This window comes from Actinacidiphila sp. DG2A-62, assembly GCF_035825295.1.
Classification (GTDB): Bacteria; Actinomycetota; Actinomycetes; order Streptomycetales; family Streptomycetaceae; genus Actinacidiphila.
In genome coordinates, this window is the sequence record NZ_JAYMGI010000002.1 from 7,920,373 (window position 1) to 8,122,500 (window position 202,128).

The 202,128-nt window shown below is 75.8% G+C and carries 147 protein-coding genes and 11 pseudogenes (2 of these 158 cut by a window edge); 79 read left to right on the top strand and 79 right to left on the bottom strand.

The annotated features are described in order from the left end of the window. The 14 genes and pseudogenes from VSR01_RS34895 to VSR01_RS34960 all read left to right on the top strand — a co-directional run. A protein-coding gene (locus tag VSR01_RS34895) for a serine hydrolase domain-containing protein (protein ID WP_326452976.1) crosses the window boundary here: on the top strand, positions 1-288 show its final stretch. It extends 1,101 nt beyond the left edge of the window; 288 of the gene's 1,389 nt are visible here — the last part of the coding sequence; the start codon falls outside the window, past its left edge; the stop codon is at positions 286-288. Positions 289-624: 336 nt separating this feature from the next. Beyond that, complete coding sequence (locus VSR01_RS34900; protein WP_326452977.1) at positions 625-2,223, top strand: ABC transporter substrate-binding protein; 1,599 nt, start codon at positions 625-627, stop codon at positions 2,221-2,223. Positions 2,224-2,257: 34 nt separating this feature from the next. Next, on the top strand, positions 2,258-3,319 hold the full coding sequence (locus VSR01_RS34905) for an ABC transporter permease (RefSeq protein WP_326452978.1): 1,062 nt from the start codon (positions 2,258-2,260) through the stop codon (positions 3,317-3,319). 3 nt (positions 3,320-3,322) lie between these two features. Next, entirely contained in the window at positions 3,323-5,710 is a 2,388-nt protein-coding gene (locus tag VSR01_RS34910) for a dipeptide/oligopeptide/nickel ABC transporter permease/ATP-binding protein (RefSeq protein WP_326452979.1), read from the top strand. A 64-nt stretch (positions 5,711-5,774) separates the two neighbouring features. Beyond that, positions 5,775-6,044: pseudogene (locus tag VSR01_RS34915) on the top strand (ATP-binding cassette domain-containing protein); the annotation flags it as partial. Positions 6,045-6,156: 112 nt separating this feature from the next. Beyond that, a complete protein-coding gene (locus VSR01_RS34920; protein ID WP_326452980.1) occupies positions 6,157-7,440 on the top strand; it encodes an ABC transporter ATP-binding protein in 1,284 nt (427 codons plus the stop codon). Then, positions 7,437-10,940, top strand: a complete 3,504-nt coding sequence (locus tag VSR01_RS34925) for a serine hydrolase (RefSeq protein WP_326452981.1) — start codon at positions 7,437-7,439, stop codon at positions 10,938-10,940. The genes VSR01_RS34920 and VSR01_RS34925 overlap by 4 nt, the downstream gene beginning before the upstream one ends. Before the next feature lie 122 nt (positions 10,941-11,062). After that, positions 11,063-12,205, top strand: coding sequence for a M20 family metallopeptidase (locus VSR01_RS34930; protein ID WP_326453976.1), 1,143 nt, complete (start codon positions 11,063-11,065; stop codon positions 12,203-12,205). A 200-nt stretch (positions 12,206-12,405) separates the two neighbouring features. After that, positions 12,406-13,386, top strand: coding sequence for a GNAT family N-acetyltransferase (locus tag VSR01_RS34935; RefSeq protein ID WP_326452982.1), 981 nt, complete (start codon positions 12,406-12,408; stop codon positions 13,384-13,386). After that, on the top strand, positions 13,383-14,489 hold the full coding sequence (gene menC / locus VSR01_RS34940) for an o-succinylbenzoate synthase (protein ID WP_326452983.1): 1,107 nt from the start codon (positions 13,383-13,385) through the stop codon (positions 14,487-14,489). Before VSR01_RS34935 ends, menC begins: the two co-directional genes overlap by 4 nt. A gap of 52 nt (positions 14,490-14,541) precedes the next feature. Then, positions 14,542-16,395 carry a PucR family transcriptional regulator gene (locus tag VSR01_RS34945; RefSeq protein WP_326452984.1) on the top strand — a complete coding sequence of 618 codons (1,854 nt, stop codon included), beginning with the start codon at positions 14,542-14,544 and terminating at the stop codon, positions 16,393-16,395. A 70-nt stretch (positions 16,396-16,465) separates the two neighbouring features. Beyond that, positions 16,466-16,909 (top strand): helix-turn-helix transcriptional regulator, encoded by a 444-nt coding sequence (locus tag VSR01_RS34950; protein WP_326452985.1) that lies wholly within the window; start codon positions 16,466-16,468, stop codon positions 16,907-16,909. A gap of 10 nt (positions 16,910-16,919) precedes the next feature. Then, complete coding sequence (locus tag VSR01_RS34955) at positions 16,920-17,336, top strand: VOC family protein (RefSeq protein WP_326452986.1); 417 nt, start codon at positions 16,920-16,922, stop codon at positions 17,334-17,336. A 62-nt stretch (positions 17,337-17,398) separates the two neighbouring features. Then, a pseudogene (locus VSR01_RS34960) lies at positions 17,399-18,130 on the top strand (uracil-DNA glycosylase); the annotation flags it as partial. A 247-nt stretch (positions 18,131-18,377) separates the two neighbouring features. Here the strand turns inward: VSR01_RS34960 and VSR01_RS34965 are convergent. Both VSR01_RS34965 and VSR01_RS34970 read right to left on the bottom strand, forming a co-directional pair. Beyond that, positions 18,378-19,972: pseudogene (locus VSR01_RS34965) on the bottom strand (fibronectin type III domain-containing protein). Between the two features lie 152 nt (positions 19,973-20,124). After that, complete coding sequence (locus VSR01_RS34970) at positions 20,125-20,511, bottom strand: MarR family winged helix-turn-helix transcriptional regulator (RefSeq protein ID WP_326452987.1); 387 nt, start codon at positions 20,509-20,511, stop codon at positions 20,125-20,127. A gap of 350 nt (positions 20,512-20,861) precedes the next feature. Here VSR01_RS34970 and fdh point away from each other — a divergent pair, with 350 nt between their 5' ends. From fdh to nrfD, 3 genes are all read left to right on the top strand, one after another. Beyond that, the gene (fdh, locus tag VSR01_RS34975; protein WP_326452988.1) at positions 20,862-24,125 is read left to right on the top strand and encodes a formate dehydrogenase; all 3,264 of its coding nucleotides are present in this window, start codon (positions 20,862-20,864) and stop codon (positions 24,123-24,125) included. Then, complete coding sequence (locus VSR01_RS34980) at positions 24,122-25,024, top strand: 4Fe-4S dicluster domain-containing protein (RefSeq protein ID WP_326452989.1); 903 nt, start codon at positions 24,122-24,124, stop codon at positions 25,022-25,024. Before fdh ends, VSR01_RS34980 begins: the two co-directional genes overlap by 4 nt. A gap of 242 nt (positions 25,025-25,266) precedes the next feature. Beyond that, entirely contained in the window at positions 25,267-26,271 is a 1,005-nt protein-coding gene (gene nrfD / locus VSR01_RS34985) for an NrfD/PsrC family molybdoenzyme membrane anchor subunit (RefSeq protein WP_326453977.1), read from the top strand. Positions 26,272-26,431: 160 nt separating this feature from the next. On the opposite strand, the gene VSR01_RS34990 is transcribed toward nrfD, so the two are convergent. The 11 genes and pseudogenes from VSR01_RS34990 to VSR01_RS35040 all read right to left on the bottom strand — a co-directional run bounded on the left by VSR01_RS34990 (position 26,432) and on the right by VSR01_RS35040 (position 39,451). After that, complete coding sequence (locus tag VSR01_RS34990) at positions 26,432-27,235, bottom strand: SDR family NAD(P)-dependent oxidoreductase (protein ID WP_326452990.1); 804 nt, start codon at positions 27,233-27,235, stop codon at positions 26,432-26,434. A gap of 34 nt (positions 27,236-27,269) precedes the next feature. After that, on the bottom strand, positions 27,270-27,683 hold the full coding sequence (locus tag VSR01_RS34995) for a RidA family protein (protein WP_326452991.1): 414 nt from the start codon (positions 27,681-27,683) through the stop codon (positions 27,270-27,272). Between the two features lie 151 nt (positions 27,684-27,834). Continuing rightward, on the bottom strand, positions 27,835-28,275 hold the full coding sequence (locus tag VSR01_RS35000) for an SRPBCC family protein (RefSeq protein ID WP_326452992.1): 441 nt from the start codon (positions 28,273-28,275) through the stop codon (positions 27,835-27,837). Between the two features lie 119 nt (positions 28,276-28,394). After that, entirely contained in the window at positions 28,395-29,411 is a 1,017-nt protein-coding gene (locus VSR01_RS35005) for an SDR family oxidoreductase (RefSeq protein ID WP_326452993.1), read from the bottom strand. A gap of 94 nt (positions 29,412-29,505) precedes the next feature. After that, positions 29,506-30,600, bottom strand: a complete 1,095-nt coding sequence (locus VSR01_RS35010; RefSeq protein WP_442785741.1) for an enolase C-terminal domain-like protein — start codon at positions 30,598-30,600, stop codon at positions 29,506-29,508. 104 nt (positions 30,601-30,704) lie between these two features. Continuing rightward, positions 30,705-31,502 (bottom strand): Fpg/Nei family DNA glycosylase, encoded by a 798-nt coding sequence (locus VSR01_RS35015; RefSeq protein WP_326452994.1) that lies wholly within the window; start codon positions 31,500-31,502, stop codon positions 30,705-30,707. Positions 31,503-31,591: 89 nt separating this feature from the next. After that, complete coding sequence (locus tag VSR01_RS35020; protein ID WP_326452995.1) at positions 31,592-33,415, bottom strand: thiamine pyrophosphate-requiring protein; 1,824 nt, start codon at positions 33,413-33,415, stop codon at positions 31,592-31,594. A 112-nt stretch (positions 33,416-33,527) separates the two neighbouring features. Next, positions 33,528-36,560 (bottom strand): FAD-binding and (Fe-S)-binding domain-containing protein, encoded by a 3,033-nt coding sequence (locus tag VSR01_RS35025; RefSeq protein WP_326452996.1) that lies wholly within the window; start codon positions 36,558-36,560, stop codon positions 33,528-33,530. 371 nt (positions 36,561-36,931) lie between these two features. Further along, positions 36,932-37,541 (bottom strand): annotated as a pseudogene (locus VSR01_RS35030) (flavodoxin family protein). A 121-nt stretch (positions 37,542-37,662) separates the two neighbouring features. Continuing rightward, on the bottom strand, positions 37,663-38,604 hold the full coding sequence (locus VSR01_RS35035) for an MBL fold metallo-hydrolase (protein WP_326452997.1): 942 nt from the start codon (positions 38,602-38,604) through the stop codon (positions 37,663-37,665). 220 nt (positions 38,605-38,824) lie between these two features. Then, positions 38,825-39,451: a TetR/AcrR family transcriptional regulator gene (locus tag VSR01_RS35040; RefSeq protein WP_326452998.1), complete on the bottom strand. Its 627-nt coding sequence runs from the start codon at positions 39,449-39,451 to the stop codon at positions 38,825-38,827. A 229-nt stretch (positions 39,452-39,680) separates the two neighbouring features. Between VSR01_RS35040 and VSR01_RS35045 the strand changes: the two genes are divergently transcribed. Continuing rightward, positions 39,681-40,139 (top strand): cupin domain-containing protein, encoded by a 459-nt coding sequence (locus VSR01_RS35045; RefSeq protein ID WP_326452999.1) that lies wholly within the window; start codon positions 39,681-39,683, stop codon positions 40,137-40,139. A gap of 125 nt (positions 40,140-40,264) precedes the next feature. Continuing rightward, on the top strand, positions 40,265-40,849 hold the full coding sequence (locus VSR01_RS35050) for a TetR/AcrR family transcriptional regulator (protein WP_326453000.1): 585 nt from the start codon (positions 40,265-40,267) through the stop codon (positions 40,847-40,849). A gap of 60 nt (positions 40,850-40,909) precedes the next feature. Here VSR01_RS35050 and VSR01_RS35055 read toward each other — a convergent pair whose 3' ends face one another. Further along, positions 40,910-41,851 carry an NADP-dependent oxidoreductase gene (locus tag VSR01_RS35055; RefSeq protein ID WP_326453001.1) on the bottom strand — a complete coding sequence of 314 codons (942 nt, stop codon included), beginning with the start codon at positions 41,849-41,851 and terminating at the stop codon, positions 40,910-40,912. 379 nt (positions 41,852-42,230) lie between these two features. Here VSR01_RS35055 and VSR01_RS35060 point away from each other — a divergent pair, with 379 nt between their 5' ends. From VSR01_RS35060 to VSR01_RS35075, 4 genes are all read left to right on the top strand, one after another. After that, entirely contained in the window at positions 42,231-45,407 is a 3,177-nt protein-coding gene (locus VSR01_RS35060) for a ricin-type beta-trefoil lectin domain protein (protein WP_326453002.1), read from the top strand. A 296-nt stretch (positions 45,408-45,703) separates the two neighbouring features. Then, positions 45,704-46,528, top strand: a complete 825-nt coding sequence (locus tag VSR01_RS35065; RefSeq protein WP_326453003.1) for a SigB/SigF/SigG family RNA polymerase sigma factor — start codon at positions 45,704-45,706, stop codon at positions 46,526-46,528. Positions 46,529-46,627: 99 nt separating this feature from the next. Beyond that, positions 46,628-46,882 (top strand): hypothetical protein, encoded by a 255-nt coding sequence (locus tag VSR01_RS35070; RefSeq protein ID WP_326453004.1) that lies wholly within the window; start codon positions 46,628-46,630, stop codon positions 46,880-46,882. 61 nt (positions 46,883-46,943) lie between these two features. Further along, a complete protein-coding gene (locus tag VSR01_RS35075) occupies positions 46,944-47,501 on the top strand; it encodes a DUF5709 domain-containing protein (protein WP_326453005.1) in 558 nt (185 codons plus the stop codon). A gap of 80 nt (positions 47,502-47,581) precedes the next feature. On the opposite strand, the gene VSR01_RS35080 is transcribed toward VSR01_RS35075, so the two are convergent. From VSR01_RS35080 to VSR01_RS35150, 15 genes are all read right to left on the bottom strand, one after another. Continuing rightward, positions 47,582-47,854, bottom strand: coding sequence for a DUF6480 family protein (locus tag VSR01_RS35080; RefSeq protein ID WP_326453006.1), 273 nt, complete (start codon positions 47,852-47,854; stop codon positions 47,582-47,584). 137 nt (positions 47,855-47,991) lie between these two features. After that, positions 47,992-48,900 (bottom strand): PfkB family carbohydrate kinase, encoded by a 909-nt coding sequence (locus VSR01_RS35085; RefSeq protein ID WP_326453007.1) that lies wholly within the window; start codon positions 48,898-48,900, stop codon positions 47,992-47,994. 87 nt (positions 48,901-48,987) lie between these two features. Beyond that, positions 48,988-50,628: a GAF and ANTAR domain-containing protein gene (locus tag VSR01_RS35090; protein WP_326453008.1), complete on the bottom strand. Its 1,641-nt coding sequence runs from the start codon at positions 50,626-50,628 to the stop codon at positions 48,988-48,990. Between the two features lie 345 nt (positions 50,629-50,973). Then, entirely contained in the window at positions 50,974-51,987 is a 1,014-nt protein-coding gene (locus tag VSR01_RS35095) for a glycosyltransferase family 2 protein (RefSeq protein WP_326453009.1), read from the bottom strand. Next, positions 51,984-52,856: a glycosyltransferase gene (locus VSR01_RS35100; RefSeq protein ID WP_326453010.1), complete on the bottom strand. Its 873-nt coding sequence runs from the start codon at positions 52,854-52,856 to the stop codon at positions 51,984-51,986. The genes VSR01_RS35095 and VSR01_RS35100 overlap by 4 nt, the downstream gene beginning before the upstream one ends. A 309-nt stretch (positions 52,857-53,165) precedes the next feature. Beyond that, positions 53,166-54,233, bottom strand: coding sequence for a glycosyltransferase family 9 protein (locus VSR01_RS35105; RefSeq protein WP_326453011.1), 1,068 nt, complete (start codon positions 54,231-54,233; stop codon positions 53,166-53,168). Beyond that, positions 54,230-55,717 (bottom strand): PfkB family carbohydrate kinase, encoded by a 1,488-nt coding sequence (locus VSR01_RS35110; protein WP_326453012.1) that lies wholly within the window; start codon positions 55,715-55,717, stop codon positions 54,230-54,232. Before VSR01_RS35110 ends, VSR01_RS35105 begins: the two co-directional genes overlap by 4 nt. Next, positions 55,717-56,325: a D-sedoheptulose-7-phosphate isomerase gene (locus VSR01_RS35115; RefSeq protein ID WP_326453013.1), complete on the bottom strand. Its 609-nt coding sequence runs from the start codon at positions 56,323-56,325 to the stop codon at positions 55,717-55,719. Before VSR01_RS35115 ends, VSR01_RS35110 begins: the two co-directional genes overlap by 1 nt. Further along, positions 56,322-57,644, bottom strand: coding sequence for a glycosyltransferase (locus VSR01_RS35120; protein WP_442785742.1), 1,323 nt, complete (start codon positions 57,642-57,644; stop codon positions 56,322-56,324). Before VSR01_RS35120 ends, VSR01_RS35115 begins: the two co-directional genes overlap by 4 nt. A gap of 11 nt (positions 57,645-57,655) precedes the next feature. Beyond that, positions 57,656-58,603, bottom strand: a complete 948-nt coding sequence (locus tag VSR01_RS35125; protein ID WP_326453015.1) for a glycosyltransferase — start codon at positions 58,601-58,603, stop codon at positions 57,656-57,658. Then, positions 58,600-59,586 (bottom strand): glycosyltransferase family 9 protein, encoded by a 987-nt coding sequence (locus VSR01_RS35130; protein ID WP_442785743.1) that lies wholly within the window; start codon positions 59,584-59,586, stop codon positions 58,600-58,602. The genes VSR01_RS35125 and VSR01_RS35130 overlap by 4 nt, the downstream gene beginning before the upstream one ends. Positions 59,587-59,756: 170 nt before the next feature. Then, positions 59,757-60,419 (bottom strand): D-glycero-alpha-D-manno-heptose-1,7-bisphosphate 7-phosphatase, encoded by a 663-nt coding sequence (locus tag VSR01_RS35135; RefSeq protein WP_326453016.1) that lies wholly within the window; start codon positions 60,417-60,419, stop codon positions 59,757-59,759. Next, entirely contained in the window at positions 60,416-61,444 is a 1,029-nt protein-coding gene (locus VSR01_RS35140; RefSeq protein ID WP_326453017.1) for a glycosyltransferase family 2 protein, read from the bottom strand. The genes VSR01_RS35135 and VSR01_RS35140 overlap by 4 nt, the downstream gene beginning before the upstream one ends. Beyond that, complete coding sequence (locus VSR01_RS35145; RefSeq protein ID WP_326453018.1) at positions 61,441-63,075, bottom strand: carbamoyltransferase family protein; 1,635 nt, start codon at positions 63,073-63,075, stop codon at positions 61,441-61,443. Before VSR01_RS35145 ends, VSR01_RS35140 begins: the two co-directional genes overlap by 4 nt. A 14-nt stretch (positions 63,076-63,089) precedes the next feature. Then, positions 63,090-64,088 carry a UDP-glucuronic acid decarboxylase family protein gene (locus tag VSR01_RS35150; protein WP_326453019.1) on the bottom strand — a complete coding sequence of 333 codons (999 nt, stop codon included), beginning with the start codon at positions 64,086-64,088 and terminating at the stop codon, positions 63,090-63,092. A gap of 1,115 nt (positions 64,089-65,203) precedes the next feature. Here VSR01_RS35150 and VSR01_RS35155 point away from each other — a divergent pair. Together VSR01_RS35155 and VSR01_RS35160 are read left to right on the top strand one after the other, a co-directional pair. Continuing rightward, complete coding sequence (locus VSR01_RS35155) at positions 65,204-66,115, top strand: GPR1/FUN34/YaaH family transporter (RefSeq protein ID WP_326453020.1); 912 nt, start codon at positions 65,204-65,206, stop codon at positions 66,113-66,115. Between the two features lie 237 nt (positions 66,116-66,352). Continuing rightward, complete coding sequence (locus VSR01_RS35160; RefSeq protein WP_326453021.1) at positions 66,353-67,657, top strand: zinc-dependent alcohol dehydrogenase; 1,305 nt, start codon at positions 66,353-66,355, stop codon at positions 67,655-67,657. A gap of 119 nt (positions 67,658-67,776) precedes the next feature. Here VSR01_RS35160 and VSR01_RS35165 read toward each other — a convergent pair whose 3' ends face one another. The 3 genes from VSR01_RS35165 to VSR01_RS35175 form a co-directional block, all read right to left on the bottom strand. Beyond that, complete coding sequence (locus tag VSR01_RS35165) at positions 67,777-68,655, bottom strand: sigma-70 family RNA polymerase sigma factor (RefSeq protein ID WP_326453022.1); 879 nt, start codon at positions 68,653-68,655, stop codon at positions 67,777-67,779. Positions 68,656-68,850: 195 nt separating this feature from the next. After that, the gene (locus VSR01_RS35170) at positions 68,851-70,320 is read right to left on the bottom strand and encodes an aminotransferase class I/II-fold pyridoxal phosphate-dependent enzyme (protein WP_326453023.1); all 1,470 of its coding nucleotides are present in this window, start codon (positions 70,318-70,320) and stop codon (positions 68,851-68,853) included. 132 nt (positions 70,321-70,452) lie between these two features. Continuing rightward, positions 70,453-71,187, bottom strand: coding sequence for a UdgX family uracil-DNA binding protein (locus VSR01_RS35175; protein ID WP_326453024.1), 735 nt, complete (start codon positions 71,185-71,187; stop codon positions 70,453-70,455). A gap of 202 nt (positions 71,188-71,389) precedes the next feature. Between VSR01_RS35175 and VSR01_RS35180 the strand changes: the two genes are divergently transcribed. Then, a complete protein-coding gene (locus tag VSR01_RS35180; RefSeq protein ID WP_326453025.1) occupies positions 71,390-71,686 on the top strand; it encodes a dsRBD fold-containing protein in 297 nt (98 codons plus the stop codon). A 183-nt stretch (positions 71,687-71,869) separates the two neighbouring features. Here VSR01_RS35180 and VSR01_RS35185 read toward each other — a convergent pair whose 3' ends face one another. Next, the gene (locus tag VSR01_RS35185; protein WP_326453026.1) at positions 71,870-75,784 is read right to left on the bottom strand and encodes a S8 family serine peptidase; all 3,915 of its coding nucleotides are present in this window, start codon (positions 75,782-75,784) and stop codon (positions 71,870-71,872) included. Next, a complete protein-coding gene (locus VSR01_RS35190; protein ID WP_326453027.1) occupies positions 75,739-76,092 on the bottom strand; it encodes a hypothetical protein in 354 nt (117 codons plus the stop codon). The genes VSR01_RS35185 and VSR01_RS35190 overlap by 46 nt, the downstream gene beginning before the upstream one ends. Before the next feature lie 182 nt (positions 76,093-76,274). Between VSR01_RS35190 and VSR01_RS35195 the strand changes: the two genes are divergently transcribed. From VSR01_RS35195 to VSR01_RS35225, 7 genes are all read left to right on the top strand, one after another. Next, positions 76,275-77,348: a helix-turn-helix domain-containing protein gene (locus VSR01_RS35195; protein WP_326453028.1), complete on the top strand. Its 1,074-nt coding sequence runs from the start codon at positions 76,275-76,277 to the stop codon at positions 77,346-77,348. A 191-nt stretch (positions 77,349-77,539) separates the two neighbouring features. After that, positions 77,540-78,088 (top strand): carboxymuconolactone decarboxylase family protein, encoded by a 549-nt coding sequence (locus tag VSR01_RS35200; protein ID WP_326453029.1) that lies wholly within the window; start codon positions 77,540-77,542, stop codon positions 78,086-78,088. A 358-nt stretch (positions 78,089-78,446) separates the two neighbouring features. Beyond that, positions 78,447-78,905, top strand: coding sequence for an FAD/NAD(P)-binding protein (locus tag VSR01_RS35205; protein ID WP_326453030.1), 459 nt, complete (start codon positions 78,447-78,449; stop codon positions 78,903-78,905). Continuing rightward, positions 78,848-80,389 carry an FAD/NAD(P)-binding protein gene (locus VSR01_RS35210; RefSeq protein ID WP_326453031.1) on the top strand — a complete coding sequence of 514 codons (1,542 nt, stop codon included), beginning with the start codon at positions 78,848-78,850 and terminating at the stop codon, positions 80,387-80,389. Before VSR01_RS35205 ends, VSR01_RS35210 begins: the two co-directional genes overlap by 58 nt. A gap of 30 nt (positions 80,390-80,419) precedes the next feature. Further along, positions 80,420-81,628: a putative PEP-binding protein gene (locus tag VSR01_RS35215; protein WP_442785609.1), complete on the top strand. Its 1,209-nt coding sequence runs from the start codon at positions 80,420-80,422 to the stop codon at positions 81,626-81,628. Positions 81,629-81,832: 204 nt separating this feature from the next. After that, the gene (locus VSR01_RS35220) at positions 81,833-82,969 is read left to right on the top strand and encodes a hypothetical protein (protein ID WP_326453033.1); all 1,137 of its coding nucleotides are present in this window, start codon (positions 81,833-81,835) and stop codon (positions 82,967-82,969) included. Beyond that, the gene (locus tag VSR01_RS35225; protein ID WP_326453034.1) at positions 82,930-83,409 is read left to right on the top strand and encodes a hypothetical protein; all 480 of its coding nucleotides are present in this window, start codon (positions 82,930-82,932) and stop codon (positions 83,407-83,409) included. The genes VSR01_RS35220 and VSR01_RS35225 overlap by 40 nt, the downstream gene beginning before the upstream one ends. Here the strand turns inward: VSR01_RS35225 and VSR01_RS35230 are convergent. The 4 genes from VSR01_RS35230 to VSR01_RS35245 are packed head-to-tail and all read right to left on the bottom strand — an operon-like array spanning position 83,406 to position 90,399. Then, entirely contained in the window at positions 83,406-84,770 is a 1,365-nt protein-coding gene (locus tag VSR01_RS35230) for an FHA domain-containing serine/threonine-protein kinase (RefSeq protein ID WP_326453035.1), read from the bottom strand. The genes VSR01_RS35225 and VSR01_RS35230 overlap by 4 nt on opposite strands. Position 84,771: 1 nt before the next feature. Next, on the bottom strand, positions 84,772-88,698 hold the full coding sequence (locus VSR01_RS35235) for a WD40 repeat domain-containing serine/threonine protein kinase (protein ID WP_326453036.1): 3,927 nt from the start codon (positions 88,696-88,698) through the stop codon (positions 84,772-84,774). A 10-nt stretch (positions 88,699-88,708) separates the two neighbouring features. Then, positions 88,709-89,362: a DUF7019 family protein gene (locus VSR01_RS35240; RefSeq protein WP_326453037.1), complete on the bottom strand. Its 654-nt coding sequence runs from the start codon at positions 89,360-89,362 to the stop codon at positions 88,709-88,711. Between the two features lie 35 nt (positions 89,363-89,397). Next, a complete protein-coding gene (locus tag VSR01_RS35245; RefSeq protein ID WP_326453038.1) occupies positions 89,398-90,399 on the bottom strand; it encodes a 4,5-dihydroxyphthalate decarboxylase in 1,002 nt (333 codons plus the stop codon). A gap of 197 nt (positions 90,400-90,596) precedes the next feature. Between VSR01_RS35245 and VSR01_RS35250 the strand changes: the two genes are divergently transcribed. Together VSR01_RS35250 and VSR01_RS35255 are read left to right on the top strand one after the other, a co-directional pair. Then, positions 90,597-91,451 (top strand): LysR family transcriptional regulator, encoded by an 855-nt coding sequence (locus tag VSR01_RS35250; RefSeq protein WP_326453039.1) that lies wholly within the window; start codon positions 90,597-90,599, stop codon positions 91,449-91,451. An 822-nt stretch (positions 91,452-92,273) separates the two neighbouring features. Next, on the top strand, positions 92,274-92,813 hold the full coding sequence (locus VSR01_RS35255; protein ID WP_326453040.1) for a hypothetical protein: 540 nt from the start codon (positions 92,274-92,276) through the stop codon (positions 92,811-92,813). A gap of 242 nt (positions 92,814-93,055) precedes the next feature. On the opposite strand, the gene VSR01_RS35260 is transcribed toward VSR01_RS35255, so the two are convergent. Both VSR01_RS35260 and VSR01_RS35265 read right to left on the bottom strand, forming a co-directional pair. Beyond that, on the bottom strand, positions 93,056-93,367 hold the full coding sequence (locus tag VSR01_RS35260) for a hypothetical protein (RefSeq protein ID WP_326453041.1): 312 nt from the start codon (positions 93,365-93,367) through the stop codon (positions 93,056-93,058). Positions 93,368-93,385: 18 nt separating this feature from the next. Continuing rightward, on the bottom strand, positions 93,386-93,991 hold the full coding sequence (locus VSR01_RS35265; RefSeq protein WP_326453042.1) for a LysR family transcriptional regulator: 606 nt from the start codon (positions 93,989-93,991) through the stop codon (positions 93,386-93,388). Between the two features lie 251 nt (positions 93,992-94,242). Between VSR01_RS35265 and VSR01_RS35270 the strand changes: the two genes are divergently transcribed. Both VSR01_RS35270 and VSR01_RS35275 read left to right on the top strand, forming a co-directional pair. Next, positions 94,243-94,986, top strand: a complete 744-nt coding sequence (locus VSR01_RS35270; RefSeq protein WP_326453043.1) for an SDR family oxidoreductase — start codon at positions 94,243-94,245, stop codon at positions 94,984-94,986. Positions 94,987-95,107: 121 nt separating this feature from the next. Continuing rightward, complete coding sequence (locus VSR01_RS35275; protein ID WP_326453044.1) at positions 95,108-95,671, top strand: cysteine hydrolase family protein; 564 nt, start codon at positions 95,108-95,110, stop codon at positions 95,669-95,671. Positions 95,672-95,680: 9 nt separating this feature from the next. Here the strand turns inward: VSR01_RS35275 and VSR01_RS35280 are convergent, their stop codons facing one another. Then, a complete protein-coding gene (locus VSR01_RS35280) occupies positions 95,681-96,058 on the bottom strand; it encodes a helix-turn-helix transcriptional regulator (RefSeq protein ID WP_326453045.1) in 378 nt (125 codons plus the stop codon). A gap of 181 nt (positions 96,059-96,239) precedes the next feature. Between VSR01_RS35280 and VSR01_RS35285 the strand changes: the two genes are divergently transcribed. Continuing rightward, a complete protein-coding gene (locus VSR01_RS35285; RefSeq protein WP_326453046.1) occupies positions 96,240-96,623 on the top strand; it encodes an STAS domain-containing protein in 384 nt (127 codons plus the stop codon). 95 nt (positions 96,624-96,718) lie between these two features. Here VSR01_RS35285 and VSR01_RS35290 read toward each other — a convergent pair. The 4 genes and pseudogenes from VSR01_RS35290 to VSR01_RS35305 all read right to left on the bottom strand — a co-directional run bounded on the left by VSR01_RS35290 (position 96,719) and on the right by VSR01_RS35305 (position 100,190). Next, positions 96,719-97,683 (bottom strand): annotated as a pseudogene (locus tag VSR01_RS35290) (iron-containing redox enzyme family protein). Between the two features lie 97 nt (positions 97,684-97,780). Next, positions 97,781-98,149: a CDGSH iron-sulfur domain-containing protein gene (locus tag VSR01_RS38125; RefSeq protein WP_442785610.1), complete on the bottom strand. Its 369-nt coding sequence runs from the start codon at positions 98,147-98,149 to the stop codon at positions 97,781-97,783. Further along, positions 98,133-98,807: a HemK2/MTQ2 family protein methyltransferase gene (locus VSR01_RS35300; RefSeq protein WP_326453981.1), complete on the bottom strand. Its 675-nt coding sequence runs from the start codon at positions 98,805-98,807 to the stop codon at positions 98,133-98,135. Before VSR01_RS35300 ends, VSR01_RS38125 begins: the two co-directional genes overlap by 17 nt. A 366-nt stretch (positions 98,808-99,173) precedes the next feature. Beyond that, positions 99,174-100,190, bottom strand: coding sequence for a DNA topoisomerase IB (locus tag VSR01_RS35305; RefSeq protein ID WP_326453047.1), 1,017 nt, complete (start codon positions 100,188-100,190; stop codon positions 99,174-99,176). Positions 100,191-100,466: 276 nt separating this feature from the next. On the opposite strand from VSR01_RS35305, the gene VSR01_RS35310 reads away from it, so the two are divergent. Continuing rightward, on the top strand, positions 100,467-101,798 hold the full coding sequence (locus VSR01_RS35310) for a PP2C family protein-serine/threonine phosphatase (protein ID WP_326453048.1): 1,332 nt from the start codon (positions 100,467-100,469) through the stop codon (positions 101,796-101,798). Between the two features lie 113 nt (positions 101,799-101,911). Here VSR01_RS35310 and VSR01_RS35315 read toward each other — a convergent pair. Continuing rightward, positions 101,912-103,405, bottom strand: a pseudogene (locus VSR01_RS35315) (PP2C family protein-serine/threonine phosphatase); the annotation flags it as partial. On the opposite strand from VSR01_RS35315, the gene VSR01_RS35320 reads away from it, so the two are divergent. Continuing rightward, positions 103,359-103,793: an SsgA family sporulation/cell division regulator gene (locus VSR01_RS35320; protein WP_326453049.1), complete on the top strand. Its 435-nt coding sequence runs from the start codon at positions 103,359-103,361 to the stop codon at positions 103,791-103,793. The pseudogene VSR01_RS35315 and the gene VSR01_RS35320 sit on opposite strands and share 47 nt — an antisense overlap. 81 nt (positions 103,794-103,874) lie before the next feature. Here VSR01_RS35320 and VSR01_RS35325 read toward each other — a convergent pair whose 3' ends face one another. The 3 genes from VSR01_RS35325 to VSR01_RS35335 all read right to left on the bottom strand — a co-directional run bounded on the left by VSR01_RS35325 (position 103,875) and on the right by VSR01_RS35335 (position 110,330). Then, positions 103,875-106,442: an ATP-dependent Clp protease ATP-binding subunit gene (locus VSR01_RS35325; RefSeq protein WP_326453050.1), complete on the bottom strand. Its 2,568-nt coding sequence runs from the start codon at positions 106,440-106,442 to the stop codon at positions 103,875-103,877. A 116-nt stretch (positions 106,443-106,558) separates the two neighbouring features. Next, the gene (locus tag VSR01_RS35330) at positions 106,559-108,178 is read right to left on the bottom strand and encodes an MFS transporter (protein WP_442785611.1); all 1,620 of its coding nucleotides are present in this window, start codon (positions 108,176-108,178) and stop codon (positions 106,559-106,561) included. Between the two features lie 4 nt (positions 108,179-108,182). Further along, the gene (locus VSR01_RS35335; protein ID WP_326453051.1) at positions 108,183-110,330 is read right to left on the bottom strand and encodes a catalase; all 2,148 of its coding nucleotides are present in this window, start codon (positions 110,328-110,330) and stop codon (positions 108,183-108,185) included. Between the two features lie 273 nt (positions 110,331-110,603). Here VSR01_RS35335 and VSR01_RS35340 point away from each other — a divergent pair, with 273 nt between their 5' ends. From VSR01_RS35340 to VSR01_RS35355, 4 genes are all read left to right on the top strand, one after another. Next, complete coding sequence (locus tag VSR01_RS35340) at positions 110,604-111,836, top strand: carboxylate-amine ligase (RefSeq protein ID WP_326453052.1); 1,233 nt, start codon at positions 110,604-110,606, stop codon at positions 111,834-111,836. A gap of 385 nt (positions 111,837-112,221) precedes the next feature. After that, positions 112,222-112,794, top strand: coding sequence for a hemerythrin domain-containing protein (locus VSR01_RS35345; protein WP_326453053.1), 573 nt, complete (start codon positions 112,222-112,224; stop codon positions 112,792-112,794). Between the two features lie 196 nt (positions 112,795-112,990). Next, positions 112,991-113,317, top strand: a complete 327-nt coding sequence (locus VSR01_RS35350) for a plasmid stabilization protein (RefSeq protein ID WP_326453054.1) — start codon at positions 112,991-112,993, stop codon at positions 113,315-113,317. A 25-nt stretch (positions 113,318-113,342) separates the two neighbouring features. Beyond that, entirely contained in the window at positions 113,343-113,888 is a 546-nt protein-coding gene (locus VSR01_RS35355; protein WP_326453055.1) for a cysteine hydrolase family protein, read from the top strand. Between the two features lie 99 nt (positions 113,889-113,987). On the opposite strand, the pseudogene VSR01_RS35360 reads toward VSR01_RS35355, so the two are convergent. After that, positions 113,988-114,838 (bottom strand): annotated as a pseudogene (locus VSR01_RS35360) (Rieske 2Fe-2S domain-containing protein). Between the two features lie 588 nt (positions 114,839-115,426). On the opposite strand from VSR01_RS35360, the gene VSR01_RS35365 reads away from it, so the two are divergent. Together VSR01_RS35365 and VSR01_RS35370 are read left to right on the top strand one after the other, a co-directional pair. Beyond that, positions 115,427-116,128: an HAD family hydrolase gene (locus VSR01_RS35365; protein ID WP_326453056.1), complete on the top strand. Its 702-nt coding sequence runs from the start codon at positions 115,427-115,429 to the stop codon at positions 116,126-116,128. A gap of 161 nt (positions 116,129-116,289) precedes the next feature. Continuing rightward, positions 116,290-117,252 (top strand): TIGR03557 family F420-dependent LLM class oxidoreductase, encoded by a 963-nt coding sequence (locus VSR01_RS35370; protein ID WP_326453057.1) that lies wholly within the window; start codon positions 116,290-116,292, stop codon positions 117,250-117,252. Between the two features lie 139 nt (positions 117,253-117,391). On the opposite strand, the gene VSR01_RS35375 is transcribed toward VSR01_RS35370, so the two are convergent. From VSR01_RS35375 to qcrB, 3 genes are read right to left on the bottom strand one after another with little or no spacing between them, the layout of a single operon-like run. After that, complete coding sequence (locus VSR01_RS35375; RefSeq protein WP_326453058.1) at positions 117,392-117,787, bottom strand: cytochrome c oxidase subunit 4; 396 nt, start codon at positions 117,785-117,787, stop codon at positions 117,392-117,394. Positions 117,788-117,806: 19 nt separating this feature from the next. Then, positions 117,807-119,528 carry an aa3-type cytochrome oxidase subunit I gene (gene ctaD, locus VSR01_RS35380; RefSeq protein ID WP_326453059.1) on the bottom strand — a complete coding sequence of 574 codons (1,722 nt, stop codon included), beginning with the start codon at positions 119,526-119,528 and terminating at the stop codon, positions 117,807-117,809. Then, positions 119,525-121,153 carry a cytochrome bc1 complex cytochrome b subunit gene (gene qcrB / locus VSR01_RS35385; RefSeq protein WP_326453060.1) on the bottom strand — a complete coding sequence of 543 codons (1,629 nt, stop codon included), beginning with the start codon at positions 121,151-121,153 and terminating at the stop codon, positions 119,525-119,527. The genes ctaD and qcrB overlap by 4 nt, the downstream gene beginning before the upstream one ends. A 275-nt stretch (positions 121,154-121,428) precedes the next feature. On the opposite strand from qcrB, the gene VSR01_RS35390 reads away from it, so the two are divergent. From VSR01_RS35390 to VSR01_RS35405, 4 genes are all read left to right on the top strand, one after another. Further along, on the top strand, positions 121,429-122,784 hold the full coding sequence (locus VSR01_RS35390; protein ID WP_326453061.1) for a ricin-type beta-trefoil lectin domain protein: 1,356 nt from the start codon (positions 121,429-121,431) through the stop codon (positions 122,782-122,784). 668 nt (positions 122,785-123,452) lie between these two features. Next, the gene (locus VSR01_RS35395) at positions 123,453-124,574 is read left to right on the top strand and encodes an amino acid ABC transporter permease (protein WP_326453062.1); all 1,122 of its coding nucleotides are present in this window, start codon (positions 123,453-123,455) and stop codon (positions 124,572-124,574) included. Beyond that, positions 124,571-125,455 carry an amino acid ABC transporter ATP-binding protein gene (locus tag VSR01_RS35400; protein ID WP_326453063.1) on the top strand — a complete coding sequence of 295 codons (885 nt, stop codon included), beginning with the start codon at positions 124,571-124,573 and terminating at the stop codon, positions 125,453-125,455. Before VSR01_RS35395 ends, VSR01_RS35400 begins: the two co-directional genes overlap by 4 nt. A 46-nt stretch (positions 125,456-125,501) precedes the next feature. After that, positions 125,502-126,611, top strand: coding sequence for a transporter substrate-binding domain-containing protein (locus VSR01_RS35405; RefSeq protein ID WP_326453064.1), 1,110 nt, complete (start codon positions 125,502-125,504; stop codon positions 126,609-126,611). A 129-nt stretch (positions 126,612-126,740) separates the two neighbouring features. Here VSR01_RS35405 and VSR01_RS35410 read toward each other — a convergent pair whose 3' ends face one another. The 5 genes and pseudogenes from VSR01_RS35410 to VSR01_RS35430 all read right to left on the bottom strand — a co-directional run bounded on the left by VSR01_RS35410 (position 126,741) and on the right by VSR01_RS35430 (position 136,150). Next, the gene (locus VSR01_RS35410) at positions 126,741-129,293 is read right to left on the bottom strand and encodes a discoidin domain-containing protein (RefSeq protein ID WP_326453983.1); all 2,553 of its coding nucleotides are present in this window, start codon (positions 129,291-129,293) and stop codon (positions 126,741-126,743) included. A gap of 455 nt (positions 129,294-129,748) precedes the next feature. Further along, positions 129,749-131,679: pseudogene (locus VSR01_RS35415) on the bottom strand (alkaline phosphatase family protein). A gap of 205 nt (positions 131,680-131,884) precedes the next feature. Further along, the gene (gene efeB, locus VSR01_RS35420; protein ID WP_326453984.1) at positions 131,885-133,135 is read right to left on the bottom strand and encodes an iron uptake transporter deferrochelatase/peroxidase subunit; all 1,251 of its coding nucleotides are present in this window, start codon (positions 133,133-133,135) and stop codon (positions 131,885-131,887) included. Between the two features lie 70 nt (positions 133,136-133,205). Continuing rightward, positions 133,206-134,558, bottom strand: a complete 1,353-nt coding sequence (locus VSR01_RS35425) for an EfeM/EfeO family lipoprotein (RefSeq protein ID WP_326453065.1) — start codon at positions 134,556-134,558, stop codon at positions 133,206-133,208. A 182-nt stretch (positions 134,559-134,740) separates the two neighbouring features. Beyond that, the gene (locus VSR01_RS35430) at positions 134,741-136,150 is read right to left on the bottom strand and encodes a glycoside hydrolase family 3 N-terminal domain-containing protein (RefSeq protein WP_326453066.1); all 1,410 of its coding nucleotides are present in this window, start codon (positions 136,148-136,150) and stop codon (positions 134,741-134,743) included. Positions 136,151-136,459: 309 nt separating this feature from the next. Here VSR01_RS35430 and VSR01_RS35435 point away from each other — a divergent pair, with 309 nt between their 5' ends. The 3 genes from VSR01_RS35435 (at position 136,460) to VSR01_RS35445 (ending at position 139,692) form a co-directional block, all read left to right on the top strand. Beyond that, the gene (locus tag VSR01_RS35435; protein WP_326453067.1) at positions 136,460-138,013 is read left to right on the top strand and encodes an MFS transporter; all 1,554 of its coding nucleotides are present in this window, start codon (positions 136,460-136,462) and stop codon (positions 138,011-138,013) included. A 222-nt stretch (positions 138,014-138,235) separates the two neighbouring features. Further along, positions 138,236-139,120 carry an MBL fold metallo-hydrolase gene (locus VSR01_RS35440; protein WP_326453068.1) on the top strand — a complete coding sequence of 295 codons (885 nt, stop codon included), beginning with the start codon at positions 138,236-138,238 and terminating at the stop codon, positions 139,118-139,120. A gap of 65 nt (positions 139,121-139,185) precedes the next feature. Next, a complete protein-coding gene (locus VSR01_RS35445; protein ID WP_326453069.1) occupies positions 139,186-139,692 on the top strand; it encodes a MarR family winged helix-turn-helix transcriptional regulator in 507 nt (168 codons plus the stop codon). Positions 139,693-139,726: 34 nt separating this feature from the next. Here the strand turns inward: VSR01_RS35445 and VSR01_RS35450 are convergent, their stop codons facing one another. Next, complete coding sequence (locus tag VSR01_RS35450; RefSeq protein WP_442785744.1) at positions 139,727-140,641, bottom strand: RNA polymerase sigma factor SigF; 915 nt, start codon at positions 140,639-140,641, stop codon at positions 139,727-139,729. A gap of 665 nt (positions 140,642-141,306) precedes the next feature. On the opposite strand from VSR01_RS35450, the gene glgA reads away from it, so the two are divergent. Together glgA and glgC are read left to right on the top strand one after the other, a co-directional pair. After that, complete coding sequence (gene glgA, locus VSR01_RS35455) at positions 141,307-142,470, top strand: glycogen synthase (RefSeq protein ID WP_326453071.1); 1,164 nt, start codon at positions 141,307-141,309, stop codon at positions 142,468-142,470. Between the two features lie 104 nt (positions 142,471-142,574). Continuing rightward, positions 142,575-143,792: a glucose-1-phosphate adenylyltransferase gene (glgC, locus tag VSR01_RS35460; RefSeq protein ID WP_326453072.1), complete on the top strand. Its 1,218-nt coding sequence runs from the start codon at positions 142,575-142,577 to the stop codon at positions 143,790-143,792. A 43-nt stretch (positions 143,793-143,835) separates the two neighbouring features. Here the strand turns inward: glgC and VSR01_RS35465 are convergent, their stop codons facing one another. After that, positions 143,836-144,663 (bottom strand): discoidin domain-containing protein, encoded by an 828-nt coding sequence (locus VSR01_RS35465; RefSeq protein WP_326453073.1) that lies wholly within the window; start codon positions 144,661-144,663, stop codon positions 143,836-143,838. Further along, positions 144,623-147,007 carry a GH92 family glycosyl hydrolase gene (locus VSR01_RS35470; protein WP_326453074.1) on the bottom strand — a complete coding sequence of 795 codons (2,385 nt, stop codon included), beginning with the start codon at positions 147,005-147,007 and terminating at the stop codon, positions 144,623-144,625. The genes VSR01_RS35465 and VSR01_RS35470 overlap by 41 nt, the downstream gene beginning before the upstream one ends. A 254-nt stretch (positions 147,008-147,261) precedes the next feature. Between VSR01_RS35470 and VSR01_RS35475 the strand changes: the two genes are divergently transcribed. Beyond that, positions 147,262-148,302, top strand: coding sequence for a LacI family DNA-binding transcriptional regulator (locus VSR01_RS35475; RefSeq protein ID WP_326453075.1), 1,041 nt, complete (start codon positions 147,262-147,264; stop codon positions 148,300-148,302). Between the two features lie 176 nt (positions 148,303-148,478). On the opposite strand, the gene VSR01_RS35480 is transcribed toward VSR01_RS35475, so the two are convergent. The 5 genes from VSR01_RS35480 to VSR01_RS35500 form a co-directional block, all read right to left on the bottom strand. After that, a complete protein-coding gene (locus VSR01_RS35480) occupies positions 148,479-149,063 on the bottom strand; it encodes a chloramphenicol phosphotransferase CPT family protein (RefSeq protein WP_326453076.1) in 585 nt (194 codons plus the stop codon). Positions 149,064-149,240: 177 nt separating this feature from the next. Beyond that, positions 149,241-150,230 carry a phosphotriesterase gene (locus tag VSR01_RS35485; protein ID WP_326453077.1) on the bottom strand — a complete coding sequence of 330 codons (990 nt, stop codon included), beginning with the start codon at positions 150,228-150,230 and terminating at the stop codon, positions 149,241-149,243. Next, the gene (locus VSR01_RS35490; protein WP_326453078.1) at positions 150,224-150,811 is read right to left on the bottom strand and encodes a DUF4865 family protein; all 588 of its coding nucleotides are present in this window, start codon (positions 150,809-150,811) and stop codon (positions 150,224-150,226) included. Before VSR01_RS35490 ends, VSR01_RS35485 begins: the two co-directional genes overlap by 7 nt. A gap of 163 nt (positions 150,812-150,974) precedes the next feature. Then, positions 150,975-151,538, bottom strand: a complete 564-nt coding sequence (locus VSR01_RS35495) for a TetR/AcrR family transcriptional regulator (protein ID WP_326453079.1) — start codon at positions 151,536-151,538, stop codon at positions 150,975-150,977. 164 nt (positions 151,539-151,702) lie between these two features. Continuing rightward, entirely contained in the window at positions 151,703-152,245 is a 543-nt protein-coding gene (locus tag VSR01_RS35500; RefSeq protein ID WP_326453080.1) for an isochorismatase family protein, read from the bottom strand. Between the two features lie 286 nt (positions 152,246-152,531). On the opposite strand from VSR01_RS35500, the gene VSR01_RS35505 reads away from it, so the two are divergent. After that, positions 152,532-152,771 carry a DUF397 domain-containing protein gene (locus tag VSR01_RS35505; RefSeq protein ID WP_326453081.1) on the top strand — a complete coding sequence of 80 codons (240 nt, stop codon included), beginning with the start codon at positions 152,532-152,534 and terminating at the stop codon, positions 152,769-152,771. 146 nt (positions 152,772-152,917) lie between these two features. Here the strand turns inward: VSR01_RS35505 and VSR01_RS35510 are convergent, their stop codons facing one another. Both VSR01_RS35510 and VSR01_RS35515 read right to left on the bottom strand, forming a co-directional pair. Then, positions 152,918-153,616 carry a maleylpyruvate isomerase family mycothiol-dependent enzyme gene (locus tag VSR01_RS35510; protein ID WP_326453082.1) on the bottom strand — a complete coding sequence of 233 codons (699 nt, stop codon included), beginning with the start codon at positions 153,614-153,616 and terminating at the stop codon, positions 152,918-152,920. After that, on the bottom strand, positions 153,613-154,266 hold the full coding sequence (locus VSR01_RS35515; protein ID WP_326453083.1) for a pyridoxine/pyridoxamine 5'-phosphate oxidase: 654 nt from the start codon (positions 154,264-154,266) through the stop codon (positions 153,613-153,615). The genes VSR01_RS35510 and VSR01_RS35515 overlap by 4 nt, the downstream gene beginning before the upstream one ends. A 48-nt stretch (positions 154,267-154,314) precedes the next feature. Between VSR01_RS35515 and VSR01_RS35520 the strand changes: the two genes are divergently transcribed. Next, a complete protein-coding gene (locus VSR01_RS35520; protein ID WP_326453084.1) occupies positions 154,315-154,902 on the top strand; it encodes a CGNR zinc finger domain-containing protein in 588 nt (195 codons plus the stop codon). Positions 154,903-155,451: 549 nt separating this feature from the next. Further along, positions 155,452-155,952, top strand: a complete 501-nt coding sequence (locus VSR01_RS35525; protein WP_326453085.1) for a hypothetical protein — start codon at positions 155,452-155,454, stop codon at positions 155,950-155,952. Between the two features lie 161 nt (positions 155,953-156,113). On the opposite strand, the gene VSR01_RS35530 is transcribed toward VSR01_RS35525, so the two are convergent. Continuing rightward, entirely contained in the window at positions 156,114-158,216 is a 2,103-nt protein-coding gene (locus VSR01_RS35530) for an N-acetylmuramoyl-L-alanine amidase (RefSeq protein WP_326453086.1), read from the bottom strand. A gap of 361 nt (positions 158,217-158,577) precedes the next feature. Continuing rightward, on the bottom strand, positions 158,578-159,672 hold the full coding sequence (locus VSR01_RS35535) for an aminoglycoside phosphotransferase family protein (protein ID WP_326453087.1): 1,095 nt from the start codon (positions 159,670-159,672) through the stop codon (positions 158,578-158,580). Between the two features lie 226 nt (positions 159,673-159,898). Here VSR01_RS35535 and VSR01_RS35540 point away from each other — a divergent pair, with 226 nt between their 5' ends. Further along, the gene (locus VSR01_RS35540) at positions 159,899-161,398 is read left to right on the top strand and encodes a DNA-binding protein NsdB (protein WP_326453088.1); all 1,500 of its coding nucleotides are present in this window, start codon (positions 159,899-159,901) and stop codon (positions 161,396-161,398) included. A 254-nt stretch (positions 161,399-161,652) separates the two neighbouring features. Here the strand turns inward: VSR01_RS35540 and VSR01_RS35545 are convergent. After that, positions 161,653-163,106, bottom strand: a pseudogene (locus VSR01_RS35545) (PP2C family protein-serine/threonine phosphatase). Between the two features lie 508 nt (positions 163,107-163,614). Between VSR01_RS35545 and VSR01_RS35550 the strand changes: the two are divergent. The 4 genes from VSR01_RS35550 to VSR01_RS35565 all read left to right on the top strand — a co-directional run bounded on the left by VSR01_RS35550 (position 163,615) and on the right by VSR01_RS35565 (position 169,542). After that, complete coding sequence (locus VSR01_RS35550) at positions 163,615-165,273, top strand: HEAT repeat domain-containing protein (protein WP_326453089.1); 1,659 nt, start codon at positions 163,615-163,617, stop codon at positions 165,271-165,273. Between the two features lie 422 nt (positions 165,274-165,695). After that, a complete protein-coding gene (locus tag VSR01_RS35555) occupies positions 165,696-166,817 on the top strand; it encodes a glycosyltransferase family 4 protein (RefSeq protein WP_326453090.1) in 1,122 nt (373 codons plus the stop codon). Then, entirely contained in the window at positions 166,814-168,016 is a 1,203-nt protein-coding gene (locus tag VSR01_RS35560; RefSeq protein ID WP_326453091.1) for a glycosyltransferase, read from the top strand. The genes VSR01_RS35555 and VSR01_RS35560 overlap by 4 nt, the downstream gene beginning before the upstream one ends. A 593-nt stretch (positions 168,017-168,609) precedes the next feature. Beyond that, entirely contained in the window at positions 168,610-169,542 is a 933-nt protein-coding gene (locus VSR01_RS35565) for an SGNH/GDSL hydrolase family protein (RefSeq protein ID WP_326453092.1), read from the top strand. Here the strand turns inward: VSR01_RS35565 and VSR01_RS35570 are convergent. The 3 genes from VSR01_RS35570 to VSR01_RS35580 form a co-directional block, all read right to left on the bottom strand. Next, positions 169,434-170,288 (bottom strand): biotin-dependent carboxyltransferase family protein, encoded by an 855-nt coding sequence (locus tag VSR01_RS35570; protein ID WP_326453093.1) that lies wholly within the window; start codon positions 170,286-170,288, stop codon positions 169,434-169,436. The two genes, VSR01_RS35565 and VSR01_RS35570, sit on opposite strands and share 109 nt — an antisense overlap. A gap of 550 nt (positions 170,289-170,838) precedes the next feature. Beyond that, positions 170,839-171,468 carry a 5-oxoprolinase subunit B family protein gene (locus VSR01_RS35575; protein WP_326453985.1) on the bottom strand — a complete coding sequence of 210 codons (630 nt, stop codon included), beginning with the start codon at positions 171,466-171,468 and terminating at the stop codon, positions 170,839-170,841. Positions 171,469-171,476: 8 nt separating this feature from the next. After that, positions 171,477-172,256, bottom strand: a complete 780-nt coding sequence (locus tag VSR01_RS35580) for a LamB/YcsF family protein (protein ID WP_326453094.1) — start codon at positions 172,254-172,256, stop codon at positions 171,477-171,479. Between the two features lie 180 nt (positions 172,257-172,436). Between VSR01_RS35580 and VSR01_RS35585 the strand changes: the two genes are divergently transcribed. The 3 genes and pseudogenes from VSR01_RS35585 to VSR01_RS35595 all read left to right on the top strand — a co-directional run. Next, the gene (locus VSR01_RS35585) at positions 172,437-173,972 is read left to right on the top strand and encodes a hypothetical protein (protein ID WP_326453986.1); all 1,536 of its coding nucleotides are present in this window, start codon (positions 172,437-172,439) and stop codon (positions 173,970-173,972) included. Positions 173,973-174,099: 127 nt separating this feature from the next. Then, entirely contained in the window at positions 174,100-175,047 is a 948-nt protein-coding gene (locus VSR01_RS35590; RefSeq protein ID WP_442785745.1) for a hypothetical protein, read from the top strand. Positions 175,048-175,195: 148 nt separating this feature from the next. After that, a pseudogene (locus VSR01_RS35595) lies at positions 175,196-180,567 on the top strand (hypothetical protein); the annotation flags it as partial. 73 nt (positions 180,568-180,640) lie between these two features. Here VSR01_RS35595 and VSR01_RS35600 read toward each other — a convergent pair. Further along, a complete protein-coding gene (locus tag VSR01_RS35600; protein ID WP_326453096.1) occupies positions 180,641-181,141 on the bottom strand; it encodes a hypothetical protein in 501 nt (166 codons plus the stop codon). 165 nt (positions 181,142-181,306) lie between these two features. Here VSR01_RS35600 and VSR01_RS35605 point away from each other — a divergent pair, with 165 nt between their 5' ends. From VSR01_RS35605 to VSR01_RS35640, 8 genes and pseudogenes are all read left to right on the top strand, one after another. Further along, a complete protein-coding gene (locus VSR01_RS35605; RefSeq protein WP_326453097.1) occupies positions 181,307-183,964 on the top strand; it encodes a sensor histidine kinase in 2,658 nt (885 codons plus the stop codon). Next, complete coding sequence (locus VSR01_RS35610; protein ID WP_326453098.1) at positions 183,961-184,383, top strand: roadblock/LC7 domain-containing protein; 423 nt, start codon at positions 183,961-183,963, stop codon at positions 184,381-184,383. The genes VSR01_RS35605 and VSR01_RS35610 overlap by 4 nt, the downstream gene beginning before the upstream one ends. 46 nt (positions 184,384-184,429) lie before the next feature. Continuing rightward, positions 184,430-184,912, top strand: coding sequence for a DUF742 domain-containing protein (locus VSR01_RS35615; RefSeq protein ID WP_326453099.1), 483 nt, complete (start codon positions 184,430-184,432; stop codon positions 184,910-184,912). Between the two features lie 55 nt (positions 184,913-184,967). Then, positions 184,968-185,582, top strand: a complete 615-nt coding sequence (locus VSR01_RS35620; protein WP_326453987.1) for a GTP-binding protein — start codon at positions 184,968-184,970, stop codon at positions 185,580-185,582. Between the two features lie 226 nt (positions 185,583-185,808). Next, positions 185,809-186,764 (top strand): annotated as a pseudogene (locus VSR01_RS35625) (NUDIX hydrolase). Further along, complete coding sequence (locus VSR01_RS35630; RefSeq protein WP_326453100.1) at positions 186,761-187,876, top strand: molecular chaperone DnaJ; 1,116 nt, start codon at positions 186,761-186,763, stop codon at positions 187,874-187,876. The pseudogene VSR01_RS35625 and the gene VSR01_RS35630 overlap by 4 nt, the downstream one beginning before the upstream one ends. A gap of 123 nt (positions 187,877-187,999) precedes the next feature. Then, the gene (locus tag VSR01_RS35635; protein ID WP_326453101.1) at positions 188,000-188,929 is read left to right on the top strand and encodes a hypothetical protein; all 930 of its coding nucleotides are present in this window, start codon (positions 188,000-188,002) and stop codon (positions 188,927-188,929) included. A gap of 47 nt (positions 188,930-188,976) precedes the next feature. Beyond that, a complete protein-coding gene (locus VSR01_RS35640) occupies positions 188,977-190,305 on the top strand; it encodes an adenylosuccinate synthetase (protein WP_326453102.1) in 1,329 nt (442 codons plus the stop codon). Here the strand turns inward: VSR01_RS35640 and VSR01_RS35645 are convergent. Continuing rightward, positions 190,209-191,084, bottom strand: coding sequence for a M15 family metallopeptidase (locus VSR01_RS35645; protein ID WP_326453103.1), 876 nt, complete (start codon positions 191,082-191,084; stop codon positions 190,209-190,211). The two genes, VSR01_RS35640 and VSR01_RS35645, sit on opposite strands and share 97 nt — an antisense overlap. A 70-nt stretch (positions 191,085-191,154) precedes the next feature. Between VSR01_RS35645 and VSR01_RS35650 the strand changes: the two genes are divergently transcribed. Further along, positions 191,155-191,748: an NUDIX domain-containing protein gene (locus VSR01_RS35650; protein WP_442785746.1), complete on the top strand. Its 594-nt coding sequence runs from the start codon at positions 191,155-191,157 to the stop codon at positions 191,746-191,748. Between the two features lie 141 nt (positions 191,749-191,889). Here VSR01_RS35650 and VSR01_RS35655 read toward each other — a convergent pair whose 3' ends face one another. Further along, positions 191,890-194,433 (bottom strand): glycoside hydrolase family 31 protein, encoded by a 2,544-nt coding sequence (locus VSR01_RS35655; protein ID WP_326453105.1) that lies wholly within the window; start codon positions 194,431-194,433, stop codon positions 191,890-191,892. 178 nt (positions 194,434-194,611) lie between these two features. Here VSR01_RS35655 and VSR01_RS35660 point away from each other — a divergent pair, with 178 nt between their 5' ends. Further along, positions 194,612-196,729, top strand: coding sequence for an acetoacetate--CoA ligase (locus VSR01_RS35660; protein WP_326453106.1), 2,118 nt, complete (start codon positions 194,612-194,614; stop codon positions 196,727-196,729). A 64-nt stretch (positions 196,730-196,793) separates the two neighbouring features. On the opposite strand, the gene VSR01_RS35665 is transcribed toward VSR01_RS35660, so the two are convergent. Continuing rightward, positions 196,794-198,122 (bottom strand): aminotransferase class I/II-fold pyridoxal phosphate-dependent enzyme, encoded by a 1,329-nt coding sequence (locus tag VSR01_RS35665; protein ID WP_326453107.1) that lies wholly within the window; start codon positions 198,120-198,122, stop codon positions 196,794-196,796. Positions 198,123-198,332: 210 nt separating this feature from the next. Here VSR01_RS35665 and VSR01_RS35670 point away from each other — a divergent pair, with 210 nt between their 5' ends. Continuing rightward, positions 198,333-199,646: an MFS transporter gene (locus VSR01_RS35670; RefSeq protein WP_326453108.1), complete on the top strand. Its 1,314-nt coding sequence runs from the start codon at positions 198,333-198,335 to the stop codon at positions 199,644-199,646. A gap of 165 nt (positions 199,647-199,811) precedes the next feature. Beyond that, complete coding sequence (locus tag VSR01_RS35675; RefSeq protein ID WP_326453109.1) at positions 199,812-201,026, top strand: hypothetical protein; 1,215 nt, start codon at positions 199,812-199,814, stop codon at positions 201,024-201,026. A gap of 213 nt (positions 201,027-201,239) precedes the next feature. On the opposite strand, the gene ptsP is transcribed toward VSR01_RS35675, so the two are convergent. Further along, positions 201,240-202,128 carry the 3' portion of a phosphoenolpyruvate--protein phosphotransferase gene (gene ptsP, locus VSR01_RS35680; RefSeq protein ID WP_326453110.1) on the bottom strand. Its footprint extends 782 nt past the window's final position, so the window shows 889 of its 1,671 coding nt (coding positions 783-1,671); its start codon lies off the right edge, out of view; its stop codon occupies positions 201,240-201,242.

The following is a 202,128-nucleotide window of genomic DNA, read 5'->3' on the forward strand; positions in this document are numbered from 1 at the left end:
GTCGACGCCGCCCACCTGGTGGGCACGTACGGCTCGCGGATGTTCGACAACACCGTCAGCCAGGACGGCGAGGGACGGGTCTGGGTCGAGCGCGTGCCCAAGGGTCTGGCCGCCGAGATGGGCATGGAGACCGCGACGATCGAACTGGTCGCCCTGGAGGGCGACACGCTGATCGCCCGCGAGCCCGAGGACGGCTTCCACCAGCCGTACGCGTTCGTCGCCGGGGAGGACGGCGGGCCCGCGCGGTTCCTGCACACCGGCCGCGCGGACCGCCGTCTGACGCCCTGAAGCCCCGCCCTGACGCTTTGTCCTTGACGCCTGAGCCTGACGCCTGAGCCTGACGCCTGAGCTTGACGCCTGAGCTTGACGCCTGAGCTTGACGCCTGAGCTTGACGCCTGAGCTTGACGCCTGAGCTTGACGCCTGACGCCGGGTCGCCGCGCTCCGGCAGCCCTCGGCCGGCTCCGAGGCCCCACCGCGGCGGACCGCGCCTCCGCACCGCGGGCCCGCGCCTCCGGACCGCGGGCCCGCGCCCGCCCAACCCCACCGCCGCATCCCCGAACGCCCCGCACCCTCCGCACGTCCCGTCGCACACCGCTCCGCACACCCCTCCGCGGGAGGCACCATGAAGTCCGCACGGACGACGATCGTGGCAGTCGGTCTGCTGCCGCTCGCCCTGGCCGCGTGCAGCGGCGGCGGGAGCGGCGGCACCGCCGGCGCCGGCGGCAAGCCCGTCGACGGCCGCACCTTCACCCTGGCGATAGCCGCCGACCCCGGCACCCTCGACCCCCAGCTGACCTCGCTGTCCGTCGCCTTCCAGGCGGACGCCTTCCTCTACGACTCGCTGGTGTCCGTCGACGCCTCCGGCAAGGAGGTCGCCGGACTCGCCGCCGCCTGGCAGGGCGACGCCTCGACCGCGACGTACACCCTGCGCAAGGGCGTCACCTGTTCCGACGGCACCCCGCTGACCGCGAGCGTCGTCGCGCGGAACGTCAACTGGGTCGCCGACCCGCAGCACGGCTCCGCCAAGACCGGGCTGAACGTGCCGGCCGGCGCCAAGGCCACCGCCGACGACGCGGCAGGGAAGGTCACCGTGACCTCGCCGACCCCCGACGCGTTCCTCGCCAGGGACGTCGGCGGCCTGCCCATCGTCTGCCCCAAGGGCATGCAGGACCGCGACCTGCTCAAGCGGGGCAGCTCCGGCACCGGCATGTTCACCCTCACCCAGGCGGTCGCCGACGACCACTACACCCTCACCCGCCGCAAGGACTACGCGTGGGGGCCCGGCGACTGGAAGCCGGGCGTGCGGGGCCTGCCCGACACCGTGGTGCTCCGCGTGGTGCAGAACGAGGCGACCGCCGCCAACCTGCTGCTGGCCGGGCAGATCAACGCCGCCATGATCATCGGACAGGACAAGGCCAGGGTGGCCGCCCGGCACGGCTTCCAGCGTGCCCTGCGCGCCCCGCTGGGCGAGATGTGGTTCGACGAGAGGCCCGGCGGCCCGGCCGCCGACCCGGCGGTGCGCCGCGCGCTGACCCAGGCCCTGGACCTCGCCCAGCTGCGCACCGTGGTCACCAGCGGCGACGGCCGCGCCCCCACCGGCATGGTCGCCTCGGGACAGGGCCCCTGCACCCAGGACACGGTGACCGGCGCCCTGCCCTCCTACGACCCGAGCGCCGCGGCGGCCGCGCTGGACGCCGCGGGCTGGAAGGCCGGTCCCGGCGGGGTGCGCAGCAAGGACGGCAAGAAGCTCTCCCTGCTCTTCACCTACCCCAGCAGCCGCGGCGCCCCGCTGCAGACCGGCGCCGAGCTGCTGCGCACCTTCTGGCAGAAGATCGGCGCCCAGGTCACGCTCAAGGGCGCCACCGACAGCCAGCTCGGCCAGAGCGTCATCGGCGGACAGGGCTCGTGGGACGCCGCGTTCGTGCCGCTGACCGTCACGCTGCCCACGCAGGTGGTGCCGTTCGTGTCCGGGCCGACCCCGCCCAAGGGCGGCAACTTCGCCTTCATCGACAACCCCGGCTACGCCGCCCACGTCAAGGCCGCCTCCGCGCTGCCCGGCACCAAGGGCTGCGCCGAGTGGGCCGCCGCGGAGAAGGCGCTGTTCCAGCGGACCGACGTGGTTCCCTTCGCCGACGAGCTGACCCCGATCTTCGCCGGCGGCGCCACCTTCGAACTGGCCGACGCCGCCATCTCGCCCTCGTCCATCCGCATGCTCGGCTGACCGGCGCCCGCGCTCCCGGAGGCGATCCGCAACGATGAAGACACCACACGCCGACCTGCTGCCCGCGGGCGCGGGGCCCGCCGCGGCCACCGCGCCGGCGCCGGCGGACCCGCCCGCACCGCGCCTGCCGGGCATGCGGGGCCTGGCCGCCAACCCCTGGGTGCGGTTCGCCGTACGCCGCCTGGGACGCCTGGTGGTGTCCGTGTGGGTGCTGGTCACCGCGGCCTTCGTGATGATCCACCTCATCCCCGGCGACCCGGTGCGCGCCTCCCTCGGCCTCACCGCGCCGCCGCAGGTGGTCGCGCTGCGCCGGCACCAACTGGGCCTGGACGCCTCGCTGCCCACCCAGTACCTGCGCTTCCTGCGGCACCTGCTCGGCGGCGACCTCGGCGTCTCCATGACCAGCGGGCTGCCGGTCTCGCAGGTGATCGGCGACCGGCTGCCGGCCACCGTGGCGCTGGCGGTCGCCGCCTTCGCGGTCGCGCTGCTGGCGTCCGTGCCGCTCGGCCTGCTGATGGCGGTGCTCACCCGCGGCGGCCGGCGCCGCCGCACCGAGCTGACCTTCACCTCCGCCGGCGTCCTGGTCGCCGCGATCCCCGAGTTCCTGCTGGCCGTCGGCCTGGTCTACGTCTTCGCGGTCCGGCTGGGCTGGTTCCCGGTGGCCGGCCGCGGCGGGGTCGGCTCCTACGTGCTGCCGGTGGCGTCGCTCGCGGCGGGACCTGCCGCGGTGCTGGCCCGCATCGTCCGGGTCGAGACGCTGTCGGTGCTGGACGCCGACTACATCCGCACCGCCCGCGCCAAACGCCTGCCGCCGCGCACGGTCTACCTGCGGCACGCGCTGCCCAACGCGGTCACCGCCACCTTCACCATCGCCGGGCTGCTGCTCGGCAGCCTGGTGGCCGGCACCGTGCTGGTCGAGAACGTCTTCGCCTGGCCGGGCCTGGGCAGCACCATCGTGCAGTCCATCCTGGCCAAGGACTACCCGGTGGTGCAGGGCGTCGTCCTCGTCTACGGCGTCGGCGTCCTGCTGGTGAACCTCGCGGTCGACGCCGGGCTGGCCCTGCTCGACCCCCGTTCCGCGATCCTGGAGAGCTGAGCGATGGCGGTGGAGTACAAGGCGGAGACCCGCGAGACGGCCGGACCCGCGCCGGCGTCCCCCGGGACGGACGCGGCGCCGCCGCGCCGCGGCGCCCGCTGGACCGCGGTGCTGCGCACCCCGCTCGGCGCGACCGCCTGCGTCCTGCTGCTGCTCGTGCTGGCGCTCGCCGTGTTCGGCCCGCCGATCTGGTCGGGCCGGGCCGACGCGGTCGACACCGGCGCGCTGCTCCAGGGCTCCTCGGGCAAGCACTGGATGGGCACCGACAACCTGGGCCGCGACGTGCTGGCCCGCGTGCTGGTGGCCACCCGGCTCTCGGTGGGCCTGGCCCTGCTGGCCACCGCGATCGGCGTGGCCACCGGGCTCGTCCTCGGCGCCGCGCCCGCGCTGCTCGGCCGCCGCGCGGGTCGGCTGATCACCTCGGTCGTCAACATCGCGGTCGCCTTCCCGGGGCTGCTGCTCGCGCTGTTCTTCGCCGTGGTGTTCGGGGTGGGCGCCAAGGGGGCGGTGCTGGCCATCGGCTTCGCCACCGCCCCCGGCTTCGCCCGGCTCACCCAGACGCTGGTGGCCTCGGTGGCGGAACGCGACTTCGTCGCCGCCGCGCGGGTGGCCGGCGTCGGACGCTTCCGGGTGCTGGTCCGGCACATCCTGCCCAACGTCGCGGAGCCCCTCGTGGTCAACGCGACGATCGGCGCCGGCGGCGCGCTGCTCGCCTTCTCGGGCCTGTCGTTCCTCGGACTCGGCGTGCAGGCGCCCTCGTACGACTGGGGCCGACTGCTCGGCGACGGCCTCAGCGGCATCTACACCCACCCGGCCGCCGCGCTCGCGCCCGGCGTGGCCGTGGTGGTCGCGGGGCTGGCGTTCAACCTCGTCGGCGAGGCGGTGGCGAAGGCGGTCGGGTCGCCCGAGGCGGTGGCCGCGGCCGGGCCCGGGACGTCGGCGGGGCCCGGGACGTCGGCGGGGCCCGGGACGTCGGCGGGGCCCGGGGCGTCGGCGGAGCACGCGGCGGGGGACGCCGCGGCGCGAGGCTCCGGCGCGGACGGCCGCCCGGGGGACGGCCCCGGGGGCCAGGACGGGCCGGTGCTCGCGGTGGAGGGGCTGCGGGTCAGCTTCCCCGGCGCGAGCGGGCCGGTCACCCCGGTGCGCGGTGTGAGCCTCACCGTTGCTCGCGGCGAGGCGGTCGGCGTGGTCGGCGAGTCCGGCTCGGGCAAGAGCCTGACCGCGCTGGCCGTGGGCAGGCTGGTCGAACCCCCGGGAACCGTGCGGGCGGACCGGCTCGACTTCCTCGGCGTGCCGCTGGCCGGCGACGGCGCGGCAGGCGGCCGGGACGGCGCCGGGCGCCGCCTCCCGGGCCGGCGCGCGGGCGGACCGGGGCGCGCCGACCGCGCGGCACGCGCCGCGCGCCGGCGGCTGCTCGGCACCTCGCTCGCCATGGTCTTCCAGGACCCGATGACCTCCTTCAACCCCACCATGCGGGTCGGGCCGCAGCTGGCCGAGGTCGCCCGCGAGCACCTCGGGATGAACCGGCGGCAGGCGCTGGCGCGGGCGGTACGGCGACTGCGGGACGTGCGCGTGCCGGCCGCCGAGCGCCGCGCGGCGCAGTACCCGCACGAGTTCTCCGGCGGCATGCGGCAGCGCGCGATGATCGGCATGGGCGTGATGGGCAGTCCGTCGCTGATCATCGCCGACGAGCCGACCACCGCGCTGGACGTCACCGTGCAGCGCCAGGTGCTGCGCCTGCTCGGCTCGATCCGGGAGAGCGACGGCGTCGCGCTCCTGCTGATCAGCCACGACATCACCGTGGTCACGCAGTCCTGCGACCGGGTCCTGGTGATGTACGCGGGCCGCGTCGTCGAGGAACTGCCCACCGACCGGCTGCGGTCCCGGGCCCGGCACCCGTACACCCGCGCGCTGCTGGCGACCGTCCCCGGCATGGACACCGACCTGGACCGCCCGCTCGCCGTCATCCCGGGCCGGCCCGCTGCTCCCGACCGGCTGCCGCGGGGCTGCGCGTTCGCGCCGCGCTGCGCCTTCGCGCGGGACCGCTGCCGCCTGGAGGACCCCGAGCTGGAGGAGCTGCGGGAACCGGCGGAGCCGGGGGAGCCGGGGGACGCGAAGGCGCTCGGCACGGGGCGGCGGCACCGGGTGGCCTGCTGGTACCCGCAGAGCGGTGACGAGGCGGACGCCGGGGGAGCGCAGGCGGAAGCGGCGCGGGCGACCGGGGCGGCCGGGCGGACCCGGCCCGCCGAGCCGGCCGGGCACGACAGGCAGGCCGGACACGCCGAGCCGGCCGGACACGCGGAGCCGGTCCAGCGGGACGAGCCGGTTCAGCGGGACGAGCGGGGCGCGGGCGGCGCGCGCGCCGAAGGGGAGGCGGGCGGCGATGAGTGAACTGCGCTTCGAGGGCGTCAGCGTGCGCTACGGCAGGGGGCGCCGGGCGATGAGCGCCGTGGACATGGTGGACCTGACCGTGCCCTCGGGCCAGGTCGTCGGCCTGGTGGGGGAGTCGGGTTCCGGCAAGTCCACGCTGGCCCGCGCGGCGGTCGGCCTGGCGCCGCTCGCGGCCGGGCGGGTGCTGCTGGACGGGGAGGAGCTGAACCGCCGCGGGACCGTGCGCGGACGCCGGCCGTTGCAGATGGTGTTCCAGGACCCGTACGCCTCGCTGGACCCGCGGATGAGCGTGGGCGGCGCGATCGCGGAGGCCGTGCCGAAGGGCGCGTTCCCGGACGCGCAGGCGCGCCGCGCCGAGGTGGCCCGGCTGCTGGAGCTGGTCGGGCTCGACGCCGGCCACGCCGCCGCCCGGCCGGGCCAGGCTCTCCGGCGGCCAGCGCCAACGCGTGGCGCTGGCACGGGCGTTGGCCGCGCGCCCGGAGGTCGTGATCGCCGACGAGATCACCTCGGCGCTCGATGTGTCCATCCAGGGCACGGTGCTCAACCTGGTGCGCGAGCTCCAGCGGAGCATGCGGCTCGGCATGCTCTTCATCTCGCACAACCTCGCCGTGGTGCGCTACGTCAGCGACGTTCTCGCGGTGATGTACCTGGGCCGGATCGTCGAGTACGGCCCGGCGGCGCAGGTGCTGGCCGATCCCCAGCACCCCTACACCCGTGAGCTGTTGGCTGCGGCGCCCGGCGCGGACGCCCGCCCCGCCGCGAGCCGGCCCGCACTCCGCGCGGGACCGGGCGCCGGGGGCGCCGCGGCCGCCACGGACGCCGGCGGCGTGCATGGCCCGCTCCCGCACACCACGACGCCCGACGCCCCGGGCGGGCCGCGGGCGGGCGGGCCGCGGGCGGACGCCGGAGCCGCCACCGCCGCGGGCCCCGGCGCACCCGGGAGCCGCGAGGCAGCCGGGCACGCACGCGGTGTTCCCTCGGCCGGGCCGCCCCCGAGCGCCGCTCCGGCGGACCACGCGCACAAGGGGGCCACACCGCTGCGGAAGGGCCCTCGCAGCGGCGCGGAGCCCGGGTCCGACCCCGGCGGGTCCGCCACGGGGGACGGCGCTTCGACGGACGCCGCCGGCTCCGCGGCACCGCGCTCCGTACCCGCCGCGGCGCCGTCCCCCACGGCGGTTCCGGTCGCCGTGCTGGACGCCGAGCCGCCCGATCCGCACCACCCGCCTGGCCTGCCGGTTCCACCCGCGCTGCCCGGTGGGGCCGTCGGTCGACCCCGGGCGGACGCAGTGCCTGACCCTCGACCCCTCCCGGGACGCCCCCGCGCGGCGGCACGCGGCCGCCTGCCACTTCGCCGAGACGGCCCCCCGATGACCGCCGCCCCCGCCACGCCCCCGCTCACCCCGCTCACCCCGCTCACCCCGCCCACCACCGTGACCGCCGCCGCCGTCGCGCCCGCCGTCGCCCTCGCGGACGGCGCGGCGGCGGGCCCGACCGCGGGCCCGTCCCGGCCGGGCGGTCCGCCCGGCCCAGGTGCGCCGTCGACCGGCGGTGCGCCGGCGTCCGTGCCGGCCGGCGACGGCAACCCGGCCCATGGCGGCCGGAGCGCCGGGGCCGCCGAAGCGGTCGTCCCGGACGGGCCGATGGGCTCGTCCGCTCACGCCGGGGCTCTCCCGGCGCCCCGAACTCTCGCGCGCCGCCCGCACGGGCCGGCGAGGAAGGACGTCCGATGACCCGACCCCTGCGCATCGAGGACCTGGCCGACATCGCGGTGCCGGAGCAGCCGGCGCTCTCCCCCGACGGCACACGGATCGTGTACGTGCTGCGCGGCAGCGACCTCGCAGGCGACCGCACGGTGCGCGATCTGTGGCACGTGCCCGCCGCGGGCGGCGGTCCCGCGCGGCGGCTGACCCGCGGCGGCGCAGACCAGGCGCCGAGCTGGTCGCCCGACGGGACCCGAATCGCCTTCCTGCGCGCCGGCCCGGAGCCCGGCGCGGGCCCCGCCCAGGTGTGGCTGCTGCCCGCGGACGGCGGCGAGGCCGAGCAGCTGACCGAGCTGCCGCTGGGCGCGGGCGCGCCCGTGTGGAGCCCGGACGGGACCAGGATCGCGTTCACCGCGCCGGTCGACATCGCGCCGCCGGGACCCGCGCCCGCCGCGGACCCGTCCGGCGCGTCCGGCGCGTCCGGCGCGCGGCACCCGGCTCCTGCGGCCGACCGCAGGCCGCTGGTCAGCGACCGGCTGGACTACCAGTACGACGGCGCCGGCCTGCTCGGCTCGCTCCGCCATCACGTGCACGTCCTGGACCTCGCGACCGGCGCGTGCCGCCGGCTGACCGAGGGCGACTGGCACGCCGGCGCCCCCGCGTGGTCGCCCGACGGCCGGACCCTCGCGTTCACCGCCGCGACCGACCCGCGCGCCGACCTGACCGTGCGCAGCGCCGCGTACACCGTGGACGCCGCCGCGGCGGGCGCCCAGCCGGTCCTGGTCGGCGCCCCCGACGGCTTCGCCGGCACGGTCGGCTGGACGCCGGACGGCGCCGCCCTGCTGGTCGTCGGCCACCGCGCCGCGCCCGTGGGGCACGCCCGGCTGCTGCGCGTACCGCTGGACGGAGGGCCGGCCGAGGACCTGTCCGGGCCGCTGGACCGCAACGTCATGCCCGGCGGCCCCGGTTACCCCGGCGGCCTGCCGCAGACCGCGGGCGACGGAGCGACCGTGCTGTTCTGCGTCCGCGACCGCGGCTGCACCCACCTGTACGCCGCCGGCCCGGCCCCGACCGGCCCGAGCGCGTCCACCCCCGGCGCCGCCGGCCTCCGCGCGGTGCTGGCCGGCGCCGGCCGCAACGTCTCCGGGCTCAGCGTGGCCGGCGACTTGGCCGCCGTGGTGCTCGCCACCCCGGCCTCCTTCGGCGAGATCGCCGTCGTCGACCTCGCCACCGGCGCGGAGCGCGTCCTGACCGAGCACGGCGCGGCGGTCGCCGACGTGACGCTCTACCCGCGCACCGAGCGGGAGTTCACCGTCTGCGACGGCACCACCGTGCACGGGTGGCTGGTCCGCGCCCCCGGCACGACCGGCCCGGGGCCGCTGCTGCTGGACGTCCACGGCGGCCCGCACAACGCGTGGAACGGCGCGGCCGACGACGTGCACCTGTACCACCAGCGGCTGGCCGCGCTCGGCTGGACCGTGCTGCTGCTCAACCCGCGCGGCAGCGACGGCTACGGCGAGGTGTTCTACACCGCCGCGATCGGCGCGTGGGGCCTGGCCGACGCCGCCGACCTGCTGGAACCGGTCGACGCCCTGGTCGCCGAGGGCCTCGCGGACCCCGAGCGGCTCGCCGTCGCCGGATACAGCTACGGCGGCTACATGGCCTGCTACCTCACCGGACGCGACGGCCGCTTCGCCGCCGCGGTCGCCGGCGGCACCGTCAGCGACCTGGTCAGCATGGCCGGCGCCTCCGACGACGGCCACCTGCTCGCCGACCTGGAACTCGACGGCCCGCCCTGGGCCGGCCCCGAGCACTACGCGGCGATGTCGCCGCTGTCCCGGGTCCGCGAGGTGCGCACCCCGACGCTGATCCTGCACGGCGCGGACGACCGGCGCTGCCCGGCCGACCAGGCCGCGCAGTGGCACACGGCGCTGCGCGAGCAGGGCGTGCCGTCGCGGCTGGTGCTGTACCCGGGCGCCTCCCACCTGTTCGTCCTCGACGGCGCCCCCTCGCACCGGCTGGACTTCAACCGCCGCATCGTGGACTGGGTGGAGCGGTACGCCGCAGGCCCGGACCGCAAGGGCCTGCCGCTGGTCGACGCCGCGCACTGGCAGCGCCGGCTGGAGGCGCTGGCCGCCCGGCACCGCGTCCCCGGAGCGACCCTCGGCATCCTGCGGATCGGCCCCGACGCGGCGGCCGGCCCGGACGCTTCGGGCGCTGGGGGCGACGCGGGCGACGCGGGCGACGAGCTGGCCGTGGCCGCGTACGGGGTGCTCAACAAGAACACCGGTGTGCCGGTGACCGCCGACTCGCTCTTCCAGATCGGCTCCATCAGCAAGGTGTGGACCGCGACGCTGGTGATGCAACTGGCCGACGAGGGCCTGCTGGACCTCGACGCGCCGCTGGTGACCGTGCTGCCCGAGCTGCGGCTCAGCGACCCGGACGTCACCAAGGAGGTGACGATGCGGCACCTGCTGACGCACACCAGCGGCATCGACGGCGACATCTTCGACGACACCGGGCGCGGCGACGACTGCCTGGAGAAGTACACCGCGCTGCTCGCCGACGCCGCGCAGATCCACCCGCTCGGCGCCACCTGGTCCTACTGCAACTCCGGCTTCTCGCTGATGGGCCGGGTGGTGGAGAAGCTCACCGGCGGCACCTGGGACCAGGCGGTGCGGGAGCGGCTGTTCACCCCGCTGGGCCTGGAGCACACGGTCACGCTGCCCGAGGAGGCGCTGCTGCACCGCGCCGCCACCGGGCACGTCGCCGAGGCCGGCGGCGAGCCGGCCGTCGCTCCCGTGTGGGGGCTGCCGCGCTCGCTCGGCCCGGCCGGCCTCATCTGCGCCTCGGCCGCCGACCTGCTCGCCTTCGCCCGGATGCACCTGCGCGGCGGGCTGGCCGCGGACGGCGTCCGGGTGCTCGGCGAGGCGGCCGCCGCGGCGATGGCGGACCGGCAGGTCGAACTCCCCGACCCGCACACGCTCGGCGACTCCTGGGGCCTGGGGTGGAGCCGCTTCACCTGGGACGGGCGGGTGCTGATCGGCCACGACGGCAACACCGTCGGCCAGTCCGCGTTCCTGCGCCTGCTGCCCGACCAGGGCCTCGCCGTCGCGCTGCTCACCAACGGCGGCCAGGCGCGGGACCTGTACCAGGACCTCTACCGGGAGATCCTCGGCGACCTGGCCGGACTCGACATGCCGCTGCCGCTCGCGCCGCCGGAGCGGCCCCCGGCGGTCGGCGTCAGACGCCACACCGGGACGTACGAGCGCGCCGGAGTGCGCATCGACATCCTGGAACGCGACGGCGCCGCGGTCATGCGCACCACCGTCCTCGGACCGCTGGCCGCGTTGCTGCCCGACCCGGTCGAGGAGCACGTGATGACGCCGGTCGACGGCTCAGGCGACCTGTTCGCCGTCCGCGAGCCGGACTCCCCGCACTGGACGCCGGTCACCTTCTACGGCCTGCCCGGCGGCGAGCGGTACGTGCACTACGGCGTGCGCGCCACGCCCAAGGCGGGGCGGCCGTGAGCGAGCGGACCGCGGCCGCGCGGCGGGAGACGGCGCAGGGGCCCGCGGCCGGACGGGCCGCCGTGGACCGGGACGCCCTGGAAAGGGGGTTGGTCGCGCGGACGACGGCCGCGCTGCCGCTGCTGCTCGCCGACATCGAGACCCTGGTGACCTGCGAGTCGCCCTCGGCCGACCACGACGCCGTCGCGGTCAGCGCCGAGGTGACCGCGGGCGTGGGCGCGGCCCGCACCGGCGTGCTGCCGGAGCGGATCGTCGTCGAGGGCCGCAGCCATCTGCGCTGGCGGTTCGGCGAGGGCCCCTCGCGGGTGCTGCTGCTCGGCCACCACGACACGGTGTGGCCGGTCGGCTCGCTCGCCACCCACCCCTTCAGCGTGGACTGCGGCGTGCTGCGCGGGCCCGGCTGCTTCGACATGAAGGCCGGTCTGGCGATGGCCTTCCACGCGATCGCCGCGCTGCCCGACCCGTCCGGCGTCACCCTGCTGGTCACCGGCGACGAGGAACTGGGCTCGCCGACCTCGCGCGCCCTGATCGAGGACGAGGCGGCCGGCCGCCTCGCGGCGCTGGTGCTGGAGGCGTCCGGGGAGGGCGGCGCGCTCAAGACCGGACGCAAGGGCGTGTCGCTGTACGAGCTGCACGCCCGTGGCCGCGCCGCGCACGCCGGGCTCGAACCCGAGCGCGGGGTGAGCGCGACCGTCGAACTGGCCCACCAGGTGCTGGCCGTGACCACGCTCGCCGACCCCGCGCTCGGCACCAGCGTCACGCCCACCGTGCTGACGGCCGGCACCACGAGCAACACCGTGCCGGACCACGGCCGGTTCACCGTCGACGTACGGGTGGCGGCGCGCGCCGAACAGGACCGGGTGGACGCCGCGTTGCGCGCGCTGCGCCCGGTGCTGCCCGGGGCCGCGCTGGAGGTGACCGGCGGCCCCAACCGCCCGCCGCTCGAACCGGCCGCGTCCGCGGCGCTGTTCGCGCGGGCCGCGGCCGCCGCGGCCCGGCTCGGCCTGCCGGAGCCGGCCGGCACGTTCGTCGGCGGCGCCTCCGACGGCAACCTCACCGCCGGGGTCGGCACGCCGACCCTGGACGGCCTGGGCGCGGTCGGCGGCGGCGCGCATGCCGACGACGAGCACGTGCTGGTCGCCGAACTCCCCGGCCGCACGGCGCTGTTGGCCGCCCTGGTGGCCGAACTGCTGGCCGAGCCCGACGCGGCGGCCGGCCGGTCCGCCCGCCGCGGCTCCGGAACGCCGACCGGGGAGCGCCCATGACACCGCCGCGGAGGACGAGCAACGTGGAGAACGACGGCACGGGTACCACCGCCCCCGCCCCGCAGGCACCCGCACGGGACGCGCCTGCTCCGGAGGCACTCGCACGGGACGCGCCTGCTCCGGAGGCACTCGCACGGGACGCGCCTGCTCCGGAGGCACTCGCACGGGACGCGCCTGCTCCGGAGGCACTCGCACGGGACGTGCCCGCTCCGGACGCCGCACCGGACCCGTGGGCCCGCCCCGGCGCCGCCGAACCGGCCCGCGCCGCCGGGCGGCGGCTCGCCGAGGAGGCCGAGCGCCTCGCGGTCGCGGCCGGCGACGCGGCGTCCGTGGTGGTGCGCGAGGTGCGCGCGATCGACGAACTCGACGCCGTGCACCGCCTGTACAACGCCATCTGGCGGCCCGACCCGCAGAGCCCGCCGATGACCGGCGAACTGCTGCGCGCGCTGGCCAAGTCGGGCAACTACGTCGGCGGCGCCTTCGACGGGGACGAACTCGTCGGCGCCTGCGTCGGGTTCTTCGGCGCGCCCGCCGAGGAGGCCGTGCACAGCCACATCGCCGGCGTCTCGGGCGCCGCGCGCGGGCGCAGCATCGGCTTCGCCCTCAAACTGCACCAGCGCGCCTGGTCGATGCGCCGCGGCGTGTCCGCGATCACCTGGACCTACGACCCGCTGGTGCGCCGCAACGCCTACTTCAACCTGGTCAAGCTCGCCGCCCGGCCCGAGGAGTACCTCGCCAACTTCTACGGCGGGATGCGCGACGGCATCAACGGCGACGACGACACCGACCGGCTGCTGGTGCACTGGCGGCTCGGCAGCGACCCGGTCCGCGCCGCCTGCGCGGGCCGCACCGAGCCCGCCGACGCGGCGGCCGAACGCGCGCGGGGCGCGCTGGTCGCGCTCGCCGCCGGCCCGGACGGCGGACCGCAGGCCGGTCCGGCGCGAGCCGCGGGCGCCGTCGGCGGCGGGGGATCGAGCGGCTCCCGCACCCTCCTGGTCGCCGTCCCGCCGGACATCGAGGGGATGCGGCTGGCCGAGCCCGGCCGCGCCAAGGACTGGCGCACCGCGCTGCGCGACGTCATGGGCGCGGCGATGGCCGACGGCGCCCGCGTCACCGGATTCGACCGCGCCGGCTGGTACGTGCTGGAGCACGCCGGCGCCCGTACGCAGGAGGAGCGATGAAGCTCGAAGGAGTCGAACTGCGGCGCATCGCCATGCCGCTGGTGTCCCCGTTCCGCACGTCCTTCGGCACCACCACGGTCCGCGAGGCGGTGCTGGTCAGGGTGGTCGCCGACGGGGCCGAGGGGTGGGGGGAGTGCGTGGCCATGGCGGACCCGCTGTACTCCTCGGAGTACGCGGACGCCGCGACCCAGGTGCTGGGCCGGTTCCTGGTCCCCGCGCTCGCCGCCTCCGGTCCGCTCAAGGCCCACCGGGTCGCCCCGGCGCTCGCCGCCTTCCAGGGCCACCGGATGGCCAAGGCGGCCCTGGAGACGGCCGTGCTGGACGCCGAACTGCGGGCGCAGGGGAGGCCGTTGGCCGACGAGCTGGGCGCGGTCAGGGACCGGGTGCCGTGCGGGGTGTCGGTGGGCATCATGGACTCGGTGCCCGAACTGCTCGACGCCGTCGAGGAGTACCTCGACGCCGGGTACGTCCGGATCAAGCTGAAGATCGAGCCCGGCTGGGACGTCGAGCCGGTCGCCGCGGTGCGCGAACGGTTCGGCGACGCCCTGGCGCTCCAGGTCGACGCCAACGCCGCCTACACCCTCGCCGACGCCCCCCGGCTCGCCCGGCTCGACGCCTTCGGGCTGCTGCTGATCGAGCAGCCGCTGCCGGAGGAGGACGTGCTCGGGCACGCCGCGCTCGCCCGCCGGATCAGCACCCCGGTCTGCCTGGACGAGTCGATCACCTCCGCCCGCGCCGCCGCGGACGCCATCACGCTCGGGGCGTGCGCGATCGTCAACGTCAAACCCGGCCGGGTCGGCGGCTACCTGGAGGCCCGCCGCGTCCACGACGTGTGCGCCGCGCACGGGGTGCCGGTGTGGTGCGGCGGCATGCTGGAGACCGGGATCGGCCGGGCCGCGAACCTCGCGCTCGCCGCCCTGCCCGGCTTCACCCTGCCCGGCGACACCTCCGGCTCCGACCGCTACTACCGCACCGACATCACCGAGCCGTTCGTGGTGCGCGACGGCCACCTCGACGTCCCCGCAGGACCCGGCACGGGCGTCGACCCGCTCGCCGGGGAACTGGCGCAGGTCACCAGGTCCACCCAGTGGCTGCCGGCCTGACCTGCGGACTACGCTGACGCTCCCGGCCTCGGCCTCGGAAGGTGCCGGTTCCATGACCACACACGCGCGTACCAGCCTCGGCCGGATCCTCGACGATCTCGGCGCCACCCTGCTGCACCCGCTCCACCCCGCCCCTCCCGGCCACACCGTGCCGACCGCGCGGCCCGGGGAGCCCGGGGGACCCGGGACGCCCGCCCGGTTCCCGGCCGCCGCCGTGCCCCCGGGACCCGCGGAGATCGGCGGGGTCGTCATCCACGACCCCGTCGACCGCCCGGCGCTGCCGCCGCACGCCCTGGTCCTCGGCGTCGGCCTCTACGATCCCGCGGACATCGCCGCCCTGCTGGCCGACCTGGGGCGGCATCAGGCAGCCGCCCTGGTGCTGCGCGAACCCGTGCCGGCCGACCCGCGGGTGGCCGCCGCCGCGCAGGCGTCCGGCGTCGCCGTCCTGGAGCTGACCCGCGGGGCCTCCTGGACGCAGGTCGCGGCCATGCTGCGGGCGCTGCTCGCCGAGGGCGACGTCGGGGTCGGCGACGCCGAGACGCTGGTCGGCACCCCGGCCGGCGACCTGTTCGCGCTGGCCAACGCGATCGCCGCGCTGCTCGACGCCCCGGTCACCATCGAGGACCGCAACTCCCGGGTGCTGGCCTTCTCCGGCAAGCAGGACGAGGCCGACGAGTCCCGCGTCGAGACGATCCTCGGCCGCCAGGTGCCCGAGCGGTTCTCGCGGGCGCTGACCGAGCGCGGCGTCTTCCGCGAGCTGTACCGGCACGACGAGCCGGTCTACGTTCCGCCGCTGCGGTCGGCCCCCGACACCTTCACCCTGCCGCGCGTGGCGGTGACCGTGCGGGCCGGCGACGAGGTGCTCGGCTCGATCTGGGTGGCGGTCCGCCGGCCGCTCGGCCCTGAGCGCTCCCGCGCGCTCCAGGACGCCGCCCGGCTGGTCGCCCTGCACATGCTGCGGCTGCGGGCCGGCGCCGACGTGGAGCGCCGGCTGCGCGCCGACCTGGTGAGCACCGCGCTGGAGGGCGGCGCGGGCGCGCGCGAGGCCCTGGTGCGCCTCGGGCTCGCCGGGCAGCCCGTCGTGGTGCTCGCCCTGGCCGTCCCCGACCGCGCGCGCGAGCCGCTCACGGTCGGCGACGACGCCGCCGCGACGACCGAGCTCCAGCGGCTCGCCGACGCGTTCGCCGTGCACCTGAGCGCCGCCCATCCGCGCTGCGCGGCCGCGGTGCTCGGCGACGTGGTCTACGGGCTGATGCCGGCGCGCACCGGCGGGTCCGCGGAGGACCGGGCCGACCGCCACGAGCGGGGCGACCGCGTGGGCGGCCGGGACCGGCCGGAGCGCGCCGACCGGGCGGCCGAGCGCGCCGCGGGCCGGGCCGGCGACCCGGGAGCCGACCGCGCGGACCGGGCGCTGCGGATCGCCACCGGGTTCCTCGACCGGGTCACCTCCCGCGCCGGCGCGGTGATCGGCGTCGGCCCGGCCGCCTCCGACGTGCGGGAGCTGGCCGGGTCGCGGGCCGACGCGGACCGCGCGCTGCGGGTGCTGCGCGCGGGCCGCAGCGCGCGCCGCGCGGCCCGGCTGTCCGACGTCCACGTGGAGGCGCTGCTGCTGGACCTGCGGGACCTCGTCGCGGCCCGCGGCGACCGGCCCACCGGGCCGGTGGCCCGGCTCGCCGCGTACGACGAGCGCCACCACACCGACCTGGTCGAGACGCTGCGGGCCTGGCTCGACGCGTTCGGCGACGTGGGGGTGGCCGCCGCCGCGCTGCACGTCCACCCCAACACCTTCCGCTACCGGCTGCGCCGGCTCACCGAGGTCGGCGGCATCGACCTCGCCGACTCCGAGGCCCGCTTCGCCGCGATGCTCCAGCTGCGCGTGCTGCCGCCGCGGCCCGCCGCCCCGTGACCGCCCCGGGCCCTCGCGGCCGGCGTCGGCACCGGCCCCGCCGCGGGCCGGCCTGTGGGATGGTGGGGGTGTGAACCTGGACGACCTGGCCCGGCTGCGCCGCGCACGCGACGTGATGGACCGCGACTACGCACAGCCGCTCGACGTCGCGGCGCTGGCGCGTACCGCCCTGATGTCCTCCGGCCACTTCTCCCGCAGCTTCCGCGCCGCCTACGGCGAGACCCCGTACAGCTATCTGATGACCCGCAGGATCGAGCGGGCCAAGGCGCTGCTGCGGCGCGGCGACCTGTCGGTCACCGAGGTCTGCTTCGCCGTGGGCTGCACCTCGCTCGGCACCTTCAGCACCCGCTTCACCGAGCTGGTCGGCGAGAGCCCCAGCGCGTACCGGGCCCGGTCGCACGACGACGGGGCGGACATCCCGGCCTGCATCGCGAAGATCCACACCCGTCCGGTCAGGAACACCGCGGGGGACGCCCGGAACGGCGGGCGGGCGGATGTCACACCCCGCCCGTAGCGTGGTCGCCATGGACATCAAGCTCTCGCAGTGCTTCATCGCCGTCGACGACCACGACAAGGCGCTCGCCTTCTACCGCGACGTGCTCGGGCTCCAGGTGCGCAACGACGTCGCGTTCGAGGGAATGCGCTGGACGACCGTCGGCTCGCCGTCGCAGCCCGGGGTGGACATCGTGCTGGAGCCGCCGCTGGCCGATCCCAACGCCTCGGCCGCCGACCGGCAGGCCATGGTGGAGCTGCTGGCCAAGGGCATGCTGCGAGCCGTGATCTTCACGACCGACGACGTGGACGCGCTCTTCGCCCGCGTCCGGGAAGCCGGCGCCGAGGTCGTGCAGGAGCCGGTCGACCAGCCCTACGGCGTCCGCGACTGCGCGTTCCGCGACCCGGCGGGGAACATGCTGCGGTTCAACCAGCCGCGCGCGACGTGAGCCGGACCGGCACCGGCGCGGGCCGGCCGGGCGGCCCGGGGAGCCCCGACGGCCCGGACGCTTTGGACTATCCCGCGGTGGCCGCCGCGCGGGCCGCGGACCTCGCGCAGTTGGACGCCGCGCTGGTGGACTGCCGGGCCTGCCCGCGCCTGGTGGAGTGGCGCGAGGAGGTGGGACGCACCAAGCGCCGGATGTACCGCTCCTGGGACTACTGGGCGCGGCCGGTGCCCGGCTTCGGCCCGACCGACGCGCCGCTCGCGCTCGTCGGCCTCGCGCCCGCCGCGCACGGCGGCAACCGCACCGGCCGCGCCTTCACCGGCGACCCCTCGGGCGACACCCTCTACGCCGCGCTGTACGACCTGGGCCTGGCCTCCCGGCCGGTGTCCGAACGGACCGGCGACGGGCTCGAACTGCGCGGGGTGCGGATCAGCATGCCGGTGCACTGCGCCCCGCCGGACAACCGGCCCACCACCGGCGAACGCGACACCTGCCGCCCCTGGCAGGCCCGCGAGCTGGAGCTGCTGCGGCCGACGCTGCGCGCCGCCGTGGTCCTCGGCGGCTTCGCCTGGCAGGCGCTGCTGCCCCAACTGGCCGCCGCGGGCTGGCGGATACCGCGGCCCCGCCCGGTCTTCGGCCACGGCGCCGAGGCGGTGCTGAGCGACGGCGAGCGGCGGCTGCACCTGATCGGCAGCTACCACCCCAGCAACCGGAACATGCAGACCCGCACGCTGACCCCGGCGATGCTGCGCGACGCGCTGCGCCGCGGCGCCCTCGCGGCGGGTCTGCCGGTGCGAGCGCCGGACGAGCCCCCGGCCGCCGACGCCCGCTCCGCCGGCACTCTGGCAGTCGGGGCTCCAGCAGGCGGCACACCGGCCGTGGACACTCCGGCCGCGGACGCACCGGCCGCGGGCATACCGGCCGTGGGCACACCGGCCGCGGGCACCCCGAACGACAGCGCCGCCGAGGTCCGCGCGGGCGACCGCGCACCCGGCGCCACCCGCGGCGGCGCGTCCGGCCCGGAGCCGGACGCGCCGCGCGGACTCAGCGGGCCCGGCGCGCGACCGTGAAGTGGTCGATGCGCTCGCCGGTCTCGGCGATCGCCGACACCGTCAGCGTCGACTCGCGGCCCGCGTGCGCCGGTTCGACGTCCACCGAAAGGAACGAGTAGCCGGTGTAGCGCACCCGCGACCAGTGCACGGTGTCGGTGACCTTGCCGCCGCCCTTCGCCGAGTGCCAGGTGGTCACCGAGTCCACCCGGTTCTCGTGGCCCTCGTAGGTGTCCGGGGCCGGGAAGCTGTAGAGGCTGCGGCCCGCGCCGCCGGCGGTGACGTAGACCGTGCCGTCGGTGGCCGGCCGGGTGGTGGCGCCGATCGGGACCTGGCGGGACACCGCGCCGCCGCGGATCGCGTCGGTCCGCTCGTACACGTGGTTGTGGCCGTTGACGACCAGGTCCACCTGGTGCTTCTCGAAGATCGGCACCCACTGCTCCTGCACGCCGCCGTCCGAGGCGTGCGAGGTGGTGGTCGAGTACGCGCAGTGGTGGAAGAACACCACCAGGAAGTCGATGCCGCGCTGCTTGCGGTACGCCGCCAGGGTGCGGTCCAGCCACGCGGTCTGCCCGCCGCCGGTGATGGCGTAGTTGGCCGGGATCTCGTAGGAGACGTCGTTGGCGTCGAGCGCGATCACCGCGGTGTTGCCGTAGACGAAGGAGTACGCGCCCGGCTGGTTCCTCGGGTCGTGGCCGTTGCGCGGCAGCGACCAGCGGGCCTCCTGGCCGCCGTAGCCGTTCGGCGAGTACCACGCCTCCATGTCGTGGTTGCCGGTGGTCACCATCCACGGCACCCGCGCCGCCACCGACTCGGTCTGCGCGAGGAACTGGTCCCAGGTGCGCGCGTCGTAGTCGCCGGAGTCGCTCTGCTGGCCCGAGCCGTCCGGGTCGGCGTAGCAGATGTCGCCCGCGTGCAGGTGGAACGCCGGGTTCCGGGCCAGGATCAGCGAGTCGTTGGCCAGCGCGTGGTAGCTCACGCCCTGGTCGCCGAAGGCGGTGAAGGTGAACGTGCCGGCCGCGCCGGCGCGGTGGTGAACGATCCGACGGTGCCGAGGGCGCCCCGGCCGGCCGGGTCGAAGCCGTCGTGGCCGACCCCGTAGTAGTAGGTGGTGTCGGGGCGCAGCCCGCCGATCGCGGCGTGCAGGTAGTACTGGTCGACCGGGGGCAGCTTGCTGTTCAGCAACTGCGGGGTGTGCAGCGCGCGCACCTCGGCCTCGATCTTGTGGCTCAGCGCCCACGGCTGCAGGCCGATCCGCACGAACGGCCTGCGCACCGCCAGCGGCACCTGCCAGGAGATGGTGAACTCGGAGCGGGGGTCCGCGCCGAACTGCAGGTGCCGGCCGAACGGCGCCACCACAGCGCCGTCCACGCCGTGCCCGGTCGCCGGGTGGCCCAGCAGCGCGGGCGCGGGGGAGTCGGCGTGCGCGACGCCGGAGAGCAGACCGGAGGCGGCGACCGTGCCGGCGGCCGCCATGCCGCCCATGACGACGCGTCGGCGCGAGAGCTTGGCGCGCAGGTACTCGTGCTGCTCCGCCATGCTCATCCGGGAGGCGGTGGTGGCGTCGATGCCCATGCCAGGAGTGTCCATGGCGGGCAATCTCGCACCGCCCGCCGACGCGCCGTCGACGGCGACGTGAACACCGCGCGGCGCGGCGGGGCCCGGCCGGCGGCCGACGTCCCACCCGCCCCACCGCGTCCCAGCGGCCCCGGGCGATGCGGCCCCGACCAGCCGGGCGTCCCTCAGAGCGACTCGCCCAGGCGCTCCAGCAGCGGCGCCGCCGCGCCCAGCCGGGCCAGCTCCTCGGCGGTGAAGTGCGCGGTGAGCGCCTGCGCGAGCATCGCGGTCTGCGCGTTGCGCTTGTCCTCCAGCGCCTGGTGACCGGCCGGGGTCACCGAGAGCACGGCCCGCCGGCCGTCGTTCGGGTCCGGCCGGCGCTCGATCAGCCCGCGCGCCTGGAGCGTGGCGAGCGTCGCGCCCATCGCCTGCGCGGTGATCTGCTCGCGCCGGGCCAGCTCCGACGCCGAGGCCGGACCCTGCCGGTCCAGCCGCGACAGCGCCTGCCGCTCCGGCATCGACAGCCCGCCGCCGACCGGCACCTGGCGGATGCGGCGCAGCAGCACGCCCACGCTCGTCAGCAGCGCCCCCGCGATCTGCTCCGGCTCGGCCGCCGCCCCCCGGGCCGACGCGGCCGGCTCCCGCCGCCCGCTGCCCTGCCCCCGTCCGTGCCCGTGCCCCGGGCGCCGGCCGCCGCGGACGAGGCGTCCGCGGCGCCGCCGGGCGCGACCGGGTGGGGCCCGCTGCTCTCACTCATGTCCGCAGGTTATGCGGTCGGACGTGCCCGCCGCACCGTGGCGGCCCGGGTCCGTTCGGGCGCAATGCGCGCCGCGCGGGTATGCGGAGCGCCACGGCGGGCAGCCGTGGCAGGAGTGAACGGCCGCGCGGCCGGGCGCGGTACAGGCACGGCGGAAGGCGGGCGGTGGAGTTGCGCACCTGGATTCGGGACTGGCCGGTCTACCGGCAGCTGACCGGCGACGACCCGCTCGGCCGCGGCGCCGCGGCGTCCTCCGCGCGCACCCGGGCGCTGCGCGCCCGCACCGCCACCGCGGACCGGGTGGTGAAGTCGATCTGCCCGTACTGCGCGGTCGGCTGCGCGCAGAACGTGTACGTCAAGGACGGGGCCGTCGTGCAGATCGAGGGCGACCCCGACTCGCCGGTCAGCCGCGGCCGGCTGTGCCCCAAGGGCTCGGCGACGCTCCAGCTCACCACCGGCGACGCGCGGCGCCACGAGGTGCTGTACCGCCGGCCGTACGCCACCGACTGGGAGCGGCTCGACCTGGACACCGCGCTGGACATGGTGGTCGACCGGGTGATCGCCACCCGCCGCGCGACCTGGCAGCAGGAGAGCGACGGCGTCCGGGTCAACCGGACGCTCGGCATCGCCAGCCTCGGCGGCGCCACGCTCGACAACGAGGAGAACTACCTCATCAAGAAGCTGTTCACCGCGCTGGGCGTGGTCCAGGTGGAGAATCAGGCCCGGGTCTGCCACAGCGCCACCGTCGCCGGGCTCGGCACCTCCTTCGGCCGAGGCGGCGCCACCACCTTCCTGCAGGACCTGCAGAACTCCGACTGCATCGTCATCGAGGGCTCCAACTTCGCCGAGGCCCACCCGGTCGGCTTCCAGTGGGTCATGGAGGCCAAGGCGCGCGGCGCCAAGGTGATCCACGTCGACCCCCGCTACACCCGCACCAGCGCCCTGGCCGACCTGCACGTGCCGATCCGGGCCGGCAGCGACATCGCCTTCCTCGGCGGCATCGTCAACCACGTCCTGACCCACGAGGCGGACTTCCGCGAGTACGTCCTCGCGTACACCAACGCCTCGACCATCGTCGGCGAGGACTTCCGCGACACCGAGGACCTGGACGGGATCTTCTCCGGGCTCGACGAGGAGACCGGCCACTACGACACCGCGACGTGGCAGTACCAGGGCGCCGAGGTGCAGGCCGCCTCCGGGGAGCGCGACGAGCAGTACGAGGAGCGCACCGGGGGCGGCAGGTCGGTGTCGCGGGCCGGCGGCTCGGAGTCGCACGGCTCCGGCGGCGCGGCGATCGGCGGCGACCCCGAGCGCGACCCGACGCTGCGCCACCCGCGCTGCGTCTACCAGATCCTCAAACGCCACTACGCCCGCTACACCCCGGAGATGGTCGAGGAGGTCTGCGGCATCCCGCGGGACACCTTCCTCGACGTGTGCCGCACCCTGGTGGAGAACTCCGGCCCGGACCGCACCAGCGAGTTCGTCTACGCCGTCGGCTGGACCCAGCACACCGTCGGCGCGCAGTACATCCGCACCGCCTGCATCCTGCAACTGCTGCTCGGCAACATCGGCCGGCCCGGCGGCGGCATCCAGGCACTGCGCGGCCACGCCAGCATCCAGGGCTCCAGCGACATCCCCACACTGTTCAACCTGCTGCCCGGCTACCTGCCGATGCCGCACGCCCACGCCCACGAGACCCTCGACGCGTTCATCGAGGCGATCCGCACCGACAAGGGCTTCTGGGGCGACATGCGGGCCTACATGGTGAGCCTGCTCAAGGCGTACTTCGGCGACGCCGCCACCGCCGACAACGACTACTGCTTCGACCACCTGCCCCGGCTGACCGGCTCCCACAGCACCTACGAGACGGTGCTGGCGCAGCTCGACGGCGTCTGCAAGGGCTACTTCCTGCTCGGCGAGAACCCGGCGGTCGGCTCGGCGAACGCCGCCATGCAGCGCCTGGCCATGGCGAAGCTGGACTGGCTGGTGGTGCGCGACTTCTCCCTCATCGAATCGGCGACCTGGTGGAAGGACGGCCCCGAGATCGCCACCGGCGAGCTGCGCACCGAGGACATCGGCACCGAGGTGTTCTTCTTCCCCGCCGCCGCCCACACCGAGAAGGCCGGCTCCTTCACCAACACCAACCGCATGCTGCAGTGGCACCACCCGGCCAAGGAACCGGACGGCGAGGCCCGCAGCGACCTGTGGTTCATGTACCACCTGGGCCGGCGCGTCAAGGAGCGGCTGAAGGACTCCGCCGACCCGTCCGACCGCCCGGTGCGGGACCTGGCCTGGGACTACCCGACGGACGGCCCGCTCGCCGAGCCCGTCGCGGAGGCGGTGCTCGCCGAGATCAACGGCCGCGACGCGGACGGCGCGCCGCTGAGCGCGTACACCCAGCTCAAGGACGACGGCAGCACCTCCTGCGGCTGCTGGATCTACTGCGGGGTCTACGCCGACGGCGTCAACCAGGCCGCCCGCCGCAAGCCGCACACCGAGCAGGACTGGGTGGCCGCCGAGTGGGCCTGGGCCTGGCAGGCCAACCGCCGGGTGCTGTACAACCGCGCCTCCGCCGACCCCGAGGGCAACCCGTGGAGCGAGCGCAAGGCGCTGGTGTGGTGGGACCAGGAACAGGGCCGCTGGACCGGCCACGACGTGCCCGACTTCGTCCCCGACCGGGCGCCGTCCTACCGGCCGCCAAAGGGCGCCACCGGCCCCGACGCGCTGCGCGGCGACGACCCGTTCATCATGCAGGCCGACGGCAAGGGCTGGCTGTACGCGCCCGCCGGGCTGGTCGACGGCCCGCTGCCGACGCACTACGAGCCGCAGGACTCGCCGGTCGCCAACCCGCTGTACGGTCGCCAGCAGCGCAACCCGGTCCGCCAGGCGTTCTCCCGGGAGCACAACCGCTTCCACCCCAGCGGCGCGGAGCCCGGCGCGGACGTCTTCCCGTACGTGGTCACGACCTACCGGCTCACCGAGCACTTCACCGCGGGCGGCATGACCCGCTGGTCGCCCTACCTGGCCGAGCTGCAGCCGGAGATGTTCTGCGAGATCTCGCCCGAACTCGCGGCCGAGCGCGGCCTGGAGCACACCGGGTGGGCCACCGTCGTCACCGCGCGCGGCGCCATCGAGGCGCGGGTGCTGGTCACCCGGCGGATGGCGCCGCTGACCGCGGGCGGGCGCACCGTCCACCAGATCGGCCTGCCCTACCACTGGGGACCCAACGGCTACACCACCGGCGACGCGGCCAACGAGCTGTCGGCCATCGCCCTGGACCCCAACGTGCACATCCAGGAGGTCAAGGCGCTCAGCGCCGACATCCGCCCGGGCCGCCGGCCACGCGGCCCCGAGCTGCTCGACCTGCTCGCGGACTACCGGCGGCGCGCCGGCATCACCGAGCACACCGGAACGGAGGTCAGGGGATGACGTCGATCATCGGCCGCAACCTGCTCGCGGGGGCCGAGCCCGACCCGGCCGGGGACGCCGGCCACGGCCCCGACCACCCGCCGCGGGTCGGCTTCTTCACCGACACCTCGGTGTGCATCGGCTGCAAGGCGTGCGAGGTGGCCTGCAAGGAGTGGAACGCCGTCCCCGAGGACGGCCTCGAACTGACCGGCATGTCCTACGACAACACCCAGGGCCTGGGCGCCGACAGCTGGCGGCACGTCGCGTTCATCGAGCAGGACCGGCCGGTGCGGGACCCGGGAGGCGCGGGCCCGCAGGCCGGCGCCGCGGCCTCCGGGATGCGCTGGCTGATGGCCTCCGACGTCTGCAAGCACTGCACCCACGCCGCGTGCCTCGACGTGTGCCCCACCGGCGCGCTGTTCCGCACCGAGTACGGCACGGTCGTGGTGCAGGAGGACGTCTGCAACGGCTGCGGCTACTGCGTCCCCGCCTGCCCGTACGGCGTGATCGACCAGCGCCAGGACGACGGCCGGGTCTTCAAGTGCACAATGTGCTACGACCGGCTCGGCGCCGGCCAGGAACCCGCGTGCGCCAAGGCGTGCCCCACCGACTCCATCCAGTTCGGGCCGCTGGACGAGCTGCGCGAGCGCGCCGCCGCCCGGCTCGACCGGCTGCACGAGGACGGCGTCGCCGACGCCCGGCTGTACGGGGACAGCCCGGACGACGGCGTGGGCGGCGACGGCGCCTTCTTCCTGCTGCTCGACGACCCCGAGGTGTACGGGCTGCCGCCGGACCCGGTGGTCACCACCCGCGACCTGCCGGCGATGTGGCGACACGCGGGCGCCGCCGCGGCGGCGCTGCTGGGAGCCGCGGCAGCGGTGTTCGCGGCACACGGGACGATCGGGAAGGGCGGCCGATGAGCACCTCGGACGTACGCAGGGACGGCGTCCACGGCGAGCGCCCCGGACGCGAGGCACGGCTCGCCCAGGACCTGCACGGCGACCGCTCGCGCGGCGACGGAGCGCCCGCGGACGGCGGGCCGCGGCGGCACGGCGGACCCGGCGGAGCCGGTGCCGGCGCCGGCAGCGGACGGGACGGCGGCCGCGAGGCCGGGCGGCGCGGCGGACGCAGGGGCCGGGGCGGCCGGCGCGGTGAGCAACTGATGGTGCCCGAGGCAGAGTTCGGCTCGTACTACGGCCGGCCGGTGATCAAGGAGCCCACCTGGAAGCCCTTGGACATCGCCGGGTACTTCTTCCTGGGCGGGCTCGCGGGCGCGGGCTCGGTGCTCGCCGCGGGCGCCGAGCTGACCGGGCGGCGCGGCATGGCCCGCGGCATGAAGATCTCCTCGGCGCTGGCCGTCTCGGCGTCCGCCGCCGCGCTCGTCCACGACCTGGGCCGCCCCGAGCGGTTCGTCAACATGCTGCGGGTCTTCCGCCCCACCTCACCGATGAGCATGGGCTCGTGGCTGCTGTCCGCGTACGGGCCGGCCGCGGGGGCCGCCGCGGTGCTCGACGTGTCCGGCCGGCTGCCGTCGCTGGGCCGCGCCGCGACCGCGGGCGCCGCGCTGCTCGGCCCGGCCGTCGCCGCCTACACCGCCGTGCTCGCCGCCGATACCGCGGTCCCCGCCTGGCACGGCGCCCACCGCGAACTGCCGTACGTGTTCGCCGGGTCGGCCACCGCGGCGGCGGCCGGCATGGCGCTGGCCGCGGCCCCCGTCGCCGAGAACGCGCCCGCGGTCAGCGCCGCGCTGCTGGGCGCCGCAGCGGAGACGACCGCGGTCGCCGTGATGGAACACCGTCTGGGCATGGTCGCCGAGACCTACCGCACCGGCGCCGCGGGCCGGCTGACCCGCGCGGCCCAGGTGCTGTCCGCGCTCGGCGCGGCCGGCGCGCTGCTCGGCCGGCGCAGCCGCCCGGCCGCCGTGGCCGCGGGCGCCGCCCTGCTCGGCGCCTCGGCGTGCACCCGCTTCGCCGTCTTCCACGCGGGCGTCGCCTCCGCCCGCGACCCCAAGTACACGGTCGTGCCGCAGCGGGAGCGCCTGGCGCGCCGCCGCCAGGAGCAGGCGGGGACGCCCGACACGGCCGACACGGCCCGCCCGGCCGACCAGGCCACGGCGGCCGGGCGGGCGGAGCAGGCGGGGGAAGCGGGCGAAGCCGGGGAGTCCTGACCGCGCGGCTGGCGCAGGCGGCCGGCCGCCCGGCTGCCCGACCGCTCGGCTGCCCGCGCGCCGGAGGCCCGACCTCGCCGGCCGCGCCGCGCGGCAGCCGTGGGCCCGGCCTCGACGGCCGGCCGCGCCGCGCCGTCACGTCATGCTCCGGCCGGACCGGTCAACCCGCCTTCGCCTGCGCCGAGATGCCGCCGTCCACCGGCATGGCGACGCCGGTCACGAACGACGCGCGGTCGCTGCACAGCCACACCGCGGCCTCGGCGATCTCCCTCGGGTCGGCCATCCGCTTCTGGATCTGCGGGGCGATGAACGCCTGGGCCAGTTGGGGATAGAGATCGATGGCGGTCTCGATCATCTCGCTGCGCGTGGTGCCGACCACCAGCGCGTTGACGCGGATGCCCGAGGCGCCGTACTCGGACGCCGCGGCGCGGGTGATGCCGAGGACGGCGTGCTTGGCGGCCACGTACGGCACCGACGCGCCGGTGGCGTAACGGCCCGCGGCGCTGCTGGTGTTGACGATCGAGCCGCCGCCGCGCGCGAGCATCACCGGGAGCTGGTGCTTCATGCAGTTCCACACGCCGCGCACGTTGACGTCCATGGTCCGGTCGAAGACCTGGTCGGGCGTTTCGTGCAGCGCGGTCTCCACCGTGCCGTAACCGGCGTTGTTGAAGGCGCAGTCGAGGCCGCCGAACTGCGCGACGGCCGCTTCGACGGCGCGCCGGGCGTCGTCCGTGTCGGCGACGTCGCCTGCGACGGCGAGCGCCCGCCCGCCGGCGGCGGTGATCTCGTCGGCGAGCAGCTTCAGCCGGTCGCCGCGGCGCGCCATGAGCACCACGGCCGCGCCCTCCTCGGCGAACAGCCGCGCCGCCGCCGCGCCGATCCCGCTCGAAGCGCCCGTGATCATCGCGACCCGGCCGTCCAGCAGCCCCGGTCGCATCCCCTGTGTGATCCTTCGTTCGTCCATCCGCCGAGCATAAGGGGGAGCGCGGCCGCCCGGGTCAGCCCGATTCGTCCCCGAGGAGCGCCAACGCCTCGACCTCCAGCACGAGTTCGGGCCGGAACAGGGCCGCCACCTGGACCGCCGTGCTGGCCGGCGGGCGTTCGGCGTCGATGTGGGCGTCGCGGACGGCGCGGACCGCGGGCAGATACGCCACATCGGTGACGAAGTACGTCAGCTTGACGACGTCCTCGAAACCCGCGCCGGCCGCCGCGAGACAGCGCCGCAGATTCTCGAAGACCTGCCGCGCCTGCGCCGCCGGATCGCCCACGCCGACGACCTCGCCCCGCTCGTCGAGTGCCACCTGCCCGGACACCGCGACCAGCCGGCCGGTGCCCGTCACCACGTGCGTGTAGCCGGTGCCGGGGGCCACGCCCTCCGGCGCGGGGATGCGGGTGAGTCGCGTCTCGTCCATGGCCGCATCCTCACGCGGGCCGGGGCCCGCGCGCCACCGCATATCGCCGCGGCGGGCACCTCCGGAGCCCTCCGCCGCGCTCGGCCTCCCCGCGCCCGCGCTCGGCCCGCGCCCGCACGCACCCGGCCTGCTGGCCCGCGCGGCCCGCTCCTCACGGCCGCAGGAGCGTGTCGACCGCGCGGCCGAAGACCAGGCGGCCGGCCAGCGACGTCAGACCGTCCAGCGCCCGCGGCAGACCGCGGACCCGCAGGTCCTCGCGCCAGCGCACGAACGTGCCCGTGCCGCCGTCCAGACCCGCGCCGGGCCGCGGCAGCACGTCGAACTCGGCCCATCCCAGCACCACCCGCCCGGTCTTCTCCAGCCGGCAGTGCCGTTCCGGCTCCCAGCGGGTGACCCGCATCGGGTCGTCGAAGCCCAGGCGGCCCACCCCGGTCCTGGCCACCACGACCGTGTCCGTGCCGGACGGCGGCGGAGTGCGCACCGTCATCCGCGTCAGCGGCACGGTCGCGGTGTGCCGCTCCCAGGTGGTCAGCCGCCGCCACGCCTCGGCGGGCGGCAGCGGCGTGACGCGCTCGATCACGAACAGGGCCATGCCCGCCACGCTAGCCGCCCGGCCACGCTAGCCGCCCGGCCACGCTAGCCGCCCGACCGCCCGACCGCCCGACCGCCGGACCGCCCGCCCCGCCGGCCTCCGGCCCCGCCGCGCCCCCGTCACCGCCCGCCGCGGCCACGGCTCGCCGCGACCGCGATCGCGCCGGCCAGGGCCGCCGTCGCGGGCCAGGTCACGCCCGGGTGCCGGGACAGCCACGCCTGCGGGGACCGCGCGTGGGAGCGGTCGTCGAACACGCCGTGCGCGCCGAAGTCCTCGGCGTCCCCGGCCGGATCGTCCACCGGGTGCCAGAGGTTGTCCCGGCGGCCGGCCGGCTCGGGCGCGTCGGTCTGCTGGGAGCCGTAGCCGGTACGCGCCAGGTAGCGGTCGAGCAGCCCGGCGGCCACGCGGTTGGCGAGGATGGTCGCCACCGTCGACGCGCCGACGTAGAACTGCTTGCGCCCGGGCCGGTCCGCGGCGTTCACCACCGCGCGGGCCGCCGCCTCCGGCTGGTAGATCGGCGGGACCGGCTGCGGGCGGCGCGGCAGCCGCGAGCGCACCCAGGAGAACTGCGGCGTGTTCACCGCGGGCATCTGGACCACCGTCACCCGTACGTTGCTGCCGTCGTGCATCAGCTCGGTGCGCAGAGAGGAGGTGAAGCCGTTGACCGCGTGCTTGGCGCCGCAGTAGGCGGACTGCAGTGGGATCGACCGCTCGCCGAGCGCCGAGCCGACCTGCACGATCACCCCGCGGTCGCGCGGTTTCATCCGGGCCAGCGCCTCCCGCGTGCCGTTGACGAACCCCAGGTACGAGACCTCGGTGACGCGGCGGAACTCCTCCGCCGTGATCTCCGTGAAGGGCGCGAAGACCGAGGTGAAGGCGACGTTCACCCACACGTCGATCGGCCCGAACCGCTCCTCCACCTGCTCCGCGGCGGCGTGCACGGCCGCCGCGTCGGCGACGTCCGCGGGCGCGGCCAGCGCCTGCCCGCCCAGCGCGCGCACCTCGCGAGCCGCCGCCTCCAGGCCGGTGCGGCCCCGGGCGACCAGGCCGATGCGGTCGCCGCGCGCGGCGAACTCGCGGGCCGCGGCCCGCCCGATGCCCCCGCTGGCCCCGGTGATGACGATGGTCCGCGGCATGTCCCAGTCCTCCTGATCTCGTGTGTATCCCGGTACGGCTCGTCGTACGGGTCCTTCTGCGGCCGGTCCCTCGGCGGTTCCCTCGGCGGGTCCCTCAGCCGGTGCGGAAGCGGTGCGCGGCCTCCCGTCGCAGGGTCAGGCCGTGGCCGGGGGCGCCGTCGGCGCCCGGCCGCAGCACTCCGCCGGCCGGGTCGAGCACCCCGTCGAACAGCAGGTTCTCGATCCGCACGTGGTCGTGGAACCACTCCAGGTGCCGCAGGTTCGGCGCCGCCGCCGCGACGTCGGCGTGCAGGTGCGGGGCGCAGTGCCCGGAGATCCCGAGGCCGCGCGCCTCGGCGAGCGCGGCGGCCCGCAGCCACACCGTGACCCCGCCGCAGCGGGTGACGTCCACCTGGAGGCAGTCCACCGCCCGCGCGTCCAGCATGTGCTGGAAGTAGGGCAGGTCGCAGCCGTACTCGCCGGCCGTCACGTCGGCCGGCACGGCCGCGCGCACCTGCGCGAGCCCGGCGAGGTCGTCGGAGGACACCGGTTCCTCGAACCACAGCACGCCCTCGGCGTCCAGGTGCCGGGCGAAGCGCACCGCCTGCTTGCGGCTGTACGCGCCGTTGGCGTCCACGTACAGCTCGACGCCGTCGCCGACACTGCGCCGGGCCCGGGTCACCCGCTCCCGGTCGCGCGGCTCCGCGCCGCCCCAGGACTCGCCGATCTTGATCTTCACCCGTGGGATACCCTGCTCCTCGGCCCAGAACCGCAGCTGTCGGTCCTGCCGCTCGTCGTCGTACGTGGTGAAGCCGCCGCTGCCGTAGACGGGGACGCCGTCGCGGGCCGCGCCGAGCAGGCGCACCAGCGGCAGGCCCAGCAGCCGGGCCTTGAGGTCCCACAGCGCGATGTCCACGGCGGAGATCGCGTACGCGGCCACGCCCGGCCGTCCGGCGTTGCGCACCGCGCGGTTCATCGCGTCGTTCGCGGCCGGCACGTCCCACGCGCCGCGGCCGGTGACGACCGGCGCGAGGTGGGCGCGGACCGCCGCGGCGACGGCGGGGGAGCCGTACGTCCAGCCGAGCCCCTCGGTCCCGCCCTCGGCGATCGCCTGCACGAGCACCACGGTGGTGGCGTCCCAGGCCAGCGTCCCGTCGGCCTCCGGCCCGTCGGTGGGCACGGTCAGCACCGAGACCCGCAGCTCGCGCACGGCCGGCCCGGTCTCGGGCCACCTCCCGGCCGCGTCGCCGGTCCGCGCCCCGGCTCCCGCGCGGGCGCCGGGCGCGGTCGCGCCCCCGTGGTCCTCCGGCACGCTCACGTCTGTCGCTCCTCTCGCTGGCAGTGCGGACACCACACGGTGGTGCGCCCAGCGACCTTGCCGCGGCGCAGCCCGGCGCCGCAGCGCGGACACCGGCCGTCCGGCCGGTCGCGGTGGCCGGTGAGCCACGACGCGCGGTCCGGCACTCGTCCGGCGCGCACCGACAGCGCCAGCACGCGGCGCATCGCGCCGTGCAGCCGGCCGCTCTCCTCGTCGGTGAGCCGGTCGGCGCGCCGGGCCGGGTGCAGGCGGGCGCGCCACAGGATCTCGTCGGCCAGCAGGTTGCCGAGGCCGGCCAGCGCGGACTGGTCCATCAGCACGGACTTCACCCGGGCCCGCCGCCCGCCGAGCAGCTCGCGCAGCTCCGCCCGCCCCACCGACGCCGCGTCCGGGCCCTGGCCGGCGAGCGTGTGCGCGACGGCGTCCTCCGAGCCCGCCAGCCGCAGGCCCTGGAGCTTGCGCTGGTCCCGGTAGCGCACGCCCTTCCCGCCGGACAGGTCGAAGCGGACCCGGTCGTGGCGGTGCGCCGGCTCCTGCGGCGACTGGCACACCAGCCGCCCGGTCATCCCGAAGTGCAGTAGCACCGCGGGACCGCCGTCGGTGCGGGCGATCAGCCACTTGCCGTGCCGCTGCGGCTCGCGGAACTCCCGGCCCTGCAGCTCCCGCCGCAGCCGCCGCTCGCTCACCCCGCGCAGCACCTCCGGGTCGTCCACCCGGACCCGGTCGATCCGGCGGCCCTGCCCGCACGAGGCCAGCTCGCGACGGAATCCCTCGACGTCCGGCAGTTCGGGCATGGCGCCCACTCCTTTCCCTGTCCCCGCCGTGCGGGGCCGCCGCCCGCGCGTTTCCGCCGGCTTTCGGCCCGAGGACCGTCGTCAGGCGACTAGTGCCCGTCCTGGGCGCCCGGCCGGTCCTCGCGGTGGCGGCGGCCCGGCAGCGCCTCCTGGATCTTGGCCTTGATGCCCTGCCGCACCATGCCGGCCCGGTCCGGGTCGCCGTGCAGCACCGAGGACGCCGCCGCCTCGATCTGGTCGAGGCTGGCGTGCGGCGGGATCGGCGGCACCGCGGGGTCGGTGCGGAAGTCGATGACGAACGGCCCGTCCGCCGCCAGTGCGCGCCGCCACGCGTCCACCACGTCCCCGGGACGCTCCACCCGCACCCCGTCCAGGCCGAAGGAGCGGGCCACGTCCGCGTACGGCACGTCGGGGATCTCCTGCGACGGCAGGAACTGCGGCGCGCCCTCCATGGCCCGCATCTCCCAGGTCACCTGGTTGAGGTCCTGGTTGTTGAGCACGGCCACCACCAGCCGCGGGTCCTGCCACTGGCGCCGGTACTTGGCCGCGGTGATCAGCTCGGCCATGCCGTTCATCTGCATCGCGCCGTCGCCGACCAGCGCCACCGCCGGGCGCTGCGGGTGGGCGAACTTCGCGCCGATCGCGTACGGCACGCCCGGCCCCATCGTCGCCAGCGTGCCCGACAGCGAGCCGCGCATCTCGCCGCGGAACCGCAGGTGCCGCGCGTACCAGTTGGCGGCCGAGCCGGAGTCCGCGGTCACCACCGCGTCCCGCGGCAGCAGGTCGTCCAGCGCGTGCACCACGTACTCGGGGTTGACCGGCTCGGCGTCGACCGCGGCCCGCCGCTGCATGACCTCCCACCAGCGGGCGGTGTTCTTCTCCACCGTCTTGCGCCAGCTGCCGTGCCGCTTGTGCTTCAGCTGCGGCAGCAGCTGCTTGAGGGTGGCGGCGGCGTCCCCGACGAGGTTGACCTCGAACGGGTAGCGCAGCCCGATCATGAACGGGTCGCTGTCGATCTGCACCGCCCGCGCCTGCCCGAACTGCGGCAGGAACTGGGTGTACGGGAAGCTCGACCCGATCACCAGCAGGGTGTCGCAGTCGCGCATCATCTCGTACGAGGGCCGGGTGCCCAGCAGCCCGATCGAGCCGGTGACGTAGGGCAGTTCGTCGGACAGCACGTCCTTGCCGAGCAGCGCCTTGGCGACGCCCGCGGCCAGCACGTCGGCGGCCTGCTCGACCTCCTGTCGGGCGCCGCGCGCGCCCTGGCCGACCAGGATCGCGACCTTCTCGCCGGCGTTCAGCACATCGGCGGCCCGGTGCAGGTCGGCGTCGTCCGGCACCGGCGCGTAGTGGCTCATGCCGAGGCTGGAGGGCACCATCTTGAACGCGTGCTGCGGCGCGGAGTAGTCGAGTTCCTGGACGTCGGCGGGGATGATGACGGCGGTCACGGTGTGCCGGGCGTAGGCGGTGCGGATCGCCCGGTCCAGGACGTTCGGCAGCTGCTCGGGCACGGTGACCATCTCGCAGAACTCCGAGGCCACGTCCTTGTACAGGCTCAGCAGGTCCACTTCCTGCTGGTAGCTGCCGCCCATGGCGCTGCGATTGGTCTGGCCGACGATCGCGACGACCGGCACGTGGTCGAGCTTGGCGTCGTACAGCCCGTTGAGCAGGTGGATCGCGCCGGGGCCCGAGGTCGCCGCGCAGACGCCGACCTTGCCGGAGAACTTGGCGTAGCCGACCGCCTCGAAGGCGGCCATCTCCTCGTGCCGGGCCTGCACGAACTGCGGTTTGTCGCCGGCCCGCCCCCATGCGGCGAGCAGCCCGTTGATGCCGTCGCCCGCGTAGGCGAAGACGTGCTCGACGTCCCACTCGCGCAGGCGCTCCAGTACGTGGTCGGACACCTTGAGGGACACGGTTGATTCCTCTCTGTCGTGCCGTTCGGTCGTGCCGTGTGGCGTGCTCTTCCGTGCGGGCGCGGGCGGCGTTCGTCGGCGCGCGCGGACCGTCACCGGGGCGGTCGGTCCCTCACCCCCCGTTCCTGCGGGCGCGGGTCAGCGCGTGGACGCCCGCGCCCGCCGCCACGGCCGCCGCGGCGACCACCGCCCCGGCCGCCGCGGTCGCGGTGCGGGCGGCGACCGGCGACGGCGCCTCGGGCCGCGCCACGGCCTTCTCCGGCCGGTCGGCGGGCGGCGGCCCGTCGAGTGCCGCGGCGAGCGCCTCGGCCAGGTGCAGCGCGGTGCGCCCGGTGCCGCCCTGCTCGATCTGGGTACGGCAGCTGAAGCCGTCGGCGAGCACCAGTGCGTCCGGCGCGCTCTCACGCACCGCCGGCAGCACACCCAACTCGCCGATCTTCATGGACAGTTCGTGATGGCCCGCCTCGAACCCGAAGTTGCCGGCCAGTCCGCAGCAGCCCTCGTCCAGCACGTCGGCGTCGATGCCGGCCCGGCGCATCAGCTCCCGGTCGGCGTCGAACCCGGTCACCGCGTGCTGGTGGCAGTGGGTCTGCACGGTCGCCGCGCGGGTCAGCGCCGGCGGCTGCCAGTCGTCAGGGGCGTGCCGCAGCAGCAGTTCGGAGAAGGTCAGGAACCGGTCCGCCAGGCGCTTGACGTCCTCGTCGTCCGGCATCAGCTCCGGCGCGTCGGCCCGGAAGACGGCCGAGCAGGACGGCTCCAGGCCCACGATGTGCGTGCCCGCCGCCATCCAGGGCCGCAGCGTGCGCAGCGTGTTACGCAACACCCATTGCGCGATGTCCAGTTGGCCGGTGGAGATCCAGGTCAGGCCGCAGCACACCGGCCGCGTCGGCACGGTGACGCGGAACCCCGCGTCCTCCAGCACCCGCACGGCGGAGCGCGCCACCGACGGATGGAAGTACGTGCTGAACGTGTCGGGCCACAGCACCACCGTCCGCGGGTCCGCCGGATCGGGCTCGGTCCACCCCTGCTGCGCGGTGCGCCGGCGCCACCACCGCAGGAACGACTCCTCGGCGAACAGCGGCGCCTGGCGATCGGGCGCCACGCCCGCGAGCCGCTTGCCGAGCCGGGCCAGCCCCGGCGCCCGCAGCAGGGTGTTGACCGCCGCGGGCGCCACCCGCGAGGCACGCGCCCACACCGGCAGCCAGCCCAGCGAGTAGTGCGCGATCGGACGCAGCCGCCCCTGGTAGTGGTGGGAGAGGAACTCCGCCTTGTAGGTGGCCATGTCGACGCCCACCGGGCAGTCGGACTTGCAGCCCTTGCAGGCCAGGCACAGGTCCAGCGCGTCCCGCACCTCGGTGGAGCGCCAGCCGTCGGTGACCGGCGAGTCCGGGTGGCCGCCGATCATCTCGAACAGCAGCCGGGCCCGGCCGCGGGTGGAGTGCTCCTCCTCGCCGGTGGCCCGGTAGGAGGGGCACATCACGCCGCCCTCGTGGCTGCGGCAGTTGCCGATGCCGACGCACCGCATCACGGCCTGGTTGAAGGAGTGGTCGTCGTCGGGGTAGCCGAACCGCGCGTCGCGGTCGTCGCGCGGGCGCCACGCGGCCCCCAGCCGCAGCTGCCCGTCCACCGGGTTCGGCGCGACCACCTTCCCCGGGTTCATCCGGTCGTCCGGGTCGAACAGCGCCTTGAACTCCCCGAAGGCGCCCACCAGCCGCTCGCCGAACATCTTCGGCAGCAGCTCGCCGCGGGCCTGCCCGTCGCCGTGCTCCCCGGACAGCGAACCGCCGTAGGAGGCCACCAGATCGGCCGCCTCCAGCAGGAACGCCCGGAAGTCCGCGACCCCCTGCGCGGTGCGCAGCCCGAACGGGATGCGGGTGTGCACACAGCCCTGCCCGAAGTGCCCGTACAGCGACGGGTGGTCGTAGCCGAACCGCGCGAACAGCTGCTTCAGGTCGCGCAGATAGTCGCCGAGGCGGTCCGGCGGCACCGCCGAGTCCTCCCAGCCCTCCCACGTCTCGCGGTCGTCCGGCGGGCGCGCGGTGACGCCGAGCCCCGCCTCGCGCGCCTTGAGCATCCGCTGCTCGCGCTCGGCGTCCTCGGACACCACGACCGTCGGGTCGTCGGTGGAGCGGCCGAGGCCGTCCAGCATCGCGCGGCACTGCCGGTCCACGTCCTCGGGACCGTCCCCGGAGAACTGCACCAGCAGCCAGCTGGAGCCCTCGGGGAACGACTCCAGCGACTCCAGGTGGCTGCCCTCCTCGCGCATCAGCTGCGCCATCCGGCCGTCCAGCGCCTCCAGCTGGGACGGCTCGCAGACGTCGAGCAGCCGGGGCACGTCGTCGGCGGCCGCGCAGATGTCGGGGTAGCCGAGCACGACGATCGCCTGCGCCGCCGGGACCGGCACCAGCTCCAGCTCGGCGTGCAGCACCGTGACCAGCGTGCTCTCGCTGCCGGTCAGGGCGCGCGCCACGTGGAAGCCGTTTTCGGGCAGCAGGTCGTCCAGGTTGTAGCCGGACACCCGGCGCGGGATCTTCGGATAGCCGCGGCGGATGTCGGCCAGATGGCGGTCGGCGAGGGAGCGCATCCCCTCGTACAGCTCGGCGCGCCGGCCGCCCGCCGCGACGATCGCGTCGTACTCCTGCGGCGAGGTGCGCCCGGTCCACATCCGCAGCCCGTCGTAGGTGAGCACCTCCAGCCGGCGCAGGTTGTCGACCGTCTTGCCGTACGCCTGCGCGGACGCGCCGCACGAGTTGTTGCCGACCATGCCGCCGATCGCGCAATGGCTGTGCGTCGACGGCTTCGGCCCGAACATCAGCCCGTACGGGGCCAGTTGACGGTTCAGCTCGTCAAGGACGATGCCCGGCTCCACCACGCAGGTGTGCCGCTCGGCGTCGACCGAGACCAGCGCGTCGCAGTACTTCGTCCAGTCGATCACGACCGCGGTGTTGGTGCACTGGCCGCCCAGGCTGGTGCCGCCGCCGCGGGACAGCAGCGGCGCGCCGAACCGCGCGCACACCGCGACCGCGGCGGCTCCCGCGTCCACCGAGCGGGGGACCACCACGCCGATCGGGACCTGCCGGTAGTTCGAGCCGTCGGTCGCGTACGCGCCGCGGCTGCCGGCGTCGAAGCGCACCTCGCCGTCCACCTCGGCGCGCAGCGCCTCCTCCAGGGCGGCGACGTCCAGGTCCCGCGGCGCCGCGCGCCCCGCGTCGCCGCCGGGGCCGCCGGCCCGCGTCCCGCGCCACGTCCTGCGGTGGTGGTCATTCGCATCTCCCGGGAGCCCTTCCGTCGAGCGTCGGCGGCCGGGCGCCCGGCCCGGCCCGTTCCCTCCCCGTCGCCGGGCGCGGCCGCGGCCGCCCCGGCGCCGCCCCGGCCGGAGCGGGACGCCGCTTCTTCCGCCCGGCCCGTCCGTTTTCGCGCCTGCCCTGATCGACGGCGGCTACGCACGCGCCCGATCCGCACGGCGCCCGGTGCGCGCCCCGGCCGGCACGGTCCCGTCCGGCGGGCCCGCGGCGCTCAGGCCGGCGGGTAGGGCGCGTCCCGCAGCACGCGCGCCAGGTGCGCGGTGTTCGCGGCGAGCGTCCTGGTGGCCGTGGCGACCGCGTCGGGCGCCTTGTCGAGGTCCTGGTAGTCGGTGCCCTGCATGGCCTCGCCGACCCAGTACGTCACCGCGTTCGGCGCGAGCGAGAAGCCCACGTCGTCCAGGCCCTGGTAGAGGTCGGCGCTCACCTTGTGCGCGCCGTCCTCGTTGCCGACCACGCACACCGCGGCGACCTTGCCGTAGGTGAGCATCCGGCCCTCGTCGTCGGTCTCGGACAGCTCCGCGTCCAGCCGCTCCAGCACGCGCTGGGCCACGCTGGAGGGGTGCCCGAGCCAGATCGGCGTGGACAGCACCAGGATGTCGGCGGCCATCATCCCGGATGGCGGGCCACGCGTCCCCGTCGCCCATGTCGAGCCCCACGCCGGGGCGCACGTCGTGGTCGGCGATCCGCACCGCCTCCCCGGTCACGCCGTGGTCGCCGAGCGCGTCCAGCGTCTGCCGCGCCAGCAGGTCGGAGCTGGAGCGCTTCGGCGACGGGTTGAGGGTGCAGACCAGGGCGAGTGCGGTCAAAGGCTTGTCGTTCATGCCCGGCCGGGTACCCTCGATCGCCTGCGGCAACGGTACGGCGCCGGAAATGCCCCCGGTGCCGTACCGTGCTCGGCCGGACGGGTCGTCGGCCCGTACGGCGCTCGGGCCGGGCGGGTCGTCAGGCCAGGCAGGTCAGCGGGCGCCCGCCGTTGTAGGCGACCATGTCGGCCAGGGCCGCCGCCGCGTCGATCGGGGCGCCGGGCGCGGCGCCGGCCAGCTCGGCGTAGGCGCGGTGCAGGTTGCCGACGATCCGCTCGCGGTCGGCGAGCCCCGCGTACGGCCCGAGGTCGGTCTCGCGGGCGGCCTCCAGCGGGGACAGGCCCGCGTCGACGGCGGCCCGGGCGGTGTCCTGCACGAAGCGCAGGTAGCCCAGCACGTCGTCGATGGTCCCGGGACCGGTGACCGGCCCGTGGCCGGGCACGATGACCTCCGCGCCGAGCGGCCGGACCACGTCCTCCAGCACGCCGATCGCACCGGACACCGACCCCTGGAGCAGGAACGGCGTGCCGCCGTTGAACAACAGGTCGCCCGCGAACAGCACTCGGCGCTCGGGGATCCACACCAGGGAGTCGCTGGTGGTGTGCGCCGCCGTGCCCACGTGCCGCACCTCGCAGCGCAGGTCGTCCACCCACAGCGTCACGCCCTCGGTGTACGTCAGGAAGGGCGGCGCCGCCTCGAAGTCGCCCCAGTCGACCTCGGTCCAGAACGGCGCCGAGCGCGGGGCGCCCCAGGCGAGTATCCCCTCGCGCACCGCCTCATGGCCGACGATCGTCGCGTCCTCGAAGAGGTGGTTGCCGTAGGTGTGGTCGCCGTGGTGGTGGGTGTTGACCAGTGTGCGGACCGGCCGCGGCGTGACCGCCCTGATGGCTTCCAGGTAGGCCCGGGTGCGCCGCTCTGTGGAGCAGGCGTCGATGCTGGTGACGCCGCGGCGGCCGACGAGGAACCCGGTGTTGTTGATCCACCAGGTCCCGTCGGGCTGGTGGTAGGCGAAGACGCCGTCGCTGACCTCCTGCACGCGCGGCGCGGCGGGCGTCCTGACATCGTGCACGGTGCTGCTCATGGGCGGGTCTCCTGACTGCCTGCGGACGACGGCGGGTCTCGCACGCAACGGGCCGCCGGCCGCGGGAGGTTGGCGGCGAGCCGCCGCGTGCGGGCTCCAGCGTGGTGCCCCGGCGGCGCCGGCGTCCACCCGTCCCCGTCCCTCGCGGCCCCTCCGTCCTCGCAGCCCTCCGTCCTCGCGGCCCCTCCGCCTCGCGGCCCGGCTGCCCCGCCCCGCGCCGTCAGGCGCCCCCGGAGCTCCCCGCCTCCGCCAGCGCCGCGCGGGTCAGCGTCCGCGCCGTGTCGGCCGCCGCGGCCACGGCGGCGTCCGGGTCGAGCCCGGCCAGGTCCATGAGGTTGAACAGGGCCTCGGCGCTGACCACGAGGCTGAGCCCGAGCTTGAGCCGGGCGACCGCCTCGGCGGGGACCGCCCCGGCCACCGGCGCGAGGGCCTGGTCGATCACCCCGAACCGCAGCCCGGGCCGCCGGGCCGGACCCTGCGGGTGGGCGACGGTCGCCGCGATCATCGCGCGGATCGCGCCCTGGAGCGTCAGCACGTGCCGCAGCATGAACTCCGCGGCGGCGCCGACGCGTTCGACCGGGTCCGCGCGGTCGCCGATCGCCGCGAGCACCTCGTCGGGGGAGGGGACCATGTCCGTCATCGCCTCCTGGAGGAGGCTGGCCATGTCGGGGAAGTAGCGGTAGGCCGTGGCCTCGGAGACCAGCGCGGTCCTGGCCACCTCCGGCATCGTCACCTCGCGGCCGGTGCGGATCAGGTCGGTCGCCGCGCGGACGATCGCCAGGTGGGTGCGCCGCTTCTGGTTGACCCGGCCCGCGGCCGTCTGCCCCGAAGTGCCCTGCGCTGCCATGAGACCGCCCTTCTGCCGACCGCTGTCCGGCGCCGGCCGCGCCGGCCGTCCGGACGGCACCCTACCGCAAGTCTGCCTTCGTGATGAGAGTGTACTTGCATAATGAGGTGCGAGGGGACTACCTTCACGAGAGTTGGATCTCACCAAGCGTGCGGGCCTGACCGCCGCCCCGCGGGGCCCGCGGTCCCGCGCGCCCCGCGCAGCAGTACGTACGACGGAGGAGTCGGTCATGAACGACGTGTCGGTCGTCGGCCCGGACGGCGGCGAGACCATCGTCCTCGGACCCGCGCGCATGCGGATCATGGAGGACGGCGCCACGACGGAACACCGCCTGGGCATCGGCGAGATCACCCTCGCCCCGCACAGCGCGGGCCCGCCCCAGCACCGCCATGCCCGCCACGACGAGGGCTTCTACGTGGTGTCCGGCACCGCGCTGTTCACGGTCGGCGCCACCGAGCACCTCGCGCCCGCGGGCACCCTGGTGATGGTCCCGCCCGGCGCCCCGCACACCTTCGCCAACCCCGGCGACGTCCCCGTGGTGATGGTCAACACCTTCACCCCGGACCTCTATGTGCAGTACTTCCGCGACCTCGGCGAAATGCTCGCCGGCGGCACGCCGATGACCGACGAGTCCACCGCGCGGGTGATGAGCCGTTATGCGACCACCGCGTCCGACGAGTTCGCCTGAGACGGACGCCGCCGGGCGGGCCCGGGGTGGAACCGAACCCGCGCCCGGACCCGGGCCGGGGCGGCCCGGTCTGGGTCGGCCCGTCGACGTTCATGACAGTCGCTGACATGGGCTACGATCTGCACATGGGACGATGGGAGCCGAACGCCCGCGGCCGGCTCAGGGAAGCGGCGATGGAGCTGTTCGAGGAGCGCGGGTACGAGGAGACGACCGTCGTGGAGATCGCCCGGCGCGCCGGGCTCACCGACCGTACGTTCTTCCGGCACTTCGCCGACAAGCCCGAGGTCCTCTTCGACGGCTCCGACGTCCTCCGGGAGGTCTTCGTCGCCGGGATCGCGGGGGCGCGCGCGGAGGACCCGCCGATGGCGGTGATGGCCTCGATGCTGCTGGGCATCGCCCCGCGCCTCCAGGCCGACCGCGAGCGCGCCCGCCGGCGGCACGCGATCATCTCGGGCACCCCGGAACTGCTGGAGCGCGAGCTGATGAAGCTCGCCCGCCTCGCCGAGGTCGCGGGCGACGCCCTGCGGCGGCGTGGCGTGCCCGACCCGACCGCGGCGCTCGTCGCGGAAACCGGAATCGCCGTGTTCAGGACGGCCTTCGCCCGCTGGATCGGCCCCGACGAGAAGGCCGCCGACCTCGACGCGGTGATGCGCGAGACGCTGGCCGAGCTGGCCGCCCTCACCCGGCCGCTCACACCGGCCGCGAGCTGACCCGGGGCGCCCCGCCCGGATCCGACGACCGCCTACGCCGGCCCGGCGCGCGGCCGGATCTCACCGCGTCGTGATGACCACCTTGCCGCCCTTGGGCGTGCCGTGGACCTCCAGCTCGGTCAGCGCGTCGATCGCCTCCGCCAGCGGCGCCGTGCGGGCGATCGGCAGCCGCAGCGCGCCCTCGCCCGCGGCCCGTGCGACCGCTTCGAGGTCCTCGGTGACCGGCTGGGCGATCAGCACCTGGAACGGCCCCGGCAGCGCGCTCTTGGCGAGTTTCGCCGGTGTGGGGTTGATGTCGACGATGTGGCCCCCGGGCCTCAGCAGCGTCCGCGCCGCCTTGGGCGGGAGCGTGCCCGCGGTGTCGAGGACGAGGTCGAACCGGCCGGCGAGCGGCGCCGGGTCGAAGTCGAACGCGACGACCGGGTCGACGCCGAGGCCGCGCGCCTCCCGCGCGGCGGTGGGGCGGCAGCTGCCGGCCACCGAGGCGCCGCGCATCGCCGCAATCTGCACGGCGGAGCGGCCGACGCCGCCGAGGCAGCCGTGCACGAAGACCGCCTGCCCCGCGCGCACTTCCGCCCTGCCGGCCACGGCCTGGTACGCGGTCAGCCCGACGGTCGGGATCGCCGCGGCCTCCTCGAAGGACAGCTCCTCGGGCTTGAGCACGACCGCCCTCTCCTCGGCGACGGCCATCTCGGCGAACGCTCCCGCCGTCCTGATGCTGGTCCCGCCCATCACCGCGTCGCCGACGCGGAGCCGGGTGACGCCGTCGCCGACCGCCTCGACCACGCCGGCGAAGTCGTGTCCGACGCCGCGCGGGAAGCTCCGGCCGGTCACGACCTTCAGATTGCCGCGGCGGATGCCCCAGTCCATCGGATTGGCCGCCGCCGCCCTGACCCGCACCAGGACCTCGCCGGCGCCCGGCCGCGGCGGCTCGACGTCCTCCAGCCGCATGACCTCGGGTCCGCCGTACTGGTGGTACTGGATGCGCCTGATCGTCGCCATCGGAATCCCTCCGGAGAAGTGATGTCACCGTCTGACGTCACCGTACCACGGTTGATGTCGCTGACTGACATCACTGTCGGGCGCCCTTTCCTGTGCGCCGGCGGCGGTCCGCGACGGCGGGGGGCAGGTGCGGGGTTCCACCGTTCAAAGAAACAAACCCCAGGTGGTTTCAGACTCTTGACGGTCATATTCGTGCAACGTAGCGTGAGCGTCCGCAAGATTCCGGAAGCCGTCGGCCCTGCCCGGTCTGCCGCTCGACCTCCGCACCGCGGGCCGGGGAGCGGCGGCCCGCAGGTGACGCTCCGTCAGCGGCAGGCATGTCGGTACGTGCCCCCCACCCCGCCGTGCGGCTGCTTCTGGGGTGGCAGAAGGAGGAATCGTGCATGCACCACCGGGCCGGCAGATCCGGCCCTCCCGGTCCCGCACGCTCAGAAGAGTCGGCTACGTCCTGGCCCTCGGGTGCCTGCTGGGCGGCGTGACGGTCGCACCGGCCGCGTCCGCGGCGCCCGACGCCGCCCGCGCGGGCGGCGGCTCACACGGCGGATCGGACGGCGGAGCGGACGCCTGGGTCCTGAGCACCGACCAGACCGCCGACGACTACGCGCCGACCTTCGTCGGCAACGGCTACCTCGCCGCGCGCGTGCCCGCGGCGGGTGAGGGCTTCTCCAACAGCCCGATCGTCACCCAGTCCGAGCTGGCCGGCTTCTACGCCCAGCCCGCCGGCCAGTACGAGCGGCGGGCCAGCCTGCCGACCTGGACCACGCTCGGCTTCGGCCGCAGCGGCGGCGTCTACGGCGTGCCGGGCAACTGGTCCTGCGCCTTCGACCAGATCTGCCCGGCCAGGGACGGACAGATCTCCGGCGGCGCGTTCGTCGAGACCTCGCACGGCGGCTCGGTCGCCGGCGGCTACCTCGCCGGACTGAACACGAACAACACCCCGACCGTCGGCGGGACCGACGTCATCGCGGTGCGCGACGCCCCGGCCGGCCAGGCCGTGCTGGACGTCCGCTACGCCAACGGCAGCGGCACCCCGCAGACCGTCCACCTCGGCGTCGACGGCGCCCTCCAGCAGCTGACGCTGCCGCCCACCGCCGACTGGGACACCTGGACCGTCGCCCACGTGCCCGTCACGCTGGCCGCCGGCGACAACACCCTGCGGATCACCGTCGCCGGCGACGACACCGCGCGGGTCAACGTCGACTACCTGGCGGCCTACCCCACCGGCGCGCAGCCGCCCACCGACGTCGCCTCCGCCGACACCGGCACCACCACCGACTACCGGCAGTCCCTGGACCTGCGCACCGGCGTGCTCACCACGTCCTTCGACTGGACCTCCGCGGACGGCGACCGGACCAGCTTCAGCTACGCCGTGAGCGCCAACCGCGCCGACGGCCACCTGGGCACCGTCACCCTGCGGGCGGTGCCGCACTGGAGCGGAACGGCCACCGTCGTCGACGAGTTCGACGGCCGCGGCCTGGACCACGCCACCGCCACCCAGTCCCACGTCGACCCCCGGTCCGCCACCTTGTCGCAGACCGTCGTGACCGACGGGAACCTCGTCACCGCGGGCCTGAACTCCGTGCTGCGCGTGGACGGCAGGACCCGGGCGACCGCGCCGGTCGCCGCCGCCACCGACGGCAGCGCCGGCCAGAGCGCCGACCTCCCGGTCCGCGCCGGCCAGTCGTACGAGATCACCAAGTACGTGGGCGTGGCCTCCAGCGTCGACACCGACCGCCCGCTGAAGGCCGCGACGCCCCAGCAGGCCGCCGCGGCCACCGCCGCCGGCGCCGCCCGCGCCGGCTACCGCGCCGCCTCCGCCCGCAACGACCAGGCCTGGGCGCGCCTGTGGCAGTCGGGCATCTCGGTCCCCGGCGACACCGCCATGACCGCGCAGATCCACGCCTCGATGTTCTACCTGCTGGCCAGCATGCGGGCCGGCGTCACCTGGAGCACCAGCCCCGGCGGCCTGTCCTCCGACGGCTACAACGGCCACGTCTTCTGGGACATGGAGACCTGGATGTACCCGGCGCTCCTGGCCCAGTACCCCGACATCGCGCAGACCGCCGACACCTACCGGCAGAAGCTGCTGCCCGCCGCCGAGGCCGCCGCCGCGTCGCTGTCCACCCCGGACCGTCCGATCAAGGGCGCGAAGTTCCCCTGGGAGAGCTCGCTGACCGGCAAGGAGTCGATCCCGCCGGGCAACAACGAGGGCAACGACGAGATCCACATCGACTCCGACATCGCCCTCGCCCAGTGGCAGTACTACCAGGCCACCGGCGACACCGCGTGGCTGCGGGACAAGGCGTGGCCGGTGCTGAGGGACGTCGCCGACTACTGGGCCACCCGCGCCGAGCCGGACGGGACCGGCGGCTACTCCATCAAGCACGTACAGCCGCCGGACGAGTACCACGACCCCGTCGACGACAGCGCCAGCACCAACGCCGGAGCCCAGGCGTCGCTGCGGATCGCCGTCCAGGCCGCCCGCATCACCGGCAGGACGGCCGACCCGGCCTGGAGCAAGGTCGCCGACGGCCTGAAGATCCCCGTCGACACCGCCGCGAACATCCACCCCGAGTACCAGGGATACGACGGCCAGCAGATCAAGCAGGCCGACGTCACCCTGCTCCAGTACCCGTGGAACGTACCCATGTCCGCGGACCTGGCGCAGAGCGACCTGGACTACTACTCCCAGCACACCGACCCGGGCGGCCCGTCGATGACCGACTCGATCGCCACCATCGACGCCGCCGCGCTCGGCTCGCCCGGCTGCACCGCCTACGACCACCTGCGCAGCAGCGCCGACCCGTTCGTGGCCCAGCCGTTCGACCAGTTCCACGAGTCCCGCTCGGGCGGCGCCTTCACCTTCACCACCGGCGAGGGCGGCTACCTCCAGCAGTTCCTCTACGGCTTCACCGGACTGCGCTGGGGCACCGACGCGGTCACCGTCGACCCGTTCCTGCCGCAGCAGCTGCCCGGCGTCGACGTGACCGGCGTGAAGTGGCACGGCAGGACCTTCGACATCTCCGTCGGACAGCGGACCACGACGGTCAGCGAGCGCACCGGCCCACCGCTCCAGGTGCGCGACCGCGCGGGCAGGACGCACACGGTCACGCCCGGCAAGCCGCTGCGCCTGACCACCCGGCACCCGGCCGCCACCGCGGGGCCCGTGGTGTGCAGCACCCCGATCACCGCCGTGTCCGGCGACCGCTGCGTCGACGTCACCGGCGGCGACAGCAGGGACGGCACCGCGCTGCAGCTCTACGACTGCAACCGCACCGCCTCCCAGATCTGGTCGATGCCCGGGGACGGCACCGTGCGGGCGATGGGCAAGTGCATGGACGTCCGCGGCGGCACCGACGCCGACGGCACGCCCGTACAGCTCTACACCTGCAACGACACGGCGTCCCAGCAATGGGTGTACGACACGTCGGCCCGCACGCTGAGGTCCTTCGGCAAGTGCCTGACCGCCTCCGGCGGCGGGACCGGCAACGGCACGAAGCTGGAACTGCGCGGCTGCGACGGCGGCGCGGACCAGCAGTGGAAGATCCCGTCATGACCGGGATCCGACCGGCGCGCGCGTGACGGCCCGACCGGGGGCCTGACCGGGCCGGCAGGGGTTCCGACCGGGACCTGACCAGGGCCTCACCAGGGCCTGGCTCGATCCCGGCCGCGTCCCGGCCCCCGCTCGCCCCAGGGCTGTGCGGAACGTCCACCGACGTCCCGCACAGCCCTGCGCCGTCTCCGGGACCAGGAGGTTTGCCCGGCGTGCGACGGGTGAGGCGCTGGTATGTGCTTCGGACAGCAGGCACCGCGCGGGGGAGCAGAGCAGTCCGACGAAAGGCAAGACAGGCTATGGCGTTGCCGCAGATCGACGAGCCCGGCGAGCTCGCACCCTCCCGGGCCCGTTCGTTGACCAAGATCTTCCTGCGCCGCCTCGGGGAGCTGGAGGAAGGCACCGAGTCCTACCAGTACGTCCGCAACACCCTCATCGAGATGAACCAGTCCCTGGTGCGCTTCGCCGCCGGCCGCTTCCGGCCGCGCTCGGGCGCCGAGCCCGAGGACATCTTCCAGGTCGGCGTGATCGGGCTGATCAAGGCGATCGACCGGTTCGACCTGGGCCGCGAGGTGGAGTTCACCACCTTCGCCCTGCCGTACATCAGAGGTGAGATACGCCGGCACTTCCGGGACGCGACCTGGGCCGTGCACGTGCCGCGCCGCCTCCAGGAGCTGCGGGTCGACCTGGCCCGCGCGCACGAGCACCTCGGCGGGGTGCTGGGGCGCGAGCCCGCCGCCGCCGAGATGGCCGAGCACCTCGGCATCGACGAGTACGAGGTCGCCGAGGCGATGACCGCGGCCAACGGCTACGAAGCCGCCTCGCTCGACGGCATGGCCGCGGCCGGCGACCACGAGGAACCGGCCGGCCGCCCCACCCGGGGCCTGGCCGACGTCTGGGGCGAGGACGACCCCGGCTTCGAGCTGTTCGAGAACTGCCACGCGCTCGGCCCGCTGCTGCGCGACCTCGACACGCGCGAGCGCCGCATCCTGCGGATGCGGTTCGGCGACGAGATGACCCAGCAGCAGATCGGCGACACGATCGGCTGCAGCCAGATGTGGGTCTCCCGCACGCTGTCCGCGATCTTCGACAAGCTGCGCCGCGGGCTGCTCGCCGAGGCATGAGCGGGCGCGGCCCGCGCGGACGGCTCACGGACGGCAAGCGGCCCGGACCATCTACCACCACCTACCACCACCGACCATCAGCACGTCACGGGAGGACGTATGACCGGCCACGGACAGCACGCCCGGCACGACGGCGGGGACGGCGACCCGGATCGGCGCGGGCGGCGCGCGGACCGGCCGCGGGAGGCCGCCCAGGACTCCCCGCAGGAGCGCGAACGGCGCGACGAGGACGCCCGTGTCGGGCAGAGCGAGGCGGCGGAGGACCGGCTGCCCACGCCCGAGGGGCTCACCTCGCCCGGCGAGGGCTTGGACGACGCCCCGGCCGAGCCGCGCCAGTCGAAGGACTACGCCTGACCGTGCGCACCCGCACCACCCCGCGCGACCTGCCGCACCACGCGGCGGAAGGAGGACGGCCGTGAGCAGCGACCCGAACGCCGACGGCGTCTACCAGCCCATCGGCGACAACGAGGAGCAGGAGGACGCCGCGCCGCTGGACCTGGAGGACGCGCTCCAGGAGGACGACTACGACGACGTGCTCGACAAGGGCTACTCCCCGCCGGAACGCCCGCTGGGCGTGAACAGGACCGGCACGACCGCCGAGGAGCAGCGGCGCGGCGAGAGCCTGGACGAGCACCTGGCCGAGGAGGTGCCGGACGTCGGGGCCGACATGGAATCCGCCGGCGGCCCGGACACCGGAGCGGGCGCCGGATCGGGCGGCATCGGTGACGGCATCGGTAACGGCGTCGGCGACGGCATCGGCGACGCTCCCGGCACCGACGGCGAACCGCTGGACCCGGAGGCCGGCGGCCCCCGCTCCGGCCGGCTCACCGATCCCGACCAGGGCAACGCCATGACCACCGACGACGATCTCCAGGCGGAGAGCGTCGGCATCGACGGGGGCGCCGCCACCGCGGAGGAGGCGGCCGTCCACGTCGTCGAGGACCCGCAGGCCCCGCCGGAGCGGGAGGTCTGAGCGACACGTGCGGGCGGCCCCGGCGGTGCGGACCGGGCCGCCCGCGCCAGGTGCGCGCGCACGCGGCTGCGCGCGTACGGTCAGCGCATCAGTTCGACGGCCTGGCCCAGCGCGCCCGCCGCGAACAGCGCGACGACCACCGCGATCAGGGCCACCGGCCACCCCGCCCACCCGTGCCTGAGCGCCTCGCGCTCCGGCACGCCGAGCGACGACACGCCCGACTCGGCGGGCGGCGCGTGGCCCGCCGGTGGCATGGCGTCCTCGGGCACGCTCAGCCCCTCGTCCGGCAGGTGCGGGTTCCGCGGGGGACTCGCGGGGTGCTGCCCGGCCCGTGCCGGATGCGTCGTCGCCATGGCGGCCTCCTCTCCGGTTCCGCCCTGCGGCTACCCGGCCCGCGAGCCTTCATCGCGCCGAGACACGGAGGCACGGAGGCGCGGACGTTCGGACGTTCGGACGTGGGGAAGCGCCGAGGCGCCGACGTCCCGCACGGTCACTCGGGGTCCGTGCCGCCGCGCGGGACGGTCAGGGACGACAGGTCAGGACGTCCGCCCAGGCGCTGGACGACGGCGCCGGCCGCGGCGGAGGCCAGCCGGCCCGCCGCCACCGGGCCCGCGCCGGCGCGCAACGCGGCGACCAGCCCGGCGGTGAAGGCGTCGCCCGCGCCGGTCGGGTCGGCCACCGGCACGTCCGCCAGCGGCAGCAGACGGCTGCCCTCGGGCCAGAGCAGCAGGTCCCCCTCGCCGGGCACCGCGACCGCGACCAGCTCCGGGCCCTCGGCGAGCAGCCGCCGGCCGAGCTCCCGCGCCCGCGGCACCGACCCGACCGGCTCGCCGGCGAGCAGCTCCGCCTCCTCGGCGTCCGCGCGCAGCACGTCCACCGCGCCGAGCAGTTCCTCCCGGGCGGACGGTTCGGGCGCTCCGTCCGCGACCACGCGCGCTCCGCGCCGCCGCGCCGTCCGGGCCGCGACGAGCACCGCCGCCGAGGGCCGCTGCAACTGGAGCGAGACCGTGTCCGCCCGCGCGATCAGGCCGGCCGCCCGCTCCACGTCCGCGGCGGTCAGCAGGCTCTCCTCAGGCACGTCCTCGAACAGCCGCCGGCTGCCCGGCTCGGCCACGATGTCGAGCAGCAGCGCGGTGCGGCCGCGCCGGACCACGGCGGACGTGTCGATCCCGTCGCGTTCGGCCTGACGCAGCACGGCGTCCCCGGCGGGGTCGTCCCCGACCACGCCCACGAGCGCGACGGGGACGCCGAGCCCGGCGAGAGCGACGGCCTGGTTCGCGCCCTTGCCGCCGAGCGACTCCCACCGCGTGCGGGCCCGGGTCGACCCGCCGTCCGGCGGCAGGCCCTCCGCCCGCAGCACCAGGTCGCGTCCGATCTGTCCGATCACCACAACACTCACGGCCCGCGCCTGCCCGGCCGCGTACCGCCCACACCCCGCCGCGGCGTCCGTGCGGCGCGAGCCGGCGTCCGGGCGCGTCGGCGCGTGTCAGTACGGCCGGGAGGCAAGCGGACCGGACGCGCCGATCCGGCCGGCGGCGGCGACGGCCCGGGCATGCAACTCCTCCAGGGCGTCCAGCACGATCGTGGCGTAGTACCAGGTCAGCCAGGCTCCGGCGGAGGACGCCAACCGGTCGAGCACACGGGCGGCGCGCGCGTCGAGCGGCTGCACCGGGACGTCGAACAGGGTCGTCACCACCCCGTGCGTGCGCGCCCCGGGACCCGGCAGGGGAGTGGCGTGCGAACCCCTGCCGCCCGCGGCGCGCAGCAGCGCCCGCGCGCGCTCGCCGAGGGCCGGGTCCCGCGCGGCGTCGGTCATCGTGACCCGGACGCCGCGCCGCGCCGCCCAGACGGTCGCGCCGCCGCCCTCGTCCTGCCGCAGGTGGGCGAAGTCCTCGGTGAAACCGTCCGGAAGGCCGCGGTCGGCCTCGATCCGCAGTTCGCCGCTGCACGGATCGACCAGCCGGACGTCGCCCATCGGCGCCCGCGTCACCTCCATCGCCCGCGCCAGCAGCGCGTTGACCACCGCGGTCTGCGAGGCCCGCTCGGGCCGTTCGCCGGGCAGGAACGCCAGCGTGGGCGCGGCACGCCGGGCCCGGCCCGGGAACCACGGCCCCGCACCCTCCGGCGGCGTGGTCAGCACCACCGCCGAGGCCAGCAGCCGCAGCTTGACGTTGTGCCGCTGGGAGACCGCGCGGAGCAGCTCGAACGCGGTGTCGCCCGCCGGGAGCCCGTACCGGCCCTGCACGACGCCCTGGGCGCGGTCGATCAGCGGATGGGAGCGGACCCTGCCGCTCAGGTGCCGCACCTGGGACCTCAGCCGGCTCAGCTCCTCCGCGGTGTCGTCCGAGGCGGCGTCCTTGGCGGCGGCCGGCGGAGCGGTGGGCGCGCCGCCCGCGCTCGCCGGCGGGGCGGTGGGGGTGCGGACCGCGGCGGCCGGCGGAAGGCCCGTGGCCGCGGTGTCCGCGGTCTCGGGGGCGGCCCCGCCTCGGGCGGCCCGGGCGGTCCCGGGGACCGTGTCCGCGCTGTCGGGCGCGGTCGCCGCGGCGGCCTGTGCGCACGCGTGCGCCGCGCGGCGCAGGGTCTGCGCCACGGGCACGGAGCCCGGGTTGCCGCGCGCCGCGTCGCCCCGACCCCCGTCCCCGGCGCCGCCCGCCGCACCGGCGACCTCCGCGACCGCCTGCGCGAGCGTCGGCACGATCCGCAGCCGGTCGTCGTCGCCGCCGGGGACGCGCAGGACCGCCTCGCTCGCGGCGGACGGCCCCGTGACGTAGACGCGGCGCCCGCGCGCGGACAGCTCCGCCGCCGTCCGCCGCAGCGCCCGCGCCGCGGCGGGGGAGACCACGGGCACGAGAACCAGATCGAGCGCCACGGTGGGGCAGTCGGCCGGGGCGTCGGCCGTGGCCGCCAGGGCGGGATGGCGTTCGTCGCCGAACGGGCCCTCCGCGCGCACCACCCACACGGGGCCGCCGACGGGCACGGGCAGCCGTACCAGCTCGGTGCGCGCGCCGACGCCGCCGGACGCGGACCCGGGACGGCCGGGCGGCGGCGCGGACGCCGGGGCGCCGCGCGGGGTGCGGGCGACGGACGTCGCGCTCGCGGCGGACTCGGGTGGCGGCTGCTCAGCCACGGCGGCCTCCGGCGGGGACGGGCACGGACGGCCCGGGCGGCAGGGCGGCGACCCCGGCGAGGCGCGGGGGCGGCCATGCGTACGTGCGCGGCGCTTCGGGCACGGGCACACTCCGTTCGGTGTAGTACCCGGGCCGCTTCCTGACCCAGTGCGGCCCGGGAGGCGGGCCGTCGCCGACGTTACCCGTCCCGCGCCCCGGCGGCCACCACCGCCGGTGCGCGCGGCGGCGTCGCGTCCCCAGCGCCTCCTGCCCGCGCACCGGGGTGCGCACCATCGTGGCCGGCTTCGCGTCGCGGATGCCGGCCTCCTGCCCGCGCACCGGGGTGCGCACACCGCCCGGCCGGGTCATCCGACGTACCGCCTTGCCGTCGACCGGCGGCGCGCCCGCTCCAGGGCGGACAGCCGCGCCTCGATCTCGGGGCGGACCGGCCTGCGCTCGCGCAGCACCCAGGGCAGCCCGCGCAGCGCCATCAGGAACGCGCGGAGCGACGCGCGGTCCCGGGGGACGGTGCGGACCAGAAAGCCGGTGCGGCGCAGCGCCGCCGCCGGGGGCCTGCGCAGCCAGGTGAACCAGAGCGTGTTGCGCAGGCCCACCACCCGCCGCTCGGTGCTGTCCCGCGCCTTCGAGGCCCGGTGGTGCACGGTGAGCGCGGGCACGTAGGCCAGCCACCAGTGCGCGGTCATCAGGTCGGTGGCCAGCAGCTCCTCCTCGCCCCCGAACCACAGCCGCGGGTGGAAGCCGCCGCCCCCCTCGAAGGCGTCCTTGCGCAGCACGGTCGCCCCGGCGAGGAAGGAGCCGATGGCCGGGCCCGGCAGCCAGTCGGGGCCGGTCAGCGGGGAGTCGCGCAGCTCGGCGTTCACCGGGTCCTGGGTGCCGCCGGGCTCCACCACGATCCGCGCGCCCACCGCCGCGAGCCGGGGGTGCGCCTCCAGCAGCCGCACGGCGTGCGCCAGCGCGCCCGGGGCCCACCAGGTGTCGTCGTCGCAGAAGGCCACGTACGGGGTGCGGACGCGGTCGACGGCGAGGTTGCGGCCGATGGCGCCGAGGTTGCGGCCGGGGGTGAGGAGGGTGACGCCGGGGTGGTGCTCCGCGACGGCCGCGGCGGTACCGTCCGCGGAGCCGTTGTCGACGACGACGACCGGCGGCCGCTCGGGCAGCGCGGCCAGACGGCCGAGGGTGTGCAGCAGCTCGGCACGCCGGTTGTGGGTGATCACCGCGACGGTGACGCGGCACGCGACGTCGTGGGAAGCGTCCCGCGGACCGTTCCGCGCGGCCTCGTGCGGGGCGTGCGGGGTGTGCGGGGTGTGCGGGGGGTGCTCGCCGTGCAGGCCGTGCGGTCCTCGGGTCGTCCTGGTCATACGGGCTTCTGGGTGTCGAGGAGGCGCGCGGCGCGTTCCACGGCGCGCGGCAGGCGGCGCCGGGCGCGCAGCGCGGCGGGCAGCCGGGCGAGGGCGCCGAGCAGCGCCGCGCGGGCGTCGCGGTCGCCGCGGCCCGCGTCGGCGGCGAGCACGGCGGTCCCGCGCAGGGCGACGCCGACCGGTCGGCGCAGCCACGCGGTCAGCACGGCGTTGCGCCGCGTCGTCGGGGACCGGCCGTGCCGAGGGCCGGGCGCAGGATGGTGGTGGGCCACCACGGAGGGGACGTAGCGGACCTGCCAGCCGCGCGCCGCCAGGTCGTAGGCGAGCAGGGTCTCCTCGGCGCCGAAGAACAGCAGCGGGTGGAAGCCGCCCGCGGCGAGGAAGGCGCTGCGGCGCACCACGCTCGCGCAGGCCAGGAAGCCGAGCACGGGTGTGCCGGGCACCGCCGGGTCGCCGGTCAGCGGCGACGCCGCCATGACCGCGTCGAGCGGGTCCTCCGCCTCGTCCGGTCCCACGACGGTCCGGGCGGCCAGCAGGCCCAGCCGCGGATGGGCGTCCAGCAGGTCGGCCGCCGCGGCCAGCGCGCCCGGCGCCCACCAGGAGTCGTCGTCGCTGAAGGCGACGTAGCGGGTGCGCGCCCGCCGCGCGGCGAGGTTGCGCCCCGTCGCGCCGAGGTTGCGGCCGGGGGTGAGGAGGGTGACGCCGGGGTGGTGCGCGGCGACGGCCGCGGCGGTGCCGTCCGCGGAGCCGTTGTCGACGACGATGACCGGCGGTCGCTCGGGCAGCGCGGCCAGCGCGTCGAGGGTACGCAGCAGGCGGTCGCGCCGGTCGCGCGTGATGAGGGCCACGGTCAGGCGACCGTCGGGCACGAGTCCTCCTTCGGGGGTCCGCGCTGCGCCGCCCGGTCACCCGGTCACCCGGCTGGGCGGTGGGCGGATGCCCGGGGGACGGCGGGCGGGCCGGACGGGTCAGGCGGGTCGGATGGGTGCGACGAGCCGGACGGATCGAATGGGGCCAGCGGGCCGGGCGGGCGGGATGGGCGGGCGCGTCCGCGTGGACGGGACGGTCGGCTCGGTGTCGCCGCGGACGTACGGGCGTCGTGCCGTGCGTGCCGGGCCCGAACGGGATGTCCGCGTCCGCGGCGGCCGCGGACGTCGGCCCGTGCGCGCGGGGGCGCGCTACGCCGATGCCCCGGCGCCCGGCGGCGGCGCGGAACGGACCCGGCCGCCCCCGTTCCGCCAGTCGTCGTCCGTACCGCGCTGGGGAGGGCCGGCGGAACCCGGCGCGCCGGCCCCGCGCCGCAGGCCGTGAGCCGCGGCGAGCACCTCCTCCGGGGTGATCTCCAGCAGCCGGGGGTCGGGCGACCTCCCGTGGGGATCGCCGGCCGGGCCCGGGTGGTACAGCGCTCGGTGCGGCCCGTCCTGCGGGGGCCCCCACAGCGCCGGGGACACGGGTCCGAACAGCGTCACCGACGGCGTGCCGTAGGCCGCCGCCAGGTGCGCGGGCCCGGTGTCCGCGCTGATCAACAGGTCGGCGTGGGCGATCAGCGCGGCGAACCGCGCGAACGGCGGCGACTGGTGCACGTCGCGGTGCGCGACGCCCGCGGCGGCGGCCAGCGCGGCGGTCACCGGTTCGTCGCCCGGGCCGCCGCTGATCACCACCCGGCGGCCGGCCAGGGCGCGCACCACCGCCGCGTAGCGCCGCACCGGCCAGCGCCGGGCCGCCGCGTTCGCCCCGGGGTGCACGACCACCGCGCCCGGCGCGGGGGAGGGCCCGGGCCGCGGCAGCCGCAGGTCCGCGGGGTCGGCCGGGATGCCGTGCGCGGCCAGGAAGCGGCACCAGCGGGTGCGCTCGTGTTCGTCGGCCCGCCACTGCGGCGCCGGTTCGCCGGGCCGGTGCGGCCCGGCGAACGCCAGCAGCCGCCGCGGCCGCAGCTCCTCCAGCGCCCGGCGGCTGGCCGGCCCGTTTCCGTGCAGGTCCACCGCCACCTGCGGCGCGGGCCCCGGCCAGTGCCGCAGCGACGGCACCGCGCGCTCCGGCGCCCCGGCGGGCAGCAGCGCGTCCACCGCGCCGGTGTGCCGGACGGCCTCGCGCAGCGCCTCGGGGGCCGCCAGCACCAGCTCGTGCCCGGGGAAGGCCCGGCGCAGCCCGCGCAGCGCCGGCACGCCTGCCAGCAGGTCGCCGAGGCCGAGTGCCCGCAGTACCAGCAGCCGGGGCCGCTCCTCGCGCTCCCGGTGCGCCGTCACGGCCGGGTCTCCGCCCGCGCGGCGCGTTCGGCCAGGACGCTGGTGGACCGGCCGTCGAGGTACGGCAGCAGGACCACCTGCCCTCCCCAGCTCTCCAGCAGCGCGGCCTCGGGGAGGTCGGCGACGCCGTAGTCCGCGCCCTTGGCCCACACGTCCGGGCGCAGTTCGCGCAGCAGGGACTCGGGGGTGTCCTCGGCGAAGACGGCGACCGCGTCGACGCAGCCCAGCGCGGTCAGCACGCGCACCCGGTCGGCGGCCGGCACCAGCGGCCGGCCGGCACCCTTGCGGCGACGGACCGACGCGTCGGAGTTGACGCACACGATCAGGCAGTCGCCGGCCCGGCGGGCGGCCTCCAGCAGCGTGATGTGCCCGGCGTGCAGCAGGTCGAAGCAGCCGCCGGCCGCGACGACCGTGCCGCCGCGGGCGCGCACCGCCGCCGCCAGCGCGAAGGCGTCCGGGGCCCGGGCGTCCTCGGCGTGCCGGGCCGGCCGGTCCACCGCGTCCGCGGGCGGTCCCCCGCGCAGCACGCACCGCACACCGCCCTCCTCGACATAGCGCGTCGCCGCCGCCACCGCGCCCTGGACGGCCGCCTCCGGCAGCACGCCGTCGGCCAGCAGCCCGGCCGCGGCGGTCGCGAAGCGGTCGCCCGCCCCGCAGGGGTCCCCCGACGCCCGCCACGGCGTGCTCACCAGCAGCGGCCGGTCGCCGTGGGAGAGCAGCGCGCCGCGCTCGCCGAGCGTGACCGCCACCGAGCCGACGCCCCAGGCGCGTACCAGCCGGGCCGCGTCCTCGGCCGGCTGCCTGCTGCCGGCCGCGTGCCCGGCCCGGGACCGGGCCTCGGGCCCGGCGTGCCGGCCGGCCCGCGCGGCGTCCCGGCCGGGCTCCCGGGCCGGACGGCCGTCGCCGTCGGCGAGGGCCGCGGCCAGCGTGCGCGCCTCGCTCTGCGACGGCGTGACCAGCCGAGCGCCGGCGACCGGCGCACCGCCGCGCGGATGCGGGTCCCACACCAGCGGCCGCCTGGCGGCGGCCTCGGCCAGGGCGTCGCGCAGCACGTCCGCGGTCCCGCGGCCGTAGTCGCTGACGAGCACCGCCCCCGCCCCCGCGACGGCCGTCAGCGCCTCCTCGGTGGGACCCGCGGCCCGGCCGTCGCCGGAGTCCAGCCTGACCACGGGCGCACCGGAGGCCAGCACCCGGGTCTTGGTGCTCAGCGTGCCGTCCAGCGGCAGCTCCACCAGGCGCACCCGGCCGGCCAGCAGCCGGCGCACCTCGGCGCTCGCCTCGTCGGCGCCCAGCGCGGTGACCAGGCAGACCCGGCGCCCGTCGGCCGCGGCCAGGCACGCGGCGAGCGCGGCCCCGCCGGGCCGGGCGTCGCGCAGCGGCCCGTCCACCACCGGCACGGGCGCGTCGGGCGCGAGCCGCTCGGCCTGCCCGCGCAGGTCGACGTCGAGGAGCGCGTCCCCGACGATCAGCAGCGGACGGTTCATCACGGCATCCCCCTCCCGTCCCCGGCGCTCCCGCCGTACGAAGCGGCGACCGCCCCGTCGAAGGACTCGCAGAGCATGTGCACCGCCACCAGGTGGATCTCCTGCACGGTCGCGGTGCTCGCCGCCTCCACGCACAGCGCCGAATCGGCCGCCGCGGCCAGCGGGTTGGGGGCCGGGCCGGTCAGCGCCCACACCCGCATCCGGCCGCGCCGCGCCGCGCCGGCGGCCGACAGCAGGTTGGCGCTGGCGCCGCTGGTGGACAGCAGCATCAGCACGTCGCCCGGCCTGCCGTGCGCGTGGACCTGCCGGGCGAACACCTCCTGGACGCCGTAGTCGTTGGCGATCGCGGTGGTCGAGGAGGTGTCGGCGTGCAGCGCGATGGCCGAGTACGCCGGCCGCTCGTCGCGGTAGCGCCCCACCAGCTCGGCGGTCAGGTGCTGGGCCTGGGCGGCGCTGCCCCCGTTGCCGGCCACCAGCAGCCGGCCGCCCCCGCCCAGCCGCGCGGCGAGCGCCGCGCCCCACTGGTGGACGGTCCCGCACGAGCCGCGGAAGGCGGCGAGCGCGGTCATCAGCTCGTCGCAGTGGCGGACGTCGACGGCGGACTTCATGACGCCTCCCCGGTGACGGGTCCCGAGGCCCGCTCGGCGAGCGGGCCGATCGCGTCCGCGCGGCCGGGCGGACGGGTGGCCGCGCGGCCGCCGGCCGACGGCGAGGCCGCGCGGTAGACCTGCTCGACCTGCGCGGCCACCCGGTCCCAGGTGTAGTGCCGCAGCACCCGCTCCCGCCCGGCCGCCGCGCAGCGCGCCAGCCGCGCGGGGTCGGCCAGCAGCGCGACCACCGCGCCGGCCAGCGCGTCGTCGTCGCAGTCCTCCGGCACCAGCACGCCCGTCTCCCCGTCGACGACGGTGTCCAGCTGGCCGCCGACCGCGGTGGCCACCACCGGGGTGCCGCAGGCCATCGCCTCCAGCGGGACGATGCCGAACGGCTCGTACACCGGCGTCGACAGCACCAGGTCGGCCCGCGACATCAGCGCCGGCATGTCCTGGTGGCGGACGCCGCCCAGCAGCCGCACCCGGTCCGCGACGCCGTACTCGGCGGCCAGCTTGCGCAGCCGCTCGGCCTCGGGATCGGCGACCAGCAGCCCCGCGTCGGGACCGCCGGCGATCACCAGCTCCGCGTCGGGGATGCGGGCCAGCGCCCGGATCGCCCGGTCGAAGCCCTTGCGGGGCACCAGCCGGCCGACCGCGAGCAGCAGGGCCGGGCCGCCGCCGGAGGACGCGCCGGCGTCACGGCCCGTGGCGCGCGGCGAGTCCCGCGGCGCGTCGCAGGGCGAGAAGTGCCCGGGGTCGACGCCGCACGGCACCACCGAGACGCCCGCGGCCGGCACGCCCATCGCCGCCAGCTCGGCCACCTCGTCCGCGCAGGTGGCCAGCACCCGGGCGCAGCTGCGGCCGAGCGAGGTCTCCAGGGCGATCCGCTGGTCGGGGCTGGTGTCCGCGGCGCCCTGGTGGCGCCGCTTGACGGTGCCGAGCGCGTGGTACGTCTGCACCACCGGCACGCCCGTGCCGCGCGCCCCGCGCAGCGCCGCCACCCCCGACATCCAGTAGTGCGCGTGCACCACGTCCGGCGGGCTCGCCCGCCACTGCGCCGCCAGGTGGTCGCCGAACTCCGGCATGTACCGCAGCAGTTCGTCCTTGGGCAGGACCGTCGCCGGCCCGGCGGGCACATGCGCGACGGTGAACCCGCGGTCGGTGCGGATGCGCTCCGGCAGGTCGGGGTCGTCCCTGCGGGTGTGCACCACCACCTCGTGCCCGAGGTCCGCGAGCTGCCCTGCGACCTCGGCCACGTAGACGTTCTGGCCTCCCGCGTCGGCGCCGCCGAGCGCCGCCAGCGGACTGGCGTGCTCGGAGACCATCGCTACCCTCATCGGCTTGTCGCTCATCGCGTGACCTCTTTCATCAGGCGCTCCCAGTCGTCCAGGAAGCGCGGTAGTCCGTAGCGGGCCAGTGCCGCGGCCCTGGCCCGCTCGCCGGTGGCGCGGGCGAGCTCGTGGTCGGCGAGGAAGCCGCGGACCGCGCCGTGCAGGACCTCGGGGCGGTTGCTGACGACCCCGGCGCCGTCCGGCACGGCCTCGCGCACCTCGGTGGTGTCCAGCGCCACCGGCGGCAGGCCGATCAGCATCGCCTCCAGCAGCGACAGGCCCAGCGACGTCCAGCGCACCGGGTGCAGATACAGCCGCCGGCGGGCCATCGCCCGGTGCAGTTCGCCCTGCGGCAGGTCGTGGGCGCGCACGCCCTCGATGGCCTCCAGCGGCCGGGTGCGCATGCCGAAGACGTCCAGCGGCGCGGTGCGCGCGAACTCCGGCAGCAGGTCGGCGCCGACCACCCGGCCGCGGCGCACCGGGTCGTTGACCACGACCGCCGCCCGCTCCTGCTCACCGGTCCACAGCGGGCCGGGATCGGGCACGCCGTGCTCGATCACCGTCGTGGGGGCCCGGCCGCTGTCCCACATCAGCCGGTTGAAGTGGGTGACGTGCACGACGGGGATGTCCGCGCGCTCCGCCAGCGGATGCCGGGTGCCCACGGGCGAGCGGTCGGGGCTGTTGTGCTCGACGTAGACCGCGGGCACGTCCTCGCCCGGCCGGCGGCCGGTCCACTGCCGGGCCAGGTCCAGCTCGTGCGGGCGCTGGAGCAGCATCAGGTCGATCGGCGTCTGCGCCAGCCGGGCCGGCGGAAGCTCCCGCGCGGTGTCCGGCCACCGCCAGGTGCGGGCGCGGCCGAGGCCGTCCGGGCCGCGGCCCGCGGTCACCGGCAGCAGGTAGGTGTGCGGTCCCTGGAGGAACGCGGTCAGCCAGGAACCGTGCACGTGCCAGACGAGGATGTTCACCGTGCCTCCTGAAGGATCTTGTGCACCGCGCGCCGCACGTCCTGGGCGGTCACCTCGGACAGGCAGGGGTGGCCGGGCACCGGGCAGTCGCGGGCCCGGCTGCCGGCGCACGCCGCGTCCTGGTCGCCCAGCAGCACCAGCGGCACGCCGTAGGGGCGCCACCGGGCCGCCGGCACGACGGGGGAGAACAGCGAGACCACCGGCGTGCCGACCGCGGCGGCCAGATGGGCCGGCCCGGTGTTGCCGCAGACCAGCGCGTCGGCCAGGCGGAGCACACCGGACAGGGTCCGCGCGTCGGTCCGGCCGCCGAGGTCCACCGCCACCCCGGCGCTCACCCGGCGGGTGAGGCCGGTCTCCTCCGGGCCGCCGGTGACCACCACCCGGTAGCCGCTGTCGGCCAGCAGCTCCACCGCCTCGCGGCAGCGTTCGGGCGGCCAGGCGCGGGCCGCGACGCTCGCGCCGGGGTGGACCACCACGTACGGCCCGTTGCCGGTGAGCGTCGCGGTGTCGGGGGCGGGCAGCACCCGCAGTCGCCCGTCGTCGCGCGCACGCGGCGTGAAGCCCATGGCCGCGGCGGTGTCGAGCGCGGCCTGCGCCTCGTGCCGGTCCGGCAGGCGGCGGTGCCGCACGTCCAGCAGCCGGCCGGGGTGGTCCTCGCTGTCCGCGCCCAGGTACGGGACGCCGGCCAGCCGCAGCATCAGCGCGGTGGGCAGCGGGCTCTGGTGGTACGAGGTGAGGATCAGCCCGGCGTCGAACCGCGCCTCCCGCAGCCGTTCGGCCGTCCCCACCACATCGGCCTGCCGCACGTCCGGCGGGTTGAAGCCCTCCCAGGGCGCGGCCCAGGTCAGCACCTCGTCCACGCCGGGCAGCAGCCGCCCGGCCGCGGCCCCGGCCGGCCCGCACAGCAGGGTGACGTGGTCCGCGTGCTCGGCGACCGCGCGCACCGCGGGCCCGGCGAGCAGCACGTCCCCGAAGCTGTCCAGCCGCACCACGAGGACCCTCCCCGAGCCCGAGCCGGAGCCCGAGCCCGAGCCGGAGCCCGAGCCCGAGCCGGAGCCCGAGCCCGAGCCCGAGCCCGGGCCCGGCGCGCCGAAGCGCGCTTCGGGCGCCGCCGAGCCGTCGGCGCCGTGGGAGGGGACCGGGGTCGGCGCCGTCACCGGGGCCACCCCCCGGCGAGGATGCGGCGCGTCGCCGTGAGCAGGTCGGGGGCGGTGGGCCGGTCGGCGTACTCGGCCGGGCGGGTGACCGGCGTCGGCACGATCACGGCGCGCGCCCCCGCCGCCTCGGCCGCCTCCGCGTCGGCGCCGATGTCGCCGAGCACCACGCAGTCCCCGGGCCGTACGCCCAGCCGGCGCGCGGCGCGGAGCACCAGGCCGGGCCGCGGCTTGCGGCACGCGCAGCCCGCGTCCGGGCGGTGCGGGCAAACCTCCCAGACCGCGAACGGGCCGAGCAGCTCGCCCACCCGCGCGTTGACCCGCCGCACCTGATCGGCGGTCAGCAGGCCCCGGCCGACCCCCGACTGGTTGCTGACCACGCCCAGCAGCACGCCGGACGCCCGCAGTTCGCGGAGCGCCCGCGCGGCGCCGGGCATCGGCCGCACCTTCGCCGGGTCGCCGTTGTAGGGCACGTCGTGCACCAGGGTGCCGTCCCGGTCCAGCAGCACGGCCCGCGGTCGCCACACCCCCGCGGGGCCTGCCGCGACGCCCGGCGATCCCGCCGGCGGCGGGTACGCGTGCTCCGGTGGCACCACCGGCATCGCGGCCATCGGCGGCGTCACCGGTGTCGTCGCGGCCCCCACGGGCGTCGCCGGCCTCATGCCGCACCGCCCGTCCATGGACCCGCGGCGCGGTGCCGGACCCGGCCGCTCAGCCAGTGGGCGACCGCGAGCGGCGGGATCGCGCAGCTCGTCAGGACCATCGCCGCCACCTCGTCGGCGGTCCGCGGACCCGGCGCGATCCTCGCCCAGGCGAACTCCGCGGTGCCCAGCGCCCACAGCGCCGCCCATCCCGCGGCGGCCCGCCGGCGGCCGAGCGCCAGCGCGACCGGGGCCGCCGCCGCGGCCAGCGCCACCACGGCGTGCCGGGGGAGCCGGCCGCGCGGCGCACCGGCCCGCTCCCACCAGTCGGCTCCGTGCAGCCGCGTCATCAGCGCGTCGTCGGCGTTGCCGCGCTGCACCCGCACCGACACCCAGGGGTCCGCGGGCCGTACCGGGTGCAGGGTCTCCCGCCGGCCGCGGGTCAGCTCCCAGCCGGCGTCCAGCATCCGCAGCGCCAGGTCGGCGTCCTCGCGGAACGCGCGCGGGAACCGCTCGTCGAAGCCGCCGACCGCGCGCAGTGCCGCCGTCCGGTAGGCCATGTCCGCGGTGGCCCAGGCCGCGTCCTCCAGGCCCGCGGTGCCGCGCTCCCAGTCGGTGGGCCTGCGGCCGACCGGCAGCGGCACCCGCAGCCGTCCCTGGACCCCGCCCGTGCCGGGCCCCGCGCCCGCCAGGTCCGCGGCCAGGCGCCCGGCCCAGCCGGCGGTCACCCGCACGTCGTCGTCCAGGAAGACCACCCACTCGCCGTGCGCGGCACGGGCTCCGGCGTTGCGGGCGGCGGCCGGCCCGCGGCCGCCGCCGGGCACCAGCCGCAGTCGCTCCGCCAGGCCGCCGGCGGCCTCCCGCAGCGCTTCCGCGTCCGCCTGCGGCGACACGGCGCCGCCGGGCAGGTCGACGACCACGATCACCTCCGCCGGCTCCGGGGAGCCCGCCGCCGCCAGGGCGGCCAGGCAGTCGGCCAGGCAGGGGCGGGCCAGCGTCGGCACCACCACCGAGTACGCGGGCGTCCGGCCGGAGGGAGCCGTCATGAGAACGCCCTCCCGCGCCGTACCGCGAAGGGGCCGATCGCCAGCAGGCCCACCGGCGCCGAGCCGAAGCACTCCAGCGCGTCGCGGGGGCTGTCGACCATCGGCCGTCCCGCGGTGTTGAGGCTGGTGTTGACCACCGCGGGCAGCCCGGTCAGCCGCTCGAAGTGCCCGAGCATCCGCGCCACCAGCGGCTCCTCGCGGTCCTCGACGGTCTGCACCCGCGCGGTGCCGTCCACGTGGACCACCGCGGGGATCCGCCCGCGCCACGGCGGCCGCACGTCGTGCACGAAGAGCATGTACGGGCTCGGCAGCGGCCCGTCGAACACCTCGGCGGCCCGCTCCGCCCGCACCATCGGCGCCACCGGCCGGAACTCCTCGCGGCCCTTGACCGCGTTGAGCCGCTCCACGTTGTCCGCCCGGCCCGGGTGGGCCAGCAGCGAACGGTGGCCCAGGGCCCGCGGACCGTACTCGGACCGGCCCTGGAACCACGCCACCACCTCGTCGCGGGCCAGCGCCTCCGCGACGGTCCGCGCGATGTCCGGCGGGCGGACGTACGGCACCCGCGCCGCTTCCAGCACCTCCCGCAGCTCCTCCTCGCCCCAGCCGCGGCCCAGCGCGGGCGTCGGCATCGGCTCGGTCGGGTCCTTGCGCGAGGCGACGTGCAGGGCGGCGCCGAGCGCGGTGCCCGCGTCGCCGGCGGCCGGCTGCACCCACACCCGATCGAACGGCGACTCGCGCCACAGCCGGGTGTTGGCCACGCAGTTCAGGGCGACGCCGCCGGCCAGTGTGAGCACTGGCTCACCGGTCCGCTCGTGCAGCCACCCCGCGAGGTCGAGCAGCACCTCCTCCAGGCACAGCTGCGCGCTCGCCGCGAGGTCGGCGTGCTCCTGCGTCCAGGGGGCGCCGGGCGCGCGCGCCGGTACGAGGTCGGCCCACGGCACCGGTCGGGCCCTGAAGCCGCCGTCGCCGGTGCCGTGCGCGTGGGCGCGCAGCCGGTCGGCGAACCGCGGCCTGCCGTACGACGCCAGGGCCATCACCTTGAACTCGTCGCTGCTGCGCAGGAAGCCCAGGTGCTCGGTGAGGTCCTCGTAGAACAGCCCCAGCGAGTCGGGGAGCGCCTGGGAGCCGAGTACCTCCAGCGTGCCGCCGCGGTAACGGCCGGCCAGGTGGGAGGCGCACTCCCCGCGCCCGTCCAGCACCAGCACCGCGTTGTCCGGGTGCGGCGCCGCGAGCCCCGCCGAGGCGGCGTGCGCGACGTGGTGCGCGACGAAGCGCACCTTGTCCGGGTCGAGCCCGGGCAGCTCCTCGGCGAGGAAGTCCGGGGCCGCGCGCGCGTAGTCCTGCCGGACCGGGTCGTACGGGTCGTGCAGGCCCAGGTCGGCGGCGGGCCGCGCCAGGGCGGGGTCGTAGGAGTACGCCACCGCGTCGAGGTCGGCGGGGGACAGGCCGGCCTGCTCCAGGCACCAGCGGGCCGCCTGCCCGGGCAGCTCCCAGGCGGAGAACGGCACCGGGCGCTTGCCGTGCTTGCGCCGGGAGAACCGCTCCTCCTCGGCGGCGGCGACCGTGCGGCCGTCGACCACCAGGGCGGCGGACGGGTCGTGGAAGAGGGCGTTGACGCCCAGCACGCGCATCGCGGCCTCCTGCCTCAGCGCCGGCCGGCGCCGGCGGAGGGGACGCCGGTCCGTGACGCGAAATGGTCGATGGTCCGCTTGATGCCCTCGGCCCAGGGCACCCGCGGCTCCCAGCCGAGCAGCTCGTGGGCGAGCGTGGTGTCGGGGCGGCGGCGCTCCGGGTCGTCCTCCGGCCGCTCCACGTGGCAGATCCGCGAACGCGACCCGGTCAGCTCGATGATCTGCCGGGCCAGGTCCAGGACGCTGACCTCGTCGGTGCCGCCGATGTTCACCGGCCGCACCGAGCGGGTGGCGGCCACGGTCAGCACGCCCTCGACGGTGTCGTCCACGTAGCACAGCGAACGGGTCTGGCTGCCGTCGCCGGCCACCGTCACCGGGTCGCCGGCCAGCGCCTGGCAGATGAACGACGGCACCACCCGGCCGTCGTGCGCGCGCATCCGGGGGCCGTAGGTGTTGAACAGCCGCACGATGCCCGCGTCGGTGCCGTGGGTGCGGACATGGGCGGTGACCAGCGCCTCGGCGAACCGCTTGGACTCGTCGTAGACGCTGCGCGGGCCGACCGGGTTGACGTTCCCCCAGTAGTCCTCGCGCTGCGGGTGCACCAGGGGATCGCCGTACACCTCGGAGGTGGAGGCGAGCAGCAGGCGCGCGCCGTCGCGGGCCGCCAGACCCAGCGCGTTGCGGGTCCCCGTGCTGCCGACGTCCAGCGTCTGCAGCGGGTGCGCGAGGTAGTCCGCCGGGGAGGCGGGACAGGCGAAGTGCAGGATCACGTCGTACGGCCCCGGCAGCTTCCCGACGGCGCCGGGGTCGGCGACGTCGCACTCCACGAAGCGGAACCCGGGCCGTTCCTCCAGGTGCGCGACGTTGTCCCGGGACCCGGACAGCAGGTTGTCGGCGCAGTCGACTTCGACATCCGAATCCAGCAGGCGCTCGCACAGGTGGGAGCCGAGGAAACCCGCACCCCCGGTCACGAGGGCGCGCCGCCAGTCGGGGGCGGGCACGGCAAGAGACATGGCACAGCCCTTCGGGCGTGACGGTCGGGACGTCCGGCGCCGCGCCGCCGCGACGGCCTCCCGCATGGCGCGGGCGCCGGGCGGCGCTCCCTCCGCTCCGCGCGGGCCCCGCACACGGGGCGCCGCGACGCGTGGCGCGCGTACCGGTGCGCGCGGCCCCGCCAGGGGCCTGACGGGCGACGCACGTGAGGGCGGACGCACGCGGCGGGCACGGGCACGGGCAGGCCGGCGGCCTGCGACCCGTTCCCGCCGTGGGGACGCTCACGGTCCCCGGCGGAAGCGGCTGCCGAAGCCGAGCGGCGCCTGACGGGCGCCCGCGCCTTCGGCCGAGCCGGACAGTGCGGCCGCCGCAGTCCTGACGGCCGTGTCTGACGGATGCCCGGATCAGTTGTCTCTACACAGTGAATCCTGCTGGACCACCCGGCCGACCTGTCCCCCGGGCATGTCGCGGCGGCCCGGGGTAGGGGACGGCCCGCCGGCGTGCGAGGGCCCTGCGCAGGACCCGCGTCGCGTCGGGCGGGTCCGCGGGCCGCTGGACGGGGACGGGCGGCCCGCGGACCCGGGCGCGCGGGACGTGGCCGCGCGCCGCGGGTCCCGTCACGCCCGGCGGGGCCCCATGGCAGTGTGGTGCGCCGAGCGGGCGCGACGGGACGTCTCGGTGATCCCCCGACGACGGGGGCCGGTGCTCAGGCTCACGCCGAGAACACCGCCCGGGCCGCAGCGGGGGCCGAGCCGCAGCCGGGTACCCGCGGAGGCCCGGACAGACGGCGCGCGGCGCCCGAATCACCCGGACGGCCTAGGGTCGGTCCCCTTCCGGCCGAGCGCGCCCCGGCCCGCCTCCGGGCGGCCCCGTCCCCCTGATGACGGCTCGCCGCCGCCCGGCGGGCCGCCCGGGCAGCCCGCACGCGTCGGCGATTCCCCGGGCCGTGCCCGATGGCCCGCCGTTCGTTCGACTGCTCGCGCCTTTCGCGGGCACCCGCAGACGACCGGCCGGGACCACCGGGCCGGCCGCCGCCCCCGCGGCGGCGGAAGCGAGCAGACACAGCGGGACCGAGCAGCGCGGAGCCCGACCGCGGCGGAGCCGACGGCGGCGACCGGACGACGGGGAGTGAGCGATGGGCGAGGGACGCGGAACCGGGCACGGAGGCCGTGCGGCCGCCGAGGAGCAGGGCACGCAGCCGCCGGCCGCCGGACCGAACGGCGCGCGGGCCGAAGGACCGGGCGCGGACCGGGCGGGCCGACCGGATGCCGGGCCGGCCGGCGGACCGAACGCCGGGCCGGCCGGCGAAGCCGGCGCCGGGCGCGACGCGGAGCCGGACGTGGACGAGCTGCGGCGCGACGCGGAGCCGGACGCCGTCGAGCTGCGGCCCGACGGGGTCACGCGGATCATGCTGCGCCCGCTGGGCAGCAGCCTCCCGCTGGGTTTCTTCGCCTTCGGCACCGCGAGCGTGCTGCTCACCGCGCTCGAACTGCACTGGGTGCCGGAGCAGCAGACCCGTCAGGTGATGCTGCTGGTGCTGGTCTTCGTCGTGCCGCTGGAGCTGGTGGCCGCGGTCTTCGCCTTCCTGGCCCGGGACGCCGGCGCTGCCAGCGCCATGGGGGTCTTCGCCGGGGTGTGGGCGGGCGGCGCGCTGACCATGGCGATGGGCAGACCGGGGGAGACCAGCCCGGTGCTCGCGCTGTTCCTGCTGACGGTGGCGCCGGTGATGCTCGCGCTCTTCTGCGCCTCGCTGCCGGGCAAACCGGCCTTCGGCGCGCTGCTGCTGCTCGGCGCCTGCAGGTTCGTGCTGGTCGGCGCGTACGAGGCCGGCGCCCCGAACGCGGTGCAGACCGTGGCCGGCTGGTTCGGCGTGGCGCTGGGCGCGTTCGCGCTCTACGGAGGGCTCGCGCTGCTGCTGGAGGACGGCGCGCAGCGCACCGTGCTGCCGGTCGGCCGCCGCGGCCGGGCCCGGCTCTCGCTGGAGGGCGACCTCGGGCACCAGATCCACCGCACCGAACGCGAGGCCGGCGTCCGGCGGCAGCTGTGACCGTGCGCGACCGCGCGCCGTCCCCGCCGCGCGGCCCGGCGACCGGCGCCGGCCGCCCGTCCCCGGCCGTCCGCAGCCGTCCGCGGCCGTCCGCGGCAGTCCCCGGGCCGCCTGCCCGATCCGCCGGCCCGATCCGCCGGCCCGACCCGCCGGCCCGACCCGCCGGCCCGACCCGCGGGCCGGACCGGCCGGAGACCCCCGACCGAACGCGACACACACCACAGGAAAGGGAGCGTCATGAAAGCAGTCGTCTGGCACGCGATCGGCGACATCCGCCTCGACGAGGTGCCCGACCCCGGGATCCGGGACCCGTACGACGCGGTCGTGCGGATCACCACCTCCGCGATCTGCGGCACCGACCTGCACTTCGTCCGCGGCACCATGCCCGGGATGAAGGAGGGCCGGGTGCTCGGCCACGAGGCGGTGGGGGTGGTCGAGGAGGTTGGCCCCGGGGTGCGCGACCTGCGCCCGGGCGATCGGGTGGTGGTGCCCTCCACGGTGGCCTGCGGCGTCTGCTCGTACTGCCGGGCCGGCTACCACGCGCAGTGCGACAACGCGAACCCCGGCGGCCCGCTGGCCGGCACGGTGTTCTTCGGCGGCCCCGAGGCGGCCGGCGGGCTCGACGGGCTCCAGGCGGAGTACGCCCGCGTGCCGTACGCGCACGCCGGTCTGGTGCCCCTGCCGGACTCCGTCGACGACGGGCAGGCGGTGCTGCTCTCCGACATCTACCCCACGGCGTGGTTCGGCGCGAAGCTCGCCGAGGTCGCCACCGGGGACACCGTCGCGATCCTCGGCGGCGGACCGGTCGGCCAGGCCGCGGTGGCCTGTGCGCGCCTCCAGGGCGCGGGCCGGATCGTGCTCGTGGACGGGGTGCCCGACCGTCTCGACCTCGCCCGCCGCCAGCACGCGGAGACCGTCGACTTCAACGCCGAGGACCCGGTCGAGGCCATCCGCGAGCTGACCGGGGGGATCGGCGTGGACCGGGTGATCGACGCCGTCGGCGTGGACGCGCAGCGCCCCGCGCGCGGCCCCGCGGCGCCGGGCCCGAAGGAGGCGGCCGGCTTCGACCGCGAACGGGACCTGGCGGCGCCGGAGCGCGACCCGCGCGGCGACACCTGGGTCCCGGGCGACGCGCCCAGCCAGGCCGCGCGCTGGGCGGTCCAGGCGGTCGCCAAGGCCGGCACGATCGGCACGGTCGGCGTCTATCCGCCGCAGGTGGAGACGTACCCCTTCGGTGAGGCCTTCATGAAGAACCTCACGCTGAAGAGCGGCAACTGCCACCACCGGCACTACCTGCCGGAGCTCGTCTCGCTGGTGGCCACCGGCGCGCTCGACCCGACACCGCTGATCACCCGGTGGTCGGCGGCGCAGGACGCGATCAGCGCCTACGAGTCCTTCGACCGCCGCGAGAGCGGTTGGACCAAGGTCGCGCTGGGCCTCGGCGGCGAGGGCGCGATGCCGCCCGGCTCCGGCGCGTTCGCGGGAGTCGGCGCGGCCACCACGGCGGGAACGGCCGCGAGGGGCGCCGCGCCCGGCGCCTGAGAAGCCGCGCCGGCCTCGGCCTCATCCGGCCTTCGCGCACCCGGGCGTTCGCGCAGCCGGGCGTTCGCGCACCCGGGCGTTCGCGCACCCGGGCCTTCGCGCACCCTGGCCTTCGCCCGTCAGGTCCCGCCCGTCCCGCCCGCCGGCGCGCTCACCGCTCGGCCGGGGCGGGCGGGACCTGATCGCTCGGCCGGGGCGGGCGCGCCGAGCGCCTCCTCACGGATGCGCCGGCACACCCCCTGGATCAGCCGCGAGACGTGCACCTGCGACACGCCCAGGTGCGCGGCGATGGCGCTCTGCGTGCGGTCCTCGACGAACCGCAGGTACAGCACGGTGCGCTCGCGCTCGGTCAGGCCGCGCAGCGACGGCCGCACCGACTCGCGGTCCACGACCAGCCCGAGCCGCGCGTCGGGCGCGCCGAGGGTGTCGGCCAGCACGCCGATCCGCGAGCGGACCGCGCCGTTCTGCGAACGCAGCGGAGCGTCCAGGGACAGCGGGCTGAAGCTGTCCAGGGCCTCCAGACCCGCCGCGGCCTCGCGCTCGGTCAGCCCGGTGTACGCGGCGACCGCGGCGGGCTCCGGCCACTGCGTGTCCGACGCCCGGAGCATCTCAGGCAGCGCGGCGCGCACCCGCGCCCTGGCCTCCTGGACCCGTCGCGGCACGTGCACGAGCCAGGAGCAGTCCCTGAAGTGCCGTTTCAGCTCGCCCTCGATGGTGGGGACGGCGTACGTCGCGAAGGCCGCGCCGCGCTCGGGGTCGTACCGGTCGACCGCCTTGACCAGCCCGAGCGCGGCCACCTGGCGCAGGTCGTCCCACACCTCGCCGCGGTCGCGGTAGCGCGCCGCCAGCCGGTGCGCCATCGGCAGCCACTGGGTGACCAGGTCCTGGCTCAGCGCGTCACGGCGCGGCCCCGGGGGCAGCGCCGCCAGTCGCCGGAACGCCTCCTGGGTGTCCGGGGCGTCGTCGTGCGAGTGCTTGGGCCGTACGCGCGGCGGCATGGCGCAGTCGTGTCCTCGGGGCGTCGGGCGCGAGGCCGGACGGGCCGCCGGGCCCGGGGCCCGGCGCGCGCCCGCGTCCGGGGGCGTGCCTTCCGGGCCGAAGCACGACCGATGCCTCCCCGGACCCCGCCCCGGCAAACGGGACACCGCCCGAACGGCGGTACGTCCGCGACGAACCGTCCGCCGTCCGGCGGATCACGGCTCGTCGGCGACCACCCGGATCGACGCCGCCTCGGGGTCCGCGGCATCGGGGACGACCATGCCGGCCTTCACACCGCTGCGCAGGTAGTCAAGCACCGCGGCGTTCAGTCGCTCGCCGGGGAGCGCGGCCGCGATGCCGGGCGGGTACGGCGTGAGCACCTCGGCGGCCAGCCGGCCTTCGGCCTGTTCCACCGGCACCTGCTCGATCCGGCCGAAGAAGGCGTCGCGCGGCAGCATGACCTGCTCCAGCCGCAGCTCGGCCGGGTCGGGCAGGTCCACCTCGGCCGTGGGGCGCAGCTCCTCGGCGTGCGCGGCGAGGTCGGCGAAGGCCTCCACCAGCCGGTCGGCCGAGCCGGCGTCGTCGGCGTAGGTCAGCTGGGCGCTGGCCCGGCGGTGGTCGGCGACGTGCAGATTGACGCGGTGGTGGGCGCGCAGCCAGTCGGCGGCCGCGTAGCCGCTGATCTTCAGGCCGTCGAGCTCGACGAAGACCTGCAAGGGGTCCATGTCGTGGCCCAGGCCCGGGCCGCAGAAGTCGTCCCGGTCGTTGACGTGCAGGCCGTCGATCGCGGCGAGCTGTCCGCGCACCCGCCGGGACAGCGCCAGCGCGCCGTCGAGCAGCCGGCGGCCCTCCTCGGCCATCTGCCGGCGCCAGCCGTCGAGTCCGGCGTAGATCAGGACGGACGGGCTGGTGGTGCCGAGCAGGTCGGCGCGCGACTGCAGGGTGTCCGGGCCGACGCGATCACCGCGCAGGTGGAACACCGAGCCCTGCTCCAGGCCCGAGCCCATCTTGTGCACGGACGTCACGCACACGTCGGCGCCCGCGTTCATCGCCCAGGCCGGCAGGTCGGGGTGGAACGGCAGGTGCGCGCCCCACGCCTCGTCCACGATCAGCGGCACGCCGTGGTCGTGGCACACCTCGGCGATCGCGGCGAGGTCGGCGCACGTCCCGTACGGGGTCGGGCTGGTGACCAGGGCGCCGCGCGCGTCGGGGTGCTCGTCCAGCATCCGGGCGTAGGCGGCGGGGGACGGGGGGTGCGCGAGGTGCCGGCGGGCGTCCCACTGCGGATCGACCCACATCGGGCGGATGCCGGCCAGGATCAGCCCGGAGATCACCGACTTGTGGGCGTCCCGGCCCACCAGCAGCTTCTCGTGCGGGCCGGCCACCGACAGCATGGCCGCCTTGACCGACAGCGAGCTGCCGCAGGTGGAGAAGAAGGTGTGGTCCGCGCCGACCGCGTCGGCCATCAGCTCCTGGGCGTGCTCCAGCACGTGGCCGGAGGAGGTCCGGTCGTCCAGCCCGGCGACCGCGAGCACGTCCGAGGCGAACACCGCGTCGCCCAGCACGGCGCGCACCCGCGGGTCGGCCCCGCGGCCCTGCTTGTGGCCGGGCGGGGTGAAGGGCAGCTGTCCGTCGGCGTGGTACGCCGCCAGGGCGTCGAGAACGGGTGCCTGCGAGTGGTCCATGCCGGACGGCTGCCCGGCCGCGCGCGGGGGAAACGCCGCAGGCGGCGCGGCGGCAGGCGACCGGCGGCCGGTGCGGTGCGCGCGGCCGGCGCCGTGGCCGGTCCCCGTCGGGCGGTGGCGGCGGCCGGGCGTTCAGTCCCGCAGCAGTCCGGCCGCCACCCGCAGATCCGCCACGAACGCGTCGTACGCGGCCTCGCGGTCGTCCGCCCGCAGCACGGACGAGGGGTGCACGGTGGGAACCGGCCAGGCCCGCGGGGCGCCCGGCCCCTCGCCCGCCGCCGCGTCGCCCGGGGCGGGCGCGCCCAGGGCGTCGGGCGCGGGCAGCGGCAGGACCGTGCCGCGTACCGGGCCGACCCGGAACGACGGCCCGAGCAGCGCGCGACCCGCGGTCGCGCCGAGCGCCACCACCGCCTCCGGCCCGACCAGCCGCAGCTCCGCCGCCAGCCAGGGCCGACAGGCGGACATCTCCCGGAGCGTCGGCGGCTTGTGGATGCGCTGCTTCGCGCCCGAGGCGCGCCGCACCGGGGTGTACTTGAAGTGCTTGACCGCGTTCGTCACATAGGGCTTCTCGTCGGCGAGTCCCGCCTCGTCCAGCGCCTTGCGCAGCAGCCGCCCGGCAGGGCCGACGAACGGCTCGCCGTCGAGATCCTCCTTGTCCCCGGGCTGCTCGCCCACCATCATGAGCCGCGCCGACGCGGTCCCCTCGCCGAACACCGTCTGCGTCGCGTCCCGGTACAGCGGGCACCCCCGGCAGTCCCGCGCCGTCGCCCGGTGGGCCGGCAGCCCGCCGCGCTCCGGCAGATAGGGCGTCGCGTCGTAGCCCCGGCCGTTCCCGCCGTCCCCGCCGTCCTTGTCCCCGTCATCCACCACCGGCCACCTCCCGCGCTCCGGACACTCCGTGCTGAGCGGGTGCCCGCCCTGACCCGTCCCAGTCGGCTCGGGCAGGCCCCGCCGGATGTCCGGTTTGCCCGACCTGTGAGCGGGCAGGGGCTGGTACGTCAGCGGGCGCGGCGCACGGGTCCGCCGCGCGGCCGTGCCCGGAGCGAGCTTCAGGAACGGACGGCCCGTGATGCAGCAGCGAACCGCGCCGCAGGCGCGCACCAAGACCTGGACCCTGCGCATGGACATCGTGGAGGAGAACGACGACGACACCACGGTGGAGGCGGTGCTCGACACCGGCGGGCGCACGCTGCGCTGCCGCTCCACCGCCCAGCGCAGTCGGCACGATCCGCCGGCCCCGGAGGTGGGCGACGAGTACGCCGCCGGGCGCGCCCTGCTCGACCTCGGGCGGCAGCTCCTCGGGCGGGCGTCGGCCGACGCCGAGCAGAACGAGCGGTCCATGGACCGCGCCTGGCCGCTCGGCTGACGCGGGAGTCGCGACGGCGCCGGGTCCTTCGGGGGAAGGCGGCGGCCCTCCGGGAAGGCAACGGCGCCGGCGGCGGGGGCGGCCCGATGAGGGCGTCCCCGCCGCCGGCGGGCGCCGAACGGACGGGATGGCGTCGCCCGTTCAGCAGATCGGGACCGTCGGGGCCGCGACCCCGACGGTCGATCAGTAGGAGAACTGCTGGATCTGCTCGCCGTACGGCCCGAAGGTCCAGCCCGTGCGGGTGGCCGGGTCGAGCTGGAGGGCCGGTGCGGGGCCGCCGGCGGTGGCCCCGACGCCCGGGAGGGAGCGCAGGACCGTGCCCGTGGCGAGGTCGACCACGACGAGACGCCCGGTGGAGTTGTTGTCGGGCACGTACATGCCGGAGCCGAAGTAGACGGTCCCCTCGGGCGTCGCGTAGGAGAGGAGCGCGACCTTGTGCGGTCCGTCCACGGCGAGGGCCTGCGGCTTGGCGAGCCGGACCGCGAAGGGGTCGCCGACCGGTGCGCCGGTGGTGTCGTCCAGGGCGGACAGCGTGGTCGTGGGCACGAGGTTCACGCTGATCTGGGTGGCGAAGGCGTTGTAGAGCGTGCCCGCGTCGTCCGTGGCGATGCCGTGGCTGCACGCCGAGGTCGAGCCGTCGGCGGCGGTCGTGCGGGCGACCAGGTCGACGCGCGCGACCGTGGCGCCGCCCAGGCAGTTGTACGGCCCGGCCGCCTTGGTCAGGAACACCGCGCCCGAGGAGGCGTCGAAGGCCAGCAGGCCGTACGAGCCGGCCGGCACGTTCGGCGGGTCGGCGGTGATCGGCGCGCCCGCGGAGCCGGTCGCCAGGTCCACCGGCAGCACCAGATCGGCGGTCGCGCCGTGCAGCAGCAGCGCGCCGCGGCCGTGCACCGCGTCCACCCGGCCGGTGACGAAAGAGCCCTGCGCGGCGGGCAGCGCCGCCGAGCCGACCAACGCGTCCTTCGCGGTGTCCCATGTCTCCACCCGCGGGTCCGCGCCGGCCGCCGGGGTGTGCACCAGCAGGACGCGCCCCGCCGACACACCGAGCACCTCGTAGCCCGAACCGGGCCCGTCCGAGGTGATCACCGCGCCGTACCGGCCGGTCCTGGTGGAGTAGTGCCGGACCTCGGCGCCGCCGTCGGCCGTGGCGAGCGCGGCCACCGAACCGTCGCCGGCCGCCGCGAAGCTGCTCACGGTGGAGCCGGCGGGCGCCAGGCCGTCGTCGAAGGACAGCGAGGACAGCGCCGACGCCTGCCCGGTCACGTGCCCGGACCGGTCAAGCGCCAGCACCCGCACCCCGTAGGCGGTGGAGCTGCCCAGGCCCAGCGCGGCCGGGTCCAGCCGCACCGCGCCGGACGTGCCGGACAGCACCCGGTGCGCGGTCGACGGAGTGTCCACGCCGTCGTCGTCCAGCACCGTGCCGTTGGCGTTGCTGAAGGTGTTGTACGAGCCGAAGTTCGTCGGGGCGGGGGCGGAGAACTCCACCTCCGCGCCGCGCGCCCCCGGTACCGACCGCACGTCGTAGCGCAGGGTGAACCGCGGTTCGGCGCGGGTGACCTCGGCGGTGTGGGCGCTGCCTCCCTCGGCGCCGGTGAGCAGCGGCGCGGCCGGCCGCGCCGCCGCGTCGCCGCCGGCCACCCGCAGCGGCGCGAACTCGCCGTACACCACGCGCAGCGGATTGCCGCCGAAGCCGGACTGCGCGATGCCGACGCCGTACAGGCCGCCGCCGTCGTCGAAGGCGGACGCCGGGACGGTGACCGTGCCGCGCGGCGCGGTCAGCTCCTGGTGCCAGGCCGCGGTGAACAGCGGCGCCAGGTCGGGGTTCCAGTGGCCCACGGTGGACACGACCAGCTGCGGGCTCGACGTCGAGGCCACCCCGGTCAGGTCGTACGACACGGTGACCGAGTGCCCCTGCGGCACCACGGCCGGCACGCTCGGCGCGGCGGCCTCCGCGTACCGCCCGTCGCTCGGGCCGACGGTCAGGGTGCGCTGCGCGCTCGCCACCGTCCGGCCGCCGCGCAGCACGGCGTAGGACACGGTGAGCCGCCGGTCCGCGGCGGACACCACCGGGAGCCCCGCGGCGGCCAGCAGTTGGGCCGGGGTCACCCGGATCGCGGGCGTGTCGGAGCGGAACACGGTGCGCCCCACGGTGAGCGTGTACGAGGCCGGCGCGCCGCCCAGGCCGGTCACGTCGCCGGCGAAGGTCACCGGACCCACCAGGCCCTCGCCGTCACCGCCCGCGGCCATGTCGCCGAGGTCGATCCGGTCCTGGTCGGTGGTCTCCAGGAAGGTGCCGCCGAGGCTGCCGGAGGTCACCCGGTGCGCGACGGACAGCCGGACCAGCGCCGGCCGGGACGGCGCCCTGCCGCCGAGCGCCTCCTGCGCGGCGGCGGTCACGTCGATCTGCGGGCCGACGTGCAGCTCCCGGTCGATCTGCGGCGGCGTGGGCACCGCCCGCCCGGTGCGCTCCAGCACGTCGCGGACCTGCCGCGGGTCCAGGTGGCGCCCGCCGAGGCGGGCGGACTGCAGCACCACGGCCGCCGCCGCGGCGATCTCCGGCGCGGAGGCGGAGGTGCCGCCGTTCAGGGACACCGCGACGTCCTGCGCGGAGCCGCCCGCGGCGTGCGAGAGGGCGAGGATGTTGTCGCTCGGCGCGGACAGGTCCACCCGGCTGCCGAAGCCGGAGGAGAAGGTGCCGAAGCCGCTGATCCGCGTCTCGGCCGTGGTCGCCGGGCCGCCGGGGCCCTGCGCCAGGGTGTCGTCCAGGGTGCTGCCGCCGGCCGCGATGGCGCCGGTGTCGGGCACCTTCGTGGGCGTGGTGGACAGCGCGTCGTCGTCGACGGAGGTCGCCGCGGCCGCGTTCGGCGCGGTGTCGGTCGGGGTGCTGCCGCCGTCCGGGCCGACCGCCGTCGGGGTGTACAGGCGGGTGCCGTCGTTGGAGGAGATCGACACCACGATGCCGTCGCGCCGCACGATGGTCGCGACGACCGAGCGGATCACCGGGTCGTCCTCCAGGTAGCGGCCCGGCAGGCCCTGCGCGTCGGTGCCGAAGCCGAGGCTCGCGGTGATCACGTCGGGCTTCGGCGACTGGTGCGCGGCGGCCAGCAGCGCGCCGGCGATGCGGTCGGTGGTCGGCTGTTCGGGGACCACCAGCCGGTAGTCCGCGCCCGGCGCGATGCCCAGCAGGTCGGTGTAGCCGCTGCCGGTGGCGCCGGGCCGCTGCTCGTCGTGCGGGAGCGGCGACATGACGCTGAAGTCCAGCAGGACCTCGTCCAACGTCGGGTCCTGGTCCTCGGTCGAGGCGGACGCGTCGAGGCCGCCGGCGTCGGTGGCGACGTAGGTCGGGATCAGCGGCATCGACGGCAGGTCGAGGTAGCGCCTGCCGTCCTTGAGGATCGTCGTCGGGCCGTTGCCGGCCACGTACGCGTCGCCCGCGTCCGCCATGGACTGGTCGGTGAGGTCGCCGATCGAGACGTTGGTGACGGTCTCGCCCGCGCCCGGCCGCTGGCCGAAGCGGTCGCCCAGCAGCGCGTACGCGCCGACCGCGTCGACGCCGCCGGCGTTGAGGAAGGACTGCGCGGAGTCGGCGAGGGCGGCGTTGCCGGGGACCGAGGCGGAGCCCGCGGGCGTCGCCCGGGGCGCCGAGGCCGGCGGCCCCGCGGGGGCGGCGGACGGCGCGGCGCCGGCCTGCGGGGCGTGCGCCGACGGCTTGGGCGCGGAGGACGGCAGCGGCTGCGCACCGCTGTTCATGGTGGTCACATAGCGGTCGGGCTCGGCCGCCGCCACGCCGGGGCTGCCGCGCAGCGCCCGCGCCACGGCCGCCGAGTCGCGCTGCGAGGTCTGGAGCACGTAGGTGTGCGCGAGGTCGGCGGCGTCCGCCCCGAGCTGGTCGGCAGCCGCGCCGGTCAGCGCCTCGGCCGAGGCGGTGGAGACGCCGGGCAGCAGCGGGCGCAGCGACAGCGCCCCGGCGGACGCCAGGCGGGAGTTGAGCGCGGCGTCGCTCGTGACGGGGCGGCGCGCGGCCACGCGGGTGCCGGGCGTCGCCGCGCCGGTCACCGACGTCGAGGCGTCCAGGGTGACCAGGACCTGCCCCGGCACGACGCCCTGGCGCCGCGGCGCCGCGGGCGCCTTGGGCCGGCGTCCTCGCCGAGCGCGGTGAGGGCGGGGGCGGGCAGCGGCGACCGGGCGGCGCCGGCCGAGGAGCCGGGCACGGCGGACGTGTCCGCCGCGGTGGCGGCCGTGCCGGTGCCGCCCGGGGCGGGGGCGGACGGGCCCGCGGGGTGGGCCGGCGTCGCCGCTGACACCGTTGTCGGAGCGGCCACGGCGGTGGCGACGGCCGCGGCCACCGCCACCAGGACGGTGCGGGCGCGGCCGGGCGGGCCGCCCGGCAGAGGGGACCGGTGCATGGGACACCTTCCGGCGGAGGAATGCGGACGCGCAGGGGGAGCGCGGTCCCGGGTCTGCTCCGGCGCCGGGACCACGCCCTGTGGGCTGGAAGATGCCAAGGGGAGGCGATCATGTGCAAGATGTTCATACTGGCCGGGTTGTGCCAGGTGGCGACCATCGGCCACGCGAGCGCGGAGATGCAATGGACCTTGACATCCTGGGACTTGGCGCGGAAACAGAACGCGTCTACACCGCGCTGGTGGGCCGGCCGCGCAGCCGCGCCTCGGAGTTGGCCGGCGTCGTCGGCGCCAGCACCGCGGCGACCGCCAAGGTGCTCGCCGCCCTCGTCGCCAAGGACCTCGCCACCCGCGCCGGGAGCCGTCCGCCGCGCTTCACCGCCGCCCCGCCCGACGTCGCGGTCACCGCGCTGATCCAGGAGCGGCAGCGACGGCTCGACGCGGCGCGCACGCTGGTGCAGCGCCTGGCCGAGGCGCACCGCGAGGCCGGACGCATCCACGACCCGGCCATCGCGGTGGAGCTGCTCACCCACCGGGAGGACATCAGCGAGGCCGCGCACCGGCTCCTGAACAGCGCCCGCCACCAGGTGCGCGCCTTCGACCTGCCGCCGTACGTGGACCGGCCCGGCAGCAACTTCGAGCACCAGATACGGCGTCAGCGCACCGGCGTGGTGCACCGGGTGATCTACTCGCGCGACGCGGTGGCCTGGCCGGGGCGGCTGGCGCAGGACATCCTGCCGAGCGTGCGGGCCGGCGAACAGGCACGGGTGCGCGGCGAGTTGCCGCTGAAACTGGTGATCCGCGACGACGAGGCGGCGCTCATCCCGTTCAGCCTGGCCGCGGGCGGCCACTCCGCGGCGTACCTGGTCGGCCCCTCGCCGATGCTGGTCGCGCTCGCGGCGCTGTTCGAGGCGGAGTGGGACCGGGCGGTGGAGCTGGGCGCGGCTGCGGTCCCCGCCACGGCCCCTGCTCCCACCCGCACTCCGGCCCCTGCCGCCGCGCCTGTCGGGGCCCCCGCGCCTGCCTCCGCGTCCGCACCGGCCCCGGTGGCGGGTCCGGCGGCCGGGGGACCGCCGGACGAGGAGACGCGTGTGCTGCTGACCCTCCTCACCTCGGGCCTGACCGACGCGGCCATCGCCCGTACCCAGGGCTGGAGTCCGCGCACCACGCAGCGCCGCATCCAGCGCCTGATGGCCGCGCTCGGCGCCACCACCCGCTTCCAGGCCGCGCTGGCCGCCGCCCGCCGCGGCTGGGTCTGACCGCGCGCCGCTCGGCGACCGCGCGCCGCTCGGCCGCCCCGCGCCGCCTCCTCGACGTCCCCGCCGCGGCCGGCGGTATCGCTGAATTGCCCAATCCCGCCCGGGGACCCGCGTCCGGGCCCGCCGGGTGCGCGACTTCGGCACACTACGGAGGGCGAGGAACACCCACACCTACGAGGAGAGGCATTCCCATGCCGCGGATTCCCGTCCACACCGTCGACAGCGCGCCCGCAGCCAGTGGGGACACCCTGCGGGCCCTGGAGAAGCGCTTCGGCAGGGTGCTCAACATCCATGGTGAGATGGCCCATTCGCCCGTGGTCCTGCACACCTACGCCGCGATCCAGGGCGCCATCGCCGAGCACGGCACCTTCGACGCCCGTGCCCGCGAGGCGATCGCGCTGGCCGTCGGCGCGGTCGACGACTGCTCCTACTGCCAGTCCGCGCACACCATGTCGGCGAAGGCCGCGGGCTTCACCGAGGAGGAGACGGTCGCCATCCGCCGCGGCGACTCCGGCGGCGACTCCAAGCTCGACGCCCTGGTGCAGGTCGCCCGCGAGGTGGCCGGCGAGGTCGGCGACGCGTCGGACGCCGCCTGGGACAAGGCGCTGGCCGAGGGCTGGACGGACACCGAGCTGGCCGAGGTCTTCGCGCACGTGGCGGTGAACCTGTACACCAACTACTTCAACCACTACGCCCGCACCGACCTCGACGTCCCGGCCGCGCCCGGCCTGGACGGCTGACCGCCGCCGCGAACCTCCCGGCGCGCGGCCCGGACAGCCCCTCCCCGGGCCGCGCGCCGCACCCGGCCCGGCTGCGCTCCGCCGCCGCACCCGGCCCGGCTGCGCTCCGCCGCCGCACCCGGCCCGGCTGCGCTCCGCCGCCGCGCCATGGCGTTCCGTCACGCATGCCTCCGCTTCCGGCCGCTTCGGGTGCCGAATCCGCCAACTGAAGCGAACACCGCCCGCCCCGGCATTAGCCTGGTGGCCCGCTGGCTCACGAACCGTCCACGTACGCACGCAAGTTGGCACACCGTCAGCGACACCAGGCGCCCGGCACGACGGCATCGGCCGGGCGTTCATCCGTTCACGGGGAGGCTTCATGAGTCGAACGGGCGCGCGCCCCCGAGTGCTGATCGTCGGGGCGGGCCTGGCCGGCACGGCGACGGCGATCCGACTGCTCCACTTCGCGCGCCAGCCGCTGGAGGTCGTGCTGCTCGAACGCCGCTCGGACTACCGGTCGGCCGGCGTCGCCTACCACCGCGACGGCAACCCCTGGGACCACGTCTTCAACATCCAGGCCGGCCGGATGTCGGTGTTCCGGGAGGACGTCCTCGACTTCGTCCACTGGGCCAACTCCGAGGCCGACCGCGGGGACTGGCCGCCGCAGTGGGCCGCCGCCACCTTCGTCGAGCAGGGACCCGCGCCGCGCCGGATCTTCCAGGACTACCTGGAGGACCGGCTCGCCGAGGCCGTGCGGGAGGCCGGCCCGGCGCCGTCCTGGTGCCGGCCGACGGCGAGGCCGTCGACCTGGAGATCCGCGCCCAGGGCGTCGAGGTGACCGTGCGCGACCTGGACCCGGGCGAGCTCGCCGGGGTCCGGCCAGGACCGCTGCCCGGCACCTCCCTGGTCACCGCCGACCACGTGGTGCTGGCCACCGGGCTCGAACTCAAGGAGCCGCCGTTCGCCGCCGACGTCGTCGGGCACGGCTCCTTCGTCCGCAACCCGTACTCCGCGGCCGGCATCCGCAAGCTCTCCACCCTCCCGCGCGACGCGACCGTGGCGATCGTCGGCTCGGTGCTGAGCGCCTACGACGCGGCCGGCCTGCTGCTGCGGGCCGGCCACACCGGCCGGATCCACCTCATCTCCAAGTCCGGCACCATCTTTCGCACCTACCCCGGCGGCCACGAGCACGGCGTGGTCCGGCTGCCGCGCCCCGCGGCCCTGCTGGAGCCCTTCCGGGACCGCGAGGAGTTCCTCGGCCGGGTGGTGCGGGAGTGGCGCACCGCATGCGCCACGCTGGAGCGCGAGCACCCCGACATCGACCCGGTGATCGTCGCCGAGCGCGTGACCAAGGCGTGGGAGCCGTACCTCCCGGAAGCCATCGACCGTATCCCCACCCGCGAACTGCGCAGTCTGCTCGACGAGTTCGGCACCACGATCGCCGCGTTACGGGTCGGCGCGATGGACTACACGATGTCCGTCATCGAGCGCGCGATGCGCCCGGCGGACGGGCCGCTCAAGCTCCTGGTCGGCCGGGTGGAGTCGATCACCCCGGCGGTTCCCGCCGCCTCCTCCGGTTCCGCCCCCGCGGCTTCCGCCGACTCCGGCCGGCTGGTCGTCACGGTCACCGGGCAGGAGGAGAAATACACCGTCGAGGCCGACCTCGTGGTGTCCAATTTCGGCCGCGAGAGCGACTACGCCAGGGTGGGCCAGCCGCTGTGGCGCAATCTGCTGCAGCGCGGCATCGCCGTGCCGCACGAGCGCACCGGACGCGGCCTGGAGGTCGACGAGCACGGCACGCTGCTGGACGCCGACGGCCAGCCGGTCGGGCCGGTCTCCGCCGTCGGCGTGCTGCGCGAGGGCGACGAGATCGTGCGGAACGGCAGAACCGGCGCGTTCGCCTTCAATCTTGCGGCCATCAAGAATCACTCGATCGCGGTTGCGGCGCACGCCATCGAACACGTGGAATTGTTCGAGGACGATGTGCGCCGCGAGTTGGCTCGACACCCGCATGACCGGAGTTACGTCAGCAAGACAGAGGAAGCGGTCCCGGCGGCATTGGAGCAGGCTGTGGTGCTGGAGGTGCGGCGGTTGGCCACACGTGTGCGCAGCGAACGGGACGTGCTCGATTCGCTGCTGGAAACGTGTATCCGCGCCATGGCCGGCCGTCCGACCCTTCCGACGGATGCTTCCCGGCACGACCGCCTGGTACGGGCGGTCGTCAACCGGGCCGCGGTACGACGGCTCACCGACGTCTCCGTGACGCCACGGCAGCTACGTCGACAACTGGGGATAGGCAACGCCGAAGATCCGGAGGGCTAGTTGAACGGGCGACGGATTCAGGGATTCCTGTTGGCTGGTGGCACCGAGAGTGTGGTGCGAGGCACCTGCAATCGCACCAGAAGTCCACGCGAGGGTTCCATCCTCGTCGCCCCTTCCCTCGAAGCGGGCCTGTACGACGCGATCGTGGCGTCGCGCGCGGTCGTCTGCGGCGCCGGCGGGCTGACCGGGCACATGCAGTCGCTGTGCCGCGGCCGGGGCATCCCGGTGCTCCGCGTGGACGAGGCGGACCTCGCCGACCTGGTCGGCGAGGTCACGCTGTACCTGGACAGCGAGTCGATCGTGGTGGAGTCGGCGCCCGTGCCGCAGCCGGAGCCGCGCGAGCCCCGGCTGGAGGACATCGGCTCCGCCTGCGCGGTCATCGCCGACCTCCAGGACATCGACACCATCAACGCCACCGGGCCCGACGCGGCACGGGTGGAGTCGTTCTTCATCCGCGAGGAGTTCATCTGCCTGGCGGCCGGACTCAGCCCGCTCGACGCGATGGACGCCGGACCGGCCGGCATCGCCGCCTACGGACAGGCGATCGCCGACCGGCTGTGCGGCTTCGTCGACGCGCTGCTGCCCGGCCAGCGGCTGATCCTGCGGATGCTGGACCTGCGCTCGGACCACGCCGCCGGCGTCACCGAGACGGCCCCGGTGGCCGTCGAGCCGAACCCCGAGATGGGGCTGCACGGGGCGCGCTGGCTGGTCGGCTCCGCCACCTACCGCCAGGCCCTGCACGCGATGCTCGCGGCGCTGCGCAAGCGGCTCGGCGACGAGGCGGACCGGGTCGAGCTGTCGGTGCCGTTCGTCACCGACGAGGTGGAGTTCGCGCAGTTGCGCGAGCACCTGCGGCTGCCCGAGGGCACGCCGCTGTCGGCGTTCGTGGAGACCCCCTCCGCGGTGCACGCCACCACCGCGCTGTGCGCCGCGGGCGTCAGCGAGCTGTTCGTCGGCATCAAGGACCTGGTGCAGTTCTACCTGGCCGCCGACCGCGGCAACCACCTGGTGGCCGACACCTACCGCACCCGCCACCCGGCGGTTTTGGACGGGGTGCGCAGGGTCGTGGAGTCCGCGCGCGCCGCCGGCACCCCGGTACGGGTCTTCTCGCTGGCCTCCGACCTCGCGCACTACCTGGAGCACCTGCCGACGCCCGACGGCTACATGATGTGCACCGCCGAACTCCAGCAGCTCATCCTGCGGTCCGGCCGGCAACGCGAGCCGCAGCCGCAGATGTGACCGCCCGAGCGGCGCCGCCGCTCCCCCTGTCCAGGCGTCCCGCGACCCGCCGGCCGCGGGACGCCCGCACGTCCGTACAACCGTTTCCGGCCCCCGGCCGTCGTACCCGGTGGCCGATCGGCGACCACCGGCCGCACGGCCGGTGTCGGGAACGGGCCGGTGCGGACGGCGGGACCCGGGCGGGCCCGGGACGGGGAGAGGCGCGTGCGGACGTGGACCAGGGCGGTACGGACGGCTGCCGCGGCCTGTGCGCTGATCGGCTCGGCGCTCCTCGGCGCGGCCCCGGCGGGCGCGGCGGGCGCGCGGGCCGGCACACCGACGCTGCGGTTCGTCGGTGGGAACGTGTACTACGTCAGCACGACGATCCAGCCGGCCGGACTGCACAACGAGCAGCTGCCGCTGCGGCTGAGCGACTCCGACGACACCGGCGTGCCCGGCCGGCTCACCGTCGACGCCACCGCGCTGGCCGGGAAGGTCACGGTGGCGGACGTGCCCACCGACTGCACCCGCTCGGGCCTGGTCGTCACCTGCCGCGAATGGATGGACAAGGACGTCAGGGACTACCCGTTCGCGCTCACCGCCGCGCCGGGCGCGCCGATCGGCTTCACCGCCGACATCCTGGTGACCGCCGAGACCGCCGGCGGCCCGCACGCAGCCGCCACCACCCGCGTCCACACCGTGATCGGCACGCCGGACCTGCGGGTACGGGACGTGCCGACGGTCACCGGCGTGCACCCCGGCGACGTCGTCCGCGATCCGCTGGTCGTGGAGAACCGCGGCCAGGTGGCGCCGCTCGGCGGCTTCGTGCTGTGGGGCGTCTCCGACGTCGGCTTCGACCCGGCCGGGAAGGTGCCGCGCAACTGCCTCTACCGGCAGGGCCCCGGCGCGGCCGGGCACACCGCCTACGACTTCTGGTGCACGTTCACCCGGCAGATCCCGCCCGGCGCCGCGTACGCCGTGGACACGCCCATCGCCCTGCGGGCCCGGCCGGAGCTGACGTCCGGCGAGGTCACGTACACGATCCCCCCTGCCGGGACGGACCTCGCCGTGACCGCGTGGAGCGACGACGAGGACTTCGCCGGACCGCCCAGCCGCGGCACCGGCCCCGTCCTGGGCATGCACCGCGCCGGTCCCGGGGAGCCGGCTCCGGCGACAGCGCCCGCGTCGGCGGGGTCGCGGGGACCTTCCGGGCCGTCGCCGAGCAGCAGGCCGACTACCGGGCGGTCGGCGCCACCGTGCACGGAACGGTCGGCCAGGTCGTGCGGTTCACCCTCTCGGTGCGCAACGACGGCCCCGGAAGCATGGCCGGGCGGCCCGTCGGCGACACCGGACTCGACGTGACGCCGCCGCCCGGCACCACCGTGCTCTCCCTGCACCAGGGCGACCCCGAGGAGGTCCCGAACCCCTGGTGGTGCTCGCCCCGGCACAGCGGCGCGAGCGTGTACCACTGCGGGATGGGGCCGCAGCGCGAGGGCCAGCTCGCACCCGGCCAGGCGTACGCGGTCGACGTGACCCTGCGCGTCGACAAGGCGGTGGCCGGAGCGCGCGGCTCGGTCAGGGTGCGCCGCACCTCCGGCGAGGACACCCACGACGGCGACGCCGCGGACGACGTCGCGCCGATCGTGCTCGACGTGTCGGGCGGGACGACCGCCGGCGCGTCGCACGCCTGGCTGCCGGCCGCCGCCGCTGCGGCCCTGGCCGTCGTGCTCGGCGGCGCCGCGACCGCCGCCGCACGCCGCCGCACCCGCCGCACCCGCGGCGGACCCCCGGACGGAACCTAGTCCGTACCCGGGCGCACCGCCCGGCGCAGGGCGCGGGACAGGTCGGCCGCCGTCGTCAGCGTGACGTCCGGCCGGTCGACCAGCGCGGCGTCGATCAGCTCGGCGAGGGCGCGGGGGAGCGAGGGCACCCGGTCGCGCACCGGCACGGGCGGCTCGCGCAGCACCACCGTGACCGGCGCGGCGCCCGCGGGGAAGTCCCGCGGCGGCGCGCCGGTCAGCATCCAGTACAGGCAGGCGGTGACCGCCCACAGGTCGACCTCGGGGCGGACGTACTTGAAGTCGATGACCTGGCGGCGCGGCATGAAGGCCACGCTGCCGCCCATCGCGCCGGTCTGCGTGTGGCCGGACAGCCCCGCGCTGTCGAACGCCTTGGCCAGGCCGAAGTCGGCGATCTTGACCACCGTGCCCTCCGCCGACCGGGTGAGCAGCACGTTCTGCGGCTTGATGTCGCGGTGCACCAGGCCCTGACGGACCGTCCGCGTCCCGTCGGCGAGCCGCACCGGCACCGGCGCGCGGTGCGCGTACTCCAGCCCGCGCAGCGTCTGGAGGGTGATCGCCACCGCGCGCCGCACACCGAGGCGGCCGCCGTGCCGGGCCACCAGGTCCGCGACGCTGCCCGAACGGCAGAACTCGCTGGTGAAGTAGAACGTGTCGCCGTACGCCCCGCCGGCGTGGAAGGCGACCACGTTGCGGTGCCGCAGCGCCCGGGTGCACGCGAACTCCCGCAGGAACCCGTCCCGCGCCGAGTCGCTCGCCGGCCCGTGCGCCACCAAAGTCTTGAGTGCGAGGAGTTCGCCGCTCTCCTCGCGCCGCAGCAGGTGGACGACGCCCTGGCCGCCGCGGCCCAGCTCCTGCAGCAGCCGGCAGCCGTGCAGCGGGGCGAGGGCGGGATCGCCGCCCCGCGCGGCGGCCATCAGCGCGTGCGCGGCCTCCTCGGCGTCGTCCCCGGCCCGGCCGCCGGTCCGCGTGCCGATCAGGGGGTCAGTCCGCTCCGCGGTCCGCGCTTCCCCGCCGGTCCGCGCACCCGTTTCCCCGCGGGGCCGCCCGCCGGTCACCGAGACCCGCAGCACCGCGCCGCCGAGCCGGACCTCGTCGCCGTCGGCCAGCTCCCGCTCGGTGTCCGGCCCGCGCAGCACCGAGCCGTTGACGTACGTGCCGTTGCGGCTGCCGAGGTCCCGCACCGTCACATGCGGCGGGTTGACGTCCAGGACGCAGTGGTGGCGGGAGACCCGGCGCTCGCCGCGGTCCAGCCGGATGCCGCACTCCTCGCCGCGCCCGACCAGGCAGGTGGCGCGGCGGACGAAGGTGTGCACCGCGACGGCCGCACCCGCGCGGAGGGTCAGCGTCACCTCCGCGGCCACGTCACCCGCGCCCTTCGGGGCCGTCGCCCTCGCCGTCCTGGACGTCGAAGTCCCAGGCCAGCTCCCACCCGCGGACCGTGCCGTGGGAGTCGCCGCTGACGAGCCGGTGGCCGTCGGTGCTCAGGACCAGGGTGTGCACGTCGCCGCGGTGGCCTTCCAGCGTGCGCAGCAGGCGGCCGGACGCCAGGTCCCACACCCGCAGCCGCCGGCCCCTGACGCCCGCCACGGCGTAGCGCCCGTCGTGGGAGAGGGCAAGCGCCAAGGTCTCCCCGGCGTCCGCGATCGACCGCAGCACGCGGCCGGTCGCGGTGTCGAACACGGTCAGCGACCGGTGGTCGGCCGTCACGGCCCGGCTGCTGTCGCGCGTGACGGCGAGGACGTGGTGGTTGTTGACGCCGTCCACCGCGTACAGCGGGCGGCCGGTCGGCACGTCGAACGCCCACAGGCCCTGGGCGCCGTACTCGAACAGCGTCCCGCTGTCCGGGCTGAACGCCAGGCTGAGCCCGGGGGGCCGCCCGTCCTGCCGCCACACCCGCTCCCCGGTGTCCAGGCTCCACAGGCACAGCTCGTCGTCGTGCGGGTACCAGGACTCGGAGACGTCCGTGCGGGTGGCGGCGCGGGACGCGCCGAACCTGGCCTCCTCGCCGAGGGCGACCGCTGCCACCGCCAGTCGGTGCGCCGGCACCTCGTCCCAGCGCGCGTCGACCGTGCGCCGCTCCCGGCGGATCTCCATGTCGCACCACCGCAGCCGGCCGTCGGTCTCGCCGGTCAGCACGCAGTTGACCTCGGGCGACACGGCCGTCGCCGACACCCGCCCGGTGGTCGACAGCGGATAGGCGCAGTCGGCGACGAGGTCCAGCAGGTGCACGGTGCGGTGGACGTCGTCGTGGACCACGGCGACCGTGTCGTCGGCGGTGAGGTGCAGAGCACCGGCCGACCCGACGTCCCAGGTGTACTCGTGCAGCAGACGCCCGTCGGCTGCGTCCCACGCGTCGACCGGGCCGCCCAGCCGGACGGTGGCGAAATACGCGCCCTCCCGGCCGGCCGCCAGGACCAGCGGGTCCGGGAACATCCCCTGCCCGTCGAGGTCGAACAGCGGCCACGCCCCGCGCAGCCCCGCCCGGCGCCCGTGCCGGCCCACCAGCCGCCAGGCCTCCCGCAGGTCGGGATGGCGCGCGAACCCCGGCACCGCCTCCGCGGCCCGCAGGCTCCGCGCCGCCCGCCCGTACCGCTCCGCCGCGACGAACTCCCGCGCCTGCGCCATCCGCGCCCGGAACCGCGCCTCGTGACCGGCCACCTCGCTCGCCGCCCTCGGCCGGGCGTACGCCCAGGGCGCGCGGTAGCCGGGCACCGGCATCGGCTGCACCCGGATCGCGCCGTCCAGCCCGAGCACGGCGGTGCGCCCGTCACCGCTGACGGCCGCGCACCGCAGGTACGTCGTGTCGCCGACGCCGTCCGCGCCGTCCGCCGTCCCCGGTCCGTCCGCCGTCCCCGGTGCGTCCGGTGCGTCCGGTGCGCCCGGTCCGCCCGGTCCGTCCGCGCCGTCGCGTCCGTCCGCGGCGTCCGTCGCGCCTGCTGCGCCTGCCGCGTCGCCCGCCGCACGGGCGGAGACGGGCTCCGGGTCGCCGCCGGCCGGCGCGTCGGCTCCGAACGTGTGCAGACACCGCCCGGTCCGCGGCTCCCAGACGCGGGTCGGCGCGCCGCCGGCGCCCACGACGGCGAGGGCGCCGCCGGGGGCGAGCGCGCTGACCCCGACGTGCCGCAGGTGATGCGGCGGCCCCGCGACGGCCCGGCCGGCAGCGCGGTCCCACAGCACCATCGGCCCCTCGTCCCAGATCTGCAGCGCGTGCCCGGCGTCCGGCGAGAACGCGTTCTCGTAGCGGAACGAGCCCCAGGCGGGCCCGCCGCGCTCGTCCGCAGGCTGGGCGAGCGTCGCGCCGCGCCGCCCGCTCGCGGTGTCCCAGACGGCGATCGCCTGGTCGCGGGACATCGAGGACGCGGCCGACAGCGCGACCGCGCCGGCGGCGTCCAGGGCCAGGGTGCGGACCGCTCCCGCGTGCGCCCGCACCCGCAGCGGCGCCCGCCCGCCGGCCAGGAACCACAGCCGCACGCCGCCGTCCTCGTGCCCGGCGGCGGCGACCGCGCCGTCACCGCTGACCGCCACGGCGGTGACCGCCGCGCCCTGCGCCGGGTCCGGGCCGCCGTCCCCGGCCACGTGTCCGGCGGCTTGCGCGGGCGGGCCCGCGGTCCCGTACGCCGCCGCGTCCCCCGCTTGTGCATCCGGGGCGTCGCCCGGTCGTCCATCCGCCGTGTCCTCCGGCGGTTCGCCGGGCAGCGGCAGCCGTTCGCCGCGGACGAGATCCCAGCGCTCCGGCGGCCCCAGCTCGCGGCCCACCAGCGCGACCGTGGCCGCCGCGTCCACCGCGAGGGCGGTGACCCGGGCGCCCCGCGCGGTCAGCTCGCGCAGGCACCGGGCGTGCTCGGCGTCCCACAGCCGCAGCCGGCCGTCGTGATCGCCGGACAGCACCCGGCGCCCGTCGGCGGAGACGGCCACCGCGGTGACCAGGTCCACGCCGTCCGTGAGCAGGACCGGCCGCAGCCCGGGGCGGCGTTCCGCCTCCGCGAGCGCCTCGGCGGCCTCCGCCGCCGCCCGGTCCTCCCCGGCCGCCGCGCGCAGCAGCGTCGCCGACCGCTCCGGGTCGCCGCGCTCCAAGTGGACGAAGCCCAGCAGCCGTTCGACCGACCGGCCGTCGCCGTCCGGGTCCCGCGCGGCGGCCACCGTGGCCAGCAGCTCCTGGTCGGTCACGGCGGCGGTACGCCACAGGTGCAGGCCCTGGTTGTACCGGGCGAGCAGATGGCCGGGGTCGGCGGTGACGGCGCGGCCCCACAGCGCCACGGCCTCCCGCGGGCGGCCGAGGTCCAGCATGGACAGCGCCTGGTTGGACAGGCCGTCCGCCAGCAGCGCGGCGGCCCGCGGAACGGGTCGCGGGTACGGCGTCCCGGTCAGCTCGCCGTAGAGGTCGGCCAGCACCCGCGCGAGCTCGCCGAGCTGCGGCCGGGCGGCGGGGGAGGCCACCAGGCACTGCCGCAGCAGCCCGGCCACGGCCGGCGGCACGGCCGGCGGCCGGGGGTCGTCGGGGCCCGTCGCCAGCAGCAGTTCCAGCGCCTCGGCGCCCGCCTCGCCACTGGGCGCGGGGACGCGGCCGGCGAACATCGTCAGCACGGTCAGCGCCCACGACCACACGTCGGTGGCGGGCGTGAGCCGGACGTCGCGCCGGCCCGCGGCGGCGGCGGCCTGCTCGGGGGAGCGGTACGCGCGGGTCATCCCCGCGTACGTGACGCCGCCGGCCCCTCCGGACGGCCCCGCGCCGCCACCGGGCTCCGCGTCCGCCGGTCCCGCCTCCGGCAGGGCCCTGGCCAGTCCGAAATCGGTGACCTTGGCGGTCGCGTCCGGCTCCAGCATGACGTTGGCCGGCTTGACGTCCTGGTGGACCAGGCCGCTGTCGTGCGCGTGCCGCAGGCCCCACGCGGTCTGCACGGCGACGTCCAGCACCCGCGCGAGGGCGGCGCCCGGACCGCCCTCGTAGAGCCGGCCGCTGGCCACCGCGTCGGCCAGGCTGCCGCCGTCGACCCACTCGGCGAACACCCGCGGCAGCCCGTCCAGGGTGCGCACATAGGCGCAGTTGACGGTGTGCGGGTGCAGGCCCAGGTCCACCCAGGTGCCGGCCTCCTCCTCGAAGCGCCGCCTGGCCCGCGGCGAGGCGACGGCCCGCGGGCGCGGCGTCTTGACGGCGAGGTCGATGTTCCAGCCGCGGTGCCGGACCCGGTGCACCACGCCCATGCCACCGCTGTGCACGGCGTCCAGCACCTCGTACAGGTCCAGGATCACGTCGCCGACCTGCCACTGCCGCCCCTGCCCCCGCGTCACCGGCGTGCCCTCAGTCGGCCAGGGCGACGTACAGCGGACTGCCCAGCAGCACCCGCAGATCCGGCCGCCCGTCGATCTCGGGGTACGGCGAGGGGCCGGTGAGCAGGCGGCGCGCGAGGAACTCCACTTCCTGCAGCGGCCCGCGCAGCAGCAGGCCGGCGGTGTGCACCCACCCCAGGTGCTCGTCGTCGGCGGGCAGTTCGCCGGCCTCGCCGGCCTCGCCGGCCAGGGCGGCGCCGAGGCCGGCCAGCAGCGCGGGCAGGGAGGAGGGCGCGAACTGCGCGGGCGGCGGCGCCGCAGGGCCGAGCACGTGGCCGCCGGAGCCGCCGAGTCCGAGGATCGTCCGCGCGGTGCGGCCGGCGAAGTACACCGTCGACGCCCCGCCGCCGGGCAGCGGGCCCCATCGCATCGGCAGCCGGCCGCGGAAGTACGGCGCCGGCTCGTCCACGTCGCCGACCCGCCCCTCCTCCTCCAGGTGTCGCAGCACCCGCTCCAGGCGCGCGATGTGGTCCGGCTCGGGCGCCTGCACCGTCCGCTTGGCACTGAACAGTCTCAGCCCCGCGCCCGCCTCGGTGATGATCCGGCGGCCGAAGCCCGGGTCGACCTGGGACAGCAGCATGTCGACCTTGGCATCGCTGATGTACACGTAGTAACGGCTGGCCACGCTTCGAGGCTATCGTGCGCCCGCCGCGACGTCGCCTAGGTGTCGAGCAGTTCGGCGGCGAAGACCTCCTCGACCGCCAACCGCCGGGTGGACAGGCCCTGTTCGTGGTGATGGCGCAGATACGCCTCCAGCGTCCGGCGGTTGGCCGCGACGCCGTACGGCCACCAGTCCTCGGGGAACTCCTCCTGGGCGCGCTCGAACAGCGCGTTCGCCCAGGGGATCATGGTCGGGATCTGGTAGAGCCTGCGGTGCTCGCGGTAGCGGTCGGCGGCGGCGTCCTTGGCGCGGGAGAAGAGGTCGTAGAGCGCCCGCGCCAGGCCCGGGCGGGCGCGGAGCAGGTCCCGGCGGACCACGACGGCGTGCATGATCGGGAAGACGCCGGTGCGCCGGTGGTAGTCGCGCTCCACGGCCTCGTGGTCGGGGAACAGCCGTGCCACGTGCGGCGAGCCGTCGAGCACGCACTGCGGGACGTTCGCGGAGAACAGCGCGTCGATCTCGCCCGCCTCCAGCATGGCGCCCAGGGCGCGGCCCTCGGGCGCGGTGGTCACCTCGACGTCGGCCGGATGCGGGTGCGGGACGAAGTCGAAGGGTGCGGCGGGGCGTTCGAGGCCGCCGATCACCCACCGGCTGCGCTCCGGCCGGAACCCGTACTCGTCCATCAGGACGCCCTTGGCCCACACTCCGGAGTCCTGCCCGTAGGTGCCGAACTCGCCGATGGTGCGGCCCGCGAGGTCCCGCGGCCCGGTGATCCCGCTGTGCGTATTGACGAAGACGCAGCTGTGGCGGAACACCCGGTTGGGGAAGACCGGCAGGGCGACGAACGGCAGTCCGGTCTCCAACAGCCGCAGGTAGAAGGTGAGTCCGAGTTCGGCGACGTCGAACTCGTCGCCGCGCACCGTGCGTTCGAAGATCTCCGGAAGCGTCGGCGCGGTGGTGACGACGGCGTCCAGGCCGTCGACCGTCACCGGCCGCTCGAACAACTGCCTGGTCGTGTCGTACGGGTAGCACCCGATGGTCAGTGCGGAAGGGCCGGTCATGGCCGTCACCTCTCGTCGGCGTCGGCGCCCGCGCGGCGCTGCGCCGGGGTGTCGTCGGCGTGGCGCCGTCGGCGTGGGGCCTGGGGCATCGTGCTCGCGGCGGGGTGCCTGCGGCGTCTTCGATGGTCGGCCGGGGCGGGGCCGGGAATCCAACACCGCCTCGGTGCGCCCGATACCGCGCGGGTATCGTGGCAGGCGTGGACCTGCGCTCGCTCCGGTACTTCGTCGCCGTCGCCGAGGAGCGCCACGTCGGCAGGGCGGCGCGGCGCCTGCACATGACGCAGCCCCCGCTCAGCCGGGCGATCCGCGGCCTGGAGGACGAGCTGGGCGTCGAGGTCTTCGAGCGCACCCCCAAGGGCGTCGTCCTGACGCCCGCCGGCGCGGTCCTCTACGACGAGGCGGGCGCGCTGCTGGCCCGCGCGGACCGCATCCGCGGCCGGGTAGCGGCCGCGGCCGGCGCGGCGCACCTGGCGGTCGGCACGCTCGCGGACGCGGCGGAACACGTCGGCGGCCGGCTGGTGCCGGCCTTCCGGGCCCGCCACCCACGGACGCGGGTGACCGTCCGCGAGTCCGATCTCGGCGACCCCACTGCGGGCCTGCGCGGCGGACTGGTCGACGTCGCGGTCACCCGTACGCCCTTCGACGCCACGGGCCTGGTCACGCATGCGCTGCGCTCGGTGCCGGTGGGCGTGGTGGTGCGCGACGACGACCCGCTGGCCGGGCGTGCCTCGGTGCGCCGCGCCGACCTCGCGGGCCGCCGCTGGGTCCGGCTCCCGGACGGCGCCGATCCGCTGTGGACCGCGTACTGGACCGGCGGCCCGCCCGACGACGCCTCGCCCGCCGTGCGCACGGTGCAGGACTGCCTGCGGGCGGCGCTGTGGAACGGCACGTCGGCGCTCGCCCCGGTCGACCAGCCGCTGCCGGCCGGGCTGGTCGCCGTACCTCTCGCCGACCGTCCGCCCAGCGAGCTGGTGGTGGCCTGGCCGCAGGCGGTGCGCAACCCGCTGGTCAGGGACTTCGTCCGCCTGGCGGTGGGCGGCTGGGGCGGCTGAGCGGGCACTGCGCTGGGCCGTGTGGTGCTTCCCGCTTCCCGGGCCGGCGGCGGCCGTCGCGCGGCGCCGGCCGGGGGAGCGGTGCACAGTGGGAGCATGAGGCACTCTTCAGCCGCGAGGCCGGGCGCGGTCGCGCGCGCGGGGCCGGGCCCGGGCTTGCGCGTGGGTCCCGTGGGCTTCCGCGCGGGGCCGGGCGCCGGCTTGCGCGCCTGGTCGAGCCCGGGCTCGTGCGCCGGGCCGGCTGCCGGGGTGCGAGGGGGTCGCTGTGGCGGCCGGTGAGGGCGGCGGGCGGCGCGGGGGCCGCGGCGCGGGCGGGAAGAGCGGCGGGGGCCGTGACGACCGGGGCGGGCGGCGCGCTCGCGGGGGCTCGGGGGGCTCGGGGGGTTCGGGGGAGCGCGGCGCCGTCGGCCCGGAGGCCGCGCTCGACGAGCTGTACGCCGTGCCGCCGTCCGGGTTCGTCGCCCGGCGCGGCGAACTGGCAGCGGAGCTGAAGCAGGCAGGCGACGCCGCGGGAGCGCGTACCGTACGCGGCGCCCGGCGGCCCACGCTCGCCGCGTTCGCGGCGAACCTGCTGGCCCGCTCGAAGCCGGCGGAGACCGCGCGGTTCCTGGAGCTGGGCCGGGCGCTGCGCGAGGCCCACAGCACGATCGACCCCGGACGGTTGCGCGAGCTGTCCCGGCAGCAGTGGCGCGTGATCGGCGCGCTGTCGGCCGAGGCCGCGCGGCTCGCCGAGGAGTCCGGGCAGCGGTTGTCCGACACCGTGCGCCGCGAGGTCGAGTTTACGCTGCGGGCGGCGCTCGCCGATCCCGACGCGGCCGACCGATGGGCCGCCGGCCGGCTGGAGACGGCCCTCAGCCCGGCCGGCCTGTCCGCCCTCGCGGACGCCGCGCCGCCGGCCCGGGCCCGCGCGCCGCGACGAAGCCGGACGCGAAGAAGCCGGCGGCGAGAGCGGCGGCGAAAGCGGCGAAGGAATCGGCGAAGAAGTCGGCGGAGAAGTCGGCGGAGAAGGACGAGCTGGCCGAGCGCAGGCGCATCCGGCAGGAACGCCTGGACCGCGCGCGGGAGAAGGCGGAGGCCGCCGAGCGGACGGCCCGCGAACGCCGCGAGGAGCACACCGCGGCCGAGGCCGCGCTGGCCGAGGCCCGCGAGCGCCGCGAGCAGGCACGACAGGCCCGCGACGCCGCGGAACGCCGCGCCGCCGAGGCCCGCGAAGCCCTCGCGGACGCCGACCGCGCCCACGACTGCGCCGAGCACCGCGAACACACGGCAGCCGAAGCCCTGGACCGGGCCGACCGGGCCGCGCGCACGGCCCGCGCCGCCGCGGCCCCTCCGAAGCGCCCGCCCCGCGGCCGCACCTCGTAGCGGCCCGCACAGCCCGGCACGAACCGCCGCGACCGGCTCGCCCGCCGCCGCTCGCCGCGCGGAGGCGGAGCGCCGGGCCGCCGGTACCGCGGTGACCCGCGGGCTCGGGCCGCACGCCTCGCCCGAACCGCCGCGACCGGCTCAGCCGCTCGCCGCGGCGAACCGCTCGCGCGCCGCCCGTAGGCGGCCTCCGGCCAACCGCCCGTGCGCGGGCGCGACGCCCCCACCCCGCGCGGGAGCGCTCACGCCGCCTGGGGGAGGTGCGTCCTCGCGGAGTCGTGGAAATCGGCGACCAGGGGGTCCTCTTCGCCGGCGCGGGTGGCCAGGACGACCTGGCAGGGGGCCACGCCCTCGATGGGGACGGTGGTGAGGTCGGGGCGCAGCGTCACGCGGCGGTCGCCGGCCGGGAGGACGGCCACCGCCTGCCCGTCGGCGATCAGTTCGAGCTTGTCCTCGAAGCTGTCGATAAGCGCGGGCCCGGTGGGCGCGGTCCACTCGCCCGGCCGCGGGTCGAGGTGCCAGAAGACGCCCCACGCCGTGGCGCTCGCCGCCATCGGGCACGGGATGAACGCCTACTGCGCGAAGTCCGCCGGCCCCACCGCGTCCTTGCCCGCCAACCGGTGCGCGATCGGCACCACCAGCACCCGCGGCTCCTCGTACAGCACGCTGATCCGCAGCCCCTCCGCCGGGAAGGCGAACGGCGACCGCGCGACCAGCGCGTCCACCTGCCGGCCGATCAGCGCGTCGTGCGCGGTGCGGCTGGTCAGGTGCCGGGTGCGGACCCGCGCGTCCGGCCGCCGGCGGTGCAGGTCCCGCACCGCCGGGGTGACCACCACGTCGTCGACGTGGCCGATGGTCACCGACCGCGGCGGCTCCGCCTCGCGCGCGCTGGCCATGGCGGTGCGCGCGGCCTGCAGCACCGCCCTGGCCTGCGGCAGGAACGCCCGCCCCGCCGCCGTCAGCACGCTGCCCCGCGAGGTGCGGTCGAGCAGCCGCACCCCCAACTGGGCCTCCAGACGCCGGATCTGGCGGCTGAGCGACGGCTGCGCGAGGTGCAGCGCGGCGGCGGCACGGCCGAAGCTCGCCTGCTCGGCGACGACGGTGAAATAGCGCACCAGCCGCAGATCGAGGTCCGGGCCGAGATCGGCGCGCACGGGCGGCGGAAAGACGTCGGACACACCGGAAGCGTACTCCCGGCCCGCGCCGCCCGGGCGGGGCTGCTCGGCGCCCGGTCCGCGCCCACCTGGGACGGCCGCGCGCGTCCCCATACGCCGCGGCTATGAGGGGGGTACGCAACAGGTCTTGGACAGTCCCGCGGGACCGGTCGTTGACTCGACGGTGCGCGGCGGCCCCGCCGCGGGACGCCGGGCCGGCGCCCGCCGGGGCACGCGCCGACACCGGATTCGAACGTGGAGAGGGGCCGTCCGACATGGGCGCCTATGACGGCAGGAACGTCGTGATCATCGGGGGCAGCAGCGGGCTCGGGCTCGTGACCGCCGGACTGCTGGCCGACGGGGGAGCGCGGGTGCTGGTCACCGGCCGCACCCAGGCCAAGCTGGACGCCGCCCGCGAACAGCTCGGACCGGACGCGGTGGCCGTGCGCAGCGACGCCGCCGACCTGTCCGACATCGACGCGCTGGCCGAGCGGGTGAAGGCCGAACTCGGCGGGGTGGACGCGCTGTTCGTGAACGCGGGCATCACCCACTTCGCGCCCCTCGCCGGCACCGCCGAGGAGGACTACGACCGGGTGCTCGCGGTCAACACCAAGGGCCCGTACTTCACCGTGCAGAAGCTCGCGCCGCTGCTGAACGACGGCGCCGGCGTGGTGATGACCACCTCGGTCGCCGACGTCAAGGGCCTGGACATGCTCAGCGTGTACTCCGCGAGCAAGGCCGCGCTGCGCTCGCTGACCCGGACCATGGCCCGCGAGCTGCTGCCGCGCGGCATCCGCGTCAACGCGGTCAGCCCCGGACCGATCGACACCGGCATCCTGGACGCGTCGATGCCGGCGGAGGCGGTCGAGCAGCTGAAGGCGGACCTGGTCGCCAGTGTTCCGATGCAGCGGTTCGGCACCTCGCTGGAGGTCGCCCGCGCGGTCGCGTTCCTGGCCTTCGACGCCACGTTCACCACCGGCTCGGAGCTGGCGGTGGACGGCGGCGGCTCGCAGCTGTGAGCGATCGGCCCCCGGCCGGGCCGGGGGCCGTTGTCAGTGGCCGGGGCTAGCGTGGGGAACGCACAGGAGTCCGGCGGCCGACCGCCGGACGCACACCGCGAGCCAGAACACGGGGAAGGCCATGAGCACACTGGAGAACCGCCCGCACACCGCACTGATCGTCATCGACGTGCAGAACGGCGTGGTGGAGGGCGGCCACGAGCGGGACAGGGTGGTCGCCAACATCGACACCCTGGTGGCGAAGGCGCGCCGCGAGGGCGTGCCCGTCGTATGGGTCCAGCACTCCGACGAGGGCCTGGTGCGCGGCAGCGAGGAGTGGCGGATCGTCCCCGAGCTGGTTCCCGGCGACGCCGAGCCGCTGGTGCACAAGAACTACGGCGACTCTTTCGAGGCCACCGAACTGGAGGAGGTGCTCGCCGGCCTCGGCGTGGGCCGTCTGATAGTCACCGGAGCGTCGACCGACGCGTGCGTGCGGTCCACCCTGCACGGCGCGTTCACCCGGGGCTACGACACCACGCTGGTGAGCGACGCGCACACCACCGAGGACCAGACCGCGTGGGGCGCCCCGCCGCCGGCCCAGGTCATCGCGCACACCAACCTCTACTGGACCTACCAGTCGGCGCCCGGCCGCACCGCCGGCACCGTCGAGACCAAGGCGGTCGACTTCGGCGCGGCGTCCGCCTGACGCCCGGCCTCAGGACCCGTCGCCGTCGGACCGGTCCCCGTCGGACCCGTTCTCCGGCGGGGCCTGGTACTCGGGGTGGGCCTCGGCCCGGCGCTGCACCGCCAGCAGGGCCAGCAGGTCGGCCACCGTCGGCCCGACGTCGGCGGGGTGCCGCAGCGGCGTCTCGTCCTTGATCGTGTAGTGGTTCGTCCGGCCCACCCGGGTGTGCTCCAGGTAGCCGGCCTCCTCCAGCTCCGCGATGATCTTCTGCACGGCGCGCTCGGTGAGCAGGCATCTGGTGGCGATGTCGCGTACCCGTACCCCGGGGTCGCGCGCGATGGCGGCGAGCACCCGTGCGTGGTTGGTCAGGAAGGTCCATCCTGGGCGGGTCGGCGTGGCATCGTCCATGGGCGACATCGTACGACGAAACATTCACGTCACCTGATACGTGAACATCGTTTCGTGTATTTCTTGACGTGTGCCTCGTAGTCTCCGATGCTGGACGGGCAACAGTCCGTCGGCGAGGGGAGCGATGATGCCCGGCTCAGAGGTTGTCACGCTCGCGCACGAGCGCCGGGAGCTGCCTCCGGTGGGGGTAGCCCTCACGCCGCCCGCCGCCCGGACGGTCAGGGACCTGCGCGGCCGGCTCGTCATCCGGCTCACCGAGGACGGCGGCCGGTCCCGCGCCGCGCTCACCGGCGAGATCGACCTCGACAACGTGCCGATGCTGCGTGACGCGCTGGGGGACAGCCTGCGGCTCGCCGAGGAGGGACTGGACGTCGATCTGAGCGGCGTGCGCTTCCTGGACTGCTCAGGGCTGAACGTCCTGCTCGCGCTGCGCCGCACGGCGGCGGCCTACGGGTGCGACCTGCGGATGGTGAACCCGTCGGGGCCGGTCTCCCGGCTGCTCATGATCACCGGCACGCAGGCGCTGCTCACCGCCGCGTCCGCTCCGACCGCCGCGCAGCCGTAGGGGGTACCGGGAGCGACCGCCGCACCGGCTCCGGCCGCGCGCGAGCGGCCCCCTGCGCCGTGCGCAGGGGGCCGCGACGCGCAGCACCCCGCCGGTCAGCCGCGCAGCGCCGAGCGGCCCTCCCGCCACGCCGCCAGCAGGACGTCCCCGAGCCGGTCCTCCAGCAGGCCGGTGGCCTCGACGCCGAAGGCCACGTCCGCCTCCAGCCGCGGTTCCGCGGCGATCAGCGGATCGATCACCTCCAGCCGCACCACCTGCTCGTGCACCGCGTCGGCCTCGACGTGCTCGTCGTAGAACCGCTGCGCGGCCGGGCCCGCGCCTATCCGGCGCAGCGCCTCGGCCAGCCGCCGCGAACCGGGCGAGGACGTGACCTCCACGGCGGCGAAGTGCCCCACCAGCGCGCCGCGCAGCGACCGGTGCAGGCCCAGCAGCGACATCAGGTTGACCGTCGCGAGCACTGCGGCCGGCGCCGCCTCCAGATAGCGGCCGTAGTCCGTGTCCAGTCCGAGGTCAACCATCAGGTCGGCGAACAGCCGCGCGTGCACGCCCTCCGCGTGGCCGGCCCGAACTCGTCGAACTCCACCGCCACCAGCGCGGCCTTGGGCCGCCCGTACAGCCGCGGAATGGCCCACGCGTGCGGGTCGGCCTCCTTCAGGTGGTACAGCGAACGCAGCGCCGCGTACTCCCGCATCTGCTCCAGCGTGCCCTCGCGGCGCAGGAAGTGGCTGACGCCGCCCGGGTCGCCGACCGGCTCGGTGAGGATCCGCGCCAGCGCCTCGTCGGCGCTCGCCGTCCCCGGCACGTCCGCGCGCAGCGCCGCCAGGAAGCGGTCCTCCAGCACCGCGCGCAGCCGCAGCAGCTCGGGGTCCCACTCGAACACGTCGGGCACCCCCGCGAAGCCCTGGTAGTGCAGCTCGTACAGGACGTAGAGCGCCAGGTGCAGGTCCTCGCCGTACGGCTCGGCGTCGGCCGCCGTCTCCAGCGGCAGCGGCGGACCGCCCGGCCGGCGCAGCAGCGCGGCGAGCACGGACTCCGACACCGGCCCGCGGGCGGCCGGCAGGGCCGGCGCGCAGGCGCGCGACTCGCGGGCGTCCCGCCGGCCGGCGCACCGGCCGGCGCGGTTGCGGACTCGGCGGGGCGCGTCGTCGTCCGGACCGTCATCGCGGACCCTCCTTCTCCTCGTCGTGGGGCGTGTCCCTGGTCCCGGTCCTGCGCCGGTGGCTGGTGTCGCACCACGGATAGCGCCGGCTGCGACGGCAGGTGCACAGCGCCACCATGAAGCGGTCGGAGGTGACCGGCACACCGTCGTCGCCCACGACCGTCACCGGCCCCTCCACCAGCACCGGCCCGCCGCGGACGAGACGGACGCGGCGCGCCTCGCCGCGGGCGCCGCCGGGCGCGCGGGCGTCCTCGGACGACCCGGGGGCGGTGACGTCGCCGGGGGCGGTGATGTCGCCGGGGGCGCGGGCGTCGCCCGCTGCGCGGGCGCTGCCGGCACCGCGGGCGTCGTCAGGAGCGCTGTGCACGGATGACCACCAGTTCCTCGGTGTCCTCGCCGTCCTGGAGCAGGCCCCGGCCGCTCAGCCAGGACCGCCGCGCGTGCAGCACCGGCCCGAGCGGCACCCGCTCGCGCGCCACCACCCGGGCGGCCAGGCCCGCGTCCGCGAGCTGCCGCAGCGTGGTCTGCGCGCCGCACATGCCGGAGTGCACCATCAGCAGCACCCCGCCGGGGCGCAGCACCTTCGGCGCGGCGGCGCAGACCCGGTCCAGCACCGCGCGTCCGTCGTGCCCGGCGTCCCACGCGCGTGCCGCGCCGTGCCGGGGCGGTGGACCGCCCGGCGCGGGGACGTACGGCGGGTTGCTGACCACCACGTCGAAGGCGCGCCCGGGCGGCGAGAGGTCGTGGCGGCGCACCGTCACGCGGTGCCCGGCCAGCGCGGCGTTGACCCGCGCGCACAGCACCGCGCGCCGCGACACGTCGACCGCCGTGACCCGCGCGCCCAGCCGGGCCGCGCACAGCGCCAGCACGCCGCTGCCGGTGCCGAGGTCCAGCAGGTCCGTGCCGGGCCCGACGGGCTCGGCGCACAGCGCCCGCATCAGGATGCGGGAGTCGTGCTGCGGCCGGTACACCCCCGGCACCGTCACCAGTCGTGGAGCACGGGCCGGCGCGGGGGCGCGGCCGATCCGGCCGACACGGCGGACCGGGCCGACCTCGCCGTCGATGTCAAAAGCATCAGGGGACCGCCTCGTCGTCCAGGGTGGGGTCCGCCGCTCTGGTGCGGCGGACCGGCTGTCACGGCTCCGGGTCCCGCCGACGCGCAGGCCACGGCGGCGGGGGCCGCGTGCGGCCTGCTCCGTTCGCCCGGAGGACGGCCGGCCGCGGGGCCCACGGGCCCGCACCTGCCGTCGAGGAGCGGATGCCCGGAATGTTCTCCCTCACGCATCCCCGTCACCCGTTCGCCTCCGCGCGGCGCTCCGCGGGCGGCCGGGGAGCGCGCCTGGTCACCGCCGTGGGGCGGCACCGTCGTCCGCCGCGCGGGACGCGGAGTCTCACCGGGTGAGCAGGCGGAGCACCGCGTCCTCGATGCGGCCCTGCATGGCCGGGGTCCCGTAGGGCGTGTCCGCGCCGAGCGCGTCGAAGTCCAGATCGACGGTGACGCCCTCGTGGAACAGCTCGACCACCCGCGGGTTGATGTACGAGGCGCGGCACACCGCGGGGGTGTTGCCGAGGTAGTGCGCCACCTCGCGGACCGCCCGGTTGACCGCGCGGGTGCGGGCCACCGTCCGTCCGCCCGCGACCCTCGCCGACACGGCCAGCGCCACCGCCGCCAGCACGGTGGCGTGCCAGGTGCGGAAGTCCTTCGCGGACACCGGGACGTCCGCCAGTTCGCGCAGGCAGGCGTTCAGGTCCTCGCTGTGCACGTCGTGCCACCGCCGGTGCTCCCAGTAGGCCAGCAGCCGGTCGCCGCCGCCCCGGCGCCTGCGCAGCTCGGTGACGGCCTTGCGCACGTCCGGGTCCGTCAGCGCGACGACCCGCTGCCTGGCGCCCTTGGCGGGGTAGTCGAAGGCGACCTCGTCCGCGCGGCAGGTCACGTGCTCGCGCAGCACCGTGGTCAGCCCGTAGGTGCCGTTCTCCCGGCTGTAGGCGTCCGAGCCGACGCGGAAGAACCCCACGTCGAGCAGGCGCACCGCGCAGGCCAGCACCCGCTCGCGGTTCAGGCCGCGGGTGGCCAGCCGGTCGGCCACCGCCTTGCGCACCGCCGGCAGCCGCTCCGCCACGACGAGCACGTGCTCGTGCTTGCTCTGCTCCTGCTGCCGCCGGAACTCCGGGTGGTAGAGGTACTGGCGGCGCCCGGCGGCGTCGGTGCCGACCGCCTGGAGGTGGCCGGAGGGCCGCGGGCAGATCCACACCTCCCGCCAGGCCGGCGGGATGGCCAGGGAGCGCAGGCGCGCGAGGTCGTCCGCGTCCCGCACCGGTTCGCCGTCCGCGGCGAAGTACCGGAACCCGCGCCCGCACGGGCGCCTGGTCCACCCAGGACGCGAGGGATCGCCGACCGTCAGCCGCATGTGCCGCCGGATACCCGCGTCCGCGGCGGACAAGCACGACCGGGCCCCGCCGGCGGACGAGCGGGCCGGCCCGGCGCCCGCCGGGCGGGCCGCGGACGGCAGGGCCGGTGCGGTTGGGGAGCGGGTCGCGGACGGCAGGGCCGGCGCGTTGCGGAGAGGGCCGCGGACGGCAGGGCCGGTGCGGTTGGGGAGCGGGTCGCGGACGGCGCGGCTAGCGTGGCTGGAGGGCGGCGTTCCGGTACGCGTCCGTCCCGTAGCCGAGGAAGGCGCCGGACCATGGCCAGCAAGCGTGTCCGCGCGAACGCGGGCCGGCGCACGCGTCTGATCCGGGCGCGCGCGTTCGGCGACCTGCTCGAGGCCAGCCACCTGATGACGTGGGAGCAGCTGCCGCGCATCGTGGCGCGCTACGCGGCCGCGGCCGGGTGGCCGGACGCGGTGATCTACCTCGCCGACCTCCAGCAGGAACGCCTCTACCGGCTGCCCGACGACCCGTCGCCCGCGGCCGGCGACCCGCAGGCTCCCGACGGCCCGACCGGCCCGGTCGGCCTGGACGGCACGTCCGCGGAGCTCGCGATCGACGGCACCATGGCCGGGCGGGTCTTCCAGCGCGGCGAGGTCGCCGCGTCGGCCGCCGCCGCGGGCTCGGCGTCCGCGCACCTGTGGATCCCGCTGCTCGACGGGACCGAGCGGATCGGCGTCCTGCGGGTCGGCGCACCCGGCGCGCGGGTCACGATGGACGAGGACCTCGGCAAGCTCGCCGCGCTGGTCGCGATGCTGGTGGTCAGCAAGCGGTCCACCACCGACTCCTACGCCCGGCTGGTGCGCAGACGGCGGATGCGGGTGGCCGCCGAGATGGAGTGGCGGCTGATGCCGCCGCGCACCTTCGCCACCGACCGGGTGCTGATCAGCGCCGTCATGGAGCCCGCGTACGACATCAGCGGCGACGCGTTCGACTACGCGCTGGCCGGCGACGTCGCGCACCTGGCGCTGTTCGACGCGATGGGCCACGACACCGCGGCGGGGCTGACGGTGAACCTGGCGGTCGCCGCGAGCCGCAACCAGCGCCGTACGGGCGCCGACATGGTCGCCACGGCCGAGGCGGTGGACCGGGCGCTGGCCGGGCAGTTCGACGGCGCGCGCTACGCCACCGGTCTGCTGAGCCGGCTGCACCTGGGCACCGGCGTGCTGTCGTGGATCAGCCTCGGCCATCCGCCGCCCCTCCTGATCCGCGGCGGACGCGTGCCGATCGCGCTGGAGGGCGAGCCGGCGCCGCCGATGGGACTGGGCCTCGGGCCGCCGCCCTTGGTGCACCGGGGGCAGTTGGAGCCCGGCGACCGGCTGGTCGTCTACAGCGACGGCATCACCGAGGCGCGCAACCCGCACGGCGAGGAGTTCGGCATCGAGCGCCTGGTGGACTTCCTGATCATGCACCACGCCGACGGGCTACCGCTGCCGGAGATGCTGCGCCGGCTGGTCCGCCACCATCTGGAGTACCACCACGGCAGACTGGGCGACGACGCGACGATCATGCTGCTGGAGTGGCACGGCCCGACCGCGTACCGCACGGCGGCGCTGCGCACGCTGGTGGGACTGCCGCACAGCGGCTGACCCCGGCGACCGGCCCCGGCGACCGGCCCCGGCGACCGGCCCCGGCGACCGGCCCCGGCGGGCGCTCCCGGCGCCGGCGGCCGGTCAGGCGCGGGCCGGGGCAGCCGGACGGCGAGCAGGGCGACGTCGTCGTGGGAGTTCGTCGCCAGCCCCTCCAGAAGGCCGTCGCACAGCGCGTCGAGACTGCCTCGGGCCAGGGCGGCGGCGTGCCGGCGCAGCCGGGTCATGCTGTGGTCGAGGTTCTCGCTCGAGCGCTCGATCAGCCCGTCGGTGTAGAGCAGCAGGACGCCGCCGGCCGGCAGGAACGCGCTCACCTCGGTGCGCTCGGCCCGGGGGAGCGCGCCGAGGAGTATGCCGTGGCCGGAGTCGAGGAACCGCGTGTCGCCGTCGCCGGTGATCAGCAGTGGCGGCGGATGCCCGGCCGAGGACCACTGGAACGCGTACGGGCCGCCGACCGGACCCTTGAGCAGCCCGTACACGCACGTCGCGGTCTGGTGCGCGTAGAGCGTGTCCATGGCCATGTCCAGCCGCCTCATCACCTTGCCCGGCGGCTCCTGCCGGTCGCAGGCGATGCCGCGCAGCATGTTGCGCACGTGGCTCATCGTCACCGCCGCGTGCAGGTCGTGCCCGGTGACGTCGCCGATGATCAGCGCGGTGTCGCCGTTGGGCAGCGGGAACGAGTCGTACCAGTCCCCGCCGACCTCCGCGGTGACGCCGGCCGGGGCGTAGCGGGCGGCCAGGTCCAGCCCCTCGATCTCGGGCAGGTCCGGCAGCAGCGAGCGCTGCAGCCGTTCCGCGATGGTCTGCGTCTCGGCGTGCAGCCGGGCGTTGTCCACGGCCAGCGCGATCCGGTGGGTCAGATCCTCCACCAGCGCCTGGTCCGCCTCGTCGAACGGCGCCCGTCCGCCCGCGCGGGCCACGGTGAGCGCCCCCACCACCCGCCGGCGGGCCCGCAGCGGCGCCACGAACAGCGTCTGGCCGCCCAGCCTGCCGTACATCTCCAGGTCCGCCGCCTCCAGCGGGTCCCGGGCGGCGTCCACCGGCCGGACGTCGGCCGCCGACAGCAGCAGCGGCCCCGCGCCGCGCAGCACCCGCGACAGCGGGCCGGTCGGCACCCCCGGCGGGCGCGGCAGCGGACCGGTCAGCCCCCGCACCGACAGGCCGCCGTCCCGGTGGTTGACGCACGTCCGTTCCAGCCGGCCGTCGTCCTCCAGCAGGTCGATCGCGCACCAGTCGCCCAGGGCCGGCACCAGGACGCGGCCCACCCGCCTGACGCCGTCGACCGCGTCGAGGGTGCTGGACAGGACCGTCGCGATCTCGTTGAGCAGCGTCAGCCGGTCCAGCGCCGCCTGGAGCCGCGCGTCCCTCTCGAATGCGTCCATATCGCACGCATTCCCCAGAAGCCGCCTCCCAGCGGCGAAGCCGCTGTCCCACAGGCCGTTTGGAGGACGGCGCGGGGGTGATACGGCTGCTGTGCGGGTCCGGCTCCGGCGCGCGCGGTCAGGGCGGTACGGCGCGGCGCGCCGGACGCGAGGCAGACGAATTCCCGGGAGGTACGCGGTGACGCGGCGAGCTGACGAGACGCGGCCACTCAAGGCGACGGTCATCGGCACACTCGACCTCTCCGGCGACCATGACGCGGCCGTCGCCCCCGTCGCCGCGGACCTGGTCTACCGGCCCCGCGACCCCCTCGCGGTGAACATGGTGCTGCGCGGGCCCGACGGCGTGGAGGTCGGCTGGACCTTCGCGTGGGAGCTGCTCGCCCGGGGCCTGCGCGGCCCCGCCGGCGAGGGCGATGTGAGGGTCCGTCCGCTGCACGGCGCCGGGTCCCTGATCGAGGTGGCGCTCGCCACCTCCTTCGGCGTGCGGATGCACTTCCCCGCCCGCGCCGTCGACGACTTCGTCCGCAAGGTGAGGGCCCGCGCGGACGCGGACGCGGAAGGCGTCCCCCGGGCGCTGGAGGCCGCGCTCGCGACGATCACGCAGCAGGCGTAGCGGCCCCGGGGCCACGGAACGGCGATCGCACGACGGCGATCGCATGACCGCCGTCGCATGACCGCCGTCGCACGACCGCGATCACGGAACAGGCGCGGTCTCGAAGACCGGGCGGCCGTCGGCGATGTCCACCGTGACCCGGTCGCCCTCGCCGATCCGGCCGTCCAGCAGCAGCCGGGAGAGCCGGTTGTCGATCTCGCGCTGGATCGTCCGCCGCAGCGGACGCGCGCCGTACTCCGGCTGGTGGCCGCGCGCGGCGAGCCAGTCCACGGCCGCGGCGGTGAACTCCACCGTCACGCCCTGGGCGTGCAGCAGCCGCCGGGTCCGCTCCAGCAGCAGGTCGGTGATCTGCCGCAACTGCTCGGCGGTGAGCTGCCGGAAGACCACGATCTCGTCGACGCGGTTGAGGAACTCGGGCCTGAAGTGCTCCCGCAGCGGCCGCAGCACCTGCTCGCGCCGCGCCTCCTCGTCCGCCTCCGCGCCGCCGGGCCCGAAGCCGATGCCCGCGCCGCGCCGGGAGACCGCCTCCGAGCCCAGGTTGCTGGTCATCACCACGACGGTGTTGCTGAAGTCCACCGTGCGGCCCTGCGCGTCCGTCAGCCGCCCGTCGTCCAGCACCTGCAGCAGGAGGTTGAACACGTCCGGGTGCGCCTTCTCCACCTCGTCGAGCAGCAGCAGCGAGTACGGGTGCCGGCGCACGGCCTCGGTGCAGCCGCCGGCCTCCTCGTACCCGACGTAGCCGGGCGGCGCGCCCACCAGCCGGCTGACGGTGTGCCGCTCCTGGTACTCGCTCATGTCCAGCCGGACCATCCGCTCGTCGCTGCCGAACAGCGCCTCCGCCAGCGCCCGCGCCAGCTCCGTCTTGCCGACGCCGGTCGGGCCGAGGAACAGGAAGCTGCCGATCGGCCGGTCCGGGCTCGCCATCCCGGCGCGCGAGCGCAGCACCGCGTCGGCGACCACGGTGACCGCCTCGTCCTGGCCCACCACCCGGCGGTGCAGGTGCTCCTCCAGACCGAGCAGGCGGTCCCGCTCCTCCTGGGTGAGGCTGGCGACGGGGATGCCGGTCTGCCGCGACACCACCTCGGCGATCGCCTCCGCGGTGACCTCCAGGTGCTGTCCGTCGTCCGCGCCGCCGTCCCCGCCGGCCTCGGCGATCCGCCGCCGCAGCGCCGCGATGCCGTCCCGCAGCCGGGACGCCTCCTCGTAGCTCTCGTCGGCGACCGCCTGGTCCTTGTCCAGGGTCAGCTTCTCCAGCTCGCGCTCCATCGCCCGCACGTCGGCGCCCCTGGTCCGGGAGCGCAGCCGCACCCGCGCGCCGGCCTGGTCGATCAGGTCGATGGCCTTGTCCGGCAGCCGCCGGTCGGTCAGGTACCGGTCGGACAGCTCGACGGCGGCCGCCAGCGCCTCGTCGGTGTAGCGGACCTGGTGGTGCGCCTCGTAGCGGTCGCGCAGCCCGCGCAGGATCTCCAGGGTGTCCGCGACGGACGGCTCGGGCACCATGATCGGCTGGAACCGCCGGGCCAGCGCGGCGTCCTTCTCGATCCGCCGGTACTCCTCCAGCGTCGTCGCGCCCACCACGTGCAGCTCGCCCCGGGCCAGCGCGGGCTTGAGGATGTTGCCGGCGTCCATCGACCCGCCCTCGCCGCCCCCGCCCGCGCCGACCACCGTGTGCAGTTCGTCGATGAAGACGACCAGTTCGTCGGAGTGAGCACGGATCTCCGAGACCAGCGTGTTCAGCCGCTCCTCGAAGTCGCCGCGGTAGCGGGTGCCCGCAACCACGGCGGTCAGGTCGAGCGCGACCACCCGGCGGCCGATCAGCACGTCCGGCACGTCGCCGTCGACGATGTGCTGGGCCAGCCCCTCCACCACGGCGGTCTTGCCGACGCCCGCGTCGCCGATGAGCACCGGGTTGTTCTTGCCGCGCCGGGAGAGCACCTCGATGGTCTGCTCGATCTCCTGCTCCCGCCCGATCACCGGGTCGATGCGCCCCTTCGCCGCCAGGTCGGTCAGGTCCCGCCCGTACCCGTCCAGGGTCGGCGTCGCGCTCGGCCGCTCGCCCCCGGGCCCGGCCGGACCGGCCCCGGGCGCCGCCGCGGGGGCGCCGAAGGCCGGCCCGGCGCTCCCGGCCGGACCCTGCCCGAACGGCCCGCCGGCGCTCCCGGCCGGCGCGCCGCCCAGCAGGTGGCCCGCGGCCGAGTCGGGGTTGGCGGCGAGCGCGCTCAGCAGGTGCTCGGGGCCGATGTAGCCGGCGCCGTCGGCGCGTGCCACGTCGTGCGCGTCGAGCAGCGCCCGCTTGGCCGCCGGGGTCAGCGCGATCGAGGGCGGCAGGCCCCCGCCGGCCGGGGGCCGCGCCGGCCCCAGGCGCTCGTCGATGGCGGACGCGAGCGAGTCCGGGTCCGCGCCGGCCCGGCTCAGCAGCGAACGGGTCGGCTCGGCCGCCAGCGCCGCGCGCAGCAGGTGCTCGGTGTCCAGGTCGCGGCTGCCGTGCTCGGCGGCGTACTGCGCCGCGCCCTGGACCAGCTCGCGGGCCGGCTGGCTGAGCAGGCGGCCGATGTCGACGTGCCGGGGGCCCGGCTGGGGGCCGCCGAAGAAGCGGGCGAAGAACTCACCGAGGGGGTCGCCGTCCGGTCCGGGGAAGCCGCTGGTCATCGTCTGTGTCCGTTCCTCCGCTGACAACTGGCTGTCCCCGACGGGTAACCGGACCGGCCGCGTCCATGCCGCGCGGCCCGGCCCGGTTTCCCCGTCGCGGGCGGCCGGGCCCGCACTCAGGCGCGGTCGCCGCCCCGGTTCGGCGTGTTCGCGGGCCCTGAGTCCGGCGTGTTCGCGGGTCCGGGCTCCGGCGTGTTCGCGGGTCCGGAGAAGACGTCGAACAGCGCGACCAGCAGGGCCACCGCGGCCAGGCCCGTCGAGGCCAGCAGGCCGTGCCGCAGGCCCGCCGACCAGTCGGGGCGGGCGCCGCCGGCCCGGGCGAAGAAGACCGAGCCGACCGCGGCGATGCCCGCCGCCGACCCGATCCGCTGCGCCGTCTGCAGGACGCCGCCCGCGCTGCCGGCGCGGTCCACCGGCACCTCGCTCAGCGTCAGCGTCTGGTTCGGCGAGATCACCAGGCCGCTGCCGATGCCGGCGAACAGCAGCGGCAGGGCCGTGGCGAAGCCCACCGAGCGGGTGTCGTCCAGCTCCACCGCGAGCGCCGCGCCGAGCAGCCCGACGACCACCATGCCGAGCCCCGCGGCCACCAGCGGCCGCCCGACGCGGGTGACGACCCGCCCGCCGACCGCGGCGGCGGCCCCCGAGCCCAGCGCGAACGGCATGATCGACAGACCCGCCTCCAGCGCGCTGTAGCGCATCCCGTTCTGCAGGAAGAGCGTCAGCACGAAGAAGATCGAGGTGAAGCCGGCGAAGTACAGCAGCGACAGCAGCGTGCCCAGGCCGTACGACCTGCGGCGGAACAGGCCGAGGTCGACCAGGGGCTCGCCGTGCCGCCGGTAGCGCCGCTCCCAGGCGACGAACGCGCCCAGCACCAGCACCGCCAGCGGCACCAGCAGCCACTTCCCGGCGCCCGCCCACTGCCGCTCCTCGACGAACGGCAGCAGCAGGATCACCGTGCCGGCGCCCAGCAGGAGGACGCCGAACGGATCGAGGTCGCCGCGTCCGCCACCTCGTCCGCCGCCCCGGCCGCGCGCCGCGCCGCCTGCGGCGTCCCTGCCGCCCCCGGCGTCCGTACCATCGCGGTCCTGAGCACCCTCCGGCCGCGCTCTGCCCGGCAGCAGCCGGTACGCCAGCGGCAGCAGCACCGCGCCGATCGGCAGGTTGACGTAGAACACCCAGCGCCAGCCCTCGCGGGAGCCGAACAGCTGGATCAGCAGCCCGCCCAGCAGCGGGCCCACCGCCGTGGACACGCCGATCGTCGCGCCAAGCAGGCCGAACGCCCGGCCCCGCTCGGCGCCCTGGAACATCTGCTGGATGAAGCCGGAGACCTGCGGCACCAGCACGCCGCCGGCCGCGCCCTGGAGCAGCCGCGCGCCGATCAGCCAGCCCTCGTTCTGGGCGGCGCCGGCCAGCGCGCTGGCGAGCGTGAAGAGCGCCAGGCCCGCCATGAACATCGTCCGCCGGCCGCGGACGTCGCCGAGCCGCCCGGCCGGCACCAGCGCCAGGCCGAAGGCGAGCGCGTAGCCGGACAGCACCCACTGCAGGCCGCTCTGGGACGCGCCGATGCCGGTGCGGATCGAGGGCAGGGCGACGTTGACGATGCTGACGTCCAGGAGCGTCATGAAGCCCGCGGTCAGGCAGACCGCGAGCGCCCGCCACCGGCCGCGGTTCTCACCGCGGCCGGCGTGCGGGCCCCGCCGGTCCTGCCCGGCGCGGGAGGTGCGCTGGGAGTCCAAGGGGTCAGAACGCCGACGGCAGCCGGTCCCAGACCCGGTGCGCCCCCAGCAGCTCGCGGACCTGCGCCAGCGCCCCGGCGCCGCCGTCCGCGGCGACCACGCCCGGCTCCGACGTCTCGATGCCGGCCGCGGCCAGCAGGGCGCTGCCGCCGCCCCACGCGCCGATCGCCTTGCCGTGCCGGAACGCCTCGGTCAGCAGCACCGCCAGCCGCGGGTCGATCCGCTCCCCGGCCGCCGCCGGCGCGTCGGCCACCAGCACGGCGTCGAACTCGACCGACCGCGCGGTGGCGAAAGTGCGCTGGACGCCGTCCCCGCCGGCCGGCGCGACCACGAGCGGCACCAGGCCGTCCGCGTCGGCCTGCCGCCGCACCTCCTCGACCTCCCCGGCGGACGGGTCGAGCGTGACGACCGCGACGGTGCGGCCGTCCAGCGGCCAGGTGCGGCCGACCTGGGACAGCGCCGGGCTCGGCGCCGGATCGGGGAGCGCCTCGCCGGCCTCCGGCACGGGCAGCCCCAGCCGCTCGGCGACGGTCCGGCACAGCTCCGGGTCGATCCGGGCGAGCACCGTCAGGTTCCGCTCCTTGACCGCCTTCTCGTAGCACTTGCCCAGCTCGAAGCTGTACGCGTCGGCGATGTGGTCCTTCTCGGCCGGCGACATGCTCAGCCAGAACAGCCGCGGCTGGGTGAAGTGGTCGTCGAAGGACGCCGCCGCGTCGCGCACCTTGCGCGCGGCCGGCACCTCGACCGGCGCCTCGATGTAGGCGGCCGTCTCCGAGCCGGCCAGGAACGGGCAGCCGCCGTCCAGGGAGTTGGGACGGTAGGGCGCCACACCGCGGTGCACGGCGGTCTGGTGCATGCCGTCGCGCAGCATGTCGTTGACCGGCGCGTGGGGGCGGTTGATCGGCAGCTGCGCGAAGTTGGGGCCGCCCAGCCGGGTGATCTGGGTGTCGACGTAGCTGAACAGCCGGCCCTGCAGCAGGGCGTCGTTGGTGACGTCGATGCCCGGCACCAGGTGGCCGACGTGGAAGGCGACCTGCTCGGTCTCGGCGAAGAAGTTCGACGGGTTCGCGTTGAGCGTCAGCAGCCCGACCGGCTGCACCGGCGCGATCTCCTCCGGCACGATCTTCGTCGGGTCGAGCAGGTCGATCCCCTCGAACATCTGGTCCTCGGTGTCGGGGAAGGTCTGCACGCCCAGCTCCCACTGCGGGTGCGCGCCCGACTCGATCGCGTCGGCCAGGTCCCGGCGGTGGAAGTCCGGGTCGACGCCCGCGGCGATCTGCGCCTCCTCCCACACCAGCGAGTGCACGCCGAGCTTCGGCTTCCAGTGGAACTTCACCAGCGTGGTGCCGCCGTCGGCGGCGACCAGCCGGAAGGTGTGGACGCCGAAGCCCTCCATCATCCGGTACGAGCGCGGGATGCCGCGGTCGGACATGTTCCAGAGCGTGTGGAAGGTGGCCTCGGTGTGCAGGCTCACGAAGTCCCAGAAGGTGTCGTGCGCGCTCTGCGCCTGCGGGATCTCCCGGTCCGGGTGCGGCTTGGCGGCGTGCACCACGTCGGGGAACTTGATCGCGTCCTGGATGAAGAACACCGGGATGTTGTTGCCGACCAGGTCGAAGACGCCCTCGCTGGTGTAGAACTTCGTGGCGAAGCCGCGGGTGTCGCGCACGGTGTCGGCCGAGCCGCGCGAGCCCAGCACCGTGGAGAAGCGGGTGAAGACCGGCGTGCGCGCGCCCTCGGCGAGGAACGCGGCGCGGGTGATGCCCGCCGCCGTGCCGTAGGACTCGAAGACGCCGTGCGCCGCGGCGCCGCGGGCGTGCACCACCCGCTCGGGGATGCGCTCGTGGTCGAAGTGGGTGATCTTCTCCCGCAGGTGGTGGTCCTGCAGCAGCACCGGGCCGCGCGGTCCGGCCTTCAGCGAGTGGTCCGTCTCGTACAGCCGCGCGCCCTGCGCGGTCGTCAGGTACGCACCGCCCTGCGCCACCGCCGCCTGGTCGGCGCCGGTGGGCTGTCCGGTCGGGCTCACGGTGTCAGGGCCGCGCTGGTCGGCCTTCGGCGGCAGCGGCTCGCGCGGCTCGACCGGCTCGTCGAAGGGGGCCGGGCGGCTGCCGGGCGCGCCGGGGACGGCGGGCCTTGCGGACTTCTCTTCGCTCATCAGTGCTTCCTCGGTGTCGCGTGCGGATGCGTACGGGTCCGGAGGTACGGGACGGCGGCCGACCGCACCGGCCCCGAACGGGGGCGCGGGGAGGAGCCGCCGGCTCGCGGCGGGTACCCCGTTCTCGGCGGACGAACGCGGTCGGCGGCCGGGAACACCCGATCGGTCCAGAACCCGCTGCCCGGGGCGGACCGCTCCGCGGCGGGGTTTGACCCGGTTCGAGGAGGACAGACGCAGGGGCGACGGAGGCGGACGAGGGAGGGTGCATCGGCGATGAGCAGCGAGGACACCGGCATCACGCTGGGAGTCGAGGAGGAGTACCTCCTGCTGGACGCGGCCGGCGGACTCCCCGTCCCCTCGGCCGCGAAGGTCCAGCGGGCCGCTGGCCTGGAGGCGGCCGGGCGCGACGACTGCGCGGTCGACCGCGAACTGCTGCAGGCCCAGGTCGAGGTGGCCACCCCGGTGTGCCGGGACCTCGACGAGGTCACCGCCCACCTGATCCGGCTGCGGGCGCTCGTGGGGCGGGCGGCGGGCCGCGTCGGCTGCCTGGCCGCCGCGACCGGCGCCGCGCCGCTGGGCACGGACGTCGACGTCCCGGTCACGCCCAGGCCCCGCTACCAGGCGATGCGGGTGGAGGCCGGGCAGCTGGTCGACGAGCAGCTGATCTGCGGCATGCACGTGCATGTCTCGGTCCCCGACCGCGACGCCGGCGCGGGCGCCCTCGCGCGGCTGCGGCCGTGGCTGCCGGTGCTCATCGCGCTGGGCGCGAACTCGCCGTTCTGGAACGCCCGCGACACCGGGTTCGCGAGCTGGCGCACGGTCGTCTTCGGCCGCTGGCCGGCCAGCGGCGCGCCGCCGTTCACCGCGGACGGCGACGCGTACGAACAGCGGGCCCGCGAACTGCTGGCCACCGGCGTCATCCCCGACCGGCGCCAGCTCTACTGGCACGCCCGGCTCTCCGACACCTACCCCACGCTGGAGGTGCGCGCGCCCGACGTGCAGATCGACCCGGGCACCGCGGTGACGCTGGCCGGGCTGGTCCGCGGCCTGGTGGCGACCGCGCTCGACGAGGTCGCGGAGGGCCGGCCCGCGCCCGATCCGCCGGCCGGCGTGCTCACCGCCGCGGGCTGGCACGCCGCGCGGCACGGCCTGGCCGACACTCTGGTCGACCCGCGGGCCGGCAAGGCGGTGGGGGCGGCGCAGGCCGCGCAGGCCCTGCTCGACCACGTGACGCCCGCGCTGCGCCGGCTCGGCGACGAGCACCGCGTCGGCGAGGGGCTGCGGCGGCTCCTGGACGGCGGCACCGGCGCGGACCGCCAGCGCGCCGCCGCACGGTCCGGCGGCGACGCCGCGCTCGTGGACCTGCTCACCCTGGACGCGGGCGACGGCGCGGACGCGCGGGTCGCGGGCGACGGCGTGGGCGCGGGCGACGCGGAGGGCGCGGACCGCACCGAGCCCGCCGGGGCGACCGGGGCGACCCGGGTCGAGGACCCCGCGGGACGCTGACCGGTCCCAGGGCGGCGCCGCGGCCGGTTTGGACCCGCGGAATGCGGACAGCCGCGTGGGCACACCGCCGTTCGCGCCACGTGGCGGGGACTCACCGGAATCCGGGAGGAGGCCGGCGGGCCCGCGACCGCGGACGGCGCCGCACGACGGAATCCACCACGAACCACGACGAGATCCACGACGAGATCCCACCAGAACCACGACGAGATCCCACGACGAGATCCCACGACGAGATCCCACGACGAGATCCCACGACGAGATCCCACGACGAGATCCCACGACGAGATCCCACGACGAGATCCCACGACGAGATCCCACGACGAGATCCCACGACGAGATCCCACGACGAGATCCCACGACGAGATCCCACGACGAGGAGAAGACGATGAGTTCTGCCACTGCCGAGCGGGCCGAGGCGGCCCGGCTGCCCGACGGCGACGCGATCGCCGTCCTGCTCAACCAGCACGCGCGCATCCGGGACCTGTTCGCGACGGTACGGGCCACCCGGGGCGACGAGCGCCGGCAGGCGTTCGACGAGCTGCGGGCGCTGCTCGCCGTCCACGAGGTCGCCGAGGAACTGGTGGTGCGCCCGGTCGCCAAGGACATCGCGGGCAAGGACGAGGCCGACGCCCGCAACCACGAGGAGGCCGAGGCCACCGAAGTGCTCAAGCGGCTGGAGAAGGCCGACCTCGACAGCGCCGAGTTCGAGGCCGACTTCGCGCAGTTCGAGCGGGCGGTCGGCGACCACGCCGACCACGAGGAGAACGAGGAGTTCCCCGCGCTGCTGCGGGAGTGCTCGCAGGAGCGGCGGCAGGCGATGGGCGAGCGGCTGCTGCGGGCCGAGCGGATGGCGCCCACCCACCCGCACCCGACCGCGGCGGGCAAGCCCGCGGCCCTTGCCCTCACCGGACCCTTCGCGGCCATGATGGACAAGGCGCGGGACGCGATGAGCCGCTGACCGGGGAACGCCGCGCACCCGCGGGAGACCCTGATGGGGGCGTACGGATGGCCCGCGGGCCCGGTCCGGGATGGAGTGGGAGCGGGCGCACCGCACCGGTGCGCGGCCTTGAAAGCGAGGACGCCGGGGCGCCGGGCGTCGGGGCGGGCAACGCCGGGACGCCGGGGCGCGAGGACGTCGCGAAAGGAATCAGACCATGCCTGCAGGATCGAACGCCAAGCGGGAACGCCAGTACGAGCACATCAAGGACAGCGCCGAGAAGCGCGGCGAGTCCACCGGCCGGGCCAAGGAGATCGCCGCCCGGACCGTCAACAAGAACCGGGCCAGGTCCGGCGAGTCGAAAACGGCGAGCCGTACCTCCACCAAGGACCCCAAGTCGGCCTCGCAGCGCGGCGGCGAGCGCTCCCACCGCGGGGCGCAGGGACCGACCCGCGACCAGCTCTACGAAGAGGCCAGGAAGAAGAACGTCGAGGGCCGCTCCAGCATGAACAAGCAGGAGCTGCGCAAGGCGCTGGGCCGCTGACCGGCCCGGCGCGACGGCACCGAAGATGAGCCAGGACCGGCGCTCCGCCGTGATCGTGATCGACATGATCAACACGTACGACCACCCGGACGCCGAACCCCTGATGGCCTCGGTGCGCCAGGCGCTGCCGCGGGTACGGCAGTTGATCGACCGGGCGCGGTCCGCGGGCACGGACGTGATCTACGTCAACGACAACTTCGGCCGCTGGCGCTCGCACCACGACGAACTGCTCGCGGCGGCGCTGGAAGGGCCGCACGCCGACCTCGTGGAGCCCGTGCTGCCCGACGCCGAGTCGCTGTTCGTGGTCAAGGCCCGGCACTCGATCTTCTACCAGACCCCGCTGGAGTACCTGCTCCAGCAGAGCGGCGTGGAGCACGTCGTGCTGTGCGGCCAGGTGACCGAGCAATGCGTGCTCTACTCGGCGCTCGACGCGCACATCAGGCACTTCGACGTGAGCGTGGCGCGCGACGCCGTCGCCTGCATCCACGAGGATCTCGCGGACGCGGCGCTGCGCATGATGGAACGGAACATGGGCGCGCGGCTGGTCCGCGCGCGGGACGTCGAACTGTGACGCGGCGCCGCGGGCCCGGGTGGGGAACACCCGGGCCCGCGGCGCCGCCGTCGCGCGCCGCGCGTCAGGCGGTGGCCGGCGCCCGGCGATCCGCGACGGTCAGTGTGCGGCGGGCGGCGGCGTGCGCAGCCGGACCTCCACCTGGCCGTCGTCGGTCACCCGCGCCTCGAACGCCGGCTGCGGCGCGGTCGCGGGCCCGGTGACGTTCCAGCCGTCGGTCAGCTGGAAGCTGCTGCCGTGCCAGGGGCAGCGCAGGCAGCCGTCCTCGACCTCGCCCTCCGACAGCGGACCGCCCAGGTGGCTGCACCGGTCGGCCAGCGCCCGCACCGAGTCGTCCGCGCCGCGCACCACCGCGACCGCGACCTCGCCGACCATGCGGCGCACCGGCCGCCCCTCGGGCAGCTCCGCCAGCGCCCCGACGCCGTGCCAGCCCGGCGGCACCAGGTGCGGCACGGACTCGGCGTGGTTGGCGCCCGAGGCCTGCCGGTACGCCATGTGGCCGCCGACGGCCCCCGCGGCGGCCACCGTGGCGAGCCCGGCGAGCGCGTACGCGCGGCCGCGCACCGGACGGCCGGTCAGGCGGGCGGCCAGCGAGGCGGCGTACCAGGCCAGCGCCGTGGTGTTGAGCGCGGCGTGCAGCAGGCCCACCCGGGCCTGCTGCGGTTCGAGTTCGGCCCAGTCCACCAGGCCGGCGACCGCGGCGGGGGCGGCGCCCCCAGGCCCGTGGCGACCAGCACCGCCGAGGCCCGGCCGCCGCCGGGCAGCCAGTCGAGCACCGCGGACGACATCCACGCGCCCACCGGAAGCTGCACCATCAGCGGGTGCACCGGATGGCCGAGCCACCGGCCGTGCAGCGCGTCCCGCACGCCGCCCAGCGGCACGGCCCGCACCGCCTTGCGCAGCCCGTCGCAGACGCCGTCCAGGGCGTCGGCCCGCTCCAGCCTGCCCATGGCGTCGAGGACCCGCCCGGGCCCGTCCGGGTCGGGCAGCGCGCGCCGCAGCACCGCGCCCAGAGAAGGCGTACTCACCGTCCGGTCACCTCTTCCGCTCTGTCGTTCCGCTTCTGCGCCGCGCGCGCGTCGTGCGGCCGGGTCCGGCGTCCCGGTCCCAGCCTTCCGTGCTTTCCCCGCTCCCGCGATCGCTTGCGTCCGGGCCCGCGACCGCCGCCGCGCCCTCGGAAGCGCGCCGGCGCGGTCCCGTCCGGCAGGGGGCGCGAGCCGTCCGGCGCGCCGGACGGGCGTCGCCGTGCCGTCGGCGTCCCACGGATGGACGGCGACCAGGAGGGTTCGCACCCGCGAAAGCGCCCGGTCCGGCACGGTCGGCCCTTCCGCCGCCCATACGTCCGCCCTCCACCCTCCACCCTCCTCGCTCCCGCTCCCGCTCCCGCTCCCGCTCCCGCGGTTCGCGGATACCCCGCACGGGCCACGCCACCCACGGACCGCGGCGCGGCGGGCGTCCGGGCCGCGCCGCGTCTGCCGGGCGGGGACGAATCGGGCGTCCGGGCGCATGAGGCGGGCGGTGGCGGGCAGGCGGCGACCATGGCGGACGACGGACAGAGCTCTCCCGCGGCGGTGCTCTTCGACGTGGACGGCACGCTGATGGACACCGTCTACCTGCACACCCTCGCGTGGTGGGAGGCGTTGCGGCAGCAGGGGCGGCACGTGCCGATGGCGACGATCCACCGGTCCATCGGCATGGGCAGCGACCATCTGATGGACGCGCTGCTCGGCGAGGACCGCGACTGCGACGGGGACGACGCGCTGAAGGCGGCGCACGACACCCTGTACGCCGCCGACTGGCCGCGGCTGACGCCGCTGCCCGGGGCCGCCGAGCTGGTCAGGGCCTGCGCCCGGCGGGGACTGCGGGTGGTGCTCGCGTCCTCCGCCTCGGGCGAGGAGGCCCAGGTCATGGTCGACACGCTGGGCGTGGACGACGCGCTGTACGCGGTGACCACGGCCGACGACGTGGACTCCAGCAAACCCGCCCCCGACCTCGTGCGGCAGGCGCTGGACCGGGGCGGCGTCCCGGCCGACCGCGCGGTGTTCGTCGGGGACGCCGTGTGGGACGCGAAGGCGGCGCGCGCCGCGGACGTGCCCTGCCTGGGCGTGCTGACCGGCGGCGTCTCGCGCGCCGAGCTGACCGACGCCGGGGCGAAGGACGTCTACGACTCGCCCGCCGACCTGCTCGACCGCCTGGACCGCAGCGCGATCGGCGCGCTGACCGCCACGCCACCGACGTGACCGCCTCGCCCCGGGCGTGACGGCCGCCCCACCGGATCTTCCCCCACCGGATCTTCCGCCGCCGGACCGGCGCCGCCGCCCGCAAGCTCGCAGACCCGCCACCCACGACGACCGGCGGCTCTCCCGTCCCGGGACCGCCGCCGGCAGAGAGGACCGGCGCCATGACGACGTACGGCTACTTCCTTTCCTGCGAGGAGTTCACGCCCGCCGAACTCCTGGACCAGGCACGCTCGGCCGAGCAGGCGGGCTTCGAGGCGCTGGCGATCTCCGACCACTTCCACCCCTGGAACGACGAGCAGGGCCAGAGCCCCTTCGTCTGGTCGATGATCGGAGCGCTGTCCCAGGTCACCTCCCTGCCCGTGACGACGCTGGTGACGTGTCCCACGGTGCGGATGCACCCCGCGATCAACGCCCAGGCCGCGGCCACCGCGTCGGTGCTCACCGGCGGCCGGTTCCGGTTCGGCCTCGGCAGCGGCGAGGCCCTCAACGAGCACGTCGTGGGCGGTGCCTGGCCGGAGGCGGCGGAGCGGATGGAGTTGCTCGACGAGGCGGTCCAGGTGATCCGGCGGCTGCTCACCGGCGAGCGCGTCACCCATCGCGGCCCGCACTTCACGGTGCAGAACGCCCGCCTGTACACCGTGCCGGACGAGCCGCCGCCGCTGCACATCTCCGGCTTCGGCCCGCAGGCCGCAGCCCTGGCCGCGCGGATCGGCGACGGCTTCGTGACGATGGCGCCCGACGCGGCCCTGGTGGAGCAGTTCCGCAAGGCGGGCGGCGGCGCCAAGCCGGTGCTGGGCGGCCTGAAGGTCTGCTGGGACGCCGACCGCGACCGCGCCGTGCGGACCGTGCACCGGCTGTGGCCGAACGAGGCGCTGCCCGGCGAACTGGCCCAGATCCTCCCCACCCCCGAGCACTTCGAGCAGGCGTCCTCGCTGGTCACCGAGGACATGATCGCCGACTCGGTGGTCTGCGGCGACGACGTGGACGCGCACGTGGACGCGGTCGGCGCCTACGCCCGCGCCGGCTTCGACGAGGTCTACGTCAACCAGATCGGCCCGGGCCAGACCGAGTTCTTCGACGCCTACCGCGCCGAGGTCCTGCCCCGGCTGCGCGACGCCGTCTGACCACCGGGCCCCGATCCATCCCGTCCCGTACCCGCGCCGCCTCCCGCGATCACGCCCCAGGCCACCAGCGGCCACCAGCGGCTCCCAGCGGCTCCCAAGGCCCGGAGCGCCCTCGCGGCGATCGCGTTCAAACCCTCGGCTATCCCTCGCCGCGGTGCACGTACTGGAACACCATCCCGCCGACCCCGGCGGCCAGCACGCCGAAGCCGATCAGGAACAGCCACAGGCCGAAGACGACGCCCAGCACGGTGAGCGCCGCGCCCGAGGCGAGCACCGGCGGGTACGGGCTGCGGGCCGGGAAGAAGTCCAGCGGTCCGGCGCGGTCGGCGATCCGGCCGTCCCGCCGGTCCTCCGGCCTGCTGCCGTCGCGCCGCAGCGTACGGTCGAAGAAGAAGGCGATGACCGACGCCATCAGGAAGGCGACCGCGAGCGCGGCCGTCCCCGCCGGCTCCGGGCCCGACCACCACCCGTAGCCGACCCCGGTCAGCAGGAAGAACACGGCCACCCCGGCGAACAGGTTCCGTTCGGTCCTCATGACGCGCCCTCCCGGCGGCTCACGGCGTGGACTCCTGGTGCGGGTCCGGGGTGGCGAGCCCCGGCGCGGTGGTGCTCGGCGGCAGCGCCGCCGCCTCCGGGTGGTGCAGGTCGAAGGCCGGCGAGTCGGAGCGGATCTGCGGCAGGGTCACGAAGTTGTGCCGCGGCGGCGGGCACGAGGTGGCCCACTCCAGCGAGCGGCCGAACCCCCACGGGTCCTCGACCTCGACCTTCGGGGCGTATCGCGCGGTCTTCCAGACGTTGTAGAGGAACGGCAGGGTGGACAGGCCCAGCAGGAACGCCCCGATGGACGACACGGTGTTGAGGGTGGTGAACCCGTCGGAGGCCAGGTAGTCGGCGTAGCGGCGCGGCATGCCCTCCTCGCCGAGCCAGTGCTGCACCAGGAAGGTGGTCTGGAAGCCGGTGAACAGCGTCCAGAAGTGGATCTTCCCCAGCCGCTCGTCCAGCATCCGCCCGGTCCACTTCGGCCACCAGAAGTAGAAGCCGCCGAACATCGCGAACACCACCGTGCCGAACAGCACGTAGTGCAGGTGGGCCACCACGAAGTAGGAGTCCGTGACGTGGAAGTCCAGCGGCGGCGACGCCAGCAGCACCCCGCTCAGCCCGCCCAGCAGGAAGGTCACCAGGAAGCCGATCGACCACAGCATCGGCGTCTCGAAGGACAGCGAGCCGTGCCACATCGTGCCGATCCAGTTGAAGAACTTCACCCCGGTCGGCACCGCGATCAGGAACGACATCATCGAGAAGAACGGCAGCAGCACCATGCCGGTGGCGAACATGTGGTGCGCCCACACCGTGGCCGACAGCATCGTGATGGCGATGGTCGCGCCGACCATGCCGATGTAGCCGAACACCGGCTTGCGGCTGAACACCGGGATGATCTCGGTGACCACCCCGAAGAACGGCAGCGCCACGATGTACACCTCGGGGTGGCCGAAGAACCAGAACAGGTGCTGCCACAGGATCGCGCCGCCGTTGGCTGCATCGAACACGTGGGCGCCGAACTTGCGGTCCGCCTCCAGCGCCAGCAGTGCCGCGGTCAGCACCGGGAATGCCAGCAGCGCCAGGATCGAGGTGAACAGCACGTTCCAGGTGAAGATCGGCATCCGGAACATCGTCATGCCCGGCGCGCGCAGGCACACGATGGTGGTGATGAAGTTGACCGAGCCCAGCGTGGTGCTCAGGCCGGCGAGCACCAGGCCCATCGCCCACAGGTCGCCGCCCGCGCCGGGGGAGTGCTCCGCGTTGTTGAGCGGCGCGTACGCGAACCAGCCGAAGGCCGCCGCCCCGCCCGGCACCACGAAGCCGGCCACCACGATCAGCGCACCGAACAGGTAGAGCCAGTACGTCAGCGCGTTCAGCCGGGGGAAGGCCACGTCCGGCGCGCCGATCTGCAGGGGCATCACCGCGTTGGCGAAACCGGCGAACATCGGCGTCGCGAACAGCAGCATCATGATGGTGCCGTGGATCGTGACCAGTTGGTTGTACTGCTGGTTGCTCCACAACTGCATCCCGGGCCGGGCGAGTTCGGCCCGCATCCCCATCGCCAGCAGCCCGGCGAACAGGAAGAAGCAGAAGGCGGTCACCAGGTAGAGGTTGCCGATCACCTTGTGGTCGGTGGTGGTGACCCAGCCCAGCAGCTTCTCGCCCAGCGGGCCGGCGCCGTCGTCCGGTCCCTCGTCCCGCCCCGGCGCCGCCGGCTCGTCCACGGTCTGCGTCATTTCCCGCTCCGCTCCGGGTCGGCAAGGGCCCGCTCGACGTGCTGCCGCTGCCGGGGCGTCGCGGGCAGTTCCACCCGGCGGGCGAAGTACCAGCGGCTCAGCGCCGCGCGCAGCCGGACCCGGCGCGGCGCGTCCCGCCCGGGCCGCTCCCGTGGCGGCGGCAGGTCCCGCACGAGGAAGGAGTAGAGCCGCTCGGGCGCGACCGGCGCGTGCCCCGGCTCCATCCCGCCGTCCACCTGCTGCACCACCTCACCGGTCTCCTCGCCCTCCCTCAGCACCGTCCGCTCGTGCGCCTGCAGCGCCAGGCACAGCCGCTTGGTGACGAGGAAGGCCAGCACCGGCACCACGAAGAAGCCGATCAGCAGCATCCAGGTCAGCACGTTCACCGACAGGCGGAAGGAGAAGGCGGTCACGTCGTTGCCGCCGGCCAGCAGCAGCACCGCGTACCAGCTGATCCCCGCGACCCCCAGCGCGGTGCGGGTGGGCTTGTCCCGCGGCCGGTCGCACAGGTGGTACTCGCCGCGGTCGCCGGTCACCCACCGCTCGAACACCGGGTAGGCGAACAGCACCAGCATCAGCAGTCCGGGCAGCACCACCGCCGGCAGCAGCACGTTCCACATGACGGTGTGGCCGCCCACCCTGGTCTCCCACGAGGGCATCAGCCGCAGCGCGCCCTCCAGGAACCCGACGTACCAGTCCGGCTGCGCCCCGGTGCTGACCTGGTCGGCGCGGTAAGGCCCGTACATCCAGACCGGGTTGATCTGGGCGACCGCGCCGAGCGCCGCGATCAGCCCGAAGACCATCAGGAACAGCCCGGTGGACTTGGCGATGAACTGCGGGAACATCGGCTGCCCCACGACGTTCCGGTTGGTGCGGCCGGGCCTGCTCCACTGGGTGTGCTTGAGGTAGACCACCAGGATCAGATGGACGGTCACCAGGCCGATCAGCAGGCCGGGGATGAACAGCACGTGCAGGATGTACAGCCGGTTGTTCAGCAGGTGGCCGGGGAACGACCCGCCCCACAGGAAGAAGGACAGGTAGGTGCCGGCCACCGGAACGGACATCACGATGCTGTTGGCCGTGCGCAGCCCGGTGCCGGACAGCAGGTCGTCGGGGAGCGAGTAGCCGCAGAACCCCTCCAGCAGCGCGGTGAAGAACAGCAGCACGCCGATCATCCAGTTGATCTCGCGCGGCCTGCGGAACGCCCCGGTGAAGAAGATCCGCATCATGTGCACGCCGATCGCGGCCACGAACACCAGCGCCGCCCAGTGGTGCATCTGACGCATCAGCAGCCCGCCGCGCACCTCGAAGCTGATGTGCAGCGTCGAGTCGTAGGCCTCGGAGACCGGCAGTCCGTTCAGCGGGGCGTAACTGCCCCGGTACGGGTGCTCCTTGGTGCTGGGCTCGAAGAACATGGTGAGCCACGTGCCGGTGAGCACCACCACCACGAAGCTGTACAGGGCCAGTTCGCCCAGCAGGAAGCTCCAGTGGTCGGGGAACGCCTTGCGCAGCAGGCCCTTCGCGGCCTCCGCGGCCGGCAGCCGCCGGTCCAGCACGTCGAAGCCGGTGCTCGCGGCGTCGCGCGCCGCGGACGCCGCGTGCTCCTTCCGGTGTCGCAGCGCCATCCACACCCCTGCTCTCTCCGCGTCCCGGCCGGCGGTTCTCCGCGCCTCATGCTTCAGGGCGAGGCGCCCTGTTCGGGCCGTCGGCTACCCCGAAAACCGCGTGCCATAGGGAAGTTCACCCGTTCGCCGCAGCGCCGGCGCACCGCCCGCCGGACCCCTTGGCGCTCCGGCGGGGCGCTGCTACTCTGCGCGGGCAGGGTGACAACGTTGCCAGCGCCGTAGCGGCTTATGCGACGCCCACCGCTCTACGGCTCTCGTCCGGTGGAGGTCTCGCAATGAGAAGTCCGTACGACAGCGCAAGGGCGTCGCGGAGACGCCTGTCCATCCCGTTGGCGACCGCGGCCCTGGTCGCGGCGGCCACGACCGCGATGCTCGCGCCCTCGGCGTCCGCGAGCACCACGAGCACCGCGAGCACGGCCAGCACGGCCACCGCCGTGTCCGCCGCCGGCAGCCGCCAGGCCGCGGCGCCCTCGGCACTGGCGTCCGGCCTCGACTACGTCGGCATGGGCAGCTCGTTCGCCGCCGGGCCCGGCATCCCGCCGCAGCAGACGGGCGACGGCGCCGCCTCCTGTGCGCGCTCGCAGAACAACTACGCCAGCGTGGTGGCCCGCGACATCGGCGCGAACCTGACCGACGCCAGCTGCAGCGGCGCGGTGACCGCCAACATCCTGACCACGAGTCAGAACGGCCTGCCGCCGCAGATCGCCGCGGTCGGCTCCGGTACCCGGATCGTCACCGTCACCATCGGCGGCAACGACGTGAACTACCTCGGCAGCATCGACTCCTACTCCTGCCAGACCGGCGGCGGCTCGAACTGCGGCTCGGTCGACCGCACCTCCATCGACCAGACCTTCACCCAGCTCACCGGCCGGCTGGAGAACGTGGTGAACGCCGTGCACAGCGCGTCGCCGCAAGCGAAGGTCTACTTCGTCACGTACTTCACGCTGCTGCCCGACTCCGGCGTCTGCTCCGGGGTGCCGCTCACCGACGACCAGGCGTCGTACGAGCGCAGCATCGCCTCGCGGCTGGCCGCCGACACCGCGACCGCCGCGAGCGCCACCGGCGCGACCCTGGTCGACCTGGCCGGCGCCAGCCACGGGCACGACGCGTGCTCGTCCGCGCCCTGGGTGGAGAAGTACGCCGCCCCGTCCGGCCGGTCCCCCTACCACCCGAACGAGGCGGGCATGAACGCCGCCGCCTCCCTGGTGGAGCAGGCGCTCGCCCAGACCGGCGTCACCGCCTCCGGGCCGATCACCTCCGGCATCCCCGGCAAGTGCGTGGACGTCGCGGGCGCCGCGACCGCCAGCGGCACCCCCGTCCAGCTGTACACGTGCAACGGCACCGACGCGCAGAAGTGGACGCTGGTGCCCGGCGCGGGCGGTGCGATCCGCGCGCTCGGCGGCTGCCTGGACGTCAGCAACAGCGGCACCGCCAACGCCACCAAGGTCCAGCTGTGGAGCTGCAACGGCACCGTGGCGCAGCGCTGGGTGGCCGGCGCCAACGGCTCGCTGGTCAACCCCAACTCCGGCCGCTGCCTGGACGATCCCAACAGCTCCACCGCGGACCGGACGCAGCTGCAGATCTGGGACTGCAACGGCACGGCGGCCCAGCGCTGGTCGCTGCCCGGCTGATCCGGCCGCGGACCGGCTGATCCGGTCGCTGCCCGGCTGATCCGGTCGCGGACCGGCCGATCCACCGGTCCGCGCTCCGAACGGGGTCCGGCGGTCCTCCGCAGCCCCACCCCCGCACCGGCCGGGGGCCCGTCCCTCCCGGGCCCCCGGCCGGTTCCCGTTCCGCCGCGCCCCGGCGCCGCAGCCGGCCGCCCGCGGTCGCGCCGGCCCGCGCCCGATCGCCGGTACGGCGTCCGGGTGGTGGGCAAGGCTTGTCGCCGCGTGAACACCCGGGTTAGCGTGGACACGATCGTGGTCCCGACCGCGGGACCCACCCGACCGAGGGGGCGGACATGCGGACTGCCAAGCGCGCCGCCGCGTACCCCGGTCGCTCCCTGCGGTCACGCGTCGTACGACGCCATGTGGACCTGCTGCGCGTGAACAGCGCACTGTGTCCCGCGGGTTCCCTGCCGGTCCGCTGACCGCCGGGGCCCGCGCGCCGCGACCCGTCACCGACCCGCCCGCGATCCTCCCGTCCCCCGCAGGGGACCGGCGGCCCGCGGCCGCGTCCCGTCGCCCCGCCGTGGAGCCTCCCGCGATCCGGCCGGTCCCGCTGCGCCGCCTGCCCGAGCCGGAGGCGTCTGTCCCCGGCCGCCGCGGCCCCCGACGAGACGGGAAGCACCCACGCCATGAAGCAGCAGACCTCCGACCTGACCCCTGACCGGGTCCCGGGTCCGGCCCCCGATCCGGCCCCCGGCCCCGCTCTCGACCCGGTCTCCGACACGGCCGCGGGACCGCTCGCCGTCCCGCCCCCCGGACCCGTCGGGTCCGGCGCCCGTCCCGCCCCCGACGTGCTCCCGCAGGACGACGTGCTGCTCGCCGCCGGCCTGGTGCCGCGCCGCAGGCCCGGACAGTGGCTGGCCGCCGCCGTGCTGCTGGTGCTGTTCGCGATGCTCGTGCACACCCTGCTGGCCAACGACCGCTTCCAATGGGGGACGGTCGGCGACTACCTGCTGCGCGGATCGGTCGTGCACGGGCTGGAGTTGACGCTCTGGCTGACCGCCGCGGTGATGGGCACCGGCTACCTCCTCGGCATCGGCATCGCGGCCATGCGGCTGTCCGGCAACCGCATCCTGCGCGGACTCGCCTTCGGCTACGTCTGGCTGGTGCGCTCGGTGCCGCCGCTGGTGCAGCTGCTCTTCTGGTACGAACTGGCCTCGCTCTACCCGCACCTGTCGTTCGGCGTGCCGTTCGGACCGCAGTTCGTGTCGGTGCGGACCGCGCACCTGTTCAGCGGGGTCCTCGCGGCGTACGTCGCGCTGAGCATCGACGTGGCGGCGTTCGCCGCGGAGATCGTGCGCGGCGGCATCCTCGCCGTCGACCGCGGGCAGACCGAGGCGGCGCAGGCGCTCGGGCTCGGCGGCGGCCGCATCTTCCGCCGCATCGTGCTCCCGCAGGCGATGCCCGCCATCGTGCCCGCCTCGGGCAACCTGCTGATCGGCATGCTCAAGGCCACCTCGATCGTCAGCGTGATCGCGGTGCAGGACCTGCTGTACTCGACGGAGCTGATCTACAACCAGAACTTCCTGGTCATCCCGCTGCTGATCGTCGCCACCCTCTGGTACGTGCTGCTGACCACGCTCCTGTCGGTCGGCCAGTTCTACGTCGAGCGGTACTACGCCCGCGGCAGCGGCAGGAACGGCGCGCGCCCCGGGCGCACCCCGGGCGGCCGGGGACTGCGCCAGGTGGTCCGCGAGAACCTGCCGTTGTTCGGGCCCGCGGGAGCGCGGCGCGCGGCGGGGCTGTCATGAGCGCCCGCCCGGCCGCAGGCGCCGGCCGCAAGCCCGCCGAGCGCGTCGTGCCGGCCGCGCCCGCTGACGCCGCCGCGCCCTCCGACGCCGCCCCTGCCACAGCCGCCCCCGCGCCGGCCGTACGCCCGCTGGTGCGCGTCCGCGGCCTGCGCAAGTCCTTCGCCGGCCACACCGTCCTCGACGGCGTCGACCTGGACGTGCGCGAGGGCGAGGTGACGGTGCTGCTCGGGCCCTCGGGCGCCGGCAAGTCGACGCTGCTGCGGTGCGTCAACCACCTGGAACGCCCCGACGCCGGCTTCGTCGAGGTGGGCGGCGAGGTGGTCGGCTACCGCCCCGAGGGCGGCCGGCTGCACGAACTGCGCCCGCGCGCCGTCACCCGGCAGCGCGCCGGGATCGGCATGGTCTTCCAGCAGTTCAACCTCTTCCCGCACCTGACCGTCCTGGAGAACGTCACCGAGGCGCCCGTCGCGGTGCGCCGGCTGCCGCGCGGCCAGGCGTCGGCAGCCGCCGCGGAGCTGCTCGCCAGGGTCGGCCTGGCCGGGCGCGAGAAGGCGTACCCCAAGCAGCTGTCCGGCGGGCAGCAGCAGCGGGTGGCCATCGCGCGGGCCCTGGCGATGGAGCCGCGGCTGATGCTCTTCGACGAGCCGACCAGCGCGCTGGACCCCGAACTGGTCGGCGAGGTGCTGGCGGTGATGAAGGACCTCGCGCTCAGCGGCATGACGATGATCGTGGTCACCCACGAGATCGGTTTCGCCCGCGAGGTCGCCGACACCGTCGCCTTCCTCGACGGCGGCCGGATCGTCGAGTCCGGCGCGCCCGCCGACGTGCTCTCCGCGCCCCGGCACGAGCGGGCCCGGGCCTTCCTCGACGCCGTCCTCTGACCCCTGCCGCAAGGGCCCGTCCCGCCACCCACCCGAAAGGCACACCGTGACCACGCACATCCGTCCCACCCCCGGCACGCCCTCCGAGCCGTTCGCCGGCCCGTCCTGCGAGGCGTCCGCCGGCGCGGCCCCCACCGTGTCGGCCCGGCCGGCGCGGCACAGACACCGCCGTCCGGCGCGGGTCGCCGCCGCGCTCGCCACCGCGGCCGTGCTGGCCCTGACCGCCGCGGCCTGCGGCAGCTCCGACGACGGCTCGGGCGCCGGCTCGAACCCGGCCCCGGCGGGCGGCACGGGCGGCTCCGGCGGCCCGAAGAACGCCGCCGCCGACGACGCGATCCCCACGCAGGACGTGGTCTCGCAGATCGCCGCGGACCCGGCGCTCACCGCCGAGCTTCCGGCCGCGGTGCGCGAGCGCGGCACGCTGACCATCGGGCTGACCCCCGCGCCGGGCACCACCGGTCTGCCGCACGCCGGCACCGCGCCGGACGGCAGCAGCGTCGGCCTCGACGTGGACCTGCGGGCCGCGGTGGCCAAGGTGCTCGGCGTGCGCTGGAAGTCCGAGCAGGGCACCTTCGCCACCATCATCCCCGGCGTGCAGAACGGCAAGTACGACGTCGGCCAGGCCAACTTCGGCGTCACCGCGGCCCGTGAGAAGGTGGTCGACTTCGCCACCTACCTCAACGACGGCCAGTCCTTCCTCGGCTCGAAGGACCTGAAGCTGGACAAGGTCACCTCGCTGGACGACCTGTGCGGGCTGACGGTGGCCACCAGCCCGGGCTCCACCTTCCAGCAGATCCTGACCGACGGCGCCGGCAAGTGCGCCGACAGCGGCAAGAAGCCGTACAAAGTGCTCTACTTCACCGACCAGGCGCCGATCTTCCTGGGCCTGGCCAACGGGAAGGTGGACGTGTCCTTCGGCCCGACGCTGGGCCTGAAGTACGACGCCGCGCACGTGGCCGGCACCAAGTACCTCGGCCAGATCAGCAGCACGCCGGTCGGGTTCGTCACCGGCAAGGGCTCGCCGGTCGCCAAGGCGCTCAGCGACGCGGTGAACAAGCTGATCGCCTCCGGGGACTACGCCAAGATCTTCGCCAAGTGGGGCGTCCCCGACACCGGCATCCCGCACTCGCAGGTCAACCCGCCGGCGACCTTCTGACCGGGCGACCGCGACATGGAGCGGGGCCGCCGCCCGGCACGACGTCCGGGCGGCGGCCCCTGGCCCCGAAGGGGCGCCGGCGGCTCACCGGCGCCCCGTACGGTCCGCCGGTTCAGCGGACCGACCGGCTCACGGGTACGAGACCACGATCGACGGCACCGTGGACGTCCCCGAGGTGCCGGGACCGGTGTCGTTGATGACGTGGGCGTACTGGCCCTGGCCGCCCAGCGACACCACGAGCAGGTCGTGGAACTTCACGCCCGCCGTGGTCGGCGCCTCGAAACCGTGGTCCTGGATGATCGTCGGGTCCGCGGTGTAGTTGCAGTAGCTGCCCAGGCCCCACCCCTCGTGCGTGGTCACGTTGGTGTCGACCTTGTACGCCGCGAAGCCCCGGACGCTGCCGTTCTGCACGGCCGCCTGGTTCGGCGCGTCGTACGCCTTCTCGTTCTGGAAGAAGATGGTCCTGCCGTTCTGGCCGGCCCACTCCACGTCGTACTTCTTGAAGTGCTCCACGAACAGGCCGGTCGCCAGCACGTTGTTGCCGTTGACCTTCAGACCGATGTCGGCCGGGTTGACCGTCCAGCCGGTGGCCGCCGCGCCGTGGTCGGCCCGCCAGATCCAGGTGTGGTCGATGATCACGTCGTTGCTGTTGATCTCGAAGGCCGTCTGGGCGGCGACCGGCGCCGCGGCGCCGCCGACCCGGGCGAACACGTCCTGGACGGTGGTCGGGTTGGCCGCGTGGCTCGCGGTCGAGCCCGGGGCGCCGACCTGGAGCAGCTGCGGGGAGTTGCCCGAGCCGGCGTTGATCAGGAAGCCGGCCAGCCGGACGCCGTCGACGTCGGCGACCTTCATCGCGTCCACGCCGTTGTCCGGGATGAGGGTGGCGTATCCCAGGCCCAGCACCACGGTGTTGGCGCGGGTGACGTTGATCGGCTGGTCCACGTGGTAGATGCCCGGGGTGAGCACCAGGTTGAGGCCCTGCGCCAGCGCCGCGTTGATGGTCGCCGCCGAGTCACCGGGGTGCGCGACGTAGAACTGGCTCAACGGGATGGAGGTGCCGGGGGTGTTGGGCCACGAGACGCCGCTGGCGTTGGTGCGCAGCGACGGCACGAACACCGCGTAGTTGCTGCCGTCGAGGTACATGTACGGCTTCTCGCGGGACTCCGGCGTGGTGTTCAGCGTCGTGTACTTGGTGTCCGCGGAGAAGTTCTGCGCCGGGGCGCCCTGCACGCCCGAGAACACCATGTTCCACACGCTGTTGGTCCAGCCGCCGATCGAGCTGTCGCGGGTGTACCACTGCTGCTGCGAGTACGGGCCCACGGTGCCGTCGATCTTGCTGTCGGCGATGTAGCCGCCGGACGCCCAGCCGTAGCCGTTCGGCGCCAGGTTGAGGCCGCCCTCGACGTGGATGCGGCGGAACGGCGCGGCCTGCGCGACGGCCCAGCGGTCGGTGCCGCTGACCGGCTTGATGGCCATGTTCTCCACCGAACGCCAGAAGTTCTGGGTGGCGTTGCCGTTGAACCAGCCGGCGTCCACGGTCATGTCGCCGTTGATCTGGACGTCGTCGGGGTTCTTGCCCAGGCCGGAGACCGAGGTGTAGAAGCCGATCTGGTCGTTGATGTTGTTGTACGTGCCGGGCTTGAAGAAGACCTGGTAGCGGGCGTCGCCGAACTGGTTCTTCTCCTGCTGCTGGAAGATCGTGTCCAGCTGGCCCTGGAGGTTGGGCGTGGAGGGGTCGAAGACCTTCACGTTCGGGCCGAGGTCGCCGCCGCCCTGGATCGGGCCGGTGCCGCCGCCCGTGCTGCCGCCGGTGGTCCCGCCGTCGCCGCTGCCCGCGGTGCCGTAGACCTGGAACTCCCAGAGCGAGTAGCCGTATCCGGTCGCGCGGACCGTGCCGTACATCCGCACGTAACGGCCGGAGCCGCTGACGGTCAGCGTCTGGGTGCCGCCGGTGCCGGTCGTCGTGGAGTAGACGTCGGTCCAGTTGGCGCCGTCGTTCGACGTCTGGATCTTGAACGCCTTGCCGTACGCGGTCTCCCAGTTGAGCACCACCGAGCTGATGGTGTCGGTGGCGCCGAGGTCGACCTGGAGCCACTGGGGGTCGGAGGCGGCGCTGGACCAGCGGGTGCCGGTGTTGCCGTCGACGGCCGCGGAGGCGGGGGTGCCGGCGTTCTCGGTGGAGGAGGCGGTGGCGGTCTTGCCCTGCGACAGCAGCGTGCCGGCCGCCGGCGGGTTGCCGCCGCCGATGCTGCCGTAGACCTGGAACTCCCAGAGGGAGTAGCCGTACTGGGTGGCGCGGGTGGTTCCGTACATGCGGACATAACGCCCGGAACCGTTTACGGAAAGCGTCTGCGTGCCGCCGGTCGCGGTGGTGGTGGAGTAGACGTCGGTCCAGGTGGCGCCGTCGGCCGAGGTCTGGATCTTGAACGCCTTGGCGTACGCGGTCTCCCAGTTGAGGGTGACCGAGCTGATGGTGTCGGTGGCGCCGAGGTCGACCTGGAGCCACTGGGGGTCGGAGGCGGCGCTGGACCAGCGGGTGCCGGTGTTGCCGTCCACGGCCGCCGAGGCCGGGGTGCCGGCGTTCTCGGTGGAGGACGCGGTCGCGGTCTTGCCCTGCGACAGCAGGGTGTCGGCCGCGTGGGCCGCGTGGCGGGGCACGAACAGCAGCAGCGAGGCGAGCATCGCCGTGAGGACCGCCGCGACGACCCAGTGGCGACGCCATGGCGGCGTCGCTCTCAGGTCCGCCGTGTCGGTGGGGGGAGCGAGCATGGGCAACTCTCCTGGTTCCACAAGGTGGGGGGCAAGGGTTGGGGATACCGCCCGGCCCTGACAGCGGACGGACGGCGGGATGCCTGGACAGCACACGAACTGACGGGGAAGCAGCATTCTTGATCACTCAAGAGAGCGCTCTCCCGACGCACACGGTGATGTTTCTCCCTGTGTTTCATCCATGTCAAGAGTTGTGCACACGACGGGTTCGCGGCGGGGGCCGCGAGGGGCCGGGTGCGGTCATGACCCGATCTGTCTTCAACTCATGGAGACGGCCGCGCTCTTGACAAGCCGCCGGTCTTCACGGTGCGAACAGCCGAGGGCCGCCCCGGCGGCTGCCGGGACGGCCCTGGTGAACGACGCGTGCGTCAGGCGGTGGTGGCCGGCTGACGGCGGTGCCGGCGGGCGTAGTACAGGGCGCCGCCGCCCACCAGGAGTGCGCCCGCGGTGATGCCGAGCGGCAGCGCGGGGGAGCTGCCGCCGGTCTCCGCCAGCTCCTGGCCGGTGCTGCCGTCGGGGCCGGGCTGGTTGCCGCCCGAGCCCGCCTGGGAGCCGCCGGCGCCGTTGCCGCCGCCGTTGCCCTTGCCGCCGTGGCCCGGCGGCGGGGTGTGGGTGCTGATGTTCTTCACGGACTTCACCGAGCCGTCGGCGTTCAGCAGCACCTGCTTGTTGTTCGGGTGCTTGAAGTCGAACGCGCCGGTGAGCGAGCCCGCCCGCTGGTCGAAGGAGGCGTCGCCGATCCGCCCGGTCTTCCAGTTGTCCTCGATGAACTTGGTGATCGACGCCTGCTCGGTGCGGGTGTGGTCGACCGCGTTCACCTTGCTGTACGGCGAGATGACCAGCAGCGGCTGCCGGGTGCCCGGGCCGCAGCGGTCGGCGTAGCCGCCGGCCGACGCGGGCCCGGCCTGGCAGGCCGGGCTGTCCGTGGCCTTGCCGTTGGAGCCCACCGTGGCGTCCTTGGAGCCGTTCTGCGGCGCGGCGAAGGCGTGGTCGTACCAGCCGTCGGAGTCGTCGTAGGCGACGACGACCGCGGTGTCCTTCCACTGCGCGGACTGCTGCAGCGTGTTGATCTCCTGGACCAGGAAGTGCTGCTCGTCGATCGGGTCGGAGTAGCCCGCGTGGCCGTCCTGGTACTCGGGGGCCTTCAGGAAGCTGACCGCCGGCAGGTCGCCCGCCTTGACCGCCGCGTCGAAGTCGGTCAGGTCGTAGTTGTGGTTGGCCTGGCCGTTGTGGCCGATCTCGGCGACGTTCTTCGGCGGCAGGTGGTGCGGGTTGGCCGTCGACTTGTAGTACTGGAACGGCGAGTGGTGCGGGCTGTAGTCGACCGAGGCCGCGCCGCCGATGTTGGCGTGCGTGGTCCCCGCGCAGCTGGCGTAGTGGCCGGACGTGCCGTCCACGCGGTGGCCGGCTTGAAGCCGCCCTGGAACCAGCCCCAGCTCACGCCCTTGGCGTTGAGCAGGTCGCCGATGTTCTTGCCCTTCATCGCCGCGAGCGCGTTGCTGGAGGTGTGGCTGTTGTCCGAGCAGTCGTCGAAGGCCGGGTCGGGGTCGTTGATGACCGTGCCGACGCCCTTGGCGTCCGGCGAGACCACGGTGTACGCGTCGGGCGTCGCCGTCTGCTTGGGGTCGGTGGTGCCGCTGGCCGGGTCCACCGAGATCACGCCGTGCGTCTGGCCGGAGACCAGGTTCAGCGCGCCGGGGGTGGAGGGACCGTAGGTGCTGCTCCACGAGTTGTCGCCGAGCGTGTAGTGCTGGGCGTAGTTCCACAGGCCGGTGACGGTGTTGCCGTCGTAGTAGTCCATCACCAGGCCCGGCTCGCCGAAGAGGCCGCCGGAGCACTTGCTGGTCTCGGTGTTCTGGACGTACGAGTCGGCCTTGCCGCCGTTGCCCGCGTACTGCTCCGGGCCGTAGCCGTGGTTCTGGTCGCAGGTCAGCGCCTTGTCCGGGCCGAGCCGCTTGGGCGCGTACTGGTTCGGGTTCTTCGTCAGCAGACCCGCGGTGGCCAGGTTGTCGACCTTCGGGGTGTGCTTGGCGGCGGTGAACTTCGTCCCGTCGGTGTTCGCCGCGGACGGGTAGGTGGCGAAGTAGTGGTCGAAGGACACGTTCTCCTGGAAGATGACCACCACGTGCTTGATCGGGGTGGTGGTGCCCGCGTCGCCGCCGTGGTGCGCGGGGGAGTCGGCGGTGGCAGCCGGAGCGGTGCCGCCCATCAGCACGAGAGCCGCGGCCCCGGCGTACGCCCCCCAGCGCGCGGCCCTGGGAACCGCCCTTCTCGTTCTGCCCGTACCGGTTGTGCTCATGCTGTTCCTGCCTCCGCTGAATGGCGCTTCACTCGTGGCGCAGTGGATTCGCGCCCGGTGTCGACCGCGATCGTCCGGGCGGTCCGCGACCGACCAGCGGCCCTTCGGTGGCCTCGCGGTGAACAGCGGGTCAGTAAATCCTTGGGTTTGCTTGACCCGGCCTTTGCCATCCGGCGGACGGCGCCGGCGGACGGCGCGCGGGCCGTCACGCCAGCAACGCGCGTCCCAGCCAGTCGCCGCGGTCCCGCACACCGGGCAGCGCGAAGAAGTAGCCGCCGCCGAACGGGGTGATGTAGTCCACCAGCGGCTCGCCCGCCAGCCGCTTCTGCACGGTGGCGAACTGCCGTTCCAGATCCTGCTGGTAGCAGACGAAGATCAGCCCCATGTCCAGGTTGCCGTTGGAGTCCATGCCCCGGTCGTAGTTGTACGCGCGGCGCAGCAGCCGTGAGTCGTCGGTCTGCGCGGTGCGCGGGTTGGCCATCCTGATGTGGCTGTCCAGCGGGATGACGTCGCCCGCCGGGTCCTGGGTGAAGCGCGGGGCGTCGAACTCCCGCTCGCCGTCCAGCGGGGCGCCGCTGTCCTTGGCGCGGCCGAACATCCGCTCCTGCTCGGTGATGGACACCCGGTCCCAGAACTCCACCAGCATCCGGATCAGCCGCACCACCTGGTACGAGCCGCCGGCCGTCCAGGCCGGCTCGGCGCCGGGGTCCGCCCACAGCAGCCTCGCGGCGGTCGCCGGGTCGCTGATGTCGGGGTTGGCGGTGCCGTCCTTGAAGCCGAAGTGGTTGCGCGGGGTGCCGCTGGGCCGCGGCGGGCTGGTGAAGCCGTCCATCCGCCAGCGCACCTGCATGCCGCCGCGGGTGTGCCGGGCGATGTCCCGCAGCGCGTGCAGCACGGTGTCCGGGTGCGGCGCGCTGAGCTGCAGGCTCAGGTCGCCGTGGCACCACCGGTCGTCCAGGTCGTCGTCCTCGAACGCCGGCATCGTGCTGAGCCTGGCCGGCCTGCGGTCGGCCAGGCCGAACCGGTCGTCGAACAGCGACGCGCCGACGCCGGCGGTGACGGTCAGCCCGTCGCCGGGCACCCGCGGGCCCAGCGTGCCGCTGTCGGACGGCGAGTCGGTGATGCCGAGCGCGGCCGGCACGCCGCCGGCGGTCAGGAAACGGGCCCGGTCGGTCACCGTGTGCAGCAGCTCGGTCAGTTGGCGGCGGTCCTGCGCGGTGACGTCGAAGGAGAGGAACACGGTGGACTGCTGCACCTCGCGGGTGATGCCCGCCTGGTGGACGCCGTGGAAGGGGACGACGGCGCCCGGGGCGGCGCCCGGCGCCCCCGCCGGCGCGGTGGGCGACGGGGCGGCGGCCGCGGCGCCCGCGCCGGCCAGCGCGCTCGCGCCGCCCGCGACCGCGCCCACCGCGCCGACGCCCAGCGCCGCGCCGCGCAGGAACCCGCGCCGCCGCAGGTCCCCCGGCCGGCCTGCGCGCCGTCGCCGTCGTCCGTGCGCGCAGCGTCCCCGCGGTGCGCGTCCGTCGTCATGCCGTCCTCCGTACGTCGAAGATCGCCGCCACCGCGGCGAGTTGTTCCAGCAGGTCGCCGAAGTCGGCGTCGATCTGCTCGCGCCGGGCGCGGCTCAGCTCGTCCAGCGGCGTCCAGGTCCCGTTGCTGTCCAGCGCCTTGAGGTGCGCCTGTGCGCGGTCCAGACCGGCGTCGAGCTCCTTGAGCCGCGGGTCGCGCGGCGCGAGCAGGGGGCCGAGCAGGCCGAGGATCTCGCGGGTCCCGTCGAGGTTGGCGTTCGCGGTGGCCAGGTTGGTGCCGCTGCCGTAGTCGGTGCGGCCGGTCAGCTCGAACTGCTCGCTGTTCTCCACGATCTCGTGCGCGCGCAGCCCCATGTCGGCGGGGTCCATCCGCTCCTGCGCCCATGTCCTGCCCAGGGCGCGCACCGCGGCGTCCAGCCGTGCGGCCGGCGCGCGCAGCGAGGCTGCGGACGCGCCGTGCCACAGGCCGTACTCGATGCGGTGGAAGCCGGTGAACGACGGGTCCCGGACGGCGCCGGGAGTACGCGCGGCAATGCCGTTGATCACCGCGTCGGCGTCGCCGAAGGTGCCGTACGCGGCGCCCATCCGCTCGTACACCAGGTGCGCGGAGAGCCAGTCGCGGCGGGCCGCGGTCAGGTCGCCGCCGTCGATGTCCGCCTTCAGCGCCCCGGTGCCCTCGGCGAGGTCGGCGATCCGGGCGCCGATCCACTTCTGGTACGCGAGCGTCGGCGGGATGACGTCGTGCTCGGTCACCGGCAGCGTCGCCGGCCCCTGCGGCCGGTTGCCCGGCACCTTCACCGGGGGACCGGTCACCGCGTCGGTGTCCTCGGCCAGGCACTTGAAGGCGTACGTGCCGCTGCCCAGGTCGACCAGCATCGGCCGGGTGCGCCCGGGCGCCAGGCCCTCGACCTCGGCGTAGAACTTCCCGGTCGCCGGGTCGCTGAGGTAGACCTCGGTCGCGTTGATGCCGGTGTTGTGCAGGTCGAAGACCTGGGTGCCGGGGCGCGGGTCGGTCCAGCCCCTGCCGCAGCCGCCGGTGGAGACGTCGATGGTGGTGTGGGGGAGTCCGTCGGAGGAGGACGCGGCGGCGTTCCGGGCGTCGTCGCGGCCGGAGCGGCCGGAGCCGTCGCCCGCGCCGGTGGCCAGGACGACCGCGGTCACCGTACCCGCCACGGCGACCAGCGCGGCAGCGGCCTGCCAGGTGCGCCGGCCGACGCGCGGGCGGCGCGGCACGTCCCGCCGCGGACCGTCCCGCCGGCCGGGGTCCGGTGCGGCGCGGTCCGGCTCCGCCGGCCCGGCGGGCCCTTCGGCAGGCCCGTCGCCGGGCGGGGTGGAGGGCTTCGCGGACACCGGACCTCCGGCTTTCGTGCGGTGGGGCGAGTGGATCGTGGGTGCCGCTCATGCTAGGCACACCCCGGGGCCCCGACCCCATGAGTCCGGGCCCGGCGGCCCACAATTCGTCCGCAGTTCACCTGCCGGATGCTGTAAGGGTGCCCTCACCCCACGTTCGGGCCTGGTCGGGCGCCCGCGGGTCAGCGGCAGGTGAGCAGCCCCGCGTTGCGCTTGGCGGTGAGCACCCGGTGCACGCTGTCGTCGACGTCCTTGCGCAGCGCCGCGTCCTTCGGCAGCCGGCTGAGCACCGCCGAGGTCATCGGGGCGATGTCCGACGGCTTCACGGTCAGGACCATGTCGCCGCCCGCGCGCAGGAAGCTCAGGGCCCGTTGCGCGGGGGTGAGGTCGCTGACGGCGACGGCCTGGCCCAGGTCGTCGGAGATCACCGCGCCCCGGAAACCGAGCGAGCCGCGGAGCATGTCGCGGATGACCGTCGAGGAGAACGCGGCCTGGTGGGCCGGGTCGATCTTCGTGTAGACGGCCGAGGAGATCATCACGAAGGGCGCGCCGGCCTTCACCGCGGTGCGGAACGGCTCCAGGGAGGGGTCCTCGCGCGTGGTGACGGTGTCCTTGACGTTCGCGGTCAGGTCGGTGTTGCCGGCCACCCGGCCGAGGCCGGGGAAGTGCTTGGGCGTGGGGATGACGCCGGCGTCCTGCATGCCCTGGAGGAACGCCTTGCTGTGCGAGCCCACCGACGCCGGGTCGTTGCCGTACTCGCGGTGCAGCTTGCCGATGGGCGCGTTGGTGTCGACCAGGTCCCGCGGCACCGTGTCGGCGACCGGCGCGAGGTTCATGTTCACCCCGGCGGCCTTCAACTGCCTGCCCCAGGTGGCGGCGTCGGCGCGCAGGGCGCCGGTCGACCACGTGCCCTGCGTGACGGCCTCGGGCATGGCGCTGAAGCCGGGGCCGTTCAGCACCTGGACCTGGCCGCCCTCCTGGTCGGTGGAGATGATCATCTCCACCTTGGCCCCGCGCACGTCGGGGGCGAGCGCGCGCACCCGGCCGGTGACGCCGCGGACCGCGGCGGTGCCGCCGTTGGTGTGGCCCATCAGGATGACCGCGCCCACCTTGTGCTCGGTGATCGCGGTGGACTCCGCGCGGGTCATGCCGGTGGAGGAGACGGCGGTCATGAAGAGCTGGCCGACGCGCTGGGCGTCGGACATGGCGTTCGCGGCGCGGTCCACGCAGCTCGCGGGCTTCGCGGTGGTCGTCCGGGGCGGCGGCGCCACCGTCGGCTTGTGGGTGGCGCTGTGCGAGGGGCTCGGCGAGGCGCTCTTCGACGCGGTCGCGCTGTGGCTCGCCGACGCGGACGCCGAGGTCGTCGGGGCGGCGGGGGAGGTGGTCGAGGACGACTCCTTGTTCCCGTCGCCGCACGCCGAGACGGTGATCAGCAGGCCGAGCGCGGCCGCGGCGACCTGTGCCGAGCGCGCGGGTGCGAGCCGCCGCCGGGCCCCGGCGGGAGGGGGCGCGGCCGAGGCGGCGCGGGCGGCCGGGGCCGCGGGTGCTGCGGCGCGGGCGGTTGCGGCGGGGACGGTCGGCTGGGAGCGCACGGCGGAATCTCACACCTCGTCGTCGGCGGACAGGGGCCGGGAGCTGTGGGGATGCTCCCCCTCTTGCTTCCCTGTGGGGCTGCTGACGTCCCGTGGGGCAGGAAGAAACCCCCGGGACGGAGTCAGCATGCCCCGGACGGCCCAGTTCCGCATCTTCGCACGCGCCGTCCGCTGACCGGACGGCGCCGCCGATCGCGCCGCGCGCGGCGGCGTCCCCCTTGCGGGCGTACCGGGTCCCGATGCGGACAGACGATCGGGACGAGCGGGTACGTAGGACCCCCGGAGACGACGAGGAGGAGGTGGTTCCCGATGGCCTCGCCTGTTGCGGGACCAGCCGGTGACGGAGCGCCCGGAAGGCGGACCCCGGAAGGCCGTGCGCCCGCGGGACGCGCGGCCGGCGGTCATGTCGTCACCACCGACGTGCAGGCCCGGCTGGACCGGCTGCCCTGGTCCGGATGGCACTGGATGATCGTCATCGGACTGGGCACGGTGTGGATCCTCGACGGCCTCGAAGTCACCATCGTCGGCAACATCGCCGGCCGGCTGTCGGAGAAGGGCAGCGGGCTGGCCGTCACCGCCTCCCAGATCACCGGCATCGCCGCCGCGCTCTACGTGGCGGGCGCCTGCTCCGGCGCGCTGTTCTTCGGCTGGCTCACCGACCGCTTCGGCCGCCGCAAGCTGTTCATGATCACCCTCGCGGTCTACCTGACGGCGACCGCGATGACCGCGCTGTCGTTCGCGCCCTGGTGGTTCTTCACCTTCCGCTTCCTGACCGGCTTCGGCATCGGCGGCGAGTACGCGGCCATCAACTCCGCCATCGACGAGCTGATCCCGTCGAAGTACCGCGGCCGGGTCGACCTGATCATCAACGGCAGCTACTGGCTCGGCGCGATCGGCGGCTCGCTGCTGTCCGTGCTCGCGCTGAACACCGGCATCTTCGCCAAGGACGTCGGCTGGCGGCTCACCTTCGCGCTCGGCGTCGTGCTCGGCCTGGTGATCCTGCTGGTGCGCCGGCACGTGCCGGAGAGCCCTCGCTGGCAGTTCATCCACGGCCACGGCGACGAGGCCACCGACCTGGTGCACGAGGTCGAGCAGCGGATCGAGCAGGAGAAACACCGGCAGCTGCCGCCGCCCAAGAGCGAGATGACCATCCACCAGCGCAAGAGCATCGGCTTCGGGACGATCGCCAAGACGGTCTTCACCACGTACCCGCGGCGCGCGGTCCTGGGTCTCGCGCTCTTCGTCGGGCAGGCGTTCCTCTACAACGCGATCACCTTCGGCTTCGGCAACATCCTCACCACCTTCTTCGGAGTCTCCAGCGGTCACACCGGCTACTACTTCGCGGTCATCGCGGCCGGCAACTTCCTCGGCCCGCTGCTGCTCGGCCGGCTCTTCGACACCGTCGGCCGGCGGGTGATGATCTCCTCCACCTATCTGCTCTCCGGTCTGCTGCTGTTCGGGACCGCCTGGCTGTTCCACCGCGGCTCGCTGGACGCCACGACGATGACCGCCTGCTGGTGCGTGGTGCTCTTCTTCGCCTCGGCCGGCGCGAGCAGCGCCTACCTGACCGTCTCCGAGGTCTTCCCGATGGAGACCCGGGCGATGGCCATCGCCTTCTTCTACGCGGTCGGCACCGCGGCCGGCGGCATCAGCGGCCCGCTGGTCTTCTCCGACCTGACCAAGTCCGGCGTGGTGGACGACACCGTGCTGGCGTTCTGCCTCGGCGCGTCGCTGATGTGCGCCGCGGGCCTGGTGGCCCTGGTGCTCGCGGTCAACGCGGAGGGCAAGTCGCTGGAGGACATCGCCACTCCGCTGTCCTCGGCGGACTCCGCGTCCTCCGACGCCTCCACCGCCGCGGCGTAGGCGGTGTGGCTAGGCGGTGTGGCTAGGCGGTGCGGCGTAGGCGGCGCGGCTACTGGGGGAGTGCGGCGTAGGCGGGGCGGCGATCGGCGCGAGGCGCGATCGCCGCCCCGGATGCCGGCGCGTCCACGCCCGTGGCCGGCCCGGGCGAGGCGGGCCCCGGCCGCGCCGACCTCCGGGATATTCGTCTTGCCTCAGACTATCTGAGGTCGTACGATCCCCCGCATGCGCTTCCTCCCCCAGCCCTCCGCCTGGACGGACCCGCTGCCCGCGGCCGCTCCGCCGGCGGACATGGCCGTCCACCAGGTGCCCACCGGCACGTACGAGACCAGGGCGGCCTTCGCGGTCCGCGGCGGCTCCTTCCGGGAGCGGCGCCACTTCGCCGCGACCGCGGTGCTGATCCGCCATCCCGAGGGCGACCTGCTGATCGACGCCGGCTTCGGCGCCGGCGTCGCCGCGCACGTCGCGAGCCTGCCGCGGATCGCGCGCTCGCCCTACCGGGTGGAGGCGACGGTGGGCCGGCAGCTCGACGCGGCCGGCTACGACCGCGCCCGGCTGCGGGGCGTGCTCCTCACGCACAGCCACTGGGACCACGTGAGCGGCCTGGACGAACTGCGGGTGCCGGTCTGGATGACCGCGGGCGAGCGGCGGTACGCCGCCGAGGACCCGGACGGCAAGGTGTTCCGCGCGGTCTGCGCCGACCACGAGATCCACGAGTACGCCATCGACGGGCCGCCGTACCTCGGCTTCCCGGCCGGCTACGACGTGTACGGCGACGGCTCGGTCGTCGTCGTGGCCGCCGCGGGGCACACCACCGGCTCCGTGATCGTCTTCGTGACCGTGCCGTCCGGCCGGCGCTACGCCTTCGTCGGCGACCTGACCTGGCAGCTCGACGGCATCCGGCGCCGTGTCGAACGGCCCTGGCTGATGCGGGCGCTGGCCGACAGCGATCCCGCGCAGGTGCGGCGGGACCTGCTCCGGGTGATCGCGCTGGCGGATCTGATGCAGATCGTGCCCGCCCACGACCGCGACGCCTACCAGGGCATTCCGCGGCTGCCCGGTCTGCCGGAGCCCGCCGCGGACGGAGACGCGGCCGGCCGGCCGCGCTGAGCGCCTGCCGACCGGCCGCACGGAGCGCCCGGCGCCGGGACGCGGAAGGAGCGTACGGTTCCCTCATGCACAGTCCCACGTCCACGACGCGGACCGCGCCGGAGCGCACGCCCTCCGGCGCGGCGGCCACCGGCCCCACGGTCGACTCGGAGATCACCTGGCTCCTGCACCGCGCCGCCCAGCGGTTGCGCGGCGCGACCAGCGAGCAGGCGGAGAAATACGGGCTGCAGCTGCGCGACTACATCGTGCTGAGCGCTCTCGACAGGACCCCGAACCTCACCCAGGGCGAGCTGGCGAGGACCCTGGGCCTGGACAAGACCACTCTCATGAGCCAGCTGGACCGGCTCGAGGGCAAGGGCCTGGTCGTGCGGCGCACGGACCCGCGCGACCGCCGCGCGCGCATACCGGAGATCACCGCGGCGGGCGGCGACCTGCGCGCCGCGGTCGCCGCCGCCTGCGACGAGGCCGAGCAGGCTGCCCTGGGCGGGTTCCCCCGCGACCAGGTGCAGCTCCTGCGGCGGATGCTCTTCGGCATCATCGGCGACAGCGAGGACCGCGGGTCCTGCCTGTGACCGGCTGACGCGGCGCGGTGCGCGGGCCGCGCGGTCAGTTCTGGGCCAGCAGGCCCGCCCGCAGCTTGGCGATGGTCCGGCTCAGCAGCCGCGACACGTGCATCTGCGAGTACCCCATCACCTCGCCGATCTGCGCCTGGGTCATCTCCTCCACGAACCGCATCCGCAGCAGCTCACGGTCCCGGTCGGGCAGTTGCGCGACGAGCGGGGCCAGGCTGTGGAAGTCCTCCACGAGTTCGAGCGCCGGATCGCAGGCGCCGAAGGTGTCGGCCAGGGTGCGGCCCTCGCCGTCGGTGCTGCTCTCCGCGTCGTTGTACGGGGTGTCCAGCGAGCCCGCGGTGTAGCCGTTGGCGGCGACCAGGCCCTCCAGCACCTCCTGCTCGGTGAGTTCGAGGTGCTCGGCCAGCTCGGCGACCGTGGGGTCGCGGTCGAGCAGCACCGCCAAATGCTCCTTGGCCTTGCTCAGCTCGACCCGCAGCTCCTGGAGCCTGCGCGGCACGTGCACCGCCCACGAGGTGTCGCGGAAGAACCGCTTCATCTCGCCCACGATGTACGGCAGCGCGAACGTGGTGAACTCCGTCTCGCGCGACAGGTCGAACCGGTCGATCGCCTTGATCAGCCCGATGGTGCCGACCTGCACGATCTCCTCGCGGTCGGTGTCGGGGCGGTTGCGGTAGCGGCCGGCCGCGAAGTGCACCAGCGCCAGGTTCATCTCGATCAGGGTGTTGCGTGCGTAGGAGTATCCGGGCGTCCCCTCCTCCAGCTCCTGGAGCCGGTCGAAGAACAGCTTCGACAGCGCGCGGGCGTCCTTCGGCGCGATCTGAGAAGCGTCGTCGATCAGCGGAAGCCCGCCGGTGGTCTCCAACGGTCCCGCGGGCAGGGCCGCCTGTCCGGCCGTAGCGGTCACGGCGTCCGCCGTCACGCCCGTGCTTTTCGACTGCTCAACCATCGTGGTCACGTCATCGCCTCGCACTCGTCCGACTTGTCGTCGGGCGTCTGCCCCGCCGCCGGCGGGGTATGCCACATTCGTTTCACGAATTGTCGTGCAGGTGTGCCGGGCGCGTCCACGGACCCGCGCGACCCGTCCGCGGACGGCGCCGGCGACCGCCAAGTGCGGTGTGTTCCCCCGTTGTTCCCCCGTCGGGCCGGTCGGGCGCGCCGCCGTCCTAGCGCGCGGGGCCGCTCCCGCCTGCGGGCCGACCGCGCTCGGGGTCGGTGGTGCAGCCGCCCTTGCGGCAGTTCACGTCGGGGCAGGACATCTGGGATCACCTTCTCTTGCCGGGTTCTGATCTTCTGACGGTCGAGCCCGTCGATTTGGTTCCCTCTTCGCTTCACAGGTTGGCATGCTGTGGCCAGGGCATTGTGGACAAAAGCCGTAAGTGGGGTGATTCCAACTGTGCATTGGCGCCCGGAGTCGGCTTCGCCGGCCGTCCGGAGCCGGTTCCGGCGGCCGTCCGCCGGCCGTCCGAGGGCCGGACCGGCGCGGTTCGGCGAACCGGACCGCCGCCGGAGTTCGACCTGATCGCCCCCCGGCGGGGTAGGGCGGCCGGGAACGGGGAAGGCAGGAGGCACGCGAGCACCTCGTACACGATCGTCGACCCCGGGAGGGCCCTGGTGAAGGTCGGACTGCTGACCCGGGAGTACCCGCCGGACGTCTACGGCGGCGCCGGCGTCCACGTCGAGTTCCTCGCCAGGGAGCTGCGGTCGCTGGTCGACCTCCAGGTGCACTGCTGGGGCGAGGGCGCCGCGGGCGGCGCGGTCCGCCACCGCGCGCCCGCCACCCTGGACGGCGCCAACGACGCGCTGCGCACCTTCGCCGTCGACCTCGCCATGGCCGCCGCCGTCGAGGACCGCGACCTGGTGCACTCCCACACCTGGTACGCCAATCTGGCCGGCCACGTCGCCAAACTGCTGCACGGCATACCGCACGTGCTCACCGCGCACTCCCTGGAGCCGCTGCGGCCGTGGAAGGCCGAGCAGCTCGGCGGCGGCTACGCGCTGTCCGGCTGGGCCGAGCGCACCGCGATGGAGTCCGCGGACGCGGTCGTCGCCGTCTCCGACGGGATGCGCCGGGACATCCTCGGCTGCTACCCGGCGCTCGACCCCGAGCGCGTCCACGTGATCCGCAACGGCATCGACACCGTCGCCTACCGCCCCGATCCCCGCACCGACGCCCTGACCAGGATCGGCGTGGACCCGGACCGGCCGTATGTGCTGTTCGTCGGCCGCATCACCCGGCAGAAGGGCGTGCCGCACCTGCTGCGCGCGGCCCGCGCCTTCGACCCGCGGGTGCAGGTCGTGCTCTGCGCCGGAGCGCCCGACACCCCCGCGCTCGACCGCGAGTTCCGCGGCCTGTTCGACGAGCTGAACGCGGTGCGCGACGGCGTGCACTGGATCCCTGCGATGCTGCCCCGCCCGGTCGTCGTCCAACTGCTCACCCACGCCGCGGTGTTCGTCTGCCCGTCGGTGTACGAGCCGCTGGGCATCGTCAACCTGGAGGCGATGGCGTGCGGCACCGCGGTCGTCGCCTCCGCGGTCGGCGGCATCCCCGAGGTGGTCGAGGACGGCGTCACCGGTCTGCTCGTGCCGTACGCCGAGGAACACCCCGAGGAGTTCGAGGCGGGGCTCGCCGCGGCGGTCGGCCGACTGACCGCCGACCCGGTGACCGCCGCCGCGATGGGCGAGGCCGGCCGGGACCGCGCGGTCCGCGAGTTCGGCTGGGACACCGTCGCCCGCCGCACCGCCGACCTGTACGCCTCGCTGACCAAGCCCGGCTGACGGCGGGCGGCGGCCGGTGCGGAGCAGGGGCCGGGCCCGGCCATTGACAGGGGCGGGCGCGGACAGTGTGATCAGGTGCGGACACGGACCCTAGGGGGTGCCTCATGCGCGGTGGACCTTCGGTACTGGGCATAGTGCTGGCCGGCGGCGCCGGCAAACGACTGATGCCGCTCACCGCCGACCGGGCGAAGCCCGCGGTGACCTTCGGCGGCACGTACCGCCTGGTGGACTTCGTGCTGTCCAACCTGGTCAACGGCGACGTGATGAAGGTGTGCGTGCTCACGCAGTACAAGTCGCACTCGCTGGACCGGCACATCACCACCACCTGGCGGATGTCCAGCCTGCTGGGCAACTACGTCACGCCGGTGCCGGCGCAGCAGCGGCTCGGGCCGCGCTGGTTCCTCGGCAGCGCCGACGCCATCCTCCAGTCGCTGAACCTGGTGCACGACGAACAGCCGGACTACATCGCGGTGTTCGGCGCCGACCACGTCTACCGGATGGACCCGCGGCAGATGCTCGCGCAGCACATCGAGCACGGCGCGGGCGTCACCGTCGCCGGGATCAGGGTGCCCAGGTCCGACGCCGCCGGGTTCGGCGTGATCACCCCGGCCGCCGACGGCGTCCAGGTCGAGCGCTTCCTGGAGAAGCCGGCCGACCCGCCCGGGCTGCCCGGCGACCCCGCGCACGTCTTCGCCTCCATGGGCAACTACCTGTTCACCACCAAGACGCTGCTGGACGCGCTGCACGAGGACGCCGAGGACAGCCAGTCGGTGCACGACATGGGCGGCAGCATCCTGCCGCGGCTGACCGAGAAGGGCGTCGCCCAGGTCTACGACTTCGACACCAACCACGTCCCCGGGGAGACCGCCGCCGACCACGGCTACTGGCGGGACGTCGGCACCGTCGACGCGTACTACGAGGCGCACATGGACCTGGTGTCCGACCAGCCCGCCTTCAGCCTCTACAACCGGCGCTGGCCGATCTACACCCATCCCGGGCAGCTGCCGCCGGCCAAGATCGCGGCCGGCGGCATCGTCGGGGAGTCGGTGGTCAGCCCCGGCTGCGTGATCCGCGGCCAGGTCACCCGCTCGGTGCTCTCGCCCGGCGTGGTGGTGGACGCCGGCGCGGTGGTGCAGGGCTCGGTGCTGCACGACAACGTCCGGGTGGGCCGCGGGGCCATCGTCCGCGGCGCGGTGCTGGACAAGAACGTCGACGTGCCGCCGGGCGCCACGATAGGCGTCAACCCCGACCGCGACCGCGAGGTGTACACGGTCTCCGCGGGCGGGGTCATCGCGCTGGGCAAGGCCCAGCGGGTGGTGTGAGGGGCCCGGCCGGGCCCCTCACGCATGCCGTCGCCGACGGCCGCTAGCTGCCGTAGACCTCCAGTTCGTAGATGCGGGCGGCCGGGTCGGAGTTCTGGGTCGGGGTGATCACGCTCAGCCGCACGTAGCGGCCGGTCGCGCTCACCTGGCTGGTGGTGGTGTCGGCGGTGTTGCCGCGGACCTGGGCCACGGTGGTCCAGGCCGAGCCGTCGGCGGAGACCGCGAGGTCGAAGTCCTTGGTGTCCCACGCGGAGTCCTCGCCGCCGGCGCCCGCGTGGCGGACCACCAGCGAGCCGAGCGCGTGGGAGGCCCCGAGGTCGACGGTCAGCGTCTTGGTGCCGTCGACCTTCGAGCACCACTTGTCGCTGGTGCCGCCGCTGTAGCTGCCGTTGACCGCCTTGTCCGGGGTCTCGGTGCTCGCGCACGCGTCGGAGCCGGTGGCCGTGCGGCCGACCGCGAGGTCCGCGGAGCCGCCGCCGTACACCTCCAGTTCGTAGACGCGGGCGGCGTCGGTGCCGTTGCCCGAGGTGTTGGCCGGGGTGGTCACCACCAGCCGGACGTAGCGCGCCTGCCGCGGCGACACCGCGTTGTAGGTCCGGCTGGCCCGCGACCCGGTCACGGTCGCCGCGGTGGACCAGGTGCTGTTGTCGGTGCTGGTCTGCACCTGGAAGGCGCCGGTGTTCCACCCGGTGGTCTCGCCGCCGAGGCCGGCGTGGTCGACGACGAACGACGAGACGGTCTGCACGCTGCCGAGGTCGACGGTCAGCGTGGCGTTCGCCGTCTTCGAGCACCACTTGCTGTTGTTCTTCAGCGAGCCGTCGACGGCCTTGTCACCGGACTCCGCGGTCGCGCACGACGCCGACGCCGTCACCGGCTTGCCCTGCGCCAGGTCCGTGCCCAGCTCCGGCGGGGCCTGGCACGGTGCTCGCGCCGTCGGTGAAGGACGGCGGCACGTCGCCCGCGCCGGTGCCCCAGGTGGCGCTGGGCGTGCCGCCCATGGTGAAGTTCACCGTGCCGCCGGCCGCGATGTCCGGGTAGCGCAGGTAACTGTGGCTGGTCGCCGTGCCGTTGACGGACATGCCCTGCACGTAGGAGCCGCTGCCCGAGGAGTTGACGGTGATGTCGCCGCCGGGCCGCTGAATCAGCACCGAGGGGAACGAGGGGCCGTTGACCGCCAGGGTGTCGGCGCCCGGCGTCGCCGGGTACATCCCCAGCGCCGCCCACACGTACCAGGCCGAGGTCGCGCCCAGGTCGTCGTTGCCGGGCAGGCCGCCCGCGCCCGCGGTGTAGGACTCCGACATCACCTTGCGCACCGCGTCCGACGCGCCCGCCGGGTCGCGCGCGAAGTCGTACGCCCACGGCACGCCGTGCTCCGGCTCGTTGCCGATGTAGTAGTACGGCAGCGTCTGGCCGGCGTTGACCTGCGTGAAGTGGTGGTCCAGCCGCTGCACCGCGGTGCGCCGGCCGCCCATCTCGTTGATCAGGTCGGCGAAGTCGTACGGCACCATCCAGGTGTACTGGGCGGCGTTGCCCTCGGTGAAGTTCGACTGGCTCGCCGGGTCGATCGGCCACACCCAGCTGCCGTCGGAGTTGCGCGGCTGGATGTAGCCCGAGTCGGCGCCGTAGGTGTTGCGCCACCACTGCGCGCGCGTCATGTGGGTGGAGTAACTGCTCGTGTTCCCCAGCGCCTTGGCGAACTGCGCCACGGCGAAGTCCGAGGCCGAGTACTCCAGGGAGTCCGAGGGCGCCCCCGGCAGGTAGTGCAGGCTGGTGTACGTGCCCTGGTTGCCGCGGATCGCCGAGCCCTGCGCGGTGCCGCCGTTGGACGCCTTCTCCATCAGCGACAGCGCCGCCGCGGTGTCGAAGTTCCGCACCCCGAAGGCGTACATGCTGGCGACGATGATCGGTCCGGGGTCGCCGGTCATCACGAAGTCCTCGTTGGTCTGCTGCGACCACTTGGGCAGCAGCCCGCCCTGCTGGCCGTCCAGGACCATCGAGTTGGCGATGTCCGCGGCCTCGGCCGGGGCGACCAGGGCGATCAGCGCGGCCCAGGAGCGGTAGATGTCCCAGCCGGAGTAGTTCTGGTAGACCGGCCGCGTCGAGTTGTGCACCGCGTTGTCGAAGCCCCGGTAGTCGCCGTTCACGTCGCTGGAGATGTTGGGGCTCTGGAAGACGTGGTAGAGCGCGGTGTAGAACTTCTTCAGGTCGGCCGCGGCGCCGCCGGTGACCTGGACCCGGTTGAGGATCTGGTTCCAGGAGGCGGCGGCGGCGGTGCGCACCGCGTCGAAGTCCCAGCCGTTGTTCTCCGCGGCCACATTCGCCTGGGCGTTGGCCACGCTGACGTAGGACAGGCCGATCTTGGCCTGCACGGTGCGGGCGGAGCTCGCGTCGAAGGTGACGTACGCGCCGGTGTTCGTGCCGCTCGCGCCGGTCGAGCCGGCCGAGACGCTGCCGCCCGACCAGGTGCCGAAGCCGCTGGGCGCGCGGTCGAAGCGGATGTCGAAGTAGATCTGGTAGGTCTTGGACGAGCCGCAGAAGCCGCCGGCGGTGACGCTGCCGGTGACCTCCGAGCCGCTGATCCTGACCGAGCCGCTGCGGTTGCCGGTCGCGCTGCGGCTGGTGTTGATCAGCAGCCCCGCGCTGCTCGTCGCGGGGTACGTCAGCCGGGCCATGCCGGTGCGGGTGGTCGCGGTCAGCTCCACATCGGTGCCGTACTTGTCCAGCCGGTTCTTGTAACTGCCGGGCGAGGCCGACTCGTTGGACTTGGTGTACGCCGACGCGTAGGAGGTCCAGCTGCTGCCCGGCGAGGTGCTCACCGAGCCGGTGATCGGCATCAGCGGCAGGTCCTCGTTGTTCGGGCAGCCCGCGCCGTCGAAGTGGGTGAGGCTGAAGTCCTCGATCGAGGTGTCGGAGTAGCGGTAGCCGGACGGCGAGGCGGTCGGCGTGTCCGGGCTGAACTGCACCCCGCCGAAGGGCACCACGGCGCCGGGGTACGTACTGCCGCCCGCGCCGCCGGGCACCGGGTTGGGGGCGTTGCTGTCGTCGGTGCCGACGAACGGGTCGACGTACTGGGTCAGGTCCGAGGTCGCGGCGTGGGCCGGTGCGGAGGCCAGGCCCCCGACGCCGAGCGCGGCCAGTAACAGGGCGCTGAACGCGCCGACGGCGCGGGAGCGGAAGAGGCCCCCGGGACGGGAGCGGGACAGGTCAGGGCGCACGGAGGACCACCTTCTCGTGGAGGCGGGCCCGCGCCGGCGCGGCGCGCCGCCTCGGGGGGCACGGAGCGGCTCTTGGGGGCTGTGAACGTTACCAACCGACGTGGCATTGTTGATGTGTACCTGACGCTGTGTCAAGGCTGTGAACGTTCCCGGCGGATGCGCCCGCGAAGCCCCCCGACCCCCGTGCCGTGCAAGGCTGGTGGGGGCCGCCGCGGGCAGCGGGACCGGCCCCGGGGACCGGCGAACGGAGGCACGTGAAGCGCCCCACGATGAAGGACGTGGCCAGGGCCGCCGGGGTCAGCCCGATGACGGTCTCACGGGTGGTGGCCGGCGAGTCCGGCGTGGCGCCCGGCACCGCCGCCCGGGTCGAGCGCGCGGTGCGCAGCCTCGGCTACCAGCGCAACGACAACGCCCGCAGCCTGCGCCAGAAGAACCTCGGCACCTCCGCGATCGGCCTGGTGGTGGACGACCTCGCGCACCCCTTCTACGCGCTGATGGCCCGCTCGGTGGAGGACGAGGCGCACCGCCGCGGCTACGTCGTCCTGGTCGGCAGCACCAACGACGACCCGCGCCGCGAGCGCGAGGTGGTCGCCGCCTTCACCGCGCGGCAGGTCGACGGCCTGATCCTGGTGCCGACGATCGGCGGCCACGCCTTCCTGGAGCGCCCCATGAGCAGCGGCACCCGCGTGGTCTGCGTCGACCGGCCCGCACCCGGCCTGGACGTCGACACCGTCACCGTCGACAACCGGGCGGGCGCCCGCCGCGCCGTCGTCCACCTGCTGGCCCGCGGCCACACCCGGATCGCCTACCTCGGCGACCGCTACGACATCTGGACCCAGGCCGAGCGGCACGCCGGCTACGCCGAGGCGCTCGCCGCGCACGGTGTGCCCGCCGACCCCGCGCTGGTCCGGCACGGGCTGCGCTCCCACGCCGACACCCATGCGGCGCTGCGCGAGCTGGCCGCACTCGACCGGCCGCCGACCGCGCTGTTCACCACCAGCGACCTCATCACGCTCGGCGTGCTGGACGCCCCGGAGGGACCGAGGTCGCCGACGGTGGTGGGCTTCGACGACCTGCCGCTGGCCGCCCGGCTCGACCCGCCGCTGACCGTCGTCAGCCAGGACCCCCACGCACTCGGCGCCACCGCCGCGAGCCTGCTCTTCTCCCGCATCGACGGCGACCGCTCGGCGCCGCGCGACGTCGTGCTGCTCACCCGGCTGCTGGTGCGGGACGGGCCGCGGGGCGCCGCGGCGAGCGGACCCGGCAACGCGCCGGGCGAACAGGCGGACGGCTGACACGGCGGGGGTACGGGCGGGGGCGGGCGCGCACGGGCGGGGCGGCGCGCGCGGGCGGCGGTGCGTGGAACGCGCGGCCGGCGGTGTCCGGCCGCGGCGGGCGGCGTGGCGCGGCGGCGCGGTCGACGTGGCGGCCCGGGGGAGCGGGGGAAGGGGCGGGGAGCGGGGGAGCAGGGTCAGTCGACGACGTGGGCGGCGATCGCGCGGGCGCAGGACGCGGCGTCGGTGTGGGTGGTGTCCACCACGAGGTCGTAGGCGACGCCGCGGTGGACGGCGTCGGCCTGGGAGCGGGCCATGCCCGCGGCGCGGTCGCCGCGCGCCGCCTCGCGGGCCGCGGCCACGTCGGGGTCGCAGCGCACCCCGACCCACAGCACGTCGAGCCCGGCGAGCGCGGCACGCCAGCGGGCCTGCGAGTCCGCCCCGCCGAGGAAGACGTCGTCCACGACGACCGGTGCGCCGGCGCGGGCGATCGCCGCGATCCCGGCCGCCCACGCCGCGTCCATCCGGCGGAACTGCGCGCCGACCGCGACCTCGCCGCCCGGGCCGACCCCGATGCCCTCGCCGCCTGTCTCGCCGCCCCCCTCGCCGCCTCCCGCGCCGCCTCCCTCGTCGGCCGGGCGCAGCCGGGCCGGCAGGGCGTCGACCAGCGTGTCCACGCTGAACGCGAGCCAGGCGCGCGCCAGCACGTCCTGGAGACACCGGGCCAGCCGGGTCTTCCCCGCGCGGGAACCGCCGTTCAGGACGATCACCTCGGTGGGCATCCCGCCACGGTAGGCGCGGCGCCAGGGCGGGGCGAGCGGATATCCCCGCGCGGCGCGTGTCCCCGCCGAACGGGGTGCGGCCCGTCGCACCGCCCGGTCATGAGCAGGCCGGGGCGGGGCGGGACAGCTCGGGACAGGTCGGGACACCGGCCCCTCACGGCGAGGGCGTCGGCCGCCTCACGGCGAGGACGTCGGCCGCCTCACGGCGAACGCGCGGGCCGGGTTGGCGACCGTGACGGCGTGCGCGGCCTCCGCGCCGAGCGCTCTGACCAGGCGCGGCCACAGCACCCGGGGGAGGTAGGGCATGCCGGGGCCGCCCCCGGTGGCCGCGCGAGCGGCGGCCACCACCGTGTCGCCGCCGAGCAGCAACTGGTCGGCGTGGCCCGCGGCGGCCAGCTCCGTGAGGCAGTCCACCAGCCGCCAGTCGGTGGCGTGGTGGGCGCGCGACGGGCCGTCGAAGGCCAGGAACGCGCCGGAGGCGGCCAGTTCGCGGTGCAGGCCCGCGTCGGGGAAGCGGTTGAGGTGGCCGAGCAGCAGGGACGCGGTGGGGACGCCCAACTCGCCGTGCAGCAGGGCGAGGACGTCGGGCGCCGCGGTGCCCGCCTCGTGGTGCACACCGATCGGCGCACCGGTCGCGTGGTGCGCCTCGGCCGCCGCGGCCATCACCCGCCGGGTGTGGTCGTCCAGGCCGTGGAACATCCCCGCCACCTTGATCATGCCGGCCTTCGCGGGACCGCGCGGTCCGTCCGGGTCGTCCCCGGTGACCATGCCCTCGGTCAGCTCCGCCACGAAGAAGGCCGCGAGGCCGCGCGCGTGCAGCCGCTCCAGCAGCGCCGGGTCGTAGTGCGCCGCCTGGTGCAGGCCGGTCGCGGCGATCACGTGCACGCCGGTGGCCGCGGACACCGCCGGCAGGCGGCCGGCCGCCCGGCCCAGACCGAACGGCGTCCACTGGGCGACCGCCGCGCCGCCCGCGGCGCGGTAGGCGGCGGCCTCTGCCTCGGCCGCCGCGGGATCGTCCAGCTCCTGCCCGGCGAGGGCCGGCGCGGCGAAGAACAGGTGGTCGTGGGCGTCCGTGGCCCCGAGGTCCGCGGGGGCGACGTCACCGAGGACCGTACGGACGCGGGCCGGGCCGAGGCCGTTGCCGGCGGCGGTGTCCGCGGTCACCACTGCCGTCCCGTCGGCAGGGAGTCGAGCCCGGGGCGGGACAGGTGCAGCACCTCGTAGCGCTCGTCCCCCGGCTCCGCCGGCGCGGCGTCCTGCCACAGCGTGAAGCGCAGCAGCTCCCAGCGGCGCGGGTCCACCGCCAGCGCCGCGCTGTGCAGGCCGGGCCGCCCCGCGGCGTCGGAGAGTTCGGCCACCGCCTCATCGACGGCCCGCCCGGGTGGCTCACCGGACGGCAACCGCCATGCGCAGCGCGCCGCCTGACGCGGCGTCGTGCCGATCGCGGGTCCGCGCTCGAACGCCAGGCCCGTCCAGTGCTCCACGGCCGGGCGGCCGAAGTCCTCGGCCAGGCCGCGGAATCCGGGCCCCCAGAGGAAGGAGTTCATGCCCTCGACGGTGTTCCACAGGTAGAAGGGCGCGTAGCCGTTCACCGGGGAGCCGTCCTTGCCGCGCTCCCGGACGAGGTACGCCTTCAGGCCCAACCCCGGGAAGGCGTCGAGGAGATGGCCGCGGGTGGCGACCCGGTGCCGGACGATCCCCATGTCGTAGTCGGCGGGCAGCGTGATGCGGTAGTTCATGGCGTGCACGGGCGGATCTCCCTCGTTCTGCCCTCCAATCGGGCGTGCCGTCCAATCGGGTGCGGGTCGGGTGCGGGGGCGCGGGTCGGCGGTCCGGGGCCGGGCGGCGTCGGCCCGGCGGGCGCCATCGCGTCGGCCCGCCGGGCCCCATCGCGTCGGAGGCGGGGCGGTCTCAGGGCCGGGCGGCGGCGAGGAGGGCGACCGCGCCGCGCACCGCATCGTCGAACGGCTCGCGCGTGCCGGCGGCGCGCGCCAGCACGTAGCCGCCCTGGACCACCGCGGCGACCGCGGCGGCGGTGTGCGCCGGGTCCAGCTCGGCCCGCAGCTCGCCGGAGGCGACGCCCTCCGCGACGACGGACGCGAGCCGCGCCCGCAGCCAGGCGAAGGTCTCGGCGACCGGTTGCCGCAGCTCGTCGCTGACGACCACGTCCGGGTCCATCGCCATCCTGCCGACCCGGCACCCGCGCAACGGCTCGCGTTCGCGCTCCAGATAGCCCGCCAGCCGCGCCACGGCGCCGCCTTCCGCGTCCAGCACCGCGCCGGCCTGCGCGGTCAACTCCTCGGCGCTGCGCCGCATCGCGGCCAGCGCGAGGTCGGGCTTGCCGCGGAAGTGGTGGTACATGCTGCCCTGGCCCGCGCCGGCGCGCTCCTGGATCGCCCGGGGGCTGGTCCCGACGTACCCGCGCTCCCACAGCAGCTGCCGGGCGCTCTCGATCAGGCGTTCCGCGGTGTCCATGCGAGCAGTGTACATACTAGTAGGTACAGAAGTGCGCGGGGTGTCCCCGTGTGCGCAAGCGGCGAGGGCCCCCGCCGCTTGCCGCTTGCCGCTTGCCGCTTGCCGCTTGCCGCTTGCCGTCTGCCGCCTGCGGCGTGCTGCCCGTCGCCGCCTTCGCGCGGGGCTCAGCCGAAGCGCACGTCCGCCGCCGCGACCACCGTGCCGAAGCGCGGGAAGTCCAGCGTCACCGACGCCTCGTGCTCCGCCGCGGTGAGCGCGGACATCGCGTCCTCGGCGAAGACCAGTCCGTAGCCGAGGTCGGCGGCGGCGCGCGCGGTGGACTCCACGCCCAGGCTGGTGGCGATCCCGGCCAGCACCAGCGTGCCGACCCCGCGGCGGGTCAACTCCTCGTGCAAACCGGTGTCCTGGAACGCGCCCACGGTGTGCTTCACCACCACCGCGTCCGCCGCGTCCGCCACCTCGGCCACCAGACCGCTGCCCGGCGGCTGGTCGGCGACGCCGGGACGCTGCCCGCGCACCGCCAGCACCGGCGCGCCCGCCGCGGCGAAGACCCGGGCCAGCCCGAGCGACGCGGCGAGCACGGCCTCGCCGGAGCGCGGGGCGAGCGGGAGGGCGACCATGCGGTCCATGAGGTCGATCAGCACCAGGGCGGTACGCGAGGGGTCGAGCCCTGGGGGCGCCCCGAGGTCGTGATCATCGCGAGTCATGATCGCGACCCTACCCCCGCGGAGCGTGCCCACGCCGGTGATCCAACAGGCCGCGACACCAGGTGGGATGACGATCCGTCAGAAACCGCGGCGGCGGGTCGGGCGACCGCCCGCGGCCCGCCGCGGGCGGACCCGGCGCCCCGTCCGCGCGGCCCCGGGGCCGCGCACCGCTCACCCGGCGCCACTACTCCACTGCGGGCCGTCGCGGGCGGGTTCGCGGATTGTGCTCCCGCCGCCCTCACGGCCGATAGGCTGGACGGGGAACCGAGGTGGGAGGAGAGCGGACGTGGCCGAAAGCACTGTCGGACAGCCGTTGGCCAACGGGAAGAAGCCGCAGGTCGATCTGACCGGCGCCGAGTGGCTGTCCAGCAGCCAGGGCAGCGGCGATGTGCAGATCGCCTTCGTCGAGGGCTACATCGCGATGCGGGACGGACGGAACCCGGACGGTCCCGCCCTCATCTTCACCCCCGCCGAGTGGCGAGCCTTCGTCCTCGGCGCACGCGACGGCGAGTTCGACCTCACCTGACCGCCTCCGGCGCGGGTGCGCGGCCGAACCGCGGGCGCGCGACCGGGACTTCGGCGTGAGTGCGGGGCCCTGGGGGACGTCGGACCGACGTCCCCCAGGGCCCCGCTGACGTCCACGGCCCGCCGCGCCGCCCGCGGTTCGGCCGGTCAGGGCCAGTCGGTCAGCGTCGGGAGCCGGTCGCCGGTGAGGGGGCGCAGCGGGTGCCGGCCGGCCAGCCAGGCGGCGATGTCCGTCAGCCGGCCCCGCGCGGACAGCGGCCTGCCCTCGCCCACGGTCCAGCTCCGCCCGCCGTGGTCGGTCGCCGTGAGGGTGAGCCGGACCCCGCCGGGCACACGCGGGGCCAGATAGCCGACCAGGTAGGTACAGAACGGCTCGGACCAGTCGTCGATCGACGGGCCCAGCAGGGTGTCGGTGAGGTGGATCTCCAGCTCCCGCCACCAGCCGAGTCCCGCGTCGAGCAGGGTGCCGTCGCGGTAGCGCACCGGGCGCTCCCAGTCCTGCCCGCCGACCGCCGACCAGGACGCCTCGACCTCGTCGAGCGCCGCGGACAGCGCGGAGGCGAGCACCGGTGCGCCGCGCCGGTGGCCGGTCTCGATCGCCGCGTCGCGTCCGGGCCGGCCGCCGTCGTACACCTCGATCAGCTTGCCGCGCTGCGCGTACCTGGCCTGGCGGGCGAGCGCCAGGCCGACGCCCTCGATGTGCGTCAGCACGTGCGCGCGGGTCCAGCCGGGGAGCGCGCTCGGCGCCCGCACGGCCTGCTCGGTGAGGCCCGGCAGCAGCGCGCGCAGCCGGGAGTGGCCGGTGGCGAGCGCGGCGGAGAGCTCCGCGGGAGAGGTCGTCGTCACGGCCACAGCAGTCCCCGCTTCCAGCCGTCGCCCTCGCGGACGTAGTCGACGCGCACGTGGCGGCGCTCCCGGTCGCCCTGCCAGAACTCGACGCGCTCGGCCCGCAGCACGTAGAGCGTCCAGGACGGCGGCACCAGGCCCGGTTCGCGCGCCACCCGCTCTGCCGATGCGCGCACCGCGGCGTCGCGCTCGGCGAGGTCGCCCAGCGGGGCGCTCTGCCGGCCGAGCAGCGCCTCGGCGCGGGCGGCGGGGGAGCGGGCCAGGAAGTCCGCGGCGCTGTCGGCCTCGCCGGCCGGTTCGACCCGGCCGCGGACCCGCACCTGGCGGGCGAGCGGCGACCAGTAGAACGTCAGCGCCGCGGCCGGGTGCGCGGCGAGCTGGCGGCCCTTGCGGCCGCCGGCGTCGGAGGCGAACTCCCAGCCCTGCGGCGAGACGTTCTTCAGGATCAGCACCCGGGCGTCGGGGTCGCCCGCGGCGTCGACCGTCGACAGGGTCATCGCGTGCGGTTCGCGCACGCCGTCCCGTACGGCGGCCAGCAACCACTCGGAGAACAGCTCGTGCGGGTCGGCCGGCAGCCCGGTGGGGTCGAAGGTCGGCAGCTCGCCCGAGAACACCTCTGTTCCGCGCAGCAGTTCGCGGAGGTCGGACACGGATACCCCCTCAGAATTAATGGTGTGCGATGACGATACCATTAGCCTATGGCAGATGATCATCTGGCGCTGCAGTTCGCGGTGACCGTCCGGCACGACGGGCGCGGCGGGATCGCCGACGACCTGGCGGAGCCCGAGGGGCTCCGCCAATGGGCGCGGGCGCGCGCGGAGCTGCTCGGGCTGCCGCCCGGCGCGATCACGGTGGACGAGGGGGTGCGCGCGGCGGTGGTCGAGGTGCGTACGGCGATGCGCGCGCTGTTCGCCCGGGCGGTGCGGCCCGGGGAGCCCAGCCGCGCGGACGCCGGGCGGCTGCCCGACGCGGAGGTCGCGCTGGCGCGGCTCAACGCGGCGGCGGCGCGCACGCCGGTGGTGCCGCGGCTGGCCTGGCCGCCGGACGGCCCGCCGCGGGCCCGGCTGTCCCCGGTCGCCGCCGGTCCGGCGGCCGACGATCTCGCCGCGGCGCTCGCCCGGGCCGCGATCGACTTCCTCGCCGGCCCCGACCTCCCGCGTCTGCGGGCCTGCCACGCCCCTCGCTGCGTCCGCTACTTCGTCCAGTCCCACCCCCGCCAGCAATGGTGCAAGCCTGCCTGCGGCAACCGGGCCCGGGTGGCCCGCCACCACGCCCGCACCCACTGACCACCGCCCCCGGGGGTTACGGGTACGCCCCCGACTGCCCCGATCCGTGGTCGCGCGACCTTCCCATGGCCGTGGCCGGTCGCGCAGTCCCCGCGCCCCTGACCTGCGGCTCGCACCATTGATCGGTCCGCCGCCAGGTGCTTTGCCCGCGGCGTGAGCCACATCAGGGGCGCGGGGAACGGCGCGACCAGCCACGGCCGGAGGAAGGTCGCACGGCGACAGTCCGGGGCAGCCGGGGGCGTCGCCCTGACCCCTTCCCGGAGGGAGGGGCGCATGGGGAGCGCATGGGAGCCAACTCCGGGATCACGCGTAGCCCCGCGCCGAGCGCCATGGCAAGGTCGCGCGTGGGCCGACCGAAGGAACCCCGCGGCACCCGCCTCCTGCCAGGGGCGCCCCGCGGGGTTCCGGCCGGCCGCCTCCGCGTCACCGTGGCCGGCGGTGCGCCCGGCCGCACCTCGCCGCGGGGTTCCGGCCGGTCCCGGGCGGCGCGGCGTCGAGAAGGCCGTCGCCCGAGCCCGGACCGCAGGCCGTACCCCGTACGATGGCGGCATGTCCTTCCTCCGCCGCCGTAGCGCAGCCACCCCCACCGGGCCGGACTTCGACGTCCTCGCCATGGACCCCGGGGACTGGCCCGGTGACCTCGGAGCCGGGCTGCTGCCGGGCCCGGACGGCAGCTGCCAGGGCATCTACCTGCGCTACGACCTGTTCGGCAACCGCGGCCCCGCGATGCTGATCGGCAACCTGCCGGAGGGCTCGCCCGCCCGCGAACTGGAGGAGGGCCAGGTCCCCTTCGAGGTCGCGCAGCTCCTCGCCGCGCTCGGCAACGACGAGCCCGCCGAGGTCACCGAGTCCGAGGACACCCCGGTCATGCACGGCGACAGCCTGCTGATCGTGCGCCGGATCAAGATCTCCGAGGCCCGCGTCGCCTGCGCCCAGTTCGAGCGCAGCGACGGCGTCCAGGTCACCATCGCCACCTGGGACCGGCCGATCACCGACGACCTGTACCAGCTGCTCAAGCCGCTGCCCGCGGAGATGTTCCAGGTCGGCTGAGCCGCCGGAGCCGCCGGAGCCGCAGCTCCGGCCGGCTCGTGGCCGCGCCGGCCCGTACGAGGACGCGACGGCCCGAGGGGCGCCGCCGGATCCGCTCCGGCGACGCCCCTCGCGTCCGTTCAGCGCACACCCTCACGCGCGCGCACGCCCGCCGCCCGCGGTCAGCGCGGCGCCCCCGCCGTCGACGGCAGCAGCGTCACGTCCGCCGCGTTCACGTACTCCACCCGGTGCCCGAGCTGGATCTCGTAGTAGAGGTTCTGGCCCCGCACCACCTGGTGACCCGCGGTGTCGTACGTCACCGAGTAGTAGTACTCGCCGTGCACCGCGCCGCCGACCACGTACCGCTGCCCGGCCGGAACGGTGTACGGCATCGCGTAGATGCCCTGGACCGGCACGTCCGCGGGGTACGCCGCCGCCTCGGGGTAGGCGCGGCCGTACACCGGGGCGCTCGCCAGACCCGCCTTGGGCGTGACGACCAGGCCGGCGGAGTCCACCGCGGTCGGGTGCGCCTTCGGGTTCAGGAACCACGCCTCCTGCCCGAGGTACCATATCGCGGTCCAGTCGCCCTGTCGGTCGGCGACCGCGAACTGCTGGCCGGTCGAGGCCCGCGCGCCCATGTCGTTGACGCCCGTGGTGCTCGCGCCGGTCGCCCCGTGCAGCCCGACGTCCTTGACCAGCGGCGCGTCCAGGCTCGGCGCGGAGTACAGCCGTACCGCCTCGGAGCCGTACGCCGGGCAGGTGTCCCCGGCGGTCACGCAGCCCGTGTACAGCGGCTTGTTGGTCGCGAAGTCCGGGTCGATGGTCACCACGCCGCCGCGCGGCCCGGCCGTCGCGTGGATCGGCGCGCCCAGCAGCGCCATGTAGTGGTCCCAGTCCCAGTAGGGACCGGGGTCGGTGTGCATCCCGGATATGTACGAGGCGGTCGGGCCCGGCACGTTGTCGTGGCCCAGGATGTGCTGCCGGTTCAGCGGGATGCGGTACTTCGCCGCGAGGTACTTCACCAGCCGCGCCGACGAGCGGTACATCGCCTCGGTGTACCAGGTGCCCGGGTCGATCAGGAAGCCCTCGTGCTCGACGCCGATCGACTTGGCGTTGGTGTACCAGTTGCCCGCGTGCCAGCCCACGTCCTGCGTCCTGACGTGCTGCGCCACGTGCCCGTCGGCGGACCGCACGGTGTAGTGCCAGGCCAGGTACGTCGGGTCCTGGACCAGCTGCATCGCCGTGTCCCAGTACCCCTCGGTGTCGTGGATGACGATGGTGTCGATCTTCTCGTCGACCGGCCGGTTCGCCTTGTCGTAGTTGCCGTAGTCGCCGCCGCCGGTCTCCTGGTACGGCGCCGGGACCCACTCGCAGCCCAGGCCCGGCGGGCACTCGGTGCCCGCGTCGTTCGCCCGCGGCAGTCCGATCCTGCCGCTCTGTCCGGCGGCCGGCGCCAGCCCCGGGTCGGCCGCGAGCACCACGTGCTCCCCGCTGTCGGTGGTCCTGGCCTGGCCCTGCCTGATCACGTCGAAGACGTCGTCGGCGAAGGACGCGGCGGTGGCCCGGTCGCCCGCGCCGGAGTAGCGGGCGACGGCGGCGTACCAGTCCGCCGGGTCCGCGCTCAGCGGCTCGCCGAGCGACGTCTGCGTGTCGGCGAGCAGCGCCGCGCCGCCGCGCAGGTTCGCCGCCGGGTCCTCGCGCAGCGCCGCCGCGGACAGCCCGGTGAGCGTCGCCGCCCGGTCCAGCGTGGTCAGCCCGGCCGGCAGCGCCGCGAGGTCGGGCGCCCGTACGGTCGCGGCGGTGATCAGCGGACGCGAGGTGTCGCCGCGCCCGTCCCCGCCCTCGCCGGCGCCCGCGGCGGTGCCGTCCGCCGCGCCCTTCCCGTCGGCCGAGGCGTCCCCAAAGTCCCCGCCGCCCTCGGCCGCGGTCTGCGGGAACTGCTTCAGCGCGGCGCGCGCGTCGGTCAGGTGCATCGGGCCGTAGCCGCCGGTGACGCTCGGCAGCCCCTGGTGGGCGTCCCACCGGGACTCCATGTACGCCACGCCCAGCAGCACGCTGTCCGGCACCCCGTACTGCCGGGCCGCGGCGCCGAACGCCTGCTGCAACGATCCCGGCGCGGCCGCGGGTTGCGCCGCGTGCGCGGCGCCCGCGCCGCCGAACAGCGGGAGCAGCGCGGCGGCGGCCACGGCTGCCGTCAGGGTGCGCGGCAGCCCGTGCGCGGCGCCCGCGCGGCGGCGGGCACGGGGTTCCTCGGGTCTGCCGGACGGGGGAGCGGTTCCTTGCACAGCGGCCTCCTCCATGAGTTGCCGGTCGATCGGCACCACAGAGGTATCGGCTCGCGGATCATCCGTCAACAGCCCGTATACGACCCGGAGATGACGTTGTCTTCGCACGTCAGGGCCGGTCCGGCGAAGTTTCCGCGGGCCCCCGCGCCCACCTGGACCGCGTCAGTGGTGTGGACCACTGGGGCGGGTGGGGAGAGCCGCGGAACTCCTGCCGGAGCGGTGACACAGCCGGGCCGGAACCGCCCGCCGCGGACGCGGCGGTACGTCGCCGCCGGAACCGTACGCCGCGGACGCAGTCGTCCGCAGCGGTCGCCACTACCGGAGTCGCCCGCCGCGGCCGGAGCCGCTCGCCGGGCGCGGGTCAGCGGGTGCCGACCGCCGCGCGGACCGCCCGGCGCGCCACCCAGCAGTCGTCGTGCAGCCGCCGCAGCAGCAGCCGCTGCTCCTCGCCGGCCTCGACCGCGCCGGGCACGGCGGGCCCGGTGGCCCGCATCGAGCGCTGCACCGCGGTCTCGTACGTCCGGATCTCGCGCGTCAGCACCAGCATCAGGTTGACCAGGAAGGCGTCCCGCGCGTCCGGGCCGCCGGCCTGCGCCTGCTGGCTGATCTGCCGGCGCGAGGCCGGGTCGTCGCCGAGCACCGACCACAGCACCGCCAGGTCGTAGCCCGGCAGGTACCAGCCCGCGTGCTCCCAGTCCACCAGCGAGGGCCCGGCCGGCGACAGCAGCACGTTCGACAGCAGGGCGTCGCCGTGGCAGAACTGGCCCTGCGCGTGGGCCAGTCCGTGCAGCAGCTTGTGCAGGTCGCCGGTGTCGCGGTCGGTCAGCAGACCCAGCTCGTGGTAGCGGTGGATGCGCGCCGGATAGTCGATCGGCGCGTCGAAGGCGCCGGTGGGCGGCCGCCACGCGTTGATCCGTGAGTACGCCGAGACCGCCGCGCGCACATCGGCCCTGGTCGGGGCCTGCGCCGGGTGCCGCTGCGGGGCCACCACCCGGCCGGGCATCCGCTCGATCACCAGCACGCAGCTGTCCGGGTCCGCCGCGATCAGCCGCGGCACCCGCACCGGCGGACGGTGCCTGACGAAGGTGCGGTAGGCAGCTATCTCCTGGCGGAAACGTTCCGTCCAGGCGGGGGACTGGTCGAGCAGACACTTGGCCACCGCCGGGGCGCGCCCGGACGTGCCGATCAGCAGCGCGGTGCGGCCGCCGCGGCGGAGCAGCTGCGCGGGGGTGAATTCGGGGCAGATCCGCTGCACGGCTGCGACGGCGGTGCGAAGCTGTGCCTGCTGCGGCCCGGTCAAGTCGATCCTCCCGCTGAGCGGATGGGAGGGGGCCGCCGCCGGACCGCGCCGGACGACGCCCGCCGCCCGGCGGGGCGGCTGCCGCAACCCCGGTTCCACGACGGAGGGGAAGGCGGTACGGGCTGGTGCGGACACGGAGGACGATGCCGGATACATGGAGGAAGCAGATCCCTTCGTGTGCCTGCGGGCTGAGGGCGCGCCCGCCCCGCCCGTCCTCCGCACCCTGGGGAATGCGGCGCACAGGCGGGGTGGCGCGTTCCTACCTGACACCCGCGGACGGGTGGCAGACCATCTGGCGGACCCTGGCGAACCCTGGCGAATAGTCGCGGGGCGAATGTCGGCGGGAATAGTCTCGGCGTGCCGAGGAACCTGGGGGCTTGACGTGGGCAACGAAGCCAACACCCGACTCGCGGACCTGTTCGGCCTCACCGGCTGGTCCAAGGGCGAACTCGCACGGCTGGTCAACAAGCAGGCGGCGGCCATGGGCCACCCGCAGCTGGCGACCGACACCTCGCGGGTGCGCCGCTGGATCGACACCGGCGAGTCGCCGCGCGAACCCGTGCCGCAGGTGCTGGCAGCGCTGTTCACCGAGCGCCTCGGACGTGTCGTGACCATCGAGGATCTCGGGTTCGACCGGCGCCGGCAGACAGCGAAGAAGCGGGCCGACGACGGCCCGCCGTGGCCACCGGAGCGAACCGCCGCGGTCCTCACCGAATTCACGGGAATGGACCTCATGTTCAACCGACGCGGTCTGGTGGGCGCGGGCGCCGCGCTCGCCTCCGGCACCGTACTCAGCACGGCCATGTACGAATGGCTGCACACCGACCCGGCCCTGGCGGCCGACGGACCGGTACTCGACGACCCCCTGCACGCGTCCGCCGACGCGGCCTCCTTCGACCGCTACGAGGCCGCCCCGGTCGGCCTCCAGGAGATCGAGGCACTGGAGCGCTCCGTGGAGGTCTTCCGCGCCTGGGACGCCTCACGCGGCGGCGGCCTGCAGCGCAAGGCCGTGGTGGGCCAGCTCAACGAGGTGGGCGGGATGCTCTCCTACCGCCATCCGCCGCAGCTGCAACGGCGGTTGTGGGGCGTCGCCGCCAACCTCGCGGTGCTCGCCGGGTGGATGTCCCACGACGTGGGCCTGGAACCCACCGCCCAGAAGTACTTCGTCATCGCCACGCACGCCGCGCGCGAGGGCGGCGACCGGCCGCGGGCCGGCGAGGCGCTGTCCCGCGCCGCCCGCCAGATGGTCCATCTGGGCCGCCCCGACGAGGCGTTGGACCTGATGAAGCTCGCCAGGTCGGGCGCGGGCGAGACCGCGCTGCCGCGCACCCGCGCCATGCTGCACACCATCGAGGCATGGGCGCAGGCGTCCCTGGGACGCGGCCAGGACATGCGCAGAACCCTCGGCGAGGCCGAGGAGCTGTTCGTGTCGGCCGGCGACGACACCCCCGCGCCGAGCTGGATGCAGCACTTCGACGAGGCCGACCTGCACGGCATGCAGGCGCTGGCGTACCGCACCCTGGCCGAGCACGAGCCGTCGGCGGCAGCCCAGGCGCAGATCCACGCCCGGCAGGCGATCGAACTGCGCAGCAGCGGCCACGAGCGGTCGATGATCCTGGACTACCTCTCGCTCGCCTCGGCCTGCTTCATCGCCGGCGATCCCGAACAGGCCGACACCTACGCCAGGATGGCGCTGCTCAGCATGGGGTCGACCTCCTCGCACCGGACCTGGGACCGGCTGCGCGAGATGTACCGGCTCACCGGCCGCTACGCCGACCAGCGCCACATCTCCGACCTGCGCCGGGAGATCGAGACGGCGATGCCGCAGCAGAAGAAGGGCAGGGCGGCGAAAACCGGCGGCAGCCGCACCACCCCGGTGTGACCGGCCCGCCGCGCCCGCGCCACCGGACCGCTCCGCCGCACCCGCGCCCCTCGCGCCCGGGGCTCCCGGCGCGCGGACCGCTGACGTACCCCGACCCGACGCCGAACGGGCCGGAGACGGTCAGGCCGCAGACGGTCGGGTGCGAGGCGACCACGGCGGACAGGACCGGGCGGGAGACCGTCCGGACACCCTGACCGCGGGGCGCGGGGCCACCCGCCAGGGGAGAGCGTCCGGAGCCGCTCCGGACGCGCGCCTCAGCCGATCTTGGCTATCAGTATGCAGGCGTCGTCCTCGCGGTCCGGCACGCCGAACTCCTCGGCGACCATCCGCATGCAGTCCTGCGCGGTGCCCGCCTCCGCGAACCGGGGCGCCATCGCCAGCAGCCGCTGCTCGCCCCCCTCGGGCCGGCGGCGTCGCCGGTGCGGCGGGGCACCAGGCCGTCGGTGTGCAGCACCAGCAGGTCGCCGGCGGCCAGCTCCACCCGGGCCTGGCCGTACTGCGCCCCGGAGGTCGCGCCGAGCAGGACGCCCTCCGGGCGGTCCAGGACGGACCCCGTCCCCTCGCGGAACAGCAGGGGGGCGGGGTGCGCGGCCTGCGACCACTGCAGCACCCGCGAGCGCGGGTCGTAACGGCAGCACAGCGCGCTGCCCAGCGCGGGCTGCGGCGAGGTGTCCAGCAGTTCGTTGAGCCAGCCCATCAGCGGCGCGGGCTGAAGGCCGGCCACCGCCATGCCGCGCAGCGCGCCCAGCAGCATCGCCATGCCCGAGGTGGCGGCCACGCCGTGGCCGGTCAGGTCGCCGACGGTCAGTAAGGAGCAGCCGTCGGGCAGCTGCATCGCGTCGTACCAGTCGCCGCCGATCAGCGCGCTGGTGGCCGACGGCAGGTAGTGCGCGGCCAGGTCCATCGTCACCGGGCCACCGCCGTCCTGCGGGAACCGCATGGCGCCGCGCCACGGGGGGAGCACGGCCTCCTGCAGCTCGACCGCCATCCGGCGCTCGGTCTGCGCGATCCGCTGCTGGCGCTCCAGGGAGTCACGGGTCTCGCGCAGGGTCCGCTGGCTGCGGCGCAGATCGCTGACGTCGCGGATCACCGCCCACATCGAGACGGTCCCGCCCTCGGGGCCGAGCACCGGCTCGCCCACCATGTGCACCGTGCGGACCGTGCCGTCCGCCCGCACGATGCGGAACTCGCCGTCGATCGGCCGCCCGTCGACCAGACAGCCGGTCACCATCGCGGTCAGCAGCTGCTGGTCCTCGGAGAACAGCCACGAGGGCAGCTCGTCCAGCGTCAGCGGGCCGTCCTCGGGGGAGCGACCGAAGATGCGGTACAGCTCCTGCGACCACTGGACCTCGTCGGTGAGCAGGTCCCACTCGGCGCTGCCGGCCCGGCCCAGCGCGCCGACCGCGGCGGCGTCCGGCCGGCCGCCGCGCGCCGCCGGCTCCGGCGGCAGCTCGTCGGCCGCCGGGTCCGCGTCGAAGCCCTCCCGCAACTGGCCCAGGTGGGTGCCCAGGTCGTCGAGCTGGTGGACGGCGAGGTCGCACAGCGCGCGCTGCCAGCGCTGCTGGGGGTCGTCGGCGGGGGCGTCGACGTCGCCGAGGACGGCGTCGACCCGCGTCCTGAGCTGACGCGCCTGGGAGATCAGCGCGTCCACGGCACCGGCGTCCGGTGACTGAGCTGCGGGGTGACCCGCGTGCGTGGGGGACGGCATGACGCACTCCGAACAGGTCTGCTGGCAGGCACGCAGGAGCGGCCGCGGCGGACGGGAAGGACCGGTAACGACTGTTGCACAGCCAGCGACGGCCCGTAAGGCATTCTGCGATACTCGATCCGGTGGTGCTTCCGGCATATGCCTGCCGAAAGCCGGAAACTCCTGCCGGGCGCCGCCCCGCTCGGCGCGCCGCGCCCGCCACCTGCCCGATCGTATGTGCGGACGGCGTCGCGCGGCCCCGCCGGGCGCGGCCCGGACGGTAAGCGGTTGCCGCCGCCGGTTGTGGGGACCCGCCAACGGCCGGCGACCCCGGACGGGGGTGCGAGAGGGCCGCCGTACCGGCCCGGAAGCGACATCCCGCCCATGAGTCGGTAGGCTTCCGCCGCCCGTCCCCACGGAATCCGCCCGCTCCCGCCAGGCATGAATTGTCCGGCGGTCGGTAAGGATGCCGGGCACCGGCAGCGGAAATCCCGTTGCCATGGAATCCCCCGCACCGGATGCTGACCTCATGTTCGACCCAGACATAGCGCCCAGCGGCACCCTTCTCGGCCTCCTCCAGCGGGGGCGCGGGGACGGGCCCCTGCACGCCCTGGCGGCGCCGAGGGCCGAGGCCCTCGCCGCCCTGGAGCAGTGCGTGCTGCGCGACCCCCGCCTGGACTGGCGGGTGGAGTCGCGCTCGCTGTATTACGCACGCCTCTACTCCGACCTGGAGGGCCCGCTCGACGGGATCGAACAGCACCTGTTCCATCCGGACGACCTCGTGTCGCCCGACGAGCACCGCTGCGGCCTCGCCCTGTCCGTGCTCGGCCACCTGGCCGGCTACGGCCGCCGGGACGCGCTGCGGCTGCTGCGCCGCTACGCCGCGGCCGGCGGCTGCTGGGAGTGGGCCCTGGACGAACTCGCGGTGCGTGACGACGAGGCCGGACTGCGCGCCCTCGGCCCCGCGGTCGTCGCCCGCTTCCCGGCCACCGAGGAAGGCGAGGCCGACCTCGCCCGCGCGGTCCGCGAGGCGTACGAGCCCCGGCCCTGGCAGCTGTGGGCCGAGGACGGCGCGCACCCGGCCACCGCCGAACGCGTCCGCAGAGCCGCGGAACGCGTCTCCTTCGACCGCTGGCAACGGCAGCTGCGCTCCGGCGGCCCCACCCCCGGCTGGAGCGTGGCCGCGGTGCTGGAATGGGCCCAGGACGGACTGGCCGCCCACCCCGGCGTCGAGCGCGACCAGCCCGCCGCCCGCTGCCTGGGCGCCGTCGCGGGCCCCGAGGACCGGCCGGCGCTGCTGCGGGCCGCGCTGCACGGCCCGTCCGCGGCCCGCGCCGCCGCGCTGCGGCACCTGACGGACCGCCGCGACCCCGCGCGCTTCGACCTCATCGAGGCCGCGGCCGGCGACGGCGACGAACGCGTGCTGCGCGCCGCCGTCGAGTCCTTCGAACGCCTCCGCGACGCCGAGGCGCTGGAACGCGCCCGGATCTGGGCGGACCGCGCCGACGCCCGGTCCGTGGCGGCCGACCGGACGCCGCCCTCCGCCGACCCCCTCGGACCGGTCGACGCCCCCGGCGGGCTCGATCCGCTGGGCTCCGCCGCCGCCCGCGTCCTGGCCCGGCACGGCGGCCCCGAGGACGCCGGCCGCGTGCTGAGCGCGCTGCGCCGCACCGTGCGGATCGGCGGCGCCGACGCGGACGGGCTCGACGCGCTGATCGAGGGCGTCGGCCGGCTCGCGTCCGGCGCGGGCGGCTTCGGTGAGCCGTGCGAGGGGCCGTCCGGCGCGGACCCGCGCGAGGAGGCGTCCCGCGCGGACGCGGGCGACCGGGCGCCGGGGGCCGACGCCCGCGCGGGCCGCCCGGGCCGCGGCGACCACGACGGACGCGCCACCGCGTGCCGCGCAGCGCCCGTCCTGCGCCACGTCTACCGCGAGACCTCCTCCTCCCACCTGCGCGGCACCGCCGCCCACGCGCTCGCCGAGGCCGACCCCGGCTTTGCCGCGGGCTTCGCCGTCGAATGCCTGTGGGACTGCGAGGAGTCCACCCGGGAACTCGCCGCACGCCGTGCCGCCTCCGGCGACGTGAGGGTGCTGGCCCAGCTGCGCAGGCTGGCCGCCGACCCGGCCGAGGAGGCCGAGGTCCAGACCGCGGTCCGCGGCCGTCTCAGCGCGGGCGGCGCCGCGCGCTGACCCGGGCCGTCCCCGCCCTGTCGACGCGTCCCCGTGTCGACGTGTCGACGTGTCGACGACCCGGGCTGACCCCGGCCGACGCGGGCCGGGCCCCCGGCCGACCCGGGTCGGCCCCCGGCGGACCCGGTCGATCCGGGCGGACCCGGCCGATCCCGGCCGCCGCGGCCGGCCGGCTCGCACGCATGGCGTCGTCCGGGTCGGCCCGCACGCATGGCGTCGTCCGGGTCGGCTCGCATGCGTGGCGCGGCGCGACCACCGGCGTGACCCGGGGCCCCGGCGCGGCCCCGGACACCGGGTGCGCGCCGGCGCCGCGGGCACGGCGGACAGGGGCGCGCGCACGGGAACGCAAAGCTCAAGTTGCGTTTCGCCGCGGGAAAGATCCACGTGACCCTGACAACTCCCGGGGCGGCGACAACCACCGTATGAGAGTCGCCATCGTCACCGAGTCCTTCCCGCCCGACGTCAACGGCGTGGCGCACTGCACGCTGCGCACCGCGGAGCACCTGGCACGGCGCGGCCACGAACCCCTGGTCATCGCCCCCGCGGGACCCGCCGCCCCCGAGCCGGGCAGCGACCCGTGTCCGGTGATCCGCGTCCCCTCCCTCCCGCTGCCCGGCTACCCCCAGGTGCGCGTCGCCCTGCCCGGCCGCCGCACCGCCGCCGCCATCGCCGCGCACCGCGCCGACCTGGTCCACCTGGCCAGCCCCTTCGTGCTGGGCGCCCGGGGCCTGGCCGCCGCGACCCGGCTGCGCATCCCCGCCGTCGCCGTCTACCAGACCGACCTGGCCGGCTACGCCAGGACGTACCTCAACGCCGGAGAGGCCGCCGCCTGGCGCCGCATCCGCGCCGTGCACTGCGCCGCGGCCCGCACCCTCGCGCCGTCCACCGCCTCGGTCGGCGCGCTCACCCGGCAGGGCGTGCCGCGGGTCCACCTGTGGCCGCGCGGCGTCGACTCGGCGCGCTTCCACCCCGGGCACCGCGACGGCGCACTGCGCCGCGAACTGGCCCCGCGCGGCGAGCTGATCGTCGGCTACGTCGGCCGGCTCGCGGCCGAGAAACAGGTCGAGCTCCTCGCCGACACCTGCGCGCTGCCCGGCGTCCGCGTCGTCGTGGTCGGCGACGGCCCCAGCGCCCCCGCGCTGCGCTCCGCGCTGCCCGGCGCGGTGTTCCTCGGCCGCAGGACCGGCCACGACCTGGCCAGGATCTACGCCTCGCTCGACGTGTTCTGCCACACCGGACCGTTCGAGACCTTCTGCCAGACCGTCCAGGAGGCGATGGCCAGCGGCCTGCCGGTGGTCGCGCCCGCCGTCGGCGGCCCGCTCGACCTGGTGGAGCACGGCCGCACCGGCCTGCTGGTGCCGCCCGGCGACCCGCTGGCCGTCCGCACCGCCGTGGGCCTGCTGCAGGCCGACCCCGCGCTGCGGCTGCGCTACGGCACGCAGGCGCGCGCCGCCGTCGCCCACCGCACCTGGGAGGCCGTCGGCGACCGGCTGCTCGACCACTACGCCCAGGTGCTCGGCGAGCGCGAGGCGGCGGCGGCATGAACGCCCGTCGAGTCAGCGGCGGTTCGCTGCCCGGCCGTGCGGACCGCGCCCGCGCGGGGCTGCGCATCGTGCGGGTCGCGAACTTCGTCACGCCCGTCTCGGGCGGCCTGCGCACCGCGCTGCGGCACCTCGGCGAGGGGTACGCGGCGGCCGGGCACGAACCCGTGCTCGTCGTCCCCGGACCCGGCCGCGGCGACGAACTCACCTCGCAGGGACGGGTGATCACCCTGCCGGGACCCGAACTCCCCGGCACCGGCGGCTACCGCGTGCTGGCCCGCCGCGGCCCGGTCGAGGCGCTGCTGACCGCCCTCGCCCCGGACCGCCTCGAAGTCTCCGACCGGACCACCCTGCGCTGGACGGGCGCGTGGGCCCGGCGCCACCGGGTGCCCGCGGTGATGGTCTCCCACGAGAGCGCCGACGGCGTGCTCGGCGCGTGGGGCCTGCCGGGACCGGCCGCCCGGCGCGCCGCCGACGCGCTCAACCGCCGCACCGCGCACGCCTACACGAAGGTCGTGTGCACCACCGCGTGGGCCGCCGCCGAGTTCGAGCGGATCGGCGCGCGCAACGTGGTGCGCGCCCCGCTCGGCGTCGACCTCGACGGCTGGCGGCCGGAACTGCGCGACCCCGCCGTCCGCCGCCGGTACGCAGGCGACGCCGGCGTGCTGCTCGTGCTGTGCTCGCGCCTGTCGCCGGAGAAGCGGCCGGGCACCGCGCTCGACGTGCTGGCCCGGCTGCGGCACGACGGCGTCGACGCGGCGCTCGTCGTGGCCGGCGAGGGGCCGCTGCGGGCCCGGCTGACCGCACGGGCGGGGGCCGAACGCCTGCCGGTGACCTTCCTCGGCCACGTCGGCTCCCGCCCCGACCTGGCCGCGCTGCTCGCCAGCGCCGACGTGGCGCTGGCGCCGGGGCCCGTCGAGACGTTCGGGCTGGCCGCGCTCGAAGCGCTCGCCAGCGGCACCCCCGCGGTGGTCAGCGCGCGGTCCGCGCTGCCCGCGCTGGTCGGCGACGCCGGCGCGGCGGCCGACTCCACCGCCGAGTACGCCGGCGCGGTCCACCGCCTGCTCGCCCTGCCCGAGCCCCGCCGCCGTGCCGCGGCCCGCGCCCGCGCCGAGCGCTACACCTGGCCCGCGGCCGTCGACGCCTTCCTCGCCGCGCACGCCGCGACCCCCCTCTCCGCACCCGCTCCGGCCGCGCCATGACCACGCCGCGTCAGGACCACCGCCCGCCCGCGGGCGCCCCCGCACCCCCGCACCGCAGCGCCGACCGGCCGGCACCGGTCCGCACGTACCGCGCCCGTACGGGACATGACGCCGCATCGGCCGCACGCACGACGGCTTCGGCGGACGCCGGCGCCGACGGTGATGCGGGCGGATCGGCGGCCACCGGGCCTGTGGTGGACGCGCCGACCGGTGCCGACGTGGTCGCGGTCGCGTGCGTGGCGGACTCCGCGGACCGTTCGGCTCCCTCCGGACCTGTCGCCGCCGCGCCGGCCGGAGTCGACGCCGCGGCGCCCGCCGCGGGAGGTCCCGCACGTGGGCGGCGCGATGGCGGCGCCGGCCGGTCGGTCGCTTCCGCGCGTACGGCGTCGGCGGGGGCCGGTGTCGGCGTGGGGTCGACTGCGCGGGGGGCGGGCGGCGCCGTGGGCGGCACGGGCGGATCGGGCGCTCTCGGGTCCGCGGTGGTCGCGCTGGCCGGAGGTGGCGCCGCGGCGCCCGCCGGCAGGGGTTTCCCGCGTGGCGGCTGCCTGGCGGGGGCCGGGGGAGGGGCCGGGCCGGCGGGGCTGCGGTTCGCCGTGCTCGGGGACTCGCTCAGCGAGGGCGTGGGCGATCCGCTGCCCGGCGGGGGATGGCGGGGCTGGGCCGCGCTGCTCGGGGAGTCGCTGGGCGCGGACGTGCGCGTGCTCAACGTGGCGCGGAGCGGGGCGCGTTCGGCCGACGTCGCCGGGCCCCAGCTCCAGGCCGCGCTGCGGCACCGGCCGCACCTCGCCTCGGTCGTGGCCGGCGGCAACGACACGCTGCGCGGTGCCTTCGACATCGCCGAGGTCGCCGCCGACCTGCACGCGGCGCTGGGCGCGTTGCGGGCCGCGGGGGCCGAGGTCCTCACCGCGTGCCTGCCCGACGCCGGCAGCGTGCTCGGCCTGCCCCGGCCGCTGGCCCGCCCGCTCGCCCGCCGGATGCGCGCGGTCAACCACGTGGTGCACGCCCTGTCCGCGCACCACGGCGCGATCCACGTGCACGCCGTCGACCACGCGTGGGGCGAGCGCCCGGAGATGCTCGGTGCGGACCGGCTGCACCCCAACGAGGCCGGACACCGGCTGCTGGCCGGGGAGTTCCACCGCGCGCTCGCCGCGGCCGGCCTGGCCACCGGCGCCGGGCCGCGCCCGGAACCCGACGGACGACCGCCCGGCCGCGCCGCGGCGGCCTGGTGGCTCGCCACCCGCGGCACCCGCTGGGTCGCAGAACGCTGCACCGACCTGCTGCCGGACCTGCTGCGGCTGGCCCTCGCGGAGCGCTGCGGCGACCCCGCCCGGCTGGACGAGGCCGCGAACCGGGCCACGCGGGACGCCCTGCGCGCGCTCGGCGTGGCCGTGGACGCCGGAGGCGGACCCCCGGCGGATCAGCCCCCGCGGGGCGCGCGCAGCACGACGAAGCGCAGCGGCGTGCCCGGCGGCGCCTGGGCCGCGGCGGACAGGGAGGAGGCCGGAACCACGCCGATCACCGGGTAGCCGCCGGTCGTCGGATGGTCGGCCAGGAAGATCACCGGACGGCCGTCCGGCGGCACCTGCACCCCGCCCGACACCATGCCCTCGCTGGGCAGTTCGCCGTCGCGGGCGCGCTCCAGCGGGGGACCGAGCGTGCGCAGGCCGATGCGGTTGGACTGCGGCGAGACGGTCCACGTGCCGGTACGCAGCAGCGCGAGCGCGCCGGGGGTGAACCAGTCGTCGCGCGGGCCCGGCACGATCGGCAGCGCCAACGCCGCGCCGGACCCCGCGCCCGGGAGCGGCGGGTACGGCTGCGCGTCCACGGCCGCGGGCGGCCCCTCGGGATCGCCGAGCGGCAGGCGAGCGCCGTCGGCCAACGGTGGTGGTCCGAGCCCCGAGAGCAGGTCCGTGGACCTGCTGCCCAGCACCGGGTCGACGGCGATGCCGCCGCCCACCGCGAGGTAACTGCGCACGCCGTACGTGGCCGCCCCGACCTCCAGCAGCGCGCCGCGCGGCACCCGCACGGGCGCGCCCCATGCCGCGGGCCGGCCGCCGACCCGTACCGCGCACGCCGCGCCCGTGACGGCGACGACCGCGGGTCGCGTGAAGCGCACGGCGCACCCGAGGACCGTCGTCTCCAGCCCGGCGGCGCGCGGGCCGTTCCCCACCAGCCGGTTCCCCAGCCCCCAGGCCGCCGCGTCCAACGCCCCCGCCCGCGGCACCCCCACGTGAGCGAACCCCACCCGCCCCCCGTCCTGCACGGTCGTCATCCCACCTCGCACCACGACCACCTCCCCCCTCACCACCGCCACCCCTCCACCGCCGCGCAGTCGCCCGGACAGGCGCAGTCAGACAGGGGCGCGGGGAACTGCGCGCCCAGCCCCCGCGCAACGGGTGTCGCCCCACCGGCGGATCGGGGCAGCCCGGAGTCGCCGCCCACCGGGGGAAGGTCGGCGGGGTGCGTGCAGTCAGACAGGGGCGCGGGGAACTGCGCGCCCAGCCCCCGCGCAACGGGTGTCGCCCCACCGGCGGATCGGGGCAGCCCGGAGTCGCCGCCCACCGGGGGAAGATTGGCCGGGTACGTGCAGCCAAGCAGGGGCGCGGGGAACTGCGCGCCCAGCCACCGCGCAAGGGGAGTTGCACCACCGGCCAACGAGGGCAGCCCGGAGTCGCCGCCCACCGGGGGAAGATTGGCCGGGTACGTGCAGCCAAGCAGGGGCGCGGGGAACTGCGCGCCCAGCCACCGGGCAAGGGGTGTCGCCCCACCGGCGGATCGGGGCAGCCCGGAGCGTCGGGCGGGACCCCGAGGGAGTCGGCCTCTCATCGGGCCACCGTGAAGCGGACCTCGACGCCGGGCGTCAACAGGGCGGCCGGATCGCGCGAGGGATCCCACACCACCGCCCGCGTCGTACCGACGATCCGCCAGCCGCCGGGCGACACCCGCGGGTAGACCCCCGCGTAGGGCCCGGCCAGCCCGACCGACCCGGCCGGCACGGCCGTCCGCGGCGTGGCCCGCCGCGGCACGTGCAACCGCCGCGGCAACCCCGCCAAATACCCGAAGCCTGGCGCGAACCCGCAGAACGCCACGCGGAACGCCGTCGCCACGACGACGTCCGCGACCTCCTCCGGCCGTACTCCCCACAGCTCCGCGACCTCCCCGAGGTCAGGCCCGTCGAAGCGGACCGGCAGCTCCACCACACCGCCCTGCCCCGGCCGCACCGCCGGCACGTCCCAGCGCACGACCTCCCGCGCGAACCCGCCCGGATCGGCGAGCCCGGTGACCAGCACCGTACGCGCCGCCGGCACGATCTCCTCGACCCCGGCCAGCGCCCGCGCCTCCTCGCCGCCGGCCCGGCGCCGCCGCAGCAGCTCCGCGTGCAGCGCCGCCGCCTGCGCGCCGTCCTCCGTCTCGACCAGCACGGCCGACGCACCGGCCGGCAGCACCCGCATCCGCGGCCTCACGCGAACGCCACCACCCGCAGCCCCGCGCCCTCCAACGCGGCCCGTACCCGCACCGCGAGGCCGGCGGCGCCAGGGGTGTCGCCGTGCACGCACAGCGACCGCGCGCCGACCGCGACGTCCTCGCCGCTCGCCGCGGTCACCACTCCCTCGCGCGCCAGCCGCACCGAACGGGCCACCACCGCGTCGCCGTCCTCGACCACCGCGCCGGGCTCGCGGCGCGGCACCAGCGTGCCGCCCGCGGTGTACGCGCGGTCCGCGAACGCCTCCGGCACCGCCCGCAGCCCCGCCCGCTCGGCGGCGAGCAGCAACTGCGAACCGGGCAGGCCCAGGACGGGCAGCTCGCCGGCCAGCCGCACGCCGGCCACCACCGCGGCGGCCTGCTCCGCGTCGCGCACCGCGCGGTTGTACAGCGCGCCGTGCGGCTTCACGTACGCCACCGACGCGCCCGCCGCCCGCGCGAACACCTCCAACGCGCCGATCTGGTACGCCACTTCCGCCGCCAGCTCCTGTGGCGGCACGTCCATCGCGCGCCGCCCGAAGCCGGCCAGGTCGCGGTACGACACCTGCGCGCCGATCCGCACCCCGCGCCGCGCCGCCAGCTCGCACACCCGGCGCATCGTGGCCGGATCGCCCGCGTGGTAGCCGCAGGCGACGTTCGCACTGGTCACCACCGACAGCAGCGCCTCGTCGTCGGTGAGCCGCCAGCGCCCGAAACCCTCGCCGAGGTCCGCGTTGAGGTCGATCACGGCGTGTGCCGCGCCGGTCGTCTCCGCCATGCCGCTCCGCCCGATCCGTTCGCCCGATCAGTTCGTCCTGCCGCGTGCCGCGTGCCGTGTGCCGTGCACCGCCCGCGCCGCGTCCGCGTACCCTTCCCGTACCCCGCCCGCGTGATCATCGCATCCCGGGCGGCCGTGCGTCGCGCGTCCACCCCGTGGCGGTCCGTGCCGTTTCGGTCGATGTCGGTGCCAGCCCCTAATGTGTGGGGCGTGACCACGACCGTTCCGCACCCGCCGCGCAGCCTGCCGGGCGCGGCGCGCCCCGCGCCGGGGCCCGCCGCGGACGAGGGCCTGGCCCGCAGGCTCAAGGCGCTCGCCTGCACCGCGCCGCTGCACGACCTCGACGCCCGCAAGGCCAACCTGGCGGGCGAGTACAGCGTGTACGCGATGGCGGAGGTCGCGCTCGCCGCGATCGACCTGGTCACCCTCAACATGGACTTCGACACCGGCGCGGACCACGACCAGATAGTGGCCAGGCTGCTGCCCAGGGTCGCCGCCCAGGCCCCCGCGCGGGAGGCCGCTGAGCACGAGCGGGTGGCCCGCTGGGTGCTGGAGAATCTGATCAACGTCGGCAGCGCCGACCGCGGCTTCCGCGCCGTCTACGGCACCTTCGACCCCGACGGCGCGTACGTGCGGCGGGACTACGACTTCAAGCTGATCGAGGAGGTGCCGGGCCCGGGCGGCGGGGTCTACCTGCGCACCACCGACGAGGCGGTCAACGTCCTGGTGGGCGCCCTCGACACCGACGTCACCAGCGCCCAGATCGCCGCCGAGGTCAAACTGGAGGTGCTGATCAGCCGCGGCCGGCTCGCCGACGCCCAACTCGCCGCGGAGCAGGCCCGCTACCGCACCGTGCAGTACGCCGAGGCGCTGCGCCGCACCCTGGAGGCCACCCGGCGCAACGTCCGGGCGGTGGACTGGCTGCGCCGCGTCCCCGACATGATCGCCGAGGCGCTGGACCACGTCGCCGACCGCTACCGCCACGAGAACGCGATCCTGACCAACATCCGCAAGGCGCGCGACGAGGCGGAGGACCCCGAGCACAAGCGGCGCGCCGCCGAACTGGTCGACATCGTCAAGGACTGCATCCGCCGGCACACCCAGCTCCAGTCCCGGCTGCTGGAGGCCGGGCCGCTGTTCCGCGCCGAGCAGGACCGGCAGGCGTTCGCCGCGCCGCCCGCCCGGGCCGGCCTGGACCTCTACGGGCAGCTGGTCGCGCCGATCCTGCCGCTGCCGGTGGAACGCGCCTCGCGGGTCACCGACGCCTTCTTCGCCCGCGGCGCCGGCCTGCGCACCCCCGGCGCGGTCCGCATGACCGACCTGGTCGACCTGCTGCTGACCCCGCCGGTCGAACGCGAGCACCTCGGCGCCGAGATGCCCGAGCCCGACCTGGTGGCCACCCCGGACGACTCGCGCTTCTCCGAGGAGCAGCTGGACGCGGCGACGGAACTGCTCGACCTGCCCGACGACGCGCCGCGCCGGCTCTCGGGCCTGCTCGCCGAGGCCCGGCAGCGCGACCCCGACCTGCCGTATCTGGTGGCGCTGCTGGCCGTGCACGCCGCGTCGCCGCCGGTCGGCACCGCACACCGGCAGGGCGAGCCGCGGGTGCTGTTCGCCGTCGACGACGGCACCCCGCTGGACGACCCCGAGTTCGGCGGCGCCGACCTGATCCTGGGCACCGCCCGGCTGACCCAGCCCGGCCCGAGGAGTGAGTGACGTGAACGACCCACGGGAGCACCAGGACTTCCGCGACGGCCGGGACCTCCGCGACCGCGGCGGCGTACCCGGGAGCCGCGAGGTGTCCGAGGCACGCGACGCACGCGAGGCCCAGGGCGCCCGGGACATGCCGCACCCCCGCGACGCCGCGCACCCCCGCGACGTACCGCAGGTCCGGGACGTGCCGCACGCCCGCGACCCGCGCGAGCCCGGCGCCGAACCGCGGCACCCGGACCCCGCCGCGCCCGCCGCCCTGACCCCGGGCGACGTGGCCGACGCCGCCCGCCTGGTGGGGCTCGGCCTTCAGGCCAAGCTGCTGCCGGCCCGCGACGCGGAGTACGCCGACCTGATCCGGCGGCACCGCGAGGACCCCGCCTTCGCCCGCCTCGCCGACGCGGTCGCCGCCGGCCTCGGCCTGGTGGTCCTCGAGGTCTCGCCGCGGGCCGGCATGGCCGTCGCAGCGGCCGAGGACTCGCTGTTCGCGGTCCGGATGGGCGACTACGCGCGGCGCGCCGCCTCCGACGCCGGCGACCGGTTCCTGCACGGCCTCGCCCACCTCGCCGCCGCGGCGCTGGCCTTCCCCCGCCCCGAGGACCTGGCCGACGACGGCTACATCGGCCGGATCACCGTGCACGGCGTCGACGCCTTCGTCCGCCAGGCGTGCCGGCGGCTGGAGGAGCGCGCCGACGAGGCGGGCGAGAACACCGACCCGGCCAGCGACGCGCCAGGTCTGGAGGCGGCCTGGCGGGTCTACACCCGGCGCAGCGCCACCGGCGCCACCAAGGACGCGCGCAGACTGGCGAGTTCGACCACCGGCATCATCGGCAAGGCGGTCGCCTTCCTGGTCGACTCCGGCTTCCTGCAACGCACCGGCGACGACAACGGCGGCACCTACCGGACCACCGCGCGCTACCAGTTGCAGGTGCGGGACATGGCCGGCAGCGCGGCGATGGCCGAACTGCTGGAGCTGGGCGTCGTCCCGGTCGGCGACGGCACGCCCTCGCTGGTGCCGGCCGCGGAGGGAGCGGACGCGGAGGAGCTGGTGGCGGGCGCGGGCCTGCCCTTCCACACCTGACCCCGACGACCCGCTCCCCGTCCGCCGGGCCGCGCCGGCTCCCCGCCGAACCACCCGCGGCCCCGTCCCGCACCCGCCCTCAACGTCCACACCCGCGTCCGCACCCGCACACCGAACCGAGCCAGTCGAAGGAAGCACGAGCCGCCGCATGTACGAGCTGTCACGAGTCCGCCTGTACTCCATCGGGCCCGCGGGCGCGCGCTACGCCGACACCGTGCTCGACCTGCGTGGCGTCGGCGACCCGGTGCCGCAACCCGCGCCCGCGCAGGGGGACTTCTTCGCCGACGAGCCGGCCGGTCCGCCGCGCCGCCCGGCCCCGGCCGGCGTGCTCTTCCTGGAGAACGGCGGCGGCAAGTCGGTGCTGCTCAAGCTCATCTTCTCGGTGATGCTGCCCGGCCACCGCAACACCCTCGGCGGCGCCAGCTCCGGTGTGCTGCGCAAGTTCCTGCTCGCCGAGGACTGCGGCCACGTCGCGCTGGAGTGGCAGCACACCCTCACCGGCGAGCTCGTCGTCGTCGGCAAGGTCAGCGAGTGGCGCGGGCGCCAGGTCTCCTCCGACCCGCGGAAGTTCGCCGAGGCGTGGTACTCCTTCCGCCCCGGCCCCGGACTCAGCCTCGACGCGCTGCCGGTCGCGGAGTCGACGGCCGTACGCCCCCCGGTCGAGGGCGCGTCCGGCGCGCGGGGCCGCCGCCGCACCATGAAGGGCTTCCGGGACGCGCTCACCGAGGCCGGCAAGGCGTATCCGCACCTCGACGTGGTCTGGGAGGAGATCCACGACCGCTGGAACGAGCACCTCGGCGACCTCGGACTCGACCCCGAACTCTTCCGCTACCAGCGGGAGATGAACGCCGACGAGGGCGAGGCGGCCGGCCTGTTCGCGGTGAAGAAGGACGCCGACTTCACCGATCTGCTGCTGCGCGCGGTCACCGACACCCGTGACACCGACGGGCTCGCCGACCTCGTTCACGGCTTCGCCGGCAAGCTCGGCCGGCGCGCCGAGCTGACCGCGGAACGCGACTTCACCGCGGGGTCGGTGGAACTGCTGGAGCGCATCGTCGACGCCGCGGAGCAGCGCGACCGCGCCCGCGGCGTGCACGCCCAGTCCGAGCGGCGCGCCCGCGCGCTGGCTCGCCGGGTCTCCGCCCGCGCCCAGGAGGAACGCGGTCGGGCCGCCGACCTGGCCCAGCACATGGCACAGGCCGCGCACGCCGTCACCGACGCCGAGCAGGCCCGCGCGGGCAGCGCCTCGATCGCCGCGGAGCTGGCCTACCGGCACGCCTCGCTGGCGCTCGCCGCGGCGGACAAGGGCGCGGCCTCGCTGCGCCGCGAACTGGGCGACGCGCGCACCCTGCACGCCGCGTGGCAGGCCGCCGAAATCGTGCTGCGGCACCGCGCGGCCGGCGACCGGCTGGAACGGGTGGGCGCCGCGATCCGCGAGGCCGAGCGCGACGCCGCCCCGGCGCTCGCCGCCCGCTCCCGCGCCGCCGCCGACCTGGTACGGGCCCTGCACGCCGCGGCGGCCCGCGCGGAGGAGCGCGCCGACGAGGAGGAGGAGCGGTCCGCCGCGCTCCAGGAGCAGGCCGAGGCGGCGCAGCGGGCCGCGACCGCCGCCGCCACCGAGGCGGGCCGCGCCCGCAGCGAGAGCGGGCACCTCGCACAGCGCCTCGCCGAGGTCGAGCAGGAGACCGCGGACGCGGTCCGCGCCGGATGGCTCGACGACTCCGCGCCCGACGCCGACCCGGCGCGGGCCGCGCTCGCCGCCTCCGACGCGGAGAAGGCCGCCGAGGCCGCCGCCCGCACGGCGGCGCGGACCGCGTCCGAGGCCGCCGCGCGCGCCAAGGACCTCGCCCTCGCCGAGAACCGCGCCGACCTCGCCGCCGCCCGCGCCGCCGACGCCCTCGCCACCGCCGAGTCCGCCCACTCCGCCGCCACCGTCGCCGCCACCGCGCTGGCCGCGGACCCCCGCCTCACCGCCCTCCTCAGCCTGCCCGCCCCGGTCGCGCCGTCGCCCGACGCCGCGCCGCACGCCCCGGGCGTCGCCGCCTCCGCCGCCTCCGCATCCGGCAAGGGCGCTCACGGAGCCGACGCGCCCGCGCCTGCCGTGGCCTCGCCCACCGAGGCGTCCGCCCCGGGCACGTCCGCGGAGTCCGGCGCGCGCGCGGAGACCCCCGGGCCCGCCGCCTCCGGAGCCGACGGGGCGGCGGGCGCGGACGCCGTGGCCGGCCCCGCCGCGCACGCGTCCTCCGGCGCCGCCGCGCACGCGTCCTCCGGCGCCGCCGCCGCGGACCCCGACGCCGACCCGGCGCGGGCCGCGCTCGCCGCCTCCAACGCGGAGAAGGCCGCCGAGGCCGCCGCCCGCACGGCGGCACCGCCCGCACCCGAGGTGCCGCGCGGCGGACCGCCCGCGAGCGCGAGCGGGGGAACCGACACCGGAGCCTCCGCGGCCGATGCACCGGCGGCCCCCGCGGGTTCCGCACCGGACCGGCAGGCGAAGCCCGGCGCCGGCGGGGAACGGGCGCCGGCGCGTCCCCCGCCGGCACACCGGGCGGGACCGAGGGCCCCGGCCGGCAGTCCGTACCCCGCGCGCGCACCGAAAGCGGCGCCGGCGCGGACGCCGAGGTGCCGGACACGTCCCCCGCCGGCGGGGCCCGGCGTCCGGGCCGCCGTGACCTGGCCGCCACGGACGGCGTGCGGGCCCGCGGCGTCCGGGCCCGCGTCGGGGAGCCCGCCGACGGCCCGCTCGGGGTCGGCGAGCTGGACGCGTTCGCAGACGCCCTGCGGGACCTGCTGGAGGACTCCGTCGCATCCGCCGAGCGGCAGCTGTTCGAGCTGCGCACCGCCGCCGCGGACGACGCGCGCATCCTCGGCGCGCTCGGCGACGGCGGCCTGCTGCCGCCGGGCCCGGACGTGCTGGCCACGGTGGAGTTCCTCGGCGAGCACGGCATCCCGGCGCTCCCCGGCTGGCGCTACCTCGCGCAGGCCGTCGACCCGGCCGACCACGCCGTGGTGCTGGCCGCCCGCCCCGAGCTGGTCGACGGCGTGGTGGTCACCGAGCCGGCCTCGTACGCCCGGGCCAAGGACGTGCTCGCGCAGGCCGCGCTGCTGCCGCGGTCCGCCGTCGCGGTCGGCACCGCCGCCGCGCTGCTCGCCCCGCCGCCCGGCGCGGGCGCCGCGCAGGACGTGTTCCTCGTGCCGCCGAACCCGGCCATGCACGACGAGATGGCCGCCGACGGCGAACGCCGCGAGCTGCGGGCCCGCGCCACCGCCCGAGAGGAGGAGATCCGCGCGCTCGCGGTCCGGCTCGCGCACGACCGGACGCTCGCCGCCCGCCTGGCCACCTGGCGCGCCGCCTGCCCGCGCGGGCGGCTCGCCGAGCTGGCCGCCGAGGTCGAGGCCGCCCGCGCGACCGCCGAGCGCACCCGCACCGAGCTCGCCGCGATCCGCGCGGAGCGCGCCGACGCCGACACGGCCGCGGCCGAGGCCGCCGCGGTCGCCGACGCCCGGCGCGCCGCCGCCGAGCAGGCCGGCCGCCGCGCCGACGCGCTGGCCGGCCTCGCCCACCGGCTGCGCGAGCGGGCCGGCTGGCAGCGCAGGAGCCGCGAACTGGCCGCCGACGCGGCCGAGGCCGAGGCGCGCGGCGAGGCGCTGCTCGCGCAGGCGCGCGCCGCCGACGAGGACCGCCGCGCCGCCCAGCGCGCCTCCGACGACGCCCGCCGCACCGCACACGTCCTGCGCGCGGAGCGCGCCGAGATCGCCGGTGCCCCCGAGGACGCGGGCGACGCCCAGGACGCCGCACCGGCCGCCGCGGCCTCGCTGCCGGCGCTCCGGGAGGCGTACCGCGCGGCCTCGCAGGTCTACGAACAGGTCGGCGTCGGCGCCGACCTGCGCGCCGAGCAGGCCCGCGCCGAGAGCACCGAGCACGCCGCCCTCGCGGAGCTGGAACGCCTCAGCAACAAGGTGCGCAGTCGCGCCGCCGTACTGCTGGAGGGCCCGGACGGCGCGGACGGCGCGTCCCGCCAGGCCGCCGCCGCCCGCGCCGAACGCCTGGTGCAGACGCTGGAGTCACGCCAGTCAGCGGCCAGCGAGCAGCTGGGACGGCTGCGCGGCGAGGCCGAGCGGCTCGCCCCCGCCGACGGCGCCGCGCACGCCGAGCTGCCCGAGCAGCTGCAGCCGCGCGACGCCGAGCACGCCCAGGAGCTGCTGCGCGCCGCCAACGCCGAACTCGCCGCCCGCACCGAGGCGTTCGAGCAGGCCAGGGCCGCCCACGCGGACGTCGTGCGCGACCACCGCGGCGCCGAGGACGCCGCGTCGGGCTTCGACGAGACCGCCGCGCTGCTGCGCGACCTGCTGCGGGACGGCCCCGGCGGCGTGCCCGAGGACGACGAACCGGAGCCGTACCAGGGCCGGTTGGAGGAGGCCCGGCAGGCCGCCGCCGAGGCCCGCCGCAGCCTGCGCGGCTGCGCGGCCGATCTGTCCGCCGCCGAGACACAGGTGCGCGAGGCGTGCGACGTGCTGGTCCGGCACGCCAACGCGGTCCGGTACGAACAGGTCCGCACCCCGGCACGGCAGCAGATCAGGGAGCTGCCGGCCGCCGCGCTGCCCGACCACGCCGCCGCGTGGGCCGCCGCGTTCGCGCCCCGGCTGCGCGTGCTCAGCGACGAGCTGGAGCAGCTGGAGCGCAACCGGGACAGCATCGTGGACCGGCTGCGCGGGCTGGTCGAGTCCTCGCTCGCCACCCTGCGCTCGGCGCAGCGGCTGTCCCGGCTGCCGGAGGGGCTGGGGGAGTGGTCGGGGCAGGAGTTCCTGCGCATCCGCTTCGAGGACCCCGACCAGGCGGTGCTGACCGAACGCCTCGGCGAGGTCATCGACGAGGCGACCCGCGCCGCCGTGCGCAAGAACTCCGACCTGCGCCGCGACGGCATGACGCTGCTGCTGCGGTCGGTCGCCGCGGCCCTGGAACCGCGCGGCGTGGCGGTGGAGATCCTCAAGCCGGACGCGGTGCTGCGCGCCGAGCGGGTGCCGGTCGGACAGATGGGGGACGTCTTCTCCGGCGGCCAGCTCCTGACCGCCGCGATCGCGCTCTACTGCACGATGGCCGCGCTGCGCAGCAACGACCGGGGCCGCGACCGGCAGCGCCACGCCGGCACGCTCTTCCTCGACAATCCGATCGGACGTGCGAACGCGACGTATCTTCTGGAGTTGCAGCGCGCGGTCGCCGACGCGCTCGGTGTGCAGCTCATCTACACCACCGGATTGTTCGACACGACGGCACTCGCCGAATTCCCGCTGGTGGTCAGGCTGCGCAATGACGCGGACCTGCGCGCGGGACTGAAGTACATCAGCGTGGAAGAGCATTTGCGGCCCGGACTGCCGGTGCCGGACCCCCAGGGCGAACGCGTGCACGGCGAGATCACCGCCACCAGGATGTTCCGCCGCCCGCCCGATCCGGCCACGGCACCCGCCGGCCCTGCCGCCACGCCCGCCGCCGACCCGGCCGAGGCGCCCGCGCCCGCGGCACCGTAGAACCCACCGCCCGCGCCCGCGGCACCGTAGAACCCTCACGGCCAGCGCGCCGGCCGCCCCCGGCGCCCGCTCAGGCGCCGTGCGGCCGCGGCATCCTGGGCCGTCCGCCCGCCGGGTCGCGCCCCGCCGCGCGTCCGCGGCCGTCGGCCCGCCCCCGCGCGTCCGAGCGGTCCCGTGCCTGCTCGGCGCGGCGCGCGGCGTCACGGCCGAGGGCCGTCCGCTCGCGCTCGGCGGTCCGCTCCTCGCGCCTGGCGCGGCGCAGCTCCCTGCGCCGCGCCCGCGCCACGCTGCTCGGGCTGGACACCACGCCGTTGCGCTGCAGCCACACCTGACGGGTGACCCACACGTCCAGGACCGACCAGGTGGCGACCACACTGATCAGCAGCGTCAGCACCAGCACCGGCGCCGACAGCCAGGAGTGGCCCATCGCGAGCAACGCGTCGATCACCACCATGATCAGCGCCACCGATGCGATCAGCATCGCCCGCACCGCTGCGGCCCGGACCGGATCGGGCATCCGGGGAGTCCCGACCTCCTCCTCGTGCCACACCGATTGCCTTTCGAACTCCATGAATGGTGCCTGCCCCGGAATATCCCCCGCATTCCCCGGGTACGATTCCGGCCAGACCCTCCCAACCCCCCGGACACGCTTTCGGGTTACCTCGAAGTCAGTAGTAGGCTCGCGCCGTTTGAACGGCACACAGTTCCCCCGCCGGGGGCAGACGTTGGGGAGGCCATGCGCTTTCGCGGTACGACGATCCGCCGGAAGATCGTGGCGCTGATGCTGATCCCGCTGGTCTCACTGACCGCGATCTGGGCATTCGCCGCCACGGTGACGGCCCGGGCGGTGTGGGGACGGCCGGACATCCAGCGGGTCGCGGAGAACGTCGGCTACCCGGTGGGCGACGCGATGAGCAGCCTCCAGCAGGAGCGCCGGGTGGCGATGGTGTACATCGCCAACACCCGCGACTCGCAGGCCAGGATCGCCTACGACAAGCAGGAACACGCCACCGACGGCTCCATCGCCCGGCTGCGCACCAAGATCTCGTCCTCCGGCATCCGTAGCGACCTCGACTCGCGCGCCCGCGACCGGCTGGACATCTTCCTCACCACCGTCGAGGGCATCGCCTCGCTGCGGCAGCGGGTGGACAGCGAGCGGATCAGCCGCAACGACACCTACCTGGCGTACAACGCCCTGCTCGACCCGGCGTTCGACCTGGCCGCGGAGGTGAGCCCGCTCAGCGACGGCGACCTGGACAGCCAGCGCCGCGCGGTGATCGGCGTCGAGCGGGCCCGCGAGCAGCTCAGCCGGCAGGACGCGCTGATGGCCGCCGCGATCAGCACCGGCCACATCAGCGCCGCCGAGCTGACCTCCTTCGAGTTCTCCGTCGCCAACGAGCGCAATTACTACGACACCGACCTGAAGACCCTCGACCCCGACGAGCGCGCCCCCTACGAGGCGTACTGGCAGGGCACCGAGGGCAAGGCGCTGCGCAGCGCCCAGGACCGCATCATCGCCGCGGGCGCCACCGACGCCCCCGTGGTCGCCGCCCACCTGGGCTGGCCCTCGCTCGCCGGCACCGTCTTCGACGACCTCAACCGGCTCAACACCGTCTCCTTCACCCACTTCACCAAGGCCACCAAGCCGCTGTCGACCGCGCTGCTGGTCGAGGTCGCGGTGATCGGCGGACTGGGGCTGGTCGCGGTGATCGCCTCGCTGATCGTCTCGGTGCGGATCGGCCGCAGCCTCATCCGCGACCTCACCGGGCTGCGCCGCGAGGCCCAGGAGGTCTCCGGCACCCGGCTGCCGCGCGTGATGCGCCGCCTGGCGGCCGGCGAGCAGGTCGACGTCGAGACCGAGGTGCCGCGCCTGCAGTACGCGGACGACGAGATCGGCCAGGTCGGCAAGGCGCTCAACACCCTGCAGCGCGCCGCCGTCGAGGCCGCCGTGCGGCAGGCCGACATGCGCAAGGGCGTCTCCGACGTCTTCGTCAACCTCGCCCGCCGCAGCCAGGTGCTGCTGCACCGGCAGCTGACGCTGCTGGACGCGATGGAGCGGCGCACCGAGGACTCCGAGGAACTGTCCGACCTCTTCCGCCTCGACCACATGACCACCCGCATGCGGCGGCACGCCGAGGGCCTGGTCATCCTCTCCGGCGCCGCGCCGTCCCGGCAGTGGCGCAAGCCGGTCCAGCTGATGGACGTGGTGCGCGCCGCCGTCGCCGAGGTCGAGGACTACGAGCGCATCGAGGTGCGCCGGCTGCCGCGGCTGGCGGTCACCGGCGCAGCGGTCGCCGACCTCACCCACCTGCTGGCCGAACTCATCGAGAACGCCGCGGTGTTCAGCCCGCCGCACACCCAGGTCCGGCTGCACGGCGAGGCGGTGGCCAACGGCTTCGTGCTGGAGATCGACGACCGCGGCCTCGGGCTGACCCCCGACGCGCTGCTGGAGGCGAACCTGCGGCTGGCCGAGACGCCCGAGTTCGAGCTGTCGGACACCGACCGCCTCGGCCTGTTCGTGGTCAGCCGCCTGGCGCAGCGGCACGGCGTGCGCGTCTCGTTGCGGCAGTCCCCGTACGGCGGCACCACCGCGGTCGTGCTCATCCCGGCCACGCTGCTCACCGACACCGGCGAGGACACCGGCTCCACCCGGCTCGGCGAGGGTGCGGGGCCGTACGGCGGCGAGCCGGAGCCGCGCGACACCGAGCACACCTTCCGCCAGTGGGGCATGGACGGCATCGACGCGATCGGCGGCGAGTCCCACAAGGAGCACGCGGCGCACACCGACGCGGACGAGCCGCCGCTGCTGCCCGGCGAGGACCCCGAACTCGACGGCCCGGTGCCGCTGCCGCGCCGCCGCAGGACCACCCCCGTGCTGGTCTCCGACCGCGGCCGCACGGTCGGCCGGCCGGGCGCGGAGCCCGCGCGGGACCGGGGGCGCTCGGCGGACTCGGTGGGGACGTCCGACCCGGTCCGTCCGGTCGCCCCGGAGAGCCCCGCGGACACCGGTTCCGCGGACCCCGGTTCCGCGGTCGGCGGCCCCGCCGAGCGGCCCGCGCCGAGGGCCGCTCGGCCGGACCGGCCGAGCGGTCCCACCACCAGCACCACCGGGGGCTCCACGCTGCCGCGCAGGGTGCGCCAGGCCAGCCTCGCGCCGCAGCTGCGCGAGTCCGGCACCGGGTCCACCCGGACCGGCACAGCGCCCGAGCGCACCAGAGAGCGGTCCCCCGACGAGGTACGCGACCGGATGAGCGCCATCCAGCGCGGCTGGCAGCGCGGCCGGGAGAGCGCCGAGCCCGCGCCCGGCCCGGCCGCGCAGCCGCCGGCCGGCTCCGACGAAGCATCGACAGCAGCACCGCGAACGACACCTGATGAGGGGAAGAACGGTCGATGACCGCAGCATCGAGCCCGACACGTGAGCTGAGCTGGCTCCTCGACGACCTGGTCGGCCGGGTGGGCAGCATCCGCAAGGCTCTGGTCCTGTCCGGCGACGGCCTGGCCATCGGCGCGTCGGACGGGCTGACCCGGGAGGACTCCGAGCACCTGGCCGCCGTGGCCTCCGGTTTCCACAGCCTCGCCAAGGGTGTGGGACGCCACTTCGACGCCGGCCAGGTCCGCCAGACGATGGTCGAACTCGACGACGCCTTCCTCTTCGTGACCGCGGCCGGCGACGGCAGCTGTCTGGCCGTGCTCGCCGACGCCGACTCCGACGTGGGCCAAGTCGCCTACGAGATGGCCCTGCTCGTCAAGCGGGTGGGGGCCCACCTGGGCAGCGCGCCGCGAGGCGGCGACGACGCGGCGCTCAGCGGCTGACGACCGATGGGCCGGTGACCACGGCGTGACGGGGACGGGGCGATGGATGACGGCAGGGATGGGTCCGGTGGACGGCGCGGACAGCGGCACGGTCGGCGGACCGGACTCCGGGGGACCGGACGGCGTCGCACCGGGCGGCGGCGCGGGCGCGGCCCGCTGGTACGACGACGCGGCCGGCCCGGTGGTGCGGCCCTATGCGATGACCCGCGGCAGGACCAGCCACGCGGCCGACGCGAGGATCGACCTCATCGCCCTCGTCGTCACCGAGACCAGGAACGGCGACAGCGCCGCGCTGGACGACCACAGCCTGTCGCCCGAGCACCTCGACATCGTCGAGCGCTGCCGGCTCCAGGCCACCTCGGTCGCCGAACTCGCCGCCGACCTCGACCTGCCGGTCGGGGTGATCCGGGTGCTGGTCGGCGACCTGCTGGAGGCCGAACACGTGCACATCCACAAGCCGGTGCCGCCGGCCGAACTGCCCGACGAGAGTATCCTGCGCGACGTCATCAACGGGTTGCGCGCCCTGTGAACCACCGCGTGGGCAGCACGAGTCGAGCCCCCGCCCCATACCAAGAGAGATGACCATGGCCATCGTCCGCTCCGAACGCCGCAGCACGCCGACCACCGCGGAGCCGGTGGCACTCAAACTGCTGGTGGCCGGCGGTTTCGGCGTGGGCAAGACGACGCTGGTGGGCACGGTCAGCGAGATCAGGCCGCTGCGCACCGAGGAGCCGCTCAGCGAGACGGGCCGCCCGGTGGACGACACCGCGGGCGTCGAGGGCAAGCGGACCACCACCGTGGCGATGGACTTCGGCCGCATCACGCTGCGCGAGGACCTGGTGCTGTACCTGTTCGGCACGCCCGGACAGGACCGGTTCTGGTTCCTGTGGGACGAGTTGGCGCAAGGGGCGCTCGGCGCGGTGGTGCTGGCCGACACCCGCCGGCTGGCCGACTGCTTCGCCGCCGTCGACTACTTCGAGCGCCGCGGCATCCCGTTCATGGTAGCGGTCAACTGCTTCGAGGGCGCCGAGGTGCACGAGCCGGACGACGTGCGCGACGCGCTCGACCTGGACCCGGGCGTGCCGGTGGTGCTGTGCGACGCGCGCGAACGCGAGTCGGCCAAGCAGGTGTTGGTCACCGTCGTCGAGCACGCGGCCCGGACGGCCGCGGACCGCCGCCGCACCCCCGCCACCACCTGACGCGGCGTCACCGAAGCGCCCGGGCCCCGGAGGGTCCGGGCGCTTTCGCGTGCCCGGGACGGTACCCCGGCATCAGGCGGTGTCCGCGGGCCCCGCGCAACACCCTGGACGGCGAGCCCCGCGCAACACCCTGGACGGCGCCCGAGGCCGGTGCTAGGTTGTTCTCTGCATGAGAAATACTCACCATGAGAACAACTGATGAGGCACCGGCGTGAGGAGGACCGCGATGGCAGCGCGGCAGAACGGCGAACGGCGGCCGGCCCGGCGACCGTCCCCGTCGGGGACGCGGCAACCGGCTGACAGCGAGGCGGACTTCCTCGCCGCCTACGACCCGCGTGCCTTCGACCCCGTCGCGGTGACCGTCGACGTGGTCGCGCTGACCCTGCGCGGGGGAGCGCTGCACGTCCTGGCCGTACGCCGCGGCGGCCCGCCGTTCGCCGGCGCGTGGGCGCTGCCCGGCGGCTTCGTCCGGGCCGGGCGCGAGTCGCTGGACGAGGCCGCGGCCCGCGAACTGGCCGAGGAGACCGGCCTGGACGCGCCCGCACTCGGCCGCGTGCACCTGGAACAGCTGGGCTCCTACGGCGACCCGGGCCGCGACCCGAGGATGCCCGTGGTGTCGGTGGCCTACCTCGCCTTCGCCCCCGGCCTGCCCGAGGCCACCGCGGGAAGCGACGCCGCGGGCGCGGAGTGGCTGCCGCTGGAGTCGGTCGCCCTGCCCGGGCAACCGCTTACCGGGCCCTCGCGTCCCTTCGAGCGGGGTCGGCGGACCGGGACCCACGGGGGTGGTGCCGGCCGCCGGCCCCTTCCTCGCAGGCGCCCTCCCACCAGGCGCCGGGGGAAAGGACCGTCCTCGCCTTCGACCACGCGCGCATCCTCGCCGACGCCGTCGAACGCGCCCGCGCCAAGATCGAGTACACCCCGCTGGCCACCGCGTTCCTCGGCGAGACCTTCACCGTCAGCGAACTGCGCGCGGTCTACGAGACGGTGTGGGGCGCGCCTCTGCACGCCGGCAACTTCCACCGCAAGGTCCTGTCCGTCCCCGGCTTCGTCGAGTCCACCGGAGAGACCGACAGCCGGCCGGGAAGCCGCGGCGGCCCCCGCGCCCGCCTCTACCGCGCCGGCGACGCCCGCCTGCTGCACCCCGCGCTGCTCCGCCCCGACCACGAGGCGGCCGTCCGATGACCGCGGGAGCCGGGGCGTACGGCGGCGACGGGCGCGGCGGGCCGGCGGCGCGCCCGCCGCAGAGCTTCGACGACGCGCTGGCGGTGCTCGCCGGGCTGCCGGGCGGCTTCCCCGCCCACGCCGGCCGCGCCGCCGGCCTCTACCGCAGGCTGGCCCGGCTGCTGCACCCCGACACCGCGCAGGCCGGCCGCGCCGCGGAGGCCACCGCCGCCTTCGCCGCGCTCGCCGACGCCTGGCGCGCCCGGAGCGTCACGGCGGCGGACGGCGGCCCGGACGGCCTTGCCCCCATGGACGGCCTGGCCCCCATGGACGGACGCCTGCACCGCTACACGCCGGGCCCGGTGATCGCCACCGGCGACCTGGCCGAACTGCGCTCCGCGCACTACGAGGACGCCGGCGCCCGGCGCCCCGCGGTGCTCAAGGTCCCGCTGCTGCCGCGCGACAACGACCTGATGGAGCACGAGGCCGACGTCCTGGACCGGCTCGACCGCGTCGCCGAGCCGCGCCACCGCGCCTACGCGCCCGTGCTGCTGGAGAGCTTCCGGCACGCGACCGCCGACGGCGCCGAGCGCCGCGTCAACGTGCTCGCGCCGCTCAGCGGCTTCCACACGCTCGCCGAGGTCGCCGCAGCGCACCCCGGCGGGCTCGACCCGCGGGACGCGGCGTGGATGTGGCGGCGGCTGCTGACCGGGCTCGGCTGGGCGCACCGCGCCGGTCTGGTGCACGGCGCGGTCTTCCCCGAACACGTGCTGATCCACCCGCGGTTGCACGGCCTGGTGATCGCCGACTGGTGCTACGCGACCGCGGTCGGCACCGACGTCCCGGTGCTCGTCACCCGGCACCGCGACGCCTACCCGCCCGAGGTCCGCGAGCATCTGCCCGCCTCGCCCGCCACCGACATCCACCTCGCCTCCGTCTGCGTCCGCGACCTGATGGGGTCTCAGGCGCCGCCCGAGATGCGGGCGTTCCTGCGCGGCTGCACCCTGCCGTCGCAACGGTCCCGACCGCAGGACGCGTGGCGCCTGCTCGCCGAACTGGACGACCTGCTGACGCGGCTCTACGGGCCGCGCACGTTCCGCCCGTTCGCGATGCCGGAGCCGTCGCGGCCCTGACCGCGCCTCGCCGCCGGCCCGCCGCGACGGCGCCGGGCGTCCGTACACCCACCGCCGACCCGTCAACCCGCTCCGACCGCACCCGCGTTCGCACGAACGCCCGCACCCCAAGGGGGAACCACCATGGGTAGTGGAAACTGGTCCACCGACGTCTACGCCGCCGCCGCGCGCTACCGCGCCGCCTCGGGGGCCGACGCCTTCGGCTACGACAACCGGATCAGGTCCTCGTCGCCGCGCCGCAGTTGGAAGGCCCACCCGTCGCTCGACCCGCACGGGCTCACCGTGCGGGAGAGCCGCGACAGCGCAGAACACCCCACCTCGCTCGCGATATCCGTGCTCTTCGACGTCACCGGCTCCATGGGCGGCGTGCCGCGGGTACTGCAGACCAAGCTGCCCGACCTGTTCGGACTGCTGCTGCGCAAGGGCTACACCGAGCACCCGCAGATCCTCTTCGGCGCCATCGGCGACGCCACCTGCGACCGGGTGCCGCTGCAACTGGGCCAGTTCGAGTCCGACAACCGGATGGACGACGACCTCGGCAACATCCTGCTGGAGGGCGGTGGCGGCGGCCAGATGACCGAGTCCTACGAACTCGCCCTCTACGCCATGGCCCGGCACACCTCGATGGACTGCCACGAGAAGCGCGGCCGGCGCGGCTACCTCTTCCTCATCGGCGACGAACTGCCTTATGGCAAGGTCAAGGCGCGCGAAGTGCGGTCGGTGCTCGGCGAGTCCATCCCCGAGGACATCCCGCTGCCCCGGATTCTGGCCGAACTCCAGCGCAAGTTCCACGTGTTCTACATCCTCCCGGCCGGCGCCTCCTACGCCGGCAACAGCGAGGTGCTCGGCGTGTGGCGCAAGCTGCTCGGCCAGAACGTCCTGGAACTGGACGACCTCGACGCCGTCTGCGAGACCATCGCCGTCACCGTCGGCCTCGGCGAGGAGGCCATCGACCTGGCCGAGGGGCTCGCCGACCTCGCCGACATCGGGTCCACCGCCGGCGACTCGGTGGCCCGCGCGCTGAGCGGACGCAGCCCCGGCGCCGGCCGCTGACCCGACGGCGCCCGCACCCCACTTCGCCCGACGTCCGGAGGACACCCGTGCACACCATCGTCGTCGACCTCGGCCACGGCGACGCCGGCAAGGGCGCCGTGGTCGACGCGCTCAGCCGCGACGGCCACGTCGCCGCCGTCGTCCGCTTCAACGGCGGCGCCCAGGCCGCGCACAACGTCGTCACCGAGCAGGGCGGCCACCACACCTTCGCCCAGTTCGGCTCCGGCACGCTGCGCGGCGTGCCCACCCACCTGTCCCGGCTGATGCTCGTCGACCCGCTCGCGCTGACCGCCGAGGCCGACCACCTGCGCGCCCTGGGCGTGCCCGACCCCTACGCGCTGCTCACCGTCGACCGGCGGGCGCTGCTCACCACGCCCTACCACGCCGCCGCCGGCCGGCTGCGCGAGCAGGCCCGCGGCGCCGCCCGGCACGGCTCGTGCGGGATGGGCGTCGGCGAGAGCGCGAGCTACGCGCTCACCCATCCGGGGGACGCCCCCACCGCGGGCGACTGCACCTCACGGCCACGCCTGCTGCGGCTGCTGAGACTGCTGCGGGACCGGCTCGCCGACGCGCTCGGCGGGCCGCTGCCGGCCCCGCCGGTCGAGGACTGCGCCGACGCCTATGCGGCCTTCGCCCGCACCGTCACGCTCACCGGCGACGACGAACTGCACCGGCTGGTGCGGCGCGGCCCGCTGGTCTTCGAAGGCGCGCAGGGCGTGCTGCTGGACGAATGGCACGGCTTCCACCCGTACACCACCTGGTCCACCACCACCTTCGCCAACGCCCGGACGCTGCTCGCCGAGGCGGACGCCCCGGACGGGGCCCGCAGGCTCGGGGTGGTCCGCACCTACACCACCCGGCACGGGCCGGGACCGCTGGTCACCGAGGACCCGGCGCTGACCGCGGCGCTGCCCGAGCCGCACAACGGAACCGGCCGCTGGCAGGGCGCCTTCCGCATCGGCCACTTCGACGCGGTCGCCCACGCCTACGCGGTCGAGGTCTGCGGGGGAGTGGACGGGCTCGCCGTCACCCACCTCGACGCCCCGGCCCGCGCCGGGCTGCGGATCTGCCGCGGATACGACGTCGACGGCGAACCCGTCACGCGCATCGAACCCGGGCCGGCCGGCGACCTGGCGCGGCAGGCGGAGCTGACCGGCCGGCTGCTGCGCGCCCGCCCCGCACGCTGGGACGAGCCGGGCAGCGATCCGGACGCCTGGACGGGCGCGCTCAGCGCGCTGCTGAACGCGCCCGTCGTGCTGGAGTCGTCCGGTCCGACGCGTCAACGCCTCGTGGACGCCGGGTGGTTCGCCAACGACCGCGGATCGACGGGGAAGTCGAAGTACGTGTCGGGGAAGGGCTCGTCGTTGAGCGTGTAGTGCCACCACTCCTCGGGCAGGTTGGTGAAGCCCTGCGCCTCCATGGCGCTCTTCAGCAGCAGCCGGTTGTCCAGCTGGACGCCCTGGATGCGCGGGTCCAGCGTGTGCGCGAGGGTGTCGAAACAGTCGAAACCGGTGCCCATGTCCAGGGAGTTGTCGGGGAAGCGCTCGCTCTTGGGCCCGTAGCACGGCGTCAGCGGCTCGCCCGGGCGGTACGGCCGGGTGGGCCGGACCGGCAGCGGCACGACCGTGAGGTCCATGGTGCTGCCGCGGCTGTGCCCGGACTTCGCGGCGATGTAACCGTCCGCGAACAACCGGGTCTTGTCGACGCGCGGGTAGAACTCGGCCTTCATGGCCTGGTCGTCCAGGTCCTCGGCCCACGCCACGAAGTCGTCGACGGCGCGCTGCGGGCGGTAGCAGTCGTACACCTTCAGGGTGTAGCCGCGGGCGAGCAGCCCCGTCTGCACCCGGTGCAGGGCCTGCGCGGCGGCCCGGGTCAGGATGCACATCGGCACGCGGTACCCGTCGACGCGGGCGCCGGTGAAGTTGTGCACGGTGAAGTAGCGCATCTCCTGGACGATGGTCGGGTCCACCGCGCTCAGCGCGACGAACTGCGCGGGGGCCGTGGGATCGTGGGCGCGCTGCGGTGCGGTCGCCGCGCCGGCCCGGACGTCGGCCCGCGCGTCGGCGCGGGCCCGGGCGGGGCCGGCCGCGGAGAGCGCGAGGAGCGCGGCGAGCGGCAGGGCGAGGGCGCGTAAGGCGGTGATCGGCTTCAGCATGTACCTGCCTTATCAGCAGGAGCCGCCCGCGCGCAGGCCGATCGGATACAGTCCGGGCGTGTCCCCTCAGATGCCGCCCCCGCCCCCGCAGCCCCCGGCGACCGCCGAGTCCGGCCCGGCCGCGGGGCCGGGCGCCCCGGTGCGCGACTCGCACTGCTCGTCCTGCGGCGCGCCGTTCACGCCCGGCGCGGGCTGGCCCCGCACCTGCCCGGCCTGCGGCACGATCGCCTACCGCAACCCGCTGCCGGTGGCCGTCGCGCTGCTGCCGGTGCGGGACGCGGACGGCCTCGGACTCGTCGTCATCCGTCGCGCCATCCCCCCGCAGCTGGGCCGGCTCGCGCTGCCCGGCGGCTTCGTCGACGTCGGCGAGAGCTGGCAGCGGGCCGTGGTGCGCGAGCTGTTCGAGGAGACCCGCATCCAGGTGCCGACCGCCGACGTGGTCCTCGCCGACGCGCTCACCGACGAACAGGGCGGCTATCTGCTGCTGTTCGGCCTGCTGCCCGAACTCGCCGCCGCCGGCCTGCCGCCGTCCGCGCCGACCGACGAAACGGACGGCTACGTGCTGCTGCGCGAGCCCGCCGAGCTGGCGTTCGAGCTGCACACGCTCGCCGCGCGCCGCTGGTTTGACGGCGCGTACGCGACCGCGGGCACGCGGCCGGCCTGACCGCCGCACCCGTCCCGGTCGGCGCGGCCCGCGTGACCGCCGCACCCGGTCCGACCGTGGCCCGCGTGAGCGCCGCACCCGGTCCGACCGTGGCCTGGCTGACCGCCGCGGTCCGTGTGACCGCCCCGGCTCGCTCGGCCGTCACGGCCGGCCCGCCCCGCAACCGCCCTGGCCCCCGGGCTCGGCCGCCCTCACTCCGCGGCGGCGTCCGCGGCGCCGGCCGTCCCGCCCGCGTCCCGCACCGCCGGGGAGTCCGCGCCGGCCCCGCACCCGCACCCGGTAGCCGACCTCGCCGCCGCCGTCGCGCTCGACCAGCACCCGGCCGTCGGCCCACCGCGTGGTGAACCGCTCCATCGTCGGCGCGCCCCAGCCCTCCGGGTCGCCGGTGAAGACCACGCCGCCGCCGGTGCGTCCGGTGCGCGGCGCCCACGCCTCCAGCTCGATCGCACCGTCCGCCCCGGCCACCGGCAGCACCGCCCCGGCCCTGGCCAGTACCGGCGTCCGGCCCGGTGGCGCGTCCAGCAGCACCTGCCCGGGCCCGCGGTGCGCCCGGCCCGTCGCCGTGTCGTACCACAGGCCGCGCGGCAGCCGTACCGCCCGAGCCACGGCGCCCGGCTCCAGCACCGGCGCCACCAGCAGCGCGTCACCGAGCAGGAACGCGTCGCCGCACTCGCGCAGCGCCCGGTCGGCGGGCGAGGACCACCACAGCGGCCGCACGTAGGGCGCGCCGGTGCCGCGGGCGATGTGCGCGAGCGTCTCGAAGTACGGCAGCAGCCGCGTGCGTTCGGCCAGCGCGGCCCGCGCGTGCTCCAGCACCGCGGGGCCGAACCGCCACGGCTCGCGCAGCCCCGCGTCGATCGAGGAGTGGGTGCGGAAGAACGGCAGGTACGCGCCGAGCTGGAACCACCGCAGGTACAGCTCCGGCTCCGGCGGCGCGCTGAACCCGCCCACGTCGGGCCCCGAGTACGGCACCCCGCACAACCCCAGGCCCAGCACCAGCGCGAGCGAGGCGCGCAGCCCCTGCCATCCGGTCGCCACGTCGCCCGACCAGGTGCCGCCGTAGCGCTGCATGCCCGCCCAGCCCGACCGGGAGAACAGGAACGGCCGCTGCCCCGGCAGCAGTTCGGTCAGCGCCCGGTGCCCGGCCGCCGCCATGCCCAGCGCGTACACGTTGTGCGCCTCGCGGTGGTCGCCGCCGCGGCCCTCCAGCGTGTGCCGGGCCGACCGCGGCAACGACGGGTCGCCGAACGCCGCGAACGACACCGGCTCGTTCATGTCGTGCCACACCCCGGCGAAGCCCCGCGCGACCCGCTCGGCGTACAGCCCGCCCCACCACGCGCGGGCCGCGGGATCGGTGAAGTCCGGGTAGACCGCCTCGCCCGGCCACACCACGCCCCGCACCTGCCGCCCGTGCGCGTCCCGTACGAACGCGTCGGCCGCGACACCCGACTCGTACGCGTCCAGGCCCGCCTCCGCCTTCACCGCCGGGTCCACGATCGACACCAGGCGTATCCCCTGCTCGGCCAACTCCCGTGACAGGCCCGGCAGGTCGGGAAAGCGCCGGGCGTCCGCGGTGAAGACCCGGTGGCCGTCGTAGTGGTCGATGTCCAGGTGCACCGCCGACAGCGGCAGCCCGCGCTCCCGGTAGCCGGCCACCACCGCGCGCACCTCCTGCTGACTGCCGAAGCCCCAGCGCGAGATGTGGTGCCCCAGCGCCCAGCGCGGCGGCAGCGCCGGCCGCCCGGTCAGTGCCGTCCACGCCGACAGCACCCGCGCCGGCGTGCCCGCGATCACCCAGTAGCGCAGCGGACCGCCGTCCATCCGCACCTCGCAGCCGCCCGGCCGGTCGTGCCCCGACCCCGCGCCCTCCTCGCCGTCGCGCAGCGTCACCTGGCCGTCCCACGTGTTGTCGTGGAAGACCAGGTGGCAGCCGGCGTCGGCGACCACGAACTGCACCGGCATGGTGATGTACAGCGGATCGTCGCCCGGCCCGAACGCCCCACCGGGGTCGGTGTTCCACAGCCGGTAGGTGCCCGCCGGCAGCCGCGGGCCGCCGGACCTCCCGCCGAGCCCGAACACCCGGGCGTCGGCCGGCGTCTGCGACCGCTGCACCCAGCGCGGACCGTCACCCCCGCCGGGGCCGTCCGCGCCGCCCGCCGCCGCGTCCGGCGACCCCGCGCCCCCGGAGCCCGGGCCGTCCGGGGCGTCCCACCAGCGCGGCGGCAGCTCCCGGCGCAGCAGCAGGCCCCCGGGGGTGCGGATCTCCACCGCGCCGTGCCGGGACACGTGCACGGTCACCCGCTCGGACACCACCCGCCAGCCGTCCTTGTCCGGCTCCAGCACCGCCCGCAGGTCCGCCTCCGGGCACCGCCCGGTGAGACCGGCCCGCGGCGAACCGGGCGCCAGCGCGTACGACGGCTCCGGCTCCGCGCCGTCCCAGCCGCAGAAGACCGCGCCGCCCACCGCGACCCGCACCCGCAGCACCGACCGTGCGAAGCGGACCGTGCCACCGCCCGGTCCCGGCTCCGCGTCCACCGCCGCGCCCGGCACCCTGGCCCGCTCGGGGCCGCGCCGCGGCAGGTCGCGCGCGTCCAGGCGCCGCCTGCGCCACGCCGAGCGCACCGAGCGCAGGCCCTGGGCGGAACCCGCCATCCTCACCGACCGCAGCAGGTCCCCGACATCCATGCCCCCACCCTTCCACCCTTCCCGCCTGCGGCGCTCGCCGTTCAACCAGCGTTCACCTGGAGGGGGGCGGGCGTCCGCGCGGCGGGGACCGGTCCACCCTGGCGTCCCGGACGATCACATGGCATCGTCACAAGGATCTGCCGCCGCGCAACGACGCGCACCGTCCGGGAGCCGCCCCATGAGCACCACGCCCGAGCCCGCCGCCCCCTCCGCACCCGCAGCCGGCACGCCCGCCGCAGCCGCCTCCTCCGGGACGCCCGGCAGCACCGCCGGCACGGAAACCGCAGGTCAGCCGCTCCCGCTGTGGACGCCCGGACCCGAGCGCGTCGCCGCCGCACCCCTCACCCGCTTCCACGCGTGGGCCGCCGAGGGGCACGGCGCGCCGAGCCCCGGCGCGGGCGGACCGCAGGCGGACTACGCCGCGCTGCACGCCTGGTCGGTCCGCGAGCCCGAGGCGTTCTGGGCCGCCGTGGCGCAGTGGTTCGACGTGAGGTTCGCCACTCCCTACCAGCAGGTGCTCGCCGACCCGGCGATGCCCGGCGCCCGCTGGTTCCCCGGCGCGACCCTCAACTACGCCGAGCACGCGCTGCGCCCCGCCCTCGACCCCGCCAAGGCCGACACTCCCGCCCTGCTGCACCTGGACGAGCGGCAGCAGACCGCCGCGGTCAGCTGGGCGGAGCTGAGCCGTCAGGTCGCCTCGGCCGCCGCCGCCCTGCGCCGCCTCGGCGTGGCCCCCGGCGACCGGGTCGGCGGCTACCTGCCGAACATCCCGCAGGCCGTCGTCGCGCTGCTGGCCACCGCCGCCGTCGGCGCCGTGTGGACCTCCTGCGCCCCCGACTTCGGCGCCCGCAGCGTGCTCGACCGGCTGCAACAGGTCGAGCCCGTCGTCCTGTTCACCGTCGACGGCTACCGCTACGGCGGCAAGACCCACGACCGCTCCGCCGTCGTCGCCGAACTGCGCGCCGGACTGCCCACGCTGCGCGCCACCGTGCACATCCCGCTGCTCGGCACCCGGGCTCCCGACGGCGCCCTGCCCTGGGACGAGGTCACCGCCGGGACGGCCGAACCGGCGTACGAGCAAGTGCCGTTCGACCACCCGCTGTGGGTGCTGTACTCCTCCGGCACCACCGGCCTGCCCAAGGCCATCGTCCAGTCCCAGGGCGGCATCCTGCTCGAACACCTCAAGCAGACCGGCCTGCACCTGGGCCTCGGCCCCGAGGACCGCTTCTTCTGGTACACCTCCACCGGCTGGATGATGTGGAACTTCCTGGTGGGCGGCCTGCTGGCCGGCTCCACCATCGTGCTCTACGACGGCAGCCCCGGCTTCCCGTCCGTCGACGCCCAGTGGCAGGTCGCGGAGAAGACCCGCGCCACCGTCTACGGCACCTCCGCCGCGTACGTCATCGCCTGCCGCAAGGCCGAGGCGCACCCCGGCCGGGACCGCGACCTGTCGGCGCTGACCTGCGTGGCCACGACCGGCTCCCCGCTGCCGCCGGACGGTTTCCGCTGGCTGCACGACGAGGTCGCGGAGGACCTGTGGATCGCCTCGGTCAGCGGCGGCACCGACGTGTGCAGCTGCTTCGCCGGGGGAGTGCCGACCCTGCCGGTGTACGTCGGCGAGCTCCAGGCGCCCTGCCTGGGCACGGACCTGCAGGCGTGGGACGCCTACGGCAAGCCGGTCGTCGACGAGGTCGGCGAGCTGATCGTCGCCAACCCCATGCCGTCCATGCCGATCCGCTTCTGGAACGACCCGGACGACGTCCGCTACCGCGAGAGCTACTTCGAGATGTTCCCCGGCGTCTGGCGGCACGGCGACTGGATCACCGTCACCTCCCGCGGCACCGTCGTCATCCACGGCCGCTCCGACTCCACCCTCAACCGGCAGGGCGTCCGCATGGGTTCGTCCGACATCTACGAGGTCGTCGAACGCCTGCCGGAGATCAGGGAGTCGCTGGTGATCGGCCTCGAACTGCCCGACGGCGGCTACTGGATGCCGCTGTTCGTGCAGCTCGCCGAGGGCGCGGTCCTCGACGACGCGCTGCGCGACCGGGTGCGCACGGCGATCAGGGCCCACCTGTCGCCGCGGCACGTGCCCGACGAGATCATCGAGGCGCCCGGCGTGCCGCACACCCTCACCGGCAAGCGCATCGAGGTGCCGGTCAAGAAGCTGCTCCAGGGCACGCCGCTGGACCGTGCGGTCAACCCCGGGTCCGTGGACGACCTTGAGGTGCTGCGCTTCTACGAGCGGGTGGCGGCCCAGCGGGCGGCAGGGTCGTCCGAGGCGTCCGCCGGCTGACCGCGCGGGCGGGCCGTCAACGGCCGTCCGGCGGCTGTTCCGGCGGACCGCCGCCGACGGCCGGTCAACCGCCGTACGTGAGGGACCTGTCGGCGTACAGGGACGCGAAGTCCGCGGCCAGCCGCGTCGCTTCGTCCTCGGTCAGGTCGGCGACGGTGATCCGCACGCCGGGCGGCGCCGCGATCCGGAAACGGGCGCCACCGGCGACCCACCAGCCGTGCGAGCGCAGCCCGTTGACCACCGCGGACTCGTCGCGCACCGGCACCCACACGTTCATCCCGCTCACCCCGTGCGAGGCGATCCCGTGCTCGGCGAGCGCCGCGACGAGCGCCTCCCGGCGGGCCCGGTAGGCGGTAGTGGCCCGCCGCACCATCCCGGCCGTCGCGGCATCGGTCATCAGCCGGGCCACCGTCTCCTGCAGCACATGGCTCACCCAGCCCGAGGTGAGCAGCATCCGGCCGTCGTGCCGGGCCAGCGTCGTCGCGTCGCACGCCATCGCCGCCCACCGCAGGTCCGTGCCCAGGTGCTTGGAGACGGTCCTGATCTGCGCCCAGCGGGCGGGTCCCGCCGCACCGGCCGCGGTCAGCGAGTGCAGCGGCCCCTGCGTGGTGTCCGCGCCGTGGTCGTCCTCGACCACCAGCACCTCGGGCGCCGCGGCGAGCACGCCGAGCAGCGCGTCCCGGCGCTCGCGCGAGACCCGCGAGCCGTACGGGTTCTGCGCCCGCGGGCACAGCACGAACGCCCGCGCCCCGGCCCGCAGCGCCGCCCGCAGCGACTCCGGCCGCGGCCCCTCGTCGTCCACCGCGACGGGGACCGTACGCAGCCCCAATGCCGGTACCAGGTCCAGCAGATGATGGAAACCGGGGTCCTCCACGGCCACCGGGTCGCCGGGCCGCAGCTCCACCGCCAGCAGCCGCGCGACGCAGTCCAACGCGCCGTGCGCGAACGTCACGTGGGCGTCCGGCACGCCGTCCCTGCGGAACCACGCACGCGCCAGCTCCTCCAGCTCCGGCAGCCGCGGCGACGCCCGGTGCGAGCGCGCCCCCGGGGACAGCCGGCCCGGCGGCACGAGATCGGGCAGGAACGCCGGGTCAGGATGCCCGCCCGCCAGGTCGCGCAGCCCCTCGGGAACCCGCGGCGGCCGGCGCGACGCCACCGACGGCGCCTCGGCCACGACGGTGCCGCCACGCCCGCGGGTGACGACGATGCCGCGTCTGCGCAGCTCCTTGTACGCGGCCGCCACCGTCCCCGGGCTGACCGTCAGCGACTCGGCCAGCGCGCGCACCGGCGGAAGGCTCTGCCCGGGCTGCAACACCCCGTCGGCCACCGCCTGTTCGGCCGACGCGGCAATCTCCCTGGCCGTCGCGCCGCTGATCGCATATTGTGTCACCACAGTCGAGAGTATGTATCAATACAAAGATGTCCGCAAGTGGCGGCCCCCGATGGCCACCGGACGGCACGGCACGGCGCGGACCACGGTGCATACGCGCGCACAGGCGGGAGCGTGAGGCCGATGCGGACACGGGGGACTGCGCGCGGGACCGCGCGGGGCACGGCCCGGCGATGGGCGGAGACCGTCCCCGGCGGGCCGGACGGCCGGCGGATGCTCTGGATCAACCTCGTCGACAAGACCGGCTCCGGCCTCTGGTTCTCCGTCACCGCGCTCTATTTCGTGGTCGTCGGCGGCCTCAGCACCGGCGCCACCGGTCTGCTCCTCGGCATCGGCGGCGCGTTCGGCCTCGCCGGACCGCCCCTGGCCGGCCGCCTCGCCGACCGGGTCCCCCTCACCCGCGTCCTGCTCGCCGTCCAGATCCTGCGCGGCGCCTCCAGCCTGCTGCTCCTGTTCTGGCACGGCTTCTGGCCGCTGCTCCCGCTCGTGGCCCTCGGCAGCTTCGGCGAACGCTCGGCGTCCGTCCTCACCAAGCTCTTCGCCGCCCGCGTCGCCGGCGGTGACCGCGCCCGGTACCAGGCGATCCAGCGCACCGTCGTCAACCTCGGCTACACCATCGGCGGACTCGCCGCATCCGCCGCGCTCGCCGTCGGCAGCACCGCCGTCTACCGCGGCCTCCTGCTGGGCGACGGGCTCTCCTTCGTCGCCGTCGCCCTCCTCGTCGCGCGCTGCGCCGAACCGCCGTCGGCCACGCGGACCGTCGCCGTGCACCCGGTGGCGGGGAAGGAAGCGGGTACGGGCAAGGGGGCGGGCACGGCAGCGGCGGCATCCACGCCCGCCCCGGCCCAGACCCCGGTAACGGCACCGGCCCCTGCCCCGGCCAATCCATGGCGCGACCCCGGCTACCTCGGCTACGCGGCCCTGGACTCCGTGATGTTCCTCTACGGCGCCGCGCTCAGCGTCGGACTCCCGCTGTGGATCGTCACCCGCACCACCGCCCCGCACGGCCTCGCCGCCGCGGTCTTCGTCGTCAACACCGTCATCGTCGTCTTCTGCCAGGTGCGCCTCTCCCGCTACGGCCGCAGCCCCCGGATCGCCGCCGGCGCCCTGCGCCATGTGGCCGTGTGGTTCGCGGTTTGCGGCGCCACCGCGGCGCTGGCCGTCGTGCACGCGCCGTGGGCCGCCACGCTCAGCGTGATCGGCTGCGCGGTCGCCGTCACCGTGGTCGAGATGATCCAGTCGGCCGTCTCCTGGGAACTGTCCGTCAGCCTCGCGCCCGCCGACGCGCAGGGTGCTTACGTCGGCGTGCACGGCCTCGCCCAGTCCGCCGAGCGCTGCGTCGGCCCGCTCCTGATGACCTCCGCCGTCCTGGCCGGCGGTCCGCTGGGCTGGCTCGTCTTCGGCGCGGTACTCGCCGCCGCGGCGCTGCTCCAGCGCCGCCTGGTGCTTCGCAGGCTCGACCGACTGGGCGCGGCGGCATCGCCGACCCCGTTGTCAGTGGCACCGATTACGGTGAGTGAGCAGTAGAGACCGGGCCGTGGACCACCGAGTCCCCGGCCGCGTCTCCACACGCCACACGGCATCCTGCGGCGCCACCCGGCACCGCGACGATGCGGACCACAAACGCGGTACCACACCGCGGGACCGGCGCGGGGGACCCGCACGGGCCCCGCCCGACGAAGGGGGAACACCATGTCACAGGCGAGGAAGCGCCACGCCAAGAGCCGTACCGTGCCCGCAGGCGGTCGGCCCAAGGGAACCGCCGCGATCGGCGCCGGAGGACCGCGGACCGCCGCTCCGGGCGGCACCGTCCGGAGCGGGGCCGCGGCCGGACCCTCGGCCGATTCCTCGGCCGATTCCACAGCCGATTCCACAGCCGGCTCCTCAGCCGGCACCGGCGCGTCGGCCGGCGGCAGGACAGGCACGGCGGAGCGGACGAGAGGCCCCGGAGGACGCGGCGCGGGCAGCGGACCTCCCGGCCGGACCGCCCGCCGCAGGGCCCTGCGCCGCGAGGCGCCGGTCGTCCTCGGACTGCTCCTCGACGACCACGACTTCACGGCCATGACCGGCTACCGCACCTTCCCGCACGACGACTACGCCCAGTACCTGCACCAGGTCGACCGCATGCTCCGCGACCTGCACGGCAAGGGCACCCACGTCGCCGTCACCCTCTTCGACCCGGCCGACTACGCCGACTACTGCGCGACGACGAGGCAACCGCCGGACGCCCCCGTGACCCGCACCCGCTACGTCGCCGAATCCACCACCGCGGGCCCCGCCATCCGCTACGACCGCCAGCCGATCGACACCGTCCGCGTCGACCTCGCCCGCGAGGCCGAACGCCGCGCCACCTGGGAACGGGCCACAGACCTCCTCCTGGAGGCCGGCCCCTGCCCCGACTGCGACCAGGACCTCGCCCACTGCGCCTTCGACCGCGCCTCGCACACCCTGCTCCGCCTGATCGAAGCGCTCGGTCCCGGCGGCCACCACGTGGTGTGCAGCCTGCGCCTCGACCCCGGCGAACCGGCCCTGCACGCCGCCGCCCAGATCGATGCCGCGCCACCACACGACGACGGCGATCCCAGGTCGCCCGACGACGGCGACCTCAAGTTCTCCGACGCCGACATGCTCGTCGTCTGCACCGTGATGACCGCCGCCGAGGTCACAGGGAGAACCGCGGGCCTGGTCATCCGCACCACCACCGGCACCGGGGAGGACGCCCCCGGCACCGAGACCGTACGGGGCTGGTCGCTGCGCGGCGGCACACCCCAGCCGCTGAGCGAGGCCGAGGTGTTCAACGCCTACTGCACCGACCCCGCGACGGGCGACCCCGTACCGCCCGAACCCGGCGTGCGCTATCGCGCCGGCCTCCCGCTGCCACCGCCGCTCCCCGGCGACCTCGCCTGACCCGCGCGACCGCGCGACGCCGCCGTGCCCGGACACACAGCGGAGGGCGCCCCGCTCCGTGAGCAGGACGCCCTCCGGCGCCGATGGCAGCGGACCGCACTCGCCACGCCGACCGCAGCGACCACCCGGGGCCGCAGCAGCCGGCGCGACCGCGGCGGCCCGGTAGAGCACTCCCCGGCGGGCCGCCACGACCGGAGCCGCACGACCGGCTCGCTACTCGCCGGACAGCACCGCCTGCGCGGCGCGCCGCGCCTCCTGCGCGCCGTCCGTCGCCCGCGCCGCGGCAGCCGCACGCTCGCACTGCGCCAGCGTGTGCTTCGCCAACGCGGCCCGCACATAAGGAATCGACGCCGCACCCATCGAAAGGCTGGTGACGCCCAGACCGGTCAGCACACACGCGAGCAGCGGGTCCGCCGCGGCCTCGCCGCACACACCGCAGCTCTTGCCCTCGGCCGCGGCGGCCTCCGCCGCCATCGCCACCAGGTCGAGCAGCGCCGGCTGCCACGGGTCCTGCAACCGCGACACCGCGCCCACCTGCCGGTCCGCCGCGAAGGTGTACTGCGCCAGGTCATTGGTGCCCAGCGACAGGAACTCGACCTCCTGGAGGATCGACCGCGCCCGCAATGCCGCCGACGGGATCTCCACCATCGCGCCGAACTTGGCCGACAGACCCGCCGCCTGGCACGCGTCCGCGAACGCCCTGGCGTCCTGCCGGTCCGCGACCATCGGCGCCATGACCTCCAGGTATACCGGAAGCCCCGACGCGGCCCGGGCCAGCGCGCGCAGCTGCGTCGCCAGCACCTCCGGGTGGTCGAGCAACGACCGCAGCCCCCGCACACCCAGCGCCGGGTTCGGCTCGTCCGCCGGCGTCAGGAAGTCCAGTGGCTTGTCCGCACCCGCGTCCAGCACCCGGACGACCACCCGGCCCTCCGGGAACGCCTCCAGCACCTGCCGGTACACCTCGGTCTGCCGATCCTCCGATGGCGCGTTCGCCGAGTCGTCCAGGAACAGGAACTCCGTGCGGAACAGACCGACGCCCTCCGCCCCCGCTTCGACCGCCGCCGGCACGTCCGCCGGGCCGCCGACGTTCGCCAGCAGCGGC

Excerpts from the sequence above, each read along its gene's own strand:
- VSR01_RS34900 (WP_326452977.1), top strand. The coding sequence starts at position 625 with ATGAAGTCCGCACGGACGACGATCGTGGCAGTCGGTCTGCTGCCGCTC.
- VSR01_RS34905 (WP_326452978.1), top strand. The coding sequence starts at position 2,258 with ATGAAGACACCACACGCCGACCTGCTGCCCGCGGGCGCGGGGCCCGCC.
- VSR01_RS34910 (WP_326452979.1), top strand. The coding sequence starts at position 3,323 with ATGGCGGTGGAGTACAAGGCGGAGACCCGCGAGACGGCCGGACCCGCG.
- VSR01_RS34925 (WP_326452981.1), top strand. The coding sequence starts at position 7,437 with ATGACCCGACCCCTGCGCATCGAGGACCTGGCCGACATCGCGGTGCCG.
- menC (WP_326452983.1), top strand. The coding sequence starts at position 13,383 with ATGAAGCTCGAAGGAGTCGAACTGCGGCGCATCGCCATGCCGCTGGTG.
- VSR01_RS34945 (WP_326452984.1), top strand. The coding sequence starts at position 14,542 with ATGACCACACACGCGCGTACCAGCCTCGGCCGGATCCTCGACGATCTC.
- VSR01_RS34955 (WP_326452986.1), top strand. The coding sequence starts at position 16,920 with ATGGACATCAAGCTCTCGCAGTGCTTCATCGCCGTCGACGACCACGAC.
- VSR01_RS34980 (WP_326452989.1), top strand. The coding sequence starts at position 24,122 with ATGACGTCGATCATCGGCCGCAACCTGCTCGCGGGGGCCGAGCCCGAC.
- nrfD (WP_326453977.1), top strand. The coding sequence starts at position 25,267 with ATGGTGCCCGAGGCAGAGTTCGGCTCGTACTACGGCCGGCCGGTGATC.
- VSR01_RS34990 (WP_326452990.1), bottom strand. The coding sequence starts at position 27,235 with ATGGACGAACGAAGGATCACACAGGGGATGCGACCGGGGCTGCTGGAC.
- VSR01_RS34995 (WP_326452991.1), bottom strand. The coding sequence starts at position 27,683 with ATGGACGAGACGCGACTCACCCGCATCCCCGCGCCGGAGGGCGTGGCC.
- VSR01_RS35000 (WP_326452992.1), bottom strand. The coding sequence starts at position 28,275 with ATGGCCCTGTTCGTGATCGAGCGCGTCACGCCGCTGCCGCCCGCCGAG.
- VSR01_RS35005 (WP_326452993.1), bottom strand. The coding sequence starts at position 29,411 with ATGCCGCGGACCATCGTCATCACCGGGGCCAGCGGGGGCATCGGGCGG.
- VSR01_RS35015 (WP_326452994.1), bottom strand. The coding sequence starts at position 31,502 with ATGCCCGAACTGCCGGACGTCGAGGGATTCCGTCGCGAGCTGGCCTCG.
- VSR01_RS35035 (WP_326452997.1), bottom strand. The coding sequence starts at position 38,604 with ATGAGCAGCACCGTGCACGATGTCAGGACGCCCGCCGCGCCGCGCGTG.
- VSR01_RS35040 (WP_326452998.1), bottom strand. The coding sequence starts at position 39,451 with ATGGCAGCGCAGGGCACTTCGGGGCAGACGGCCGCGGGCCGGGTCAAC.
- VSR01_RS35045 (WP_326452999.1), top strand. The coding sequence starts at position 39,681 with ATGAACGACGTGTCGGTCGTCGGCCCGGACGGCGGCGAGACCATCGTC.
- VSR01_RS35050 (WP_326453000.1), top strand. The coding sequence starts at position 40,265 with ATGGGACGATGGGAGCCGAACGCCCGCGGCCGGCTCAGGGAAGCGGCG.
- VSR01_RS35055 (WP_326453001.1), bottom strand. The coding sequence starts at position 41,851 with ATGGCGACGATCAGGCGCATCCAGTACCACCAGTACGGCGGACCCGAG.
- VSR01_RS35065 (WP_326453003.1), top strand. The coding sequence starts at position 45,704 with ATGGCGTTGCCGCAGATCGACGAGCCCGGCGAGCTCGCACCCTCCCGG.
- VSR01_RS35070 (WP_326453004.1), top strand. The coding sequence starts at position 46,628 with ATGACCGGCCACGGACAGCACGCCCGGCACGACGGCGGGGACGGCGAC.
- VSR01_RS35080 (WP_326453006.1), bottom strand. The coding sequence starts at position 47,854 with ATGGCGACGACGCATCCGGCACGGGCCGGGCAGCACCCCGCGAGTCCC.
- VSR01_RS35095 (WP_326453009.1), bottom strand. The coding sequence starts at position 51,987 with ATGACCAGGACGACCCGAGGACCGCACGGCCTGCACGGCGAGCACCCC.
- VSR01_RS35110 (WP_326453012.1), bottom strand. The coding sequence starts at position 55,717 with ATGAACCGTCCGCTGCTGATCGTCGGGGACGCGCTCCTCGACGTCGAC.
- VSR01_RS35115 (WP_326453013.1), bottom strand. The coding sequence starts at position 56,325 with ATGAAGTCCGCCGTCGACGTCCGCCACTGCGACGAGCTGATGACCGCG.
- VSR01_RS35120 (WP_442785742.1), bottom strand. The coding sequence starts at position 57,644 with ATGAGGGTAGCGATGGTCTCCGAGCACGCCAGTCCGCTGGCGGCGCTC.
- VSR01_RS35135 (WP_326453016.1), bottom strand. The coding sequence starts at position 60,419 with ATGAGGCCGGCGACGCCCGTGGGGGCCGCGACGACACCGGTGACGCCG.
- VSR01_RS35140 (WP_326453017.1), bottom strand. The coding sequence starts at position 61,444 with ATGACGGCTCCCTCCGGCCGGACGCCCGCGTACTCGGTGGTGGTGCCG.
- VSR01_RS35145 (WP_326453018.1), bottom strand. The coding sequence starts at position 63,075 with ATGCGCGTGCTGGGCGTCAACGCCCTCTTCCACGACCCGTCCGCCGCC.
- VSR01_RS35150 (WP_326453019.1), bottom strand. The coding sequence starts at position 64,088 with ATGTCTCTTGCCGTGCCCGCCCCCGACTGGCGGCGCGCCCTCGTGACC.
- VSR01_RS35155 (WP_326453020.1), top strand. The coding sequence starts at position 65,204 with ATGGGCGAGGGACGCGGAACCGGGCACGGAGGCCGTGCGGCCGCCGAG.
- VSR01_RS35160 (WP_326453021.1), top strand. The coding sequence starts at position 66,353 with ATGAAAGCAGTCGTCTGGCACGCGATCGGCGACATCCGCCTCGACGAG.
- VSR01_RS35165 (WP_326453022.1), bottom strand. The coding sequence starts at position 68,655 with ATGCCGCCGCGCGTACGGCCCAAGCACTCGCACGACGACGCCCCGGAC.
- VSR01_RS35170 (WP_326453023.1), bottom strand. The coding sequence starts at position 70,320 with ATGGACCACTCGCAGGCACCCGTTCTCGACGCCCTGGCGGCGTACCAC.
- VSR01_RS35180 (WP_326453025.1), top strand. The coding sequence starts at position 71,390 with ATGCAGCAGCGAACCGCGCCGCAGGCGCGCACCAAGACCTGGACCCTG.
- VSR01_RS35190 (WP_326453027.1), bottom strand. The coding sequence starts at position 76,092 with ATGCACCGGTCCCCTCTGCCGGGCGGCCCGCCCGGCCGCGCCCGCACC.
- VSR01_RS35195 (WP_326453028.1), top strand. The coding sequence starts at position 76,275 with ATGGACCTTGACATCCTGGGACTTGGCGCGGAAACAGAACGCGTCTAC.
- VSR01_RS35200 (WP_326453029.1), top strand. The coding sequence starts at position 77,540 with ATGCCGCGGATTCCCGTCCACACCGTCGACAGCGCGCCCGCAGCCAGT.
- VSR01_RS35205 (WP_326453030.1), top strand. The coding sequence starts at position 78,447 with ATGAGTCGAACGGGCGCGCGCCCCCGAGTGCTGATCGTCGGGGCGGGC.
- VSR01_RS35225 (WP_326453034.1), top strand. The coding sequence starts at position 82,930 with ATGGCCGGGCGGCCCGTCGGCGACACCGGACTCGACGTGACGCCGCCG.
- VSR01_RS35245 (WP_326453038.1), bottom strand. The coding sequence starts at position 90,399 with ATGACCGGCCCTTCCGCACTGACCATCGGGTGCTACCCGTACGACACG.
- VSR01_RS35255 (WP_326453040.1), top strand. The coding sequence starts at position 92,274 with ATGGGCCGCCGGCCGGCTGGAGACGGCCCTCAGCCCGGCCGGCCTGTC.
- VSR01_RS35260 (WP_326453041.1), bottom strand. The coding sequence starts at position 93,367 with ATGGCGGCGAGCGCCACGGCGTGGGGCGTCTTCTGGCACCTCGACCCG.
- VSR01_RS35270 (WP_326453043.1), top strand. The coding sequence starts at position 94,243 with ATGGGCGCCTATGACGGCAGGAACGTCGTGATCATCGGGGGCAGCAGC.
- VSR01_RS35275 (WP_326453044.1), top strand. The coding sequence starts at position 95,108 with ATGAGCACACTGGAGAACCGCCCGCACACCGCACTGATCGTCATCGAC.
- VSR01_RS35280 (WP_326453045.1), bottom strand. The coding sequence starts at position 96,058 with ATGGACGATGCCACGCCGACCCGCCCAGGATGGACCTTCCTGACCAAC.
- VSR01_RS35305 (WP_326453047.1), bottom strand. The coding sequence starts at position 100,190 with ATGCGGCTGACGGTCGGCGATCCCTCGCGTCCTGGGTGGACCAGGCGC.
- VSR01_RS35310 (WP_326453048.1), top strand. The coding sequence starts at position 100,467 with ATGGCCAGCAAGCGTGTCCGCGCGAACGCGGGCCGGCGCACGCGTCTG.
- VSR01_RS35325 (WP_326453050.1), bottom strand. The coding sequence starts at position 106,442 with ATGACCAGCGGCTTCCCCGGACCGGACGGCGACCCCCTCGGTGAGTTC.
- VSR01_RS35335 (WP_326453051.1), bottom strand. The coding sequence starts at position 110,330 with ATGAGCGAAGAGAAGTCCGCAAGGCCCGCCGTCCCCGGCGCGCCCGGC.
- VSR01_RS35340 (WP_326453052.1), top strand. The coding sequence starts at position 110,604 with ATGAGCAGCGAGGACACCGGCATCACGCTGGGAGTCGAGGAGGAGTAC.
- VSR01_RS35345 (WP_326453053.1), top strand. The coding sequence starts at position 112,222 with ATGAGTTCTGCCACTGCCGAGCGGGCCGAGGCGGCCCGGCTGCCCGAC.
- VSR01_RS35350 (WP_326453054.1), top strand. The coding sequence starts at position 112,991 with ATGCCTGCAGGATCGAACGCCAAGCGGGAACGCCAGTACGAGCACATC.
- VSR01_RS35355 (WP_326453055.1), top strand. The coding sequence starts at position 113,343 with ATGAGCCAGGACCGGCGCTCCGCCGTGATCGTGATCGACATGATCAAC.
- VSR01_RS35365 (WP_326453056.1), top strand. The coding sequence starts at position 115,427 with ATGGCGGACGACGGACAGAGCTCTCCCGCGGCGGTGCTCTTCGACGTG.
- VSR01_RS35370 (WP_326453057.1), top strand. The coding sequence starts at position 116,290 with ATGACGACGTACGGCTACTTCCTTTCCTGCGAGGAGTTCACGCCCGCC.
- VSR01_RS35375 (WP_326453058.1), bottom strand. The coding sequence starts at position 117,787 with ATGAGGACCGAACGGAACCTGTTCGCCGGGGTGGCCGTGTTCTTCCTG.
- ctaD (WP_326453059.1), bottom strand. The coding sequence starts at position 119,528 with ATGACGCAGACCGTGGACGAGCCGGCGGCGCCGGGGCGGGACGAGGGA.
- qcrB (WP_326453060.1), bottom strand. The coding sequence starts at position 121,153 with ATGGCGCTGCGACACCGGAAGGAGCACGCGGCGTCCGCGGCGCGCGAC.
- VSR01_RS35390 (WP_326453061.1), top strand. The coding sequence starts at position 121,429 with ATGAGAAGTCCGTACGACAGCGCAAGGGCGTCGCGGAGACGCCTGTCC.
- VSR01_RS35395 (WP_326453062.1), top strand. The coding sequence starts at position 123,453 with ATGAAGCAGCAGACCTCCGACCTGACCCCTGACCGGGTCCCGGGTCCG.
- VSR01_RS35400 (WP_326453063.1), top strand. The coding sequence starts at position 124,571 with ATGAGCGCCCGCCCGGCCGCAGGCGCCGGCCGCAAGCCCGCCGAGCGC.
- VSR01_RS35410 (WP_326453983.1), bottom strand. The coding sequence starts at position 129,293 with ATGCTCGCCTCGCTGCTGCTGTTCGTGCCCCGCCACGCGGCCCACGCG.
- VSR01_RS35435 (WP_326453067.1), top strand. The coding sequence starts at position 136,460 with ATGGCCTCGCCTGTTGCGGGACCAGCCGGTGACGGAGCGCCCGGAAGG.
- VSR01_RS35440 (WP_326453068.1), top strand. The coding sequence starts at position 138,236 with ATGCGCTTCCTCCCCCAGCCCTCCGCCTGGACGGACCCGCTGCCCGCG.
- VSR01_RS35445 (WP_326453069.1), top strand. The coding sequence starts at position 139,186 with ATGCACAGTCCCACGTCCACGACGCGGACCGCGCCGGAGCGCACGCCC.
- VSR01_RS35450 (WP_442785744.1), bottom strand. The coding sequence starts at position 140,641 with ATGGTTGAGCAGTCGAAAAGCACGGGCGTGACGGCGGACGCCGTGACC.
- glgC (WP_326453072.1), top strand. The coding sequence starts at position 142,575 with ATGCGCGGTGGACCTTCGGTACTGGGCATAGTGCTGGCCGGCGGCGCC.
- VSR01_RS35480 (WP_326453076.1), bottom strand. The coding sequence starts at position 149,063 with ATGCCCACCGAGGTGATCGTCCTGAACGGCGGTTCCCGCGCGGGGAAG.
- VSR01_RS35495 (WP_326453079.1), bottom strand. The coding sequence starts at position 151,538 with ATGGACACCGCGGAACGCCTGATCGAGAGCGCCCGGCAGCTGCTGTGG.
- VSR01_RS35500 (WP_326453080.1), bottom strand. The coding sequence starts at position 152,245 with ATGACTCGCGATGATCACGACCTCGGGGCGCCCCCAGGGCTCGACCCC.
- VSR01_RS35520 (WP_326453084.1), top strand. The coding sequence starts at position 154,315 with ATGGCAGATGATCATCTGGCGCTGCAGTTCGCGGTGACCGTCCGGCAC.
- VSR01_RS35525 (WP_326453085.1), top strand. The coding sequence starts at position 155,452 with ATGTCCTTCCTCCGCCGCCGTAGCGCAGCCACCCCCACCGGGCCGGAC.
- VSR01_RS35535 (WP_326453087.1), bottom strand. The coding sequence starts at position 159,672 with ATGTATCCGGCATCGTCCTCCGTGTCCGCACCAGCCCGTACCGCCTTC.
- VSR01_RS35550 (WP_326453089.1), top strand. The coding sequence starts at position 163,615 with ATGTTCGACCCAGACATAGCGCCCAGCGGCACCCTTCTCGGCCTCCTC.
- VSR01_RS35555 (WP_326453090.1), top strand. The coding sequence starts at position 165,696 with ATGAGAGTCGCCATCGTCACCGAGTCCTTCCCGCCCGACGTCAACGGC.
- VSR01_RS35560 (WP_326453091.1), top strand. The coding sequence starts at position 166,814 with ATGAACGCCCGTCGAGTCAGCGGCGGTTCGCTGCCCGGCCGTGCGGAC.
- VSR01_RS35570 (WP_326453093.1), bottom strand. The coding sequence starts at position 170,288 with ATGACGACCGTGCAGGACGGGGGGCGGGTGGGGTTCGCTCACGTGGGG.
- VSR01_RS35575 (WP_326453985.1), bottom strand. The coding sequence starts at position 171,468 with ATGCGGGTGCTGCCGGCCGGTGCGTCGGCCGTGCTGGTCGAGACGGAG.
- VSR01_RS35580 (WP_326453094.1), bottom strand. The coding sequence starts at position 172,256 with ATGGCGGAGACGACCGGCGCGGCACACGCCGTGATCGACCTCAACGCG.
- VSR01_RS35585 (WP_326453986.1), top strand. The coding sequence starts at position 172,437 with ATGTCGGTGCCAGCCCCTAATGTGTGGGGCGTGACCACGACCGTTCCG.
- VSR01_RS35590 (WP_442785745.1), top strand. The coding sequence starts at position 174,100 with ATGCCGCACCCCCGCGACGCCGCGCACCCCCGCGACGTACCGCAGGTC.
- VSR01_RS35600 (WP_326453096.1), bottom strand. The coding sequence starts at position 181,141 with ATGGAGTTCGAAAGGCAATCGGTGTGGCACGAGGAGGAGGTCGGGACT.
- VSR01_RS35605 (WP_326453097.1), top strand. The coding sequence starts at position 181,307 with ATGCGCTTTCGCGGTACGACGATCCGCCGGAAGATCGTGGCGCTGATG.
- VSR01_RS35610 (WP_326453098.1), top strand. The coding sequence starts at position 183,961 with ATGACCGCAGCATCGAGCCCGACACGTGAGCTGAGCTGGCTCCTCGAC.
- VSR01_RS35615 (WP_326453099.1), top strand. The coding sequence starts at position 184,430 with ATGACGGCAGGGATGGGTCCGGTGGACGGCGCGGACAGCGGCACGGTC.
- VSR01_RS35620 (WP_326453987.1), top strand. The coding sequence starts at position 184,968 with ATGGCCATCGTCCGCTCCGAACGCCGCAGCACGCCGACCACCGCGGAG.
- VSR01_RS35630 (WP_326453100.1), top strand. The coding sequence starts at position 186,761 with ATGACCGCGGGAGCCGGGGCGTACGGCGGCGACGGGCGCGGCGGGCCG.
- VSR01_RS35635 (WP_326453101.1), top strand. The coding sequence starts at position 188,000 with ATGGGTAGTGGAAACTGGTCCACCGACGTCTACGCCGCCGCCGCGCGC.
- VSR01_RS35645 (WP_326453103.1), bottom strand. The coding sequence starts at position 191,084 with ATGCTGAAGCCGATCACCGCCTTACGCGCCCTCGCCCTGCCGCTCGCC.
- VSR01_RS35650 (WP_442785746.1), top strand. The coding sequence starts at position 191,155 with ATGCCGCCCCCGCCCCCGCAGCCCCCGGCGACCGCCGAGTCCGGCCCG.
- VSR01_RS35655 (WP_326453105.1), bottom strand. The coding sequence starts at position 194,433 with ATGGATGTCGGGGACCTGCTGCGGTCGGTGAGGATGGCGGGTTCCGCC.
- VSR01_RS35660 (WP_326453106.1), top strand. The coding sequence starts at position 194,612 with ATGAGCACCACGCCCGAGCCCGCCGCCCCCTCCGCACCCGCAGCCGGC.
- VSR01_RS35670 (WP_326453108.1), top strand. The coding sequence starts at position 198,333 with ATGCTCTGGATCAACCTCGTCGACAAGACCGGCTCCGGCCTCTGGTTC.
- VSR01_RS35675 (WP_326453109.1), top strand. The coding sequence starts at position 199,812 with ATGTCACAGGCGAGGAAGCGCCACGCCAAGAGCCGTACCGTGCCCGCA.